Source organism: Bradyrhizobium sp. B120, assembly GCF_049075665.1.
Classification (GTDB): Bacteria; Pseudomonadota; Alphaproteobacteria; order Rhizobiales; family Xanthobacteraceae; genus Bradyrhizobium.
In genome coordinates, this window is sequence record NZ_CP185242.1 from 682,188 (window position 1) to 906,711 (window position 224,524).

At 64.7% G+C, this 224,524-nt stretch carries 214 protein-coding genes, 1 tRNA gene, 1 pseudogene and 1 riboswitch (2 of these 217 only partly in view); of the genes and pseudogenes, 113 read left to right on the forward strand and 103 right to left on the reverse strand.

Going from position 1 to position 224,524, the window contains the following annotated elements; all coding sequences use genetic code 11:
• The 3 genes from ACOIX3_RS03135 to ACOIX3_RS03145 form a co-directional block, all read left to right on the forward strand.
• Positions 1-122 carry the 3' portion of an acyl-CoA dehydrogenase gene (locus ACOIX3_RS03135; RefSeq protein ID WP_420968354.1) on the forward strand. 1,123 nt of this gene lie to the left of the window's left edge, so only the last 122 of its 1,245 coding nucleotides appear in the window; its start codon lies off the left edge, out of view; it ends in the stop codon at positions 120-122.
• Between the two features lie 116 nt (positions 123-238).
• Entirely contained in the window at positions 239-937 is a 699-nt protein-coding gene (locus tag ACOIX3_RS03140) for a nitroreductase (RefSeq protein WP_420968355.1), read from the forward strand.
• A 78-nt stretch (positions 938-1,015) separates the two neighbouring features.
• On the forward strand, positions 1,016-1,426 hold the full coding sequence (locus ACOIX3_RS03145) for a hypothetical protein (protein WP_375786588.1): 411 nt from the start codon (positions 1,016-1,018) through the stop codon (positions 1,424-1,426).
• Here ACOIX3_RS03145 and ACOIX3_RS03150 read toward each other — a convergent pair.
• Positions 1,423-2,418, reverse strand: a complete 996-nt coding sequence (locus ACOIX3_RS03150; RefSeq protein WP_420968356.1) for a helix-turn-helix transcriptional regulator — start codon at positions 2,416-2,418, stop codon at positions 1,423-1,425. The two genes, ACOIX3_RS03145 and ACOIX3_RS03150, sit on opposite strands and share 4 nt — an antisense overlap.
• Positions 2,419-2,503: 85 nt before the next feature.
• Between ACOIX3_RS03150 and ACOIX3_RS03155 the strand changes: the two genes are divergently transcribed.
• Together ACOIX3_RS03155 and ACOIX3_RS03160 are read left to right on the forward strand one after the other, a co-directional pair.
• Positions 2,504-3,157 (forward strand): glutathione S-transferase family protein, encoded by a 654-nt coding sequence (locus ACOIX3_RS03155; protein ID WP_420968357.1) that lies wholly within the window; start codon positions 2,504-2,506, stop codon positions 3,155-3,157.
• 14 nt (positions 3,158-3,171) lie between these two features.
• Entirely contained in the window at positions 3,172-3,606 is a 435-nt protein-coding gene (locus tag ACOIX3_RS03160; RefSeq protein WP_420968358.1) for a DUF6157 family protein, read from the forward strand.
• A 264-nt stretch (positions 3,607-3,870) separates the two neighbouring features.
• Here the strand turns inward: ACOIX3_RS03160 and ACOIX3_RS03165 are convergent, their stop codons facing one another.
• The gene (locus tag ACOIX3_RS03165) at positions 3,871-4,656 is read right to left on the reverse strand and encodes an enoyl-CoA hydratase/isomerase family protein (protein ID WP_420968359.1); all 786 of its coding nucleotides are present in this window, start codon (positions 4,654-4,656) and stop codon (positions 3,871-3,873) included.
• Positions 4,657-4,667: 11 nt separating this feature from the next.
• A complete protein-coding gene (locus ACOIX3_RS03170) occupies positions 4,668-5,780 on the reverse strand; it encodes a cyclic nucleotide-gated ion channel (protein WP_420968360.1) in 1,113 nt (370 codons plus the stop codon).
• 318 nt (positions 5,781-6,098) lie between these two features.
• On the opposite strand from ACOIX3_RS03170, the gene ACOIX3_RS03175 reads away from it, so the two are divergent.
• Positions 6,099-6,767 (forward strand): Crp/Fnr family transcriptional regulator, encoded by a 669-nt coding sequence (locus ACOIX3_RS03175; protein ID WP_223966309.1) that lies wholly within the window; start codon positions 6,099-6,101, stop codon positions 6,765-6,767.
• Positions 6,764-7,669 (forward strand): DUF6537 domain-containing protein, encoded by a 906-nt coding sequence (locus ACOIX3_RS03180; RefSeq protein WP_420968361.1) that lies wholly within the window; start codon positions 6,764-6,766, stop codon positions 7,667-7,669. The genes ACOIX3_RS03175 and ACOIX3_RS03180 overlap by 4 nt, the downstream gene beginning before the upstream one ends.
• Before the next feature lie 244 nt (positions 7,670-7,913).
• On the opposite strand, the gene ACOIX3_RS03185 is transcribed toward ACOIX3_RS03180, so the two are convergent.
• A complete protein-coding gene (locus tag ACOIX3_RS03185) occupies positions 7,914-9,314 on the reverse strand; it encodes a TAXI family TRAP transporter solute-binding subunit (protein ID WP_420968362.1) in 1,401 nt (466 codons plus the stop codon).
• A gap of 407 nt (positions 9,315-9,721) precedes the next feature.
• On the opposite strand from ACOIX3_RS03185, the gene ACOIX3_RS03190 reads away from it, so the two are divergent.
• Positions 9,722-10,075, forward strand: coding sequence for a DUF3307 domain-containing protein (locus ACOIX3_RS03190; RefSeq protein ID WP_083991990.1), 354 nt, complete (start codon positions 9,722-9,724; stop codon positions 10,073-10,075).
• Between the two features lie 174 nt (positions 10,076-10,249).
• The gene (locus ACOIX3_RS03195; protein WP_420968363.1) at positions 10,250-10,657 is read left to right on the forward strand and encodes a hypothetical protein; all 408 of its coding nucleotides are present in this window, start codon (positions 10,250-10,252) and stop codon (positions 10,655-10,657) included.
• A gap of 7 nt (positions 10,658-10,664) precedes the next feature.
• Here the strand turns inward: ACOIX3_RS03195 and ACOIX3_RS03200 are convergent, their stop codons facing one another.
• The gene (locus ACOIX3_RS03200; RefSeq protein WP_420968364.1) at positions 10,665-11,000 is read right to left on the reverse strand and encodes a YkgJ family cysteine cluster protein; all 336 of its coding nucleotides are present in this window, start codon (positions 10,998-11,000) and stop codon (positions 10,665-10,667) included.
• Positions 11,000-11,698, reverse strand: coding sequence for a helix-turn-helix transcriptional regulator (locus ACOIX3_RS03205; RefSeq protein ID WP_420968365.1), 699 nt, complete (start codon positions 11,696-11,698; stop codon positions 11,000-11,002). Before ACOIX3_RS03205 ends, ACOIX3_RS03200 begins: the two co-directional genes overlap by 1 nt.
• A gap of 182 nt (positions 11,699-11,880) precedes the next feature.
• Here ACOIX3_RS03205 and ACOIX3_RS03210 point away from each other — a divergent pair, with 182 nt between their 5' ends.
• Both ACOIX3_RS03210 and ACOIX3_RS03215 read left to right on the forward strand, forming a co-directional pair.
• The gene (locus ACOIX3_RS03210; RefSeq protein WP_420968366.1) at positions 11,881-12,114 is read left to right on the forward strand and encodes a hypothetical protein; all 234 of its coding nucleotides are present in this window, start codon (positions 11,881-11,883) and stop codon (positions 12,112-12,114) included.
• A 64-nt stretch (positions 12,115-12,178) separates the two neighbouring features.
• Positions 12,179-12,910, forward strand: a complete 732-nt coding sequence (locus tag ACOIX3_RS03215) for a glutathione S-transferase family protein (protein ID WP_342724959.1) — start codon at positions 12,179-12,181, stop codon at positions 12,908-12,910.
• On the opposite strand, the gene ACOIX3_RS03220 is transcribed toward ACOIX3_RS03215, so the two are convergent.
• Entirely contained in the window at positions 12,907-13,542 is a 636-nt protein-coding gene (locus ACOIX3_RS03220; RefSeq protein WP_420968367.1) for a pyridoxamine 5'-phosphate oxidase family protein, read from the reverse strand. The two genes, ACOIX3_RS03215 and ACOIX3_RS03220, sit on opposite strands and share 4 nt — an antisense overlap.
• 118 nt (positions 13,543-13,660) lie before the next feature.
• On the opposite strand from ACOIX3_RS03220, the gene ACOIX3_RS03225 reads away from it, so the two are divergent.
• Positions 13,661-14,554, forward strand: a complete 894-nt coding sequence (locus ACOIX3_RS03225) for a LysR family transcriptional regulator (protein WP_420968368.1) — start codon at positions 13,661-13,663, stop codon at positions 14,552-14,554.
• Positions 14,555-14,564: 10 nt separating this feature from the next.
• Here ACOIX3_RS03225 and ACOIX3_RS03230 read toward each other — a convergent pair whose 3' ends face one another.
• From ACOIX3_RS03230 to pobA, 3 genes are all read right to left on the reverse strand, one after another.
• Positions 14,565-15,020, reverse strand: a complete 456-nt coding sequence (locus ACOIX3_RS03230; protein ID WP_420968369.1) for a PaaI family thioesterase — start codon at positions 15,018-15,020, stop codon at positions 14,565-14,567.
• Positions 15,021-15,142: 122 nt separating this feature from the next.
• On the reverse strand, positions 15,143-15,721 hold the full coding sequence (locus tag ACOIX3_RS03235) for a glutathione S-transferase family protein (RefSeq protein WP_420968370.1): 579 nt from the start codon (positions 15,719-15,721) through the stop codon (positions 15,143-15,145).
• A gap of 210 nt (positions 15,722-15,931) precedes the next feature.
• Positions 15,932-17,101 (reverse strand): 4-hydroxybenzoate 3-monooxygenase, encoded by a 1,170-nt coding sequence (pobA, locus tag ACOIX3_RS03240; RefSeq protein WP_420971960.1) that lies wholly within the window; start codon positions 17,099-17,101, stop codon positions 15,932-15,934.
• A 268-nt stretch (positions 17,102-17,369) separates the two neighbouring features.
• Between pobA and ACOIX3_RS03245 the strand changes: the two genes are divergently transcribed.
• Positions 17,370-18,395, forward strand: a complete 1,026-nt coding sequence (locus tag ACOIX3_RS03245; RefSeq protein WP_420968371.1) for a TRAP transporter substrate-binding protein — start codon at positions 17,370-17,372, stop codon at positions 18,393-18,395.
• 9 nt (positions 18,396-18,404) lie between these two features.
• Here ACOIX3_RS03245 and ACOIX3_RS03250 read toward each other — a convergent pair.
• Positions 18,405-19,187: pseudogene (locus tag ACOIX3_RS03250) on the reverse strand (IS5-like element ISBj2 family transposase).
• Positions 19,188-19,412: 225 nt separating this feature from the next.
• Between ACOIX3_RS03250 and ACOIX3_RS03255 the strand changes: the two are divergent.
• The 8 genes from ACOIX3_RS03255 (at position 19,413) to ACOIX3_RS03290 (ending at position 27,240) form a co-directional block, all read left to right on the forward strand.
• Positions 19,413-19,922 (forward strand): TRAP transporter small permease, encoded by a 510-nt coding sequence (locus ACOIX3_RS03255; protein WP_092126276.1) that lies wholly within the window; start codon positions 19,413-19,415, stop codon positions 19,920-19,922.
• Positions 19,923-19,940: 18 nt separating this feature from the next.
• Positions 19,941-21,245 carry a TRAP transporter large permease gene (locus ACOIX3_RS03260; RefSeq protein ID WP_420971961.1) on the forward strand — a complete coding sequence of 435 codons (1,305 nt, stop codon included), beginning with the start codon at positions 19,941-19,943 and terminating at the stop codon, positions 21,243-21,245.
• Between the two features lie 64 nt (positions 21,246-21,309).
• Entirely contained in the window at positions 21,310-21,771 is a 462-nt protein-coding gene (locus ACOIX3_RS03265) for a DUF3237 domain-containing protein (protein ID WP_420968373.1), read from the forward strand.
• Positions 21,772-22,060: 289 nt separating this feature from the next.
• A complete protein-coding gene (locus ACOIX3_RS03270; RefSeq protein ID WP_092119504.1) occupies positions 22,061-22,855 on the forward strand; it encodes a crotonase/enoyl-CoA hydratase family protein in 795 nt (264 codons plus the stop codon).
• A complete protein-coding gene (locus ACOIX3_RS03275) occupies positions 22,852-24,735 on the forward strand; it encodes a feruloyl-CoA synthase (RefSeq protein ID WP_420968374.1) in 1,884 nt (627 codons plus the stop codon). Before ACOIX3_RS03270 ends, ACOIX3_RS03275 begins: the two co-directional genes overlap by 4 nt.
• A 20-nt stretch (positions 24,736-24,755) precedes the next feature.
• Positions 24,756-25,517, forward strand: coding sequence for an SDR family NAD(P)-dependent oxidoreductase (locus ACOIX3_RS03280; protein WP_420968375.1), 762 nt, complete (start codon positions 24,756-24,758; stop codon positions 25,515-25,517).
• 63 nt (positions 25,518-25,580) lie between these two features.
• Positions 25,581-26,000: an acyl-CoA thioesterase gene (locus ACOIX3_RS03285; protein ID WP_420968376.1), complete on the forward strand. Its 420-nt coding sequence runs from the start codon at positions 25,581-25,583 to the stop codon at positions 25,998-26,000.
• An 88-nt stretch (positions 26,001-26,088) separates the two neighbouring features.
• Positions 26,089-27,240: an ABC transporter substrate-binding protein gene (locus ACOIX3_RS03290; protein ID WP_420968377.1), complete on the forward strand. Its 1,152-nt coding sequence runs from the start codon at positions 26,089-26,091 to the stop codon at positions 27,238-27,240.
• A gap of 128 nt (positions 27,241-27,368) precedes the next feature.
• On the opposite strand, the gene ACOIX3_RS03295 is transcribed toward ACOIX3_RS03290, so the two are convergent.
• The 4 genes from ACOIX3_RS03295 to ACOIX3_RS03310 all read right to left on the reverse strand — a co-directional run bounded on the left by ACOIX3_RS03295 (position 27,369) and on the right by ACOIX3_RS03310 (position 31,567).
• Positions 27,369-27,764, reverse strand: coding sequence for an endonuclease domain-containing protein (locus ACOIX3_RS03295; RefSeq protein WP_420968378.1), 396 nt, complete (start codon positions 27,762-27,764; stop codon positions 27,369-27,371).
• 259 nt (positions 27,765-28,023) lie between these two features.
• Positions 28,024-28,755 carry an ABC transporter ATP-binding protein gene (locus ACOIX3_RS03300; RefSeq protein WP_420968379.1) on the reverse strand — a complete coding sequence of 244 codons (732 nt, stop codon included), beginning with the start codon at positions 28,753-28,755 and terminating at the stop codon, positions 28,024-28,026.
• Positions 28,752-30,521: an ABC transporter permease subunit gene (locus ACOIX3_RS03305; RefSeq protein ID WP_420968380.1), complete on the reverse strand. Its 1,770-nt coding sequence runs from the start codon at positions 30,519-30,521 to the stop codon at positions 28,752-28,754. The genes ACOIX3_RS03300 and ACOIX3_RS03305 overlap by 4 nt, the downstream gene beginning before the upstream one ends.
• A gap of 5 nt (positions 30,522-30,526) precedes the next feature.
• On the reverse strand, positions 30,527-31,567 hold the full coding sequence (locus ACOIX3_RS03310; RefSeq protein WP_420968381.1) for a branched-chain amino acid ABC transporter permease: 1,041 nt from the start codon (positions 31,565-31,567) through the stop codon (positions 30,527-30,529).
• Positions 31,568-31,746: 179 nt separating this feature from the next.
• On the opposite strand from ACOIX3_RS03310, the gene ACOIX3_RS03315 reads away from it, so the two are divergent.
• Positions 31,747-32,265 carry a MarR family winged helix-turn-helix transcriptional regulator gene (locus tag ACOIX3_RS03315; RefSeq protein WP_097676731.1) on the forward strand — a complete coding sequence of 173 codons (519 nt, stop codon included), beginning with the start codon at positions 31,747-31,749 and terminating at the stop codon, positions 32,263-32,265.
• Positions 32,266-32,374: 109 nt separating this feature from the next.
• Here the strand turns inward: ACOIX3_RS03315 and ACOIX3_RS03320 are convergent, their stop codons facing one another.
• The 11 genes from ACOIX3_RS03320 to ACOIX3_RS03370 form a co-directional block, all read right to left on the reverse strand.
• A complete protein-coding gene (locus ACOIX3_RS03320; RefSeq protein ID WP_420968382.1) occupies positions 32,375-33,658 on the reverse strand; it encodes a glycerate kinase type-2 family protein in 1,284 nt (427 codons plus the stop codon).
• A gap of 21 nt (positions 33,659-33,679) precedes the next feature.
• Positions 33,680-34,912: an ABC transporter substrate-binding protein gene (locus ACOIX3_RS03325; RefSeq protein WP_420968383.1), complete on the reverse strand. Its 1,233-nt coding sequence runs from the start codon at positions 34,910-34,912 to the stop codon at positions 33,680-33,682.
• Between the two features lie 191 nt (positions 34,913-35,103).
• Complete coding sequence (locus ACOIX3_RS03330) at positions 35,104-36,330, reverse strand: ABC transporter substrate-binding protein (protein ID WP_420968384.1); 1,227 nt, start codon at positions 36,328-36,330, stop codon at positions 35,104-35,106.
• A gap of 161 nt (positions 36,331-36,491) precedes the next feature.
• The gene (locus tag ACOIX3_RS03335; RefSeq protein WP_420968385.1) at positions 36,492-37,721 is read right to left on the reverse strand and encodes an ABC transporter substrate-binding protein; all 1,230 of its coding nucleotides are present in this window, start codon (positions 37,719-37,721) and stop codon (positions 36,492-36,494) included.
• 226 nt (positions 37,722-37,947) lie between these two features.
• Entirely contained in the window at positions 37,948-39,174 is a 1,227-nt protein-coding gene (locus ACOIX3_RS03340; protein WP_420968386.1) for an ABC transporter substrate-binding protein, read from the reverse strand.
• A 118-nt stretch (positions 39,175-39,292) separates the two neighbouring features.
• Positions 39,293-40,522 carry an ABC transporter substrate-binding protein gene (locus ACOIX3_RS03345; protein ID WP_420968387.1) on the reverse strand — a complete coding sequence of 410 codons (1,230 nt, stop codon included), beginning with the start codon at positions 40,520-40,522 and terminating at the stop codon, positions 39,293-39,295.
• 29 nt (positions 40,523-40,551) lie between these two features.
• Positions 40,552-41,568 carry a branched-chain amino acid ABC transporter permease gene (locus ACOIX3_RS03350; RefSeq protein WP_420968388.1) on the reverse strand — a complete coding sequence of 339 codons (1,017 nt, stop codon included), beginning with the start codon at positions 41,566-41,568 and terminating at the stop codon, positions 40,552-40,554.
• Between the two features lie 2 nt (positions 41,569-41,570).
• Positions 41,571-42,449 carry a branched-chain amino acid ABC transporter permease gene (locus ACOIX3_RS03355; RefSeq protein WP_163160471.1) on the reverse strand — a complete coding sequence of 293 codons (879 nt, stop codon included), beginning with the start codon at positions 42,447-42,449 and terminating at the stop codon, positions 41,571-41,573.
• A 12-nt stretch (positions 42,450-42,461) separates the two neighbouring features.
• Positions 42,462-43,175 carry an ABC transporter ATP-binding protein gene (locus ACOIX3_RS03360; RefSeq protein WP_092119454.1) on the reverse strand — a complete coding sequence of 238 codons (714 nt, stop codon included), beginning with the start codon at positions 43,173-43,175 and terminating at the stop codon, positions 42,462-42,464.
• Positions 43,172-43,969 carry an ABC transporter ATP-binding protein gene (locus ACOIX3_RS03365; RefSeq protein WP_050406254.1) on the reverse strand — a complete coding sequence of 266 codons (798 nt, stop codon included), beginning with the start codon at positions 43,967-43,969 and terminating at the stop codon, positions 43,172-43,174. The genes ACOIX3_RS03360 and ACOIX3_RS03365 overlap by 4 nt, the downstream gene beginning before the upstream one ends.
• A gap of 69 nt (positions 43,970-44,038) precedes the next feature.
• Positions 44,039-44,905, reverse strand: coding sequence for an IclR family transcriptional regulator (locus tag ACOIX3_RS03370; protein WP_097676740.1), 867 nt, complete (start codon positions 44,903-44,905; stop codon positions 44,039-44,041).
• 169 nt (positions 44,906-45,074) lie between these two features.
• Between ACOIX3_RS03370 and ACOIX3_RS03375 the strand changes: the two genes are divergently transcribed.
• The 5 genes from ACOIX3_RS03375 (at position 45,075) to ACOIX3_RS03395 (ending at position 52,580) form a co-directional block, all read left to right on the forward strand.
• A complete protein-coding gene (locus tag ACOIX3_RS03375) occupies positions 45,075-47,171 on the forward strand; it encodes a 3-hydroxyacyl-CoA dehydrogenase NAD-binding domain-containing protein (RefSeq protein ID WP_420968389.1) in 2,097 nt (698 codons plus the stop codon).
• Between the two features lie 176 nt (positions 47,172-47,347).
• Positions 47,348-49,033 (forward strand): dicarboxylate--CoA ligase PimA, encoded by a 1,686-nt coding sequence (pimA, locus tag ACOIX3_RS03380; RefSeq protein ID WP_420968391.1) that lies wholly within the window; start codon positions 47,348-47,350, stop codon positions 49,031-49,033.
• Positions 49,034-49,212: 179 nt separating this feature from the next.
• On the forward strand, positions 49,213-50,403 hold the full coding sequence (pimC, locus tag ACOIX3_RS03385) for a pimeloyl-CoA dehydrogenase large subunit (RefSeq protein ID WP_420968392.1): 1,191 nt from the start codon (positions 49,213-49,215) through the stop codon (positions 50,401-50,403).
• A gap of 152 nt (positions 50,404-50,555) precedes the next feature.
• Entirely contained in the window at positions 50,556-51,701 is a 1,146-nt protein-coding gene (gene pimD, locus ACOIX3_RS03390; protein WP_420968393.1) for a pimeloyl-CoA dehydrogenase small subunit, read from the forward strand.
• Between the two features lie 105 nt (positions 51,702-51,806).
• Complete coding sequence (locus tag ACOIX3_RS03395; RefSeq protein ID WP_092119436.1) at positions 51,807-52,580, forward strand: SDR family NAD(P)-dependent oxidoreductase; 774 nt, start codon at positions 51,807-51,809, stop codon at positions 52,578-52,580.
• A 238-nt stretch (positions 52,581-52,818) separates the two neighbouring features.
• On the opposite strand, the gene ACOIX3_RS03400 is transcribed toward ACOIX3_RS03395, so the two are convergent.
• Positions 52,819-54,042, reverse strand: a complete 1,224-nt coding sequence (locus ACOIX3_RS03400) for an O-succinylhomoserine sulfhydrylase (RefSeq protein ID WP_420968394.1) — start codon at positions 54,040-54,042, stop codon at positions 52,819-52,821.
• A gap of 76 nt (positions 54,043-54,118) precedes the next feature.
• Positions 54,119-54,198: riboswitch (SAM riboswitch) on the reverse strand.
• A gap of 181 nt (positions 54,199-54,379) precedes the next feature.
• Here ACOIX3_RS03400 and ACOIX3_RS03405 point away from each other — a divergent pair.
• The 3 genes from ACOIX3_RS03405 to ACOIX3_RS03415 all read left to right on the forward strand — a co-directional run bounded on the left by ACOIX3_RS03405 (position 54,380) and on the right by ACOIX3_RS03415 (position 58,417).
• Positions 54,380-55,438, forward strand: coding sequence for a 2'-deoxycytidine 5'-triphosphate deaminase (locus ACOIX3_RS03405; protein WP_249132713.1), 1,059 nt, complete (start codon positions 54,380-54,382; stop codon positions 55,436-55,438).
• Between the two features lie 161 nt (positions 55,439-55,599).
• On the forward strand, positions 55,600-56,649 hold the full coding sequence (locus tag ACOIX3_RS03410) for a hypothetical protein (protein ID WP_420968395.1): 1,050 nt from the start codon (positions 55,600-55,602) through the stop codon (positions 56,647-56,649).
• A 325-nt stretch (positions 56,650-56,974) separates the two neighbouring features.
• Complete coding sequence (locus ACOIX3_RS03415; protein WP_420968396.1) at positions 56,975-58,417, forward strand: MATE family efflux transporter; 1,443 nt, start codon at positions 56,975-56,977, stop codon at positions 58,415-58,417.
• A gap of 200 nt (positions 58,418-58,617) precedes the next feature.
• Here the strand turns inward: ACOIX3_RS03415 and ACOIX3_RS03420 are convergent, their stop codons facing one another.
• The 4 genes from ACOIX3_RS03420 to ACOIX3_RS03435 all read right to left on the reverse strand — a co-directional run bounded on the left by ACOIX3_RS03420 (position 58,618) and on the right by ACOIX3_RS03435 (position 61,000).
• The gene (locus tag ACOIX3_RS03420; protein ID WP_420968397.1) at positions 58,618-59,028 is read right to left on the reverse strand and encodes an SRPBCC family protein; all 411 of its coding nucleotides are present in this window, start codon (positions 59,026-59,028) and stop codon (positions 58,618-58,620) included.
• Between the two features lie 128 nt (positions 59,029-59,156).
• On the reverse strand, positions 59,157-59,516 hold the full coding sequence (locus ACOIX3_RS03425) for a VOC family protein (RefSeq protein ID WP_342724930.1): 360 nt from the start codon (positions 59,514-59,516) through the stop codon (positions 59,157-59,159).
• A 56-nt stretch (positions 59,517-59,572) separates the two neighbouring features.
• On the reverse strand, positions 59,573-60,412 hold the full coding sequence (locus tag ACOIX3_RS03430; protein WP_223966013.1) for a helix-turn-helix transcriptional regulator: 840 nt from the start codon (positions 60,410-60,412) through the stop codon (positions 59,573-59,575).
• Positions 60,413-60,421: 9 nt separating this feature from the next.
• Entirely contained in the window at positions 60,422-61,000 is a 579-nt protein-coding gene (locus ACOIX3_RS03435; protein ID WP_420968398.1) for a methylated-DNA--[protein]-cysteine S-methyltransferase, read from the reverse strand.
• 171 nt (positions 61,001-61,171) lie between these two features.
• On the opposite strand from ACOIX3_RS03435, the gene ACOIX3_RS03440 reads away from it, so the two are divergent.
• Both ACOIX3_RS03440 and ACOIX3_RS03445 read left to right on the forward strand, forming a co-directional pair.
• Positions 61,172-62,722, forward strand: coding sequence for a 4-amino-4-deoxy-L-arabinose transferase (locus ACOIX3_RS03440; protein WP_420968399.1), 1,551 nt, complete (start codon positions 61,172-61,174; stop codon positions 62,720-62,722).
• A gap of 513 nt (positions 62,723-63,235) precedes the next feature.
• Complete coding sequence (locus ACOIX3_RS03445; RefSeq protein WP_420968400.1) at positions 63,236-63,418, forward strand: hypothetical protein; 183 nt, start codon at positions 63,236-63,238, stop codon at positions 63,416-63,418.
• A gap of 1,365 nt (positions 63,419-64,783) precedes the next feature.
• On the opposite strand, the gene ACOIX3_RS03450 is transcribed toward ACOIX3_RS03445, so the two are convergent.
• Positions 64,784-65,527, reverse strand: coding sequence for a hypothetical protein (locus ACOIX3_RS03450; RefSeq protein WP_420968401.1), 744 nt, complete (start codon positions 65,525-65,527; stop codon positions 64,784-64,786).
• A gap of 1,000 nt (positions 65,528-66,527) precedes the next feature.
• Here ACOIX3_RS03450 and ACOIX3_RS03455 point away from each other — a divergent pair.
• A tRNA-Gly gene (locus ACOIX3_RS03455) sits at positions 66,528-66,601 on the forward strand.
• 144 nt (positions 66,602-66,745) lie between these two features.
• On the forward strand, positions 66,746-66,928 hold the full coding sequence (locus tag ACOIX3_RS03460) for a DUF3551 domain-containing protein (RefSeq protein WP_420971962.1): 183 nt from the start codon (positions 66,746-66,748) through the stop codon (positions 66,926-66,928).
• Here ACOIX3_RS03460 and ACOIX3_RS03465 read toward each other — a convergent pair.
• Both ACOIX3_RS03465 and ACOIX3_RS03470 read right to left on the reverse strand, forming a co-directional pair.
• Positions 66,876-67,157, reverse strand: a complete 282-nt coding sequence (locus tag ACOIX3_RS03465; RefSeq protein ID WP_420971984.1) for a hypothetical protein — start codon at positions 67,155-67,157, stop codon at positions 66,876-66,878. The two genes, ACOIX3_RS03460 and ACOIX3_RS03465, sit on opposite strands and share 53 nt — an antisense overlap.
• A gap of 196 nt (positions 67,158-67,353) precedes the next feature.
• A complete protein-coding gene (locus tag ACOIX3_RS03470; protein ID WP_420968403.1) occupies positions 67,354-68,373 on the reverse strand; it encodes an LLM class flavin-dependent oxidoreductase in 1,020 nt (339 codons plus the stop codon).
• A 245-nt stretch (positions 68,374-68,618) separates the two neighbouring features.
• Between ACOIX3_RS03470 and ACOIX3_RS03475 the strand changes: the two genes are divergently transcribed.
• From ACOIX3_RS03475 to ACOIX3_RS03490, 4 genes are all read left to right on the forward strand, one after another.
• The gene (locus ACOIX3_RS03475) at positions 68,619-69,785 is read left to right on the forward strand and encodes an NADH:flavin oxidoreductase/NADH oxidase (protein ID WP_420968404.1); all 1,167 of its coding nucleotides are present in this window, start codon (positions 68,619-68,621) and stop codon (positions 69,783-69,785) included.
• A gap of 38 nt (positions 69,786-69,823) precedes the next feature.
• Positions 69,824-70,753: a dihydrodipicolinate synthase family protein gene (locus tag ACOIX3_RS03480; RefSeq protein WP_420968405.1), complete on the forward strand. Its 930-nt coding sequence runs from the start codon at positions 69,824-69,826 to the stop codon at positions 70,751-70,753.
• 126 nt (positions 70,754-70,879) lie between these two features.
• Positions 70,880-71,983: a hypothetical protein gene (locus ACOIX3_RS03485; protein WP_420968406.1), complete on the forward strand. Its 1,104-nt coding sequence runs from the start codon at positions 70,880-70,882 to the stop codon at positions 71,981-71,983.
• 5 nt (positions 71,984-71,988) lie between these two features.
• Positions 71,989-72,183 carry a hypothetical protein gene (locus ACOIX3_RS03490; RefSeq protein ID WP_420968408.1) on the forward strand — a complete coding sequence of 65 codons (195 nt, stop codon included), beginning with the start codon at positions 71,989-71,991 and terminating at the stop codon, positions 72,181-72,183.
• Positions 72,184-72,199: 16 nt separating this feature from the next.
• Here ACOIX3_RS03490 and ACOIX3_RS03495 read toward each other — a convergent pair whose 3' ends face one another.
• From ACOIX3_RS03495 to ACOIX3_RS03535, 9 genes are all read right to left on the reverse strand, one after another.
• Positions 72,200-73,432 carry a DUF445 domain-containing protein gene (locus tag ACOIX3_RS03495; RefSeq protein WP_420968409.1) on the reverse strand — a complete coding sequence of 411 codons (1,233 nt, stop codon included), beginning with the start codon at positions 73,430-73,432 and terminating at the stop codon, positions 72,200-72,202.
• Positions 73,433-73,462: 30 nt separating this feature from the next.
• The gene (locus ACOIX3_RS03500) at positions 73,463-74,302 is read right to left on the reverse strand and encodes an EcsC family protein (RefSeq protein WP_420968410.1); all 840 of its coding nucleotides are present in this window, start codon (positions 74,300-74,302) and stop codon (positions 73,463-73,465) included.
• Positions 74,299-76,416, reverse strand: a complete 2,118-nt coding sequence (locus tag ACOIX3_RS03505) for a heavy metal translocating P-type ATPase (RefSeq protein WP_420968411.1) — start codon at positions 76,414-76,416, stop codon at positions 74,299-74,301. The genes ACOIX3_RS03500 and ACOIX3_RS03505 overlap by 4 nt, the downstream gene beginning before the upstream one ends.
• Before the next feature lie 26 nt (positions 76,417-76,442).
• Complete coding sequence (locus ACOIX3_RS03510; RefSeq protein WP_420968412.1) at positions 76,443-77,000, reverse strand: HMA2 domain-containing protein; 558 nt, start codon at positions 76,998-77,000, stop codon at positions 76,443-76,445.
• Positions 77,001-77,135: 135 nt separating this feature from the next.
• Positions 77,136-77,531, reverse strand: coding sequence for a DUF5132 domain-containing protein (locus tag ACOIX3_RS03515; RefSeq protein WP_420968413.1), 396 nt, complete (start codon positions 77,529-77,531; stop codon positions 77,136-77,138).
• Between the two features lie 252 nt (positions 77,532-77,783).
• Entirely contained in the window at positions 77,784-78,953 is a 1,170-nt protein-coding gene (locus tag ACOIX3_RS03520; RefSeq protein ID WP_420968414.1) for a cytochrome P450, read from the reverse strand.
• A gap of 106 nt (positions 78,954-79,059) precedes the next feature.
• The gene (locus ACOIX3_RS03525) at positions 79,060-79,857 is read right to left on the reverse strand and encodes a helix-turn-helix transcriptional regulator (protein ID WP_420968415.1); all 798 of its coding nucleotides are present in this window, start codon (positions 79,855-79,857) and stop codon (positions 79,060-79,062) included.
• A gap of 217 nt (positions 79,858-80,074) precedes the next feature.
• A complete protein-coding gene (locus ACOIX3_RS03530; protein ID WP_420968416.1) occupies positions 80,075-80,437 on the reverse strand; it encodes a nuclear transport factor 2 family protein in 363 nt (120 codons plus the stop codon).
• A gap of 108 nt (positions 80,438-80,545) precedes the next feature.
• Entirely contained in the window at positions 80,546-81,493 is a 948-nt protein-coding gene (locus tag ACOIX3_RS03535) for a LysR family transcriptional regulator (protein ID WP_420968417.1), read from the reverse strand.
• Between the two features lie 67 nt (positions 81,494-81,560).
• Between ACOIX3_RS03535 and ACOIX3_RS03540 the strand changes: the two genes are divergently transcribed.
• Together ACOIX3_RS03540 and ACOIX3_RS03545 are read left to right on the forward strand one after the other, a co-directional pair.
• Entirely contained in the window at positions 81,561-82,625 is a 1,065-nt protein-coding gene (locus tag ACOIX3_RS03540) for a Rieske 2Fe-2S domain-containing protein (RefSeq protein WP_420968418.1), read from the forward strand.
• 350 nt (positions 82,626-82,975) lie between these two features.
• Positions 82,976-83,971: an alpha/beta fold hydrolase gene (locus ACOIX3_RS03545; RefSeq protein ID WP_420971963.1), complete on the forward strand. Its 996-nt coding sequence runs from the start codon at positions 82,976-82,978 to the stop codon at positions 83,969-83,971.
• Positions 83,972-84,048: 77 nt separating this feature from the next.
• Here ACOIX3_RS03545 and ACOIX3_RS03550 read toward each other — a convergent pair whose 3' ends face one another.
• The 3 genes from ACOIX3_RS03550 to ACOIX3_RS03560 form a co-directional block, all read right to left on the reverse strand.
• On the reverse strand, positions 84,049-84,399 hold the full coding sequence (locus tag ACOIX3_RS03550) for a RidA family protein (protein WP_420968419.1): 351 nt from the start codon (positions 84,397-84,399) through the stop codon (positions 84,049-84,051).
• A 180-nt stretch (positions 84,400-84,579) separates the two neighbouring features.
• Positions 84,580-85,503, reverse strand: coding sequence for an alpha/beta hydrolase family esterase (locus ACOIX3_RS03555; protein ID WP_420968420.1), 924 nt, complete (start codon positions 85,501-85,503; stop codon positions 84,580-84,582).
• Between the two features lie 84 nt (positions 85,504-85,587).
• Entirely contained in the window at positions 85,588-87,039 is a 1,452-nt protein-coding gene (locus ACOIX3_RS03560) for a CDGSH iron-sulfur domain-containing protein (RefSeq protein WP_420968421.1), read from the reverse strand.
• Positions 87,040-87,143: 104 nt separating this feature from the next.
• On the opposite strand from ACOIX3_RS03560, the gene ACOIX3_RS03565 reads away from it, so the two are divergent.
• Positions 87,144-87,491, forward strand: coding sequence for a winged helix-turn-helix transcriptional regulator (locus ACOIX3_RS03565; protein ID WP_342724912.1), 348 nt, complete (start codon positions 87,144-87,146; stop codon positions 87,489-87,491).
• A gap of 166 nt (positions 87,492-87,657) precedes the next feature.
• On the opposite strand, the gene ACOIX3_RS03570 is transcribed toward ACOIX3_RS03565, so the two are convergent.
• Complete coding sequence (locus ACOIX3_RS03570; RefSeq protein WP_420968422.1) at positions 87,658-88,956, reverse strand: TAXI family TRAP transporter solute-binding subunit; 1,299 nt, start codon at positions 88,954-88,956, stop codon at positions 87,658-87,660.
• A 274-nt stretch (positions 88,957-89,230) separates the two neighbouring features.
• Between ACOIX3_RS03570 and ACOIX3_RS03575 the strand changes: the two genes are divergently transcribed.
• Both ACOIX3_RS03575 and ACOIX3_RS03580 read left to right on the forward strand, forming a co-directional pair.
• Positions 89,231-90,133 carry a hypothetical protein gene (locus ACOIX3_RS03575; RefSeq protein ID WP_420968423.1) on the forward strand — a complete coding sequence of 301 codons (903 nt, stop codon included), beginning with the start codon at positions 89,231-89,233 and terminating at the stop codon, positions 90,131-90,133.
• 239 nt (positions 90,134-90,372) lie between these two features.
• Positions 90,373-90,804 carry a lipocalin-like domain-containing protein gene (locus tag ACOIX3_RS03580; RefSeq protein ID WP_420968424.1) on the forward strand — a complete coding sequence of 144 codons (432 nt, stop codon included), beginning with the start codon at positions 90,373-90,375 and terminating at the stop codon, positions 90,802-90,804.
• 131 nt (positions 90,805-90,935) lie between these two features.
• On the opposite strand, the gene ACOIX3_RS03585 is transcribed toward ACOIX3_RS03580, so the two are convergent.
• Positions 90,936-91,418: a lipocalin-like domain-containing protein gene (locus ACOIX3_RS03585; RefSeq protein ID WP_420968425.1), complete on the reverse strand. Its 483-nt coding sequence runs from the start codon at positions 91,416-91,418 to the stop codon at positions 90,936-90,938.
• A 303-nt stretch (positions 91,419-91,721) separates the two neighbouring features.
• Between ACOIX3_RS03585 and ACOIX3_RS03590 the strand changes: the two genes are divergently transcribed.
• Both ACOIX3_RS03590 and ACOIX3_RS03595 read left to right on the forward strand, forming a co-directional pair.
• Positions 91,722-92,177 (forward strand): lipocalin-like domain-containing protein, encoded by a 456-nt coding sequence (locus ACOIX3_RS03590; RefSeq protein WP_420968426.1) that lies wholly within the window; start codon positions 91,722-91,724, stop codon positions 92,175-92,177.
• A gap of 295 nt (positions 92,178-92,472) precedes the next feature.
• The gene (locus ACOIX3_RS03595; RefSeq protein WP_420968427.1) at positions 92,473-92,832 is read left to right on the forward strand and encodes a hypothetical protein; all 360 of its coding nucleotides are present in this window, start codon (positions 92,473-92,475) and stop codon (positions 92,830-92,832) included.
• Between the two features lie 89 nt (positions 92,833-92,921).
• Here the strand turns inward: ACOIX3_RS03595 and ACOIX3_RS03600 are convergent, their stop codons facing one another.
• Positions 92,922-94,580 carry an FAD-binding dehydrogenase gene (locus ACOIX3_RS03600; RefSeq protein WP_420968428.1) on the reverse strand — a complete coding sequence of 553 codons (1,659 nt, stop codon included), beginning with the start codon at positions 94,578-94,580 and terminating at the stop codon, positions 92,922-92,924.
• A gap of 276 nt (positions 94,581-94,856) precedes the next feature.
• On the opposite strand from ACOIX3_RS03600, the gene ACOIX3_RS03605 reads away from it, so the two are divergent.
• From ACOIX3_RS03605 to ACOIX3_RS03630, 6 genes are all read left to right on the forward strand, one after another.
• On the forward strand, positions 94,857-95,333 hold the full coding sequence (locus ACOIX3_RS03605) for a hypothetical protein (RefSeq protein ID WP_420968429.1): 477 nt from the start codon (positions 94,857-94,859) through the stop codon (positions 95,331-95,333).
• Positions 95,334-95,432: 99 nt separating this feature from the next.
• The gene (locus ACOIX3_RS03610) at positions 95,433-95,669 is read left to right on the forward strand and encodes a hypothetical protein (protein WP_420968430.1); all 237 of its coding nucleotides are present in this window, start codon (positions 95,433-95,435) and stop codon (positions 95,667-95,669) included.
• Positions 95,670-95,687: 18 nt separating this feature from the next.
• A complete protein-coding gene (locus tag ACOIX3_RS03615) occupies positions 95,688-96,278 on the forward strand; it encodes an SCO family protein (protein WP_212319832.1) in 591 nt (196 codons plus the stop codon).
• Positions 96,279-96,449: 171 nt separating this feature from the next.
• Positions 96,450-97,394: a transporter substrate-binding domain-containing protein gene (locus ACOIX3_RS03620; RefSeq protein WP_420971964.1), complete on the forward strand. Its 945-nt coding sequence runs from the start codon at positions 96,450-96,452 to the stop codon at positions 97,392-97,394.
• 120 nt (positions 97,395-97,514) lie between these two features.
• Positions 97,515-99,155 (forward strand): lysine--tRNA ligase, encoded by a 1,641-nt coding sequence (locus ACOIX3_RS03625; RefSeq protein WP_420968431.1) that lies wholly within the window; start codon positions 97,515-97,517, stop codon positions 99,153-99,155.
• A gap of 290 nt (positions 99,156-99,445) precedes the next feature.
• Positions 99,446-100,231: a class II aldolase/adducin family protein gene (locus tag ACOIX3_RS03630; protein WP_420968432.1), complete on the forward strand. Its 786-nt coding sequence runs from the start codon at positions 99,446-99,448 to the stop codon at positions 100,229-100,231.
• Positions 100,232-100,416: 185 nt separating this feature from the next.
• Here the strand turns inward: ACOIX3_RS03630 and ACOIX3_RS03635 are convergent, their stop codons facing one another.
• The gene (locus tag ACOIX3_RS03635; RefSeq protein WP_420968433.1) at positions 100,417-101,070 is read right to left on the reverse strand and encodes a S24 family peptidase; all 654 of its coding nucleotides are present in this window, start codon (positions 101,068-101,070) and stop codon (positions 100,417-100,419) included.
• A 206-nt stretch (positions 101,071-101,276) separates the two neighbouring features.
• Between ACOIX3_RS03635 and ACOIX3_RS03640 the strand changes: the two genes are divergently transcribed.
• Positions 101,277-101,615 (forward strand): DUF952 domain-containing protein, encoded by a 339-nt coding sequence (locus tag ACOIX3_RS03640; RefSeq protein ID WP_420968434.1) that lies wholly within the window; start codon positions 101,277-101,279, stop codon positions 101,613-101,615.
• On the forward strand, positions 101,612-102,709 hold the full coding sequence (locus tag ACOIX3_RS03645; RefSeq protein ID WP_420968435.1) for a quinone-dependent dihydroorotate dehydrogenase: 1,098 nt from the start codon (positions 101,612-101,614) through the stop codon (positions 102,707-102,709). Before ACOIX3_RS03640 ends, ACOIX3_RS03645 begins: the two co-directional genes overlap by 4 nt.
• A 150-nt stretch (positions 102,710-102,859) precedes the next feature.
• On the opposite strand, the gene ACOIX3_RS03650 is transcribed toward ACOIX3_RS03645, so the two are convergent.
• The 5 genes from ACOIX3_RS03650 to ACOIX3_RS03670 all read right to left on the reverse strand — a co-directional run bounded on the left by ACOIX3_RS03650 (position 102,860) and on the right by ACOIX3_RS03670 (position 108,391).
• Positions 102,860-104,179 carry an MATE family efflux transporter gene (locus ACOIX3_RS03650; protein ID WP_420968436.1) on the reverse strand — a complete coding sequence of 440 codons (1,320 nt, stop codon included), beginning with the start codon at positions 104,177-104,179 and terminating at the stop codon, positions 102,860-102,862.
• 119 nt (positions 104,180-104,298) lie between these two features.
• Entirely contained in the window at positions 104,299-105,033 is a 735-nt protein-coding gene (locus ACOIX3_RS03655) for an MBL fold metallo-hydrolase (RefSeq protein WP_420968437.1), read from the reverse strand.
• A gap of 22 nt (positions 105,034-105,055) precedes the next feature.
• Complete coding sequence (locus tag ACOIX3_RS03660; protein WP_024581783.1) at positions 105,056-105,364, reverse strand: DUF6460 domain-containing protein; 309 nt, start codon at positions 105,362-105,364, stop codon at positions 105,056-105,058.
• Positions 105,365-105,461: 97 nt separating this feature from the next.
• Positions 105,462-107,315: a cisplatin damage response ATP-dependent DNA ligase gene (locus ACOIX3_RS03665; RefSeq protein ID WP_420968438.1), complete on the reverse strand. Its 1,854-nt coding sequence runs from the start codon at positions 107,313-107,315 to the stop codon at positions 105,462-105,464.
• Positions 107,312-108,391 (reverse strand): ligase-associated DNA damage response exonuclease, encoded by a 1,080-nt coding sequence (locus ACOIX3_RS03670; RefSeq protein WP_420968439.1) that lies wholly within the window; start codon positions 108,389-108,391, stop codon positions 107,312-107,314. Before ACOIX3_RS03670 ends, ACOIX3_RS03665 begins: the two co-directional genes overlap by 4 nt.
• A 133-nt stretch (positions 108,392-108,524) precedes the next feature.
• Here ACOIX3_RS03670 and ACOIX3_RS03675 point away from each other — a divergent pair, with 133 nt between their 5' ends.
• The 5 genes from ACOIX3_RS03675 (at position 108,525) to pdeM (ending at position 115,741) form a co-directional block, all read left to right on the forward strand.
• Positions 108,525-109,451, forward strand: a complete 927-nt coding sequence (locus ACOIX3_RS03675; protein WP_420968440.1) for a methyltransferase domain-containing protein — start codon at positions 108,525-108,527, stop codon at positions 109,449-109,451.
• Between the two features lie 313 nt (positions 109,452-109,764).
• Entirely contained in the window at positions 109,765-110,991 is a 1,227-nt protein-coding gene (locus ACOIX3_RS03680) for an ABC transporter substrate-binding protein (protein WP_420968441.1), read from the forward strand.
• Positions 110,992-111,174: 183 nt separating this feature from the next.
• The gene (locus ACOIX3_RS03685) at positions 111,175-112,119 is read left to right on the forward strand and encodes a class I SAM-dependent methyltransferase (RefSeq protein WP_420968442.1); all 945 of its coding nucleotides are present in this window, start codon (positions 111,175-111,177) and stop codon (positions 112,117-112,119) included.
• Between the two features lie 118 nt (positions 112,120-112,237).
• Positions 112,238-115,006, forward strand: a complete 2,769-nt coding sequence (locus ACOIX3_RS03690) for a ligase-associated DNA damage response DEXH box helicase (RefSeq protein WP_420971965.1) — start codon at positions 112,238-112,240, stop codon at positions 115,004-115,006.
• 63 nt (positions 115,007-115,069) lie between these two features.
• Positions 115,070-115,741 (forward strand): ligase-associated DNA damage response endonuclease PdeM, encoded by a 672-nt coding sequence (gene pdeM / locus ACOIX3_RS03695; RefSeq protein ID WP_420968443.1) that lies wholly within the window; start codon positions 115,070-115,072, stop codon positions 115,739-115,741.
• Positions 115,742-115,938: 197 nt separating this feature from the next.
• On the opposite strand, the gene ACOIX3_RS03700 is transcribed toward pdeM, so the two are convergent.
• A complete protein-coding gene (locus ACOIX3_RS03700) occupies positions 115,939-116,802 on the reverse strand; it encodes a LysR family transcriptional regulator (RefSeq protein ID WP_420968444.1) in 864 nt (287 codons plus the stop codon).
• A gap of 96 nt (positions 116,803-116,898) precedes the next feature.
• Between ACOIX3_RS03700 and ACOIX3_RS03705 the strand changes: the two genes are divergently transcribed.
• From ACOIX3_RS03705 to ACOIX3_RS03715, 3 genes are read left to right on the forward strand one after another with little or no spacing between them, the layout of a single operon-like run.
• Positions 116,899-117,825 (forward strand): DMT family transporter, encoded by a 927-nt coding sequence (locus ACOIX3_RS03705; protein ID WP_420968445.1) that lies wholly within the window; start codon positions 116,899-116,901, stop codon positions 117,823-117,825.
• Positions 117,822-118,586: an MBL fold metallo-hydrolase gene (locus ACOIX3_RS03710; RefSeq protein WP_420968446.1), complete on the forward strand. Its 765-nt coding sequence runs from the start codon at positions 117,822-117,824 to the stop codon at positions 118,584-118,586. Before ACOIX3_RS03705 ends, ACOIX3_RS03710 begins: the two co-directional genes overlap by 4 nt.
• 58 nt (positions 118,587-118,644) lie before the next feature.
• Positions 118,645-119,976 carry an NRAMP family divalent metal transporter gene (locus ACOIX3_RS03715; RefSeq protein WP_420968447.1) on the forward strand — a complete coding sequence of 444 codons (1,332 nt, stop codon included), beginning with the start codon at positions 118,645-118,647 and terminating at the stop codon, positions 119,974-119,976.
• Between the two features lie 9 nt (positions 119,977-119,985).
• Here ACOIX3_RS03715 and ACOIX3_RS03720 read toward each other — a convergent pair whose 3' ends face one another.
• Positions 119,986-120,468, reverse strand: coding sequence for an Lrp/AsnC family transcriptional regulator (locus ACOIX3_RS03720; protein ID WP_223966093.1), 483 nt, complete (start codon positions 120,466-120,468; stop codon positions 119,986-119,988).
• A gap of 147 nt (positions 120,469-120,615) precedes the next feature.
• Here ACOIX3_RS03720 and ACOIX3_RS03725 point away from each other — a divergent pair, with 147 nt between their 5' ends.
• Entirely contained in the window at positions 120,616-121,914 is a 1,299-nt protein-coding gene (locus tag ACOIX3_RS03725) for an aspartate aminotransferase family protein (RefSeq protein WP_420968448.1), read from the forward strand.
• A gap of 1 nt (position 121,915) precedes the next feature.
• Here the strand turns inward: ACOIX3_RS03725 and ACOIX3_RS03730 are convergent, their stop codons facing one another.
• The 5 genes from ACOIX3_RS03730 to ACOIX3_RS03750 form a co-directional block, all read right to left on the reverse strand.
• On the reverse strand, positions 121,916-122,698 hold the full coding sequence (locus ACOIX3_RS03730) for a TIGR02186 family protein (protein WP_375777331.1): 783 nt from the start codon (positions 122,696-122,698) through the stop codon (positions 121,916-121,918).
• Positions 122,695-123,624 carry a sulfite exporter TauE/SafE family protein gene (locus ACOIX3_RS03735; RefSeq protein WP_176528822.1) on the reverse strand — a complete coding sequence of 310 codons (930 nt, stop codon included), beginning with the start codon at positions 123,622-123,624 and terminating at the stop codon, positions 122,695-122,697. The genes ACOIX3_RS03730 and ACOIX3_RS03735 overlap by 4 nt, the downstream gene beginning before the upstream one ends.
• A gap of 267 nt (positions 123,625-123,891) precedes the next feature.
• Positions 123,892-124,737, reverse strand: a complete 846-nt coding sequence (locus tag ACOIX3_RS03740) for a hypothetical protein (RefSeq protein ID WP_420968449.1) — start codon at positions 124,735-124,737, stop codon at positions 123,892-123,894.
• Between the two features lie 225 nt (positions 124,738-124,962).
• A complete protein-coding gene (locus tag ACOIX3_RS03745; RefSeq protein ID WP_420968450.1) occupies positions 124,963-128,532 on the reverse strand; it encodes a hypothetical protein in 3,570 nt (1,189 codons plus the stop codon).
• A 273-nt stretch (positions 128,533-128,805) separates the two neighbouring features.
• Positions 128,806-129,393 (reverse strand): PadR family transcriptional regulator, encoded by a 588-nt coding sequence (locus ACOIX3_RS03750; RefSeq protein WP_342724883.1) that lies wholly within the window; start codon positions 129,391-129,393, stop codon positions 128,806-128,808.
• 163 nt (positions 129,394-129,556) lie between these two features.
• Between ACOIX3_RS03750 and ACOIX3_RS03755 the strand changes: the two genes are divergently transcribed.
• The 4 genes from ACOIX3_RS03755 (at position 129,557) to ACOIX3_RS03770 (ending at position 135,448) form a co-directional block, all read left to right on the forward strand.
• Positions 129,557-129,973, forward strand: a complete 417-nt coding sequence (locus tag ACOIX3_RS03755) for a nuclear transport factor 2 family protein (RefSeq protein WP_420968451.1) — start codon at positions 129,557-129,559, stop codon at positions 129,971-129,973.
• 108 nt (positions 129,974-130,081) lie between these two features.
• Positions 130,082-131,869 (forward strand): acyl-CoA dehydrogenase C-terminal domain-containing protein, encoded by a 1,788-nt coding sequence (locus ACOIX3_RS03760; protein ID WP_420968452.1) that lies wholly within the window; start codon positions 130,082-130,084, stop codon positions 131,867-131,869.
• Positions 131,870-132,006: 137 nt separating this feature from the next.
• The gene (locus ACOIX3_RS03765; RefSeq protein ID WP_420968453.1) at positions 132,007-133,215 is read left to right on the forward strand and encodes an acetyl-CoA C-acetyltransferase; all 1,209 of its coding nucleotides are present in this window, start codon (positions 132,007-132,009) and stop codon (positions 133,213-133,215) included.
• A 19-nt stretch (positions 133,216-133,234) separates the two neighbouring features.
• Positions 133,235-135,448 carry an FAD-dependent oxidoreductase gene (locus ACOIX3_RS03770; RefSeq protein ID WP_420968454.1) on the forward strand — a complete coding sequence of 738 codons (2,214 nt, stop codon included), beginning with the start codon at positions 133,235-133,237 and terminating at the stop codon, positions 135,446-135,448.
• 420 nt (positions 135,449-135,868) lie between these two features.
• Here the strand turns inward: ACOIX3_RS03770 and ACOIX3_RS03775 are convergent, their stop codons facing one another.
• Together ACOIX3_RS03775 and gstA are read right to left on the reverse strand one after the other, a co-directional pair.
• Positions 135,869-136,156: a hypothetical protein gene (locus tag ACOIX3_RS03775; protein WP_420968455.1), complete on the reverse strand. Its 288-nt coding sequence runs from the start codon at positions 136,154-136,156 to the stop codon at positions 135,869-135,871.
• 426 nt (positions 136,157-136,582) lie between these two features.
• Positions 136,583-137,200: a glutathione transferase GstA gene (gene gstA, locus ACOIX3_RS03780; RefSeq protein ID WP_176528831.1), complete on the reverse strand. Its 618-nt coding sequence runs from the start codon at positions 137,198-137,200 to the stop codon at positions 136,583-136,585.
• A 130-nt stretch (positions 137,201-137,330) separates the two neighbouring features.
• Between gstA and ACOIX3_RS03785 the strand changes: the two genes are divergently transcribed.
• Together ACOIX3_RS03785 and ACOIX3_RS03790 are read left to right on the forward strand one after the other, a co-directional pair.
• Positions 137,331-137,855, forward strand: a complete 525-nt coding sequence (locus ACOIX3_RS03785; protein WP_420968456.1) for a MarR family winged helix-turn-helix transcriptional regulator — start codon at positions 137,331-137,333, stop codon at positions 137,853-137,855.
• Positions 137,856-137,948: 93 nt separating this feature from the next.
• Positions 137,949-139,319, forward strand: a complete 1,371-nt coding sequence (locus ACOIX3_RS03790) for a glutamate--cysteine ligase (protein ID WP_420968457.1) — start codon at positions 137,949-137,951, stop codon at positions 139,317-139,319.
• Between the two features lie 202 nt (positions 139,320-139,521).
• Here ACOIX3_RS03790 and ACOIX3_RS03795 read toward each other — a convergent pair whose 3' ends face one another.
• Complete coding sequence (locus tag ACOIX3_RS03795) at positions 139,522-140,085, reverse strand: TetR/AcrR family transcriptional regulator (protein ID WP_420968458.1); 564 nt, start codon at positions 140,083-140,085, stop codon at positions 139,522-139,524.
• A gap of 122 nt (positions 140,086-140,207) precedes the next feature.
• Between ACOIX3_RS03795 and ACOIX3_RS03800 the strand changes: the two genes are divergently transcribed.
• Positions 140,208-140,864 (forward strand): glutathione S-transferase, encoded by a 657-nt coding sequence (locus ACOIX3_RS03800; RefSeq protein ID WP_420968459.1) that lies wholly within the window; start codon positions 140,208-140,210, stop codon positions 140,862-140,864.
• A 345-nt stretch (positions 140,865-141,209) separates the two neighbouring features.
• A complete protein-coding gene (locus ACOIX3_RS03805; RefSeq protein WP_420971966.1) occupies positions 141,210-141,734 on the forward strand; it encodes a PAN domain-containing protein in 525 nt (174 codons plus the stop codon).
• A 146-nt stretch (positions 141,735-141,880) separates the two neighbouring features.
• On the opposite strand, the gene ACOIX3_RS03810 is transcribed toward ACOIX3_RS03805, so the two are convergent.
• Together ACOIX3_RS03810 and ACOIX3_RS03815 are read right to left on the reverse strand one after the other, a co-directional pair.
• Positions 141,881-143,248, reverse strand: a complete 1,368-nt coding sequence (locus tag ACOIX3_RS03810; RefSeq protein ID WP_420968460.1) for a sensor histidine kinase — start codon at positions 143,246-143,248, stop codon at positions 141,881-141,883.
• 16 nt (positions 143,249-143,264) lie between these two features.
• Entirely contained in the window at positions 143,265-144,095 is an 831-nt protein-coding gene (locus ACOIX3_RS03815) for a response regulator transcription factor (protein WP_420968461.1), read from the reverse strand.
• Positions 144,096-144,331: 236 nt separating this feature from the next.
• On the opposite strand from ACOIX3_RS03815, the gene ACOIX3_RS03820 reads away from it, so the two are divergent.
• Entirely contained in the window at positions 144,332-145,033 is a 702-nt protein-coding gene (locus ACOIX3_RS03820; protein WP_420968463.1) for a MipA/OmpV family protein, read from the forward strand.
• Positions 145,034-145,039: 6 nt separating this feature from the next.
• Entirely contained in the window at positions 145,040-145,798 is a 759-nt protein-coding gene (locus tag ACOIX3_RS03825) for a hypothetical protein (protein WP_420968464.1), read from the forward strand.
• A gap of 284 nt (positions 145,799-146,082) precedes the next feature.
• Here ACOIX3_RS03825 and ACOIX3_RS03830 read toward each other — a convergent pair whose 3' ends face one another.
• The 5 genes from ACOIX3_RS03830 to ACOIX3_RS03850 form a co-directional block, all read right to left on the reverse strand.
• Complete coding sequence (locus ACOIX3_RS03830) at positions 146,083-146,649, reverse strand: nucleotidyltransferase family protein (protein ID WP_420968465.1); 567 nt, start codon at positions 146,647-146,649, stop codon at positions 146,083-146,085.
• Between the two features lie 181 nt (positions 146,650-146,830).
• On the reverse strand, positions 146,831-147,175 hold the full coding sequence (locus ACOIX3_RS03835) for an MmcQ/YjbR family DNA-binding protein (protein ID WP_420968466.1): 345 nt from the start codon (positions 147,173-147,175) through the stop codon (positions 146,831-146,833).
• A gap of 10 nt (positions 147,176-147,185) precedes the next feature.
• A complete protein-coding gene (gene lepB / locus ACOIX3_RS03840) occupies positions 147,186-147,956 on the reverse strand; it encodes a signal peptidase I (protein ID WP_092119164.1) in 771 nt (256 codons plus the stop codon).
• Positions 147,956-149,380 carry a metalloprotease TldD gene (tldD, locus tag ACOIX3_RS03845; RefSeq protein ID WP_420968467.1) on the reverse strand — a complete coding sequence of 475 codons (1,425 nt, stop codon included), beginning with the start codon at positions 149,378-149,380 and terminating at the stop codon, positions 147,956-147,958. Before tldD ends, lepB begins: the two co-directional genes overlap by 1 nt.
• A 271-nt stretch (positions 149,381-149,651) precedes the next feature.
• A complete protein-coding gene (locus ACOIX3_RS03850) occupies positions 149,652-150,122 on the reverse strand; it encodes a winged helix-turn-helix transcriptional regulator (protein WP_420968468.1) in 471 nt (156 codons plus the stop codon).
• A gap of 135 nt (positions 150,123-150,257) precedes the next feature.
• On the opposite strand from ACOIX3_RS03850, the gene ACOIX3_RS03855 reads away from it, so the two are divergent.
• The 3 genes from ACOIX3_RS03855 to ACOIX3_RS03865 are packed head-to-tail and all read left to right on the forward strand — an operon-like array spanning position 150,258 to position 151,802.
• A complete protein-coding gene (locus tag ACOIX3_RS03855; protein WP_420968469.1) occupies positions 150,258-150,650 on the forward strand; it encodes a DoxX family protein in 393 nt (130 codons plus the stop codon).
• A 10-nt stretch (positions 150,651-150,660) separates the two neighbouring features.
• The gene (locus ACOIX3_RS03860; protein WP_420968470.1) at positions 150,661-151,164 is read left to right on the forward strand and encodes a hypothetical protein; all 504 of its coding nucleotides are present in this window, start codon (positions 150,661-150,663) and stop codon (positions 151,162-151,164) included.
• Between the two features lie 35 nt (positions 151,165-151,199).
• On the forward strand, positions 151,200-151,802 hold the full coding sequence (locus ACOIX3_RS03865; RefSeq protein WP_420968471.1) for a redoxin domain-containing protein: 603 nt from the start codon (positions 151,200-151,202) through the stop codon (positions 151,800-151,802).
• 117 nt (positions 151,803-151,919) lie between these two features.
• Here the strand turns inward: ACOIX3_RS03865 and ACOIX3_RS03870 are convergent, their stop codons facing one another.
• Entirely contained in the window at positions 151,920-152,447 is a 528-nt protein-coding gene (locus ACOIX3_RS03870; RefSeq protein ID WP_097676619.1) for an invasion associated locus B family protein, read from the reverse strand.
• A 487-nt stretch (positions 152,448-152,934) separates the two neighbouring features.
• Here ACOIX3_RS03870 and coxB point away from each other — a divergent pair, with 487 nt between their 5' ends.
• The 8 genes from coxB to ACOIX3_RS03910 all read left to right on the forward strand — a co-directional run bounded on the left by coxB (position 152,935) and on the right by ACOIX3_RS03910 (position 159,540).
• Positions 152,935-153,774, forward strand: coding sequence for a cytochrome c oxidase subunit II (gene coxB / locus ACOIX3_RS03875; RefSeq protein ID WP_420968472.1), 840 nt, complete (start codon positions 152,935-152,937; stop codon positions 153,772-153,774).
• Positions 153,775-153,855: 81 nt separating this feature from the next.
• The gene (ctaD, locus tag ACOIX3_RS03880; protein WP_092119146.1) at positions 153,856-155,472 is read left to right on the forward strand and encodes a cytochrome c oxidase subunit I; all 1,617 of its coding nucleotides are present in this window, start codon (positions 153,856-153,858) and stop codon (positions 155,470-155,472) included.
• A gap of 62 nt (positions 155,473-155,534) precedes the next feature.
• A complete protein-coding gene (locus tag ACOIX3_RS03885; protein ID WP_420968473.1) occupies positions 155,535-156,473 on the forward strand; it encodes a heme o synthase in 939 nt (312 codons plus the stop codon).
• A 38-nt stretch (positions 156,474-156,511) separates the two neighbouring features.
• On the forward strand, positions 156,512-156,676 hold the full coding sequence (locus ACOIX3_RS03890; RefSeq protein WP_176528844.1) for a CoxF protein: 165 nt from the start codon (positions 156,512-156,514) through the stop codon (positions 156,674-156,676).
• Positions 156,677-156,681: 5 nt separating this feature from the next.
• Positions 156,682-157,320: a cytochrome c oxidase assembly protein gene (locus ACOIX3_RS03895; protein WP_420968474.1), complete on the forward strand. Its 639-nt coding sequence runs from the start codon at positions 156,682-156,684 to the stop codon at positions 157,318-157,320.
• Positions 157,321-157,375: 55 nt separating this feature from the next.
• Entirely contained in the window at positions 157,376-158,272 is an 897-nt protein-coding gene (locus ACOIX3_RS03900; protein ID WP_092119134.1) for a cytochrome c oxidase subunit 3, read from the forward strand.
• 63 nt (positions 158,273-158,335) lie between these two features.
• Positions 158,336-158,722: a DUF983 domain-containing protein gene (locus ACOIX3_RS03905; RefSeq protein WP_420968476.1), complete on the forward strand. Its 387-nt coding sequence runs from the start codon at positions 158,336-158,338 to the stop codon at positions 158,720-158,722.
• A 5-nt stretch (positions 158,723-158,727) separates the two neighbouring features.
• Positions 158,728-159,540, forward strand: coding sequence for an SURF1 family protein (locus ACOIX3_RS03910; protein WP_420971967.1), 813 nt, complete (start codon positions 158,728-158,730; stop codon positions 159,538-159,540).
• 2 nt (positions 159,541-159,542) lie between these two features.
• Here the strand turns inward: ACOIX3_RS03910 and ACOIX3_RS03915 are convergent, their stop codons facing one another.
• From ACOIX3_RS03915 to ACOIX3_RS03930, 4 genes are read right to left on the reverse strand one after another with little or no spacing between them, the layout of a single operon-like run.
• The gene (locus tag ACOIX3_RS03915) at positions 159,543-160,199 is read right to left on the reverse strand and encodes a hypothetical protein (protein WP_420968477.1); all 657 of its coding nucleotides are present in this window, start codon (positions 160,197-160,199) and stop codon (positions 159,543-159,545) included.
• A 20-nt stretch (positions 160,200-160,219) separates the two neighbouring features.
• Complete coding sequence (locus ACOIX3_RS03920) at positions 160,220-163,339, reverse strand: efflux RND transporter permease subunit (protein WP_420968478.1); 3,120 nt, start codon at positions 163,337-163,339, stop codon at positions 160,220-160,222.
• Entirely contained in the window at positions 163,336-164,532 is a 1,197-nt protein-coding gene (locus tag ACOIX3_RS03925; RefSeq protein ID WP_420968479.1) for an efflux RND transporter periplasmic adaptor subunit, read from the reverse strand. The genes ACOIX3_RS03920 and ACOIX3_RS03925 overlap by 4 nt, the downstream gene beginning before the upstream one ends.
• The gene (locus ACOIX3_RS03930; protein ID WP_420968480.1) at positions 164,529-165,125 is read right to left on the reverse strand and encodes a hypothetical protein; all 597 of its coding nucleotides are present in this window, start codon (positions 165,123-165,125) and stop codon (positions 164,529-164,531) included. Before ACOIX3_RS03930 ends, ACOIX3_RS03925 begins: the two co-directional genes overlap by 4 nt.
• Before the next feature lie 79 nt (positions 165,126-165,204).
• On the opposite strand from ACOIX3_RS03930, the gene ACOIX3_RS03935 reads away from it, so the two are divergent.
• Entirely contained in the window at positions 165,205-166,104 is a 900-nt protein-coding gene (locus tag ACOIX3_RS03935; protein ID WP_420968481.1) for a LysR family transcriptional regulator, read from the forward strand.
• A gap of 80 nt (positions 166,105-166,184) precedes the next feature.
• Here ACOIX3_RS03935 and ACOIX3_RS03940 read toward each other — a convergent pair whose 3' ends face one another.
• Both ACOIX3_RS03940 and ACOIX3_RS03945 read right to left on the reverse strand, forming a co-directional pair.
• Positions 166,185-167,789 carry a DHA2 family efflux MFS transporter permease subunit gene (locus ACOIX3_RS03940; protein WP_420968482.1) on the reverse strand — a complete coding sequence of 535 codons (1,605 nt, stop codon included), beginning with the start codon at positions 167,787-167,789 and terminating at the stop codon, positions 166,185-166,187.
• A gap of 15 nt (positions 167,790-167,804) precedes the next feature.
• Positions 167,805-169,067: an HlyD family secretion protein gene (locus ACOIX3_RS03945; protein WP_420968483.1), complete on the reverse strand. Its 1,263-nt coding sequence runs from the start codon at positions 169,065-169,067 to the stop codon at positions 167,805-167,807.
• Positions 169,068-169,270: 203 nt separating this feature from the next.
• Between ACOIX3_RS03945 and ACOIX3_RS03950 the strand changes: the two genes are divergently transcribed.
• Both ACOIX3_RS03950 and ACOIX3_RS03955 read left to right on the forward strand, forming a co-directional pair.
• The gene (locus ACOIX3_RS03950) at positions 169,271-169,996 is read left to right on the forward strand and encodes a TetR/AcrR family transcriptional regulator (RefSeq protein WP_420968484.1); all 726 of its coding nucleotides are present in this window, start codon (positions 169,271-169,273) and stop codon (positions 169,994-169,996) included.
• Positions 169,997-170,150: 154 nt separating this feature from the next.
• Positions 170,151-170,975 carry an outer membrane protein gene (locus ACOIX3_RS03955; protein ID WP_420968485.1) on the forward strand — a complete coding sequence of 275 codons (825 nt, stop codon included), beginning with the start codon at positions 170,151-170,153 and terminating at the stop codon, positions 170,973-170,975.
• 31 nt (positions 170,976-171,006) lie between these two features.
• Here the strand turns inward: ACOIX3_RS03955 and ACOIX3_RS03960 are convergent, their stop codons facing one another.
• The 5 genes from ACOIX3_RS03960 to ACOIX3_RS03980 form a co-directional block, all read right to left on the reverse strand.
• Positions 171,007-171,723: a dihydrofolate reductase family protein gene (locus ACOIX3_RS03960; protein ID WP_420968486.1), complete on the reverse strand. Its 717-nt coding sequence runs from the start codon at positions 171,721-171,723 to the stop codon at positions 171,007-171,009.
• Positions 171,724-171,880: 157 nt separating this feature from the next.
• Entirely contained in the window at positions 171,881-172,477 is a 597-nt protein-coding gene (locus ACOIX3_RS03965; protein ID WP_420971968.1) for a superoxide dismutase, read from the reverse strand.
• Positions 172,478-172,658: 181 nt separating this feature from the next.
• Positions 172,659-172,997 (reverse strand): hypothetical protein, encoded by a 339-nt coding sequence (locus tag ACOIX3_RS03970; protein ID WP_420968487.1) that lies wholly within the window; start codon positions 172,995-172,997, stop codon positions 172,659-172,661.
• 58 nt (positions 172,998-173,055) lie between these two features.
• On the reverse strand, positions 173,056-174,447 hold the full coding sequence (gene chrA / locus ACOIX3_RS03975; RefSeq protein WP_420968488.1) for a chromate efflux transporter: 1,392 nt from the start codon (positions 174,445-174,447) through the stop codon (positions 173,056-173,058).
• Positions 174,444-175,262, reverse strand: a complete 819-nt coding sequence (locus ACOIX3_RS03980) for a chromate resistance protein ChrB domain-containing protein (protein WP_420968489.1) — start codon at positions 175,260-175,262, stop codon at positions 174,444-174,446. Before ACOIX3_RS03980 ends, chrA begins: the two co-directional genes overlap by 4 nt.
• Before the next feature lie 256 nt (positions 175,263-175,518).
• Between ACOIX3_RS03980 and ACOIX3_RS03985 the strand changes: the two genes are divergently transcribed.
• The 3 genes from ACOIX3_RS03985 (at position 175,519) to ACOIX3_RS03995 (ending at position 178,160) form a co-directional block, all read left to right on the forward strand.
• Positions 175,519-175,797: a metal/formaldehyde-sensitive transcriptional repressor gene (locus ACOIX3_RS03985; protein ID WP_194461113.1), complete on the forward strand. Its 279-nt coding sequence runs from the start codon at positions 175,519-175,521 to the stop codon at positions 175,795-175,797.
• A gap of 5 nt (positions 175,798-175,802) precedes the next feature.
• On the forward strand, positions 175,803-176,888 hold the full coding sequence (locus tag ACOIX3_RS03990) for a nickel/cobalt efflux transporter (protein ID WP_420968491.1): 1,086 nt from the start codon (positions 175,803-175,805) through the stop codon (positions 176,886-176,888).
• A gap of 141 nt (positions 176,889-177,029) precedes the next feature.
• A complete protein-coding gene (locus tag ACOIX3_RS03995; protein ID WP_420968492.1) occupies positions 177,030-178,160 on the forward strand; it encodes a Cj0069 family protein in 1,131 nt (376 codons plus the stop codon).
• Between the two features lie 334 nt (positions 178,161-178,494).
• Here ACOIX3_RS03995 and maiA read toward each other — a convergent pair whose 3' ends face one another.
• The 3 genes from maiA to metF form a co-directional block, all read right to left on the reverse strand.
• Positions 178,495-179,154 carry a maleylacetoacetate isomerase gene (gene maiA, locus ACOIX3_RS04000; RefSeq protein ID WP_420968493.1) on the reverse strand — a complete coding sequence of 220 codons (660 nt, stop codon included), beginning with the start codon at positions 179,152-179,154 and terminating at the stop codon, positions 178,495-178,497.
• 300 nt (positions 179,155-179,454) lie between these two features.
• Complete coding sequence (gene metH, locus ACOIX3_RS04005) at positions 179,455-183,321, reverse strand: methionine synthase (protein WP_420968494.1); 3,867 nt, start codon at positions 183,319-183,321, stop codon at positions 179,455-179,457.
• A gap of 14 nt (positions 183,322-183,335) precedes the next feature.
• Positions 183,336-184,250 (reverse strand): methylenetetrahydrofolate reductase [NAD(P)H], encoded by a 915-nt coding sequence (gene metF / locus ACOIX3_RS04010; RefSeq protein WP_420968495.1) that lies wholly within the window; start codon positions 184,248-184,250, stop codon positions 183,336-183,338.
• A 391-nt stretch (positions 184,251-184,641) separates the two neighbouring features.
• On the opposite strand from metF, the gene ACOIX3_RS04015 reads away from it, so the two are divergent.
• A complete protein-coding gene (locus ACOIX3_RS04015) occupies positions 184,642-185,664 on the forward strand; it encodes an LLM class flavin-dependent oxidoreductase (RefSeq protein WP_420968496.1) in 1,023 nt (340 codons plus the stop codon).
• Between the two features lie 150 nt (positions 185,665-185,814).
• On the opposite strand, the gene ACOIX3_RS04020 is transcribed toward ACOIX3_RS04015, so the two are convergent.
• A complete protein-coding gene (locus ACOIX3_RS04020) occupies positions 185,815-186,675 on the reverse strand; it encodes a prephenate dehydratase (protein ID WP_420968497.1) in 861 nt (286 codons plus the stop codon).
• Between the two features lie 21 nt (positions 186,676-186,696).
• The gene (locus ACOIX3_RS04025) at positions 186,697-187,437 is read right to left on the reverse strand and encodes a 3-deoxy-manno-octulosonate cytidylyltransferase (RefSeq protein WP_420968498.1); all 741 of its coding nucleotides are present in this window, start codon (positions 187,435-187,437) and stop codon (positions 186,697-186,699) included.
• Between the two features lie 199 nt (positions 187,438-187,636).
• Between ACOIX3_RS04025 and ACOIX3_RS04030 the strand changes: the two genes are divergently transcribed.
• From ACOIX3_RS04030 to ACOIX3_RS04055, 6 genes are all read left to right on the forward strand, one after another.
• Positions 187,637-188,185 carry a c-type cytochrome gene (locus ACOIX3_RS04030; protein WP_097673819.1) on the forward strand — a complete coding sequence of 183 codons (549 nt, stop codon included), beginning with the start codon at positions 187,637-187,639 and terminating at the stop codon, positions 188,183-188,185.
• Positions 188,186-188,399: 214 nt separating this feature from the next.
• Complete coding sequence (locus ACOIX3_RS04035; RefSeq protein ID WP_420968499.1) at positions 188,400-190,304, forward strand: extracellular solute-binding protein; 1,905 nt, start codon at positions 188,400-188,402, stop codon at positions 190,302-190,304.
• A 16-nt stretch (positions 190,305-190,320) separates the two neighbouring features.
• The gene (locus ACOIX3_RS04040) at positions 190,321-192,192 is read left to right on the forward strand and encodes an extracellular solute-binding protein (RefSeq protein ID WP_420968500.1); all 1,872 of its coding nucleotides are present in this window, start codon (positions 190,321-190,323) and stop codon (positions 192,190-192,192) included.
• Positions 192,193-192,195: 3 nt separating this feature from the next.
• Complete coding sequence (locus ACOIX3_RS04045) at positions 192,196-193,305, forward strand: microcin C ABC transporter permease YejB (protein ID WP_420968501.1); 1,110 nt, start codon at positions 192,196-192,198, stop codon at positions 193,303-193,305.
• A complete protein-coding gene (locus ACOIX3_RS04050) occupies positions 193,305-194,489 on the forward strand; it encodes an ABC transporter permease (protein WP_420968502.1) in 1,185 nt (394 codons plus the stop codon). Before ACOIX3_RS04045 ends, ACOIX3_RS04050 begins: the two co-directional genes overlap by 1 nt.
• Positions 194,490-194,492: 3 nt before the next feature.
• Complete coding sequence (locus tag ACOIX3_RS04055) at positions 194,493-196,118, forward strand: ABC transporter ATP-binding protein (RefSeq protein WP_420968503.1); 1,626 nt, start codon at positions 194,493-194,495, stop codon at positions 196,116-196,118.
• A 138-nt stretch (positions 196,119-196,256) separates the two neighbouring features.
• Here ACOIX3_RS04055 and ACOIX3_RS04060 read toward each other — a convergent pair whose 3' ends face one another.
• Together ACOIX3_RS04060 and ACOIX3_RS04065 are read right to left on the reverse strand one after the other, a co-directional pair.
• Entirely contained in the window at positions 196,257-197,099 is an 843-nt protein-coding gene (locus ACOIX3_RS04060; RefSeq protein ID WP_420968504.1) for a C40 family peptidase, read from the reverse strand.
• Positions 197,092-198,471, reverse strand: coding sequence for a leucyl aminopeptidase family protein (locus ACOIX3_RS04065; RefSeq protein WP_420968505.1), 1,380 nt, complete (start codon positions 198,469-198,471; stop codon positions 197,092-197,094). The genes ACOIX3_RS04060 and ACOIX3_RS04065 overlap by 8 nt, the downstream gene beginning before the upstream one ends.
• 207 nt (positions 198,472-198,678) lie before the next feature.
• On the opposite strand from ACOIX3_RS04065, the gene ACOIX3_RS04070 reads away from it, so the two are divergent.
• Positions 198,679-199,476: a tetratricopeptide repeat protein gene (locus ACOIX3_RS04070; protein WP_420968506.1), complete on the forward strand. Its 798-nt coding sequence runs from the start codon at positions 198,679-198,681 to the stop codon at positions 199,474-199,476.
• 96 nt (positions 199,477-199,572) lie between these two features.
• Here the strand turns inward: ACOIX3_RS04070 and ACOIX3_RS04075 are convergent, their stop codons facing one another.
• The 9 genes from ACOIX3_RS04075 to ACOIX3_RS04115 form a co-directional block, all read right to left on the reverse strand.
• Positions 199,573-200,547, reverse strand: coding sequence for a type II secretion system F family protein (locus tag ACOIX3_RS04075; protein ID WP_420968507.1), 975 nt, complete (start codon positions 200,545-200,547; stop codon positions 199,573-199,575).
• 9 nt (positions 200,548-200,556) lie between these two features.
• Entirely contained in the window at positions 200,557-201,534 is a 978-nt protein-coding gene (locus ACOIX3_RS04080) for a type II secretion system F family protein (protein ID WP_420968508.1), read from the reverse strand.
• 11 nt (positions 201,535-201,545) lie between these two features.
• Positions 201,546-203,009 (reverse strand): CpaF family protein, encoded by a 1,464-nt coding sequence (locus ACOIX3_RS04085; protein ID WP_420968509.1) that lies wholly within the window; start codon positions 203,007-203,009, stop codon positions 201,546-201,548.
• A 24-nt stretch (positions 203,010-203,033) separates the two neighbouring features.
• A complete protein-coding gene (locus ACOIX3_RS04090; RefSeq protein WP_176528876.1) occupies positions 203,034-204,302 on the reverse strand; it encodes an AAA family ATPase in 1,269 nt (422 codons plus the stop codon).
• The gene (locus ACOIX3_RS04095; RefSeq protein WP_420968511.1) at positions 204,299-205,051 is read right to left on the reverse strand and encodes a CpaD family pilus assembly protein; all 753 of its coding nucleotides are present in this window, start codon (positions 205,049-205,051) and stop codon (positions 204,299-204,301) included. The genes ACOIX3_RS04090 and ACOIX3_RS04095 overlap by 4 nt, the downstream gene beginning before the upstream one ends.
• Positions 205,052-205,059: 8 nt before the next feature.
• Positions 205,060-206,544: a type II and III secretion system protein family protein gene (locus ACOIX3_RS04100; RefSeq protein ID WP_420968512.1), complete on the reverse strand. Its 1,485-nt coding sequence runs from the start codon at positions 206,542-206,544 to the stop codon at positions 205,060-205,062.
• Positions 206,545-206,546: 2 nt separating this feature from the next.
• Positions 206,547-207,341: a Flp pilus assembly protein CpaB gene (gene cpaB / locus ACOIX3_RS04105; protein ID WP_420968513.1), complete on the reverse strand. Its 795-nt coding sequence runs from the start codon at positions 207,339-207,341 to the stop codon at positions 206,547-206,549.
• A 127-nt stretch (positions 207,342-207,468) separates the two neighbouring features.
• A complete protein-coding gene (locus ACOIX3_RS04110) occupies positions 207,469-207,993 on the reverse strand; it encodes an A24 family peptidase (RefSeq protein ID WP_420968514.1) in 525 nt (174 codons plus the stop codon).
• Between the two features lie 171 nt (positions 207,994-208,164).
• The gene (locus ACOIX3_RS04115; RefSeq protein ID WP_173643703.1) at positions 208,165-208,329 is read right to left on the reverse strand and encodes a Flp family type IVb pilin; all 165 of its coding nucleotides are present in this window, start codon (positions 208,327-208,329) and stop codon (positions 208,165-208,167) included.
• Positions 208,330-208,607: 278 nt separating this feature from the next.
• On the opposite strand from ACOIX3_RS04115, the gene ACOIX3_RS04120 reads away from it, so the two are divergent.
• The 5 genes from ACOIX3_RS04120 (at position 208,608) to ACOIX3_RS04140 (ending at position 213,030) form a co-directional block, all read left to right on the forward strand.
• On the forward strand, positions 208,608-209,438 hold the full coding sequence (locus ACOIX3_RS04120) for a sterol desaturase family protein (RefSeq protein ID WP_212314251.1): 831 nt from the start codon (positions 208,608-208,610) through the stop codon (positions 209,436-209,438).
• Positions 209,439-209,462: 24 nt separating this feature from the next.
• Entirely contained in the window at positions 209,463-210,908 is a 1,446-nt protein-coding gene (locus ACOIX3_RS04125) for a hypothetical protein (protein WP_420968515.1), read from the forward strand.
• A 254-nt stretch (positions 210,909-211,162) separates the two neighbouring features.
• Entirely contained in the window at positions 211,163-211,672 is a 510-nt protein-coding gene (locus ACOIX3_RS04130; RefSeq protein ID WP_420968516.1) for a pilus assembly protein N-terminal domain-containing protein, read from the forward strand.
• A gap of 171 nt (positions 211,673-211,843) precedes the next feature.
• Positions 211,844-212,392: a TadE family protein gene (locus ACOIX3_RS04135; RefSeq protein ID WP_420968517.1), complete on the forward strand. Its 549-nt coding sequence runs from the start codon at positions 211,844-211,846 to the stop codon at positions 212,390-212,392.
• An 8-nt stretch (positions 212,393-212,400) separates the two neighbouring features.
• Positions 212,401-213,030: a TadE/TadG family type IV pilus assembly protein gene (locus tag ACOIX3_RS04140; protein WP_420968518.1), complete on the forward strand. Its 630-nt coding sequence runs from the start codon at positions 212,401-212,403 to the stop codon at positions 213,028-213,030.
• A 160-nt stretch (positions 213,031-213,190) separates the two neighbouring features.
• Here ACOIX3_RS04140 and ACOIX3_RS04145 read toward each other — a convergent pair whose 3' ends face one another.
• The 3 genes from ACOIX3_RS04145 to ACOIX3_RS04155 form a co-directional block, all read right to left on the reverse strand.
• Entirely contained in the window at positions 213,191-213,403 is a 213-nt protein-coding gene (locus tag ACOIX3_RS04145; protein ID WP_016842648.1) for a cold-shock protein, read from the reverse strand.
• A 268-nt stretch (positions 213,404-213,671) separates the two neighbouring features.
• The gene (gene infA, locus ACOIX3_RS04150) at positions 213,672-213,965 is read right to left on the reverse strand and encodes a translation initiation factor IF-1 (protein WP_016842649.1); all 294 of its coding nucleotides are present in this window, start codon (positions 213,963-213,965) and stop codon (positions 213,672-213,674) included.
• A 24-nt stretch (positions 213,966-213,989) separates the two neighbouring features.
• Positions 213,990-215,417 (reverse strand): DEAD/DEAH box helicase, encoded by a 1,428-nt coding sequence (locus ACOIX3_RS04155; protein WP_420968519.1) that lies wholly within the window; start codon positions 215,415-215,417, stop codon positions 213,990-213,992.
• A 532-nt stretch (positions 215,418-215,949) separates the two neighbouring features.
• Here ACOIX3_RS04155 and urtA point away from each other — a divergent pair.
• The 11 genes from urtA to ureC form a co-directional block, all read left to right on the forward strand.
• The gene (gene urtA / locus ACOIX3_RS04160; protein WP_223966545.1) at positions 215,950-217,278 is read left to right on the forward strand and encodes an urea ABC transporter substrate-binding protein; all 1,329 of its coding nucleotides are present in this window, start codon (positions 215,950-215,952) and stop codon (positions 217,276-217,278) included.
• 113 nt (positions 217,279-217,391) lie between these two features.
• Positions 217,392-218,987, forward strand: coding sequence for an urea ABC transporter permease subunit UrtB (gene urtB / locus ACOIX3_RS04165; protein WP_420971969.1), 1,596 nt, complete (start codon positions 217,392-217,394; stop codon positions 218,985-218,987).
• The gene (gene urtC, locus ACOIX3_RS04170) at positions 218,984-220,153 is read left to right on the forward strand and encodes an urea ABC transporter permease subunit UrtC (protein WP_420968520.1); all 1,170 of its coding nucleotides are present in this window, start codon (positions 218,984-218,986) and stop codon (positions 220,151-220,153) included. The genes urtB and urtC overlap by 4 nt, the downstream gene beginning before the upstream one ends.
• A gap of 4 nt (positions 220,154-220,157) precedes the next feature.
• Complete coding sequence (urtD, locus tag ACOIX3_RS04175; RefSeq protein ID WP_050405363.1) at positions 220,158-220,919, forward strand: urea ABC transporter ATP-binding protein UrtD; 762 nt, start codon at positions 220,158-220,160, stop codon at positions 220,917-220,919.
• A gap of 3 nt (positions 220,920-220,922) precedes the next feature.
• Positions 220,923-221,618: an urea ABC transporter ATP-binding subunit UrtE gene (gene urtE / locus ACOIX3_RS04180; RefSeq protein WP_420968521.1), complete on the forward strand. Its 696-nt coding sequence runs from the start codon at positions 220,923-220,925 to the stop codon at positions 221,616-221,618.
• A 51-nt stretch (positions 221,619-221,669) separates the two neighbouring features.
• Positions 221,670-222,506 (forward strand): urease accessory protein UreD, encoded by an 837-nt coding sequence (locus tag ACOIX3_RS04185; RefSeq protein WP_420968523.1) that lies wholly within the window; start codon positions 221,670-221,672, stop codon positions 222,504-222,506.
• Positions 222,507-222,533: 27 nt separating this feature from the next.
• On the forward strand, positions 222,534-222,836 hold the full coding sequence (locus ACOIX3_RS04190) for an urease subunit gamma (protein WP_063695274.1): 303 nt from the start codon (positions 222,534-222,536) through the stop codon (positions 222,834-222,836).
• A 9-nt stretch (positions 222,837-222,845) separates the two neighbouring features.
• Positions 222,846-223,151, forward strand: coding sequence for an urease subunit beta (locus tag ACOIX3_RS04195; RefSeq protein ID WP_038387566.1), 306 nt, complete (start codon positions 222,846-222,848; stop codon positions 223,149-223,151).
• Between the two features lie 100 nt (positions 223,152-223,251).
• Positions 223,252-223,707, forward strand: coding sequence for an endonuclease domain-containing protein (locus tag ACOIX3_RS04200; RefSeq protein ID WP_420968524.1), 456 nt, complete (start codon positions 223,252-223,254; stop codon positions 223,705-223,707).
• A gap of 163 nt (positions 223,708-223,870) precedes the next feature.
• A complete protein-coding gene (locus ACOIX3_RS04205; RefSeq protein WP_420968525.1) occupies positions 223,871-224,425 on the forward strand; it encodes an HD domain-containing protein in 555 nt (184 codons plus the stop codon).
• Between the two features lies 1 nt (position 224,426).
• A protein-coding gene (ureC, locus tag ACOIX3_RS04210; protein ID WP_420968526.1) for an urease subunit alpha crosses the window boundary here: on the forward strand, positions 224,427-224,524 show its beginning. The gene runs 1,618 nt beyond the window's last position; 98 of the gene's 1,716 nt are visible here — the first part of the coding sequence; its start codon is at positions 224,427-224,429; the stop codon falls past the right edge of the window.

The following is a 224,524-nucleotide window of genomic DNA, read 5'->3' on the forward strand; positions in this document are numbered from 1 at the left end:
TTGCCGGCGGCACTGACGAGATCCTGCGCAACATCATTGCCGAGCGCGTGCTCGGCCTGCCGGGCGACATCCGCGTCGACAAGGACGTGCCCTACAACAAGATCCCGACCAAGGGGCGTTAGGGGAACGTAGGGTGGGTTAGCGAAGCGTAACCCACCATTGGCTATCAACCACGTGCGATAGAGGCGGTGGGTTACGCCTTCGGCTAACCCACCCTACGCAGACAATGGGATGCGCAATGGACGCTGCAGTGAACCAACAAGAACGCATTGACGTACTCCAAAGCCTGCTCAACGAGCGTTACTCGGTGCGCGCGTTCCAGCCGCGCGAGGTGCCGCGCGATGTCATCGAGCACATCCTCGCTACCGCGCAGCGCACCGCGTCGTGGTGCAACAGCCAGCCCTGGGAAGTCCTGATCGTGTCCGGCGAGGCCAAGGAACGGTTCCGCGAGGCGATCTATGCCGAGGCCTCGCGCGGCCTCGGCGAGGATTACGACTTCACACCGCCGCGCGAATATGTCGGGGTCTATCTGGAGCGCCGCCGCGAAAGCGGGTTCCAGCTCTACAACACGCTCGGCATCGCGCGCGGCGACAGGGCGGCCTACGCAAAACAGGCGCTGGAGAACTACAATTTCTTCGGCGCGCCGCACATTGCCGTGATCCACACCAATGAGCCGCTCGGCATCTATGGCGCGATCGACTGCGGCGGCTATGTCTCGAACTTCATGCTGGCCGCCCAGGCGCTCGGGCTCGGCACCATTCCGCAGGCCGCGATCGCGCGCCATTCCGGCCTGATCCGCCGCCATTTCAACCTGGCCGACGACCGCCGGGTTGTCTGCGGTATCTCGTTCGGCTATGCGGATCATGCGCACAAGGTGAACAGCTACCGCACGTCGCGCGCAACTGTTGCGGATATTGTCACATTTGTGGATGTATAACTTCCTCAAGGCGGGAAGGTCGGTTCGTCCTCCCGCCGAGGACAAGAAGAAACGACAAGAAGAACGACTAGAACAACAATGGCGAATAACGCCTCCCTGACGCCGGCGGAGATCAGCTGGCAACTGCACCGTCTGCCTGCGCTTGAGCGCGACGCGTTCATCGCCGCGCATTACCTGGGACAGCCCGTTGCCTGGAAGACCCGCTTCTTCGATGCGATCGACTGGGGCGCGGGCTCCGTGCTGCAATTCAGCTTCCTGCAACGCGGCTGGCATCGCCATTCGCGGCTCGACAACCCGATCTATGCCTATATCGACATCGAGCAACATCCGGAAACACGCGGCCTGCGCCGCGGCCGGCGGATCGATCTCGAGGGCACGATCAAGGGCGTCGACTTCGTGACCGGGATTACGCTCACGCTCGACCGGTTTGAGATCCTGCCCGTCAACTTTCTCGATCGCTTCGTCATCAGCTCCGACAGCCGCTACTAACGCCGGGCCGCGCGGCGCGGCGGCGCGTCCGCATAGCGCGCGGCCATCGCGCCCGCCAGCTCCGCCATCTTCTCGCGCAGCTCCGCGGGCGCGATCACCTCGGCCTCGGCGCCGAGCCGCAGCAGCTCGGTTGCGGCATGCCACACCGTCTTGCCGACCGGCATGGTGGCGACGCGCCAGCCGTCGGCGTCGGTGGCTTCAGCAAGCCGCATCCGCGCCTTCACGTAAGGATGGGCCAGCGCATCGAACAGTTGCAGCCCCAACGGCGACAGCCGTACTGTGGCCTCGTTCGGATGCAGCTCGGCCTCGAGCCGTTCGATCGAGGTGCGCCAATAGGTGGCGAGATCGAATTCTGCCGGTCGCGCGAATGGCGTCTCCAGCGCGGTGCAATCCAGCACGCGGGCGACGCGGTAGGTGCGCACATTGCCGTCGACAAGGCCGGCGAGATACCAGCTGCCGCCCTTCAGCACGAGGCCGAGCGGCGCCACACGCCGGCGCTTCTCGGCTTTCCAGCTCTGGTAGCGGATCTCGATCAGGGTCTCGCGCAGCACCGAGGCTGCAATGGCGCGCAGATGCTTCGGCTCCTCGGTCTCGCCGAACCAGCCCGGCGCGTCCAAGTGGAAGCGCTGCTGCATGCCCCGCGCGTTGGAGCGCAGATTCTCCGGCAGCGCCGCCATCAGCTTGGTCTGCGCCGCCGCCATCGCGGCATCGATGCCGAGCGCGGCGGCGGGGCCGGGCAGCCCGGCCATGAACAGCGCCTCGGCCTCGCCCTGCGACAGCCCGTTCAGCCGCACCCGATAGCCGTCGAGCAGGCGGTAGCCGCCCTCGGCGCCACGGTCGGCATAGACGGGGACGCCGGCGGCCGAGAGCGCGTCGATGTCGCGATAGATCGTGCGCACCGAGACCTCGCAGGCCTCGGCCAGCTCGGGCGCGGTGACCTGTCCCCGCGCCTGCAGGGTGGTGAGGATGGAAAACAGCCGGCTCGCGCGCATGGCTAGATCATACCTGACACAAGATGTCAGGTATAGGCGGACATAAGGAGGCCATGCGCCCTGATGGCGCAAGGAGACCCTGCCTATGACCACCGCTGCCACCACCGACCGCGTCACGCTGTATTACTCGCCGCATAGCCGTGCCACCGGCACCCGCGTGCTGCTGGAGGAACTCGGCGCGCCCTATGATCTGCACGTCCTCAACATGAAGGCGGCCGAGCAGCGCAAGGACGCCTATCTCGCGATCAATCCGCTCGGCAAGGTGCCGGCGATCCGCCATCACGACGCGCTAGTCACCGAGCAGGTCGCCATCTTCATCTATCTCGCCGATCTGTTTCCGCAGGCGGGCCTGACGCCCGCGCTGAACGACCCGCGCCGCGGCCCGTATCTGCGCTGGATCGCCTACTACGGATCCTCGTTCGAGCCGGCCGTGATCGACCATTTCATGAAGCGCGAGCCGGCGCCGATCACACAGTCGCCCTATGCCGATTACGGCACCATGCTGGGCACGCTCGAGGCGCAGCTGGCAAAGGGGCCGTATCTGCTCGGCGAAGAGATCACGGCGGCCGACATCCTCTGGGGCATCGCGCTCTCCTGGACCATGATGTTCGGCATCGTGCCGAAAAGCGACGTCTTCGTCCGCTATTCCGAACGCATCGCCGCGCGCCCGGCTTTCATCCGGATCTCGAAGGCCGACGACGAGATGGCGGCGCAGCATGCAGCAGCCGCCGGAGTGTGATACGGATCGTGCCGATGGCGAAACCGCTGTACAGCACCAACTGCTTCAACACCCTGATCCGTGTCGCCGAGGATTGTCCAGCGCAGCGCGGCGAGGAGCCGCAGCTGCGTGGCGGCCAGCCGACGGTTGCCGTGCTGCAATTCCGGATGATCGCAGGCGCGCCGTACAAATACACCTCCGACGACGTGGTGTTCGCGACGTCGTCGGCCGGCCGCGCGCTCGATCCGAAGGCCGCGAAGAAGGCGCGTAGCCTCGCCCGCGAGGCGTTCTTTTCGCGCGGCCAGGCCTGCATGCGCGCCTCGCCGCTCGGCAAACGGTTCGGCTGGGGCGTTCACGCCGACGCCGAAGGCCACGTCGCGATCTACGCCGTCGACAGCAAGCGCTACCAGGCGCTGGCCGCGGACCCTGAGGTCGCGCAGACGCGCGCGATGCGGAGCAAGCGGGCGTGATGGGCGCCGCTCTCATCCTCCCCTGGAGGGGGAGGATCGGTTCGCATGTAATGCGAACCGAGGTGGGGTGATCTCTCCGCTCGGGCACTGCCTGCGTTGAGAGATCACCCCACCCCGTCTCACATTCCGCTGCGCTCCATGTGAGCCGACCCTCCCCCTCCAGGGGAGGGTGAAGCATCGGCAAATCCCTGCCAGATCCGTCACCCCCGCGCAAAGGCTTCGCCTTTGCGCGGGGTGACGGTCCTGAAAGTGTGGAGCGCCCAACTAAAACCGCGGTGCCCGCTTCTCGGCGAAGGCCTTGATGCCTTCCTTGATCTCGTCGCCGCGCATGCTGTCGCGGTGGCGCTGGTCGGCGGCGGCCTCATCCAGCGCGCCGCGGGCGAATTCGTTGATGGCGCGCTTCATGCCGGCCATCGCCTTCGGCGCATTGCCGGCCAGGATCGTGGCAAGCTTGTCGACCTCCTCGTCGAGCAGGTCGAGCGACACCATCGCGGTGAGGTAGCCGATCCGCAGCATCTCCGGCGCTGATATCTTCTGCGCGGTCAGGAACAGCATCTTGGCGTTGTCGACGCCGAGCCTCGTGACATAGCGCCGGATGCCGCTCTTGTAATAGTGCAGCCCGAGCCGCGCCGCCGGCATGAACATGTCAGCGGTATCGACGCCGATCCGGAAGTCGCAGGCCAGCGCGAGGTCGGTCGAGCCGCCATAGACGCCGCCATTCAGTCTGCAGATCGTCGGCACACTCAGATCCTCGAGGCGGTTGACCACGACCTCGAACGCCGAGCCCGCGCTTTGCTGCTCGCTCGCACTCACCGCGCGCTCGGCGACCGAGTTGAGGTCGTAGCCGGCGGAGAACGCGCGGCCGGTTCCGGTCAGCACCAGCACGCGGATCGCTGGGTCGGCCTCGATCCGGTCGAACAGCCTGACGAGATCGCCGAGATCCTCGGCCTGCAGCCGATTCAGATGCTTCGGCCGGTTGAGGCGGATCGTTGCGCGTGCGCCGGCAATTTCGAGCACGGGTCCGCTGGCGGTGTCGGCCAACTCGGCCATATTAGTCTCCATCATTGATTCTCGAGTTCGCGCCGCTTCGCCTCGGCGTCGATGGTCTCGGCGAGATCGGGATGCCTTGCCATCAACAGGCGGAAATCGACGAGGTCAAGCACCAACAGCCGGGTCACCTTGCTGGTCGAGACGCTGGCGCCCCGCTTGGCGTTGCCGAGCAGCGCCATCTCGCCGAAGAACGCGCCTTCGCCGAGCTTCACCTTGCGTCCGGGCAGATCGACCTCCACCTCGCCGGCGGCGACGAAATACATGCAGTCGCCATTGGTGTCCTTGCGGATGATCATGGTGCGCGGCGGCAGGTCCATGGTCCGCAGCACCTGGGTGACGTCGGCGATCGCGGCCGGGCCGAGATGCGCGAAGAACGGCACCTTGCTGACGGTCTCCCAGGTTCTCAGAAAATTGTCGCGACGGGTTTCCGCGGCAAAGCCGGTCGCCAGAATACCGGTCCACAGCCCGAACACGCCGAGGCCCGAGATCATCACCATGGCAGCGACCATGCGGCCGAGCGGGGTGATCGGCACCACGTCGCCATAGCCTGTCGTGGTCAGCGTCACCACCGCCCACCACAGCACCGCCGGCACGCTGCCGAAGGTCTGCGGCTGGACGTCCCGCTCCAGGAAGTATTCGGCGACGGAGGCCAGGAACACCACCATCAGGAAGATCACCAGCACGCTGAGCAGCGGGCCGGACTCCACCACGAGCACGCGCCGGAGCTGGCGCAGGCCGGGGATGCCCGGCACCACCTTGAGCACCCAGAGCACGCCGAGCAGCCATGCGGTTTTCGGTTCGATGCCCGAGAGCAGGGCCAGCGGCACCGCCAGCGCGCCGATCGCATCGACCACGCCTGCGCTGGATAGCGCGTAGAACCAGAGCTTGTCCTGCCGCCGCATGTGCCGCAGCCGCACCAGCCATTCGAACACGAAATAGGCAAGGCAGGCCCACAGCAGCGCATCGACCCAGTGCGGGACCGCGTCGTAGGCCGGCGCGACCGTCAGCAGCGTCATCATGGCGACACCGACCGTGACCGCGACATAGGCCGCCGTGGTCATGTTGCGGCCGGCGGTGGCGGAAATGAAGCGCGTCAAGGCCGGAAGGACGATCGGCTTGGACATCGGAACGGAGCTTGCCTGTCGCTGAACTGCTGGAATCGAGGCCCCTGCGAATGGCGGAGCCTGTGTCACAACGTGCCTCTCCCGGTTGAGGCCGTCAACGCGCAGGCGGTGGTGGGATGGTCGCGGCGAAAGTCCCAAATGTTGGACGAATGGCCTAACCATGTTGGCCCGTTTTTGCGTCCGCGAATGTGAGAAATCAGACAAATCGTCGCTTTTTCACCGTATATCAGGGATGCTGGTCACCGATGCGACCTCGGCCGGAATGAAGCGACTAATAAGGCGATCTTGTTCACTTCTTGAGAAATTGGTTGGTTTCCGATGGATACCTCACATCTCGCGGAGCACGCCGGCGCCGCCGGCAGTTTCTTCGCATCGATCTTCGTGGTCGCCACGCTGTCGATGCGGACCATGATCCCGTTGCGCGTCTTTGCCATCCTGACCAACATCATCCTGATCGCGACCGCGGTCCCGACCCATAATTACGCGACGCTGATCCTGCATGCCGTGCTGCTGCCGGTGAACACCTATCGGCTGCACCAGATGCTGCAACTGGTCCGCAGCGTGAAGAAATCGGTCAACAGCGATCTGTCGATGGACTGGCTGAGGCCGTTCACGACGGAACGCAAATGCACCGCCGGCGAAGTCCTGTTCTACAAGGACGAGAAGGCCGACAGCATGTTCTACATTGTCAGCGGCCGCTTCCGCCTGGTCGAATCCGGCATCGAGCTGCCGGTCGGCGCGCTCGTCGGCGAGTTCGGCATGCTGTCGCCGTCGAACACGCGCACCCAGACGCTGGAGTGCGTCGAAACCGGCATGGTGCTGTCGGTGACCTATGACCAGGTCGAGCAGCTTTACGTTCAGAACCCGGCGTTCGGCTTCTACCTCCTGCGTCTGTTCAGCGCCCGACTGTTCGAGAATATCTCGACGCTCGAGCAGCGGCTCGCGCAGCACGCCACCCCACAGGTCGCGGAGCCAAAACCTGCATGAGCCCCGCGACGAGTCCTGGAGGCGCCGCAGTGCCGGATGACGACAGTCTGCTGGCTTCGCTTCGTTACCTGTTTGCCGATATCATCGGCGATGAGGACGAGGGGCCGCCGGTGCTGCCGGACGCCTGCCCGGACCACCTCGGGCCCGCGGTCACCGAGGCCATCGATCTGTTGATCGCCTATCAGAGCACGAGCTACGCCCAGCTCTATATCGACCGGCTCAAGCGCTTCGTCGGCCGCCGCGGCGTCGACGACGCCCTGCTTGCCGAGATCGCGCGGCTGATGGCCGAGCGCATGGCCTATGAGGACGCGATCCGCATCGCGCAGCTCAAGCTCGGCGAAGTCAACGCGGCGGGCGGCCTTGCGGCGCGCTCGGCCGACGACGTCAAGAAGCTCCGCCTCGACGAGTTGATCGACGCCCTGCCGGAGATGGTCGCCGATCCGGTGCTTGCCGTGCTCGACCGGATCGGCTGGCGGCGCCGCCGGGTCTCGATCCGCTTCAGCGCCAACACGCGCTTCAGCGTTCGCCGGCTCAGGATCGAGGCAGGCCTGAAGCGCTGGCGGCTGTTCTCGGGGCGCTACGCCAAGGAGCGGATCTGGGTCGAGCGCTGGCTGCATATGATCGACCGCAGCCTCACCAAGCAGCCGGCCGCGGCCCAGGCGGTCGCAGAGACCGCGACGATGATCCAGGGCTACGGCGATCCCTATCGCCAGGGCATCGCGGACTGGCACGTGATCATCGACGGGCTGGTCAAGCCGACTTTCGACGGCGTGCTCGCGCTTCCCGATCTTGCCGCCGCCATCACCGAGGCCCGCGCCGCCATCATGCCCGATCCGCGGCAGGCCGCGCTGAAGCGCAAGGTCGCGGAGATCCGCGCGCGGGTGCCGGCGGCGGCGCCGTAAGAGTACAGACATTCTCGCTTGCAATGACGTGGAGAACGTGGACCGTCACCCTGAGGAAGCCGCGTAGCGGCCGTCTCGAAGGGTCGACGGCCCGACTGTGGCCGTGCATCCTTCGAGACGCGCTGCGCGCTCCTCAGGATGACGGAGCTAGAGCTCTGTTACACGCTGTCCGGGCCGTCTCACCGCTTGATATGCGACGGCTCGTCCTAGCCAGGACGACAGTGGTGGATGTGGCGCTACCGCCTCACCCGTTCGCGGTCTTCACCACCACGAGATTGTCATCGGCTGCCGGCGGGTGGCGCTTGAGATGGTCGCGGCGCAGCGCGATCTCGTCGCGGACCAGCTCGTAGCCGAGCTTGAAGGTGTCGAGGCCGTCGCCGGAAACGGTGCCGTCGCGCAAGCCGATCACCGCGCCGCGCAGGATCGCCTCGAGCTCGTCCTGCAATTCGTCGAGATGCTCGGCGCAGGTGGTGTGCTCGACGCGCTCGCCGATGTCGAGGATCCGGCCGGCCAGTTCGCTGGCCTTCTCCGGCGCGACGCGGGTGATCTTGGTGTAGATCGCAGCGAAGATCGAGCCGATGATGCTGAGCGCGGCGGCGCCGAGATACATCACGTCGCTGTAGCGATCCATGAACGATTTGGTATCGTCATTGATGTACTCGGCCGCGCCCTGATGCGCGACGATGAAGGCGTCCTTGTCGGTCGCCGCCGGCTCGATCTTGGAGGCGAAACCGTCGTCGAGCGCGAGCTCGGACTTGTTCTCATAGACGATGCGCGCGAGTTCGGCCGCCGTGGTCGTGGACATCGAGGATTGCGCGACCAGCAGCCATTCCAGCCCAATGGTGTCGACATCGTCGTCGGGGATCGCCGGTGAGGACGACAGCATGCCGGTCGAGACCGTCTCCTCCGAGATCGCCGGATATTTGCGCGCCAGCGCCTTGGCCTCGTCGATCGCGTTCAAGGTGAAGCCGCCGGCGCGCTTGGCATATTGCTCGTAGGTCTTGTCCTTGATGATCTTCGAGGCATGCTCGATCACGACCACGGCGGCGAAGCCCGAAGCGAACAGTTTGTCGAACGGCGTGTTCGGCGGCGCCTGCTGCACCCGCTGCGCCGCATCCGGGCTGTCGGAAATCTCCAGCGCGCTGCGGACGAAATTGACGCTGTTCTCGCCGTCGCCGACGACTGCGATTTTCCTCCTCTTCAGTTCGGTCAACGACTTGATCTTCCTGCCGCCGGGGCTCAGCACCAGCACAACGTCATGCTCGAGGATCGCGATGGCGCGGGCGCGCGGCGGCACCTTTGCATCGGTGCGCAGGATCGCAAGCGTTGCGGCGCGGCGATCGAACTGCACCAGCGCCTTGGCGTTGTCGGGGTTCGGCGCGATCTTCAGCCGCAGCCGCGACGAATTGTTCTTCAGCACGGTGGCGAGGCGGGTGGCGAACTTGGCCTCCGGGCCGTTCGCATCGCCGACCGCAAACACCAGCGTTTCAGAATTGCGCAGCCAGACCCGGCCGCCGATCACGGTGATCGCGCTCAAGAACAGCGTCAGCATGGTGAAGATGATGATCTGTGCGCGGTTGCTCTTGGCGACCGGAGGGCGTGGCCGCGGCAGCACTGGCGAAGGCGCGGGGGCTTCGGCACTCATGGCTGATCACCCGTGCGGGACGGCCCGTTGCCGCAACGGCGCGGCGCTGCCCGGTGAATCCGTAAATGACTATAAAAGAAAGAAAATTTCCTGTGCCGCCGACGATATACCTCCCCGGCGGGAATGCAAACCGGCCAGCCGCCGTAACCTTAATCCCGGTTCGTCTGCGCCGCGATGCCACATGACCATCGCCACTATCGACGTCCGAACCCAGATGTGATTTTCGGGGGACCGCAGGTGCATTCCGCCGCCGGAGATGTCATAAATGACACAAGCTCCGCTTTGCGGAATTGTGCTGACGGCCTGACCCGGATTTCTTGCAATCACATTCATCGAAGTAAAAGGGCGTCAGCTTGTTGTTTCCTTCCATGTCATCGTCGGTGTCGGTTGGTGCCCTGGTGGGATGGATGTTGCTTCTCACCGCAAAGCACATCATCGCTGACTTCATGCTGCAGAACGCCTGGATGGCGATCGGCAAGGATCAGAAGACCGGCTGGGCCATGCCGCTGCTCGCGCATTGCCTGGTCCATCTCGCGGTCGCGCTGGCGCTGATCCTGGTGGTGGCGCCGCGCTTCTGGTATGTCGCCTTCGTCGACTTCGTGATCCACATCATCGTCGATCGCTGCAAGGGCATCTGCGCCTCGCATTTCGGCGTGACGCTGGAGTCCGGCCATCCCTGGTTCTGGACCCTGATCGGGGTCGACCAGGCGTTGCACCACCTCACCGGATTTGCGCTGTCGATCTACATGGCCGCGAACTGAGCGGCGAGCGGACGCCTCTTTCCACATCCTGTCCCTGACCACGACCCTGCGGCTTGCTGCGGGCGGATGTGATTCGCGTGCAACGGGCAAGGGCCCCCGGAGGCGACCGGAGGCCGTGGTTAACCTTTCGTTAGAGGATTGCGCGGCATCTTCCCGTTCGAGGGGGATTTGCAAATGTTTTCAAGCCGCGACGCGTTCGAGAACGATGCCTGCCCAGTTGCGGACGACCTGCTCGGCCAGATGTACCGCGCCAATCCGAACGGGCTTACGCTGCTGGTTGCCAATGTCGCGCCCGACGTCAGGGCGATGCTCGCGCTGTTCTGCTATCGCCGCAGCCATCTGCATGCACTCGCACTCGCGATTGCGTCGAGCTGCAGCGAATGGGAGCTGGTCAATTCCGGCGGCCGCGTCGGGTCGACGCTATACGCATTGTCGCGAGAGCCGGCCCGTGCTGCGACCGTATCGCATGGCAGCCGCAAGCCGATCACGCTGTCGACCAAGCCGCTGTCGAGCTTCGCGCCTGTTGTCGATGACGAACTCGACGACGAGGACGTCAGCGAGACGGTGACTGTGACGGCTTAAGCCGTGCTCAATCCGGCTGCGTGCTCGGGATGAGCGGCAGCCCATGCCGGCGCCGCGCCATCGCGCATTCTGCGTCGCCCGGCAGACAGGTTCGGCACACCTCCGGCCGCACCGCATAGATCTCGCAGCGCGTTGCTTCGCCCACCCGGCCTGACAGCGCCGAGCAGCGGTCACCCTCGCAGCGCATCCCTGATTGCCGCGCGTTGACGAATTGCGCTGGGATCAGATCGAGCTGCGCGTCATCTTCCACGGTGAAGCGCGGCCAGTTCTCCGAATAGCTGCAGCAGGCACCGCAGGACTGGCAGGGGCTCGCGTCCGTCGCTTCGATCGCGTTGCCGGTCATCAGGTGTCCCTCGGCGCTTCCCACACCAGGCTGCGCCGCCAGCGCGCCCTGAGCAGATCGCGTCGCTCCGGATATTTCTCGTCATGATAGATCGCGGTGACCACGCGGTCGGTGCGGAAGCTGCGGAAATCCTTGCGTAGCTCGCACCAGGCGGCGAGCAGCCGCACCGCCTCGTGATAGCCGACCGCGATCGGCCAGACCGTGCGCTCGCTATCGCGGCCATGCTCGTCGCGATAGTTGAGCGTGATCTTCTTGCCTTCGTGGATCTGGCTGCGGGTCCTGACCATGTCGATGCGGTCCGGCTCCCGGTTCCAGGCGGAGCGGGCGCGGCTCGCCGGCTCCAGCACGAACGGCCGCAGCCGGTCGGGCACGGTCTCGGCGATCTTGGCCATCAGGTCCTCGGCCGCGCGCGCCAATGCCGGATCGGCATGACCGACCACCCATTGCGCGCCGAGCACGCAGGCCTCGATTTCGTCGGGTGTCAGCATCAAGGGCGGCAGGTCAAAGCCCTTCTCCAGGATGTAGCCCATGCCGGCCTCGCCGCGGATCGGCACCCGCTGCTCGATCAGGCTGGCGATGTCGCGATAGATGGTCCGCTTCGATGTCTCGAGTTCGGCTGCGATCGCATCCGCGGTCAAAGGCTTACGGGTGCGGCGGAGCACCTGGATGATCTGAAACAGCCGGTCGGCGCGTCTCATGGCAATTCTCTTGGTCGCTCTGTTGGCAGTCGTTTTGGCAGCTGTCTTGACGAGTGTCTTGACGGGTCTCGCAGCGTCTCGGCGCGTCGACTTTTCGCGCCCCCTGTCACTGCTGCTGACAGCATGTTGGCAGCAGGTGGGGGCTATAGCAGGACAACACCTCAAGTGAAGGGAATTTGTCCATGGCGAATCTTGATGAACTCGGTTTCCGGCAGGCGCAGAGCTTCGCGCTGGAACAATTGGTCACGGTCTACTCCACCTCCGGCGACCTGCGCTGGGCCCTGGTTGCGCTGGTCGCACAGTCCATCAGCGCAGCCTGGTCCTACGGGCGGGCACGGCTGGTCAAGCGCGTTCGCGAGGCGGTTCGCCGCCTCGCGCCCGTCGGCCCGCTCGACAGTGAATGCCACTGCTGCTGACACCATGCTGGCAGCAGGGGGCAGCTAGCTTCAATTCACGACCACAGGCGATCGGGAGCTTCATATGATTACGCTTTTTGGCTTTGGCACGGGCTTCGGCTTGCCGGAAATCAGCCCCTTCGTGACCAAGACCGAGGTCCAGCTCAAGATGGCCGGGCTCGACTATCGCAAGGAGAAGGCGGTGCCGCCGGCCTCTCCCAAGGGGCAATTGCCCTTCATCGCCGATGACGGCGAGACGATCGCCGATTCGACCTTCATCCGCGCCCATATCGAGGGCAAATACGGCTTCGATTTCGACGCGCCGCTGAGCCTGCAGGCGCGCGCGCAGGCCTGGGCCTTCGAGCGCATGATCGAGCATCACGTCTACTGGGCGCTGGTCGGCGCGCGCTGGGTTGACGACACCAATTTCGCCAAGGGACCCGCGCATTTCTTCGACGGCGCGCCCGATCATCTGCGCGACAAGCTGCGCGAGGACGCCCAGTTCCGCGTCGCCGAGAATTACCTGTTGAGCGGGCTTGGCCGCCACGGCCCCGACGAGGATGTCGATCTCGCGCTCCGCTCGCTGTTTGCGCTGTCGGTGCAGCTCGGCGACAAGCCCTACCTGATGGGCAACGCGCCGTGCGGCACCGACGCCACCGCGTTCGGCGCGCTGGCCGGAATCCTGACGCCGTTCTTCGATTCGCCGCTGCGCGAGCGCACCGAGAAATTCGACAATCTCACCGCCTATGTCGGCCGGATGATGCAGCAATATTATCCGGAGTTCGCGTGGGCGCCGCTGCAGCAGCAGGCGGCCTAACCGGCCGGGGCAGCAGCGGGCTCGCCCTTCAATGCGGCGAGCTCCGCCTCGAGCTCGGCGATGCGCTGGTCGCGCGAGGCAAGCGCGCTGGCCACATCGGCCGCATCGAACTTCTGCGGGATGTGTTGCGGGCAGTTGCTGTCCCACGCCGCGACCTTGAACAGGATCACCTGCTCCGGCCGCGCACGATAGCCCTGTGGCATCAGCGAACGCGTCAGCGCCGGATCGTCTTCCACCACCCGCGCCTCGCCCCAGATCTTCACGCGCTGCCGGTACGCGTAATTCATCACGAAGATGTACGCCTTCGGGTTCTCCGAGAGATTGCCCTGGGTGATGAACTGCCGGTTGCCGCTGTAATCGGCGAACGCGATGGTGTGCTTGTCGAGCACCTTGATGAAGCCCTTCGGTCCGCCGCGATGCTGGATGTAGGGCTGACCGCCGGCCGAGGCGGTGGCGAGATAAAAGCTGTTGGTGTTGGCGAGGAAGGCCGCGAGGTTGTCGTCGACCTCGGTCTGCCAGCCGCCATGGGCCTCGACCTCGGCATAGGTCGCGCGCGAACCCTTGCGGGTCTGGATTTCCTTCACCGCCGGGGTGAACCCGACATCGCTCGAATAGCTGCGAACCTCTGACATCTGAGCCTCCCGCCACGGGCGACAAAGCGGCCGTCCTCGGCCCCTAACATGGGTATTTCCGGATCGTAGGCAATCTGGTGCATTGACACTTCACTGTTGCCGATTATGCAATAGTACCATGGACCGGATCGACGCCATGCAGGCTTTCGTCGCGGTGGCGGACCTCGAGGGGTTTGCCCCCGCAGCCCGCAAGCTCGGCCTGTCGCCCTCCGCCATCACGCGGCTGATCGCGGCGCTGGAGGAGCGGCTCGGTGCGCGGCTCTTACAGCGGACCACGCGGCAGGTGACGCTGACCGACGCCGGCTCGCGCTACCTGGAGCGGGCGCGGCGGATCCTGGCCGATGTCGAGGAGGCCGAGGACGCGGTCGAGGGCGAGCGCACCCGCCCCGAAGGCCGCTTGGTAATCTCGGCGCCGTTCGGCTTCGGGCGGCTCCATGTCAGCCCGGTCGTGACCGCCTACCTCAAACGCTATCCGGATGTCGGCGTTGACCTGCGGCTGTCCGACCGCCGGATCAATCTCGTCGAGGACGGCGTCGACCTCGCGGTCAGGCTCGGGCATCTGCCGGATTCCACGCTGGTGGCGCGCCATGTCGGCCAGATGCGCCGCATCGTGGTGGCTTCGGCCGGCTATCTCAAGCTTCGCGGCGAGCCGAAGCGGCCGGCCGACCTCACCGCCCATGACACGATCCAGTTCGGCGCGATGACCGCGACGCCGGACTGGCGCTTCATGGAGGACGGCCAGGAGATCCGCATCATGCCGACGCCGCGCTTCACCAGCAACAGCTCGGATGCTGCCATCCAGTACGCCGAGCAGGACGGCGGACTTACCCGGGTGATGGCCTACCAGGCCGCCGAATCGCTCAAAGCGCGGCGACTCCGAATCGTGCTCGCCGAGTTCGAGCAGCCGCCGGTGCCGATCCATGTCGTCTACCCGACATCCCGGCTGTTGTCGGCCAAGGTGCGGACCTTCATTGATCTCGTCACCGAGATCACCGACTGGCACTTCGGCTAGCGCCAAGCGCTTAGCTAACCGGCGCCTTCTTCGGCACCACGCGGAACGTGCCGCTGGCGCGCGCGATCGTCACGCCGTCGGCCTTGATCAGGCTCTGCGCAAAGCAGATCGTGCTGCCGGTCTTGATCACGTCGCTCTCGATCGCGAGCCACTGCCCGACATTGGCCGAGCCGACGAAATCGACCGTGAGCGAGATCGTCACATACGAGGTGGTCCAGCCGGTCGCCTGGCCGCAGCTATAGCCCATTGCGTTGTCGGAGAGTGCTGCGATCAGCCCGCCATGGATCAGGCCGCGGCCGTTGGTGTGCGGCCGCGCCAGCCGCAGGCCGATGATGACGGCCCGCTCGGTCTTCTTCTGGTACAGCGGCTCCCAGGGCTCGGTCAGCGGGCTCTTGCGGAACAGCGGCTCGAAGCCCTCGGGGACGTCTTGGGGAATGTCCGGGGCGATTTGCGTATCGGTGGTCATCTCTGGCTCGCGTATAGCGTTGCGTTGCCGCCATTGAACGCGATGTCGACCGCGGTTTCACCGCCTACAAAGTTTTAAACGGGATTTGCGTGGGTGTTTGAAAGCGCGAACGCGGCGACTGGTCACGCCGGCAATTCGTAGCCGACCTCGCTCTCGATCTCGATCGTTTTCTGCACCGCCGGCCGCGCCATCATCCTGTTGTAATGCGCCGTGAGGTTGGGAAACGTCTCCGGCGGCAGCTTCAGCGAATTGGCGAGGCGCCAGTACAGCCGGAACAGATGGATGTCGGCGATCGAGTAGCTGCCGATCGCCCAGCCGTGACCGAGCCGGCGATCGGCGATGCCCCAGACCGCCTTCGCGTGGTCGAGCCCGCGCGCCCTTGCCGGATGCAACGTCGAAGCGATGAAGGACATCCATGACAGCGCCTGCGCCTCGGCCTCGATATCGTCGCGCGGCAGCAGCTCAGCTTCGGGGAATCGCCTCGCGAGATAGAACAGGGTCGCCGCGACCTCGGTCAGCGGACGGCCGTCGATCAGGAGCGTCGGGACCTTGCCTTCCGGATTGAGCGCGAGATAGTCGGGGGCCCGCATGTCGTTGCGCTTGAACGACATCGGATGGGCATCGAAGCCGGTGCCGATCTCGTGCAGGGCGATGTGCACTGCCATCGAGCTGGCGCCCGGTGCGAAATAGAGGGTGAGCATGGCGGCTGCTCCTGCGTCGTATGGTGCAGAAGCTGAACGTCACGCGCGCCTGATGCAAGCGCGATGTTGGACTCGGCCCATCACCGTCACCCTGAGGAGGCCGCAGAGCGGCCGTCTCGAAGGGTCGACGGCCCGGCTAGTGGCCGTGCACCCTTCGAGGTTCGCTCCGCTCGCACCTCAGGATGACGGGCCAGCTATCGTGCAGGCTATCTAGAACGGCAGCCCCACATAATTCTCCGACAGCGAGGTCGACGCCGCTTTCGAGCTGACGAGGTAGTCGAGCTCGGCGATCTGGATGCGTGCGGCGAAGTCGCCCTCGTCGGGGAATTTGTGCAGCATCGAGGTCATCCACCAGGAGAAGCGCACCGCTTTCCAGACCCGCGCCAGCGCCCTGGCCGAATAGCCGTCGAGGCCGGCAGAGGATTTCTCGTCGTAATATTCGCGCAGCGCCTGTGACAGATAATGCACGTCGCTGGCGGCAAGGTTCAGCCCCTTGGCGCCGGTCGGCGGCACGATGTGCGAGGCGTCGCCGGCCAGGAACATGCGGCCGAACCGCATCGGTTCGGCGACGAAGCTGCGCAGCGGCGCGATGCTCTTTTCGATCGAGGGGCCGGTGATGATCTCGTCGGCGGCCTTCTGGTCGAGGCGCCGCTTCAATTCATCCCAGAACCGCTCGTCCGACCATTGATCGATGTGATCGTCGAGCGGGCACTGCACGTAATAGCGGCTGCGATGGGTCGAGCGCATCGTGCAGAGCGCAAAGCCGCGCGCGTGGTTGTTGTAGATCAGCTCCGGCGAGACCGGCGGCGTCTCCGAGAGGATGCCGAGCCAGCCGAACGGATACACCCGTTCATAGCTGGTGATCGCCGACGCCGGAGCGCTGGCGCGGCTGATCCCGTGGAAGCCGTCGCAGCCGGCGATGAAATCGCAGGCGATCTCGTGGGTGACGCCGTCCTTGACGTAGCTGACGCGCGGATGATCGGTGTCGAAATCGTGCGGTTTGACGTCGGCGGCAGAGTAGACCGTGGTCAGGCCGGCCGCCTTGCGGGCGTTCATCAGATCGAGCGTGACCTCGGTCTGGCCGTAGATGGTCACGGTCTTGCCGGTCGCCGCATGCATGTCGATGCGGTGCCGCGCCCCCCCGAATGCCAGCTCGACGCCGTGATGAACCAGGCCTTCCTGGTGCAGCCGGGCGCCGGCGCCGACGCTGTCGAGCAGCGACACGGTGCCTTCCTCGAGCAGGCCGGCGCGGATCCGCCCCAGCACGTAATCCGGGGTCTGCCGCTCGAGAATGACGTTGTCTACGCCGAAAGTATGAAGTAGTTGCCCAAGCAACAGTCCGGCCGGACCTGCGCCTATGATTGCTACTTTTGTCCGCAACACCTGCTCCTCCCGATCGGATAGGCTTTCAGCAGGCGCCCGCGCCGGGGCGGTCGCCATCAACTTGCCAAGGCAACTATATCATATAACAGTTTTGGCAAGGTGGATTTGCGTGGGACCTGCGTTCGCCGCAGCGCAAGATGCCCGAAGGGCCGGGTGCGACGAGGCGTCGTCCCCGCGGATTTCGTCTTGAATATCCGCGCGAATTAGATAACATGTTAAGTAATGAGACCGGGCACGAAGCCCGTCCTGGAGAGGAGGAGAGGTGATGAGGAAGAGTTTGTTGGCGCTGCTGATGGCAGCCGCCGCCATCGTGCCGGCCGCAGGTCCTTCGCAGGCGCAGGACAAGACCGTCAATCTCAAGGTGTCGCTCTGGGTGCCGCCCGCGCATCCGCTGGTGCCGGCGACGCAGGCCTGGGCCGCCGACATCGAGAAGGCATCGGGCGGCACCATCAAGGTCACCGTGTTTCCGTCCGAGCAGCTCGGTAAGGCATTCGACCATTACGACATGGCGCGCGACGGCATCGCCGACGTCACCTATGTCAATCCCGGCTATCAGCCCGGCCGGTTCCCGATCGCGGCCGCGGGCCAGCTCCCGTTCGTGTTCTCGGACGGCAAGAAGGGCACGCTGGCGCTGAACGAGTGGTACCACAAATACGCGCCGACCGAGATGAAGGACACCAAGCTCTGCTTCGCCTTCATCCACGATCCGGGTGCGCTGCACGGCAAGAAGAAGATCGTGCTGCCGAGCGATCTCTCCGGCGTGAAGGTGCGGCCGGCGCAGAGCACCATCGGCGAGATGGTGAAGATGTTCGGCGGCACCAATGTGCAGGCCTCCGCGCCGGAATCGCGCGATGCGATCGAGCGCGGCGTGGCCGACGAGATCACCTTCCCCTGGGGATCGATCTTCCTGTTCGGCATCGACAAGGTGGTGAAGTACCACATGGACGTGCCGCTCTACACGACGGTGTTCACCTACAACATCAACCTCGCCAAATATAATGCGATGTCGGACGCCCAGAAGAAGGTGATCGACGATCATTGCACGCCGGAATGGGCCTCCAAGGTCACCGATCCCTGGACCGATTTCGAAGCCAATGGCCGCACCAAGATGAAGGCGCTGCAAGGTCACGAGGTCTATCCGCTGAGCCCGGATCAGCTCGCCGAGTGGAAGAAGGCGGTCAAGCCGCTGCGCGACAGCTGGGCCGAGGCCGTGAAGAAGGCCGGCGGCGATGCGGAGAAGATCGAGGCCGATCTGCAGGCCACGCTGAAGAAGTACGAAGCGGGGATCTAGGGTTGAGACTCAATTGAGCCAATATGCGACGAGAGCGGCGAGATGAACAGCGGCCAAAAAATTACGGCCGAGCTTGTCATATCGCGTGGCGATGCGCCGGAAGTCCTTGAGCCTGCAAAAGCAGCGTTCGATGACATTTCGTCCTTTGTAGGCGCGTTTGTTGAAGCGATGGATGACGACACGGTTAGATTTATTGGGGATTACGGGCTTGGCGCCGCGACGAATGATTTCGCCGCGAAGCTTGTCGCCATCATACCCTTTGTCGGCGAGGAGCACGCTCATGGGTGGCGCGAGCGCCAGGACATCGGGAGCCGCAGCGATATCGGCATACTGGCCTGGAGTCAGATGCAGGACGACCGGCCGGCAGAGCGGATCGCTCAGCGCATGGATTTTTGTCGTGCGGCCTCCGCGCGAGCGGCCGATTGCTTGATTGTGCTCCCCCCTTTTCCGCCGGAGGCACACCGGTGAGCTTTAATCGAGGTCGAGTCGAGCGACAGTACGACGCCGTCTTCGCCAGGTTTGGCCAGCGCTTCGAAGATTGCGCACCATCGTCCTCGCTTGGCCCAGCGATTGAAGCGATTGTAGATCGTCGTGTAAGGGCCGTATTCACGTGGACAATCACGCCATCGTGCACCCGATTGCAACATGTGAATGATGCCGCTGACGATGCGTCGGTCGTCGTCCCGATCCGGCCCCGTCAGTCCCCTCGGCAGATGCGGTTCGATACGCGCCCATTGCCTGTCGTTCAGCCAAAACAAACCATCGCGCATTCTCTCGCCCCCGAATCAACACGTAGGCAAGAGAATCACGTGTCGCTATTTAGGTACAGACCCTAGGCAACTGCGTCATTCCGGGATGCGCCGCTTGGCGCAGGCCCGGAATCCATAACCACGATCGTGAGTATGGATTCCGGGCTCGCGCTACGCGCGCCCCGGAATGACGCGTTGAGAGAAGCGAATCATGACGGCTAACTCCGAAATCTCTCCGCAAGGCGCGATCACCGGTCCACCCGAGCCGGTGCGCAAGAATTTCATGGACCGCTTCATCGATTCGATCGAATGGGTGGCGGCCTTCTTCGTCGGCGTCGTCGCGCTCAACACCTTCACCGCGGTGTTCATGCGCAAGTTCTTCTCGGTGACGATCCCCGACTACTACAATTTCGGCCAGTTTCTGCTCGGCATCCTGATCTTCTGGGGCATCGCGGCGACGAGCTATCGCGGCACCCACATCACCGTGGATCTGGTCTGGGCCAACGCCTCGCCGCGCTATCAGCGCTGGATCGACATCTTCGCGACGCTGGTGCTGCTGTTCGTGGTCACGGTGCAGACCTACACGCTGGTCGACAAGGTGATCGACACCAGGAACAGCCATATCGTCACCATGGATCTCGGCGTTCCGGTCTGGCCGTTCTTCCTGGTGTCGTGGCTCGGCGACGTCTCCGCGGTGCTGCTGATCGCGATCCGGACCTACCGCCTGATCTTCCATCCGGAAGATATACATGATGCCAAGATCAAGACTGCGGAGTAGACGGTCATGAGTCTCGATTTGAGTCCCGAGGCCGTCGCCGTCATCGGCTTCGTCTGCCTGTTCGCGCTGATGCTGTTGCGTGTCCCCGTCGGCATGGCGATGGGCCTCGTCGGCATCACCGGCTTTGGCTATCTCACCGGCTTTGCGCCGGCGTTGAAGCTGGTCGGCCAGACCACGATGCGCACGGTGACGGATTATTCCTTCGGCGTGATCCCGATGTTCCTCTTGATGGGCGCCTTCGTGTCCGTCTCGGGCATCAGCCGTGAGTTGTTCCGCGCCGCCAACACCTTTGTCGGCCATTGGAAGGGCGGGCTCGGCATCGCGACGATCGCAGCCTGCGGCGGCTTCGCCGCGATCTCCGGCTCGTCGGTTGCGACCGCCGCGACCTTCTCGGCGGTGGCCTATCCCGAGATGCGCCGCTTCGGCTATCCGCAATCGTTCTCCACCGGCGTGATCGCAGTCGGCGGCACGCTCGGGGCGATGCTGCCGCCATCCACGGTGCTCGCGGTGTACGGCATCATCACCCAGCAGGACATCGGCAAGCTGTTCATCGCGGGCGTGGTGCCGGGCCTGCTCGCGATCGCGATGCACATGATCACGATCGGCATCATCGGTGTGACGCGGCCGGGCTTCCTGCCGGCAGGCAAGAAGGCGTCGTGGCATGAGCGCGCCATGGCGATGCGCGACGTCTGGTCGCCGCTGCTGCTGTTCCTGTTCGTGATCGGCGGCCTCTATGGCGGCTTCTTCGTTCCGACCGAAGCGGGCGCCGTCGGCGCAGTCGGTGCCTTCATCATCGGCATCCTCCGCGGCAAGTTGACCAAGGACGGCATCCTGCAATCGCTGCTGCAGGCAACCCGCACCGCGGCGGCCGTGTTCACCGTGTTGATCGGCGCGCTCTGCTTCGGCTATTTCCTCACCATCACCCAGACGCCGCAGAACGTCACCGAATTCCTCACCGGGCTCGGCATCGGTCCTTACGGCGTGCTGGCGCTGATCCTCCTGATGTATCTGGTGCTGGGCTGCCTGATGGACGCGATGGCGATGGTGATCCTCACCGTGCCGATCGTGTTTCCGGTGGTGACCGCGCTCGGTTTCGATCCGATCTGGTTCGGCATCATCATTGTCATGACGGTGGAGCTCGGGCTGATCCATCCGCCGGTCGGCATGAACGTGTTCGTGATCAAGAGCGTGATCAAGGATGTCAACATGTCGACGATCTTCGTCGGCGTGCTGCCGTTCGTGATCACCGATCTGATCCGGCTGGTGATCCTGATCCTGTTCCCGCTGCTCGCGACCTGGCTGCCGCAGCGCATGATAGGTTAGGCATGATCCCGGAAAAGTGGGACCCGGTTTTCCGAAAGGATCATGCCTAAAATATAGGTTCTTTATGACCCCAGAGCTTCAGACCAGATACGTCTTCACCATCACCGCCCGGATCGCGGAGGTGACCTCCGCCGGCGACATCGGCACCGGCGTCCGCCGCATCATTCCGATCATCGGCGGCGAGGTGAGGGGCGAGACCGTCAACGGCAAGGTGCTGCCGTTCGGCGCCGACTTCCAGATCATCCGGCCCAGCGAGCTGATCGAGCTGGAGGCAAAATACGCCTTCGAGACCGACGACGGCGCCGTCGTCTATGTCGAGAACAAGGGCATCCGCTTCGGGCCGGTCGATCTGCTCGAGAAGCTCAAGCGCGGCGAACCGGTCGACCCCAAGCTGATCTATTTCCGCACCGTGCCGAGATTCGAAACCGGCGCCGAAAAGTACCGCTGGCTGATGGAGCACATCTTCGTCGGCTCCGCCGCCCGCCACGCCGACCGCGTCGTGATCGACGTGCATCAGGTGTTGTGAGCGCGAGCCGCGGGGCGAGAACGCGGAAGTACGACCCACAGGCCGAGCCACACATTCAGTGTCGTCCCTGCGAAAGCAGGGACCCATACTCCGCGGCCTGTGTTGTGAACGAGACTCGTCGTTCCGCCGTCGCGCGGCGATAACCATTTGTGGTTATGGGTCCCTGCTTTCGCAGGGACGACGGGTGGAGGGAGTTGCGCGTACCAACTCTACCCTTGCCATGTCCCGTCTTGACTCCTGCGATGATAGTTATAAAACATAACTATTCTGAATAGGAAACAATAACGCCATGGGAAACGCTGCCGACGCGGGTGATGCCTCGCTGCTCAGGATCGAGACGCGAGGCGCGGTGCTGACGGTCGGGCTCAACCGGCCCGCCAAGCGCAATGCGCTCAATGACGGCATCATCCTGGCGCTGCGGGACTGTTTTTCCGCGATTCCCGACGCGGTCGGCGCCGTCGTCATCCATGGCGTCGGCGATCATTTCTCGTCCGGCCTCGATCTCTCCGAGCTGACCGAGCGCGACGCCACCGAGGGGCTGGTGCATTCCCAGATGTGGCACCGCGTGTTCGACCGCATCCAGTATTGCCGCGTGCCCGTGATCGCCGCGCTGAAGGGCGCGGTGATCGGCGGCGGGCTGGAGCTTGCCTGCGCCGCGCATATCCGGGTCGCCGAGCCGTCGGCCTATTTCGCGCTGCCCGAGGGCCAGCGCGGCATCTTCGTCGGCGGTGGCGGATCGGTGCGGCTGCCGCGCCTGATCGGCGTGCCGCGAATGGCGGACATGATGCTGACCGGCCGGGTCTATTCGGCGACCGAGGGCGCCGCCTACGGCTTCTCGCAATATCTCACCGAAGCCGACGGCGCGTTGCCCAAGGCGCTGGAGCTTGCCGAGCGCGTCGCCGCCAATGCGCCGCTGACCAACTTCGCCGTGCTGCAGGCGCTGCCGATGATCGCCGAGGCCAATCCGCAGACCGGCCTCTTGATGGAATCGCTGATGGCGACGGTGGCGCAGAGCGACAAGGAAGCCAAGAAACGCATCCGCGCCTTCCTGGATCGCAAGACCGCCAAGGTGAAGCCGACATGAGCGCCAAGGCTGATGTATCTGCGTCTGCGTCCACCGCGAGCGCGCATCCGCTGCGCCCGATCTCGTTCGGCAATCCTGATGTCACCGTCGAGCGCCGCGCCGACGGCACGATCTATCTACGTCCCAAGCTCAATCTCGCAGATTACCCCGTTCGCCTCACCGATCGCCTGCATCACTGGGCGAAAGCCGAGCCGAACCGCGTGTTCATGGCCGAGCGCGCAGCCGGCGGCGGCTGGCGGCAGATCACCTACACGCAATTGCTCGAGGTCACGCGGCGCATCGCTTCCGCCCTGATCGCCCGCGGGCTGTCTGCCGAGCGACCGATCGTGATCCTGTCAGGCAATTCGATCGATCACGCGCTGATCGCACTCGGTGCGCTCTATGCCGGCATTCCGTTCTGCCCGGTGTCGCCGGCCTACTCGCTGGTGTCGCGCGACTACGGCAAGCTCAGCTTCGTCATCAAGCTGCTCACGCCGGGCCTCGTCTTCGTCGACGATGCCGACAAATTCGCCGACGCCCTGCGCGCCAATGTCGGGCCCGGTGTCGAGATCGCGGCAAGCCGCGGGACCGCGCCCGGCCGCGAGGTGACGCCGCTCGCCGATCTGATCGCAACGCCGGAGGATCCGCGCCTCGACGCGGTCCATGCTGCGATCGGTCCGGATACAATCGCAAAGTTCCTGCTGACGTCGGGCTCGACCGGCAATCCCAAGGCCGTCATCAACACCCAGCGCATGATCTGCGCCAACCAGGTGATGCTGCGCGAGACGCTGGCGTTCCTGAAGGATGAGCCGCCTGTCATCGTCGACTGGCTGCCGTGGAATCACACCTTTGGCGGCAATCACAATGTCGGGTTGACGCTGTTCAACGGCGGCTCGATGTATCTCGATGAGGGCAAGCCGATGCCCGGCGGCATCGAGGAGACCGTGCGTAACCTGCGCGAGATCTCGCCGACGGTCTATTTCAACGTGCCCAAGGGCTATGAATCGCTGCTGCCCTATCTGCGCGACGACGCTGGCCTGCGGGCAAAATTCTTCCACCGGCTGCATGCGATGTTCTTCTCGGGTGCGGCGTTGTCGCCGTTCATCTGGAACAGCCTCGATGCGCTCGCGGTGCAGGAGACGGGCTATCGCGTGCCGATGCTGACCGGGCTCGGCGCCACCGAGACCTCGCCGTTCTTCATGTCGGTGCGGCCCGATACCAGCCGCTCCGGCCATGTCGGGCTTCCGGTGTCGGGCAACGATGCGAAGCTCGTGCCCAACAACGGCAAGCTCGAGGTGCGCGCCAAAGGTCCGAACGTGACGCCGGGCTACTGGCGGCAGCCCGAACTAACCGCCAACGCGTTCGACGAGGAAGGTTTCTATAAATTCGGCGATGCGCTGAAGCCCGCCAACGCCGGTGATCTCGATGCCGGTTTCGATTTCGATGGCCGCATCGCCGAGGATTTCAAGCTCGCGAGCGGCACCTGGGTCAGCGTCGGACCCTTAAGGGCGCGCTTCGTCGGCACCTGCGCGCCACTGGTGCGCGATGTCGTGATCGCGGGGCTCAACCGCGACGAGCTGGCGGCGATCGTGATCCTCGATCTCGACGGCTGTCGCCTGATCAATCCGGCGCTTGCCTCTGGCGACATCGCGGCTGCGGCCGGCGACCCGCTGGTGCGCGCGGCCTTTCGCGAACGTTTCGCGCGGGTCCTTGCGAGCGCCACCGGTTCATCGAACCGGATCGGGCGGGCGATCCTGCTCGACACGCCGCTGTCGATCGACCGCGGCGAGGTCACCGACAAGGGCTCGATCAACCAGCGCGCGGTGCTGGAGCATCGCACTGACATCATCGAAGCACTCTATGCGCCGGTGCCGCCGGCATCGGTGATCAAACTCGTCTGACCATTCAAGGAGAGAATGCCATGCAGTTGAAGGACCAGGCCGCCATCGTCACCGGCGGCGCATCGGGATTGGGCGCGGCGACCGCGCGCCGGCTGGCTGCGCAGGGCGCCAAGGTCGCGGTCTGCGACCTCAACGCCAAGCTGGCCGAGAGGGTCGCAGCCGAGATCGGCGGCATTCCGGTGGTCTGCGACGTGGCCGATGCAGCGGCGGCCGAAGCCGCGGTCGCTGCCGCCGCCAAGGCGCATGGCCCGGCGCGCGTGCTGGTCAACTGCGCCGGCATCGGGGTGGCCAAACGCGTGATCGGCCGCGAAGGGCCGATGGCGCTCGCCGACTTCGACAAGGTGATCAAGGTCAATCTGATCGGCTCCTTCAACATGCTGCGGCTTGCGACAGCAGATATGGCGAAGCTCGAACCGCTCGCGACCGGCGAGCGCGGCGTCGTGATCTCGACGGCATCGGTCGCGGCCTATGACGGCCAGATCGGGCAGGCGGCCTATTCGGCCTCGAAGGGCGGCATCGTCGCGATGACCTTGCCGATCGCGCGCGAGCTCGCGCAATTCGGCATCCGTGTGCTGACCATCGCGCCCGGCCTGTTCATGACGCCCTTGCTGGCCGGCCTGCCGCAGGAAGCGCAGGATTCGCTCGCCGCCGCGATCCCGTTCCCGCGCCGGCTCGGGCAGGCCGACGAGTTCGCCTCGCTGGCGCTGCACATGATCGACAATCCCTATCTGAACGGCGAAGTGGTGCGGCTCGATGCCGCGCTCCGGATGGCGCCACGCTGAAGCATGATCCGGAAGGGCGCAAAACGGCCTTCCGGATCGCTCACGCTCAATCGAGGATAGACCATGTTCGTCAACCGGCGCGACGTGCAGATCCAGTGGGGCGATTGCGACCCCGCCAATATCGTCTACTACCCGCGCTACTTCGCGATGTTCGACGACTCGACCTCGATCATGTTCGAAGCCGCCGGCTGCTCGAAGCAGGACCTCGTCCACAAATACGGCCTGGTCGGCATTCCCATGGTCGACACGCGGGCGAAATTCCATATCCCGTCAACCCATGGCGACTGGATTACCATCGAGAGCCGGATCGAGAGCATCAAGCGCTCGAGCTTCGAGGTGGTGCACCGCGTGTTCAAGGGCGAGGCGTTGGCCATCGAGGCGTTCGAGACAAGGGTGCTGGTCGGCTGCCACCCGGACGATCCCGCCAGGCTGAAATCGGCGCCATTTCCGCCGGAGGTCATCGACCGTTTCATGAAGGGCTGACTTGCAGCCTCTCATGACCTAAAGAAGGGGCTGAATTAGCCCGCAAAACTGGTTTAAACCCAAAAAACATATCCGCAGGGAGGAATGAATGAGGAAGGCCACTCTCGCCGCAGCAGTGCTTGCAGCTGTTGTCGCGCTGCCGGGCACACCCGCGCTGGCGCAGACCAATGAGATCACCATCGGCATCTCGATTTCGACCACGGGCCCCGCCGCGGCGCTCGGCATTCCCGAGCGCAACGCGCTCGATTTCGTGCCGAAGGAGATCGGCGGCGTGCCGCTGAAGCTGATCGTGCTCGACGACGCCGGCGATCCGACGGCTGCGACCACCAATACGCGGCGCTTCGTCACCGAGTCCAAGGCCGACATCATCATGGGCTCCTGCATCACGCCGACGACGATCGCGGTGTCGACGGTCGCCAACGAGGCCGGCATCCCGCATCTCGGCCTCGCGCCGTTCCCGATCAATGACGCCCGCGCAAAATGGTCGGTCGACCTGCCGCAGTCGATTCCGATCATGGGCAAGGTGCTCTACGAGCACATGAAGGCGCACAACATCAAGACCGTCGGCTATATCGGCTATTCGGATTCCTACGGCGATCTCTGGGTCAACGACTTCAAGGCCCAGGCCGTGCCGATGGGTCTGACCATGACCGACGAGGAACGCTTCGCGCGTCCGGATACGTCGGTCGCGGGCCAGGTGCTGAAGCTGGTCGCCGCCAATCCCGACGCCATCCTGGTCGGCGCCTCCGGCACCGCCGCGGCGCTGCCGCAGTCCGCGCTGCGCGAGCGCGGCTACAAGGGCCTGATCTACCAGACCCACGGTGCCGCCACGATGGACTTCATCCGCATCGCGGGCGCGTCGGCGGAAGGCGTCATCATGTCGGCCGGCCCGATCATGTCGCCGGAAACCCAAGCCGACAGCGCGCTGACCAAGAAGCCGGGCCTGACGCTGAACGCGGCCTATGAAGCCAAGTACGGCGCCAACAGCCGCAGCCAGTTCGCCGGCCATTCCTTCGACGCCTTCGAGGTGCTGAAGCGCATCATCCCGACGGCGCTGAAGACCGCCAAGCCCGGCACACCGGAATTCCGCGAGGCGATCCGTCAGGCCTTCATCTCCGAGAAGGAGATCGTCGCCTCCCAGGGTGTCTACAACTGGACCGAAAAGGACCGCTACGGCCTCGACGACCGCTCGCGCATCCTGCTCACGGTCAAGGACGGCAAATACATCCCGGCGATGTGAGCTGGGTACGATCCGCGAAACGAAAGAAGCCGGTCCCGATAAGGGGCCGGCCTTTGCTTTACCCTCCCCTGGAGGGGGAGGGTCGCTTCGCATCGCGTGAGCGATGTGAAGCGGGGTGGGGTGAAACTCTATCGTCGTCGGTGGTGTTTCAGCGCCACAGCTTCCGCTTCGCGAGCGCCGTAGAGCTCGACATAAATCCGCTCCAGCACAGCATTGAGGTCAGCCGTGATCTCCGAATTCCAGAACCGGATGACGCGGAGGCCCTCTTTTTCGAGCCATTGTTGCCGCTCGCGATCGCGCATTGCCGTTTCATCGTCGTTGTGATGCCCGCCGTCGAGTTCGATGATCAGCCGCTTGGCCGGGCAGAAGAAGTCGACGACGTAAGGGCCAATCGGTGCCTGTCTTCGAAAATGCGTTCCGTCCGTTGGCAGCTCTCTCAGCGCGCGCCACAGTATTCGTTCATGCGGCGTTGTGTTGGCGCGCAGCTTCTTCGCGGCGGTTCTGCGGATTGACGTTGAGACCATTTGTGTGGCTTCACCCCACCCCGATTGCACCCGCGATGCTGCGCATCGCGCGCGCAATCGACCCTCCCCCTCCAGGGGAGGGTGAAGTGGAGCGCAATCTTCGCGCCAATGCAAGGCGATGGACGGCTCTTACCCTCCCCTGGAGGGGGAGGGTCGCTTTGCATCGCAAATGGCGATGCGAAGCGGGGTGGGGTGCCGGTCTATCCGCGTCGGTAGTACCTCAATCACCACTGGCAACCGACGTACAACAAGCGCAAATCTAGATCGCGCTCTCGCCTTCGTGCTGAAAGCCGAGATAGCTCGCGGCGACGCCCTTGTTGGCGGCGATCTCACTGGCCGGGCCTGACAGCACGAACTCGCCGAGCTCCATCACATAGGCGCGGTCGGCGATCTGCAGTGCGGCCTGGGCGTTCTGCTCGACCAGCAGCACCGAGACGCCGGCTGCGCGGAGCTCGCCGACGATGCGGAAGATGTCGGCGACGATGATCGGGGCGAGGCCGAGGCTCGGCTCGTCCAGCATCAGCAATTTCGGCGCGCCCATCAGCGCGCGGCCCATCGCCAGCATCTGCTGCTCGCCGCCGGAGAGCGTGCCGGCGAGCTGCTTGCGGCGCTCCTTGAGCCGCGGAAACAGCGTGTAGACCCGCTCCAGCGAGCGTGCCGCGGTCGCCTTCTGGATCCGGAAGGCGCCGAGCTCGAGATTGTCCTCGACATTCATGGTGCCGAACAATTCGCGATGCTCGGGCACCAGGCTGAGGCCCGTGGCGACGCGGTCCTCGATGTCGAGCGGCGCCATGTCGACGCCGGCGAAGGTGGTGCGGCCGCGCAGCGGCAGTACGCCCATGATGGCGTTGAGTAGCGTGGTCTTGCCGGCGCCGTTGGCGCCGATGATGGTGACGATCTCGTTGTCGGCGACGTCGAGCGAGACGCCGCGCACGGCCTCGACCTTACCGTAGGCGATATGGACGTCGGCAACCGTCAGCAGCGCACTCATGCGGCGGCTCCGAGATAGGCCTTGATGACGTCGGGGTTGCGCTTGATCGCAGCCGGCGTGCCCTCGGCGATCTTGGTGCCGAAATCGAGCACCACGATACGGTCGGCGAGATCCATCACGAACCCCATGTCGTGCTCGACCAGCAGCACCGACATGCCGCCGTCGCGCAATTGCCGGAGCAGCGCGGCCAGCCGCTGCTTCTCCATGTGGCGCAGGCCGGCGGCCGGCTCGTCGAGCAGCAGCAGCATCGGGTCGACGCACAGCGCACGCGCGATCTCGACGATGCGCTGCTGCCCGAGCGACAGCGAGCCCGCGAGCTGGTCGATCTGGTCGGACAGGCCGACGCGCGCGATCTGCCGTGCGGCTTCCGCCAGCAGTTTCGCCTCATCGGCGCGGTCGAGTCGCAGCATGCTGGAGATCGCACCGGAATTGCCGCGCAGATGCGCGCCGATCGCAACGTTCTCCAGCACGGTCATGTCCGGCACCAGCTTGACGTGCTGGAACGTGCGGGCAACGCCGAGCTTGACCACCTCCTGCGGCGGAGCGTTCTCGACCTCGTTGCCGAGCACGGATATCTTGCCGCTGGTTGCGCCCAGGACGCCGGTGATCAGGTTGAAGGTCGTGCTCTTGCCGGCGCCGTTCGGGCCGATCAGCGCGACGATCTCGCGGGCGTTGACGTCGAACGAGACGCCGTTCACCGCAAGCACGCCGCCGAACTGCTTGCGCGCCTTGTCGATGTGCAGAAGGACCGGGGAGGTTCCCGCCGCCCGCTCGCGGTGCTCCAGCTTCACCGATGTGTCCGGCGTCTTGCGGGCCGGCTTGAACGGCAGGTTCGACATCAGCCAGGGCCAGACGCCCTGCGGTGCGAGCTGCAACAGCAGCACCAGCATGATGCCGAACACGATGGTCTCGAGCTGGCTCTGGCCGCCGAAGATGTAGGGCAGGTAGCTCTGCAGCACCTCTTTCAGGATCACGACGATGCCGGCGCCCAGCACGCCGCCCCAGACGTAACCGGCGCCGCCGACGACGGCGATGAACAGATATTCGATGCCGGCCTGCGCGCCGAACGGGGTCGGGTTGGCGGCGCGCTGGAAATGCGCGTAGAGCCAGCCGGAGAGGCCGGCCAGCACCGCGGCATAGATGAACACCAGCAGCTTGGCGCGCGGTGTCTGCACGCCGAATGCCTCGGCCGCGATATGGCCGCGCCGCAACGCGCGGATGGCGCGCCCGGTGCGGGAGTCCAAGAGGTTCATGGTGAGTAGCGCGGAGAGCAGCACCGCGACCCAGATCGCGTAGTAGATCGTATCCGGGCTCAGCATCTTGAACGAGCCGATCGAGAGCGGCGGGATGCCCGAAATGCCGTCGTTGCGGCCGAGGAATTCGAGCTTGCTGAACAAATAGAACAGCCCGATGCCCCAGGCGATGGTGCCGAGCGGCAGATAGTGGCCCGACAGCCGCACCGTGACGAGGCCGAGCAGCACCGCCGCAATGCCGCTAACCAAAAGCGAAGCCGGCAGCGTCAGCCACGGCGAGACGCCATAGGCGGTGGTCAGCACCGCCGTCGTGTAGGCGCCGAAGCCGCAGAACGCGGCCTGTCCGAACGAGGTGAGGCCGCCGACGCCGGTGAGCAGCACCAGCCCCATCGCGACCAGTGCGGCGAGGCCGATATTGTCGAGCAGCACGATCCAGAACGGCGGGATGCCCGGGACAAGCGGGATCACCGCCATCACGAGCGCGAAGATGATGAGAGGAAGCCGCTGCGTCATCGCGCTCAATCCTTCTCTTCCTCGACCTGGGGCGCTGCGAGCGAGCGCAGCACCAGGACGGGAAGGATCAGCGTGAACACGATGACTTCCTTGAAGTTACTGGCGTAGAACGACGAAAAGGCCTCGACGATGCCGACCACAATGGCCGCGACCGCGGTCAGCGGATAGCTGACCAGGCCGCCGATGATGGCGGCGATAAAACCCTTCAGGCCGATCAGGAAGCCGGTGTCGTAATAGAGCGTCGTGATCGGCACGATCAGGATGCCTGAAATCGCGCCGATCACGGAGGCGAGCAGGAATGCGATCTGACCCGACAGCGTGGTGCGGATGCCGACCAGGCGGGCGCCGAGGCGATTGACCGCGGTGGCGCGCAGCGCCTTGCCGGTCTTGGTGTAGCCGAAGAACAGCCACAGCCCGACGATGAAGCCGACCGTCAGGGCATACACAGCAAGGCTCTGGCCGGTGAAGCGCAGCGGACCCGCGGTCACCGCGGCATTCGACAGCGCCGGGGCGCGCAGGCCCTCGGCGCCGAAGAACACCAGGCCGAGGCCTTGCAGCGCCAGATGGCAGCCGACCGAGGCGATCAGCAGCACCAGCACAGAGGTGTGCGCGATCGGCTGGAACGCGATGCGGTAGAGGAACAGCCCGATCGCCGCCACGATCAAGAGGGCCAGCGCTATGTTGACGGCGATCGGCGTATGGGGACCGACCAGCGCATAGACCAGGCCGAGCAGCGCGACGGGAAACGCGATATTGAGCGCGACCGAGCGCAGCACCAGCCGGGCATGCAGCGCCTTGCGGGCGAAAAACAGATCGAGCGCGAACGCGACAAGGCCCATTGCGACGGCGAGGCGCACGGTGCCGGGCACCTGGCCGGTCGCCAGCATGGCGTAGCTCAACGCGCCGTAGGTGACGAATTCGCCCTGCGGAATCAGGATCACCCGCGTCACCGCGAACACCAGCACCAGGGCCAGCCCGAGCAGTGCGTAGATCGCGCCATTGGTGATGCCGTCCTGCAGCAGGAACAGCATGATCGTTGTGTTCAAGGCCGAGCGCTCCCCCTCAAGCGTCGGACCGCCGCAGCCGGCTGTGCCGGTCGGGTCGGCCGATATCGGCTGTTGATAGCCGTCGATATTTGATATGGTGCATAACGATTATTAGATATAATCTCAAGGTCCCCGAGCGTCCCGCGGGGTTTTTGTACCGGGATTGCGAGCCTGGAGCGATGACTGTTTCCAAAACCGCCTCCGATGCCGTCAGATCGTCGCGTGCCCTGCGCAGGGAACCGGTCGATCCTGCCGGGGACGACAGCATGCTGCAACTGGGCGAGCTGTCCGGACTGCTCGGCTATTCGCTGAAGCGTGCGCAGCTCAAGGTGTTCGAGGACTTCCTGCGCTGCGTCGCGCCGTTGCAGCTGACGCCGGCGCAGTTCTCGGTGCTGCTGCTGCTCGACAAGAATCCCGGCCGCAACCAGACCGAGATCGCCAACACGCTCGGCATCCTCAGGCCGAATTTCGTCGCCATGCTCGACGCGCTGGAGAGCCGTGACCTTTGCGCGCGGATGCGCTCCACCAACGACCGCCGTTCCCACATCCTGGTCCTGACCGACAAGGGCCGTGCCGTGCTGGCGCGCGCCAAGAAGCTGGTCGCCAACAAGCATGAGGCGCGGCTGATCGAGGTGCTCGGCCCGGCCAACCACGCCGCGCTGCTGGAGATGCTGGCCAAGCTCGCGCAGGAGTTTTAACTTTCGTCATTCCGGGGCGCGCCGCTTGGCGCGAGCCCGGAATCCATACTCACGATCGTGGTTATGGATTCCGGGCTCGTCGCTTTGCGCCGCCCCGGAATGACAGCGACTAGTCGACCAAAATCACTCTGACATCATTGACGTTCGTCAGCGTCGGGCCGGTCAGCAACAGATCGCCGGTCTGCGCGAAGAAGCCGGTGGCGTCATTGTTCTCGAGATAGGCCCCGGGATCGAGGCCGATCGATTTCATCTTCGCGAATGTCGCTTGATCGATCACGGCCCCGGCGGGGTCGGTCGCGCTGCCGGCGCCACCATCGGCACCGTCGGTGTCGGCGGCGAGCGCCGAGATGTCGGGCGTGTCCTTGAGCAGATCCGCCAGCGCCAGCGCGTATTCCTGGTTGGGGCCGCCGCGGCCGTTGCCGCGCACCGTCACCGTGAGCTCGCCGCCGGAGACGATCGCGACGCGCTTGCCCTCGCCGCGGGCCTTCAGTGCGAGCCTGGCGTGCCCGGCCGCGACGTCGCGGGCCTCGCCCTCGAGATCGGCGCCGAGCGCGATGGTCTCGTAGCCGGCGTCCTGTGCGACCTTCACCGCGGCGTCGATCGAGGCCTTGGGTTTCGCCAGCAGCTCGAACGTCGCTCGCGCAAAGGCGGGATCGCCCGGCTTGCAGCTCTCATTCCTGATATCGTCGAGCGCGCGGCGGACCGCGTCGTCGACGGCGAGATTGTATTTGGCGACCAGCGCGCGGGCATCCGCGAGCGTGGTCGGATCCGGCACCGTCGGCCCCGAGGCGATCGCGGAGGGATCGTCATGCGGCACGTCTGATATCGCCAGCGTGACGATCTCGGCGGCGTGCTGGCCGGCGCGCGCCAGCCGTCCGCCCTTGATCCGCGACAGATGCTTGCGCACGATGTTCATCTCGCCGATCGGCGCGCCGGAGCGCAGCAGCGCACGGTTGACCTGCTGCTTCTGGGCAAAGCTCACGCCCTCGACGGGCGCGATCCAGTTCGCCGAGCCGCCGCCGGTCAGCAGCACCAGCAGGAGATCGTCGGGGGTGGCTTCCGCCGCCAGCCGCAGCGTATCGTCGGCCGCGCGCAGGCCGGCTTCATCGGGCACCGGGTGGCCGGCCTCGACCACCTTGATGCGGCGGGTCGGCACGCCATGGCCGTGGCGGGTGGTGGCGATGCCGACCAGCCGCGACGGGTCGAGGCCGAGCGTGTCGAGATAGTGCCGCTCCGCCGCCGCGGCCATCGCGCCGGCGCCCTTGCCGGCGGCGAGGCAGATCACGCGTCCCTTCGGCGCCGGCCGCAGCCGCGATGCCAGCACGACATCGGGATGCGCAGCCGCCACCGCGGCATCGAAGATCGAACGCAGGAAAGGACGACGGTCGGTCATGGCTGTGCCTTCGGTATGCGGTCAGTTTCCGGCGACTTCGCCGCTGATGACGTCGCCGAACAATTGCCAGCGCTCGCCCTTGAACTGCATCAGCTGCAATTGCTCGATCGGCTGGAAGTCGGCAGGCCCGGTCGACAGCGTCACGCCGGGCAGCAGGCCGCCCTGCGCAAACTGCTTCAGGCTCGCCGCCTGCTTCATCACATTGGCGCGGGTGAGGTCGTCGCCGCAGCGGCGCAGCACCTCGACCATCGTGGTCGCCATGTTGTAGCCGGTCATCGCCGAGGCATCGACGCGGTTGGTGTCGGGCAGGTACTTGGCGAGCAACTCGTCGAACGCCTTCATGCCGGCATCGTCCTTCCACTGCGGATCGCTGGCGTCCTTGGCGTAGGCGGCCGAGATCACGCCCTGCGCATTGTCGAGGCCCGCGGGGCGCATCACCGTCGCGGTGGAGGCCGAGACGTTGGAGACGATCGTCACCGGCTTCCAGTTCATCTCGCCGAGCTTCTTGATCGCCTGGGCGCCGAATTTCGGCGTGGTGAAGAAGATAATGACGTCGGGGTTGGCGGATTTCAGCCGCACCACATGGGAATCGATGGTGGGTTCGGCGACCTCGTAACTCTCCTTGGCGGCGATCCGCGCCGGATCGCTCGCGAAGCCGTCTTCCAGGCCCTTGAGGTAGTCCTTGCCCATGTCGTCGTTCTGGTAGAGTACCGCGACCTTGGCGGCGGGCTTCTCCTTGAGCAGATATTTCGCGTAGATCCGTGACTCGCTCTGGTAGCTCGGCAGCCAGCCCATGGTCCACGGGAACGTCTTCGGATCGTTCCACTTGGTTGCGCCGGTGGCGACGAACAGCTGCGGCACCTTCTTGGCGTTGAGATATTTCTGGATCGCGGTGTTGGAGGCGGTGCCGAGCGTGCCGAACAGGAACAGCACCTCGTCGCTCTCGACCAGCTTGCGCGCCTGCTCGACCGCCTTCGGCGGCGAATAGGCGTCGTCATAGGAGATGAAATTGATCTTGCGGCCGTTGATGCCGCCGTCGTCGTTGACCTTCTTGAACACCGCGGTCATCGCCTTGCCGACCACGCCATAGGCCGACGCCGGGCCGCTATAGGGCACGATGTTGCCGATCTTGATCTCGGTATCGGTCGCACCGGTGTCGTATTTCTTCTGCGCCCATGCGGCATGGCCGGTCACGGCGGCGACGGCGAGGCCGAGCAGGGCGGTTGCGACACGGTGACGGATCGGCTTCGGCATTTCCCGAAAACTCCTTGTTGTTGCCGGCGCGCGAGGGCGCCGGGTTCTCTTCGGTTCTTGCCGGTTTTCCTAGCGCATTGCCGGGCAAAGTGTAAGCAGGCATCGCCGGAGCGGGCCGGCCATGGTGAATGAAAAGCCCCCTGCGACGGTATCGCAGGGGGCCATATTGTCAGTCGATTGTCGGCAGGAAATCAGCCGCCGACGTCGGCGCTGATGATGTCGCCGAACAGTTCCCATTTCTCGCCCTTGAACTTCATCAGCTGCAACTGGCTGATCGGGGCGAAATCGTTCGCGGCGGTGTTGATCTTGATGCCGGGCAGCAGCACTTCCGTGCGGAAATCCTGCAGGCTCGCCGCCTGCTTCATGATGTTCTCGCGGGTGAGGTTGTCGCCGCACTGCTTGAGCACCTGGACCAGCGTCTGCGCCACGCCGAAGCCGACCACCGTGCCGCCGTCGAGCTTGTCGCCCTCGGGGAAGTCCTTGGCCATGAAAGCGTAGAATTCCTTCATGCCGGGATCATTGTCCCATTGCTTGTCGGAAGCGTCCTTCAGATAGGCGGCGGAGATGATGTCCTGCGCATTCTCGAAGCCGGCCGGTTTGATCACGCTGCCGACCGAGGCCGACACGTTGTTGAGGAAGTGGGTCGGCTTCCAGCCGATCTCGGCGACCTTCTTGATCGCCTGCGCCGCGAATTTCGGCGTCGCGATGTCGATGAAGACGTCGGCGTTGCTGGACTTCAGCTTGACGATGTTGCTGTCGATCGTCGGCTGGGAAGTCTCGAAGCTCTCTTCGGCGACGATCATGCTGGCGGCCTTCTGGCCGAGGCCGTCCTTCAGACCCTTCAGATAGTCCTTGCCGTAGTCGTCGTTCTGGTAGAGCACCGCGATCTTGGCGTTCGGCATGTTCTTCAGGATGTACTTTGCGTAGATCTGGGTCTCGCTCTGGTAGTTGGGCTGCCAGCCCATGGTCCAGGGAAAGTCCTTCGGATCGTTCCACTTGGTGGCGCCGGTGGCGACGAACAGCTGCGGCACCTTCTTCGAGTTCATGTATTTCTGGATCGCCGAGTTCGACGGCGTGCCGAGCGAGTTGAAGATCAGCAGCACCTCGTCGCTTTCGACCAGCTTGCGGGCCTGCTCCACGGCCTTCGGCGGCGAGTAGGCGTCATCATAGGAGATGAAGTTGATCTTGCGGCCGTTGATGCCGCCGGCGTCGTTGATCTTCTTGAAGTAAGCGGCCTCGGTGCGGCCGATGATGCCGTAGGCGGAGGCGGGTCCGCTGTAGGGCATGATGTTGCCGATCTTGATCTCGGTGTCGCTGGCGCCGGTGTCGTATTTCTTCTGGGCAAGCGCAGCGCTGCTGGATGTCGCGACGAGCGCGAGCGCGGCCCCGAGGACCGCAAGTCTTGTGGTGGCGGACATCTATGTCTCTCTCCCTGTTGTCAGACGAATGTGTCGCGGCCCTCTTGTTTCGAGGGCTCTGTTATTTGACTGCAATGATTAGCATTTCAGGCGGCCCGCCTCAATGAAAAGCCCCTGCGACAACGCCGCAGGGGCTCTCGTCTTTAGTCGACAATTCCGGGTTAACCGCCAACGTCGCCGCTCAAAATGTCGCCAAAGCGCTCCCAGGTCTGGCCCTTGAAGCGGATCAATTGCAGTTGCGAGAGCGGCGCGAAATCGGTCGCCGAGGTGTTGACCTTGACCCCCGGCAACAGGCCGCCGGGTTCATAATCGCGAATGCTGGCCGCCTGCTTCATGACGTTCTCGCGGGTCAGGTCGTCGCCGCACGCCTTGAGCACATGCACCAGCCCCTGCGAGACGATGTAGGCGTACATCACGGAGGCATCGGCGCGGTTCGCTTCCGGATAGTATTTATCGAGGAACTCGTTCCAGGCTATCATTGCCTTGTCGGTCTTCCACTGCGGGTCGGTCGGGTCCTTGAAATATTGCGACGAGATGATGTCCTGGGCGTTCTCGAAGCCCGCGGGCCTGATCACGCTGCCGATCGATCCGGAGACGTTGTTGAGGAAATGCAGCGGATGCCAGTTGAGCTCGGCGTTCTTCTTGATCGCCTGCGCCGCGAATTTCGGCGTCGTGATGTTGAAGAACACGTCGGCGCCGGAGGCCTTGAGCCTGACGATGTGGGAGTCGATGGTCGGCTCCGTCACCTCGTAGCTGTCCTCGGCGACGATCATCGAGGCGGCCTTGGTGCCGAGCCCGTCCTTGAAGCCCTTCAGATAGTCCTTGCCGTAATCGTCGTTCTGATAGAGCACCGCGATCTTGGCGTCCGGCTTGTTCTTCAGGATGTACTTTGCGTAGATGATGGACTCGCTCTGGTAGTTGGGCTGCCAGCCCATCGTCCAGGGAAATTCCCTCGGGTCGTTCCACTTGGTGGCGCCGGTGGCGACGAACAGCTGCGGCACCTTCTTCTGGTTCATGTACTTCTGGATCGCCGAGTTCGGCGGCGTGCCGAGCGAATTGAAGATCAGCAGCACCTCGTCGCTCTCGACGAGCTTGCGCGCCTGTTCGACGGTCTTCGGTGGTGTGTAGGCGTCGTCATAGCTGATGTAGGTGACCTTGCGGCCGTTGATGCCACCCTCGGCATTGATCTTGCGGAAATAGGCCTCCTCGGTCTTGCCGATCACGCCATAGGCGGAAGCCGCTCCGCTGTAGGGCATGATGTTGCCGATCTTGATTTCGCTGTCGGAGGCACCGATGTCGTATTTTTTCTGCGCGACGGAGGGACTCGTGGTCGCTGCGAGCAATGCGAGGGCAGCCGAAATGGCCCCCAACCGCAAATGGATAGCAGGCATTTTGATCTCCCTTGGATCACGGTGAATGTGTCACGATTTTTGGAGTGGGAGCACTTTCCGGCTCCTCGCGGCATTGAATACCTTTCGTCTGGTGCCAGCAACAGAAAGCCCCCCGCGGTGCTGCCGCGGAGGGCGTCATTTAGTCGAACGCGTTGCGAGGAAAGCCGTTGCAGCGAAATCGCCTCGCGACACACGCGAAGCGTTTGCGTGGAGATCGTGCGTCGTCCTAGTTGCTGAGCCCGCTCGAGATGATGTCGCCGAACAGCTCCCACTTCTCGCCCTTGAAGCGCATCAGCTGCAACTGCTTGATCGGCGCGAAGTCGGTCGCCGAGGTGTTGATGCTGATGCCCGGCAGCAGTGTGCCGGGGACATAATCCTTCAGGCTCGCGGCCTGCTTCATGATGTTGGCGCGGGTGAGATCGTCACCGCACATCTCCAGCACCTGCGCCATGGTCTGTGCGGCGGCGTAACCGTAGGAAGTGGCGCCGTCGAGCTTGTTGGCGTCGGGATAATCCTTCTTGAGGAAGGCAAGGAATTTCTCCATGCCGGGATCCTTGTCCCATTGCGGATCGGCGCCGTCCTTGAGATAGGACGCCGACAGGATGCCCTGCGAATTCTCGAAGCCGGCCGGCTGCATGACGCCGCCGACCGAGGCTGAGACATTGGCGACGAACTGCAGGGGCGTCCAAGCGATTTCGGCGGCCTTCTTGATCGCCTGCGCGGCGAATTTCGGTGATGTGATGCTGATGAAGGTGTCGGCGCCGGCGGCTTTCAGCTTGACGATGTGATTGTCGATCGCAGGCTCCGACGTCTCGTAAGCTTCTTCGGCGACGATCATCGAGGCCCTGTCGCCGAAGGCGTCCCTCAGGCCCTTGAGGTAGTCCTTGCCGAAATCGTCGTTCTGGTAGAGCAGCGCAACCTTGGCATCGGGCTTGTGCTTCATGATGTATTTTGCGTAGACCCGCGCCTCGTCCTGGTAGGACGGCTGCCAGCCCATGGTCCAGGGATAGTTCTTGGGGTCGTTCCACTTGGAGCCGCCGGACCCGACGAACAGTTGCGGCACCTGCTTCTCGTTCATGTACTTCCGGATCGAAGCGTTGGTTGCCGTACCGACCGAGCCGAACACCAGCAGGACCTCGTCGTCCTCGACCAGCTTGCGGGTTTGCTCCACCGTCTTGGCCGGCGAGTAGCCGTCGTCATAGGAGATGAACGTGATCTTGCGGCCGTGGATGCCGCCGGACTCGTTGATCATCTTGAAGTAGGCCGCTTCGGTCCTGCCGATCACGCCATAGGCCGAGGCGGGGCCGCTGTAGGGCGCGGTGTTGCCGATCTTGATCTCGGTGTCGCTGGCCCCGGTGTCGTATTTCTTCTGCGCCAGCGCGACATTGCAGCTCGTCAGGATCAGAGCCAATGCGGACAAGAGCGCCGTCAGGGACGGACGTGCGGCAGTCATGGTTTCCCCACCTCGAGTTCTCAGTTTGCCGTATTCAATACGATCGGCGCGGGGCGTCAACAAAAAGCCCCCGCGACAGAGATCGCGGAGGCTGTTGTTTTATTCCCGCAGTGCAACGTCACTCAGAGGGGACGTCGCCGGAAATGATGTCACCGAACAGTTCCCACTTCTGACCCTTGAAGCGCTGCATCTGCAGCTGGGCGATCGGGGCGAAGTCGGTGGCCGAGGTGTTGATCTTGACGCCGGGCAGCAGGGTGTCGGGCGTAAAGTCCTTCAGGCTCGCCGCCTGCTTCATGACGTTGGCGCGGGTGAGATCGTCGCCGCACATTTCCAGCACCTTGGCGAGCGTCTGCGCGGCGCCATAGCCGTAGACATAGCCGCCGTCGGTCTTGTCGGCGCCGGGCACGTACTTGTCGAGAAACTCCGACCACTTCTTCATGCCGGGGTCGCTATTCCACTGCGAGTCGGCGCCGTCCTTGGCATAGGCCGCCGACAGCACGCCCTGGGCGTTGTCGAAGCCGGCCGGCTGCATCACGCTGCCGACCGAGGCCGACACGTTGGTGATGATCTGCAGCGGCTTCCAGCCGAGCTCGGCGGTCTTCTTGATGGTCTGCGCACCGAACTTCGGCGTGGTGTAGATCAGCAGCACGTCCGGATTGGCGGCCTTGATCTTGACGATGTGGCCGTCGATCGACGGCTCGGACACCTCATAGCTCTCCTCCATGATGATGCTGGAGGCCGCCTTGGCGCCAAAACCGTCCTTGGTGCCCTTGAGGTAGTCTTTGCCGAAATCGTCGTTCTGATAGAGGATCGCGACCTTGGCGTCGGGCTTCTCCTTCATCAGCCACTTGGCGTAGATCTGCGCTTCGCTCTGGTAGCTCGGCTGCCAGCCCATGGTCCACGGGAAGTTCTTCGGATCGTTCCACTTGGTGGCGCCGGTGGCGACGAACAGCTGCGGGATCTTCTTGGAATTCAGGTATTTCTGGATCGCGGTGTTGGACGGGGTGCCGAGCGGGTTGAAGACCAGCAGCACTTCGTCGCTCTCGACCAGCTTGCGCACCTGCTCGACCGCCTTCGGCGGCGAATAGGCGTCGTCATAGCTGACAAAATTGACCTTGCGGCCGTTGATGCCGCCGCGGTCGTTGATCATCTTGAAGTAGGCTTCTTCGGTCTTGCCGATCACGCCGTAGGCGGAGGCCGGTCCCGAATAGGGGATGATGTTGCCGACCTTGATCTCGGTATCGCTTGCGCCGGTGTCGTATTTCTTCTGGGCGAATGCGGCAGTGGACGTCGCGGCAATAGCGACGATCGCCGCGGAAATCGCGGCGATCCGAACGGTAGAAAGCATAATGTCTCCTGGTTTGGTTCTAAAGATTCTTAGTTTTTCTTGAGCTTTGCGGCCAGTTGCTGGGCAACGATCGCAACCTGCCTGGCGCCGTGCGGCACGAGGAAGATGACGAGGAACAGCAACACGCCGAACACCGCGCCGGAAAGCCCCTTCGAGATGCCTTCGGCGATGTTCGGCACGAAGATGATGAAGGCGGAGCCGACGATCGAGCCGGGCAGCCAGCCGACGCCGCCGACCACCATGCCGAGGAACAGCGAGATCGCGAGCTGGATGGTGTAGCCGTCGGGCGCCACGAACTGCACCGCGATGGCGCCGAGACCGCCGGCAACGCCGGTGATGCCGGCCGAGACGCCGAACGCCAGCGTCTTGTACAGCGCGACGTCGACGCCCATCGCGGAGGCCGCGATTTCGTTGTCGCGGATCGCCATGAAGGCGCGGCCGGAGCGCGAGCGCAGCAGGTTCACGGAGGCGATGTAGATTCCAATCGAGACCGCCAGGGTGAAGTAGTAGAGCCACATGTCCTGCCCCATCGGCAGGCCGAACGGGGCATCCGGCTTGGTGACGACGAGGCCCTGCACGCCGCCGGTCCAGTGCTCGAAATAGCCGAGCTTGAGCAGTTGCGGCATTGCGGTGGCAAGCGCGAAGGTCGCGAGCGCCAGATAAACGCCGGATAGCCGCAGCGCCGGCTGGCCGAACAGGAAGCCGAAGCCGAAGCAGACGATGCCGGCGACCGGCAGCGTCAGGGCATAGTTCATGCCCGCATGTTCCATCAGGATCGCCGACGTATAGGCGCCGACGGCATAGAACGCGCTCTGGCCGAGCGAGAACTGGCCGCTTCCGCCGGTCAGGATGTTGAGCGCCATCACCGCGAGCGCGTAGATCAGAAGCATCGTCATCTGGAAGATGATGAAGTTCTTCACGAACAGCGGGATCAGGATCAGTGTGGCAAGCACGACCAGCGAGGTGCCGTAGCCCAGCGTCATGGCACGCTTGGGCACAGCCTCGACGGCGGGGGCTTCTGTGACGATTTCTTCAGCGGCGCTCATGATCAAACTCGCTTGACGATGGCGCGGCCGAACAGGCCTGCCGGTTTAACGACCAGGACGACGATGATCAGCGCGAGCGCGATCGGAAGTTTCAGTTCATTGCCGACGCCGGGGATGTAGGTGCCGACGAGGTTCTCGAAGATGCCGACCAGAAAGCCGCCCATCACGGCGCCGAACGGTGAGGTCAGGCCGCCGAGCACGGCTGCGGCAAATCCGTAGATCAGCACGCCGAGCATCATGTTCGGCTCGAGGAACACCACAGGGGCGATCATCATGCCGGCGATCGAGCCGATCGCGGACGCCATGCCCCAGCCCAGCGCGATCATCCAGGAGGTGTTGATGCCGACCAGCCGCGCCGATTCAGGCAGCGAGGCGGCCGCCCGCATCGCAAGGCCGACCCGGGTGAAGCGGAAGAAGAAGAACAGCAGCGCCAGCATCAGCAGCGTGATGCCGATCATGCCGGCCTGGTGGGTCGAGATCAGCTGGCTGCCGAGGAACGGCGAGGAGCCGAACGGCGTCGGATACTGCTTGATGGTGAAGTCCCAGATCAGGCCGGCGACCGAGTTGATGATCGCATACAGCGCGATGAAGCCGGCGACATTGGTCAGGATCGGGGCCTTGGCCAGCGGCTTGAACAGCAACCGCTCGATGACGATGCCGGCGGCAAACGAAAAGGCGACGGTGAGCACGAAGGCGCCCCAATATGGCACACCCCATTGCATCAGCTGCCAGGACACGAAGGTCGAGAACATCGCCATTTCGCCCTGGGCGAAATTCAGATGGTCGATGGCCTGGTAGATCATCACGACCGCGAGCGCCATGCAGGCATAGATCGCGCCCGTGGCGATGCCGGCCAGGACCTGGTTGGCAAAAAGCTCCATTGTGCCAGCTCCTCAGTAGCCGAGATAGGATTTGCGGACGTCTTCGTTGTTCGCGATGTCCTTGGCATTGCCCGACATCACGATCCGTCCGGTTTCGATCACATAGGCCTGGTCGGCGAGCTCAAGCGCGAGCTGCGCGTTCTGCTCGACCACCAGGATGGTCACCTTTTCCTCGCGATTGATCTTGCCGAGGATGCGGAACAGGTCGCGCACGATCAGCGGCGCGAGGCCGAATGACGGTTCGTCGAGCAGCATCAGGCGCGGCCGCAGCATCAGCGCGCGCGCCACCGCGAGCATCTGCTGCTCGCCGCCGGACAGCGTGCCGGCCTGCTGGGTGTAGCGCTGCTTCAGCACCGGGAAATGTTCGTACATCCGCTCGATGTCGGCGCCGATGGCGTTCTTGTCGGAACGGCTGATGGCCCCGAGCTGCAGGTTTTCCTCCACCGTCATGTTGGTGAAAGTGCCGCGGCCCTGCGGCACATGGGCGATGCCGAGGCGGACCACATTCTCGGTGGAACGGGTACCGATCGGCTTGCCCTCGAACTCGATCGCGCCGGTCGAACGCACCATGTTGCAGATCGCCCGCAGCGTGGTGGTCTTGCCGGCGCCATTGGCGCCGAGCAGGGTGGTCAGCGAACCCTCGTTGAGCGAGAAGCTGAGGCCGTGCAGGGCCTGGACCTGACCGTAATAGGCGCGCAGGTCCTTGACGTTGAGCATCGCGGTCATTGGTCCTTGCTCCCCAGATAGGCCTTGATGACGTCGGGGTCGGCCTGGACCTGGGCCGGTGTGCCTTCGGCCAGCTTGCGGCCGAAATTGAGCGCGACGACGTGGTCGGCGATCGACATCACGAGACCCATGTGATGTTCGACCAGCAACACCGTAATTTTACGGTCATCGCGGATTTTGCGGATCAAATCGCCGAGCACATAGACTTCCTCGTGATTGAGGCCGCCGGCCGGCTCGTCGAGCAGCAGGATCTTCGGATCCGCGGCCAGGGCGCGCGCCAGCTCGACGCGCTTCTGGGTGCCGAACGGAAGTCCCGAGACCACGGTGTGGGCGACGTCCTCGAGATCGAGATAGCCGAGGATGTCGTGCACCTTCTTGTTCATGTCGCTCTCGCCGCGGCGGACCCAGGCGAGGCGCAGCGAGTCGCTGACGATGTCGCTCGAGGTGCGGGCATGCGCGCCGACGCGCACATTGTCGATCACGGAGAGATTGGGGAACAGCGCGACGTTCTGGAAGGTGCGGCCGATGCCGATCTCGGCGATCCGGTGCGGCGGCCGCGACAGGATGCTCTTGCCTTCCATCAGGATGTCACCGGACGACGGCTGATAGAGCCGCGACAGGCAATTGAACAGCGTCGTCTTGCCGGCGCCGTTCGGTCCGATCAGGCCGAGGATCTGCCCATGGCGCATGTCGAACGACACGCCATTCAGTGCGATGATGCCGCCGAACACGACGCTGACGTCGCGAACCGCGAGCAGGGGATCATTCCCCTGCGCGAGCTGTGCCTGCGTCATCTCGTCTCGCCCGCCATCTCTGAGCGGTGCGAGCGGCCCTGCGATGGATTTCGCCGGACGCGATGGAGGCTATCTGATCCCCTCGGCCAAACGTGCAACTTTCCCTCCTACTCTAGACTTTTTGCTTTGTTCTTTTTTGGATTGCGGCGCTATTCCACCGAGCGCCTGCTCGATGTTCCTTACCATCGCGACAAGGCGAGGTCCAATGTCGTTGAGTAATCTATCTTCCGTGAAGCGGAATGCCGGCGCGCCGCAATTGAAGGCGTAAGGACCGGTTCCGTCGTTCAATTTCAACGCAACGCCGGCCGCGGCGACGTCGTTCTGCCAGTCGCCGGTCGACAGGGTGAAGCCGTGCTTCGCCACCGTCTCGCCGGAGCGCTCGATGCCGTCGCGGATCTTGGCCCAGCGACTGCCATAGTGATCCCGCAGCTCGCGTAGTAGAGCCGCACGTTCTTCGGGTGGCAATGCCCAAATATAGGCACGCCCCATCGCGGTGGTTGCGATCGGCACCCGCGAGCCGACGTCGAGCTGCACGCCGAGCGCCAGGCCGTTCCGGCTCTGGCCGAAATAGATCATGCTGTGACGGTCGCGGCCGCCGACAGCGACCGCGCCGCCGGTCGCGCGCATCACTTCTTCTCGATACGGCTCGGACAAATGCCGAACGCCGAGATTGGCGAGCGCGGCATAGCCGAGCGCCATCGCCGACGGCGCAAGCTGATACTTTTCGAATTTCGGTACAGGTGTAAGGTATCCCAGCTTGGTCAGCGTGTAGGTCAGCCGGGAAATGGTTGGCTTCGGTAATTTGGTGCGGGCTGCAATCTCCTGATTGCCGAGCAGCCCGTCATTGGGTTGAAATGCACGCAGGACATCCAGTCCGCGGGAAAGCGCGACGACGAAATTGCGATCGGTCGCTGCTTTCTTGCTGGCGCGCTTCATTCCCTGCCCTTGTCATGCTCGTTGACAAGGCTCGTGCTTCAAAATAACCCTCCGTGTCAAGATGTGGAATTAAATTTCGCAGTGCGAAATTGGTCTAATCTAGCCGTTCGACGCCAGTCGTGCAGCTACTCAACGCAAGTTCAAGAACAAGCATTCAGGGAGAGTCCCGGTGAGTGAAGTCGTCAAGCTCGAACGTCATGACAACATTGCCGTCGTCACGGTTAACAGTCCGCCTGTAAACGCGCTGAGCGCTGCCGTGCGCGGCGGCATCTTCGATTGCATCAAGAACGCGATCGATGACGCGCAGGTTCAGGGCATCGTGCTGACCTGCGCCGGCCGCACCTTCATCGCCGGCGCCGACATCACCGAATTCGGCAAGCCGCCGAAGCCGCCCGGGCTCGCCGAAGTGCTGAGCCTGATGGAGAGCTCGCCCAAGCCGATCGTTGCCGCGATCCACGGCACCGCGCTCGGCGGCGGCCTCGAGGTCGCGCTGGCCTGCCACTATCGCGTCGCCACCAAGGACGCCAAGCTCGGCCTGCCCGAGGTGAAGCTCGGCCTGCTGCCGGGCGCCGGCGGCACCCAGCGCCTGCCGCGTGCGGTCGGCCCCGAACTCGCGGTCAAGATGATCGTCGGCGGTGATCCGATCAGCGCGGATGCCGCGCTGAAGGCCGGCCTGATCGAGGAGATCGTCGAAGGTCCGGCGTCGGGCGGTGAGGCATTTGCGCGCAAGGTGGTCGCCGAGAAGCGTCCGCTGCGCAAGCTGCGCGATGACGACTCCAAGCTCGCCGCGGCCAAGGCCGACCGTTCGATCTTCACCAATGCGGTTGCTGCGCTGACCAAGAAGTCGCGCGGCCTCGAGGCGCCGTTCGCCGCCGCCGACGCCGTCGGCGCTGCGATCGACCTGCCGTTCGATGAGGGCCTGAAGAAGGAGCGCGAGGGCTTCCTCAAGCTGATGAACGGCGAACAGTCCAAGGCGCAGCGTTACGCGTTCTTCGCCGAGCGTGAAGCCGCCAAGATCTCCGGTGTTCCCGAAGGTACCAAGGGCCGCAACGTGGCACGCGTCGCCATCCTCGGCGCCGGCACCATGGGCGGCGGCATCGCGATGTCGTTCGCCAATGCCGGCATCCCGGTCACCCTGATCGAGACCGGCGAGGAACAGCTCAAGCGCGGCCTCGGCATCATGCAGAAGAACTATGAGGCGACCGCCGCGCGCGGCGGCATCCCGGCGGATGCGCCCGCCAAGCGCATGGCGCTGATCAACGGCGTCGTCGGCATCGAGAACATCGGCGACGCCGATCTGGTGATCGAGGCGGTGTTCGAGACCATGGCGGTCAAGAAGGAAGTGTTCGGCAAGCTCGATCAGTACGCCAAGCCGGGCGCGGTGCTGGCCTCCAACACCTCCTACCTCAACATCGACGAGATCGCGCAATCGACCAAGCGTCCGCAGGACGTGCTCGGCATGCACTTCTTCTCGCCGGCCAACGTCATGAAGCTGTGCGAGATCGTGCGCGCCGACAAGACCGCGCCGGATGCGCTGGTGACTGCGGTTTCAATCGCCCGCAAGATTGCAAAGGTGCCGGCCGTGGTCGGCGTCTGCGACGGCTTCGTCGGCAACCGCATGCTGGCGCAGCGCGGCAAGCAGTCCGAGAAGCTGCTGTTCGAAGGCGCCCTGCCGCAGCAGGTCGACGCGGTCGTCACCAAGTTCGGCATGCCGATGGGCCCGTTCGCGATGGGCGATCTCGCCGGCCTCGATATCGGCTGGCGCTCGCGCAAGGATCGCGGCATCAAGTCGGAGATCGCGGACGCGCTGTGCGAAGCCGGCCGCTTCGGCCAGAAGACCGGCAAGGGCTACTACAAGTACGAGCAGGGCTCGCGCGCGGCGCTGCCCGATCCGGAGGTCGAGAAGCTGATCGACGAGACGCTGGCACGCCTCGGCCGCAAGAAGCGCGTCGTCAGCGACGACGAGATCCTCGAGCGCATGATGTACCCGATGATCAACGAAGGCGCGAAGATCCTCGCCGAGGGCATCGCGGCGCGGCCGTCTGATATCGACGTGGTCTGGCTCTATGGCTACGGCTGGCCGATCTATCGCGGCGGCCCGATGTTCTGGGCCGACACCGTGGGCCTCAAGCACATCGCCGATCGCCTGGCCTTCTACGCCAAGGAGACCAACGATCCTTCGCTCGAGCCGGCGCCGCTGCTCAAGAAGCTTGCGGACGAAGGCAAGACCTTCGCCTCGCTCGCCGCCGCGTCGAAGGCGGCGTGATCTTTCTTGGCGCCACTGGCTCGGTGTTCGGGTTCCCTCTCCCCTTGTGGGAGAGGGTTAGGGAGAGGGGTGGCCGCATCGGCACTGCCCGCGTGAACCCCCTTCCCCAACCCCTCCCCACAAGGGGGAGGGGAGCCCACACGCCGGTGCTCACCTAACAGGTGTTGAACGTTTCCATGACCTATCCCGGCGAACAATATTATCCCAAGGGCGTGCAGTGGAGCGACGAGATCACGCGCGGCACGCTGCCGGACCTGCTCTCGAATGCCGCCGCCGAGTTCGGCGCGCGTCCGGTGCTCGAATTCCGCGACCGGCAGATCAGCTACAGCGAGCTCGAGGCGCTGGTCGAGACCGCGGCGGCCGCCTTCATGCGGGCCGGCTACGGCAAGGGCACCTCGGTCGCGCTGTTTCTCGGCAACTCGCCCGATCATCCGATCAACTTCTTCGGCGCGCTGAAGGCCGGAGCTCGCGTCGTGCATCTGTCGCCGCTCGACGGCGAGATCGCGCTGTCGCACAAGCTCTCCGATTCAGGCGCACGCGTGTTGGTCACCAGCAACCTGTCGGCGCTGTTGCCGACCGCGCTGAAATTCCTCGCCAAGGGCCTGCTCGACCGCCTGATCGTTTGCGAGGATGACAATTGGGGCAAGGTCGGCACGCCGCAGACAGCGTTGCCTGACAACCCTGCGATCATCACGCACCGGCAATTCATCGACGGCGCAGTCAGGCCGTCACAATGGCCCGCCGTCGACGTCGAGGACGTCGCGCTGCTGCAATATACCGGTGGCACCACCGGCCTGCCCAAGGGGGCGATGCTCAGCCACGGCAATCTCACCGCGGCGGTGTCGATCTACGATGTCTGGGGCAAGCCGGGGCGGCTCGAACGCAATGCGATCGAGCGCGTGATCTGCGTGCTGCCGCTGTTTCATATCTATGCGCTGACCGTCGTGCTGCTGTCGGTGATCCGGCGCGGCCATCTGATCTCGCTGCATCAGCGCTTCGACGTCGAGGCCGTGATGCGCGACATCGAGGTCAAGCGCGCGACGGTGTTTCCCGGCGTGCCGACGATGTGGATCGCGATCGCCTCGCTGCCCGATCTCGACAAGCGCGATCTGTCCTCGCTGGTGGTCGCCGGCTCCGGCGGCGCGCCGCTGCCGGTCGAGGTCGCCAAGATCCTCGAGCGCCGCGTCGGCATGAAGCTGAAGAGCGGCTGGGGCATGACCGAGACCTGCTCGCCCGGCACCGGCCATCCCAAGGAAGGGCCGGAGAAGCCGGGCTCGATCGGACTGATGCTGCCCGGCATCGAGATGGACGTGGTGTCGCTGGAGGATTCCACCAAGCTGATGCCGGTCGGCGAGGTCGGCGAAATCCGCATCCGCGGCCCGAACGTCACCAAGGGCTACTGGAACAGGCCGGCGGAGACCGCGGAGGCTTTCGTCGGCGACCGCTTCCTGACCGGCGACATCGGCTACGTGGATGCCGATGGCTACTTCTATCTGGTCGACCGCAAGAAGGACATGATCATCTCCGGCGGCTTCAACGTCTATCCGCAGATGATCGAGCAGGCGATCTACACGCATCCCGCCGTGCAGGAAGTGATCGTGATCGGCATCCCCGACGACTATCGCGGCGAGGCGGCAAAGGCCTTCATCAAGCTGCGCGACGGCGAGAAGGCGTTCTCGATCGACGAGCTGCGCGCGTTCCTCACGGGCAAGGTCGGCAAGCATGAATTGCCTGCGGCGGTCGAGTTCGTCGCCGAGCTGCCGCGCACCCCGGTCGGCAAGCTGTCGCGGCACGAATTGCGCCAGCAGCAACCCAAGACATCTCAACCCACGCAACAAACCGCATCAGGATCGCGCTCATGATGGACGATATGATGCAATGAATCCGTCGTCCCGGCGAAAGCCGGGACCCATACGCCGCGGCTTCTCTTTGGGCGCATGCGGCAGCCGGCTTTGCCAAACGCGAATGCCGGTGGTTATGGGTCCCGGCCTTCGCCGGGACGACCAGGAAAGAAGCAGTTGAACTTCAAACGGAGGATCCGATGGATCTCGCTTTCACCAAGGAAGAGATAGCGTTTCGCGAGGAGGTACGGGAGTTCTTCAAGAACAACGTGCCGCCGGATACACGGCGCAAGCTGCAGGAAGGCCGCCATCTGTCAAAGGACGAGATGGTCACCTGGTGGCGCATCCTCAACAAGAAGGGCTGGGGCGTCACCCACTGGCCGAAGGAATATGGCGGCACCGGCTGGACCACCGTGCAGCACTACATCTTCAACGAGGAGCTGCAGTCCTATCCGGCGCCGCAGCCGCTCGCCTTCGGCGTCAGCATGGTCGGCCCGGTCATCTACACTTTCGGCAACGAGAAGCAGAAGAAGGAATATCTGCCGCGCATCGCCAATGTCGACGACTGGTGGTGCCAGGGCTTCTCGGAGCCCGGCTCGGGTTCGGACCTTGCCTCGCTGAAGACCAAGGCCGAGCGCCGTGGCGACAAGTGGATCATCAACGGCCAGAAGACCTGGACCACGCTCGCCCAGCACGCCGACATGATCTTCTGCCTCTGCCGCACCGACAACAACGCGAAGAAGCAGATGGGCATCTCCTTCATCGTGTTCAGCATGAAGTCGAAGGGCGTCACCGTGCGCCCGATCCAGACCATCGACGGCGGCCACGAGGTCAACGAAGTGTTCTTCGACGACGTCGAGGTTCCCCTCGAGAACCTGATCGGCGAAGAGAACAAGGGCTGGGACTACGCAAAATTCCTGCTCGGCAATGAGCGTACCGGCATCGCCCGGGTCGGCGTCTCGAAGGAACGGCTGCGCCGTATCCGCGCGCTGGCCTCCAAGGTCGAGTCCGGCGGCCGTCCGGTGATCGAGGATCCGGCGTTCCGCGAAAAGCTCACGGCCTGCGAGATCGAGCTGAAGGCGCTCGAGCTGACCCAGCTCCGCGTCGTCGCCGACGAAGGCAAGCACGGCAAGGGCAAGCCCAATCCGGCGTCCTCGGTGCTCAAGATCAAGGGCTCGGAAATCCAGCAGACCACCACCGAGTTGCTGATGGAGATCATCGGTCCGTTCGCCGCGCCCTATGATGAGCACGGCGATGCCGGCTCGAACGAGAGCATGGATTGGACCGCGCAGATCGCGCCGAGCTACTTCAACAACCGCAAGGTCTCGATCTACGGCGGCTCCAACGAGATCCAGCGCAACATCATCAGCAAGGCGGTGCTGGGGCTGTAGGCCTCACCATTACCGTCATTCCGGGGCTTCGCGTAGCGAAGAGCCCGGAATCCATAACCACCATCGTGAGTATGGATTCCGGGCCTGGCCCTCCGGGCCATCCCGGAATGACGCCGCGGATAGCATCAGCACTTTGACAATAAGGAACGAACATGGATTTTGATCTGTCCGAGGAGCAGCGGCTTCTCAAGGAAAGCGTCGACGGGTTGCTGGCGGATGCCTACGACTTCGATGCGCGCAAGAAGTACATGAAGGAGAAGGGCGGCTGGAGCAAAGCGCTCTGGGGCAAGCTCGCCGAGCAGGGCCTGCTTGGTCTGCCTTTCGCGGAGACCGACGGCGGCTTCGGCGCCGGCGCGGTCGAGACCATGATCGTGATGGAAGCGCTCGGCAAGTCGCTGGTGGTCGAGCCTTATCTCGCCACTGTTGTGGTCGCCGGCGGCTTCCTGCGCCATGGCGGCTCGGCCGAGCAGAAGGCCAAGTACATCCCCGGCATCATCGACGGCAGCAAGACCTTCGGCTTTGCCCAACTCGAGAAGAACTCGCGCTACGACCTGTTCGACGTCGTGACCACGGCCAAGAAGAAGGGCGACGGCTGGGTGATCGACGGCGAGAAGTTCGTCGTGCTGAACGGCGAGAACGCCGACACCTTGATCGTGACCGCGCGCACCAAGGGCGGTCAGCGCGACAAGACCGGCGTCGGCGTGTTCCTGGTTCCGGCGGACGCCAAGGGCGTCACCAAAAAGGGCTATCCGACCCAGGACGGCCTGCACGCGGCCGACATCACCTTCACCAATGTCGAGGTCGGTGCGGATGCTGCGATCGGCGATCCCGAAAACGGCCTGCCCCTGATCGAGCGCGTCGCGGACGAAGCCCGCATTGCGCTATGCGCGGAAGCCGTCGGCGCGATGGACGAGTCGCTGAAGGAGACCGTTGAGTACATCAAGACCCGCAAGCAGTTCGGCGTCGCGATCGGCTCGTTCCAGAGCCTGCAGCACCGCGCCGCCGACATGTTCGTGGCGCTGGAGCAGGCCCGCAGCATGTCGATGTTCGCGACCATGGCGTCGGACTTCAGCGATGCCAAGGAGCGTTCGTCCGCGGTCGCGGCCGCCAAGGTGCAGGTCGGCAAATCCTTGAAGTTCGTCGGCCAGCAGTCGATCCAGCTTCATGGCGGCATCGGCATGACCATGGAAGCCAAGATCGGCCACTACTTCAAGCGGCTGACCATGATCGAGAACACGCTCGGCGACACCGACTACCACCTCCGTCGCGTCAGCGAGGGCGGCGGGCTGTTGGCTTGAGCTGTCGTTGCCGGGCTTGACCCGGCAACCCATCGCTCTTGAGAAGATGGATGCGCGGGTCAAGCCCGCGCATGACGGGTCTTTGTAGAAGTCAGGGAAACAACAATGAAGAACACCCCGTTCGATCTCACCGGCCAGGTTGCCGTCGTCACCGGCTCGAGCCGCGGCATCGGGCGCTCCTCGGCCGAACTGCTCGCAAAACTCGGCGCCAAGGTCGTGATCTCCTCGCGTAAGGCGGATGCCTGCCAGGAGGTCGCCGACGGCATCAAGAAGGCCGGCGGCGATGCGCTCGTCATCCCCTGCAACATCGCGCGCCGCGCGGAGGTCGAGGGCCTGATCTCCGGCACGATCAAGCACTACGGCAAGATCGACATCCTGGTCTGCAACGCCGCGGTGAACCCCTATTACGGCCCGCTGCTCGACATCACGGACGAGGCCTTCGACAAGATCATGGGCTCCAACGTCAAGAGCAACATCTGGCTTTCCGCGCTGGCGATCCCGCAGATGGCCGAGCGCGGCAAGGGCTCGGTCGTGATCATCTCCTCGATCGGCGGCCTCCGCGGCTCGACGGTGATCGGCGCCTACGGCATCTCCAAGGCGGCGGACTTCGCGCTGTGCCGCAGCCTCGCCGGCGAATGGGGGCCGAAGGGCGTGCGCGTCAATTGCGTGGCGCCGGGCCTGGTGAAGACCGATTTCGCCCGCGCGCTGTGGGAGGACCCGGACAATCTGAAGCGCCGCACCGCATCGACGCCGCTCCGCCGCATCGGCGAGCCCGACGAGATCGCGGGCGCGGTGGCCTATCTCGCTTCCGACGCCTCGACCTTCATGACCGGCCAAACCATCGTGGTCGATGGTGGTGTCACGACGGCGGCGACGTAGCGCTGACTAGCTGCACCTCTCCCGCTTGCGGAATATGCCGGCGCGAGCCAGCCACCACAAAATCAGTGTCGTCCCTGCGAAAGCAGGGACCCATAACCGCCGCTCAGCACTGCTTACGCACGCTGTGGCCACAGCCTGCTCTAACAACTCGACCCTGTGGTTATGGGTCCCTGCTTTCGCAGGGACGACCGCTTGTGGGAGAGGGAGCTCAGTTCGCTTTGGGGCTTCTAGCTTGGCCTCAAACCTGCTCCAGCGCGCGCTCAAAATCTTCGATCAGGTCGTCGGGGTGCTCCAGCCCGGCCGAGAAGCGAATAAAGCCTTCGCTGATGCCGAGTTCGGCGCGAGCCTCCGGCGCCAGGCGCTGATGCGTCGTGGTCGCGGGATGCGTGACCAGGCTCTTGGCGTCGCCAAGATTGTTGGAGATGCGCGAGATCTTCAGCGCGTTGAGGCAGCGGAAGGCGCCGGCCTTGCCGTCCTTCACCTCGAAGCCGACCAACGTCGAGCCGGCGCCCATCTGCTTCTTCACGGTCTCGGCCTGCGGATGATCGGGGCGGCCGGGATAGACCAGCCGCGTGATCTTCGGATGGCTTGCCAGCGCCTCGGCGATCTTGGCCGCGGTCTCGGTCTGCGCGCGGACGCGGATGCCGAGCGTCTCGAGCCCCTTCAGCAGCACCCAGGCGTTGAACGGCGACAGCGACGGGCCGGTCTGGCGCATGAAATTATGGATGTGCTCGGCGATGAAGGCCTCCGACGACAGGATGACGCCGCCGAGGCAGCGGCCCTGGCCGTCGATATGCTTGGTCGCGGAATAGACCACGACGTCGGCGCCGAGCGACAGCGGGCTCTGCCAGATCGGTGTCGCGAACACGTTGTCGACGATCAGCCGGGCGCCGCCGCTATGCGCGATCTCTGCGATCGCGCCGATGTCGAGCACGTCGAGCGTCGGATTGGTCGGGCTCTCCAGGAAGAAGGTCTTGGTGTTCGGCCGCAAGGCGCGCTGCCACTGGTCGAGATCGAGGCCGTCGACCAGCGTCGTCTCGATGCCGTAGCGCGGCAACAGGTCCTGCACGACGTAGAGGCACGAGCCGAACAGGGCCTTCGATGCCACCACATGATCGCCGGCCTTCAGCGGTGCGAGGATTGCGGTGGTTACCGCGGCCATGCCGGTCGCGGTCGAGCGCGCGGCTTCTGCGCCCTCGAGCTCGATCATGCGGCGCTCGAACATCGCAATGGTCGGATTGGAGTAGCGCGAATAGATGAAGCCGGGATCCTGGCCCTTGAAGCGCGCCTCGCATTGCTCGGCGGTGTCGTAGACATAGCCCTGGGTGAGAAACAGCCCTTCCGACGTCTCCCCGAACTGCGAGCGGAGCGTGCCGCCATGGACGAGGCGGGTTTCGGGACGAAGGTGGGTAGTAGACTTGGATTCAGAAGACTTGGCTTCAGAAGACTTGGACTCAGACATGTGACCTCCGACGTGGCCATTTCCCTCGGAAACTGGCCACAAAAAAACCGGCCTGGAGAAATCTCCACAAGCCGGGATCACACTGTCCCCGGCCTGTTTAGCGACTTATTTAACGTGGCTGCAAGCCGGCCGGCTCAAATCACCACGGGATAAGTGCAGCTGATATTCCCTCGCGCCCTTTCCGTCAAGACGGTCATCGGATAACCCGTAAAAGCCTATACTTGGGGGCCTGATGGCCGCTCAGAGGTTGATTTTGGGCCATCTCGAGGGATCGCCGAGGGACCGCGACGTGTCGTTCACGCTGGAAGATGAATCCAACGGAATCCTGCCCGACCGCATGATCGCGGAGATGGCGGAAGCCGGCCTCATTCTGCCCGCCTACGACTTCGTCGAGAGCCAGATCCAGCCGGCGAGCCTCGATCTCCGCCTCGGCGACATCGCCTACCGGGTCCGCGCCAGCTTCCTGCCGGGGCCCGGTGCCACCGTCGCGGAGCGGATCGACCAGCTCAAGCTGCACGAGATCGATCTCTCCGACGGTGCGGTGCTGGAGACCAACTGCGTCTACATCGTCCCGCTGCTGGAGAGCCTCGCGCTGCCGCCGGAGATCGTGGCCGCGGCCAACCCGAAGAGTTCGACCGGACGGCTCGACGTCTTCACCCGCGTGATCGCCGACGGCACCCGCCGCTTCGACATGATCGGTGCCGGCTATCACGGTCCGCTCTACGCCGAGATCTCGCCGAAGACGTTTCCCGTGCTGCTGCGCGAGGGCTCGCGGCTCAGCCAGGTCCGCTTCCGGATCGGCGAGGCGACCTTGACCGCCGATGAACTCGACGCGCTGCATGCCGCCGAGCGGCTGGTCGATGCCGACAATGCCGATCTCACCCATGGCGTCGCGCTGTCGGTCGATCTGTCAGGCGAAAACTCGGGCGGTTTCGTCGGCTATCGCGCCAAGCGCCACACCGGCGTGGTCGATGTCGATCGCCGCGGCGGCTATTCGGTCGAAGAATTCTGGGAGCCGATCAAGGCGCGGCCCGACGGCAGCCTCATCCTCGATCCCGGCGAATTCTACATCCTGGCCTCGAAAGAGGCGGTGCAGGTGCCGCCGGATTACGCCGCGGAGATGGTGCCGTTCGATCCGCTGGTCGGCGAATTCCGTGTCCACTATGCCGGCTTCTTCGATCCCGGCTTCGGCTATGCCGGCGCCGGCGGCAAGGGCGCGCGCGCCGTGCTGGAAGTGCGCTCGCGCGAGGTGCCGTTCATTCTCGAGCACGGCCAGATCGTCGGCCGCCTCGTCTATGAGCGCATGCTCGAACGCCCCGACGCGCTCTATGGCCAGCGCATCGGCTCGAATTACCAGGCGCAGGGCCTGAAGCTCTCGAAGCATTTTCGCGTGTAATTCCGTTTCGCGCGCGTGTAATTCCGTAGCCCGGATGAAGCGCCAGCGAAATCCGGGACGGTGCATACGCGGATTGAGCTGCCCCGGATTGCGCTTCGCTGCATCCGGGCTACGATCGCGCATGCGAGCTCGACCTCGCCAACAAGAGCCAGGGAGCGAACATGACTGCAGGCGAAAGCGCGCAAGAAGCGCAGTGGCGGAAGTGGCGCAGCGTCGCCGATCTTTATCACGCCTTCTTCACCGGGCTGATCCTCACCGTGGTGACGCGCCGCGGCACTGCCGACGCCGCCGAGTTCGTCTTCCGCGTGTTTCGCCGCCAGCAGCAGGAGCGCTTCCTGCCCGGTTTGAAGAAGCTCGGCCTCGACGGCCTGCCGCCTGCGGTCGCGGCCGCGCAATATCACTATCTCTCCAATTGGATCGGCGGCGTGCATGTCGAGTACATGTACGAGTCCGACCGCAAGGCCTGGATCCGCTATCCGCCGCCGCGCTGGATCTGGAAGGGCACGGCGATCTGCGGCGTGCCCGGCGAGGTCTCGCGCGCGATGCTGCGCGGCTGGCACGCCAACAACGGTGTTGCGCTCGGCGATCTCAGGCTCGGTTTCGTCTGCGCCAAGCAGAGCGTCGACGGCCAGGACGGGCTCGAGGGCTATTACTGCGAATACGATCATCCGCTCGAGCTCGACCAGCGCCTGGTGTTCGCGCGCCATCTCGAGGCGCCGCTGTTCGACCCGAAGACCGCGCCGGCCTTGCCGGTCGACAGCTGGCCGAAACCGCGGCTGGAAAAGGCCTATCGCAACTACGCGATGGAATATGTGAAGACGGCCGCGCCGGTCATCGTGCAGGTGTTCGGCCCAGAGGATGCGAGCTATCTGCTGCATCTCACCGGCAGACTGATTGGCATGCAGTATTTCGACGAGGTCGCGCAGGCGCTCGGTGGCCGTCGTGGCCGCGCCGCGGAATTTGCCGCATTCCTGCGCGTGCTGTTCGAGTCGCAGGACGATGTCGCCGACATCAGCGAGTCCGAGGGCCAGTTCGAGGTCCGCCAGCAGGGCTGGAAGCTGATGGCCGATGTGGCCGATTATCACCCGGCCTGCGCCAGCGTTCTGACGGGTCTGCTTGAAGGGCTGGCGGCCGGCTGCGGACGGCATATTCCGGTGCATCTGAAGCCGAATCGCGCCGCCGGCGCGCCGTTCGTCTGGTCGATCGGCTAGATCAGTGGTCATCCTCCCCTGGAGGGGGAGGGTCGGCTCACAGCGAGCGACGCGAGATGTGAGGCGGGGTGGGGTGATCTCTCCACTCAGGCAGCGCCCGATATGAGAAACCTTCACCCCACCTCGGTTCGCATTTCATGCGAACCATCCTCCCCCTCCAGGGGAGGATGACCTGTATCTAGCCGTTCGTGTGGTCGATCGGCTAGCGCTTGGGTTCACCTGCAATCGCGCAGGCCCCCCTTGCGTCCCGCGCACGTGGAAACCGCTTCTGTCATGGTAGGGAAACACCATGGCGCGGCTCCCCAGATCGCGCGTGGGAGTGGAAATGTCCGATCTCGGCCTCGCCGAAATACCTGTCGACGAACAAGAACGGCCGTTGCCGCCGCCGGTGACCAGGCCGGCGCGCAACGCGCTGCTCGACGGGCCGATTTTGCGCACGCTGTTGTGGCTGGCGTGGCCGAACGTGATCGCGCTTTCCGCCGGCACCTGCGTGGTGATCGCGGAGACCTCCTATATCGGCCGGCTCGGCGTCGAGTCGCTCGCGGCGATGGCGCTGCTGTTTCCCTGCGTGATCCTGACCATGACGATGTCCGGCGGCGCGATGGGCGGCGGCGTCGCGTCCGCGATCGCGCGCGCGCTCGGCGCCGGCGAGATCGAGCGCGCCTCGACGCTTGCGATGCATGCGCTGCTGATCGGATTGACGTTCGGTGCCACCTTCATGCTAGGCATGCTGACCTTCGGTCCGCGCCTGCTCGAATTGCTCGGCGGCCGCGGCAATGTGCTGGCGCAGGCGATCGCCTATTCGCAGATCTTCTTCGGTGGCGCGATCCTGCCCTGGCTGATGAACACGATGGCCGGCATCTTGCGCGGCACCGGCAACATGAAGCTGCCGTCGACCATGATCCTGTCCTCCGCGGTGTGCCAGATCATTCTCGGCGGCACGCTCGGGCTCGGCCTTGGGCCGGTGCCGCAATTCGGCATGCGCGGCGTCGCAGCGGGTTCGCTGATCGCCTATTCGATCAGCATCAGCGTGATGGGCTGGTATCTGTTCTCGGGCCGCGCCCGCGTGAAGCCGAAACTCAAGGGACTGCGCGTGCAATGGGCGATGTTCATCGACATCCTCAGGGTCGGCGCGGTCTCCTGCTTCTCGCCGCTGCAATCGGTTTTGACGATCTCGATCTTCACCCACATGCTGGCGCAGTTCGGCACCGCGGTGCTCGCCGGCTACGGCATCGGCGCGCGGCTCGAATTCATGCTGACCTCGGTGGCGTTCGCGGTCGGCATCGCCTCGGTGCCGATGATCGGCATGGCCGTTGGCGCCGAGCGCGTCGCGCGTGCCCGGCGCATCGCCTGGACCGCGGGCACGCTGTCGTTCCTCGCGGTCGGCGTGGTCGGCAGCTTCATCGCCGTCTTCCCGGACCTCTGGGTCAATCTGTTCACCAACGATCCGCATGTCCGGGCGACCAGCCATCAGTACCTCTCGACCGCCGCGCCGATGTACGCTTTTATCGGTCTCGCGATGTCGATGTATTTCTCCTCGCAAGGTGCTGCGAAAGTGCTGGGTCCGGTGCTGGCGCAGACCGCGCGGCTGATCTTCATCGGCGCCGGCGGCTGGTGGCTGTCGACGCATGAGGCCAGTGCGCAAAACTTCTTCGCACTCGCCGCCGCGTCGATGGGCGTGCTCGGCGTGCTCTCCTGCCTCAGCGTGATCCTGACGCGCTGGGGCCGATCAGCACCGGTCGCCGAGGCGCAACCGGCGTTGTCTTAGGCTATTGGACCCGTCATCCTGAGGAGCGCCAACGGGTCCGCGCAAAGCGCGGCCCGATGACAGGCTCCGCGCGTCTCGAAGGATCGATGGCCCCGATTCCTCAACATGCTCGTGGACAAAGTCGGGCCGTTGCCCTTCGAGACGGTCGCTTCGCGACCTCCTCAGGGTGACGGTGATAAAGTTTTCGAGATGCTGGCCCGCTACGCTGCGCTCTTCGCCGACCGGGCCTGTGCGGCCTGCATCGCTGCCGCGCCGAGGTCCATCTGCGCGTCCATGTAGGGCGCGATCTCGTGCGGCAGCACGTCGGCGATCCACACCACCCGGCAGCGCGCATCGCCCTCGGCAAACACCTGCACCGAGGCGGAATGTTGCTTCACCCGCTCGCTGGTGATTGCATAGACCAGCCGTCGCCGCTTGTCGTCGCAATCGACCAGCGTCTCGCGCGCCACGGTGCCGTTGGCGAAGCTGACGGTACGGACGTCGCCGTCAAGCTTGGTGTCGGTCACGAAGCCCGGCACCAGCCGGGTATGCAGCGCGCCGAAATCGCGCAGTGCGTCCCAGACATGATCGGCCGGCGCGTCGATCGGGATGTCCTTGTGAATTGAAGCCATGGTGTTGATCCTTTCAGGAGGCGGCGTCATTGCGAGGAGCGAAGCGACGAAGCAATCCATATCGCAGCAGGCCAAAACATGGATTGCTTCGCTCCGCTCGCAATGACGGCGGAGTTTCGTGGCGTTACTTACGTAGACACCGCCTCGACATTGTTGCCGTCGGGGTCGAGCAGGAACGCCGCGTAGTAGGTCGGGCTGTAGTCCTTGCGATGGCCCGCCTCGCCGTTGTCCTTGCCGCCGGCCTTCAGGCCCTCGGTGTGGAATTTCTTGATCGCGTCATGGCTCGCCGCGCGGAACGCGATGTGCGCGCCGCCCTGCGTCTTGCCCTTGTGCAAATGCAGCCAGAGCGCGGGCTCGCCTTTCGGGCCGAAGCCTGCGCCGCTGTCGTCGCGCGAGCACAGCACGAAGCCGAGCGGCGCCAGCACTGCGGTGTAGAAGCGGACGCTGGCGTCGAGGTCGGCGACGCGCAATCCGATGTGGTCGTACATGATGAGGTCTCCAGTCGTTGGGCGCGTCGATGGACGCGCGGACCGGAGCAACCCTGCTATTGCAGCGCGAGACGTTCTTGGAGAATCTTGCGGTCGCCGCGGGAGGCCTGGCGGAACTTCAACGGCGAGGCGCCGGCGGCGCGGTGGAAGCTGCGCACGAAATTGGAAAGATCGCCGAAGCCGACGTCGTAGGCGATGTCGGTGACCGGGCTGTCGTCATCCACCAGGCGTCGCGCCGCATGGCGCAGCCGCGAGCGCACCAGATATTGATGCGGGGTCACGCCGAGCACAGCGGAAAACAGCCGCAGGAAATGGAAGGTGCTTAAGCCGGCCTGCTCCGCGGCATCGTCGAGATCGATCTGATGGTGTGAATTGGCGTCGATCCACAGCGCCGCTTCGACGGCGCGGCGGCGGTCGCGCAGGCCGGCGGTGAGGGGCTTCGCCTTGCGGTCCGACACCAGCTCGACAAGGCGGCTGGCGAGGAGATGGCCGACCTCGTCGAGCCCGACGTCGCTGTTGCCAGCTGCCGCCGTTTGGGCGAGCTCGCCGATCACCATCAATTCGGGCAGCGGCGGCACCGAGCCGACCTGCCAGACCGAGGTGCGGTCGCCGATGGTCTCGACCAGCTCCGGGTCGAGGAAGAACGACAGGCATTCGTCGCCGACCACATGGTCGTGCGTGCAGGTGTATTCATCGCCGGGGTGGCCGACCAGGATCGAGCCTGCCACCAGCTCATGGAAGCGGCCGCGGCAATGGCAGCCGAAGCTGCCGCTGCGCACATAAGACACCGAATGGCAGGCGAACTGCTCGACGAACGGCTTGTCGCCGGGCTCCGCCGTGCAGCGAAACTCGTTCACCGTGATGCGATCGCGCTGCAACAGCGTGGTCCGGGTCATACCCCAGATTTACGCTTGCGGCCGGGGCCGTGCAACGGGCAGCAGCACGTCGAACAGGGTCTTGCTGGTGGTCGGCTGGGCACCTTCGATCGAGAGCAGCCGCCGCTTGGAGACGCTGCCGCCGTTTTGCGAGATCCGGTCGGCATAGTGGCCCGCCTCGAGCACGCGGTGGCAGGGCACGATGATCATGAAGGGATTGCGGCCGAGCGCCTGCGCCACCGAATAGACCGCGCCGGACGCGCGCAGGGCGCCTGCTACCTCGTCATAGGTCCGGGTCTCGCCGCGAGGAATATTGCGCACGGTCTGGTAGACGCGCTGATTGAAGGTCGGGATGCTGCTCATGTCGAGCGCAACACCGGTGAGATCGCCATTGTCGCCGCGCAGGAGCGCCGCAATGCCCTCGATCGCGACCTCGATCTCCTCGGAGGGCCGCGTCTCGCGTGCGTCGGGATAGAGCTGGAACAGCCGTTTGCGGGTTTCGATTTCGCGGAGCTCGGGAAGTTGGACCCCGGCGACGCCGGCTTCGCCCCATGCGATGCCGCATCGGCCGATTGCCGTGTCGAAAATGGTGTACCCACGCCCCGCCATGACGCCACCAACCCCCACATGCGACCATAGCATCGTCGCGGTCCGGCGCATCCGGAATCTTGACGATTGGTTAAGCATGTTGCGGCCGGCGCTGTGTGACCTCGACAACGTCCGGTCACGCATCCTCCGGTCACGCATCTTAAAGGCTTTGCCCGCTATCTGGTCGCCGGCATGCTGCTCCAGAAGACGATCGACGGAACGATGACGGGCACGAGCGCCGAAGCCGCGCCCGGCAGCGCCGGCATGGTCGGACGCGCGAGCGGGCGTGTTCACCCGCTCTTCGCGCTGCTGCTGCTGGCGTTGGTCTTGCGCCTTGCGGCCGCCATCTGGCCCAACGTGATCTATCCCGACGAGACCTATCAGTATCTCGAGCCGGCGTGGCGGATGCTCGGCCATGACGGCATCTTGACGTGGGAATGGCGCGACGGCATTCGCGGCTGGTTGCTGCCGACATTGATGGCCGGGCCGGTCGCTCTCGGCGATGCGATTGCGCCTGCCGGCGCAGGTGCGTTCCTGGTGCCGCGTCTGATCGCCGCATGCGCGTCGCTGTCGATCGTGGTCAGCGCCTGGATGTTTGGCGCGCGGATCTCGCGAACCCATGCCGTCGTCACGGCCTTCGCGGCCACGGTCTGGTTCGAACTGATCATGCTCGCGCCGCACACATTGGGCGAGACGTACGCGACAGCGCTGATCGTTCCGGCGGCGCTGCTTATCACCGATCGTCCGTCACCGCGGCGTCTCGCGATTGGCGGTGCTTTGCTCGCCTTCGCCTTTGTCTGCCGCTTCCAGTTTGCGCCGGCCATCGCCGCGCTGGCCCTCGGGGCGTGCTGGACGCGCTGGCGAAATCTGGTTCCGCTGGTCGCCGGCGGGCTGGTTGCGCTGCTGCTCGCCGCCGCGATCGACCTGGCGCATGGCAGCGTGCCGTTCGCCTGGCTGATCGCCAATATCAGGGAAAACCTCGTCCACGATCGCGCCATCGAATTCGGCGTGTCGCCACCGTCGGCCTATCTGATCGACTTCATGACCGTCTGGTCGGTGGCGATCCTGCTCCCGCTCGCTGCGATCTGGCGCGGCTGGCGGCACGCACCGCTGCTCGCGACCGTGGCGCTGGTTAACCTCGTCTTCCACAGCCTGATCGCGCACAAGGAATACCGCTTCATCTTCCTGTCGGTGGTGCTGTTCACCATCGTCGCGGCGCTGGGATCGGCCGATTGGGTCCGATGGCTGCGTACGAAGGACATGTGGCGCCGCTGGGCATTGCCGATCGTCCTCGGCGGCTGGGCGCTGCTGTCGGTGGCGCTGGCCGGCGCCAGCGAAGATATGCGCGAGTACTGGACGCGCGGCGTCGGTGCTGCGCGGCTCGCGGCCGAGCTGCGCAGCGATCCGCAGATGTGCGGCCTTGCGCTTTACGACGTTCGCTTCCAGCAGTTGCCGGGGCGGGAACGATTGGTCGGCCCGGTGCCGCTCTATGCGCTGCAGCCCGCCGATCCGCTCGCCGAGCTGATCCTGCCGCCGCTGCTGCTGCGGGCAACCCAGCCGGCCTTCAACCGCATCCTTGCGCGGCCCGAGGCCGCAGGCGATCTGCCGGCGGATTTTTCACGGCAAAGCTGTGCCCGCGTCGGCTTCAGCGACGCCTGCATCTATGCACGCGGCGGAAGCTGCGACGCATCCGCCGCTGCGCCCTTTGTCATCAATGACGTGCTTGTGAGGATGGGCTGGTAGCGGGTGGCGATGCTGCGATCGGGGTCAATGCACGCTTGATCCCTTTCGCCGGTTGCCGTGGAAAACCACTGCAAACCGCGATCTGCGGTGCCTAGGAAGTGCCTAATGAAAACGACGCTTACCGATGTTTCGGTGAACGCTTTGAGGCCACCGCGCCGCTACATCAAGCACAGTCCTCTTGAGGGTTAGCCACGTCCTCGCGCAACGACACGATGTTGAAAAAGGCTTCTCTCGATCAAGGCTGTCTTTGTTGCCGGTGAGGAAGCAGTCGTTGTCGTAGAGTTCAACAATGCGCAGCGTTCATGCTGCGAGGAGTCAGACCCCCTCAGTGCGGCGCCTAATGTACCATGTAGCAATTCCGGCAACGAATAGAGTGACTTGAGCGGTGCACAAAAATGGCTTTGAGCATAGGGGCGAATCGGCTCAACTGACGCAGTCAGCTCCAAATTGATTTTTCGGAAAGCTATTCGACTTCGAAGCCATTCATTTGTTCATACTGGTGAAGGAGCTGACATGAGCCGAAAGAACTCGTTGACCCTGAAGCGTGGCGCGACCACCGTCATCGCAGAAGGTTGCTACGCGATCACCTGTCTCACGGTGATGGCAGTGACCTATATTTTTATGTCGCCGTTCCGGGCCGCGAGCCAAGGCATCAGCCGCATTACGGGCGGCCTGCTCACACACGACGATGACTAGCTAAAAACCAGCCGCGATTACATCGTTCACAGGACGAGCAACGACATACGCTGCTCCATGCTTTTCGCATTCTGCTTTGAAAGCCTCCTAATGAGTTGAAAGTGCGGCATTGCCCGCTCTCGCTTCCACACCAACGCAGCCCCCTCGTTGATGACAGCTATGTCGGGAAGCCGTTGGAGGACTGGTGCATATGGATCATCAGGCCGCCCCGTACCAGGCAAGGACTGTGCAACGCGCACCTACGGCAGCGGGAGAAGCGGCGGGTGGGGGTGCAACGCACATCGAACGAAAAAGGGCACCTTGTTTCCAAGGTGCCCTTCATCGTCAGAACAGCCGCGAAAGTACGGCCACAATCCAAGCCAAGGGCATAGAGCACCCAAAACCAAGACGGTAGCTTGCACCGTCGGGCCTGCTGGCTTCGAGAGTGAGAGACACTGTCATGTGTCCTCCCTTCCCGTTTGCGTGGTGTGGCTCTGGATTACTCCCGAGCCTGAAAGCAATTGCTTTCGGCGACGAACACCAAGCCGGTTGGCCAGCGGCGGGAAGGATTTTGAGTTTGCATCAAACAGACTCCGCGACCATCCCAACGCTTCGTCTAGTTGCAGCATGTAGGGCACTGCTGAATCTTCAGCAAGTGCGACCCATCGAAATTTAGCTCTCAGCGGCGCTCAAAAACGGAGAGGCGATTCGGCGAATCGAGCCGCTGGAAGGCAAGGAATTTATCTTCGCTTTTCTGCGGGATAAGTGGGATAGCCGGGCTTGCCGGAGTCCTGAAAATGAGCCTGCCGTGCTACAACCGCAGGTGCCGAATCGCGTTGTTTCTACGCGTGAGTTTTTCTGAGCGGACCGGATGTTGCCTTTAACGGGGGGCGCATTCCGCGACCCCGTAAAGGAGAACTACAATGCGTGTTAGCTGCTCGATTCTGCAACCCGTATCCGTAACCGACTACAAACGTTTTCGATTCGGAGCGTGGGAATACGTTCGTGCACACTGCCGGTCCCTACCGGCTCGCTAAAAGCGAGTCCGACAGGAAACCGGCTTCGGTAGCGTGACAACATTGGGGTCGGACGGTTGCACCCGCCCGGCTCCATCCTCTCAAACCATTGCTGGCCGAGACCGCGCGACCGGAATCCGGATTGCTCACCATTTCCTTGTGGAATGTGTGCCGGACTCGGGCCATGTCTATGAAATCCTGCTCATCAAACCGCGATCCTGCTGATTCGCGGCCCCCTGCGGCGCAGATATTGCGCACCTTTTCGCGAAATTCGCAAATTGCGTGCGCGCGGCGGGCGGGCTCCGAATCAAACGTGTGATGCAGCAATAGGTTGCCCCGGGATAACCTAATCGCCCGTTGCGGGGGTCCGTTACTCGGCGGGCTTGGTCGGCCACGGCCAGGCCGGTGGCACCGGCGCCGCGCCTTGGGGCGACGTGATCGCGCCTACCGCGGGCACGGGTTGGAGCTGCGAGAGCGGCTGATTGGACGGCATGGGCGGCGTCGGCAATGCACCCTCGAAGCCGGTCTGCACCATGGTGGGCGCGATCGGAGCTGCAACGGGTGTTGGCGCTGGCGGCGGTGCAGGCGGCATCAGGCTCTCGTCGCCGATCTCAATCGTGCGCTCCAGCAGCGCATGGTACTTGTCCTTGCGAACGCCCGGATGCTGCTGGTCATAGTGCCACTTGATGACCTTGTACGGGTTCAGGATGAGCGCGTAGCTCGCCGGTCCTGAAGGTCCCTCCTTCAGGTTGATGAAGTAGTTCTCGGCCAAGATGTTCAGGCGCTGCTTCCACGTGCGCTCTGCCCGCTGTCCGTCGAAGCCGGCGTGGAAAGCCATCTCGCGGGGCTTGGAGAGCGTGACGAAGCCCTCATCGAACGTCCGGCACCACAGGTCCAGATACGTGGTCGACACGGGCTGCCCCTTCGCCATGTCGTCCATGATGTTCAAGATCAGCGGCATGCCCTTCGGCAGGGTGGTGAAGCCGTCATGGGTAAGCCGGGACCAGACCCAATCGGGGCCAACCTCAGGCCACAAACGTGCGCGAAGCTCTTGCTGACGCTTCGCGATCTTCTTGCGTGGGGCGCGGGGTGCTAGAGCATTGAAAACATTCATGCTATGGTCCCTTCCGAAAGGCGGGCGGGGGCGTGCTGGGTTTGGACCCCAGTCGTTTCCCGACCCTTTGTCGCTTGGCCTGGCAGCCTGGCCGCCGTCGCTATTCCGGTTTTGGAGACCGGGGCGGCGGCGATCGCGACAAATGCCGTTCTAAAGTGAAAACTATTTAAAATCAATGACTTGGTTTTTTCTACTCGAGCTGAGAGGTTCGCGCGCGTGTCCAACTTAGCATCATAAGAAGCACATTGAGGAGCGATGTCGCGCGATATGTTGTCAAGGTGATAAAAATATGTTGATGTCATATCAGTAAGTTAGGTTCAGATTGCGGTGCTCGGTGTAATCGCGTGCTCAGCTGCTCTAATGTGCTCACCCGTGCTCAGGAAGCAGCCGCCACTTTTAACATAGTTCCGACGAGCCGCAACCGTTCCTTGTCGACAAGCTCTTCTGCTCGTTCGTTCTCTGTTCCGATGACGGTTGTAGACGTCTGATGGCAGTGGTGACGATCGGCGAGGCTGGGCAGTTGGGGTAACGTATCACGGCGCGCTGCGCGTTCGGGAATCGCGATGGCATGAGGTCGATCCGACCCTGCACCCATAGCTACAAGCCGGACTTGGGTACGCTCGTTTGGACTCGCAGAGCGTCGTTTCTGGTGTCCAGCTCGGCACTAGATTCAAATGCCCGCACTGCGGATCGCGACGTGTCGCATTGATCCGTGACGCACCGAGAGAGCTGCAGACGAGCGCGCCGAGGAGGATGGGATGACGCGCGGAGCATTAGCGGTCGCTGTGAAGAAAAAAGTCAGCCCTTGCTCAATACTCGATTGTGCGACTGCAGTCGGACACAGCGAGGCGAAGGTCGGATTGAAATGGCGTTTGGACCGGCGGTGTCCGCCATTGTCGACATCCCGAACGAATGGCACGAAATTCTCGACATGGAGTGCCGCATGCCCGTATATAGCACGTCAAGTGCAGACGGTGCCTAAGCGATCAAGACTGCCTCTGCGGGCGTAGTTCAATGGTAGAACGGCAGCTTCCCAAGCTGCATACGAGGGTTCGATTCCCTTCGCCCGCTCCAGCCCCAAAGCTAAATTGCACGGGACGGTCTTGTCGGCGAGACAATGTATTTCGCGGCAATAGCAGGAGACTAGACGTGAGGTTGCTTGGAGCGTTGCTGCTCGCGCTGGGCGCGCTTTGCACGACGAAGCCGGCATCGGCACAAATGTACGATCCTCGCTACCCGGTCTGCATGCGTGTTTACGGGGAACTGGTCGGCGATCGAATGGATTGTATCTTCATGTCGATGCAGGAGTGCCAGGCCAGCGCTGCGGGGAATCCGGCAACCTGCCTGGTTAACCCCTTTTATGCGCCAAGGCCGGTGCGACCCGGCAGGCCCGAACGATGACCATTTCCGCTCGTATCCGCGAGCGTTCATTTGAGATCAATGTATGCAATGGTGGTACTACACGCTGTTTGCGATTGTTGTGATCGGGTGCGCGTTTGTCGTTCGCGCCCGTCGCGGCAGGAATTCGAGCGAGGATCAGGAACTGAACCGGCGGATTGACGAGCATGTCGATCGCCTCGATCTCGCGCGCCGCAACCGCGATCGCGATTCCTGACCTGGGCAAATCCACAAAGCCTCGCAGGATGATCCCGGGATATTACGGCGATCTGTTCACGCAACGTGCGCGCCTAACGCACTGTACTCGACCTGTTCTTCTCACAACGCGCAGTTATGTTTCCGTAGTTCTCCGCGTTTGAGAACGGAGTTCCGCCGGAACTCGGGAGTGGCCGGCAAGCGGCCGAGGCTGCATCATACGTCCGCGGTATTCAGCGCCATCCCATGGCAGGCGCGACGTGAGTCAAGATGCTCTCGATCACATGCGCGTTGTAGGCGACGCCGAGTTGATTGGGGACGGTCAGCAGCAGCGTGTCGGCCTCCGCGATCGCTTCGTCATTCTTGAGCTGCTCGATCAGCTTCTCCGGCTCGGCGGCGTAGCCGCGGCCGAAGATCGCGCGCGTCCGCTCGTCGATGAAGCCGATCTGGCCTTCCTCCTGCCCGTTGCCGAAATAGGCGCGGTCACGGTCGTCGACCAGCGCGAAGATGCTGCGGCTGACCGAGACCCGCGGCTCGCGGCTGTGGCCGGCTTCCTTCCAGGCGGCGCGGTAGGCGCGGATCTGCGCGGCCTGCTGGATATGGAAGGCCTCTCCGGTCTCGTCGCTCTTCAGCGTCGAGCTCTGCAGGTTCATGCCGAGCTTCGCCGCCCAGACCGCCGTAGCGTTCGAACCGGCGCCCCACCAGATGCGCTCGCGCAAGCCTTCCGAGATCGGTTCGAGCCGCAGCAGGCCGGGCGGATTGGGAAACATCGGCCGCGGATTCGGCTGCGCAAAACCTTGTCCGCGCAGCATATCGAGGAAGATCTCGGCATGACGGCGGCCCATGTCGGCGTCGGTCTCGCCTTCGCCCGGCTGATAGCCGAAATAGCGCCAGCCGTCGATCACCTGCTCGGGCGAGCCGCGGCTGATGCCGAGTTGCAGGCGTCCTCGCGCGATCAGGTCGGCCGCGCCGGCGTCCTCGATCATGTAGAGCGGATTTTCGTAGCGCATGTCGATCACGGCGGTGCCGATTTCGATCCGGCTGGTCTTGGCGCCGACTGCCGCCAGCAGCGGGAAGGGCGAAGCCAGCTGGCGGGCGAAGTGATGGACGCGAAAATACGCGCCGTCCGCGCCGAGCTCTTCGGCGGCGACCGCGAGGTCGATCGATTGCAGCAGCACATCCGCGGCCGAGCGGGCCTGGGATTGCGGGGAGGGCGTCCAGTGCCCGAACGAGAGGAATCCGATTTTTTTCATGTCGGCAATGTAGGCATGTCCGGCACGAATTGCGAATGGTGGCGTGACCCGGCGATGACGGAAAATGTTTACCAACCGGCAAAAATTTGTGCAGCAGGTGTTGCGGGTTTTGCGGATCGCGCCGCGGTGAATGCGCTGCATGCGCGCTGGTCTTGCCGCCTGCGCTGCGGCGTGGCTTGCGATCAGCTCGCGTGCCGCCTAGTTTTCCGCCGCCATTTCCCGCCACCACGTTCCCGCAGGACCCGATGTCGCAGCCGTTTCTGTTTCAGCCGATCACGCTTCGCGGCGTGACCTCCCGAAACCGCATTCTGATTTCGCCGATGTGCCAGTATTCGGCGACCGACGGCCTCGCCAATGACTGGCATCTTGTTCATCTTGGTAAATTCGCCCAGGGCGGCGCCGGGCTCGTGATGGTCGAGGCCGCGGCGGTCACCGCCGAGGGCCGCATCACCCATGGCGATGTCGGCATCTGGAACGACGAGCAGATCGCGCCGCTCGAACGCATCGCCGCCTTCCTGAAGGACAACGGCGCGGTGCCCTCGATCCAGCTCGCGCATGCCGGCCGCAAGGCCAGCATGCAGCGCCCCTGGTACGGCAATGCCGCACTCGACGAAGCCGACCGCGCCCGCGGCGACCTGCCGTGGCGGACGGTTGCGCCGAGCGCGATCCCGATGGAGGAAGGCTGGCTGATGCCGCACGCGCTCGATGCGGCCGAGCTCGCAGCGTTGCGCGAGCAATGGCGCCGCGCCACCTTGCGCGCAGTGGAGGCCGGCTTCGAATTCGTCGAGGTGCATTGCGCGCATGGCTATCTCCTGCACGAATTCCTCTCGCCATTGTCGAACCGCCGCAGCGACGGTTATGGCGGCGACCGCGCCGGGCGGATGCGCTATCCGCTCGAGATCATCGAGACCGTGCGCGCCGCCTGGCCCGCGGAGCGGCCGCTGGCGGTGCGCATCTCTTCGGTCGACGGTATCGATGGCGGCTTGACGCTCGAGGATCAGATTGCATTCGCGCGCGCAGCCAAGGCGCGCGGCGTCGACCTGATCGATTGTTCGTCGGGCGGCCTGCTCGGCTCGGCAACCGCGGCGCGGATTCCGCGCGGCTATGGCTTCCAGGTGCCGTATGCGGAGGAAATCCGGCGCGCCGCCGAGGTCGCGACCATCGCGGTCGGTCTGATCCTGCATCCGCAGCAGGCGGAGGATGTCCTGGCGGGCGGCCAGGCCGATCTGATCGCGATCGGCCGCGAGGCGCTGTTCGATCCGAACTGGCCGCTGCATGCCGAGCTTGCGCTTGGCGGCGGAGGCGGCGAGGTGTTCGCGTCCTGGCCGAAGCAGTATGGTTGGTGGCTGGAGCGACGCGAGCCGGGCCTGCGCAGGCTCGAGGGTCCGCCGCTGCCGTTCCGCAAGGTGTGACAGACAGAACTGCGACAGTTCACGAGGGAGGATTTGACATGACGAATTCGGCACAGCGTCCCTATCGCGGCGTCTTCCCGGTGGCGCCGACCATCTTCGACGCCGGCGGCAATCTCGACCTCGACGGACAGCGGCGCTGCATCGACTTCATGATCGATGCCGGCTCGCACGGCATCTGCATCCTCGCCAACTTCTCGGAGCAGTTCGTGCTGACCGATGCCGAGCGCGAGACCGTGATGCATGCGGTGCTCGAGCACGTCGCGGGCCGCATTCCCGTGATCGTCACCACCACGCATTTCTCCTCGGCGGTGTGCGCCGCGCGCAGCCGCGAGGCGGAGGCCGCCGGCGCCGCGATGGTGATGATCATGCCGCCCTACCACGGCGCGACCTTCCGCGTCGGTGAGCCGGGCATCTACGAGTTCTATCGGGTGGTGTCGGATGCCATCAACATCCCGATCATGATCCAGGATGCGCCGGTCGCGGGCACGCCGCTCTCGGTGGACCTTCTGGCGCGGATGGCGAAAGAGCTCGCCAACGTCAGGTACTTCAAGATCGAGGTGCCGATGGCGGCCAACAAGCTGCGCGGCCTGATCGAGAAGGGCGGCAGCGTGATCGAGGGGCCGTGGGACGGCGAGGAGGCGATCACGCTGATGGCCGATCTCGATGCCGGCGCCACCGGTGCGATGACCGGCGGCGGCTATCCCGACGGCATCCGCCAGATCATGGATCCGTTCTTCGCCGGCCGCCGCGACGAGGCCGTGCAGGCCTATGCGCGCTGGCTGCCGCTGATCAATTACGAGAACCGCCAATGCGGGCTGCAGGCCTGCAAGGTGCTGATGCGCGAGGGCGGCGTCATCAAGTCGGACACGGTGCGGCACCCATTGCAACCGCTGCATCCGGCGACGCGCGCCGGCCTGATCGAGATCGCGCGCACGCTCGATCCGGTCGTGTTGCGCTGGGGGCGCTGAGCGCGCCGGCCGTTATGTTCACATAACCGTCAACAAGCACATCTACCGTCCCGTCGCTTAAGGGAAGCGGGGGACGTGCGCCCCGCGTGCACTCTGGATTGGTCGGAGCGGTCGGGCGGCAGCGGGATGATCGAAACCTTCCGGGTTGGTCGTTTTGCGATGCGCTACGGCCATTTCGTTCCGCGGCTTTACAATTATTGCCGGTCGCTCGGCTTTGAGCGGCAGCACATGCTGCCGTCGCGCGCCTTCTGCTCCGATGAGAGCCAGGGCTATCCGGTGATGCTGCTGGCCCAGCATTTCGGAACCTTTCCGTTCGACCATGGGCGGGTCGGCGGCAAGGTCGCGATCAATCGCCACGGGCCTTATGCCCATCACGGCGAGGACCTGGTGCTGATCCAGGCCAGTCATGTCGGCTACAATCCCGATGATGGCCGCTTCGGGGTCTATCAGCGCCACCGCACTGAAGGCTGCAGGTTCGGGGATTGCTGCGGCAAGCTCTGCGGCGTGCTACGCTGGTATGAGGACGAGTACGCGCATGCCTGCAAGCAAGTGCAATGCGGCCGGCTCAATGGCGAGCCGGTGTTCCGGATCGACAATCACTATCTCGACGACAGCCGCAGCGAAGGTCTTTTTCTGCGGCTCGACCGCATGGTCGAAACGACGCGCCAGCCGCTGAGCGTGCTGAGCACGTCGAAGGTCTTTCGTGTGTGTCAGGCGATCCGCGAACGGCTCGGCGAAACCTGTTTTGACGAGACACCCGCGCCGATCGGTACGGCGCTGTCACCGGATCTGTTTCACTTCCGCCGTGCGCTGGCTGAAGGTCCCGACGGCCATGACATTCTCGAGGCAGCGCTCGCGCCTGTGATGCCGGCGCTGGTGACGTCGCCACATCCCGCATTGGATGCCGCCCGCTTCGTCACCCAGGCCGAGTTCGATCGCACCTATCGGAGCATTCTGCGCGAGCCGGCGTTCCAGACCAAGAACGTGCTGTTCGTCTCCGGCCTGAACATCGACGTATCGCCGCGCGAGAATTTTCCGTTTCCGTTCACCAAATTCGTTCCGTGGGCGGCCTATGCCCGCCTGCGTGACGGCCGCTCGTTCCTGCTGGAGCAGGAGCAGTTCGCCGAGGCGCTGCGCCGGATGCCGGGTGAAAATCCGGATTGCCTGTCGTTCGACAACACGATCGAGCAGATGACCACGGCACCGGAAATCCGCATTCCAATCGGCTGATGCCTATGACGACGCTTCCCGCCCTGCGTACGCACACGCCTCCCGAACCGCGTCTCCAGCGCCTGGAATTCGCGGATCGCGAGCGCGGCCTGACCCGCCGCCACTTCATGCTCGGCTGCCTCAGCCTGGCCGCAGGCCAAATGGTACGCCTGCTCGACAGGCTGCAGCAGTTGCCGCTGCTGCGCATTCGTTTTCCCTGAACGCGACCGAAACGCGCTACAGCCAGCGCGAGACGGAGAAGATCAGCAGGCCGACCAGCCCTCCGACGACGGTCCCGTTGATCCGGATGAATTGCAGGTCGCGCCCGACCTGCAATTCGATCCGCATGATCAGCGTTTCGGTGTCCCAGTTCTCGACCACCTTGCGGATGAAGGCCGCGATCTCCTGGCGTCGCGATGCAACGGCCCGCAGCGCGGCAACGCGAAGCCAGCGATTGATGCGGTCGCGCATCTCGGCATCGTCGCGGACCCGTGCGGCAACCGAGATCAGCGCGGTTTCGATGGCGTCCGCGATCGCAGCCGAGGTCGCCGCTGAGTTCAGCCGCGCCTCGATGGCCTGCCACATCGCGTCGATCTGCCGGATCACGGCGGGATTGTCGAGCATCTGCTGCTTCAGCTCCTCGCCTTTGGCGAGGTAGTCGGGATCGGTGGCGAGCCGGTCGATCAGACGCTCGATCTCGGCCTTGAGTTCGATCCGCCAGGGATGGTTAGGCTCGCGCATCTCGTCGAGCGTCTGACTGACGCCGGAGATGACGCGGTCGGCCACCATGCCGTCGACCCATTTCGGCACGAAGCGGTAGGAGCGCTGCGAGACCTTCTTGCGGATGGTTTCCTTGTTGTTGGCGAGCGCCGTGCTCGCCGATGTGATCAGGCGCTCGACGAGGGCCTGCGCGTCGCCATGCGCCCACAACAGCGCCAGCACCCGCGAGGCGAGCGGAGCCACCGGAACCGCCGCGATCCCCTGCCGGGTGCGGCGGGTCAGAAAGGCGTTGAGGTCGGCGCTCGGCGTCGCCTGCAGGGCCTGATGGGCCGCCGAGACCGTGCGCTGCGCCGCGCTTCGGGCGTGCGATGGTCGCTCGATCCATTGCGCCGCCCAGCCGGCGATATCGACGTCGCGGATGCGATCGCCGATCACGCGCGGCGACAGGAAGTTGTTGGCGATGAAGCGGCCCAGCGCCACCGCGATACGCTGCTTGCTCTGCGGCACGATCGCGGTGTGCGGAATCGGGATGCCGAGCGGATGCCGAAACAGCGCGACGACCGCGAACCAGTCGGCGCAGGCGCCGATCATGCCGGCTTCGGCGAAGGCGCGCGGATAGGCCAGCCACGGCCAGTGCGGTTGCGCCATCGAGGTCGCCAGGAAAACCAGCAGCATGAGCACCAGCAGGCCCGTGGCGAGGGTCCGCATGCGACGAAGGTCGCGCAGCCTGGTGTCCTCAGGCGGAAGCACGGCGCCGATGTCCAATTGCTGCCAAACGCCTCATGCCGTCGCAACGCCGCGGCGCGGCGCGAGCCTCGCCGCGATCGCCGCATAATGTTGCCGAACGTCGGCGCTGCCATGGAGCCGCTCCAGCCGGCGCACGGTGAAGTGCCCCTTCGCGATCTTCTGGAAATGGTCCATGAAGATGACATTGACGGTCGCGCCGAACGCTGCGCCGATGATCGGTACCGCGCCGGCCGCGGCCTTGTCCGAGACCACCAGCCCGAACCTCGAGACGATCTCGCTGACCAGATTGGAGATCACGGGAGCGGAGGCATCCACCGCGCCGCGCTCCAGGATATAGGCGGCCGCGTCGCTGGTGTATTTGCTGATCAGCGCGCGGGCGGCGTAGTAGCCGATGTCGACATTCTCGTCGGTTCGCTTGGTGCCGTAGGCGAAGACTTCGAGACAGGCGAGCCTTGCCTCGATCCTGGAGAGATCCTCACCCTGGTGCCGTGCGATCTCGGCAATCGCGCGCAGCATCAATGTCGTCGTCAGGGGAAGCTCGACCGCGAGCGCACCGAAGCCGAACAGGCCGCTGACGCCGCCCGTCACCCCGGCGAGAAACGACGAGAAGGTCACCGCCGGTGAGGGCGGCGGCTTCTCGTCGAGCGTGTCGACGGCAACTTCCAGCCCCTTCATGACCGCGGTGCGCACCAGCCCGCTGAGCTGGCGGTTGGCGGCCTTCGGCAGCAGGTTGAGCACGCGATTGACCGGGACGCCGGCATAGTCGGCGATCCGTGCCGCGAGATTGGAGCTCTCCAGCGTCTTGACGGCGGCTTGTAGCGCGGCGTGATCGCCGGGAGGAAGTGCAAGGAGCTGGGTGAGGTCCTGGCTCATTGATAGCGGAGGATTGGCCGTATGCCGTTGAAGCTCGCCAGGATCGCCGAGCCGTTGCTGATCAGCGCGGTCACCTCCGGCGTGATCAGGCCGCCGGGCAGGGCAAGGCCAAGCGCCAGCGTGTTGAGCGCGGCGACGATGGCGTAGTTCTGCTTGATGAGGCTGACGGCGCCTTGCGAAATCTCGACCGCCTTGACGAGCTTCCAGAGCGAATCTTCCATCAGGATGACGTCGGCGGATTCGTGCGTGACCTCGGCGCCATGCTTCATCGCGATGCCGACGTCGGCGAAGCTGAGCGCGGGAGAATCGTTGATGCCGTCGCCGACCATCGCGACCCTGCGCCCCTGGCGTTGCAGCTGCTGGATGACATCAGCCTTGTCGGCCGGCAGCATGTCCGCGAAGTGCTCGGTGAGTCCGAGGTTCTCGCAGACGGCGCGCGCCACCACCGCATTGTCGCCGGTCAGCATGATGCTGTTCTTGACGCCCAGCGCATGCAGCCGCTGGATCACCGGGCGGCTCTCCGCGCGGATCTCGTCGGAGTAGGGTACAAGGCCGGCGAGCTTGCCGTCCACGGCGATGTAGAGGCTCGAATAGCCGCGCTCGTCGAGCGCGGCGCGATCGAGCGCCGAGGCGTCGACGGCGATCTGGCTTTGGCGCATGAAGCGCTGGTTGCCGACATGGACGTAGTAGCCGTTGACCTGGCCCTCGACGCCGAGGCCGAGGCGGTAGGTGGTCTCGTGGCAGGGCGGGATGTTCACCGCGAGCTGCCGGGCCCGCGTGCGCAGCGCTTCGGCGACCGGATGCTGCAGCTTGGTTTCGGCGGCTGCGGCGAGCCCGAGCAGATGGTTCGGCGTGATGGAGTTCTGGTACGAAATCACGTCGATGACGGCGGGTGTACCGTGGGTCAGCGTGCCGGTCTTGTCGAACACCATGGTGTCGATCCCGGCAAGCTTCTCCATGTGGCCGCCGCTCTTGATGATCATGCCGGTCCGGGCAGCCAGCGTCATCGAGGACAGCACCGAGGTGGGCGCTGCTACGCGGATGCCGGTGCCGTAGTCGACGATGACAAGCGAGAGGAAGCGGTTGAAGTCGCCGGAGACCATGGCGGTGCCGGTGGCGAGCGCCAGGGTCGGGGTCACGAGCCGGTCGGCGAAGCGCTCGGCATGGTTCTGCATGCGGGTGTCGCCGATCGGCGCGGATTCGATCAACCGCACGATCTGGCCGGCGGTGGTCGCGGTTCCGACGCGCAGCGCGCGCAACGTGATCTGACCCTCGCGGATCACCGTGGCGGCGAAGGCCGCCTCGCCCTTGCCGCGATGCACCGGCAGGCCCTCGCCGGTGATCGTCTTCTGGTCGATGGTGGCGGAGCCGTCGATGATCTCGCCGTCGACCGGGATCATCTCACCCGGATACACCACGACGATGTCGCCGTTCCGCAGCTCGGCAGCGGGGATCGACACCACCTCGCCGTCGCGCAGCAGCCAGGCCGTCTTCGACTGGAATTCAAGCAGCTCATTGATCGCCCGCCGCGAGCCCGCCGCGGTGAGGTCGCGGATCCAGTCGCCGAGCTTGATCAGCCAGGTGACGATGCAGCCGGCCAGCGGGTTGCCCTGCAGCACCGAGGCTGTGATCGCGAGCGTATCGAGCACGTCGATGTTCAGCCGGCTTTCGTTCGCCCACACCTTCCAGGCGCGCTTGGCGATCGGGATCGCGTTCCACAGCATCAGCGGCATGTTGACCGCCGCGATCACGGGATTGGCGCTGAAGGCCATGAACAGCGACAGCGTCGGCAGCGCCAGCGGCGAGCGCTTGGAGACTTCCGGTACGCTGGCGCGCGGCGCGCCCGCGTCCTGCGCGGCGCTGGCGCAGAGCGCCTTGACGTCGGCCAGGCTCATGCTCCTGAAGCCGTTCAGCAGCGCGAGCAGCCTTTGCTCGTGGGCCGGATCGTATTCCAGCACGAGGCTCGCGCAGTCGTAGTTGATCCGTGCAGTCCTGATGCCGTCCTGTGCCCGCAGCCACCCGAGGCAGATCTCGCCCAGCTTGCGGTTTTGCCTGAGCGCGGGAATGCTCAGACGAATGCGCCCTGGCATGGAGTGGCAGAAACTGAAGTCCATGAATTTGCGCTCTCGCCCCTGGCGGGTCAGGCCGTCGCGCCTGCCGGCTCCGCCTGCTCTGCGGCGGCCATGTTGGCCTGGATCATGTGGTTGAGGGCAAAGATCGCCAGCGTGACCCAAACCGGCGTCGCGGCGTTGGCGCCGACCTCGAAGATGGTGAAGCCGGCGATGCCGGCGGCGAGCAAAATCTTCAAATCGACCACGTTTCCGGTGGCGACCTTGATCCCGTTGTCGAACTCCTTGAAGAAGTCGACAACGACCCTGGCCGTATGCGAGTGCTCGGCGAGGTACTCGGCTTCCTGCTCGATCTTGGTTGCCAGCGCCTCGATCTCATTGGCCGGCGGCTTGTAGTGTCCGCCGGTGTGATGCTCCAGCCGGCCGTGAAACTCGTCGTGCCGGTCGGTGTCGTAGTGCAGCACGATGCTGCCGGTCGCCGGGTTGACGATGACGTCCTCGATGCCGGGAATGACGCTGAAAGTCTGCTTGATCTGTTCGAGAAGCTCGGGGTTCTCCTTGGCCGACGGCACCTTCATGCGAATCCGGCCTGGAACCTGATGCGCAATCTGCAGCTTCATCTTGGTCATCGCATTCCTCTCACAGCGTTCCAACGCCGGCGCGGGGACGCGAATGATGCCGTCGTCAAATTGCTTGCAGCGCCGGCGTCGCAGCTTGGATCATCGGCGCGCTTCGCCGCCTTGCATGTGCCCGTCTGGCCCGGTTCAGGCCGCGGACGAAGTCCGGCCCTCGGCCGCCGCCTTGCCTTCCTGCGCCTGGTTCTCGGCCTTCACTTCCGCAACGATGTCGTTCACCTGCTCGTGGGCTTCGGCAAACATCTCGCGCGACTTCTGAGCGAACTTGTAGGTGCCACGAACGGTGGACTTGAACAGCGGATTGAGGGCGCCGGCGAGCTTCGGCAGGTACTTCGGCGCCGCGACGGCGGCAACGCCAAGCGCAAGTCCCGGGAGCAAGGCAGCCTCGAACACGGCAGCGCCGACAGCCACCACCGCGACAACCGCAACCGTCTTGTTGATGCCGCCGCCTTCGTCGGAATCCTGTTCGGGGGCGTCATGGTGGAAGGCGGTATCGTGACTGCTACCGTTGGTATTCGGGTTCATTTGAAATCCCTTGTGACCGCTCAACTGACTGCAGTTTCATCAATAACGGCGGATTGAAATGGATTCGTGACAGTTTGATTACAGCCGTCCGACCGGTTCCGGCGGCACGGTGTCGCAACGCAAGAGGACACGTATTTGGTCATCGAGGGAGCGCCCGCATGGGGCGCGGCAAGCCTCGGCGGGCGATCGTTTCATGTCTCGATGTGTCTGCGCATACATGGATCCGGCGCGTGGGCGGACGCGCCTTGCGTTCTACCGGTCCCACGTCACCGGCAAATCCAACAGGCCGCGGAACGCCCAGCCGCCGATCCGGGGCGGTTTGTGTGCGATCAGGCGCAGATTCGTCAGTCTCTCGAAGATCGCGGGTAGCGCGACGTCGGCGACCATGGCGCGCGAGGCCCAGGCGCCAGCGCAGAAATGCGGACCGGCGCCGAAGGCAATGCTCTTGCTGGCGTCGCGGTGCACATCGAATGAATCGGGCTTGTCGAAATGCTTCTCGTCGCGGTTCGCCGAGCCGAACATCAGGAACACGCGTTCATTGGTCTCGAACGCGACATCGCGGATCGTCCAGGGCTTTGCGATCCGCCGCGGCGACATCCCGATCGGCGAGATCCAGCGCGCATATTCCTCGAACACCTGCAGCCACGGGATCGCGCCGCTCACAGCCAGCGCCAGCTGATCCGGGTGGGTCAGCAGCGCCCACACCGTGCCGGCGATCGCGTCGCGCGGCTCGTTCTGGCCCCCCGAGATCGCGAGCTTGATGTTGGCGCGCACGCTCTCCATCGGCATGTCGGTCTGCAGCAGCACGCCGAGCAGGCTGAGGTCGGGCGCCTTGCGCAGCCTGGGGACCATGTCGTCGATGGCGGCGTCGATGCCCGAGGTCGCCGCATGGCAGCGCGCCTCGATCGCGGGATCGCCGGTGTAGTTGGCGATGCCGTCGATCATGCCCTGCGACCAGGCGTTCATGTCCTGGAAGCGCATGTTGGTGAGGCCGGTGATCGATTTCAGGCATTCGGCCGAGAACGGCAGTGCGAAAGCCTGCACGAAATCGACCACGCCGTCCTGCTTCAACTCGTCGAGGATGCGCGTCGCGTGCCCGGCGAACAGTGCGGTCCAGTGCGATCTGACGGTCTTCGGCGAGACCGCCGGGAAGATCGCCTTGCGCTCGTTCATATGCGCATCGCCGTCCTTGCGCATCATGTTGTGGCCCATCAGCCTGTTCATCAGCCCCTCGGGCTGGTGCGACGAGAACACGTCGATCTGCTTCTCCGAGACGAAGATGTCGTCGCGGTTGCACAGCAGCGTGCTGCCGAGCTGCGGCACGTAGGCGATCGGCGCCTCCCTGCGCATGCGCGCCAGCGTCGGATAGGGATCCTGCCAGAAGGCGGGGACGTCGATGTCGAAATGGGGAGCGGTGCTCACGACGTGATCTCGGGTTGGCCTTAAGGTTTCGAGCCGAGCATAGGCCGGCAGACGCGACCGGTCTGTCCCCACCGTTGGGGACAGAGGGAGGCCGCTAAAGGGCTCTTCAGTTCAGCTGGCGTGCCGACGCCATCAGGCGGAGTGCGATCGCGAACAGCTCGTTCTGCGCGGAGATGCCGAGCTTGTCATAGGCGCGCTTGCGATAGGTGAGGGCGGAGTGCAGCCCGATGCCGAGCTCGGCCGCGATCGCTTCCGAACTGAGGCCCGAAAGGATGCCGAGGCACACCTCTTTCTCACGGCCGGTCAGTCTGGCGAGCGGTTCGGCGGTCGCAAACAGCGTCTTCAGCCGCGCGATGGGATCGGCATCCGTTGCCGGGTCGCGCTGGAAGTGCCGCGCCACGGCTGCGGTCAGCGCGGGCGCGACCGCGGCCAGGCGCGCGATCTGGTCGCGGCTGAAGCGGCCTTGTGAGGTGATCTGGTAGAAGTTGACATAGAAGCAGGTGTCGCCTGTCCAGATCGCCGAGGCGAACTTGTCGACGATGTCGGAATCGTCGAAGAAAATCTTGCGGTAGCCGTCGCTGTACATCCGGCGCGCGAAGGTCGGCAGCACGATCGGCACGGCCCGCGCCTTGCCCTCGAACACCGCGTCGCGGTTCGGGTCGGCCTGATGGAAATGTTCCGAATAGGCGATCCCGAGATCGCGCCCGGTCGGGATGTTGCCGACATCGAGCAGGCACGCGGCGGACCGCGGGCCTGTGAACGAGAACACCATGCAGTGACCGACACCGGCGACACGGCGCAGTGCGCCGATCAGGGCTTGCGGAAAGCTGTCGCGCCCGATCGCCAGCAGCGCCGGCGTGATGTCGCTGACGACCGAAGTCTTGAAGGCGAAATCTGCCTTCATGGTGTCCTCCCCTTGTTTCGGGAAGACTAGCAGCGACATCGCGGGGGTGGAAGCGGTCGCGGCCCAGGGTATCCAGCGGAGCGGCTGTATCCTTTCGTCATTCCGGGGCGACGCGCAGCGTCGAGCCCGGAATCCATTTGGCCGCAAAACCTGTGGGTCGATGGATTCCGGGCTCTCGCTTCGCGAGCCCCGGAATGACGACTGTGAGGAGATCGCCTCAGGCGCCCGGCACCTGGTCGAGGAACCCGGTGATGCTCCTGATCCGTCCTTCCTTCAGCGTGGCGAAGTCGGTGCCCTTGATCGGGCTGTCGACGCCGTCAGGGCCGAGGCCCCAGGAAAAGCGGACATGATCGCCGAAGCCGTTCGGCTCGCCGATCAGCTTGAAGGTGAAATCCGGAAACTTCTGCTGCACGCCCGCGATCAGCGCGTCGACGCCGTCATGGCCGTCGCCGCTCATCATCGGGTCGACATAGCGCGCGTCCGCGGTCCAGTTCTGGCTCAACATCTCGCGCCGCCGGCTCGGCATCCGCTCGTTCCAGAGCTCGATATAGCGGCGGGCGATGGTGGTGTGGTCGGTCATGGTGCTCTCCTTCTGATCGCCGGACTGTGCGGCTGTCCGGACTATCGAAGGTTCGCGTGCGCCGATCGATTACCTCGCAGGTCATCGCGCGCGTAACGGACGCGCAGGTCACGGCCTGATGTAAGCCTCCGGGTCACCGCGCGCGTGCGCCTCCATCGCATCGAGGAAACAACGCACCTTGGCCGGGACGAATTGCCGCGCCGGCAGCAGCGCGTGCACGTTGAGCGGCTCGCAGGCATGGTCCGGCAGCAGCCGCTTCAACTCGCCGGCCGCGACCGCGGCGCGGGTGTAGCTTGCGGTGACCCGCAGCACGCCATGGCCGGCGAGTGCCGCCTGCAGGCGGACATGCGCATTCGAGCTTGTGAGGCGCGCGCGATCCACCGCGAGATGCTCGACCACGCCGCCGGGCGCGGTGATCGCCCATGGCGGATCGCTGGGACCGGTCAAGAGCGGCAGCTTTCTCAATTCATCCAGCGTGCGCGGCTCGCCGAACTTCTCCAATAGCGCCGGCGCCGCGAACAGGCCGCGCTCGAGGGTGAAGACGCGGCGGATCACGATGCCGGCCGACGGCAGCGGCGCCTCCAGCATCGCGAACACGATGTCGTAATTCTCGGCGATCGGACTAACGATGTCGTGCTCGACATCGATCCGGATCGCAAGCTCCGGGTAGCGGCCCATGACGGCACAGGCCACCGGCCCGGCGTGATGCGCGCCGAATTCGTACGGCGCCTTGATGCGCAGGGTGCCTGCGACCGCGCTGGACATCGCCAGCGCCTCGCTGTGGGTGTCGTGCAGCGCGGCGAACAGCGGGCGCACCTTGCGATAGATGGTCTCGCCGGAATCGGTCAGCCGCAGGTGCCGCGTGGTCCGCTCGATCAGCCGCAGTCCGAGATTGGCTTCGAGACGCTGCACCGCAGCACTGAGGCTCGATTTGGGATGCCCGAGCACGCGCGCGGCCGCGGTGAAGCCGCCATGCTCGACAACCTCGCAAAACAGCTCCCAGTCGCGCCACTCCATGGCCGATTGTCCATCCAGCGGTACAGTGTGTCCAGCCAAATCGGATTATCCCGATGACCGGGATCACCTAACCTGATTGCAAGCAACATTGCATTGGGAGGCTGACATGGCTGACGACGGAATTTTCCTGCGCAACGCCTGGTATGTGGCGGCGATGAATCACGAGCTGATCGACGGCAAGAAGCTGGCGCGCACCATCCTGGAGCGGCCGATCGTGATCTATCGCGGCGCCAGCGGAAAGGTGGTCGCGCTCGACGACCGTTGCTGCCATCGCGCCGCGCCGCTCTCGATGGGGCGCGTCGAGGGTGATGACATCAGGTGCATGTATCACGGCATGAAGTTCGCGGCCGACGGCAAGTGCATCCAGATCCCGGGCCAGGACGCGATCCCCGCCAAGCTCGGCGTGCGCAGCTATCCGGTGGTCGAGCGCTACAACATGATCTTCATCTGGACCGGCGATGCCGAGAAGGCCGATCCGAAGCTGATCCTCGACTATCCGCCGCTCGAGGATCCCAAATGGCGCGGCCTGCCGGGCTACATGCACTACAAGGCCAATTGGCTCCTGATCGTCGATAACCTCAGCGACTTCGCGCATCTCGCCTTCGTGCACACCAATACGCTCGGCGGCTCCGAGGAATACGCCTACAAGACCAAGCCGGTGGCGATCGAGAAGCTCGATGACGGCTTCCGCGTCGAGCGCTGGCACATGGGCGCCGACGCGCCGCCCTACCACAAGAAGGTGATCTCCAACCGCGACGACCAGGTCGATCGTCGCAATATCGGGCGGATGATCGTTCCAGGCATCTTCACGCTCGACACCACATTTGCGCCGGCGGGGCAGGGCGCGGAGAAGGGCGTCCAGGTTCCGGGCACGCGGTCATATCGCAATGCGCAGTTCATGACACCGGAGACGCGTTCCTCGACGCACTTCTTCTGGAATTACCTGCACGATTTCGACATCGACAATCCGAACATTTCGCTGTCGCTGCGGCATTCCCTCGAGGAGGCCTTCAACGAGGACAAGGATTTCATCGAGGCGCAGCAGAAGGTGCTCGACGTCGATCCGGACTATCAGCTGCTGGCGATCGGCGCCGATGCGCCGCTGACCTATTTCCGCTGGCTGTTTGCACGCAGGCTCGATGCGGAGAAGGGCGCGGCACGCGCCGCATAGCCGCCGAAGCAATGGTGTCCGCGCCTGGCTGCAAACCGTGCCGGGATCGCGAAATCGTGACGTCCCGGCGTGGCTGCCGTCCCGGCGGGTTTGGCGTAGAGTGACCAACGTGAATTCGTCGGTTCTTGATCAGGGTCAAGGCTTCGATCCGTGCCGGTCGGACTATTCCGGTGGCGATCAATCGGTGAATGAGCTTGCACGAAAAGGCGGACCCATCGGAACGAAGTGCCAGCGCCGACTGGGTGCAGCACGCTTGGCTATGGCCGTTTGAAGCCACGCGATTGGCGCTCGATATCTACGCGCAGTGGTACCCAAGTCGCGCGCCCGAACCGACAGATGCGGCGGACGAAGTGGCGGCGCTGCCCTGGACGACGGCCAATTCGGTGGCGCTGCAACTGCCGTCGATGCGTCTGCGGGACTTCTCGAGAGCTGGCGAAGGCCAGCCGCTGCTGGTCTGCGCACCTTATGCGCTGCACCGCGCGAAGATAGCGGATCTTGCACCCGGCCACAGCCTGATGGAGGCGTTACAGGGCGCGGGTATTGCACGTCTCTATCTCACGGATTGGCTCTCGGCGGCACCGGAGATGCGATATTTCTCGATCGACACCTATCTGTCCGATCTCAACGTGGCCGTCGACACGATTGGGCCGCCCGTCGACCTTGCAGGTCTCTGTCAGGGCGGCTGGCTGTCGCTGCTCTATGCCGCGCGCTTTCCCGGCAAGGTGCGGCGGCTCGTGCTAGCGGGCAGCCCGGTCGACGTCTCTGTGCCGTCAGAGCTTTCCAGGATGGTCGCCGCGCTTCCGCAGCAAGGTTTTGAGGCACTGGTGCGCCAGGGGAATGGAATCGTCAGTGGCAGGCAGATGCAGCAGGTCTGGAGCGTCCCGCTCAGTACGCTGGACGTGGAAGCGGCGCTGCAGCGGCGGCTCGACGACAAGTCGGAGGATGCACGGGCGCTGCTCGATTGCTTCACACGCTGGAACCGAGAGACGCTTGATTTACCGGGCAACTACTATCTCGAAGCGACTGACTGGATATTTCGCAGGAACCGGATCGCGACGGGAGACTTTGTCGCGCTTGGCTGCAAGATCGATCTTGCTGCGGTGAAGCTGCCCGTTTTTCTGCTCGCAGCCGAGAACGACATTGTTGTTCCGCCCGACCAGGCATTTGCGACGTTGCGACTGTTGGGCACGCCGCCCGCGAGGCTGCAATGCGACACCGAGCCGTGTGATCACCTCGGCCTGTTCATCGGCTGCAAGGCTCTGGCCGGTTCGTGGCGTCGGATTGCCTGCTGGCTTCAGTCCGACCTCGGCGAGGCCGCGGGCCAGCGATCGCGGATCAGCGCCTGAGGTGCCAAATGAAATGCCCCGAACTGCAGCTTTGCAATCCGGGGCATCGGACTCCATTGCGATGATCCGCGTCGCGTCTACTTCGCCGCGACAACCATGATCTCGACATTGTACTGCGGCGCCGCGAGCTTGGCCTCGACGGTGGCGCGGGCCGGGGTGTTACCCTCCGAGACCCAGCCGTCCCACGCCGCGTTCATCTCGGGGAACGTCTTCATGTCGGTGATGTAGATGGTCGCGCTGAGCAGCTTCGACTTGTCGGTACCGGCCTTGGCGAGGTGGCCGTCGATGATCGACAGGATGTCCTTGGTCTGGTCGGTGACGCTGCCGCCCGCCGCTTTGCCGGCGACGACGCCGGCGAGATAGACGGTGTTGCCGTGCACGACGACCTGGCTCATGCGCGGGCCGGTTTCGAAACGCTGAATGCTCATTTGGGTCTCCACTTGAATGGCGGGCATGTCTATAGCGTTTTCAAGCGAAGTGGCTACCGGTTCGCGTGAAGAAAACGCGTCAACACAAGAGATCGACAGGTTTGGTTCTGATTTGATCAGAACCAACCCTCTACCCCGCCGCGGGGCTCGCCGCCACTGCGCATTTTGCAACCGCGCATCTCACGGAAAGCGCGCGAAGAACGCCCAAATCGTGTCGGCGCCGTCGATGTCGCCGTTCTGGGGCCCGAGCAGCGTCGCCGCCAGTTTCGTAAAATGCGCGTCCGGGAAGTGGCCGGGCATCCGGTGACCGCCGCCATTGACGCGGTAAAGCACGACGTCACGTCCCTGCGGGCAGGCCGAGTCGATCCGCGTGACGGTCGATTGATCGGACGGATTGCGGTCGGGCAGATCGGTGGTTGCGGCGTCCTTGGGTTCGCAGCCATCGATGCGCCGCCAGAATTCCAGTGTGCGTTCGGTCGACCAGAATCCGTCGACGGCAAAATAGCTGGTGCCGCGGCCGCCCTGATAGGGGATCAGCGGGTCGACGGTGCCGTTCATCAGGAGCATCGGGACCGGACGCGCGGGCCGGCAAGCGCGTGCGGATTCATCGGTCAGGTTCATGACGACGCTTGCCGCCGCCGCGAACAGGTCGGCGCGCTCGCAGGCGAGCGTCATGGCCATCGCGCCGCCGTTGGAGATGCCGGTGACATAGATCCGCCTGGGATCGGCGATGCCGTCGCCCACCAGCTTCTCGATCAACTGGGTGATGAAGGCGACGTCGTCGGTGCCCTCCGGCGGCGGATTGCCGGCACGCCGCTGGTTCGGCCGGGAGTCGGCCCAGGCCCGGTTCAAGCCATCGGGATAGACCGCTGCAAAGCCGTCGCGCCTGGCGATCAACGGCCACGACGTCCGCGTGATCATGTCGGCACCGCTTTGGGTCTTGCCGTGCAGCACGATGACGAGCGGCGCCGGCTTGGCTGGCGGAGCCTGCAGTGTGAATGTTCGCGTGGTGCCGTTGATGACGAGCGAATCCGCAGCCGCGGGCCCACCGCTCAACGCAAGTGCGCCGGCCAGTACCAGCAAGCCGATTGGACACCGTCGCATCGCCAAGAAATCCGCCCTACCGCGGCGATTGCAGCACGCCGGCGAGGCGGGTTCAACCAGTCTGTCCTGAGCGTGGCCTCACGATCAGGTTGGCGCTTCCAACGCATCGGCCCAGCGCGCGAACAGCGCGATCTGTTCCGCCGGCCAGGCGCCGTCGCACGGCATGGTGCCGGCCTCGAGCCGGGCCAGGATCTGCCGGCAGTGCCTGGTGACGTCCGCCTCCTTCCAGAGATCGAAGGCGAACAGCATCGAGTTGCGATCCATCGGCCGGAACAGCGGCCGGATGTGCGGCTCGAACTGCACGGCCTCGCCGGGGCCGGGCAGCGCGACGCTGACCTCGTTCGCGGTCTGCGCCTCGCCTGCGGTTGCGGATGGCCGCGCAGCGGGCGTTGCGTTGCAAACCCACCACCAGCGCGGCACCGGCATGTTCGGCGGCGGTTTCGCGTCGGCGCCGGAATTCTCCAGCGCGATCCGCGAGCCCCATTCGATATAGGCGACGAACGCGGCGCGGAATTCCGGATCGGACGGCAGCCCGGCATCGTCGGCGCTCTGCACCATGTAGGTGGCCCACAGCGCGCGCTGCTCCGGCCGGATCTCCTTGCCGATGTGCTGCGACACCATCCGCCGATAGCCGCCATAGCGTTCGGTGTAGAAGCGCGGGCCGCCGAACACCTCGCTGAGCCACGCCGCCACCCGTTCGGGATGGTCCGGCGACATCTCGGCGAACAGCGGAGAGAGCAGCGGATCTTCCGGCACGTAGCGGCTGTAGAAGATGCGCGTCATGTCGAGCAGCGCCGGATAGCCGCCGGCCCATTCGAACAGCGTCGGCTCGCGCAGCGGATCCGGCACCGGATCGTGAAATGCGACATTCCAGTGCATGCCGCTGCAGAACGGCTTGTTCAGCGACGAGCCGCAGCGGCACAGGCTGACATGCTCCGGCGACGCGCCCGCATTCCCTGCGATCGGCGCGCCATCCTCATCAATCAGCTCGACATCGCCGGTGACGCGATAGGGACCGTCCTTCGACACTTCGATCTGCGGCGGCCTATTGACGTCGGACAGATTGGCATCGCGCACGGGGCCAATGCCGATGCCGAGCGCGCCCGATGGGCATCTGCGCACCGCATTGATGATGTCGTCGAAGCGCGCCCCACTCGGTGCGATGAACGGCTCTTCGCCGAGATGGAACACGGATTTGAGCCGGTCGGTGCAGAAGCCGGAATGCGCGCAGGTTCCGCGATTGTCGAACACGTATGCCTGCTGTCCTGGATAGACTTCGAGCTTGTCGGGCACCCGCCGTGGATCCCTGGCGTCGGTGAAGCCGCGCGCGATGTGGCTGTCGTCGCAGAACGGCTTGGTCTGCGATTGTCCGCAGCGGCAGAGCCGCACCGGGGCTTCGGCTGCGATCGGCACGCCGAGATGATCGACGACCGGGATGCCGGGGTCGGGTTCGTAGGGCCCGTTGTGCCTGACGATGATGCGCTTGCGCGGATGTTGCTGGTCGCTCGGACCTCGGGCGGAACTGTCCTCTGTCATGCCTTGCAATGATCCCTGAACTCGCCCAACCCGTGCAAAGCGTGCTTAGATGGATCGACGGCGGCTCTCAACGAACCAGATGGAAAGTGCCGCAGGAGGTTGCGATGATCCGCAAGACCAAGCGCAAATATGGTTGCCCGGTCGAGTTCTCGATCGATCAGCTCAGCGGCAAATGGAAGACCGTGATCCTGAGCCGGCTGAAGCTACGGCCGATGCGCTATGGCGAATTGCGCCACGACATTCCGCAGCTCAGCGACAAGGTGTTGACCGAGCGCCTGCGCGATCTCTGCAACTCAGGCTTCGTCAAGCAGGAGCGCGGCGGCGGCTCCTCGCGCTATTGCCTGACCAAGCGCGGCGAGATGCTGAAGCCGATGCTGCAGGCGCTCTACGACTGGGGCGAGGCCAACGCCGACACGTTCGGCGTCCGCTTTCTCAGTGCGGAGGCGGATTAGTTCCACCACTTCGTCATTGCGAGCCAACGGGTCGCCCGAACGCATGCGGAAATGGCGGGGGTCCGGATTGCCCTTAGCAGCAGACGTCACCGACGCCTAAGTGAATGTCCGGCACGGGCCAATATCAGACTCAGCCGGGTTTTGGTCGTTCAAACCGCGCAACCGGCTATTCAGCTAATTGTCGGCGTATTTTTTCGCGTGCGAGGTCGATATGAGCTCGCAGAGAGTACAGCATATCCGCATAAGCAATCGGAACCTTCAATTGGTTTGCTTGCTCCTCGAGGCCATTGAGCTGCAAGACCATTTCACTCGTATCACGCTTGGTGCGTCGGGCGTCCGCGATCTCATCTTCCAGAAACCGCAGTTCTCCGTACATGCGCAATACCTTCGATCGCATCGCCCAGTCATATAGGCGAGGCAGATATTGCGTCATTGGGTAGAGCACGCCCAGGATTGGAATGAGTAGGATAAACAGCTTGCCGGTCAGCTCCGCGACCCAGAACGGAAGATAGTCGTGCAGGAAAGGCCGCCCCGATTTGTAGAATCGCAGCGCCTCGTTGCTCAGTGGAACATCGACGGCTTCGCCAGCGGGAAATTCATTGGCGCGTTGAAAAATACTCGGTGACGAGTGGATATGCTCCGCCGCGTCGAGCAGCAGGTACTGAAGGGCCGAATGCAGATCGTTTCGCACTATCAAGTTGGCCTTCACTGCGATCAAGGTGACATCCGTTGGCGGCAGATCCTTTGCTAGGTCCCTGACTCCCCTCGGCACCACCACCTTGCTCAAAAATGGAAGGCGCGCGATAAGGGCATTCAAGCGCCGATAACCCGTGAGGGTGACGCGCTCGTCGCCGAGAAGTTGCTGCACCTCGGGTGCGTCCCATGCAGCCACCATCGATACTGCATCGATCTGACCGGCCAAGAGACTTTCTCCAGCAGCTTGCGTAGGCAGGGCTAGCCATTCACCGACCTGCTGGTCAAATCCGAGGATTTTGAAGTATTCGAGCGATAACGCTCGAGTCCCGCTGCCCTCGGGCCCAATCGACAGTCTCTTGCCCACGAGATGAGCGGCTCCATCAACTTGGATCTCGCGCCTGCGGAACCACCACAAGGGCTCGTAGTAGAGCGTTCCGAGTGAGGCAAGCTTTGAACCATCTTCCTGGCTCATAGTGCCACCCTGGATGAGCGCGACGCTTACTCCCGAATGCTGGTCGAGCAGCAGCGCCCGGTTTTCGGGCGAACCTGCAGTCGGCATCAGTCGCACCTCTACGCCTTCCTTCGCGAGTTCCGCGCGATAGCGCTTACCAAGCTCTTGGTAGGCGCCTCCCTCGGGACCGGTCGCCATGACGACCGTACGTGGGGGCATATTGATCAGCATCACAATAGCCGCCAACGCGATCGCGGCGGCGGTCACACCGATCGTGATCGCAGGCCAATTGTTTCGCAGAAATTCCTTGGCAGCCATGAAACCGTTCCCCGATATTCATGCCAGCCCCAACGCGCTGAACGTGGGATATTACCGATCGGGGGTACGCTGCGTAAGGAGCTAAGGCGATCTACCGAACTGATATTTCTGGACCATGCGAAGTCCGGTTCGGGTCACAAGGCGACATTCCTGGGGGCGGGGTCGCGTGCTCGCTTTGCCATCGAAAGCGGACATTTCGAGTCTATGAGTACGCGCCCTAGGGCGCGGGCTAATAACGCGGGGCCCGCCATAGCCGGATAACGGCGGTCCCCAGTTGGACGCTTACGAAGCGGACATCAACCAGCCGACAATCTCTGCCGAAACCGTCGTGATCCGACTCGGACATCCGGACCTATGCAATCCTCACCATCGGTTGGTAGAATTGCGCTGCGTGTTCCTTTTGGAAGGGATGCACATGAGACGGCTTCTCCTATCGATTGCTGCAATGCTGGGGGTGTCCGGTGCGGTATTCGGGCAGACATCCCTTGTCTCGGAGATCGCGCCCGGTGGAAAGCTGCGGGTTGGCATGATTGCCATTACCGTACTCGGAGGCGTGGCCGAACCCGTCGCGGATTTCGTCGGACAGAAGTTGGGTGCTGCCGTTGAACCGGTGATGTACCCGAACCCGGAAGCCTATCTGCAAAGCTTCGGCACGGCTGAATGGGACATCGCCATAGGGCCACGCGTCCTTGCCCCGACCGACAAGGCGGATTCAACGGCGAACCTTTGGGCCGTAAGTCTCGTCTACGTCGCCGCGCCGGGAACAGAATTTCCCGATATCGCCTCCGTGGACAAGGCAGGTGTAAGGATCGGCACCATCCGTGGCGCTCCCTCCGACCGCGTGCTGACGCGGGAACTCAAGGCCGCTGAGATCGTCCGTATCCCTCTGAGCCCGACCATCGCGGCTGACGCAGCCGACTTGCTGCGCTCCGGCAAAGCGGACGTCTTTGGCGCAGACTCCGGCGTCGCGTATCCTGCCGCCGAGGCCCTGACCGGCGCCAAGATCGTGCCGGGCGCCTTTGGGACGGTTCTCGTGGCGGCCGCATTGCCGAAAGGCCGTTCTCCCGCGGCGCAGGCTCTGCTCGCGACACTTGTCGAAGAAGCAAGACAGACCGGCGTGGTGCAGAAAGCAATCGACGCGAAGGGCCTCAAAGGTGTGAACGTCGTCTCGAAATAGCCGGACACGACGAAGACCCGGGTCAAGCTCGCTTTTGGCCCGTCCGAGACATGCCAACTGCACCGAGCGATGTCCGCATTTAGGGGTATCCCGGATGGCATGTGCTCATGCTGAGTTCTTCTCAGTTTGACCCAAGGCGGACGTGCGGGGGGCTCGAAACGAAGCAGTCGATATCTGGACCATGACCAATTCATCACGCAATCTGCGCTATCAATTTCGATCGAGAGGAACGAGGCAAAATGAGCAGTCTCGAAAGACTTGTCGGAACATGGCTTCAGGTTTCGATTGATACGGTGGCCGCCGACGGCACACGGCGTCCTCTTTATGGGGAAAATCCAAAGGGCATCGTCATTTACACGAGCGACGGCTACTTTTCTCTGATGCAAGCCCGCGTCGACCTCCCGAAATTACAATCGGGGTTACCTTCAAAAGCAACTGCCGTTGAAGCGAAGGCCGTGATCACCGGATCAATCGCGTATTTTGGGACTTACTCTCTTGATGAAGCAACCGACATCCTCAGTCTGGACATTCATGCCAGCACTCTCGCAAACTTCACCGGCAATCCTGAAGAGAAGCGAACGATCACGTTGCTAACTGACAGCGAGCTAAAGTTTACCAGATCGTTTGTGCGCGGAGTAACCCTTGAAGCCGTTTTCAAGCGAGCGACATAACGAGCGGCAGTGTCTGCTGTTGGCCCTTTTCGGAAATGCCGCGCTTGCTATCGAAAGTCCGGAGTCGGGGGGGCACGCGGACGTCACAGCGCTTCGGCGTGCAAGAACGTCGATCACCAGCCCGGCCGGTCTTAGCGTTCGCGCTCCCAGGTGAGAGTTCCGACCACTTTCTTGCCGGGATAAACGGCGCTGGCTTGTTCAGCCGTTCGAATGGTCAGCCTGTCGCCCTGCAACTTGAAAAATCTCACCTGGTCCTGCCCGGTCAGAAGCTCATTCCAGGATATATCGACCTTGGTCGTGAACTTGTCGTCCTCGATTGTGAATGGGCCGGTGTAAACCATCAGCGTCTTGAGGAGAGCTGCCGACTCTGCATCGTTTGCCGCCGGTTTGCGATTTGCCGCCGCGATGACGAAGGCCGCGTACCCGTCCGGCGTGATGAGCGCCCTGCCTTTCGGATTGCGACCAAACGGTTCGGTGACCTCTCCACCGATGATCTGAATGGTCCACGAAGTCAGCTTCCAACTGCCGGCCAGCTGTCTCGCTGTGTCCTGCGCGAAAGCCAATCCAGGCGTAAAATAGCAATACACGACAATAGCGAGGGCGAAGAAGCGCATATGCCGTCCTCCTATGAAAGGAACAGACTTCGAGAATGGCCATACTAACCAGGGGGAATGAATCTGCGAGCCCTGCGACGACTGCCTCCTGGCCCGCCACGCCAAGTTCTTCGGGCAGCGGAGTGGCAACAGGTCCGGTATTGGCCCGGTGCGGACTTGGCGGCCCTTATCTTACCCCTCTCGCCCGTGCATGGTAACGTCCGGGTGCTCGACTGATGCTATCAATCCTCCCTTTGGAATAGACCAATGATGACTCTGCGAGCAATTTTCGCCGCGTGCGCTGTTGCGGCTTTTGGATCGTTCATGATGACAATCGACGCGCTTGGTCAGAAGCAATCGCTAAAAGATCAACTGGTTGGTACGTGGACGCTGCTCTCGTGGGAGCAAAAGAAAGGCGACGGCACCAGGATCGAGCGTTATGGGGCCGCTCCGCAAGGCATCGCGTTCTTTGATGCGGGTGGGCGATACATCATCACGGTGATGCGCCCGGATCGGGCCAAATACGCGAGCAATACCCTGTGGCAGGGCACGCCCGAGGAAAACAAGGAAACCGCCGACGGCACGATAACCTACTTCGGAACGTATTCTGCGAACGAGGCAGATAGCAGCATCGCAATCCACGTCGAAGGCAGTTCCTTTCCAAACTGGAATGGCACCGAACAGAAGCGCTTTGTCGCGATTGCGGCAGACCAACTGACGCTGACCGTTCGTCCCCCGGCGGGAGATATAGTCGACGTGATTTGGAAACGAGCGAACTGATCCGGCTATCACGTCTGCCGTTGGCCTATCGTGACCTGTTGCGCTGTGGCACGAACCTGGTCGTCAAGCTGTGGCGGGACATTTGCGCAATTTCGGAATATTAGAAGAATATCCCTGAGTTGCCCGACGTGTCAAGTTCCCTGGTCGAACGCCGGCCACCACCGGCTACTGTGCATGGGGTTGTTTTCGATATTTTGGCTGCGCCCCTTGCGACGAACGGATTTCCGGCCGGAACCTTACGCAAGCAAAGGTCGTTGTCGCGGGATGTTGGGGGCAATCAACACAAGGAATGCTCATGCGCATCCGTATCTCGACGGCATCCATCATTGCTGCTGCACTTTCGCTCGGAACACCTGTTTGGGCGCAAACGCAGGGAACGCAACCGGAGGCGCCGCCGCAGGCTCAATCTGAGGAATCCACCGTCATCCGGACCATACAGGTGGTTGACATCAAGGAACTCAAGCCCGAGGTCCGGTCGCGGGTCGAGGCTGTCGTCGCGAAGGCAAGCGAAGACGACCTGAAGAACCTGCGGGGTTCCGTCGACGCGTCCAAGGAAGCGGTTTCCGCGCTGAAGGCGAAGGGACTGAGCTCGGCGCAGGTTGTCGCCGTCAATCTCAGCAACGGCATCCTGACGCTGTTCACCAGGACGGCCTGACGAAGTTCGCAGCCTGAAGACATCCGGACTGAATAAGAAAGGCCCGCCGGTTCCAGCCGGCGGGCCTCCTGCATCTCGAAGAAGCGGACTTAGTTCACCGCCTTCGCCGCCGCGCGTCCGGCATTCCGCCCCGAGAACAAGCAGCCGCCGAGGAACGTGCCCTCCAGCGAGCGATAGCCGTGCACGCCGCCGCCGCCGAAGCCGGCGGCTTCGCCGGCCGCATAAAGCCCGCGGATGATCTGGCGGTCGTTGCCGAACACGCGCGAATCGAGATCGGTCTCGAAGCCGCCGAGCGTCTTGCGGGTGAGGATGTTGAGCTTCACTGCGATCAGCGGGCCGTGTTCGGGATCGAGGATGCGGTGCGGCTTCGCGGTGCGGATCAGCCTGTCGCCGATATAGCGCCGCGCATTGTGCAGGTTCATCACCTGCGCATCCTTGACATAGGGATTGGTGATTTCGCGGTCGCGCGCCTCGATCTGCGTCTTGATCGCGTCGAGCTGCAAGAGGTCATTGCCGGCGAGCTTGTTCATGGCGGCGACGAGGTCGGCGAGATTGTCGCGCACGATGAAGTCGGCGCCGTGCTGTTTGAAGGCTTCCACCGGCGCCGGCGCGCCCTTGTTGGTGGCGCGCTTGATCGTCATGCGCCAGCTCTTGCCGGTGAGGTCGGGGTTCTGCTCGGAGCCCGACAGCGCGAACTCCTTCTTGATGATGCTCTGGGTCAGGATGAACCACGAATAATCGTAGCCGGTGCTCATGATGTAATGCAGCTGCCCGAGCGTGTCGGAGCCCGGGAACAGCGGCGCCGGCAGCCGTTTGCCTGACGCGTCGAACCAGAGTGATGACGGTCCCGGCAGAATCCGGATGCCATGACGTGGCCAAATCGGGTTCCAGTTCTGGATGCCTTCGACGTAGTGCCACATCCGGTCGCGGTTGATCAGCCGGCCGCCTGCTTGCTCGGTGATGCCGATCATGCGGCCGTCGACATGTTCGGGCACGCCGGAGATCATGAACTTTGGCGGCTCGCCGAGCCGCTTCGGCCAGTTCTGCCGCACCAGATCATGATTGCCGCCGATGCCGCCGGAGGCGATGATCACCGCCTGTGCGCGCAGCGAAAAATCACCGACGACGTTGCGCGAGGAGCTCTTGCCGCGCTCGACATCAGACGGTTCCAGGATCGCGCCGCTCACGCCATCGACCGTGCCGTTGGTGATGCTGAGTGCATCGACACGATGGCGGAACTTGAACACCAGTTGTCCGTTCTTCGCCGCCTCGCGCGCGCGGCGCTCGAACGGCTCGACGATGCCGGGGCCGGTGCCCCAGGTGACGTGGAAGCGCGGCACCGAATTGCCGTGGCCCATCGCATCGTAACCACCGCGTTCGGCCCAGCCGACCACCGGGAAAATGCGGTGGCCCATCGCGCGCAGCCAGTCGCGCTTCTCGCCCGCCGCGAACGCGACATAGGCTTCGGCCCATTGGCGCGGCCAATGATCCTCCTCGCGATCGAAACCGGCAGTACCCATCCAGTCCTGCAGCGCGAGGTCGGCGGAGTCCTTGATGCCGAGACGGCGCTGTTCCGGCGAATCGACCAGGAACAATCCGCCGAACGACCAGAAGGCCTGGCCGCCGATGCTCTGTTCCCCTTCCTGGTCGAGCACGATGACGCGCTTGCCGGCGTCGGCGATCTCGGTTGCGGCCACCAGACCGGCAAGTCCGGCGCCGATCACGATCACATCTGCATCGTCAGCCATTTTGGTTTCCCCCGTCCCGCCGGGATTCAAGACCGCGTCGTTGTGCGCGGTCAACGTCAAATGGCCCTTGCCTGTGGCGGTGAGGCATCAAACAGTTGCGGCAAGTTGTTCCAGTTTGGGACCTTTTCCACACGCCACTGCAGCGCCCGCGCAACACCCAATTTGAATTTGTTTTGACCGGCTTCGCTCGTCTGGACAAAAATCCGCGGCCGCAACACGCTCACGATTGTCTTGCATCACAGACCAACAGATTCGGTTTCGACTGGGGCTGGCCAAATGAAGTTGATGACGGGGTTGCTCGCTGCGGTTCTCCTGCTGGCGGGAATGGGGGCGTCTCAGGCAGTGGTCAGGATCGCCGACGATCGCGGCGGCAAGATCGGCATCTATGTCGACAAGTACCAGGACCTGCGCACATCGGGCGAAACCGTGATCATCGACGGGCTGTGCGCCTCGGCCTGCACCATCGTGCTCGGCAAGGTCCCGCATGACCGGATCTGTGTGACCTCACACGCCAGTCTCGGCTTCCATGCCGCCTGGGATTACGGCGACAACGGTCGCCCGGTCCCCAATCCCGAAGCTACCCATATGCTGTACCTGATGTATCCACCGGCGGTGCGCAGATGGATTAACGACCGCGGTGGGCTGACCCGGCACATGATCTTCCTGCGCGGCAAGCAACTGCAGGCGCTGTACAAGCCGTGTTACCTCAACGCCCAGGCCTCGGCGCCCAAACCCGCCGAGCCCGCGCGCTGAGCCCGAATCTCGGCGAGCGTCCTGTCTCGTCATAGCCGGCAGACCGGGCATGACGAGGTTAGCGCCGGGCAGCGCCTCGCTATCATTTGACGGCCCGCGATGGCCATTGCGCTTGCTGCCTGCCGGAACCCGGCTTATCTCAACCGCATGGTTCAGCCGATCTCCACCCGATCCGAGCTCGTGACGGCTCCGCAGGACCGGGTGGCATCTGCGATCCTGTGGGGCGCTGCCGGGATCGGCGGATTGGCCTTGCTCGCCGCTGCCGCGCTCTGGTTCCATTACGGGACCGCGGTGTTTTTCGAAATGATCACGGCCGGCATCGCCGCCTGCTTCTGACAAGGACGCTCTCGCATCATGCCCCGGACCACGCGCCCATTGGTGATCTTCGCTGCCTTCGCGGGCAGTCTGGCGGTCGGCCTGTTCCTCATGCTGTGGGCGGTCGGCGGCCTGCGCACCGTCGCCGCGCCGGCCGCGATCGGCGGGCCGTTCCAGCTTACCGACCAGTCCGGGCAAGCCGTCACCGACAAGAACCTCCAGGGCAAGCCGACGCTGATCTTCTTCGGCTTCACCCATTGCCCGGATATCTGCCCGACCTCGCTGTTCGAGATCTCGGAGGTCCTGAAGGCGATGGGCAAGGACGCCGACCGCGTGAATGCCTATTTCGTCTCGGTCGACCCGGAACGCGACACCGCCACGGCGATGAAGGATTACCTTTCGAGCTTCGATCCGCACCTCAAGGGTCTGACCGGCGATCCCGCCGCGATCGCCAAGGTGCTGTCGAGCTACCGGGTCTACGCCAAGAAGGTGCCGCTGAAGGATGGCGACTACACGATGGATCACACCGCGCTGATCTATTTGATGGACCGCGACGGCCATTTCGTCGCGCCGTTCAATCTGAAACGCACGCCGGAAGAGGCGGCGACCGATCTCAAACGGTATCTCTGACCCCTTTTCCGGCTCAGAATTAACCCATTCGGCGCTCGCATCACGCGCCGGATGGTCTATAAGCCGTTCAATTCCCTAAAATTGCCGGTTATGCCGAAGTTGTCAGCCCAGCCCTTTGTCATTCGCTCGCGCCAGCTTCGCCTGGCCGCGGGAATGATGGCGGCCGTCCTTCTGGCCATGGCGGGGCCCGCGGTCGCGCAGACGCCTCCGGCACAGGCGCCGGCGCCCAAGGCGGCCCCTGCACCGGCTCAACCCGCCAGGCCTGCCCCGGCACAAGCTGTGCCCGTGACGCCCCCGGCTGCTGCCGTCCCGTCGGCCCCGAACCAGCCGCCCAAGGCCGCCGAGGCTGCGCCGCAGGCGGTGCCGGGCTTCTGGGACCCGCGGCGGCGGCCGGATCGGCCCGACCTGTCGCGCCTCACCGTGATCCGCTTCCTGACCGAGACCGATTATCCGCCGTTCAACTTCACCGGTCCGGACGGCAATCCCGCCGGCTTCAATGTCGACCTGGCGCGCGCGCTCTGCGACGAGATCAAGGTCACCTGCACCATCCAGATGCGTCGCTTCGAGACCCTGATCGATGCGCTGGCGACCAACCGGGGCGATGCCATCATCGCGTCGATGGCGGTGACGCCGCAGCTGCGCGCCAAGGTCGATTTCACCGATCCCTATTATCGCGCGCCGGCGCGCTTCGCGTCGCGCCGCGACAATGTGATGCCGGAAATCCGCCCCGAGTATCTCGAGGGCAAGAAGGTCGGCGTCATCGCCGGCACCTCGCACGAGGCCTATCTCAAGGCGATGTTCACCGACGCCGAGATCCATTCCTATCCGGACAACGACGCGCTGCGCGCTGCGCTGCGCCGCGGCGAGGTCGACTTCATCTTTGGCGATGCGATCTCGCTCGCGTTCTGGATCAACGGCACCGATTCCGCCGAATGCTGCGCGTTTTCGGGCGGCCCCTTTGTCGAGAGCCGCTATTTCGGCGAGGGTGTCGGCATCGCCGTGCGCAAGGGCAACGATCTGCTTAGGCAATCGCTGAACTGGGCGCTGTTCCGGATCTGGGAAAAAGGCCGCTACACCGATCTGTGGCTGCGCTATTTCTCGATCAGCCCGTTCTGAACTCGTCATTCCGGGTTCGATGCTGCGCATCGCCCCGGAATGACGACAAACTTCCCGTCGTTTTGCATTTTTCCGCGAAAGCGTTAGTTTTCGCGGCCTTTTTGGAGAAAGCCTGAAGAAATGTCCGTGATTGATCTTGCTGCCAGCCCGAGCGACCTGCGGGCGCTCGCCGAACAATCCAACGCCTGGCCGTTCGAGCAGGCGAAAGCGATTGTGGCGCGGCTGAAGAAAAATCCGAAGGACGAGGTGCTGTTCGAGACCGGCTACGGCCCCTCGGGCCTGCCGCATATCGGCACCTTCGGCGAAGTGGCGCGCACCACCATGGTGCGCCACGCCTTCCGCGTGCTCACCGAGGACAAGATCAAGACGCGCCTGCTCGCCTTCTCCGATGACATGGACGGCCTGCGCAAGGTGCCGGACAACGTGCCGAACAAGGAGATGCTGGCGCAGCATCTCGGCAAGCCGCTGACCAAGGTGCCCGATCCGTTCGGCACCCATCCGAGCTTCGGCCAGCACAACAATGCGCGGCTGCGCGCCTTCCTCGATCAGTTCGGCTTCGACTACGAGTTCGCGAGCTCGACCGAGTATTACACTTCCGGCCGGTTCGATGCCGCGCTGCTGCGCATGCTGGAGCGGATCGAGAAGGTGATGGCGATCATGCTGCCGTCGCTGCGCGAGGAGCGGGCGGCGAGCTACTCGCCGTTCCTGCCGATCTGTCCGCGCACCGGCCTCGTGCTCTACGTGCCGGTGACAGCGCACGACGCCAAAGCCGGCACGATCTCCTATGAGGATCCCGAGACCAAGGAGAGCGTCACCGTTCCCGTCACCGGAGGCCGCTGCAAGCTGCAATGGAAGCCGGATTGGGCGATGCGCTGGTACGCGCTCGGCGTCGACTATGAAATGGCCGGCAAGGACCTGATCGATTCGGTGAAGCTGTCCGCCAAGATCTGCGCGGCGCTCGGCGGCACGCCGCCGGAGGGCTTCAACTACGAGCTGTTCCTCGACGAGAAGGGCCAGAAGATATCGAAGTCGAAGGGCAACGGGCTCACCATCGACGAATGGCTGCGCTACGCCTCGCCGGAATCGCTGTCGCTGTTCATGTATCGCGAGCCCAAGGCGGCGAAGCGGCTCTATTTCGACGTCATCCCGCGCAATGTCGACGACTATCAGCAGTTCCTCGATGGCTTCACGCGGCAGGAGCCGCGGCAGCAGCTGCAAAATCCGGTCTGGCACGTCCATTCCGGCAAGCCGCCGCAGGCCGACATGCCCGTCACCTTCCAGCTCTTGCTGACGCTGGTGTCGTCGTCGAACGCGGAGAATGCCGAGACGCTGTGGGGTTTCATCGGCCGCTATCGTCCGGGCGTGACGCCGCAGACCCATCCGAAGCTCGATGCGATGGTCGGCTATGCCATCAACTATTATCGCGACTTCGTGGCGCCGACCAAGCAGTTCCGCGAGCCCACTGAGGCTGAGCGCGCTGCGCTGCAAGACCTGCGCGATGCCCTCGCCAACATGCAGGCCGACGCGACCGCGGAAGACATCCAGAACGTGGTCTACGAGATCGGCCGCCGCGAGCCGTTCCTCGACACGGTCAAGAAGGGCAAGGACGGCCGTCCCGGCGTCTCGCTCGACTGGTTCAACATGCTCTACCAGGTGCTGCTCGGCCAGGAGAAGGGCCCGCGCTTCGGCTCCTTCGTCGCGGTCTACGGCGTGCAGAACGCGGTCAACATGATCGACGGCGCGCTGGCGCGGTCGTCGTAGGGGGGACCAGCTTTCAATGCCGTCGTCCCTGCGTAAGCAGGGACCCATAACCACCGCTGCGAGTCGACGAACCGCGCTGCGGCCCCAGTGGCGTGACATGCGAGCATTGGTGGTTATGGGTCCCGGCTCAAGGCCGGGACGACAGGGGTGTTTGCGGCGCCAAGCCCGCAAAATGCGGATAGCTGGCCAGCAGCATTGTCAGCGGAGGCCGCGGCCGGCTTGCGCTACACTCCGTCCCATAAAATCAGCACGGCCTCCGTCGAGAGGCCGGCACAGATGGGAGCATGCGCATGCAGTTCAGGGTTTCGCCGACATCGCTGCAGGACAGTTTGAGCGCCGAGGAATGGCAGGCGCGGGTCGATCTCGCGGCCGCGCATCGGCTCGCCTACATCCACGGCTTTTCGGAAGGCATCTTCAATCATCTCACCTTCGTGGTGCCCGGCCGCACCGATCGCTACTACCAGATCCCGTTCGGCATGCACTGGTCAGAGGTGACAGCGTCGTCCTTCATGGAGGTCGGCATCGACGATGCCGAGGTGAAGCGCGGCGAGGGTGAGGTCGAGCGCTCCTGCTTTTGCATCCATGCGCCGATCCACAAGGCGCTGCCGCAGGCCAAGGCTGTGTTCCACACCCATATGCCGTATGCGAGCGCGCTGACGCGGCTCGAGGATCCGCGCATCAAGGAGATCGGGCAGACCGAGGTCGGGCTGTCGGAAGCGATCGCCTATGACGATCTCTACACCGGTCCTGCGCTGGATCCCGAGGAAGGCGCGCGGCTCGCCAAGGTGATCGGCAACAAGACCATCCTGTTCATGGCCAACCACGGCATCTCGACCGTCGGCGAGACCGTCGCCGATGCCTATGACCGGCTCTATTACATCGAGCGCGCCGCGCAGGTGCAGATCTATGCGATGTGGACCCAGCAGCCGCTGAAGCAATTGCCGCAGCATGTGGTCGAGAAGACCAAGCGCGATTTCCGCGACGATCACCTCTACAACGGCCCAAGCCCGTCGCAACGGCATTTCGATGCGCTGAAGCGGATGCTGGACCGCAAGGAGCCGGACTACGCGACGTAGCCGCAGGTAGCGAGGCGCAACCGCAATCTCCGCTGTCGTCCCTGCGAAAGCAGGGACCCATAACCACAGGATCGAGTTGTCGAAGCGAGCTGTGGCCCCAGCTCGCTACAATTCAAGCTGCGGTGGTTATGGGTCCCGGCCTTCGCCGGGACGACACTGGTTTTGTGGCGACGGAATCGCCGCAGCTACTGGCTCGCCCACACGACGCGCGCGATCCACGTGACCTCCTCGGCATCGAGCATGCGGTCGGGATGCTCCGGATTGAGTGACGCGAGTTCCAGCACCTTGCCAGTGCGCCGCTTCAGCTCCTTCACCATCACCTCGCCGCCGGTCGTGCGCACCACGACGCGGTCGCCGCGGCGGATCGCGGTCGCGGGTGACACCACGATGATGTCACCTTCGCGATAGGCCGGCTTCATCGAGTCGCCCTCGATCTCCAGTGCATAGGCGTGCTCGTCTGATGTCGCCGGCAGCGCCACTTCATCCCAGCCCTTGCCGGCGGGAAAGCCGCTGTCGTCGAAATAGCCGCCGGCACCGGCCTGCGCGAAGCCGAGCAACGGCACCGACTGGCCGCCGCGCGGACCATCGCCGAGCAACTGCACGAAAGTCTCCATGTTGGCATTGCTAGCGGCCAGCGCCTTGGAGAGCGATTCGGTCGACGGCCAGCGCTCGCGCCCGTCGCCGGTCACGCGCTTGGACTTGTTGAAGGTGGTGGGGTCGAGGCCGGACTGCTTGGCAAGGCCTGATGGCGACAGGCCGGCGCGTTCGGCGAGCCGGTCGAGCGCGGCCCAGACCTGCGCGTGGGTCAGCGGTCGGGCGGCTTTGGACTGTTTGGCCATCGAGGGCACCCCGGATGGTAGGAATTATTACCTGAAACTGGGCGTTTCCGCAAATCTGCCGTCGGATGTGTCCTGGCACCGCTTGAGTTGCGACGCCGCCGCCGATACGGTCCCTCGCTCGCCATATGGCGTCTGGGGCATTTCCCCTCAAATCCGGATAAAACCCCAAGAGACTCAAGGACAAAAGGGAAGGCCGGGCCGTGCCCATGATCTACAAAATCACCCCCGCTTCGGCCTGGCGCGAGGCCGAGCGGCAGGGCGTCTACCGGGGCAGTGCGGACGACCATCGCGACGGCTTCATCCATTTTTCCACCGCCTCCCAGGTGGCCGAGACCGCGCGCAAGCACTATCACGGGCAAACCGGCCTGTTCCTGGTCGCGGTCGATGCCGATGCGCTCGGCGACGCCTTGCGCTGGGAACGCTCGCGCAATGACGAATTGTTCCCGCATCTCTATGGCGAGCTCGACCTCGGCGCGGTCACCGAAATCCTCAGCCTGCGCGCGCGCTCCGATGGCGGCCACGACGTTCCGGAGCTCAAGTCGTGATCCGCGCCTTCGACGCCTTCTCGCTGCCGCTGCTGCGTTGGTTCGATCCCGAGGATGCCCATCGCATGGCGATCCAGGGCTTGAAGCTGCTGCCGCCGATCCGGCAGCGGCCGGATGATCCCAAGCTCGCGGTGCGTGCCTTCGGGCTGAACTTTCCGAACCCGATCGGCATGGCGGCGGGTTTCGACAAGAGCGCCGAGGTGCCCGACGCCCTGCTGCGGCTTGGTTTCGGCTTTGTCGAGATCGGATCGGTGACGCCGAAGCCGCAAGCCGGCAACCCGCGGCCGCGGCTGTTTCGCCTGGAGCGCGACGAAGCCGTCATCAACCGCATGGGCTTCAACAATGACGGCGAAGAAGCCGTGCTGCGCCGGCTCGCCGCGCGCGCCAGCGGCGGCGGCATCATCGGGGTCAACGTCGGGGCCAACAAGGATTCGACCGACCGCGTCGCCGACTATGTGAAGCTGATCGAGACGTTTGCTCCGGTCGCGAGCTATTTCACCGTCAATGTCTCGTCGCCGAATACGCCGGGCCTGCGCAATCTGCAGCAATCAGCGGCGCTCGACGATTTGCTGGCGCGGGTGATCGATACCCGCGAGCGCGTGCGCAAGAACGCCGGCGATTCGCCGGTGCTGCTGAAGATCGCGCCGGATCTGAGCCTCACCGAACTCGACGATGTCGTTCATATCGCCCGCTCGCGGCGCGTCGACGGCATGATCGTCGCCAACACGACGCTGGCGCGTCCCTCGACCTTGCGCGAGGAGAACCGGGCCAGGGAGCAGGGCGGCCTGTCGGGCCGTCCGCTGTTCCGCCTGTCGACGCGAATGGTGGCCGAGACTTATGTTCGCGTGGAAGGCGCATTTCCGCTGATCGGCGTCGGCGGCATCGATAGCGGCGGCGCCGCGCTGACCAAGATCCGCGCCGGCGCCAGCCTGATCCAGCTCTATTCCTCGCTGGTCTACAAGGGCATCGGCCTCGTCGACGACATCAAGCGCGACCTGTCCTCGACCTTGCTGCGCACGGGGCGCGACTCGCTGTCGGAAATCGTCGGCGCCGATGCCGCGACCATCACGGCCGAGGATTGGCCGGTGAGATAACGAAGCTCTCGTGCCCCGGATGCAGTGCAGCGCGCCGCAGTTGCGGCGTGGTGCGCTGCTGGTCCGGGGCCCATGGTCGACATAGGTCCCGGCTCTGCGGCGCGACACTTCGTGCCGCACCGCGTCCGGGACACGAGAGGCTTGGCCGAGCTACTTGAACGTCTTCCTGAGCAGTGTCGGATAGCGCAGGCCCTGCAGGCCGCCGCGCGCGACGTAGAAGCCGAGCAGCGCGATCCAGAGGCCGGTGTTGCCGAACGAGCTGAGCACCCACCATGCGGCGAGGAAGATCGCGAGCGAGGCCAGCATCAGATTGCGCATCTCGCGCGCCCAGGTCGCGCCGACATAGATGCCGTCGAAGCCGAAGGCGAACACGCCGGGCAAGGGCGCAAGGATCACGAACACCAGGAACTCGCGCGCTGAGCTGCGCACGTCCTCGCTTGTGGTCATCAAATTGATCAGCGCCGGTCCGAACAGCGCGAACAGCACTGATACGACCAGCGCAAAGCCTATACCCCACAGCAGCACCAGCCGGGTCGAATCGGCAAAGCCGCGTGCGTCGCGCGCGCCGAAGGCGCGGCCGCAGAGCTGTTGCGCGGCGTTGGCGAGGCCGTCGAGGAAGAAGGCGCTCACCAGCAGGAAATTGTTCAGTACTGAATTCGCCGCCAGCGTGACGTCGCCTTCGCGCGCGCCCTTGGCGGTGAAGAACAGGAACACGACGATCAACGCCGCGGTGCGGACCATGATGTCGCGGTTGACGGCCAGCATGCGCATCAGCTTGGCGCGGTCGAACAGCGTGGCCGCCGGCACCGCGAAGCCGCCTTGCGAGATCCGCCATGCCACCACGATGCCGGCAGCGAAGCCGGTCGTCTCGGCAAGCACGGCGGCGATCGCGGCACCGGCGATCCCCGCGCCGTAGACCTGCACCAGCAGCACGGTTGCCGCCATGTTGATCAAATTGATCACGATCTGCAGGATAAGCGCCAGATTGGCGCGCGCCTGCCCGACCAGCCAGCCCAGGATGACGTAATTGGCGAGCGCCAGCGGCGCCGACCAGATCCGGATCATGAAATAGCTCTTGGCTGCGCGCGTGACGCCTTCGCTGCCGCCCATCAGCTGGAACGTGACAGCGGCCAGCGGCACCTGCAGCGCGATCAGCGCAGCGCCGACCAGGCCGGCGACGATGAAGCCGCGCACCAGGATCGCGGCATATTCCTGCGGTTCGCCCGCGCCTTGAGCCTGCGCGGTGAAGGCCAGCGTGCTCATGCGCAGGAAGGCGAACAGCCAGAACAGGCAGTCGAAGATCACCGAGGCCATCGCCACCCCGCCGAGCAGCGCGGCATCGTCAAGCCGGCCGATCGCCGTCGTCGAGACGATGCCGATCAGCGGCGTGGTCAGGTTGGCGACCATCGCGGGACCGGCGATGGCGAATACCTGGCGCGTCGTGATCTTTGGGTGGGCGGGTGCGTGCATGGCTACAGTTGCAAGGAATATGCGCTTCTATCGCGACATCCCTCGCGCGACCATGCCGGAATTGTACTCAGAGCAATGCGGTGGCGGAGGGGCGGGTGACCTGCAAGGCAATTGCATGGTCAGAACACCACGACCATGCCGTCGCTCGCCGCCGTGTAGGGCAGGCTGCCGACGCGGCTGAGCATGTCGTCGCTCATATGGGTCAGCACCACGCGCCTGGCGTTGATGGCCGGCAAATGCGCTTCCAGCGTTTTCAGGCTGAGATGGTTCTTGACCATCTTGTCGTAGGTATAGGCCTCGGCGATGAAGAGGTCGGCGTTCTGCGCGGCCGGGATCAGCGCATCGGTCCACTCGGTGTCGGCGCTGTAGCTGACGACGCGGCCTTCCGCCTCGATGCGATAGGCGAGAAATGGCCCGCCGGATTCGCCATGCACGACAGGATAGGGCGTCACCGTCACCTCGCCGAAGCTGCGCTGCGCCTGCGGTGCGAGCGTGACGACGGACAGATCGAAGCGCTGTTTGGTTTTGGAGGAATGCTCGAACATCACCTCCATCACCTCCGGCAATTTCGTTTCGATGCCTTGCGGCCCGGCGATCACCAGCGGCCGGGTGCGGCGAGAGAATTGCGCGTCGAGCAGGAAGAACGGCAGGCCGGCAAAATGATCGCCGTGGAAATGCGTGATCAGGATCAGGTCGATCGCGTCGCGGTCGATCTCGAGCCGCTTCAGCGCCGGCAGCGAGGACGCGCCGCAATCGATCAGGAAATTGGCGCGCTGGCCGCTGACATGGAAGCAGGTGTTGAAGCGGCCTCCGGAGCCGAATGCATCGCCGCAGCCGACAAATTGCAATTGCATCGGCTGCGGGTGCTCCTTTGGATCAGCGGCCGCGCGGCGCGCCGAACAGCCGCGACAGCAGCCAGATCGGGATCACGATCACGGCGCCGAGCAGGAAGTAGCGCCAGGCCCAGTTGATCGCATCGAAGCCGAAATCCCAGATGGTCTGGAACAGCCTGCGGACGCTGTTGAGGATATTCCACGGGTCGAGGCCGATCGCGGCAAGCACGACGCCGACCAGGATCGAGAGCAGGATCAGCCGGAACGCCACCGAGAGCGGCGATCCGCCGAGAAAGCGGTACAGGCCGTCACTCTGGCCGCCGGCCGGCAAGTCCCTGACGTCGTTCGGCATCTGTCTCTCCTGGCGGAATCGCGCACATTATAGGTCACGGCGCAGCACATGGGAAACCCGCGAGCTGCGATCAATGGCTGCCATGCGGCTTGCGGGTTTAACTTCCTGTCATGGAGATTAACATCCGTTCAAGTGTCTCAAGCCGGTCGGCTTCGTCAGGCTTCTTGTCCCAGCGCAGGCGGCTGATCCGGGGAAAGCGCATCGCGACGCCGGATTTGTGACGCGGCGAGCGTTGCAAGCCCTCGAAGGCGACTTCCAGCACCAGCCCCTGATCCGGCTCGTGCACGACATGCCGCACCGGACCGAACTTCTCGGTGGTGTTGCGGCGGACGAAGCGATCGATCTGCAAGAGTTCCTCGTCGGTGAAGCCGAAATAGGCTTTGCCGACCGGCACCAGCTCGTCGCCGGCCTCGCCACTTGTCCAGACCCCGAACGTGTAGTCGGAATAATAGGACGAGCGCTTGCCGTGACCGCGCTGGGCATACATCAGCACCGCATCGATGATGTGCGGATCGCGCTTCCATTTCCACCACGGGCCCTTCGGTCGCCCGGGCAGATAGGGCGCGTCGCGCCGCTTCAGCATCACGCCTTCGACCGCGTCGGCATCGTCGCCGGCGCCCGCACTCTTCGGATCGGCGCGCGCCGCGGCCAGTTCTTCCCAGCTCGCGAACGGGACCGTCGGCGACAGATCGATGCGCGGATCATCCAGCTTGGCGACGAAGGCTTCGAGATGCGCGCGGCGTTCGGTGAAGGGTAGCTCGCGCAAATCGTTTTCGCCGTCGCCGAGCAGGTCGTAGGCGCGTAAGTGGATCGGAAACTCCTTGATCAGTTTCGGCGAGACAACCTTGCGGTTCAGCCGCTGCTGCAACACGTTGAAGGTCTGCACGCGGCCGTCGCGGAGCACCAGCAATTCGCCGTCGATCGCGCCGGGCAGATGCAGCGACGGCACGAGGTCGGGGAAGCTGCCGGTGATGTCCTCGCCGGTGCGTGAATAGAGCCGTGCCTGGATGTGGCCGCGCGCGTCGCGGCCGGCGACAGCCTGCACGCGGATGCCGTCCCACTTCCATTCCGCGCTGAAATCGGCGGCGTCGAGATTGGCGAAATCGCTGTCCTCGATCGCATGCGCCAGCATCACCGGGCGGAACGGCACAGGGTCCAGGTTGACCGGCTTGTCGCCGCGGCCTTCGAGCCAGGCGAACAGGTCGAGATAGGGCGGCGACAGGCCCGGCCACATCAGCTCGATCTCGTGCGGGTCCTTAGTCCCGAGCGCCGCCGCCGCCGTCTTCGCCAGCCGCGCCGAGATCCCGATCCGCATCGCACCGGTGACGAGCTTCAGCAGCGCCCAGCGCCCGGTCTCGTCGAGCTCGTCCAGCCAGCGCGCCAGCTGCGCCGGCAACTCGGCCTTGCCGAGCGTGCGCAGCGTGGTGACGACGTCGGTGAGCGTGGGAGGCGGCGGGTTGTTGTGAGTTCGCGGAGTCTCATTGCTATCTCGCCTGCGGTACCCCTCTCCCTGACCCTCCCCCGCAAGGGGGGAGGGAACCCTTCCTCCGGTGCGTCCCTCACCTGCGTCAATTATATCGCCGTGAGGTGAGCACGACGGTTGGGCTCCCTCCCCCCTTGTGGGGGAGGGTTGGGGAGAGGGGTGGCCCCGGAAAGATTCGCTGTGAGATGCATCAGTCGCCTTCGGCCACATCAGCGCGACGGTTTCGGAGAGATCGCCGACGTAGTCATAGGAATAGCCAAACAGCACCGGGTCGGCGCGTTCGGTGATCAGGTCGCGGATCAAGCCCGGCTTGGCGTGCTTGAACGACAGCGCGCCGGTGAGCGCCGCCAGCGCGTAGCCGCGGTCGGGATCCTCGGTCTCGCGGAAATAGGCAACCAGCAGCTTGATCTTGTTGTTGCGGCCCGGCTCATAGGCAAGGCGGTCGAGCAGCTCGGCAAAGCGGTTCATGGCTTCTTGGTCTCGCCGACGGGCTGGCCTTCGCCGGTGGGCTCCGCCTCGCCGGTGACCGCGGCCGTCTCGCCCTCGTCCTCATCGCCATAGCCGACCAGATCGAGCGGCCGCGCGGCAAGACCCTTGCTCTTGCACCAATGCACCAGCGCGTCTTCCTGGCCGTGGGTGACCCAGATCTCGCCTGCACCGGTCGCGGCAATCGTCGCCGTCAGCCCCTCCCAGTCGGCGTGATCGGAGATCACCAGCGGCAGCTCGATGCCGCCCTGCCGGGCCCGGGCGCGCACGCGCATCCAGCCCGAGGCGAAGGCCGTGACCGGATCGGGGAAGCGCCGCGTCCAGACGTCGGAGGTCGCGCTCGGCGGCGCCAGTGTGATGGTGCCGGCAAGCTCGGCCTTCTTCATGCCGCGCACCGACCGGAGTTCGCCGAGCGGAATGCCGCGTTCCTGATAGTAATAGGTGATCTTCTCCATTGCGCCGTGCAGATAGATCGGCGCGTCGTAGCCGGCCTCGCGCAGCAGCGCGATGACGCGCTGCGCCTTGCCGAGCGAATAGGCGCCGACCAGATGCGCGCGCTCCGGAAACAGTTTGACGGAGGCCAGCAGCTTCTTCACCTCGTCGGCGGCATCGCCATGGCGAAACACGGGCAGACCGAAGGTCGCCTCCGTGATGAAAACGTCGCAGGGCACCAGCTCGAACGGCGAGCAGGTCGGGTCGCGCGCGTCCTTGTAGTCGCCGGAGGCGACGATGCGGGTGTCCTGGCAGGTGACCGATATCTGGGCGGAGCCCAACACATGCCCGGCGGGATGAAATGTCACCGTGACGTCGCCGAGCCTGATCTCCTCGCCGTAAGCGACCGCCTGCGTCGTGCCGGCGAAATTCTCGCCATAGCGCAGCCGCATCATGTCGAGCGTTTCTTGCGTCGCGAGAACCGCGCCATGACCCGCCCGCGCATGGTCGGAATGGCCATGCGTGATCAGCGCCCGTTCGACCGGCCTGACAGGATCGATGTGGAAGCCGCCGGGCTTGCAGCAAAGCCCGGCCGGGACGGGCATCAGGATGTCTTGCGGGCGCATTGCCGCAATATAGGTGCTCCATCGGCGATGTTTAGCGGTCGCGAGCGGGCTTGACCGGCGCTTCCATCTCCGGAAAGAGTCCGTGCTTTGATGGATGGCCGGACCCCGGCCCAGATGGTTCCTTAGAAAGCGAATGGCCCCCCGCCTGTTTCTGTCCTCCGGCGACCTCGTTGCCGACCGCCGCTACGAGTTCGCGCGCGACCTGCAATTGAAGGGCGATCTGCCGGCTGCCGCCGAGCTGCTCGAACAGGCCATCGAGCTGGTGCCGAAATTCCCGTCGGGCTGGTACACGCTGGGCAAGATCCGCCTCGAGCTCGGCCAGCGCGAGGCCGCGATCGCAGCCTTCCGCGCCGCGCGCGATGCCGATCCCGACGACCGCCATGGCGCCGGCCTGCATTTGATGCAGCTCGGCGTCGAGGCCGTCGGCGCGATGCCGCCGGGCTATGTGCAGACGTTGTTCGATCAATATGCGCCGCGTTTCGAGGCCGCGCTGGTCGGCGATCTCGGCTATCGCGGCCCGGCGCTGCTGTTCAAGGCGGTGTTGTCGGTGCGCGCTTCTGCGAAGAAGCCGGCGTTCTTCAAGCGTGCGATCGATCTCGGCTGCGGCACCGGCCTTGCGGCCGCTGCATTCGCGCAGCACGTCGATCGCTTCATCGGTATCGACCTGTCGCCGCGCATGATCGACAAGTCACGCGCCACGGGATTCTATGCCGAGCTCGAGGTCGACGACATGCTGAAGGGCATTTCAGGCAAGCCGGACGCCAGCGCCGAATTGATCCTGGCTGCGGACGCGATGGTCTATGTCGCCGATCTCGCGCCGGTGCTCACTGAAGCCGCGCGCGTGCTGGTCGGAGGCGGCGTGCTCGCTTTCACCACGGAGACCCATGACGGCGAGGGCGTCATCCTCGGCGAGGGGCTGCGCTACGCCCACAGCGCGGCCTATGTGCGCGCTTCCGTCGCGGCCGCCGGGCTGACGCTGGCTCTGCTCGACGATCTCTCGGCGCGCAATGAGGACAACATCCCGGCGCCCGGGCTTGTCGCCGTCGCGACCAAGGCGTGACGCGCTTACCCTCCCCTGGAGGGGGAGGGTCGGTTCGCATGAAGCGTAGCGAAATGCGAAGCGGGGTGGGGTGATCTCTCAACACGGGCAGCGCTGAGGTGGAGAGACCTTCACCCCACCTCGCCGCTCATTGCATTCGCGTCGATCCTCCCCCTCCAGGGGAGGATAAGAGCGCGATCCCATACATCGCTCCCAACTTGAGTCTACACGCTACGCATTTGCCGTGACGCGGCATTGCGCCGCAAAGCGGTGACTTCGCGCTTGCCCGGCGCAAGGCGGAATGCGAGAGCTTTTCGCCTCAGGGAGAGAAACAATGAAAAAACCTACACGGCGCGAGTTCGGCGCCACCGCATTGTCCGTGATCGCAGCGTCCGTGCTGCCTGCGCCGTTCGTCCGGGCCGCCGACAAGAAGTACGATCCGGGCGCGAGCGATTCCGAGATCAAGCTCGGCCAGACCGTGCCGCATTCCGGTCCCGGCTCGCTCTATGGCGTGCTCGGCCGCGTCGGCGAAGCCTATTTCCAGATGCTGAACGACAAGGGCGGCATCAACGGCCGCAAGGTGAAATTCCTCACCATGGACGACGCCTACAGCGCGCCGAAATGCGTCGAGGCGACGCGCCGCCTGGTCGAGCAGGAGGAGGTGCTGGCGCTCTATGGCTCGCTCGGCACCGCGCCGCAGACCGCCGTGCACAAATATCTCAATTCCAAGGGCGTACCGCAGTTGCTGCTCAACACCGGCGCCTCGAAATGGAACGATCCGAAGAACAATAAATGGACCATGGCGGGCTTGCCGCTCTATCCGACCGAAGCCCGCATCCTGGCCAAGCACGTCGTCAGCGTGAAGCCGAACGCGAAGATCGGCATCCTCTACCAGAACGATGATTTCGGCCGCGACTTCCTCGGTCCGTTCAAGAAGGTGCTGGCCGATGCCGGCGGCAAGGCACAGGTGATCATGGAGCAGACCTACGATCTCACCGATCCGACGGTCGATTCCCAGCTCATCAATCTGTCGAAGTCGGGTGCCGACGTTTTCTACAACATCACCACCGGCAAGGCGACGTCGCAGTCGATCCGCAAGGTGGCCGAGCTCGGCTGGAAACCGCTGCAGCTGTTGTCGGCGGGCTCGACCGGCCGCTCGATCCTGAGCGCCGCGGGCCTCGAGAACGCCAAGGACATCGTCGCGATCCGCTACAACAAGGAAGTCGGCGTGCCTCGCTACGAGAAGGATGCCGATGTGGTCGCGTTCGAGGAGCTGCGCAAGAAGTACCTGCCGAACATCGATCCTGATAACACCATCGCCTTCGCCGGCTACGGCCAGGCGGCGACGATGGGTGAAATCCTGCGCCGCTGCGGCGACGATCTGACCCGCGCCAACGTGCTGAAGCACGCCACCACGCTGGCCGGCTTCCACTCGCCCTATTTCCTCGACGGCATCAACTACAGCTATACGCCCGACGACTACACGCCGATGAAGACGCTCTATGTCTCGATCTTCAACGGCAAGGACTGGGACCTCCTGGGCGAGCCGATGACGGAGTAGGGGGAGCACGATCAAGAACCGAACTTTCCTCTATCTCTCTCCGCCTGTCGCGGCGAGAGGTAGAGGCTACCTTCAGGCTGCCGCGCTTCAGGCCGATCTCATCGCGGTCCATCCCAATTCCTGATACGCTGCCGCCATAATTCAGGTCCGAAAGCGGCAGGCGTAAGGTCCAGGAGAAAATCGATGAGGGAAGCGGCCAGCCGCACGGCAATGGCGACGTCGCTTATGAGGGCGCTGCATTCGCGATCCGACGTGTCTCCTCTTTTGGATGACCCTTGGGGCGATCGCCTTATTCCCAACTCCGAACGCGACAGAATGAGTCAGCGGATCCTGGCTCGCATGAATTCAGAGGCCCGTGCGCGCGCCTTGCTGACGCCGGATTCGATCCTGGATGAATTCCTGCGAACCAATGCCGCCTACCCCGGAGTAGTGATCCGCTCCCGATACGCCGAGGATGCGCTGAGGCAGACCGCGGACAGGGGCGTGCGCCAATATGTCCTGATCGGCGCCGGCTTCGACAGCTTCGCGCTTCGCCGCCCGGCCTTTTCCGATGCTCTCGACATCTTCGAAATCGACCACCCGGCGACGCAGCTGATGAAGATTGAGCGCATCAAGGAATGCGGCGTCTCGCTTCCCGAGTCGGTGCACTTCATTGCGGCCGACCTCGCCAAGGAGGATCTCGCAACCGCCCTGACCCGCTCCTCGTTTCAGCGGAACGAGACAGCATTCTTCTCGTTGCTTGGCGTTACGGTGTATCTGACGCGGGAAGCCAATTTGGCGACCCTGCGTGCTGTGGCGACCTGCGGCTCCGAGGGAAGCGAACTTGTCTTCACCTATGTCGACCAAATCGAGTTTGCCCCGGGTGGGTCGCGGTCGCATCACAATCAAAATGCCCAGGCGGTCGCGACGATGGGCGAACCCTATGTGTCGGGATTCGATCCCAGGGAGATTGCGAAGGATTTGGCGGACGTCGGCTTCGAGCTGGTCGAAGACTTGGATGGAAATGCGATGTCCGAGCGCTATTCAGGAACGCGCGCGAATGTCCTGCAACCGCCTGCAAGCCTGCACATCGTGCGGGCGCGTGTGCGGCCGAGGCCGTGCTTCGGCGCAGGCGGTTTAGGGGCCTGAATCACGCCCAGTCAAGGGCAATCTCGAACTGCCGGTGGAAGGCATATTCAAGCGCCGTCTTGCATTCCCAGGCTGTCCCACCCTCGACGAAACCGCCTGAACCACCTACCTCTTGGGCGTGTCGACGCTCGATCTCTTTTCCGTTCCGCCGTCGGAAACGGCCGATCTCTTGCCGCGCCGGTTTCGCGACTGGTTCGCTTCGCGCGGCTGGTCGCCGCGCGAGCATCAGCTCGCGCTGCTGGCAAAGGCGCGCGAGGAGCGTTCGGCGCTGCTGATTGCGCCCACCGGTGCGGGCAAGACGCTGGCGGGGTTCTTGCCGACGCTGGTGGAGTTGAGTGGGGAGAACGAGGCGAGAGACGGAAAGCTTTTGTCGCATACTCGATCGCCACCTCCCCCCTTGCGGGGGAGGTCGACGTCCTCTGACGCGCAATCGCGCGTCGGGGGGCGGCGGGAGAGGGGTATGCCGCTTGCTCCGAACGATGCGGCTTACCCCTCTCCCCAGCCCTCCCCCGCAAGGGGGGAGGGAGCCCTACCAGCAAGCGCAGCGGAACCAAGAAGGACTCTCATCTCCACCGGCCGATCGGTTCGCCGCAGCGGCGGGCTGCATACGCTCTACATCTCGCCGCTGAAAGCGCTCGCGGTCGACATCGCGCGCAATCTGGAGACGCCGGTTGCCGAGATGGGGCTGCCGATCAAGATCGAGACCCGCACCGGCGACACGCCGGTGTCGCGGCGGCAGCGGCAGCGGCGCTATCCGCCGGACATTCTGCTCACCACGCCGGAACAGCTGGCGCTGCTGCTCGCCTCCGACGACGCGCCTTTCCTGTTCTCCTCGCTGAAGCGCGTCGTGCTCGACGAGTTGCATGCGCTGGTCACCTCCAAGCGCGGCGATCTGCTGTCGCTCGGGCTCGCGCGGCTCTGGACCATCGCGCCGCAAGCGCGTGCCATCGGTCTCTCGGCGACGGTGGCCGAACCTGAACAGCTGGCGCGTTTCCTGGTGCCGCAGCCGGGCGGCGAGAGCGTGTCTGCCGACGTCGTGATCGCCGGCGGTGCCGCGCCGCCGGTGGTCGAGATGCTCGACACCCGCGAACGGCTGCCGTGGTCCGGCCACAGTGCGCGCCACGCGCTGCCCGAGGTCTACGAGCTGATCAAGCGCAACAAGACCACGCTGGTGTTCGTCAACACCCGCAGCCAGGCCGAGATGCTGTTCCAGGATCTGTGGCGCATGAACGACGACGGGCTCGCGATCGCGCTGCATCACGGCTCGCTCGACGTCGCGCAGCGCCGCAAGGTCGAGGACGCGATGGCCGCGGGCCGGCTGCGCGGCGTGGTCTGCACCTCCTCGCTCGATCTCGGCGTCGACTGGGGCGATGTCGACCTCGTCATCAATATCGGCGCGCCGAAAGGCTCGTCGCGGCTGATGCAGCGGATCGGCCGCGCCAACCACCGCTTCGACGAGGCATCGCGCGCCGTGCTGGTGCCGGCCAACCGGTTCGAGGTGCTGGAATGCGCCGTCGCGATCGATGCCATCGCCGAGAATGCGCAGGACACGCCGCCCTTGCGCACGGGCGCGCTCGACGTGCTGGCCCAGCACGTGCTCGGCTGCGCCTGCGGCAAGCCGTTCCTGTCCGCCGAACTCTATGATGAGGTCAGGACCGCAGCGCCCTACGCAGCACTGGCGCGGACCGATTTCGATGACGTCGTCGACTTCGTCGCGACCGGCGGCTATGCGCTGAAAACCTATGAGCGTTTCGCGCGGATCAAGCAGGACAAGCAGGGCCGCTGGCGCGTCACCAATCCCAAGGTGCGGCAGAGCTACCGCCTCAATGTCGGCACCATCGTCGAGGAGACCATGCTGAAGGTGCGGCTGGTGCGCTCGCGCGCCGGCGGCAGCGGTTCGACCGGCGCGATCGCCCGCGGCGGCCGGATGCTCGGCGAGATCGAGGAGGTCTTCATCGAGGGGCTCGTGCCCGCCGACACTTTTGTCTTTGGCGGCGAGGTGGTGCGCTACGAGGCGCTGGTCGAGGACCAGGTCTATGTCTCCCGCGCCAATGATAAGGATGCAAAAGTCCCGTCCTATATGGGCGGCAAGTTTCCGCTCTCGACCTATCTCGCCGAACGCGTCCGGAAACTGCTCGACAACAGCCGGGCCTGGAACGGATTGCCGGATCAGGTGCACGACTGGCTATCGCTGCAGCGGAAGTTCTCGCGCGTCCCGGCAGCGCGCGAGCTGCTGGTGGAAACCTTTCCGCGCGGCGGCAGTCATTATCTGGTCTGCTATCCCTTCGAGGGCCGGCTGGCGCATCAGACGCTCGGCATGCTGCTGACGCGCCGGCTGGAACGCGCTCGCGCCCGTCCGCTCGGCTTCGTCGCCAATGAATATGCGCTCGCGGTGTGGGGCGTCGGCGATCTCTCCTTCATGATCCGGCACGGCAAGCTCGACCTCAACGCGCTGTTCGATCCCGACATGCTCGGCGACGATCTCGAAGCGTGGCTCGCGGAATCCGCGCTGATGAAGCGCACCTTCCGCAACTGCGCCATCATTTCCGGACTGATTGCGCGCCGCTTCACCGACGAGGAGAAGTCGCGCCGCCAGGTGCTGTTCTCGACCGATTTGATCTACGACGTGCTGCGCAAGCACCAGGCCGACCACGTGCTGCTGCGCGCCGCGCGCGGCGATGCCGCCACGGGATTGCTCGATCTCCGCCGCCTCAGCGACATGCTTTCGCGCATCCACGGCCGAATCACCCACAAGGATCTCGACCACGTTTCTCCGCTTGCCGTGCCCGCGCTGCTGGAAATCGGCCGCGAGTCAGTTTATGGCGAAGCATCCGACGAGCTTCTGGCCGAGGCGGCCGAGGAACTCGTGCGGGAGGCGATGACGTAATACTGGCACTGTGGGGAACAGGACGTGACGGCAAGCGCGCTAGCTTTGCGGGACGGTGACGAGATGCGCGTTTCGAGGGTCACGGTGGCGGATGTCGGCTTCGTGGCGGATTGCTCCGGCGCGCTGTTCTGGGAAGAGCGGAGCCTGCTCGTGGTGTCCGACCTGCATCTGGAAAAAGGCTCGAGCTTTGCTGCCCGCGGTGTGCTGCTGCCGCCTTACGACACGGTGGCGACGTTGAGCCGGCTCGCCGCCGTCATCGCGCGGCACGATCCGCGGCAGGTGATCGCGCTCGGTGACAGCTTTCACGATCGCGATGCGCATGCGCGCCTGTCGGAGCCGGATCGCGAGGCGCTCGCGGCGCTGCAAGTGCGGCGCAACTGGATCTGGATCTCGGGCAATCACGATCCGGCGCTGCCGCCCAGTCTCGGCGGCGTGGTCGCAACCGAGGTCGCGATCGGCCCGATCGTGTTTCGCCATGAGCCGACCGGTGCTGCCGGCGAGATCGCCGGGCACCTTCACCCCAAGGCACGAGTGCCGACCCGCGGGCGCTCGATCGAGCGGCGTTGTTTTGCCTCCGACGGCGAGCGCGCGGTGATGCCGGCCTTCGGCGCCTACACCGGGGGCCTCAGCATCCGCGACGCCGCGTTCGCGCGGATTTTCGGATCGCCGGGGTTCATGGCCTACGTGCTCGGTGACAACCGTGTGCATGCGTTCGCGGCGTCGCGGTGTTATTGACGGTCGTGACCAGTCCACTCCAGCTTGCCATCATTCTCCGTGTCGTCCCGGGCAAGCGAAGCGCGACCCGGGACCCATAACCACAGGGCTTCGTTGTTGAACAAGGCTGTGGCTCCAGCCTGCCCTCTCACCACGCCCTGTGGTTATGGGTCCCTGCTTTCGCAGGGACGACGGTGGAGTAGCGGTGCGGTCGCTGCCTACGCCGCCTTCGCCTGCACGCTCTCGCAATACTCTGCCAGCCGATCCGCCAGCCGTAGCGTTGCGGGGCTGGCTTCGGGGGTGGCGACAAGGGCGACTTCGGTCCGCTCGATCGGCGCAAAGCCATCCTTTGCCGTCAGCACGCGATGCTCGGCCTGGATAGACATCTCCGACAGGATGCTTAAGCCCAAGCCCGCGGCGACCGCGGCCTGGATGCCGGCGAGGCTGGAGGAGGTGTAGGCCATGTGCCAGTTGCGGCCGGCGCGTTCCAGCGCATGGATGGCATGGGCGCGATAGAGGCAGCCTGAGCCGAAGCCGATCAGCGGCACCGAACCGGTCGTCGTGTCGCGTGGATGGCTCTTGCTGGTGACCCAGTGCACCCGTTCCGGCCACACCGCGATGCCGCCCTTCTCGCTGGCGGCGCGCTTGATCAGCGCGAGGTCGAGATCGCCGCGCTCCAGGTCGCGGTACAGGAACAGGCTCTGGCCCGAGCGCACGTCGAGCCGCAGAGTCGGATGGCTGCGCGCGAAGGTCGCGAGCAATCTCGTCAGCCGGTAGGCGGCAAAATCCTCGGTGATGCCGATCCGGATCGCGCCTTCGCTGCCGGGGCGCGAGAGCACGTCGCGGGCTTCTTCCGCGAGTGACAACAGCCGCCGCGCATAGGTCAGCAGCCGCTCGCCGGCCTCCGTCGGGGTGACGTCCTTGCCGCTGCGGATCAGGAGCGGCTGGCCGACATCCTCCTCCAGGCGCTTGATCTGCTGGCTCACCGTCGATTGCGTGCGGTGGACGCGCTCTCCGGCGCGGGTGAAGCCGCCGGCATCGACCACCGAGACGAAACTGCGCAAGAGCTCCAGGTCGAGCATCGCAGCCTCCATTCATAAACCCACTGGAGATCAGTCTATCATTTAATTTCCAAATATCAAGGTGCGGGCCTAGATCAGGGGCAGAGGAGAACCCCCATGTCTGTTGCCCCCGCTGTCGCGATGCCCCGCACCCGCTTCAACACGTTGCCATTGTTGATCGCCTTGTTCTGCCTGTTGTGGAGCTACGCCTTCGTCGCCGGCAAGATCGGCGTCACCGATTGCCCGCCGCTGATCCTGCTCGCCGCGCGATTCTCGCTCGCCGGCGTCCTAATCCTCGGCATCTCCATGCTGCGCCGGGATCAATGGGACCTTACCTGGCGCGACGCGGCGGTGTTCGCCGTGATCGGCGTCGCCAACAACGCCCTCTACCTCGGCCTCGGCTATACCGGCCTGAAGACGGTCTCGGCCGGCCTCGGCGCGCTGATCGTCTCGGCCAACCCGGTCTTCACCGCCATGCTGGCGGCGATGTTCCTCGGCGAGAGCATGACCCTGCGCAAGGTGATTGGTCTCCTGCTCGGCATCGCCGGCGTCGCCTTCATCGTCTGGCATCGCCTCAAGGTCGGCACCGACAGCCCGCACGGCATCCTGTTCACGTTGGCCTCGCTCGCCTCGATCGTCGCCGGCACCATGTTGTTCAAGTTGCTGGCGCCGAAGGGCAGCCTGTGGATCGGCAACGGCATCCAGAACATCGCCGGCGGCCTTGCGGTGATGCCGTTCGCCTTCACGCTCTCGAACGTCGGCGACATCGTACCCAGCATGCGGCTTGCCGGAGCCTTCGCCTTCCTCGTGCTCGGCGGTTCGATCCTCGCCTATCTGCTCTGGTTTCATCTCCTGAAAGTGTGTGGCGCGACCGCCGCGAGCGCCTATCACTTCCTGATGCCGCCGCTCGGCATGCTGTTCGCCTATCTCGTGCTCGGCGAGCATGTCGAATTTCGCGATCTGCTCGGGATCGTTCCGGTCGCGCTCGGCATTTACCTGGTGACCCGCCCCGCGGCGGCTTCGCCCAAGAGGAGTGTAACGTGAGCATGACCATCACCCTGATCGGGGGCCCGACCGCCCTGATCGAGATCGACGGGTTCCGCCTGCTCACCGATCCGACCTTCGATGCACCCGGCGACTATCAACTGCCGCATGTGAAACTGGAGAAGCTGACGGGACCCGCACTCAGCGCGGGTGACGTCGGCGAGATCGACGCGGTGCTGCTGAGTCACGATCAGCATTCCGACAATCTCGATCATTCTGGCCGGGATTTCCTTAAAAGTTCAAAGCGCGTGCTGACGACGGAGGCCGGCGCCAAGCGGCTCGGCGGCAGCGCCGAGGGTTTTGCGCCCTGGGCCACGACCACACTGACGAAGGGCGGCCGGACGCTTACCATCACTGCGACGCCGGCGCGGCACGGGCCCGCGGGCATCGAGCCGTTGTCCGGCGACGTCATCGGCTTTGTCCTGGAGCCGGCGAAGCCCGGCCGTCCGGTCTACGTCAGCGGCGACACCACCTGGTTCGACGGCGTCGCCGAGGTCGCGCGGCGCTTTGCCTGCGGCGTGGTGCTGCCGTTCGCGGGCGCGGCGCAGACCCGCGGGCCGTTCCATCTCACCATGGACACCAACGACACGATCGAGACCGCGCGCGCCTTTGCGGACGCGGTCATCGTCCCCGTTCATACCGACGGCTGGGCGCATTTCCGGCAGAACGCGGCTGACCTGCGTGCGAGTTTCGATACGCTCGGTTTCGGCCGCCGTCTGCGCATCCTCACGCCCGGCGTCGCCACGGTCATCGAGGGATAGGTTTCATTCCAGGAACCTTGGCGGCATTCGGCCCGTTGTCAGACGGCTGGAACCCGACATGACGCGGCAAGAGACGATCTCCCGACACGACAAGGATGAAGATGCGCCGGCGGCGAAGCCGCGGCGCGAGCCGTTCAGCTTCAGCCGCGTCGTGAAGTCGCTCGGCCCCGGCCTGATCACCGGCGCCTCCGACGACGATCCGTCGGGCATCGGCACCTACAGCCAGGCCGGCGCGCAACTCGGCTACGGCATCGGCTGGACCATGCTGCTGACGTTCCCGCTGATGAGCGCGATCCAGGAGATTTCGGCGCGGGTCGGCCGTGTCACCGGGCACGGCATAGCGGGCAATGTCTGCCGGCATTATCCGGGTTGGCTGCTGATCATCGTGGTGACGCTGCTGTTCATCGCCAACACCGTCAATATCGCCGCCGACCTCTCGGCCATGGCGGATGCGACCAAGCTCCTGATCGGCGGTCCGGCCATCCTCTATGTGGTGCTGTTCGGCGTGACCTCGGTCGCCGCCCAGATCTTCATGAACTACCGGCGCTACGTCGCCGTCCTGAAATGGCTGACGCTTAGCCTGTTCGCCTATGTCGCGGCGCTCGCCTTTGCCAAGGTGTCATGGATGCAGGCGCTGGCCGGCGTGCTCGTTCCGCGCCTGACCTGGAGCTCCGATTATTTCACCACCATCGTGGCGATCTTCGGCACAACCATCTCGCCTTATCTGTTCTTCTGGCAGGCCTCGCAGGAGGCGGAGGAGCAGCGGGTCGACGTCACCAAGCATCCGTTGATCGAGAAAGCTTACGGCGTACGGAAGGAATTTTCCCGCATTCGTGCCGACACCATCACCGGCATGGCGTTCTCCAACCTGATCGCGCTGTCGATCATCGTCACCGCCGCCGCATCGCTGCACGCCGCCGGCAAGACCGATATCCAGACCTCGGCGCAGGCCGCCGAAGCGTTGCGCCCGATCGCCGGGCCGTTTGCCGAGGTGATCTTCGCACTCGGCATCGTCGGCACGGGCCTGCTGGCGATCCCGGTGCTCGCAGGCGCGACGGCGTATGCCGTCGGCGAGGGCCGGCGATGGCCGGTCGGACTGGCACGCAAGCCGAAGGAGGCGATCGCGTTCTATTCGGTGCTGGCGCTGTCGGGCGGCATCGGCATCGCGCTCAACTTCACCCCGATCGATCCGATCTCGGCGCTGTACTGGAGCGCGGTCGTCAACGGCGTGCTTGCCGTGCCCGTGATGGTGCTGCTGATGGTCATGGCCCGCCACAAGGAGGTGATGGGACGCTTCGTGATCGGCGGGTGGCTCTACTGGCTCGGCTGGCTCTCGACCGCGGCGATGGCGCTCAGCGTGATCGCGATGGGGGTCGGGGTACTTGTTTGATCATTGCGGTCAGAACAGCGAGCTGTCGATCTTCGTCGTCGACTTGACCTTTCGCAGGATGATGGTCGTGCGGTAGCTCGCGATATCGGTGTCCGGATGCATCAGGCGGTCGAGGATGAACGATTGATAGCTCGCGAGATCTGAGGACACGACCCGCAGCGCGTAGTCCCAATCGCCGGCGATCATGCAGCATTCGACGACCTCCGGAAGGTTGATGACCTTCTTCTCGAAACGCGCGAAGGATTCCCTGTTCTGCTGCTTGAGGCGGACTTCGACGATCACGTCGAACCCGAGTCCAACTCGCGCAGCGTCCACCAGCGCCACATACGAATTGATGACGCCGGTCTCTTCCAGGGTCCGGACGCGTCGCATGCAGGGGGCAGACGAGAGGCCGATCCGTTCGGCCAGCTCGAGATTGGTGATGCGCCCCTCGGCTTGCAGCACATCGAGGATTTTGCGGTCCATCTCGTCGATCACGATCGTGGTTCCCATTTCTTTCGCATTTCCTGCATTTTGCGCAATTGATTGCAAAGGACGGAACAAAATGCATCTCAAATCGCAATCTCACTGCGGTGTCGCGCGCATAAGATGCCCTGCGAGGGCCTCTCGTCGCGGTGACCGAGCAGCAAGGGAACGGGTATGACCGGAAATAACGACCAATCGTTTTGGGATCGCGCGCGGCGTCACCTCATCCGCTATGGCGGGACGTTCGCGCCTGTGATCATCGAGCGCGCCTCCGGATCCTTCGTCTATGACGCCGATGGCCGCGCCATCCTGGATTTCACGTCCGGGCAGATGAGCGCGGTGCTTGGCCACGGTCACCCGGAGATCGTCAAGACCATCAGCGAGCACGCCGAACGGCTCGACCATCTGTTCAGCGGCATGCTGACGCGCCCGGTCGTCGCGCTGGCCCAACAGCTCGCGGAGCTTTTGCCGCCGGGGCTCGATCGCGTCATGCTGCTGAGCACGGGGGCTGAGTCGAACGAGGCGGCCATCAAGATGGCCAAGCTCGCCACCGGCGGTTTCGAGACCGTTGCGTTCGCGCAATCCTGGCACGGAATGACATCGGGCGCGGCCGGGGCGACCTATTCGGCCGGCCGCAAGGGCTATGGTCCGGCGCCGGTCGGCTCGCTCGCGATCCCGACGCCGAACCCCTATCGGCCCCGCTTCGGCCATGCGGCCGATTGGCGAGCCGAGCTGGCCTACGCCTTCGATCTCGTCGACCGCCAATCGACCGGATCGCTGGCCTGCATGATCGCCGAGCCGATCCTGAGCTCCGGCGGGTTGATCGATCTGCCGGAGGGCTACCTCGCCGAACTGAAGGAATTGTGCCGCGCGCGCGGCATGCTGCTGATCGTCGATGAGGCGCAGACCGGTCTCGGCAGAACCGGCGCCATGTTCGCCTTCGAGCGCGACAGCGTTGCGCCTGACATCCTGACCCTGTCGAAGACGCTCGGCGCGGGGCTGCCCTTGGCTGCGGTCATCACGTCAGCGGAAATCGAGGAGCGCTGTCACGAACGCGGTTTCCTGTTCTACACGACGCATGTGTCGGACCCGATGCCGGCCGCGGTCGGCCTGAAGGTCATCGAGATCATCCTCCGCGACCGGCTGGTCGAGCGCGCCGGGATCGCCGGCGCACGGCTGAGGGATGGGCTCCTCGCCCTTCAGAACCGGTTCGAATGCATCGGTGACGTGCGCGGACGGGGGCTGATGCAGGGCATCGAGATCGTGCGCGACCGCTTCAGCAAGGAGCCCGACGAAGCGCTGGGCACGCGTGTGTCGCAGCGCTGCCTGGAGCTCGGACTGAGCACCAACATCGTGCAATTGCCCGGCATGGGCAGCGTCTTCCGCATCGCGCCGCCGCTGACGATCAGCGACGACGAGATCGATCTCGGCCTCTCGATCCTGAGCGATGCGTTCGCGAGCGCGGCGGGCTAGATCAATCCTTGCGGAACACGATCGAGGCCATCCAGCCGGTCATCAGCGCCATGAACGCGGTGACGAGGCCGTAGACGAGGCCGTTCTGCCGCGCGGTGGTGGCGACGAACTGCTCGAAGCCCACCTTGACGATCTCGAAGGCGGTCTCGGTCTTGGTCACCAGCGCGCCGTCGGAAAACAGCTTGATCTCGACATTGTAGGTGCCGATCGGCACCTCCGCCGGCAGCGGAATGCCGGTGCGGAACAGGGTCGGGGTCAGGAACGTCACCGCCGAGGTCGCCTCGCGGTAGAGGCCGTGTTCGGAGCGCAGCCGGACGAAGGCGCTGCGGAACGGATCGTTCGGCACCACGTCGGCAAAATCGGGCCCGACCCGCTGCATCAGCAGCACGTTGTTGAGCCCGAGCTGCTGCCGCCGCTGCACCTCCGGTGAGGCGATCTGCTCGAACGGACGATTGGAGAACAGGGCGAGATAGCCCGGCACCTGCAGGAACTGCCGCGAGTCGGTGTTGATCCAGATCCCGAATTTGCGCTCCTTGCGCCGCGTCACCATGTCGGCGCGTGGGCCCGACACCGTGACGACGAGATCGTAATTGCCGCGGGTTGCCGGCGTCTTGTCGTCCTTCTCGACCGAGCCGAACAGCACGAGCTCGCCGCCGGAATAGTTCGGCGTCACCGTGACGCGATGGTTGGAGACCGACACGATCAGCCGCTCGGCCCGCGCCGGTACCGCCGCCAGGCTGGCGGCGACGAGGCCGATGATCGCAAGCGCCGCGCGCAGCCTCATGGCGGGGCCCCGCCGGTTTCGCGGATGCTGAACAGGTCCTGCGGCCGGATCACCAGCTCGACCGCAAAGCGGATCCCGACCGCGAGCACGAGCAGCCCGAGCAAGAGGCGCAGATGCTCGCCGCGGATCTTCTGGCCGGCGCGGGCGCCGAATTGCGCGCCGGTGACGCCGCCGATCATCAGGATCAGCGCCAGCACGGCGTCGACCAGATGGTTGGTCACCGCGTGCAGCATGGTCGCGAACACCATGGTGACGAGGGTGAGCACCATCGAGGTGCCGATCACGGTCGAGGTCGGCACCCGCAGCACATAGATCATCAGCGGCACCAGGATGAAGCCGCCGCCGATGCCCATCACCGCGCCGATGAAGCCGATCACGAGCCCGACCACGACGACCGGGATGACCGAGAGGTAGATCTTGGAGCGCTTGAACCGCAGCTTCAGCGGCAGGCCGTGGATCCAGCCATGGCTGCCGGGCTTGCGCAGCGTGACCGGGCCGCCGCGCCGGGAGCGCAGCATCGCGCGCAGGCCTTCCCAGAACATCAGCCCGCCGACCGTGGTCAGCAGGATGACGTAGGACAGCGCGATCATCAAATCGAGTTGTCCGAGCGAGCGCAGGAACGTGAAGGTCCACACGCCCAGCGCGGTGCCGATCGTGCCGCCGACCAGCAGCACCGCTGCCAGCAGCGGGTCGATCGCGCGACGGCGCCAATAGGAGATCGCGCCGGAGAACGAGGAGGCCGCGATGTGGCTCGCCACCGAGGCAACCGCGACCGCGGGCGCGATGCCGACGAAGATCAAGAGCGGCGTCATCAGGAAGCCGCCGCCGATCCCGAACATGCCGGAGACGAAGCCAACCGCCGCGCCCATCGCCAGGATGAGGAAGACATTGACCGGAATGTCGGCGATCGGGAGGTAGAGCTGCACGCGCGTCGCTTCTTGTCGGTTCGCCACATGCTGGGGCGCAAGGCCGCATCACGGCGTGATGTCGTTCTGGTCGGGCATTCTCCGGCTGAACGAATCCGGTCGGCGCGCAAGAAGCAGGCGAACGCGGGTCGATTGCCGCGTTCTTGCATAACCGAAATCGGCAAGGGGAGGGACTAAAGATTCCGCCTCGGGTGGCATTTTTCGCCGCACGTGGCAGCTTGGCTGCGGACGTGGTTGATAATTCAGATTAATGACGCCCGTGCTGGCTCAGGGCCGATCGACCGGCTTGGTGATCAGGTTCAGCGCGAGCGCTTCCTTCGGGCTCAGCCAGCGGATATCCGAGGTCTGCGACATCGCTTCCACGATCCCGGAGGCGACGCCCATCTTGGTCATGTAGCCCAGCACCATACCCTGGACGCGTTGCGCCTCCGCGAGGGGATCGCTGACCGGTGTGCTGGTCGTGAAGCGATGCACGCCGAGCCGCGAGCCCGCGATGCCATAGCGGGTCTGGCCGCCGGCATAGACCAGCACACAGGCACTGGCGCAGGCAGAAGGGCGGAGCTTGCCCGAGGCGTCCGCGGTAGCGACGGCGGTGACGAGCCCATGTGAGCGGATGACGTCGCCCATAATCGCCGCCTGGTTCAGCGCACCGCCCTGCGACGACAGCAGCACGGCATCACCAGGTGCGAGACGCGCCTCGCTCAGCCGGTCGCGGAACCAGCTCGCGCTGGCCGAGCCGATCTTGCCGCTGATCGCAAGCGCACGCCGGCCGCGGCCCGACCCGTCGATGTCGACATCAGGAATCACCGCCGAATTCATGCTCGCCGCGATGTAGGTCTCGCGCCAGAAGTCCCAGGCGCCCGGCTTCGACAGGTCGCGATAGGCCTGAATGGCGACGCTCGACAACAGCAGCACGAAGATGATGATCGACCAGAGCGAGAACCGGAAGGTGCGGGGCGGCGATGCCACGTTCGCTTGTGGGGGCGGAGGGGAAGGCGGCGCCCTGGGAGGCGCGGCAAACGGCGACGGCCTCTCGCGCGGCGGCGCGACGCGGGGTCCGGTCGGCGACGAACGATGGCCCGTTCCATCATCCTGACGATCGTCGACAGACAAGCCTGCCCTCCGGAACGCGTGCGCCATTGGCGCTGGGATATGCGCCTGTCTACACGGCGGAAGGGCGGAGGGCTAGGACAGCGGCGCCGTCAAGGCGCCGCAGCAGCTTTCAAATGAGGGCGATTGGAGCGTTTTCGAGCGAAGTGGATACCGGTTCGCGTGAAGAAAACGCGTCAAACAAGAATCTAGAGCTTCGGTTCTGATTCAATCAGAACCGAAAAGGCCCTAGTGTGCGGCCAGCGCCGCGGTCCGCTTCGACGGTGGCTTGACGGACTTCGCCGCCGCGGGCTGCACGGCCGCGCCGTCCCAGCCGCCGGCCGGGGACGGCACGTTGACCGCATCGCTCGGCTGCGGCTCGGGGGTAAAGGTCTGGATCGCAAGCTTCGCTGCGGCCAGCGACTGCGGGTCGAGCCGCTTGGCGATATCGTCGCGCTTGTGGCCGGCGTCGGCATCGCCCTGCGCGGCTGCGAGGCTGAACCATTTGAAGGATTCTGCGAGGTTCTGTTCGACCCCGATGCCGCGGGCATAGAGGATGCCGAGGTTGACCTGGCTGTCGGCGACGCCGCGATCGGCCGCCTTGCGGAACCACTGCGCGGCGCTCTTGTAGTCGGCGCCCTTGCCGCCGCCATCGGCGTCGAGCACGGCGAGGTTATGCATCGCCTTGGCGTTGCCGCGCTCGGCGGCCTGCACGTAGTAGCGCCGTGCGACATCGAAGTCGCGCTTCACGCTGAGGCCCTTCTCGTAGAAGGTGCCGAGCCGGAACATCGCGGGCACCACGCCGGCCTGTGCCGCGCGGCCATACCATTTGGCAGCTTCGTCGACATTGGCGGGCACGCCCTTGCCTTCGGCAAAGCGGACGCCGACCTCATAGGCCGCGGCCGCATCGCCCTTGATCGCGGCCGTGCGCAGCGCCGGACCGCCGATCGCGTCGGGCAGCTTCTCGCCCGCCGGAATTTGGACCATAGCAAGCTTGCCGCCGAGCGGCGGCGCGGTCGGAATCGTGCCGGTGATGTCGCTGGCGGCGGCGAGCGGTGCCGCAGTCGGCTCCGGCGCCGCGGCGGGCGCGGGAGCCTGAGGGATCGTCACCTGCGCGCTGTCGAGCGTGTTCGGCGCCGCCGAGTTGTTGGACTGGCGGCCGAGCGGGGTCGGCGAGGTCATCGACGGCCCGGGCACTGACGGCCCGGGTGCGCTGGACGGCGCAGGGGGAACGGAGTTCTCGGCGGGCGGCTGCACGGGCGGCGCTGCCGGCTCGCTGTGCTCGATCGCCGGCGTCTGCGGCGCGGAGCTGGTGTCGAGCAGGTTCATCGCCATCTTGGCGGTCGAGAGCAGGATCACGACCACGCTCGCGCCGACCAGCAGCGAGCGGATCTTGGAGGTGATGGTCGAAGGCTGCGCTTCGACAGCGCCAGTCGCCGGCGCACCAGTCGCGGGCGCGCCGGCCTTGCCGGCGGCGGCCTTCGCGGCCTTGTCGGCCTTCTCCTTGGCCTTGGCTGCGGCCTTGCTCGCTGCGCGCGCGGCCTTGTCGTTGACGGGCTGCGCGGCGGCGGCCTGCGCGGCGCGGCGCGCGGCGGCGATGAAGCTCGAGGTCGAGACCGGCTCCTTCTTGCCGGCGGGAAGATCAGAGATCGCGCGCTCGGAATCCGCGATCCGCTCCGACGGCGACGACGCGCGGCCCGAGGGGCGCGTGCCTGGCTCGAGCGGATGGTCCGGCGGCAGATCCGGCGCGATCGCAGCGCGCGCGGAGGCGGCATGCGGCTCGAGGATCTCGCTGATCGCGCGCGGCGGCAGCGGCGGCGGTGCGGTCTCGACCGGCTGCGCGGCATGGAATTCGCGCGGCGCGGACATGAAGTGCTCCTGCGCCAGCGCAGGATTGGGCAATTCGGGCCGGTACGATTCAGGCCTGTACGATTCGGGCTTATATGATTCAGGCTGCGCGGTCGGCTGCGGCATCGCCGCGCGCGGCATCTCCATCCGCGGTGCTTCCATCCGCGGTTCGGCATAAGCAGGGGCGGGCGGAGCCGGCGGCGCGGTGCGCACCGTGCGCAGATCGTTTTCGATCATCGCCAGCCGATCGACGACATGGCCGAGCGTGTTGTGAACGGTCTCCAGCGAATCCTGGGTGCGGCGATCAGTCTCCGACTGGCTGAAGCGGATGTCGGACAGTTCGCGCTTCACGAGGTCGACGATGCCGCTGTCCATCATCGGCTGCGGCGAGGCGGCGTTGACGTGGTTGCGGGTGGCGTCGGCGAGCGAAGCGATATGGGCGTGCTGCGCTTCGAGGTGCCGCATGATGTCATGCAGCCCTTCCTCGACCCGGCCGAGATTGCCGGAACGCTGGTCGGCGGACTCCAGGCGCTCGAGCAGATAGGAGACGCGCTGCTCGAGATGGGTGAACGCCGACGAGCTGTCGTTGCCGACCTGCAGACGGTCGATCCGCTCCGACAGCGAGCGCAGCGCGCCCTCGATGGCGTCGGTATTGTCGTAGCCGGCGACCGGCCGCTCGCGGGTTTCCAGCGTCGAGGCCAATGCGGCGATGCGCTGCTCGATCCCGGCGAAGGCATCGACGTGGGACTCGGCGCGCGACATCTGCGACAGCTGGTCGACCTTCGCGGCCAGCGCATGCACGTCCCCGGAGAGCTGCAGCAGCGCGTCGTTGGAGGCGACATTGGAGACGATGGCGCGGAGCGCGGCGATCGCGCTCTCGAGCTGATGCACCGTCGACGGATCGTCGTTGGCGCGCAGGATCATGTCGAGCTTGCCGCCGAGATTGCGGATCGCTTCGTCATAGCCGGTGAGCTGCTCGGCGGGCGTCAGCGTGCGCAGCGCCTCGCGGATTTCCGACAGCGCGCGTTCGATGCCGGTGATGACCTGGGCTTGACCGTTGCTGCTGTCCTGGCGGATCTCGTCGATCCGGTGATGCAGCGAGCGGATCTCGTTCTCGATCGATTCGATCGCCCGCCGCGGCATCGCCTCGGTGATCGCCTGGCGGATTTCGGCAAGCTCGCCGCGGAACGCCGCGATCGATTGCTCGATATGGTCGGGCCGCTGCAGCGCCTCGATCTGGCTCGTGATCTTGAGCAAATGCCGCTCGAGCGAGGAGAAGTCGGGCCCGGCCGGCGCAGCCGGCGGCGGCGCATAGGCGGCCATCGGCGGTGCCGCTTGCGGCATCGGCTGAGCGTTGCGCGGCGGCATCTGCCGCGCTGCTGATGCGTCGAGCTCGTTCTGGCGCGCGGCGATCTCCGCGATCGCGGAATCGAATGAGGCCGGGCTCAGCGGCGGCGAGGGGCGATAAACCTGGGCTGCGGCGCGCTCGACCGCTTCCGCCTGGCGCAGCCTTTCCTCCAGTTGCCGGTCCTGCATCTGCGGCTCCCGCTGCATCTGCGCTTCACGCATCGGCTGGGGTTGCGGCTCGCGCGCCGGCTGCGGTCGCGAAATCTGCGACAGCCGCGCATCGAGCCGCGAAATCGCGTCGTTGAGCTGCCGTGCGACGGCGGGCTGGCCGCGCGGCACTTCGGCGCGCACGGCTTCGGCGCGCGACATCGGCTTTGCAATCTGTTCGATCTGGCGGGTGATCGCGTCGAGCCGCTGATGGATGTCGGCGACCTCGCGGCTTTCCCGGCTCGGCATCGGCTGCCGTTGCTCGGGCGCCATGCGCCAATCCGGCGGGCTGGGTTCGCCGACCGTGGAATTGAGCCAGTCGTTCAGCGACATGCCGGCGCGGCGCGCAGCCGCCTCGGCCCTGTCGCGGACGGAGGGATCGATGCCGTCAACACTCCACGATACGCGCGAATTCATGATTCCGTCCGGTCCCGACTCCGGCGCTACACCCTGCGCCCGCAGCCTCCCCGCGCATTCCCGTTAAGAGACAATCGAATTCTGCGCTGGTCGTCTGCTTCAGCTGCTGACTTTTTCCCGTCACGGTAAATAACGGGTTAAGGAATGCAGCCGGCGGGCCTTAAAGTTAGGGAATCCGGGAACCTGTTGCGCCGGATCAGGACATGCCTATCGCTTTCCGGCAAAGCGGATTCCGTGGCGCGTGGCGGCACGCGCAAAGCACGAGATTTGTTTCTAGCCGTTGCCTTCGCGCTTGCCGTCGTCGAGCGGCAGCACATTGCCGCGGCCGGACATCGCCGACAGCGCGTCGAGCGCTTCCTCGCACCACTCCACCACCATGTGCTCATGGCGCATCCCGAGGCGCAGACTGAGCATCTTGCCGACATCGGCCGGCGGCGCGGTGCCGTCGGGAAAGCGCTTGTTGAGCAGACGCTCGTAGCGCTCATAGCGGTCGCGGTGATGCTCCAGCCGCGCCATCAGGTCGGTGCGCAGCGGCTCGATGTCGACGCAGTCGAGCGCATAGAGCCGGACCAAGAGGTCGTCCTTGATCGAGGGCGGAACGCTCGGCCGCGCTGCCCAGTGCTTCAGCGCCGCACGGCCCTCGGCCGTCAGGGTGTAGACCAGCTTGTTCGGCTTGCCGGATTGCACCACCTCGCGGCCCTGGACATGGCCCTTGTCGCGCAGGCGGGAGAGCTCGCGGTAGATCTGCTGATGGTCAGCCTTCCAGAAGAAGCCGATCGAGGCGTCGAACGTCTTGGCGAGCTCATAGCCCGTCATCGGACGTTCCGTGAGGCATGCGAGGATTGCGTCACCGAGTGCCAACGCCCACCTCCATCTCAGTTCCCGTATCAGCCATTCTGAAGTTCGCTTGACTTTATGCGCAACTGTGCATATGCGTCAATATGCATATGGTGATCGGCGTGCCGCCTTGTCGCGCGCGGCCGATGTTCAGGCCTCTCAACCCCCTGCCGCAGGAGACGTCCGAATGAGCAAGCCGGGCCTCGACAAGTGGTACGCCTACATGAAGTCCCACGACACCGCCGCATTGTGGGATCTGCTGCATCCCGACGCGGTGTTCGAAAGCCCGGTCGTGCACACGCCGCAGCGCGGCCGCGACATCACCTTCAAATATCTCACCAGCGCCGCCAAGGTGCTCGGCGGCCCGACCTTCAAGTATCTCGGCGAGTGGCAGAGCGACAGCGGCGCGGTGCTCGAGTTCGAGAACGAGATCGAAGGCATCAAGCTCAACGGCGTCGACATCATCACGTTCGACGGTGACGGCCGGATCACGCATTTCAAGGTGATGGTGCGCCCGCTCAAGGCGATCAACCTGCTGCATCGGATGATGGGCGAGGAATTGATGAAGCAGAGCGGCGCAACGTCGCAATCACAGTCTCGCTAGGACCTGCCGCGGGCCTCCGGAACCGGATAAGGTCCGCTCCAACAAACCCAAGGACAAGCTGCGCAGCATCGGTCGCGCGTGCGACCGCGAGCCAGCCGGGAGATCAGCATGCCGACCTACAAAGCCCCCGTCGAAGACGTCAGCTTCCTGTTGAACGACGTTTTCCAGATCGACCGCTATGGCAATCTTCCCGGCTTCACCGATGCGTCGGCCGATGTGCGCGAGGCGATCCTCGGCGAAGCCGCCAAGCTCAGCGAAGAGGTGCTGCAGCCGCTCAATCGCACCGGCGATCTCGAAGGCTGTAAGCGCAATGACGACGGCAGCGTCACCACGCCGAAGGGCTTCAAGGACGCCTTCAAGCAGGTCGCCGAAGGCGGCTGGCTCGGCCTGTCGGCGCCGACTGAATTTGGCGGCCAGGGCTTGCCGGTGACGCTCTCGCAGGCGGTCAACGAATTCCAGATCTCCGCCAACATGGCGTTCTCGATGTATGGCGGGCTGACCATGGGCGCGACCGCCGCGCTGCTGGTGCACGGCACCCCCGAGCAGAAGAAGACCTATGTGCCGAAGATGATCGCCGGCGAGTGGACCGGCACCATGAACCTGACCGAGCCGCAGTGCGGCACCGATCTCGGCCTGCTGCGCACCAAGGCGGTGCGCCAGGCCGACGGCAGCTTCAAGATCACGGGCACCAAGATCTTCATCTCCGCCGGCGAGCATGATCTTGCCGACAACATCATTCACCTGGTGCTGGCCCGCGTCGAAGGCGCGCCGGCCGGCATCAAGGGCGTCTCGCTGTTCGTCGTTCCCAAGGTGCTGGTCAATGCCGACGGCTCGCTCGGCCAGCGCAACGGCGTCACCTGCGGCTCGATCGAGCACAAGATGGGCATCCACGGCAATTCCACCTGTGTGATGAACTACGACAATGCCACCGGCTGGCTGATCGGCGAAGAGAACAAGGGCATGCAGGGCATGTTCGTGATGATGAACGAGGCCCGCCTCGGCGTCGCGGTGCAGGGCCTCGCGCAGTCCGAGGTCGCCTATCAGAACGCGGTCGCCTATGCGCGGGAGCGCCTGCAGGGCCGCGCGCTGACCGGCGTCAAGGCGGCCGACAAGCCGGCCGATCCGATCATCGTGCATCCCGACGTGCGCCGCACGCTGCTCACCATCCGCGCCTTCAACGAGGCGGCGCGGGCCATGGTGGTGTGGACCGCGCTGAAGAGCGACGTCGCGCACCGCTCCAACGACCCGAAGGATCGCCAGGCCGCCGACGATCACATGGGCCTGATGACGCCGGTGCTGAAGGGCGTTCTGACCGACACCGGTTTCGCCAACACGGTCTCGGCGCAGCAGATGTTCGGCGGCCACGGCTATATCGCCGAGCACGGCATGGAGCAGTTCGTGCGCGATGCCCGCATCGCGATGATCTATGAGGGTGCCAACGGCATCCAGGCGCTCGACCTGGTCGGCCGCAAATTGCCGCGCGACGGCGGCCGCGCCGCGATGGCGTTCTTCGGCGAGGTCACCGCCTTCGCCAAGGAGCATGGCGGCGACGAGGCGATGAAGCCGTTCATCGCCCCGCTCTCCACGGCGCTCGGCCATCTGCAGCAGGCCACCGGCTGGCTGATGCAGAATGCGCTGACCAAGCCCGACAATGCCGGCGCCGCGGCGACCGATTTCATGAAATTGTTCGGCCTCGTCGCGCTCGGCTATATGTGGGCGAAGATGGCCAAGGTGGCGCAGGACAAGGCCGCCGCCGGCACGACGCCTTACCTCAACACCAAGCTCGTGACCGGCCGCTTCTTCATGGAGCGACTGCTGCCGGAGACCGCCGTGCATCTGGCCCGGATCCAGAGCGGCAGCGCCACCACGATGGAATTGGCCGCGGAAGCGTTCTGAAGCGTTTTCCAGCGAAGTGGATACCGGTTCGCATGAAGAAAACGCGTCAAACAAGAAAGCCTTGAAAATTGCCGCCGCACCCGTGCGGTGGCGCTTCCTTCCGTATATATTATGATCCTCATATCAAGGAGGGCGTCATGCCTGAGGCATACATCTACGATCACGTTCGTACCCCGCGCGGCCGCGGCAAGGCCGATGGCGCGCTCCACGAGGTCACCGCGCTGGCGCTCGCCACGGTGCCGCTGACGTCGCTCAAGGAGCGCAACAATCTGCCCGAGGACTCCGTCGACGACGTCATCCTCGGCGTGGTCGATCCGGTCGGCGAGGCCGGCTCCGACATCGCCCGCTTCGCCGCGCTGAAGGCCGGTCTCGGCGAGAAGGTGCCGGGCGTGCAGATCAGCCGCTTCTGCGCCTCCGGCCTCGATGCCGTGAACTTCGCCGCTGCCCAGATCATGAGCGGCCAGCATGAGCTCGTGATCGGCGGCGGCGCGGAATCGATGAGCCGCGTCGGCATCGGCGCCTCTGGCGGCGCATGGCCGATGGATCCCTCGATGGCGGTGCCGGCCTATTTCATGCCGCAGGGCATCTCGGCCGACCTGATCGCGACCAAATACGGCTTTTCGCGCGATGACGTCGATGCGTACGCCGTGCAGAGCCAGCAGCGCGCGGCTAAGTCGTGGGATGAGGGCCGCTTCAACAAGTCGGTGGTGCCGGTCAAGGACATCAACGGCCTGACCATCCTCGCCAAGGACGAGCACATGCGCCCGACCACGACGATGCAGTCGCTGGCGCAGCTGCAGCCGTCCTTCGCGGCGATGGCGGCGATGGCCGGCTTCGACGCGGTGGCGATCCAGTCGCATCCCGAGGTCGAGAAGGTCAATTACGTGCATCACGCCGGCAATTCGTCCGGCATCGTCGACGGCGCCGGCGCGGTGCTGCTCGGCAGCAAGGAGGCGGGCGCGAAACTCGGCCTGAAGCCGCGGGCAAAAATCCGCGCGTTCGCCAATATCGGCTCGGAGCCGGCGATGATGCTGACCGGCCCGGTCGACGTCACCGAAAAGCTGTTCGAGCGCTCCGGCATGAAGAAGTCGGATATCGATCTGTTCGAGCTCAACGAGGCCTTCGCCTCGGTGGTGCTGCGCTACATCCAGGCGTTCGACATCGACAACGCCAAGATCAACGTCAATGGCGGTGCGATCGCGCTCGGCCATCCGCTCGGGGCGACCGGCGCGATGATCCTCGGCACCGTGCTCGACGAGCTCGAGCGCACCAACAAGCAAACGGCGCTGGTGACGCTGTGCATCGGCGGCGGCATGGGCACCGCCACCATCATCGAGCGCGTCTGAGGCGAGGGGAGCGAACAACATGGCTTACAAGAATTTCAAGTTCGACGTCGACGCCGACGGCATTGCGTTGGTCACCTGGGACATCCCCGGCCGTTCGATGAACGTGTTCGACGAGGTCTCGACCCAGGAGATCGGCGAGATCATCAAGCAGACGACCGGCGACGCCGCGATCAAGGGCGTCGTGATCACCTCCGCCAAGGAGGCGTTCTGCGCCGGCGCCGACCTCTCGATGCTCGAGGGCATGAACCGCAGCTACGCGCAGCTCTTCAAGGAGAAGGGCGAAGAAGCCGCGAACCAGATGCTGTTCGAGCAGAGCCGCCAGATGTCGCAGTCGTTCCGCGCGATCGAGACCTCGGGCAAGCCGTGGGTCGCCGCGATCAACGGCCTCGCGCTCGGCGGCGGTTTCGAGATCACGCTGGCCTGCCACTACCGTGTCGCGGCCGAGAACCCCAAGACTCGCCTCGGCCTGCCCGAGATCAAGGTTGGCCTGTTCCCGGGCGCCGGCGGCACCCAGCGCGTGCCGCGCCTGGTGTCGCCGCAGGACGCGATGCAATTGCTGCTCAAGGGCGAGGCGGTCAATCTGACCCGCGCCAAGGCGCTCAACCTGATCCACGCCGTCGTGCCCGCGGCCGACCTGATCAAGGCTGCGAAGGACTGGATCAAGGGTGGCGGCAAGGCCGTCGCGCCGTGGGACGAGAAGACCTTCAAGCTGCCCGGCGGCCCCGTCTTCTCTAAGATGGGCATGCAGATGTTCCCGGCGGGCAACGCGATCTATCGCCGCGAGACCTACGACAATTATCCGGCCGCGCGCGCCATCATGAGCTGCGTCTATGAAGGGCTGCAGCTGCCGATCGACGCCGCGCTGCGGGTCGAGTCGCGCTACTTCACGCAAATCCTGCGCTCGAAGGAAGCGGCGGCGATGATCCGCTCGCTGTTCCTGTCGATGCAGGAATTGAACAAGGGCGCGCGCCGTCCGGCCAATGTGCCGCCGACCAAGGTCAAGAAGCTCGCCGTGATCGGCGCCGGCTTCATGGGCGCCAGCGTCGGCTATGTCTCGGCGCAGGCCGGCATCGACGTCGTGCTGGTCGATCGTGATCAAGAGAGCGCCGACAAGGGCAAGGGCCACGCCAAGGCCGTGGTCGACGGGCTGATCGCCAAGGGGCGGATGAAGCAGGAGGCGGCCGATGCCATCCTGGCGCGCATCTCGGCGACGGCAGACTACAACGTGATTAGGGATTGCGACCTCGTCATCGAGGCGGTGTTCGAGGATCGCAAGGTCAAGGCCGACACCTACGCCAAGGCACAGCCGCTGCTGAAGTCGGGCGCGATCTTCGCCTCCAATACTTCGACCCTGCCGATCAATTCGCTGGCCGAGGAGTTCAAGGACCAGGGCAAGTTCATCGGCATCCACTTCTTCTCTCCGGTCGAGAAGATGATGCTGGTCGAGATCATCCTGGGCAAGAACACCGGTGACGTCGCGCTGGCGACCGCGCTCGACTATGTCCGCGCCATCGGCAAGACGCCCATTGTTGTCAACGACTCGAGGGGCTTCTTCGCCAACCGCTGCGTGATGCGCTACATCTCCGAGGGCAATGAGATGCTGCTCGAAGGCGTGCCGCCGGCGATGATCGAGAACACCGCCAGGATGGCCGGCATGCCGGTCGGGCCGCTGTCGCTGCAGGACGAGGTGGCGCTCGATCTCGGGCTCAAGATCACCAAGGCGACGGAGGCCGATCTCGGCCCCAACGCGATCGACCAGGCGCAGAAGAAGCTGATGGTCGAGATGGTCGAGAAGCAGGGCCGCTTCGGCCGCAAGAACGGCAAGGGCTTCTATGACTATCCCGAGAAGGGCAAGGGTCAGAAGAGCCTGTGGCCGGGACTGGCCGATTTGCAGCCGAAGCAGCTCGATCCCGACACGCTGAGCGTCGAGGAATTGAAGCAGCGCTTCCTGGTGGTGCAGGCGGTGGAAGCCGCGCGCACTGTCGAGGATCACGTCATCACCGACGTGCGCGAGGCGGACGTCGGCTCGATCCTCGGCTTCGGCTTCGCGCCGTTCACGGGCGGCGCGCTGTCCTACATCGACTTCATGGGCACCAAGAATTTCGTCGCGCTCTGCCACGCCTTCGAGAAGAAATACGGCTCGCGCTTCACGCCGCCGAAGCTGCTCGAGGAGATGGCGGCCAAGGGCGAGACCTTCTACGGCCGCTTCCCGCCGAAGAAGCAGGCGGCTTAGTCCGTGGAGTAGGCTCCGGCCGCGTCATTGCGAGGAGCGAAGCGACGAAGCAATCCATACCTCAGCGGAGGACTGGATTGCTTCGCTCCGCTCGCAATGACGAAACCAAAATGGCCCGGTCATCGATCCGACTTGATCCTGTTGCGTGACGGTCGCGCAGGTCAAAGTCCCGCCACGCTTGCTCCCCACTGGCACCATGCTGCTGGCATCACTCTTGCTGGTCGATCGCCAAGATGATCGGCAAGACGACGATCAGGGTTGGGGTGTCCTGCAATGCGTTCTGTGCTCAAGGAAGGTGCCGCCGACGTCACCGGCAAGCATTCCGTCTCGCTCTCACCGCCGCGACGAGGGAATCCGCTGCGCTTGCGGGGCAAGGGTCCTTCCTGGTTCGGCCTGGTGCTACTCGTTCTGGCCGTGGACCTAGTGCTCGCGGCGGCCGCGTGGAATGCCGTCGACTTCTTCCGCCATTGAGCCGTCATGGTCCGGCGAGAGCACAGCGCCGATGAGATACGCGATCTGGTTGAAGACGAGGCAGGCGACGACGATCGGGGCGCCGGTGGCAAAGGCATAGCCGTCCGATTGGAGCACGATTGCCGCGAGCACCGCGATCAGCGGCGACACCAGCATCAATGTCCAAACCCGAAAGTACAAACTGGTTGCCAGCCCAACGAGCGTGCTGGTCAATAAAAGCGTCAAGGCGATCGTCACATTTTCAGACCAGTTGGAGCGGAGGGCGCGCCGCAGGTCATAGTCGGGTAGTTGGATCGCTCGAACAAGGACAGCTACGCCCTCAGCCGGAAGTACACCGACTTAGTCTTAACCGGTAGAATGCGGATTAAATTTGATTTGTTCCAGCGCGTGCCGAAAGTTTGCACCGCTCATTTCTCCCTGAATGCCTATTCGATGAAGCCGACGCCCAGCTTGACCTGATCGATATCTTGCGGCGCAACATGCGCGATCGATGCGGTCAGCTCGCCGTGTTCGCCGAGCAGCCGCGGAATCCCGTTGCAGCGCGCTGAGGCGCGACAGCGAGACCAGGCGCTACTCCTTGCCGCGACCTCTTAGGTCGCGCGCAGAAAAAAGGGCCGGATCCTGATCCGGCCCTTTCACGTCTGACGAAACTGGCTCGAAAGCTCAGGCCGCCTTCAGCAGGCCTTCCTTCTTCAGCGCTTCCTGCACCTTCGGGCGCGCCGCGACGCGGGCCTTGTAGGCCGTCACATTGGGCAGGCCGGAGAAGTCGAAGCCGAGCCGGTCCTGCGCCCACATCATCATGGTGAAGAGGTAGCCGTCGGCGACCGTGAACTGGTTGCCCATCAAATAGTCGCGTCCGGCGAGCTGGCTCTCGACATATTTGAACTTGCCCATGGCGCGGTCCTTAAAGAACGCCTTGGCGTCATCGGCGAGCACCGGCGAGAACATCGGGCCGAGATTCTTGTGCAGCTCGGTCGTGATGTAGTTCAGCCATTCGAGCAGCTTGTAGCGCTCGTTGGAATCCCGAGCCGGCGCCAGCTTCCTGTCGGCGACCCTGTCGGCGATCATCTGGATGATGATCGGCCCTTCGGTGACCATCTCGCCGGTATCCAGCGCCAGCGCGGGCACCTGGCCCTTGGGGTTCACTTGCAGGAAATCGTCGCCGTTCTCGAGCTTCTTGGCGCGCAGATCGACCTTGACCAGGTCGTAGGGCAGGCCGGCCTCGAGCAGGGCGATGTGGGGGGAGAGGGAGCAGGCACCGGGGGAGTAATAAAGCTTCATGGGGGTATTCCTTCCCTTGTTCTTGGCGTCCGGAGAGGGATTGCCTACATGCACCTGCATGAAATAGTCAAGATTGATGCAGATGCATTCAGTGCGGTACAGTGGGTTCCGGGACCATATGGGCTAGACGATGAAACGCAAGCTATCGAGCGAGGCGACGGCCGCCTGGATCCGCCTGATGCGGGTGCCGAGCCGGGTGCTGGACTGCGTCGAGCAGGATTTGAAGAAGGCCGGCTTTCCGCCGCTCGCCTGGTATGACGCCTTGCTCGAGCTGTCGCGCGCGCCGTCGGGCGAGCTGCGCCCGGTCGAGCTCGAGCGGCAGATGCTGATCCCGCAATATTCGACCTCGCGGCTGATCGACAAGCTGGTCGACGAAGGGCTTGCCGCCCGGCGCGAATGCAAGATCGACAAGCGCGGCCAGTTCGTCGAGATCACCGAGGCCGGTCGCGAGCTCCAGAAGAAGATGTGGAGCGCCTACTCGGCCGCGATCGACAAGCATGTCGGCTCGAAATTGTCCGATGCCGACGCGGCCAGGCTTTGCGGTCTGCTCGACCGTCTCGGCTGCTCCTGCGGCGACGCCAAGAGCGACGCCAAGGTCGATGCAAAGAGCGATACCAAGGCCGCGCCGGCGCGAGACGGCGTACCTGCCCGATGATATTCCTGACCCCATCATCCGCGGCCGTTGTGGCCCACGGATGTCCCTGCCACCGCGCGCCTTCGATCGAAGCGCCCTTGAGTTGGATTTTCTATGGCGCGTGACCAGATCGACATGACGCCGCTGCAATCGCGCGACGAACTCGTGGCGTGGATTGAAGCCGGCGTGAAGCCCGAGTCCGAATTCCGGATCGGTACCGAGCACGAGAAGACCCCGTTCACGCTCGAGGGCCATCACCCCGTGCCCTATGAAGGCGCGAAGGGCATCGGCGCGCTGCTCGAGGGCATGAAGCTCTTGCTCGGCTGGGAGCCGATCATGGAGCGCGGCAACATCATCGGGCTCTATGACGTCACCGGCGGCGGCGCGATTTCGCTCGAGCCGGGCGGGCAGTTCGAATTGTCGGGCGCGCCGGTCGAGACCGTGCATCAGACCCAGTCGGAGCTGATGGCGCATCTGGCGCAGGTGCGGGAGATCGCAACCCCGCTCGGCATCGGCTTCCTCGGCCTCGGCATGACGCCGTCCTGGTCGCGGGCGCAGATCCCGGCGATGCCCAAGGGCCGCTACAAGATCATGCGAAATTACATGCCGAAGGTCGGCAAATACGGCCTCGACATGATGTTCCGGACCTGCACGGTGCAGACCAATCTCGACTTCTCCTCCGAAGCCGACATGGTGAAGAAGCTGCGGGTGTCGCTGGCGTTGCAGCCGATCGCGACCGCCTTGTTCGCCAACTCGCCCTTCACCGAAGGCAAGCCCAACGGCTTCCTGTCGTTCCGCTCCGAGATCTGGCGCGACACCGACAATGCGCGCAGCGGCATGATTCCGTTCGCATTCGAGGACGGCATGGGCTTCGAGCGCTACGTCGATTACGCGCTCGACGTTCCCATGTATTTCGTCAAGCGCGGCGAGGAATATATCGACGTCTCCGGCTCGTCGTTCCGCGATTTCTTCGCCGGCAAGAATGCCGCGTTGCCCGGCGAGCGTCCGACCCTGTCGGACTGGGCCAATCACCTGTCGACGATCTTCCCCGAGGTGCGGCTGAAGCGTTACCTCGAGATGCGCGGCGCCGACGGCGTGCCGTGGGGCCGGCTGCCGGCGCTGCCGGCGTTCTGGGTCGGGCTGCTCTACGACAATGACAGCCTCGATGCCGCCTGGGACATCGTCCGGCACTGGACCGCGCCGGAGCGGCAGGCGCTGCGCGACGACGTGCCGCGTTTCGGCTTCAAGGCGCGGATCAAGGACCGCTATCTGTTCGAGATCGCCAAGGAATGCCTGATCCTGTCGCATGCCGGATTGCGGCGGCGCGGCCGGATCGATCATCTCGGACGCGACGAGAGCCGCTTCCTCGAACCGCTCGAGCGCATCATCGAGACCGGCCGCTCGCCGGCGGAGGAGATGCTGGAGAAGTTCAACGGACCCTGGAAGGGCTCGGTGGAGCCGGTCTATCAGGAGTACGCCTTCTAAGACGCGAACCTCAATCCAGATTGGTCGAATGACGTTCGCGTTGAAGCGCATTGCGGACGCAAGCCGATCTTCGCGGTACGTCCGTAAGCGAATGTTCGCGCTGACGCATTCCTCTTGCCCGCGGCTTCAGCGCCGGCTGAAGCAGGAGGTCGCCAATCGCCGGGCTTCCGTGCCACGCGTCGGCTATCGAAGATTGCACTATCTATGCCGGTAGGAGGCCCGCCAAGCGATAGCTATCGATCAACGCGTCGTAGAGCGACACATCCGAGCGGCTCCTCGCAATCAGCTGAGCGCCGGCGATAGCGGAGAAGATGGCGCGAGCCCGCCCTTCGCTTTCGTCGGAACTGACCACGGCCGCAGCGGACAGAACCCTGCGCAGCCACGCCACATTGACGTCGGCAAAGGTTTTGACCTCCTGCCTCACCGCTTCGGGAAGGTCATCATATTCGGCAGCCATGAAGCTGCAGAGGCACATGCGATTATCGCTCTCGAGCGCTTTGCGAAACACATCGGGATATCGACTGAGGCAGCGGACCGGATCCGAAGTCTCTGCCAGCATCGACTCGAGATCAGCCGCGGTGTCCTCCCAATAGCGTCTCGCTACCGCTGCGCCGAGATCGGCCTTGCTCGGGAAATGATGGTAGATGCTCGCGGCCTTGATGCCCACATCGTCCGCGAGATCGCGGAAATTCAAGCCGCTGTAGCCATGCGCCTGCGCGATCCGCTTGGCGGCCGCGAGGATGGCTTCCTTAGAGCTTGCGATCATTTCACGGCCTCACCGCTGCTGCTTCGCCTCCAGCTACCTACCAAGTGACAGATAGGCATTGACAGCCCAAACTGTAACTCGTATTGGTCCTACCAAGCGTTAGGTAGGCAAAGGAAGTGACCATGAAGATTTACGATTGGGCCACCGGCCCGTATCCGGCCCGCGTCCGTATCGCTTTGGCCGAGAAGAACCTGCAATCGCGTGTTCAGTTTGTTTCGGTCGATCTCTGGAAAGGCGAGCACAAGAAGCCCGAGTTCCTCGCCAAGAACTACTCAGGCACGCTGCCGGTGCTCGAACTCGACGACGGGACCTTCCTTGCCGAGTGCACGGCCATTACCGAATACCTTGACGCGCTTGACGGCGCTCCCGCACTCACCGGCAGGTCACCGCGCGAGAAGGGCTTGATCCACATGATGAGCAAGCGCGCCGAGTTGGAGTTACTCGACGCCATCAGTGTTTATTTCCACCATGCCACGCCGGGACTAGGGCCTCACGTCGAGATCTACCAGAACGCCGAGTGGGGGTTCCGTCAGCGCGACAAAGCCCTAAGGGGTATGCACTACTTCGATGGCATTCTGAAAAGACAGCCGTTCGTCACCGGTGAGGTCTTCTCGATGGCCGACATCACGGTCATAGGCGGCTTGATCTTTGCGGGGCTCGTCAAGTTGCCGGTGCCAGCGGAGTGCGAGGCACTTCAGGCTTGGTACGCAAGGATGCAGGAGCGTCCCAGCGTAAAGAACCGCATAACGATGTCAGAACCGACCGAGGCGTCCGTTTGAAGTCGCTGCAGGTGAACGACGCCTCTCATGATTTCTAAGTAATCAATCGAACGGCTCGATTGGGTCAAACGCGTGGATTTGGACGTGTCGGCGTCATTCCGCCGAAACGAAATCGCAAGACCCAATCTGCTTCAGCCCGCATCTGGATCGTGCGCGCAACTGCCGCCCTGATCCCCGGTCAACCTCTGATCCGGGTCCGGAACGCGCGGGGACGTCGGTGGTGTCGCACCCGCCGTTCATCAGCCATACAGGTTCATGGCGTTCAAATGACGCCCCGCGGAGTGCGCGGGGCTGTGCGAATTTGAAAGCAATCTCATGGGGATAGGTCGCCTCTTTAGGGCGTGGATGGTGATGTTCGTGGTTCTTGCAGCCGCGTTCGTCGCACGCCCGGCATTGGCGCAGACCAATTTCGACCGTCCCGGCGGCGACTACCTGAATGCGCCGGTGACATCAGGCGATCCCGCCGATTGCGCGCTCACCTGCGAGCGCGACCGCCGCTGCCGCGCCTGGAGCTTCAACTATCCGACTGACGCCAATAGTGGTGCGGTGTGCTGGTTGAAGAACACCGTGCCGGCGCGGGTGCAGGACGTCTGCTGCGTCTCCGGGGTGCGTGGCGCGGGCGTCGTCGAACCGCGCAACGGCGCCATCGAAACCTCGATCGACCGGCTCGGCGGCGACTACAAGAATTTTGAGCTGAAGAGCAGCGACGGCGACGAGGCCTGCCAGGCCGCCTGCACCGCCGACAACAAGTGCCGCGCCTGGACCTATGCCCGGCCCGGCTATGCCGGCCGCGACGCGCATTGCTTCCTGAAGAAAGAGATCAAGCCGCCGCGCCGCAAGGCGGGGTTCACGTCGGGCGTGGTGCGGTAGCGCCACCGCGCATCGTCGGTGCGCAACTTGATCCGGGAAAGGAGGCGACGCCCTGGTAGGCGCTCGGGCTCCCGGATGCGTCGCTGGGTGTTGACCGGCCTCCGGATGCGATGATCGCCGATCCGAGTCGCATCAACCGGCCGCCCTCAGGTTACCCCGGCCGCGCGCGCAATTGGCATCGCCAACGCGGCCTCCGGAAAGCGAAGGCAAGCGGTCGTTCCCTGTCCACGGTTCGACGCAATGACGAGCTCACCCCCATGCGAGGCCATGATCTCCTGCACGATCGACAGGCCGAGGCCGGCGCTGTTCCTGGCCGTGCCGCCGGTCTGGAATGGCTCGATCAGCTTGCGCTCCGAGCCCGGAGCGAGTCCGGCGCCGTCGTCGCTGATCGATACGCGGCCGCGGCTGAGGCTGGCCCTGATGCATCGGGCGCCCCGGGCGTGAATCAGCGCGTTGCCGACCAGGTTGGCCAGCGCGCTCCTGACAGCAGCTTCGACGCCCTGCACCATGGTGGCCGGTTCGTCGCTGTGGTCCAGCGAGAGTTCGATCCCGGCGTCCAAAGCCGACGGGCTGAAATCCGCCAGCACGTCGCGCGTCACGGTCGCAAGGTCGATCGGCCGCTTTTCGAGCGTCCCGTTTTGCAGCCGCGCCAGGTCCAGCATGGCCGAAACAAGCGATGTCAGCCGTCGGACATCGTGAATCAGCTCCACCCGCAAGGCGGGATCGGCCACGTCCTCGACCCTGGCACGCAACAACGTCAGGGGAGTGCGGAGCTGATGGGCGGCATTGCCCAGGAACCGGCGCTGCATCCGGATGTAGGCGTGGATTTCATCAAACGCGCGGTTCAGCGCCGTGGCCAGCGGCTTCAGTTCCGCGGGGACCCGATCGAGCGAAATCGATCCCTGCGGCGCGGCCGGATCGATCGCGAGCGCAAGCTTCGTCACCCGTTCGATGCTGCGCGCCACGAAGCGCGCGGCGAGGAACACGCCGATCGCCACGATCAATACGTACCCCGCCGCGTAGAGGGAAATCTCCAACAGATTTTTCAGGATGAACCACATCGCGATCTGGTCAAGACGGACGTGGGCGTTTCCGATCATCATCACGAGTTCGGGGACGCGGCCGCTGTGCATGACGACCATGCAGAACGAGCTCTTCTGGTCGAGCGACTTGAGCATGGACAGACCGCTCGGTCCGACAAAGGGCAGCGAAACCGGCAGCAGTGGCCTGCGTTCGCGCCCGAATTCACTGGTCACATCGCCGTAAGCCACGACGTACCACAGATCCGGGCTTTGGGATTTCAGCTCTTCCAACCGGGCGGTGGGGCGGACTGTGAGCCTGTCGCCGGGGTTGACCTCGGTGGCGCGACCAAGAACGTAGGCGGCCGCAAAGCAGCCGCCGCGTTCGGGCTCCTTCGCGATGAACAGCCAGAAGACGAGGCCGAGCGCGGCGAAGAAAATCACGGCGGCGGCCATCCCGAGCGAGAGCGTCAATGTCCGTGCGATCGACGTCATCGGATATTTGCCATCCTCAGAATGTAGCCGATGCCCCGCATGCTGCGGATCTCGACATTGCTGCCGAGTTCGGACAGCCTCTTGCGAAGCCGAGACACTTGCGACTCGAGGGTGTTGGATTCGATCTCGTGTCGAATCCGTAGATGGCCTCGATCAGCGCCTCGCGGGCGATGACGCGGTCGCGTCGCATCAAGAGCGCCTCGAGAATCAAGGCCTCGCGGCGCCGGAGCAGGACCGTGTGGCCGGCGACGGTCGCCTCGTTGGTGCCGACCTTCAGTTCGACATTGCCGAACGAAAGCATTGACGACACGACTACGCGAGGCCGCCGCAGCACGGCCCGTGCTCTCGCGATGAACTCCTGCGGCTCGAAGGGCTTGCCCAGATAGTCGTCGGCGCCGCCGTTCAGCCCGTCGATCACGTCTTCCTTGGCGTCCCTGGCGGTCAGCATGATGATGGCCGGCCTCTCCGGCTGTCGGCTCAGCGTCGTGACGATATTGAGTGCATCGCCATCGGGCAGCATTCGGTCGACGATCGCCAGATCGTAGTTGAAACTGCTGAGCGCATGCCTCGCATCCGTAACGGATTCGACGATGTCGATAACGCCGCCGAGCTGTCCGAGCAGCCGGTCGAGATAGGCGGCGATTTGCGGTTCGTCTTCGATCACGAGAAAGCGCACAGACCTTCCCTCGCATGGTCGGCGGATGATCTTGCAGACGATTGTGTCGGCATCGCGCCCGGCGTCGACAGTCCGCTTTGACGAGACAAGCCACGAATCTTTCGCGTCTTGCGCGCGCTCGCGGCGCGGCAATCTTCGGGCAATGTTCACAGGCCACCTACCCGCGACCATGCAGCAACCCTTCCCACAAGGCCCAGGTCAGAGGTTTTGAGCATTCCGCCATGCGAGAGTTCTCCCGTTCTTGCGCGGCGAAGGCCGCGCGTCGTGCCGTCGTTGCTGCTCTTCCTGCCGCATTCGGCGTTGTCGCGGCCTTTCCCGGTCAGGCTGCCGCGCAAACCGCGTTCACGTTGCCGGCTCCGCCTTTTTCAGTCCCTTTCCTGCCCTCGGTCTCGGGCAACTGGACTGTGATGATTGGCGCGAGCGGCGCGTCCAGACCGGATTTCGAGGGTACAAACCACAGCAAGTTCGCCCCGGTCCCGGTTTTCGCGATCCGTCGCCCCGGCACCGTCGACCAGTTTCGCAGCCCGCGCGACAACGCGAGCATCGCGATCGTCGACTTCGGTGATTTTCGGGCCGGTCCTGTCGGCAAGTTCGTGACGTCGCGAAAAGCGAGCAGGTATTCCGAGCTCAGCGGTCTTGCCGACGTCAGCGCGGCCTTCGAGCTCGGTGGATTCGTCGAATACTTTCCGGTCGACTGGTTTCGTGTGCGCAACGAGACGCGTCAAGGCTTCGGCGGGCACCACGGCATCGTTTCCGACTTCTCGGCGGACTTCATCGTGCCGGTGTTTGGCGGCCTTACCGTTTCGGCCGGACCGCGCTTCACCGTGGAGACCGCGAAGGCGGTCTCGCCCTATTTCAGCATCGATACCGTGCATGCGATGGCGACCGGGCTGCCGGTGTTTGACGCCAAAGGCGGGACGCATTCGGCCGGTGTCGGCGCGCAGCTGTCGTATCGGATCAATCCGAAGTGGGAAGTTCATTCCTATGTCGAATATGATCGACTGCTCGGCGACGCCGCGAAGAGCCCGATCGTGACGGTCCGCGGCTCGGCAAATCAGACCACGTTCGGCGTCGGCGCCTCCTATTCATTCGACGTCAAGGTTCAATGAGAGCCCATGCGACGCAGCGGTCGATGTGCGAGCTTCGCGGCGGTCGTTCTTGTCGCCGCAAATGTGGCCGGGTGCGCGACGTTCGCGACCAGCGAGAGCAAGCTGCAGGCGGTCAAGACCGTCGGCATCATTTCGGCGGTCGGCGATCAAGCGACCGTCGCCAAGGGAGGGCTTACGGGCCTGGACAATGGCAGCAAAAGCTTCCCGATCGAACCGTGGGGGCTTGATGATCTGATCGTCCAGCAGGCGACGGCGGCGCTGGGCGGCCGCTTTCAGGTGCAGCCGGTCACGTACAGCCGTTCCGCCTTTGCCACGATCAAGGATTCCGTGTTCACGCCCGCCAACCTGGTTCGCGGCGATCCGTTCAAGCAACTGGTTCGGACCGAGGTGTCTCCGCAAGGGCTCGATGCGTATATCGTCATCACCAAGGCGCAGGCGGTCTACGGTGGCGGCCACCGAAAGGTCGAAGGCGTCGGCTTCATCACCTACCGCACGGTGACGGAGTCCTACAGCCAGATCTATGCGCTCTACGAAATCAGGGTGATCGACGGCAAGACGTTTGACGTCATCGACAAGAAGGCGGCCCAGCCGCTGGGCAATGCGGGGAATGTCCCGCTCGCCGGTCCGAGCCGGCCGGTCGACGGGAATTTTCCGATCAGCTCGGGCGATGGCAACGATGAGGGCCTGCACCGGGCGATTGTCGACCTCATTACCCGCAGCCTGCCGACGACGTTGGGCGACATGCATCTCACGGCTGTCCGCTGACACCAATCAACAAGCTGGGAGAACTGCTTTGGAGACGTCGATGTTTGACCGGTACTGGTTCCTGCTGGCCGTCTTGCTTGGCGTTGCCGTGATTTTCCTGGTGAGTCTGAGCTTGATCATCTACGCCTAGACATGCATCCGTCGTCCCTGCGAATGCAGGGACCCATAACCACCGATGCAGGTTGTTGTGCGATCCCGAAATGACGAGTCCCATTCGCCACGTCCGCCGCGGAGTATGGGTCCCTGCTCCCGTGCGCAATTGCGCACTAGGCAGGGACGACAGGTTACTCCGCCGCCAGCACCGTGATCTCGGGCCACAGGGCACTCCACCGCGCCGCCTTGTTCGCATAGTTCGCCGCCGAGAAATTCGCGGTCCGGTTCGGCCGCACGATCATGCCGGCGACATCGTCGAAACCGTTCGGCGCATAGACCTCGTAGCCGTTGCCGCTGCGGCGGATGCCGATCTGCGTGGTCGCGGTGAGGAAGCGATCGATGCCGTCGGTTGAGCGCGACAGCGCGGGGTAGGGCAGGCCGTGCTTGTCGGGATACCAGAGATGGACGCGGGCCTGGTTGCGTGCCTCGATCGCAACCCCGAGATGGCCGAGCCGTGCCTTCAGCGCGCGGATCACGGCGTCCTCGGCCTCCCACGACGTATCCGGATCGAAATAGAAGATGTCGTAGTCGCTGATGCCGTGATCGATCGGCCGGTTCGTCAGCACGTTCCACACGGTCTGCACCAGGCAGCCGGACACCAGCCAGGCATCGGGCAGGGCGAGGCGGTGCAGCTCGTCTGTGATCGCTTGATTGGCCGGGTTGCGCAGTGCGGCGGCAAGGAATTGGTCCAGGGTCATGCTTCCACGTCTCTCCCCGTCATTGCGAGGAGCCGACGGGTCGCGCGAACGCGCGCCCGATGACAGGCTCCGCGACGAAGCAATCCATCGATCCGTTATGCCGCACCATGGATTGCTTCGCGGAGCCTGTCATCCGGCGGCGCTTCGCGCCGACCGGGTGGCTCGCAATGACGAATGAGAATTATCCTGCCGTCGCGTCGTAATCCCTGACCGCTGTCTTCGATGCCAGCGTGCGCCAGTGCCGGCGCAACAGCGGCTCGACGGTCGCGCGCTTGGCCTTCGACAGGCGGATCAGCACGATCGGATAATCGCGGTAGTGATCGGTGAAGTAGAACACCTTCGGCTGGCTCTCGACCAGCATGTCGCGCTCGTCCGGCGGCACGCCCGGCATCACCAGGCTGTCGCCGTCCTCCTTCATCCGCGCTAGCATCTTCTTGCGCACCTTCAGCGCCGGTGTGCCGTAGGAAGAGCCGTCCTCGACCTCCGGCCACGCCAGCACCAGGGTCCTGACGTCGTCGAAGGTCACGTTGGCGAGCTCACTGCACCGAGGTGAAGAAGCGCGCGAGGCGGAAGCCGGAGAGCCAGGTCCAGACCGGTTGGCTGCGGATGCCCATGTCCCAGGAGCCGACCACCGCGTCGGCGCGGCCGATCAGATTGTCGATCGGCAACAGGCCGACGCCGCCGTCGCGCACCGGCACGCGGCTGTCGGCGGAATTGTCCCGGTTGTCGCCGAGCACGAACAGATTGCCTGCAGGCACCGTCACCTCGGCCGTGTTGTCGAGCCTTCCATTGTCGCGGATCTTGAAGATCGCGTGGCTGACGCCGTTCGGCAGGGTCTCGATATAACGGTAGGCGTCCTCGCCGCCGCCGCGATCGTCCTCGGCAAAGCCGGTGCCGTCGGGCTTCAGCGCCGCCGGATGATCGTTGATGAAGAGCTGGCCCTGCCGCATCTGGATGCGATCGCCGGGCAGCCCGACCACGCGCTTCACCCAGGCCTGCGAGCGGTCGCCCGGCCAGCGGAACACGACGACGTCGCCGCGCTTCGGCGTCTCGCCGAACACCCGGCCGGTCTCCGGCAGCGTGATCTGGATCGGCAGCGACGCCGCGCCATAGCCATAGGGAAATTTCGAGGCGACCAGCGCGTCGCCGATCAGCAGCGTCGGTTCCATCGAGCCCGACGGCACGTAGAACGGCTCGGCGATCGCGCCCTTGGCGAGGAACACGACGGCCACGATCGCGGCCAGTTGCACGGCCTGCCCGCGCCAGCTGGTCGGCTTGGCCGCCACGACTTCGTTTCCGCTGCTCACTAGCCTGTTCCTCCGACCGTAATCCGTTCCATCCTGAGCGTCGGCTGGCCGACGCCGACCGGCACACCCTGGCCGTTCTTGCCGCAGGTGCCGATTCCCGTATCCAGCGCAAGATCGTTGCCGATCATGGTGATCCTGTGGAGATCGGTCGGTCCATTGCCGATCAGCATGGCGCCCTTCAGCGGCGCGCCGAGCTTGCCGTTCTCGATCTTGTAGGCCTCGGTGCACTGGAACACGTATTTGCCCGAGGTGATGTCGACCTGGCCGCCGCCGAAATTGGCGGCATACATGCCGTTCTTCACCGAGGCGATGATCTCGGCCGGGTCGCGGTCGCCGGACAGCATGTAGGTGTTGGTCATGCGCGGCATCGGCACATGGGCATAGCTCTGCCGGCGGCCGTTGCCGGTCGGCTTCATGCCCATCAGCCGGGCATTCTGGCGGTCCTGCATGTAGCCGACCAGGACGCCGTCCTCGATCAGCACGGTGCGGTTGGTCGGGGTGCCCTCGTCGTCGATCGACAGCGAACCGCGGCGCGACGCCATGGTGCCGTCATCGACCACGGTGACGCCCTTGGCCGCAACCTGCTGGCCCATCAGGCCGGCGAAAGCGGAGGTCTGCTTGCGGTTGAAATCGCCCTCGAGCCCATGGCCGACGGCTTCATGCAGCATCACGCCGGGCCAGCCGGCACCGAGCACGACATCCATCTCGCCGGCCGGTGCCGGTACCGATTCGAGATTGACCAATGCCTCGCGCAGCGCGCCGTCGGCGGCATCGCGCCAGGCCTTGGTCTCGATGAAGCGGGCATAGCCCTCGCGGCCGCCATAGCCCTTGCTGCCGCTCTCCTGCCGGTCGCCCTGGCCGGCGACCACAGAAATGTTGACGCGCACCAGCGGGCGGATGTCGCGATAGCTCTCGCCATCGGGCCGCAGGATCTCCACCACCTGCCAGGTCGCGGTGAGGCTGGCCGAGACCTGCCGGACCCGCGGGTCCTTGTCCCTGACATAGGCATCGATCTCGCCGAGCAGCTTGACCTTGGCCTCGAACGCCGGGCCATCCAGCGGGTTCTCGTCGCCGTAGAGCCTGACATTGGTGTGGGCCGGCGCCGCGGCGAAAGTCCCGGCATAGCCGCCGCGCACCGCCGCCACCGCGTCCGCGGCGCGGATCAGCGCCGGGATCGAGACGTCGGAGGAATGCGCGTAGCCGACCGCGTCGTCCTTGACGGCACGCAGGCCGAAGCCTTGCGAGGTGTCGTAGGTCGCCTGTTTCAGCCGGCCATTGTCGAACACCAGCGCTTCGGTCTGCCCGTACTCCAGGAACAGCTCGCCGTCGTCGGCGCCTTCAAGTCCGCGGGACACCTCGCGGCGGACGGCATCGCGGTCCAGATTGGCGCGGTCGAGCAGGGAGGTGGTGGCAGGATTGGTCATGGTCACTCCGACGCAGTGCGATTCCTTAGGCGTTCCTTGTCATCCTTGCCTGAAGCGCAACTGATTGCCAGTGCGGAACCCGCATCAGGAGTTTCGGGCGATTGAAGCAGAGACGAGCGGAAAACTCACCTTACAACCCGGAAACCTGTGCCGGTCCCGGTTCAGGCCTGGACGGCGATCGCTCAAGATAGTGTTTGGGGCGGCAAACCGGGAGTGCCTGCGGCCATGCGGTCGATCACGGCCGCTCCGCGGAATCCTCACCTTGTCGTCATCACCCCGTGCGCCGATCCGCCTTCCGGGGCCGGTTTTCCGGCTCGTCGGCATCGCTCGATTGCGGTGCCGGCTTCGGCGGCGCGCCGGCGGCCGCGCCCTGCGCCGAGGTCGGAAAACCATGCTCCTGCGCCCACCGGTACAGCTCGTCGAACACCGGTTTGAGCGCCTTGGCTGATGGTGTCATCTCGTACTCAACCCGCGGCGGCACCTCGGGATAGACCGTGCGCTTGACCAGGCCGTTGGCCTCGAGATCGCGCAGCTGGGTGGTCAGCATGTACTGGGTTACGCCCGGGATCGCCTGCCGCAATTCGCCGAACCGGCGCTTGCGCTCGACCAGTTGCCAGAGGATGTCGCCTTTCCATTTTCCGGCCAGCACCGACAGCGCCCGATGAAATTGCGCCGACAGGTCGCCGTTGCACGGCTCGGATGCCGCCGGAGGCTCGGCCGGCTCAATAGTCAGTTTTTTCATACTACCTCACAAAAAGCATCCTACTTGTTCTTTTCATCTTACTCCCGAATTTAGTGCATCGAAAGCCGTGGGCCGGTCGCCGAATGGGCGGGTGGCCGCGCGGTCCAGTCGATTCGAACATTTGGGGAGCCATCAATGTCAGTTGCCGTTGCCGCCGCGCCGTCGCGCTGGAAATCCGTCAGCCTCTGGGTCGTCAGGGGACTGCTCGCTCTGGCCTTCGCCGCCGCGGGCGCCGCTAAGCTCTATGGCGTGCCGATGCTGGTCGAGGAATTCGAGCATATCGGGCTCGGCCAGTGGTTCCGCTATCTCACCGGATCGCTGGAGCTGCTCGGCGCGATCCTGATCCTGGTGCCGCCGGTCGCTGCCTTCGGCGGCCTGCTGCTGAGCTGCATCATGGTCGGCGCCACGCTCACGCATCTGTTCGTGATCGGCGGCTCGCCGGTGCCCGCCCTGGTGCTGCTGGCGCTGAGCGCGATCGTCGCCTACGCCAAGCGCAGCCAGTTCGCTTTGGTCCCGAGCGCACCGTGAGGTGGGCGCGATGCGCGTCTCTCGCCGCATCCTGATGCTGGCCGCGGGGCTCGCGCTGGCCTTCGCGGTGCCGTTCGCCGTGACATTGCTGCTCACCGGTTCGGTCGCGGCGGTCTCCAGACCGGAAGCGAAGAAGCCCGAGCTGCGCGTGCATCATGTGGTGCTGCCGATCAACAGCGACGATCCGACCACAATGCGGGCGCTGATCTCGACCGCGCTCAACCTCCCGAAATATTATCGGGAGCGCAACGAGCCGTTCGAGATCGAGGTCGTCGCCTACAATGCCGGCGTCCACATGCTGCGCGCCGATACCTCGCCGGTGAAGGACCTGTTGCGGGTGGTGCGGGGGCTCACGCCGGAGATCCGCTTCGTGGTCTGTGAGGCCACCAAGCTCGGCATGGAGCGCGCCGAGGGACATCCGCTGGTTCTGCTCGACAATGTCGATCTGGTGCCGAACGGGCCCGGACGCATCATCGAATTGCAGGAAGCCGGCTGGTCCTACATCCGGTCCTGAGCGCCGTGGCCATCAACGCCAGCGGAGAAACCGACATGACTTCTGTTCGCGTGCCCACCCGCCGCGCCGTCGTCGCCGGCATGATCGGCGCCAGCGCCTCCCTCGCGATGCCGGCGACACGCCTGCGCGCCGCGTCGGGACCGCCGCCATTCGGCACCATCCGGCATCAGTTCACGCAGGTCGAAGGCGCCCGCCCGGTGCCGCCGGTGGCGATCCCGGCGCTCGCCGGCGGCACGCTCGATCTCACCGCATTCAAGGGCAGGTTGGTGCTGGTGAACTTCTGGGCCACCTGGTGCGCGGCGTGCCGGACCGAACTGCCGATGCTGGATCGCCTCGCGGCAAGCGACCGCAGCGATCTCGTCGTCGTCGCAATCAGCACCGATCGCAACCGCGCGCTGGTCGCGCCCTACGTCAAGCAGTTCAAGCTGCGCCGTCTTGCGATCGGCTTCGATCCCGGCGGTCTCGTCTCGCGCGTCGACGCCGCCGAGCTCGACACGCCGTTCGCGCTCTACGGCATGCCGATCTCATTCCTGATCGGCATCACCGGACAGGTCGAGGGCTATATGACGGGTGAGGCGGACTGGCTGTCCGCCGAGGCGGGTGCGTTGTTTGATTATTATGCGGCTGGTGGGCGGTGAGATCGCGTAGCCCGGATGAAGCGAAGCGAAATCCGGGACCAGTCAATCCACGATGAACGCGGCCCCGGATTGCGCTGCGCTCCATCCGGGCTACACCTTCATGTGCCGCTCGTTCCCCTACGGCAACTTGTCATAGCCCTCCGCGAGCCCATTCAGGCTGAGCGGAAAGCCGATGCCCTCTTCCGGGGTCTCGAAGATAATAAACGTCGCGGTCTTTGCGTTCTTGAGCTGGCCGAGCAGCTTGTCGTCCATCACGACTTCGGCGACGCAGCCATTGGGCAGGCAGCGGACAAAACCGGCGCGGCCGACGTCCTGGTTGTCGAGCTTCAGGCCGAGGCCGGAGGGCAGGAGCACGCCGAGCGGGGCGACCACGCGCATCAGGCGGCTCTTCTGGTCGGCGGTCTTCAGCACGATCACGGTCAGGCCGGCATTGGAGCGGTCTTCGGCTACCACGCTCTGGATCAGCGCGCATTGCTCGGCCTGGGCGCCCGGCGGGGTGTCGCAGCGGATCTGCCAGTCGCCATGGACCGAGCGCACCGCGCCCTGCGCGTTCGCCGGCTGAGTCAGGCCAAGAGAAAGGGCCAGAATCAGCAGGCCGCCGAGCCAGCCGGCCTTTCGTCCTGCCTGAATTTTCGAAGCGCCCATCCGGGGTCGATCCTTTGATTGTCCGGTCGGTCCGGCCGTCGAGGCCGCCGGGTAGCACGCATCAGTCGACTGATACCGCAATTGGGCGCCTTGAAGGCGATCTTGAAGCCATTCCCGCGCCGGATTGGGGCAGCCCGCAGCGAATCAGGTTCCTGCGGGTTATCCCGTCTGTGCCTACATCCGGTAATCCCCCTGTCAACAGTGCGCGGCGTTGTTTCGGCGACTTTCGCTTGATTTTACGGGAAAAATCGCAAGCGGCAGCTTCATCGCAGGCGCATGGCTTTCGGCCGTACTACTGCATTGCGAGCGCCTGCGAATTATGGTTTGAGAGGCTGGATTTCGACGCGTTCTAGCGATCTGGCTCCCGTACCCACCTTGACTCAGAGACGGGTATGTCCGGAAGGCCATTTGTCAGGGCGGATCGTGCTGTATCTCCGGTCAATTGCCGGGGGTGCGTTGGGGAATAATGCAAGGGAGCGCGAACGGCATGAAGATGTCGATTGGCCGGTTGGGCAGGCAATTGCTGGGGTTGGCGGTGGCGAGTGTGGCGTCAGTCGCCGCGGGATCGGCCTTCGCCGAAATGGGGCAGCCGGCGCCGTGGGAGCACACGCTGCAGGAAGCCGCGACCCCGGTGATGGAAAACATCATCTGGTTTCACAATTTCCTGCTGGTGCTGATCACCGTCATCACCCTGTTCGTGCTGGCGCTGCTCGTCATCGTGGTGGTGAAGTTCAACGCCAAGGCCAACCCGGTCCCCTCCAAGACCACCCACAACACCCTGATCGAAGTGGCCTGGACGCTGATCCCGGTCCTGATCCTCGTCGGCATCGCGGTGCCGTCGTTCCGCCTGCTGTTCCTGGAGCTCGACGTGCCGAAGCCGGACCTCACCGTGAAGGTCACCGGCAAGCAGTGGTATTGGTCCTACGCCTACCCGGATAACGGTAAGTTCGAGTTCGACTCGCTGCTCGACAAGGACAAGCAGCCCCGGCTGCTCGGCGTCGACAACGAGATGGTGGTCCCGGTCAACAAGGTGGTGCGGATCCAGACCACCGGCGCCGACGTGATCCACTCCTTCGCGGTGCCCGCCTTCGGCGTGAAGATCGACTCGGTCCCCGGCCGCCTCAACGAGAGCTGGTTCAAGGCCACCAAGACCGGCGTGTTCTACGGCCAGTGCTCGGAACTGTGCGGCAAGGACCATGCCTTCATGCCGATCGCGGTGCGGGTCGTCAGCGACCAGGAATTCGCGACCTGGGTTGAAGGGGCCAAGAAGAAGTTTGCGACCAACCCGGCGAATTCCTACGCCTCGGCTGGTCAGGCGGCGCAGTAAGCCTGACGGCTCACGGCGCGGATGGAATAAGGGCGATGGGACCGCAAGGTCCAAGAGGGACTGCAAGGCAGGATTTTGAACATGGCGACAGGCGCAGCGACACACGACGATCACGCCCATGATGATCACGCCCACCATCCGACCGGATGGCGGCGCTATCTCTACTCCACGAACCACAAGGATATCGGTACGATGTACCTTATCTTTGCGGTGATCGCGGGCATCATCGGCGCTGCGATGTCGATCGCGATCCGTGCCGAGTTGATGTACCCGGGCGTCCAGATATTCCACGAAACCCACACTTATAACGTGTTCGTGACCTCGCACGGTCTGATCATGATCTTCTTCATGGTCATGCCGGCGATGATCGGCGGGTTCGGCAACTGGATGGTGCCGCTGATGATCGGCGCGCCGGACATGGCGTTCCCGCGCATGAACAACATCTCGTTCTGGCTGCTGCCGGCCTCGTTCGCGCTGCTGCTGCTCTCCACCTTCGTCGAGGGTGAGCCGGGCGCCAACGGCGTCGGGGCGGGCTGGACCATGTATGCGCCGCTGTCGACCTCGGGCCATCCGGGACCGGCAGTCGATTTCGCGATCCTGTCGCTGCATCTCGCCGGTGCGTCGTCGATCCTCGGTGCCATCAACTTCATCACCACGATCTTCAACATGCGCGCGCCGGGCATGACCCTGCACAAGATGCCGCTGTTCGTGTGGTCGATCCTGGTGACCGTGTTCCTGCTGCTGTTGTCGCTGCCGGTGCTCGCCGGTGCGATCACCATGTTGCTGACCGACCGCAATTTCGGCACCGCCTTCTTTGCGGCTGACGGCGGCGGCGATCCCGTGCTGTTCCAGCATCTGTTCTGGTTCTTCGGCCACCCCGAAGTGTACATCCTGATCCTGCCCGCCTTCGGCATGGTCAGCCAGATCGTCTCCACCTTCTCGCGCAAGCCCGTGTTCGGCTATCTCGGCATGGCCTACGCCATGGTCGCGATCGGCGGCATCGGCTTCGTGGTGTGGGCGCACCACATGTACACCGTCGGCATGTCGTCGGCGACGCAGGCCTATTTCGTCGCCGCCACGATGGTGATCGCGGTGCCGACCGGCGTGAAGATCTTCTCCTGGATCGCCACGATGTGGGGCGGCTCGATCGAGTTCAAGGCGCCGATGATCTGGGCGATCGGGTTCATCTTCCTGTTCACCGTCGGCGGCGTCACCGGCGTCGTGCTGGCCAATGCCGGCGTCGACCGCGTGCTGCAGGACACCTATTACGTGGTGGCGCACTTCCACTACGTGCTGTCGCTCGGCGCCGTGTTCGGCATCTTCGCCGGCTGGTACTACTGGTTCCCGAAGATGTTCGGCTACATGTACTCGGAGCGGATCGCCAAGGCGCACTTCTGGTTCACCTTCATCGGCGTCAACCTGGTGTTCTTCCCGCAGCACTTCCTCGGCCTGTCGGGCATGCCGCGCCGCTACGTCGACTATCCGGATGCGTTCGCCGGCTGGAACCTGATCTCCTCTTGGGGCTCCTACATCTCCGGCATCGGCGTCCTGATCTTCATCTACGGCGTGATCGATGCCTTCGTCCGCAAGGAGCAGGCCGCGAACAATCCGTGGGGTGCAGGTGCGACCACGCTGGAGTGGACGCTGACCTCGCCGCCGCCGTTCCATCAGTTCGAAGTGCTGCCCCGCGTGCAGTAAGTCCAAGACAACGCGGCGCACCCAGGGTGCGCCGCGCCTTTTGAGAGAAGTGAGACCTGATCTTGTCGGTTGTCGATCACAACGCCATCGAGCTGCCCCGGATTTCCGAGGCCGAAGTGGGCGACTACATCGCGCTGCTGAAGCCGCGCGTCATGTCGCTGGTGATCTTCACCGCGCTGGTCGGGCTGATGATCGCGCCGGTGCATGTCCATCCGGTGCTGGCGTTCACCTCGATCCTCTGCATCGCGGTCGGCGCCGGCGCCTCCGGCGCGCTCAACATGGCCTATGAGAGCGACGTCGACGCCCTGATGTCGCGCACCGCCAACCGGCCGATCCCGCGCGGCAAGATCACCCCGGCCGAGGCTGCCGCCTTCGGCCTGACGCTCGCCTTCTTCTCGGTGATGACGCTCGGCATCCTGGTCAACTGGGTGGCGGGCGCGCTGCTTGCCTTCACCATCTTCTTCTATGCCGTGATCTACACGATGTTGCTGAAGCGCTGGACCGCGCAGAACATCGTGATCGGCGGCGCTGCCGGCGCGCTGCCGCCGGTGGTGGCATGGGCGGCCGCGACCGGCTCGCTCTCGGTCGAGCCGATCCTGCTGTTCCTGATCATCTTCTTCTGGACTCCGCCGCACTTCTGGGCGCTGGCGCTGTTCCGCAGCGACGACTATGCGCGCGCCGGCATCCCGATGCTGCCGGTGGTCGCCGGTCCCGACGCGACCCGGCTGCAGATCCTGCTCTACACCATTGTGCTGGTCGCGATCGCGCTGGCGCCGTGGCCGCTCGGCTATTTCGACGCGATCTACGGCGTTACCTCGCTGGTGCTTGGCGCCGGCATGATGTGGCTTGCCATCGAGGTCTATCGCCGCCGAGAAGGCACAGCCGCCAACCGCGCCACGCGCCGGCTGTTCGCCTTCTCGATCCTCTATCTGTTCGCGCTGTTTGCCGTCCTCCTCGCCGAGGTCGTCGTCCGCGCGATCCTGCCTGTCTTCATCGGGTAGGGACGCCGGGGGGCAAGATGGGGGCGCATGGGATAGCAATGGACGAGAAACGCGAACCAGAAGGAATCGTCCTCACCGAGGCGCAGCTCAAGAGCCGCCGCCAGCGCTCGATCGCCATTGCGCTCGCGCTCGGCGTCATGGTCGTGCTGTTCTTCGCCGTCACCCTCGTCAAGGGGCCGGCCGTGCTGGTGCGGCCGCTGTGAGTGAGATGGCAAAACAGGGTGCACCGCAGGCTCCGCAAGCCAAAGGCGCGAAAGTCACGCGCCGCATACTGACGCGCGACGCCGTGGTCGCGTCGATCTGCGGCTTCGTCGTGGTGCTGATGGTCGGCGCGTCCTACGCGGCCGTGCCGTTCTACAACTGGTTCTGCCGCACCACCGGCTTCAACGGCACCACCCAGGTGGCGACTTCGGTGCCTTCGGAGGCGCCACTCGCGCGCACGATCGCGGTCAGCTTCGACTCCAACGTCGCGCCGGGCCTGCCCTGGAAGTTCGAGGCCGAGCAGACCACGATCGACGTCAAGATCGGCCAGGTCGTCACGGTCTATTACACGGTGACCAACCAGTCGGCGCGCACCACGACGGGACAAGCCGCCTACAACGTCGCGCCGCTGACGGTCGGCGCCTATTTCCAGAAGATCAACTGCTTCTGCTTCACTGAACAGACCATGGCGCCGGGCGAGAAGCGCGAGATGGCCGTGGTGTTCTATGTCGATCCGGCGCTGGCCAAGGACAGCGAGAACGACACGCTGAAGACCATCACTTTGTCCTACACCTTCTTCCCCGTGCGCGATGCCACGCCGAAGCCCGTGGCTGCGGGCGAGGCGGAGCAGCGCAAGGGCGGCTAGTTCTGGAATTCTAAGATTAAGACGTGCCTTGCGGCACGCGAATGGAGAGACGGCAATGGCTGAGGCGCAAGTCAAGCATCACGACTATCATCTCGTCGACCCGAGCCCGTGGCCGGTGGTCGGCTCGGTCTCGGCCTTCATCATGGCGCTCGGTGCGATCGGCTGGATGCACCACATGTTCTCCGCCGCCCCGATCGTGTTCGGCGTCGGCACCATCGGCGTGCTCTACACCATGGCGAGCTGGTGGGGCGACGTGATCAAGGAAGCCCAGTACAAGGGCGACCATACCCGCGTGGTACAGATCAGCCACCGCTACGGCATGATCCTGTTCATCGCCTCCGAAGTGATGTTCTTCGTCGCCTGGTTCTGGGCGTTCTTCAATTCGGCGCTGTTCCCGGCCGATGCGGTGCACGCCACCCGCGATGCGGTGTTCGGCTGCGGCGCCGGCACGGCGATGGGCGCCTGCTCGGTTCCCGGCACCTGGCCGCCGCATGGCATCGAGACCTTCGACCCCTGGCATCTGCCGCTGCTCAACACGCTGCTGCTGCTGACCTCGGGCACCACCGTCACCTGGGCGCACCATGCGTTGCTGGAGAACGACCGCCAGGGCCTCAAGCAGGGCCTGATCCTCACCGTGATCCTCGGCGCCTGCTTCACCTGCGTGCAGGCCTATGAGTACGCCCATGCGACGTTCTCGTTCGGCGGCAACGTCTACGGCTCGACCTTCTTCATGGCGACCGGGTTCCACGGCTTCCACGTGCTGGTCGGCACCATCTTCCTGCTGGTCTGCCTGATCCGCGCCTATGCCGGCCACTTCACGCCGAAGCAGCATCTCGGCTTCGAGTTCGCCGCCTGGTACTGGCACTTCGTCGACGTGGTCTGGCTGTTCCTGTTCATCTGCATCTACGTCTGGGGCCACGGCGCCGAGTCGATGGCGCACGGCGCACACTAACCTCACTGACGTGCTAAGAGGGGGCGGCCCGATGGCCGCCCCCTTTGCTTTTGAAGAGAACCGATGACGGATACCCCGCCTACTGTGACCGAAAGCGCGCTGCGCGGCATCGCCTGCCGCTGCCCGCGCTGCGGCAAGGGCAAGCTCTATTCCGGCTTTCTGACATTGGCGCCGCGCTGCCAGGCCTGCGGCCTCGACTTCGCTTTCATCGATGCCGGTGACGGGCCGGCGATCTTCATCATCATGCTGGCCGGCGCCATCGTGGTCGCGGCGGCGCTGATCGTCGAGGTGAAATACCAGCCGCCGTTCTGGGTTCACGCCGCGTTGTGGCTGCCGTTGATCGTGGTCACCACGATCCTGCCGCTGCGTTCGATGAAGGCGCTCCTGATCGCGCTGCAATTCCACCACAAAGCCGCCGAAGGCCAATTGATCGAGCGCGACCCGCAATGAATGACATGACCAACAAGGCGTTTTCCGGCGAAGTGGGCTCCGGTTCGCGCGAAGGAAACGCGTCAAAAGGCTCTCAACGGCCGAGCGCGGCCGGCTTCGGCGTTTTCACGCTGATCCTGATCGCGGTGTTCATCGCGCTCGGCGTCTGGCAATTGCAGCGCAGGGTCGAAAAGCATGCGCTGATCGCCGCACTCGACGAGCGGCTGGCCGCCCCGACCGAGGCGCTGCCGCCGCCATCGGCATGGCCCACGGTGACCTCGGCGAGGGACGAATTCCGCCGCGTCACGCTGACCGCGACCTACGCAAAACAGCCGGACGCGATGGTCTTCAGCTCCGGCTCCGCCGTGCGCGACGATGTCGCGGGACCCGGCACCTGGGCGTTCCTGCCGGCCAAGCTCGCCAGCGGCGAAACCGTCGTGATCAACACCGGCTTCGTCCAGAACACGATGCAGGACCGCGCCTTCGAGGATCGCGTCACCGGCCGCCTCATCACCGGCGCGCCGGTTGAGCTGACCGGCTACATCCGCTTTCCCGAGCCGCCGGGCCGGCTGACGCCGAAGGAAGATCTGCCGAAGCGGCTGTGGTTCGTGCGCGATCATCGTGCGATGGCGCAGGCGCTCGGTTGGGGCGAGGTCGCGCCGTTCTATATCGACCTCGAGGCGCCGGTGCCCGACAGCGGCACGCCGAAGCCCGGACCGCTCAAGGTGCGGCTCAAGGACGACCACATGCAGTACGCCATCACCTGGTTCTCGTTGGCCGCCGCGGTCACGATCGCCTTCGGCCTGTGGTGGCGCGGCCAGCGCCGCAGGGGAACTTGAGGTCAGGTCGAGAGCGCCTGGCCGACGCCGATCAGGCGGATCAGCATGTCGCCCCATAGCGCGCCGAGAATCCCGGTCAGCACGAACGCGGTCCAGAACAGCGCGGGACGCCCGATTCGCGCCCATCGGGCCGCGGCCACCGCCGGCAGGCCGATTGCGACAGCCAGCAGCACGATGGACGAACCGGTCTGGCCAGGGTCGACCACCCAGTCGGCCAACGAACTGGCGAATGCCTGCGCCAGCATCGCGACGATCCAGAACGGAGCCTGGTCGCGAACCGAGCCGACGCAGAAAAATCCCGTTGTTCCCGCCACCCGGGCCCAGACGATCAGGGCGAGCGCGAACAGCGCCGCCAGCTGAACGGAGGCGACAAGATCGCCGATCCCGAGCGAGCGGTCCGCCATATGGGCCACCGCCGCGCTGAGGACCAGGACGCCGACCAGCACCGGCCAGAAGGCGATCCGACCGGCACGATCGCGCGCATACAGGGCCCCGATCGATACCACGCCGGCCGTGGCCAGGACGAGGCTGCCCTTGCCCGCGACGGCATGGCCTCCGAGTTCGCCCAGCGCTGCGGCCGCGGTCCGGATCGTCCAGAACCGCAACGCGGCCTCGCGCACTCCCATCGTCCGTCGCATCTCGATATGACGCATGTCCATGCGCGTCTCCGCGGCAACGCTCAGGTCGACAATGTCGGATGTGCCGCAGGCTCACCCGAACGGCGGCTGCGCATGCGGTTGATCCATTGGGTCAAGCCGTCGAGATAGATGTACACGACAGGCGTCGTGAACAGCGTCATCAGCTGCGAGACGATCAGTCCGCCGACGATCGCAAAGCCGAGCGGCTGGCGCAGCTCCGATCCGGTGCCGGTGCCGATCATCAGCGGAACGCCGCCGAGCATCGCGCACATCGTCGTCATCAGGATCGGGCGGAAGCGCGCCTTGCAGGCCATGTAGACCGACTGCTCGGCGGGGAGATGCTGGTGGCGTTCGGCCTCCAGCGCGAAATCGATCAGCATGATGCCGTTCTTCTGCACGATGCCGATCAGCAGGATGATGCCGACCAGCCCGATCACGTCGAGCCCAAAGCCGAAGGCCCACAGCGCCAGCAGTGCGCCGAGCCCGGCGGACGGCAGGGTCGAGAGGATCGTGATCGGATGGATCGTGCTCTCATAGAGCATGCCGAGGATCAGATAGACCGCAACCACTGCGGCGAAGATCAGGATCGGCGTCGACGCGAGCGCTGCCTGGAACGCCTGCGCATTGCCCTGGAAGCTGGTGACCACGGTCGAAGGCACGTGCAGGTCGGCGGTCGCCTTCTGGACCGCCGCGACCGCGGTCCCCACCGCCGTGCCCGGCGCCAGATTGAAGCTCAGCGTGACCGATGGAAACTGGCTCTGGTGGTTCACCGAGAGCGGCGCGGTGCCGTAATCGATGCTCGCGATCTGGCTCAGGGGCACCATCGTGCCTGCGGACGAGCGGACATAGATACGGTTGAGCGCATAGGGGCCGAGCTGGAACGACGGATCGACCTCGAGGATCACGTAGTAGGTGTTGAGCGTCGTGAACAGCTGGGCGACGTGACGCTGGCCGAATGAATCATACAGCGTGTTGTCCACCGCGGCCGGATCGATGCCGAGGCGGGAGGCCGCGTCACGGTCGATCTGCAGCTTGAGCTGACGCGCGGCGTTGGCCTGGTCGGTCGCAACGTCGGCCAGTTCCGGCAATGTCTTCAGCTTCTGATACAGCTTGCCGGCCCACAGATTGAGCTCGTCCTGGTTCACGTCGGTGAGCGTGAACTGATACTGCGTCTTGGACAGCCGGCTGGCGAGATTGATGTCCTGCGTCGCCTGCATGAACACCGACATCCCCTTGATCTTCTGCAACGCGGTGTCGAGCTGCCGGATCACCTGATCGGCGGAAGCATTGCGCTCGTTGCGCGGCTTCAGCAGCACGAACAGGCGGCCGTTGTTCTCGGTCACGGTCGGGCCGCCCGGCCCGATATACCCGGTCGCATTGGCAACCGAGGGGTTCTTTGCGATGATGTCGATGACACTGCGTTGCAGCGTCGCCATCTGCGCCGGCGAGATGTCCGCCGAGGCCTCGGTGATGCCGGTGATCATGCCGGTGTCTTGCTGCGGGAAGAAGCCCTTGGGGATGGCCACGAACAGCAGGCCGGTCACAACGACGCTTGCCAGCATGATCGACATGGTCGTGGCCTTGTAGCGCAACGCCTTGGCAAGCACGGTCTCGTACGCGGCCTGGATCGCAACGAAGCCGCGTTCCAGCGCGCGCGACACCGCCCCGGCATTGGCGCCCTGGTGCGGCGACAGCAGATAGGCGCACATCATCGGCGTCAGGGTCACCGAGACGATCACCGACACCACGATGGCAACGCACACCGTGACGGCGAACTCCTGGAACATGCGGCCGATCACCCCGCCCATCAGCAGCAGCGGAATGAACACCGCGATCAGCGAGACCGAGATCGAGATGATAGTGAAGCCGATCTCGCCGGCCCCCTTCAGAGCGGCCTGCATCGGAGAGAGACCTTCCTCGATATGCCGCGAGATGTTCTCGATCATCACGATGGCATCGTCGACGACGAAGCCGACGGCGATCGACAGACCCATCAGCGACAAATTGTCGAGGCTGTAGTTGAGCAGATACATCACGCCGAAGGTGCCGATCAGCGAGATCGGGACCGAGACCGCGGGGATGATGGTCGCCCACAGATTGCGCAGGAACAGGAAGATCACGCCGACCACCAGCGCAATGGTCAGCACCAAAGTGAGCTGAACGTCGGCGACGCTGGCGCGGATGGTCTGGGTGCGGTCGGAGGCGATCTGGACCTTGATGTCGGAGGGCAGGCTCGCCACCAGCTGCGGCAGCAGCTTCTTGATGCCGTCCACCGTGCTGATCACGTTGGCGCCGGGCTGGCGCTGGATCGCGAGGATGATCGCGGGCTTGTCGTTGTACCAGCCATGCAACGTGATGTCCTCGGCCGCCACCACGGCATGCCCGATATCGCGCAGGCGGACCGGTGCGCCGTTGCGATAGGCAATGATCAGATCGTCATACTTGCTCGCAACCAGCACCTGGTCATTGGTGGCGAGCGTGTAGGCCTGCTGGCTGCCGTAGAGCACGCCCTTGGGCTGGTTCACGGTGATGTTGCCGAGCGTGGTGCGCACTTGCTCGAGATCGAGCCCCGCGGCGGCGAGCTTGGCCGGATTGACCTGCACCCGGATCGAGGGCTTCTGCATGCCGCCGATGGTGACGAGCGAGACGCCCGGCACCTGCGACAACTTCTGCGCCAAAATGCTGTCGGCATAGTCGTCGACTTTGGTCAGCGGCTCGGTGTCCGACGTCAGCGCGATCAGCAGCACCGGCACGTCGGCCGGATTGACCTTGTGGAAGGTCGGCGGCGACGGCATCGTCTTGGGCAATTGCCCCGATGCCGCATCGATCGCGGTCTGCACGTCCTGCGCGGCCGCATCGACGCTGCGGTTCAGCGCGAATTGCAACGTGATCTGGGTGTTGCCGAGCCCGCTGCTCGAGCTCATGCCGGTGAGGCCGGCGATCTGGCCGAATTGTCGCTCCAGCGGCGTCGCGACCGAGGAGGCCATGGTCTGCGGATCGGCGCCGGGCAATTGCGCGGTGACCTGGATGGTTGGGGTGTCCACCGTCGGCAGCGCCGAAACCGGCAGCCGCACGAAGGCGATCATGCCGACCAGCACGATGGCGATGGCCAGAAAGGCGGTGGCGACGGGCTTGCGGATAAAACCTGCGGAGATGTTCATGGCAGCATGCCTGCGCTGGCGGTGGTTGCGTCCTGGACCTGGTCTTTCTTGTCATCGGGCACGATCTCGACCCTCGTCCCCGGATTGAGCCGGTACTGACCCGCGGTGACGACGGTCTCGTTCGCCGCGAGGCCCTGCTCGATCAGCACCTGTCTGTCGCGCGATTGACCGGTCGTGACATTGCGGATGCTGACGACGTTGTTCGCGCCGACCACATAGGCGAAGCTGCCATCCGGTCCCTGGCGCACCGCCGTCAGCGGCACGGTGAGCGCGTCGTGGCGAACCGCGATCGTCAGATGGACGTTGACGAAACTGCCGGGCCACAGCGTGTTGCCGGCATTGGGAAAGGACGCCTTCAGCTGCACCGTGCCGGTCGTGCTGTCGACCTGGTTGTTGATCAGCATCAGGCTGCCGTGGTCGAGCTTGCGCTTGTTCTGTGCATCATAGACGTCGACCGAGGCGTCTCCAGACGCCAGCGCCTGCCGCACGCCCGGGATCTCGCCGGACGGCAGCGTGAAGATCACCGCGATCGGCTGCAGCTGGGTGAGAACCACGAGCCCGTTGGTGTCGGTCGGGTGCACGATGTTGCCGGGATCGATGCGGCGGATGCCGGTGACGCCGTCGAACGGCGCGGTGATCGTGGCGAAGCTGAGCTGGGTCTGTGCGGCTTCCAGCGCCGCCTTGTCGAGCGCGACGGTGCCTTCGCCCTGCGTGACCTGCGAATCCTGGGTGTCGAGCAGTTGCTGGGTCGCAAAGCCGCGATTGGCGAGCGGCTGGGTTCGCGCCAGATTGGTCCGGGCGTTCTTCAGGCTCGCCTCGTCGCGCGCCAGCGCGGCCTCGGCCTGGTCGACCTGAGCCTCGTAGACCCGCGGATCGATCTTGGCGAGCACATCGCCGCGCTTCACCTGCTTGCCCTCGACGAAATCGACGCTGTCGAGCGTGCCCTGCACCTGGGTGCGTATGGTCGCCGTGTTGATCGGCGTCACCGTGCCCAGCCCTTCGAGCACGATCGGCACATCATGCTGCAGCACCTTCGCCGCCGTCACCGGAACGACGGACGTGGAGGTCGTCGACTGGGTCGCCGGTGGATGGTCCGTTGCACCGTCGGGCCGATGCACGGCATAGGCGCCGGCGCCGATTGCGGCGGCGGCCACCAGGCTCGCGCAAGCGATCTTGAAGGTCTTCGATTTCATTGATCACCAGCTCCATCGGTTGTCCGGCGGCCGATCGTTGCGACCAGCTCCAGGACAAAGGTTTCAGTTGCGCTCGCTGCGGCCGCTTCCGTTCCGCGGCCGGCGGTCAAATCGAGGTGGATGATGCGTGCGTCGAGGTCGGCGGCGCGCAACGCGCCGATCAGGCTGCCTTGCGGCGCATCGTCGTTGCGATGAACGACGAGCCGGATCGCGGTTACCGTCGGCACGATGTGAAACGGCAGGGCGTCGGAGGCGACGTCGATCGCGACAACGCCGCCGCAGTGCAGCGCGCCCCGTAGCGCCAGTTCGAGCATGCGCCGCGCGACCGATCCCTCGCCGAGCAGGATCAGCTGCCGCGGGATCATGCCGACGCGATCGAGCGCGGCGGCGACGCCGCTCAGGATGCCGGCATAGCTCGCTTCGCGGAGCTCGATCGGCAGCCATGTTGCCAGCGGCGTAAGCCGGCGCCAGCGCGCGAAGGTTTCGGGCACGGCGATGGACGTGGCATCGGGGGCGACCAGGACGCCGACCAGCACGCCCGTGGTGGCGCGACGGGGCCGGGCTGCGATTGCGCTGTGCGGGCTTTCGGACATGCCCGGAAGCTGGGCTTCAGCTCGATATTATTCAAATGAATTATCTTTATCCGCCAATTCATATCATGCATGATGGGGCATGCGGATGCGCAATCTCGATCTCAATCTCCTCTTGGTGTTCGACGCCGTCATGCGCGAGCGCAGCGTGGTGCGCGCGGCCGGCGCGCTTGCCATCAGCCAGCCCGCCGTGAGCCACGCGCTGAACCGGCTGCGTCATGCGCTGAAGGACCAGCTGTTCGTCCGCACGCCGTCGGGCATGCTGCCGACGCCGCGGGCGGAAGCGCTCGCGCTGCCGGTCCGCAAGGCGCTCAATGAGCTGCAACTCGCGGTCGAGGGGGATCGTTTCGATCCGGCGCAGGCGGAACGGCGCTTCACCATTGCCGTCAACAATTATGCCGCGGTGGTCGCGGCCGGTTCGATCATCGCAGCGGTGCGCGCGCAGGCGCCGAAAGTGCGGCTGACGCTGGTGCCGAGCGGGACGCTCAATCTCGCCGACAGGCTCGACCGCGCCGAGCTCGATCTCGCGATCTCCGCCCGCGCGCTGGAGGGCGAGCGCTTTGCCGCCTGCCGGTTGATCGAGGACCGCTTTGTCGCGGTGCTGCGGGCCGGTCACCCGGCCTTGCGAAAGAAGCTGACCGGCGAGACGCTGGTCGAGCTGCCGCACCTTGCGATCACCTCCAGCGGCGAAGATCTGGATTTCATCGATGCCTGGCTGCGGGCACGCAAGGCGAACCGCACCATTGCGTCAGATGTGCCGTATCTGTCCGCCGGCGCCGTCTTGGTGCAATCGAACATGGTCGCGATCCTCGGGCGCAAGCTCGCGCTCGAATTCCGCCGCGCTTATCCGATCGAGATGCGGGAGCTGCCGTTCGATGCATCGAAGCTGCAGAGCGTCATGAGCTGGCACCGCCGCTTCGACGATCTGCCGGCGCACCGCTGGCTGCGGGACACGATCATTGCCGCTACGCGCGGCATCTGATCTGCGTCGAGACGATCCCGAAACGATACGCCCGCGCCGATCCATGGCGCGGGCGTATCGCAGTTGACCTCCGCATTTCGTCAATGACCGACGGGGGCGGGGCCGCCGAGCTTGACCTTGCGCAAGGTCAGCGCCAGCGGGATCGCTGAGAGCGAGATCAGCATCAGGACCCAGAACGCATCCATGTAGGACAGGAACGAGGCCTGGGTCTGCACTTGCTGCCCGACCCACTGGATCGCCTGCTGGTGCGCCTGCGCCAGCGAGTTGCCCTGGGCGACGAAGAAGTCGGTGACCTGGTGCAGCGTGTCCTGATATTGCGGGCTCGACGGCGTCACCTGCTCCACCAGCCGGCTCTGGTGGAACTGCTGGCGATGGGTCAGCACGTTGGAGACGATCGAGACGCCGATCGAGCCGCCGGTGTTGCGCGCCGCGTTGATCAGCGCGGAGGCCTGGTCGGTCTTGTCGGGCGGAATGCCGTCATAGGACGCCGCCATGATCGGCACGAAGATCAGGGGCAGGCCGACACCGATCAGCATGCGTGAGCGCGCCATGAACCAGAAGCCGAGATCGGCATACACGTTGGTCATGCTGTACATCGAGGCGGCGATCACCAGCGCGCCGGCGACGATCAAATATTTCGGCTGCACCTTGGCGGCGAGCCGGCCGACCGCGAACATCATCACCATGGTGACCACGCCGCCGGGCGAGAGCACGAGGCCGGCCCAGGTCGCGGTGTAGCCGAAATCCTGCTGCACCAGCTGCGGCAGGAACTGGGTGGTCGCAAGCAGGATGGCGCCGGTCGCCAGCATCACCAGGAAGCAGGCGCCGAACTGCCGGGTCGCGACCATGCGCAGGTCGATCATCGGATTGCGGCGGGTCATCTCCCACGGGATCATCAGCACGAACGCCGCGGCGCTGATCGCTGCGAAGGTGATGATGAAGGGCGAACCGAACCAGTCGTCCTCGAGACCGCGGTCGAGCGTCACCTCGAGCGCGCCGAGGAAGGTTGCAACCAGTGCGAAGCCGATGAAGTCGAAGGTGTTGTTCTGCGGCTGCGCGGCCTTCTGCGCTCCTTTGGCCTTCGCGGGCTCCTGCAGCACCGCTGCGATCAGCGCGATCGCGAACACGCCGACCGGCGCGTTGATCAGGAAGCACCAGTGCCAGGACAGATTGTCGGACAGCCAGCCGCCGAGCGTCGGTCCGACCACCGGTGCCACCACCACGGCGATGCCGAACACCGCAAACGCCTGGCCGCGCTTGGCCGGCGGGAAGGCGTCGGCGAGGATCGACTGCGCGACCGGCACCATGCCGCCGCCGCCGAGGCCCTGCAGGATGCGGAACAGCAGCAGCGCGTTCAGATTGGGCGCGAAGCCGCACAGCACCGAACTCACCGTGAAGATGCCGAGGCAGATCAGGAAGAAGGTCTTGCGTCCGAGCGTTCTCGCGAGAAAGCCGGAGACGGTCAGGATGATGGCGTTGGACACCAGGTAGGTCGTGACCACCCAGGAGGCTTCGTCCTCGCTCACGCCCATGCCGCCCGCGATATAGGGCAGCGCGACGTTGGCGATGGTGGTGTCGAGCACCTCCATGAAGCTCGCGAGCGCAACCACGATGGCGATCAGCCAGGGGTTGACGGCGACGCTCGGAGTAGGAAGGCTTTTGGCATCGATTGCTGTTGCACTCATGACAGCCTCCCCGGATCAGAGCTTCTCAAGACGCTCGAGCAGCGATGGCGCGGGATTGATCCGCACCGTCGGGACGACGGACATGCCCGGGCCGAGCGCGACGTCGGTCGGCGGGTTGTCCATCACGATCTTGACCGGCACGCGCTGCACGATCTTGACGTAGTTGCCGGTGGCGTTCTGCGCCGGCAGCAGCGAGAACGCGGTGCCCGAACCCGGCTGCACGCTTTCGACGTGGCCCTTGATGGTGCGGCCGGGATAGGCGTCGATCTTCAGCGTCACCTTTTCGCCCGGACGCATCTGGTCGAGCTGGATCTCCTTGAAATTCGCGGTGACCCAGGTCTGGTCGGGCACGAACATCGTGAGGTTGGTGCCGGCCTGCGCGAACTGGCCGACGGCGGCCGAAAGGTTGACGACGCGGCCGGGCTGCGCGGCAGTCACCGTCGTATAGGACAGATTGAGTTGCGCCTGGTCGCGCTGCGCCTCGGCTTGCGCGAGGTTCGCGACCGCGCTCTTGCGCTGCGCCTTCAGCGATTCCACCTGGCGCTGCGCCAGGTTGAGCGTCGCCTGCGCGCTCAACAGGGACGCCTGCTGCTGATGCAGTTGCGAGGTGTACTGCTCGGAATTCTGCACGGTGCCATAGCCGGTCTGCTCCAGATGCTGGTAGCGCGTCGCCTGCTGCTGGGCGAAGGTCAGCGCCGCTTGGGCCTGGTCGACCTGGGCCTGGTTGGCTGATATCTGCGCCTGCTGCACGTCGAGCTGCGCATCGACATTCTGGATGCTGGCCTGTGCGGCGGCGACCTGCGCCTCGGCCTGTGCCAGCGCGACGCGATAGTCGCGGTCGTCGATGCGCGCGATCACGTCGCCGGCGGCGATGTGCTGGTTGTCCGTGACCGGAACCGCGGTGATGTAGCCGGAGACCTTTGGCGCCAGCGCGAACTGCCGCGCCGCGATGAAGGCGTCGTCGGTGGATTCGAAATGCCCGGTGTAGTCCATGTAGAGGGTGCCGCCGCCGAGCGTGGCGGCGAGCAGCACGGCGCCGATCGCGGAGACCACCGGACGGCGGCGCAGGAAGTCGCGCTTCTGTGGGGCGACTTCCGGCGGGACTGTCTCGGGCGGGGCGGGCTCTTTGCTTGCGGGGCGCTCCTGCGCCGGGGCCCGCGCGGTGACCTCCGGCCGCTCGGATGTGACGTTGGGCTCGTGTGCGGCCGGCGCCGAGGGCGAACCCTCGATGCCCTCGTGCCCTCCGTGGTCGCGCTCCAAAACCGTGTCTTCGAACATGATGGCTGCTCCTGCTGTCAGGCGAGGTCTGCAAGGCCTTCGCAAAAGGGAACGGTACCGTTCCGTTCTGTGCGGCAAATAGTCTCGTGGCAGCGCAGCGTCAATAGAAACGGAACTGTACCGTTCTATTTACAACTAGATGTGATAGGGCTATATTGCTTGATGTTGCCGGCCGGACCGGCCCATGGAACCGGGGAAGACTGATGACCACCAGTACCCTGAAGATGCCGCGGGCGCCCAAGACCAAGGCGGCGACCGGGCCGGCCGAAGTACGCGCGGGCCGGCCGCCAAAGGAATTGGCCGGCGAGGTCGATGCGCGCATCCTCGACGCCGCACGCAAGGTGTTCCTCGAGCGCGGCTTCGAAGGCGCCAGCATCGACGAGATCGCCGAGGCCGCGCGCTCCGGCAAGCGCACCATCTATGCGCGCTTCCGCGACAAGCGCGCGCTGTTCACCGAGGTGGTGACGCGGGACATCCTGGCACGCATCGCCGAGTTCAAGGCGGACGCGCCGCTCGGCGCGACAGTGGAGGAACGCCTCACCAGCGTCGCCTCGACCCTGTTGCACTGGGGCCTCGACGCCGACCGGATCGGCCTGATGCGGCTTGCGATCGCGGAGGCGCATCGCTTCCCGGATCTCGCCGCCACCGTCAACCGCAGGGCGCGCGCGCTCGCCACCGAGCTCGGCGTTCACCTGCTGCGCGACCTGACGCGATCCGACGAGCTCGGCAAGCTGCCGGCCTTCGCGCCGGAGCACCTGCCGACCACGGCGCGCCTGTTCCTCGACATCATCGCGGTACCGATGCTGCTCCGGGCTCTCTACGAAGTCGACTTGAAGGCGCTCGATCCCGAGCTCGACGAGCACGTCGCGCGCGGCGTCGCGTTCTTCGTCGCGGGGTGCAGGAGCGGCTACCGATTCGACGCCGATTGATTCCGGCCGGTCCACTCAACAGGTTGTGAGCGCGGACCGTTGCAACTTAGTCACAGGTCGCTGGAAAGAATAAAATTCGAATGAGACATGCTGTCGCATTCCTTCCTCTCATGGCAGAGACGTGCGTCGCTGGCTTGTGGCCAGCGCAAGGGGAATGGAAGTGCGTCGTTTTGCAATCGTTGGGACTGGCCTGCTCTTGATCACGGGGTTTGCAGGCGCGGTCTCAGCCGCTGACCTGCCGGAGCGCAACTGGACCAAGGCTCCGCCATTGGTAACTCCCGCGTACAATTGGTCCGGCTTCTATGCCGGCGTGAATGTGGGCGGCGGCTGGTATGATGGTGGGAATATCACATCCAGCAGCAATATCACGTCGCTGATCGCACCCGACAATATCGTTCGTATTCCCGTTTCGGACAGCAGCCAGTCAGGTGTCACTGCTGGTGGATTGCTCGGATACAATTATCAGTTGGGCAAGGTCGTCCTTGGGGTAGAAGCTGATTTCAACTATGCCGACCTGAATTCTTCCCGCGGTGGAAGCACGGTCGTCACTTTCTTTCATAGCCCCACGGAAAGCTTCAATTTTCAAACCACCAGCAAGATCGATTGGTTCGGCACCGTGCGGGGCCGCATCGGCTTTGTGCCGGCCGAGCGCTTGCTGATTTACGGGACAGGCGGCCTAGCCTATGGCGAGGTGAAGACCCATATCGCGAATTCGGAAGTTTTTTCCAATGGCTTTTCGCGGCTCTGGCTTGGCGATAACTCCGACGTCCGCGTCGGTTGGGCCGCCGGCGGCGGTCTCGAATATGCCTTCACCAATAACTGGACGCTGCGCGGCGAATATCTCTATGTCGATCTCGGCAGCAGCGGCGTTACGGCGACATTCCAGGGCGCGGACCCGCTGCAGAGCCAGATCCGCTACAACGCGAGCCGCGAGAACAGGTTCAGCGTTGCTCGCGCCGCGTTGAGCTACAAGTTCTGACACCGGCGCGAGCAAAGCGCGCTCGGATCGCTCAGCCTGGCGCGCGCTCCACCGCGTGGCGCAGCCACACCATGCCGCCTTCCAGCGTCTCGCAGTGGGTAAGCCGGAGCGACTGCCCGGCGCCGGGGCGGTCGCCGTCCGGGCCGTGATAGTCGACGATGCTCTGCGATCCCGCGACGCCGTCGACCGCTGGATGGATCAATGTGCTGAACTCGTCGATCAGTCCCTGTTTCAGGAACGCGCCATTGATCCCGCCGCCGCCTTCGAGCAGCAGCGTCTTGGCGCCGAACAGTGACGCGAGCTGCGCCATCGCGCTCGCCAGATCGTCGCCCTTGCGGCCTGCAAAGATGTAGGACGCGCCGTCCTCCCGCAACTCGGCAAGATGGCTGTCCGAGACCTGTTCGCCGAGCACCGCCACGGCGTGATCGCCGCCGACATTGTCCTTGCCGAAATGCACGCGGCCCGACGGATCGATGCCGATAGCGAGCTTGCGGCCGTTGCGATTGCCGAGATGCGGCTCGCGCGGCAGCTTCGGCGGGTTGGCGAACTGCCGCTCGGTTCCTTTGGCCATCTCGTTCATGGTGACGCGGCCGATGATCCAGCCATCGGCATTGAAGCCGTCATGGATCCTCTCATAGTGGGAGCGCAGCACGTCGGCCGGGATGCCGGCGGCCGGCTTGGTGAAGCGGCTGGGATGCAGCCGGCCGTCGATCGACGTGCCCATGTGGCAGATGATGTGGGGTCGCATAGACTAACTCTTCGGTGGAGCGGCGCGGTGACAGCGCCGGGGGAGGGGCAAGCTCTGATCTAGAATGGCGGAGGCACGTTCTCAATGCCGATAACGCAGCAGTGTTTGGCAACATGCCCGCCGAACGGGAACCGGCAGCACCGCTCCACGCCTCTCCTCACGTCTCCTTCGCGTATTGCTCGTAAAGCCGGGCTGCATTGTCCCAGCGAATGGCCTCCATGTAGACGTCGACATAGCGGGCCGCGGCGGCACCGAAGTCCATGTGATAGGCGTGCTCATACATGTCGAGCACGAGGACCGGACGGCCGCCGGCCAGCGTCGTCGTGTGATCCGCGGCCCATTGATTGACCAGCCGCTTGTCGCGGGGCGAGTAGGCGAGGATCACCCACCCCGAACCGCCACCTTCCGCCTTGCCCATCGCCGCGAATTCCGTCCGCCAGCGCTCCATGCTGCCGAAGTCGCGCGCAATCGCCTCGGCGAGCGCTCCGTTCGGTTTGCCGGCGCCGCCGAGTCCATCGAAATAGACTTCATGCAGGATCATCGAGTTCGCCGCGACCAGCTCCTCGCGCTTCAGGCCGTTGATCACAAAGTTCGGCGCCTTGGCGAAGTCGAGTTCGGCAAGCTGCGTGCCGATGGCATTCAGCCGCTTCACCGCACCGACGTAATTGTTCTCGTAGTGGCTGACGAGAATCTTCTCCGAGATGCCGGTGATCGATTTTGGGTCGAACGACATCGGCTTTGCCTGATAGGACATGGCCCTGGTTCCTGTCTGCTGGTTGGTTTCGGCGGCGGCTTGGTTGGCGCCCAGCACGACTGCCGATGCGGTGGCCGCGCCGACCGCGGTGATGAAGTTTCGGCGCTCGGTGTTGATGGTCATGGGTCCTCCTGATGTGAGCAATGCCGGTACGTTTGGATCTAAGGCGCAAAAGTTCGCGCTATTCCTTCGTGAGCCCGACGATGGTCCGGGATCCCGAGATGTCCTGCACCGAGAACGCGACGGGGTCGCCGAAACGGACGGCGTTGAACAGCAGGCCGTCCTGAACCTTGAACGGTTCGGTCCTGTCCGGTGCCAGGCGTATCCTGATCGTGTCGCTGCGTTCGTCGATGCTGTCGACGACGCCGCGCAGGGTCTCGGTCGTCGGCGGGTGGTTGGCAGCCGCCCCGGCCAATGCGACGGTGGCCTGCTGCTGCTCGCTGACGTCGGCGTAGGCGGGCATAGCGGTGCCCGCGATCGCCAGTGTCAGGATCAGGTAAAGGAATCTTCGTTCCTGCATGTTTGTTCTCCCGGTTGTGTTGTGCTGCCCCAGGTTCCTCGAGATGGCGTCGCTTCGTTCAGATCACGCCTGCCAGGCGCAACAGCACGCCCATGATGCAGGACGCGGCGAGGACGCTGAGCATCCCCACATTGAAGCGGAAGATCGCAATCGCTGCGGCTGCCGACAGCGCAAGCGCAGGCCAGTCGACGCTGCCAGGCACCGGCGCGTCGAACGACAGGCCGAACCCGTGCACCGGGAAGGTCTGCCGAAACAGCGTATGCAGCGCGAACCAGATCGACAGGTTGAGGATCACGCCGACCACGGCGGCGGTGATCGCCGAAAGCGCGCCCGCCAGCACCTTGTTGCCGCGCAGCGCTTCGATGTAGGGCGCGCCGACGAAGATCCACAGGAAGCACGGTGTGAACGTCACCCATGTCGCCAGCAACCCGCCGAGCGTGGCGGCAAGCATCGGCGACAGCCCGCTTGCCTCGCGGAACGCGGCCATGAAGCCCACGAACTGGACCACCATGATGAGCGGTCCGGGCGTGGTCTCGGCCATGCCGAGCCCGTCCAGCATCTCGCGCGGACTGACCCAGTGATAATATTCGGCGGCCTGCTGTGCGACATAGGCGAGCACGGCGTAGGCTCCGCCGAACGTCACCATCGCCATCTTGCTGAAGAAGATCGCGATCTGGGTGAACACGTCGCCGGGCCCCATGACGACGAGCAGCGCGAACACCGGAACCAGCCAGAGCGCGAGCCAGACGGCGCCGACACGCAAGGTGCGGGAGGCGTTGGGACGGACATGATCAGGTACCTCTTCGCCCAACATGCTGTCGATCACGGCGGAATTTTTCCCGCCATGTTCGACGGCGGCAAATTCGCTCCGGCCCAGGCGTGCGCCGATCAGTCCTGTGACGGCGGAAAGTCCGATGATCAGCGGAAACGGCACGGCGAAGAAGAAGATCGCGACAAAGGCGATGGCCGCGAGCGCGATCATCACCCGGTTGCGCAGTGCGCGTTTGCCGACCCGCACGACAGCCTGGATGACAATGGCAAGCACCGCGGCCTTCAGGCCGAAGAACAGAGCCTCTACAAACCCCACATTGCCGTACGCTGCGTAGACATAGCTGAGGCCCATGATGGCGAAGATGCCGGGCAGGATGAACAATCCGCCCGCCACGATGCCCCCAAGCGTCCGGTGCAGCAACCAACCGATATAGGTCGCGAGCTGCTGCGCTTCCGGTCCCGGCAGCAGCATGCAGTAGTTGAGGGCGTGCAGGAAACGCCCTTCCGAGATCCAGTTCTTCTCCTCGACCAGAATGCGATGCATCACCGCGATCTGGCCGGCCGGTCCGCCGAAGCTCAGGATGGCGACGCGCATCCAGACGAGCAGCGCCTCGTGAAATGAGATGCCGTGCGCGTGCTCCTGTCCGCGCGCCCTTGATGTTGTTGCGACGTCCGTCATGGCTTCACCTTGCTGGTCGGCCAGTTGTGCGTCTCCCGCGTCGCGTCGCGGCACCAGCGATAGAAGGCGTCGTAGAGCAACATGCCGGCGCTCAATTGTTCGAGGTCGTCGTCGAACATGCGCGATAGGCCGAGCGAGGCGGCGAGCAGCCCCGCCGCCTCCGGCGAAAGGTCGAGCCGCGCGGTATCCGCGGCCCGCACCATCGTCGCGAGCCGCTCCAGTGCGGGCGTCGACAGGCCGAACTCCCTGACCATCACGTCGAAGGTGCAGAGCTCGCCGCGATGGCTCCAGAACACGCTCTCGATATCGAACGGCGTGGCGTCGAAGCGCTCGGCGACGGCCTCGACTTCCGCTGATGTGACGAATAGGAACACGGCCGCGGGATCGACAAAGCGGCGGATCAGCCACGGGCAGGCGATGCGATCGATCTTCGGCCGCGCTCGCGTCACCCAGACGGTGCGGCCGCGCCCGTCGCGTTTCGGAATCCTGTCGGCGGGAACAGTGGGAAGCTCCGCGGCCTTCCAGGCGAGGTGGCCGCCCTCGAGAACTTCGGCAGCAATGTTGCCGCACCGGAGCCAGGCGGCGGTGCCTTCGCTGAGCTTCTGTCCCTTCTGGCAGATCACGACCACGGACTGGCCGGAAAGGCGGGGAGCCCAGTCCTGGACTTCGAGATGGGAGTGCCTGATGGCGCCCGGGATCAAGCGCGGATCGGCGGTGAAATCCTCATCGATACGGACGTCGACGAGAGTCGGCGCTTTGGCGGTACCGATGAGACGAGACAGTTTTTCGGATGAGATCGATGTGTATGACGACATGGTGCGCCCTTGGTGACAGGACGCGATTCTTGGGCATGTCGCCTCGCGGGGAGATCGCACATCCCCGTGACGTCAATAAAAGACTTATGCCGGTTGCTGTCAACCGCTCCGCTGGATCGACGGATCACCAAGAATTCACAGTCGATGACAGGAACAATCTCGCCGCCGTCATCTCAGTCGCGCCGTTTCCCGATGCCGTCCAAAGGGGGTCGACAGCCCTATTGACCAATATAGGGTACCCCCCTATATTATCGTCGTGTCGCACACCATCAAGCACAAGTCCAAGCTCGTCGGCCGGGTTCGCCGCATCAAGGGTCAGCTCGAGGCCGTCGAGCGGGCGCTGGAGTCCGAGATCGGCTGTGCCGACGTGTTGATGCTGGTGGCCTCGGTTCGCGGCGCAATCAACGGCCTCACCGCGGAGCTGCTCGAGGATCACATCCGCCATCACGTGGTGGATCCAGCCCGGGAGAAGGATCCCGAGAGAGCGCAGGGCGCGGCTGATCTGATCGATGTCGTTCGTACCTATTTGAAGTGAAGCAAATGACCGATCTGTCCCAGCTGCTCCAGCAGAGCAGCGCGCATGCATGGCTGTTCATCCCCAGTGCGATCCTGCTCGGCGCGTTGCATGGCCTCGAGCCCGGCCACTCCAAGACGATGATGGCGGCCTTCATCGTCGCCATCCGCGGCACCGTGGCGCAGGCGGTGCTGCTCGGCCTGTCGGCCACGATCTCGCACACGGCCATCGTCTGGATCATCGCGCTGGCGGGGCTGCATTTCGGCCAGCAATGGTCCGGCGAACGCAGCGAAGCCTGGCTGCAACTGGCCTCAGCGGCGATCATCATTTCGATCGCAGCTTGGATGGCCTGGCGCACCTGGCGCGAGCAGAATTCGGAGCACGACCATCACCATGATCACGATCATGATCACCACCATCACGACGAAACGCGGCAATTGACCCTGGCCGGGCAACCGCTGTCGCTCGAAGTCTTCGAGGACGGCGTGCCGCCGCGCTGGCGGTTGCGCAGCGAGGCCGGGGCGCTTCCGGCAGCCGGCGAGGTCTATGTCGTGACGATCCGTCCCGACGGCAGCGAGCAGCAGTTCCGCTTCGCCGCGCGGGATGGCTATCTGGAAAGCATCGATGAAATTCCGGAGCCGCATGCCTTCAAGGCCCGCGTGTCGGTGCGCGCGGACATTGCGGAAGTCCTGTTCGAGGAGCATGACCATGCGCATATGGATCTCGGCGATGCCGACGATGCGCATGCGCGCGCGCACGCTGCCGACATCCGCAAGCGCTTTGCCGGACGGACCGTCACGACGTGGCAGATCATTCTGTTCGGCCTGACTGGTGGGCTCATTCCGTGTCCGGCGGCGATCACCGTGCTGCTGCTCTGCCTTCAGCTCAGGCAGTTCAGCCTCGGCTTCGTGCTGGTGCTCTGCTTCGGCATCGGGCTTGCGATCACAATGGTCTCGGTCGGCGTCGCGGCGGCGCTCAGTCTGCGTCATGTCGAGCGCCATTGGGGTGGCTTCAGCCGCTTTGCCCAACGCGCCCCCTACGTGTCGGCTGCGCTGATCGTGTTGGTCGGCCTCTACACGGGTTGGCTGGGATTGCACGGGATTACGGCCTGATCCCGGATCACGATATGATCCCACTTCCATCTTGAAACCTGCGCGAGGTGGTCTAGAGTTGCTGCCAAGGGGACAAGGCAGACTCCCCGTGAGACCTCGGTCCAAGCTCTGCGCGACACTCAACCGTCGTGGAGCTTTCATATGGACACCGAACCACACACATCCCGTCGTTCCAAAATCGCCATCCTGTGGCGTGGCGATGCCGCGTCGCGCCGGGAGGCGACCCCACAAAACAGCCGTTTCGTTCGCGTCTTCGACGCGCTTGCAGCTTCCGGCATCGACGCTTTTCCCGTCGTCTATGATGAGGCCGTCGCCGATCTCGTCCGCGACCAATTGCTGACTGCGGACGGCGTTCTCGTCTGGGTCGATCCGATCCATCAGGGCAAGACGCGCGCGGCGCTCGATCCGCTGCTGCGCGAGGTCGCGATGAAACGTCCCTGGGTCAGCGCACATCCCGACATCATCCTCAAGATGGGCGTCAAGGACGTGCTCTATCGGACGCGTCATCTGGGCTGGGGCGCCGACACGCATCGATACGCGACCGCGGAGGCCTTCCGTGCCGAATTCCCGTCGCGTCTTCGCGCAGCCGGGCCGCGCGTGCTCAAGCAGAACCGTGGCAATGGCGGGCAGGGCGTCTGGAAGGTGGAAGCCTTGAAGGTGGAAGGTTTGCCGAATGCGGATGCGACCGTCCGCGTGCTCCACGCGCTGCGCGGCAGCCGGCCCGAGGAGCTGCCGCTGGACGCTTTCATGGCGCGCTGCGAGCCGTATTTCGGTTGGGGCGGCTGCATCATCGATCAGGCATTCCAGCCGCGCCTGCCCGAGGGCATGATCCGTTGCTATGTCAGCGGATCGAAGGTCGCGGGCTTCGGACACCAGCTGATCAAGGCTTTGATCCCGCCGCCGCCGCAAGGTCCGGACTCACCGGATGCTCAACCCGGACCGCGCATCATGCACGGTCCTGATGCCGCACAGTTCCAGACGCTGCGGCGGCTGATGGAAGACGAATGGATTCCGGGGTTGATGGCGGCGCTGACGATCGATGAAGCGTCGTTGCCGGTGATCTGGGATGCGGACTTCCTCTACGGTCCGCGCGATGCCGACGGCGCCGATAGCTATGTGCTCTGCGAGATCAACGCGAGCTCGTGCTTTGCGATTCCCGACGAGGCGCCGGCGGCGATCGCGCGGACGGTCATGTCGCGAGAATGCGGTTGTATGACTCACAAGCCGCGCCACGACACTCACCGTCGTCCCGGCGAAGGCCGGGACCCATAACCACGAATGACTATCGTTGCGCGACGCGGAACAACGAGTCCCTCTCACAACAGCTGCTGCGGCGTATGGGTCCCGGCCTTCGCCGGGACGACGCCTGGAGGGCGCTGTGGCATCGCGACTCAAGCACTGGCGCCTCTGGAATACTGGATCACCCGCATGCGCGGGTGATGACACTGAATGTCTGTTTGGCAACTGAATCAGCTGCGAGTCCCGTCAACCTGAGGTGCGAGCGGAGCGAGCCTCGAAGGATGAATCGGCCACCAGCGGGGCCGTCGATCCTTCGAGACGCGCGCAAGTGCGCGCTCCTCAGGATGACGGGAATGCTAGCGACGCACTACTTCGCCCGCATCCCCTCAGGCGTATCCGGCTGCGCGGAGGGATGCGCCTTGGCGAACGCCGGCAGCGCCATCGCGGTGTCGTGGATGCGCTTCACGGTCGGCCAGGGCGACAGGCTGATCTGCTGGTTGATCGCCGCGGTGACATGGCCGACCAGGCAGATATCGGCGAGGGTCGGCGCATCGCCGTGACAGAACTGGCCGGTTGCCTTGTCGCTGGCGAGGTGGCCCTCGAGCGCCGCCAGCGTCTCGACAGTCCAGTGCCGCCGCCAGGCGTTCTGCTGGCTGTCGCGCAGATCGAGTTCGCGGTCGAGATAGCGGCGCACCCGTGGCGTCAGCAGCGGATGGCCCTCGCAGGCGACGATCAGCGCAAGCCCGCGCACCCGGGCGCGGCCGAGCGGATCCGGTGGCAGCAGCGGCGGGCTCGGATAGGTCTCGTCGAGATAGTCGATGATCGCGAGCGACTGGAACAGCACCGTGCCGTCGTCGATAACCAGCGCCGGCAGCGCCATCTGCGGATTGATCTTGCGATAGGCATCGGCGCGATGCGCGTCCGCATCGATGTCGACGAACACGACCTCCGCCGGAACGCCCTTCAGATTGAGCGCAATCCGCACCCGAAAGCTCGCCAGCGATCGCCAGAAGGAGAAGAATTGCATGGGGCGAACTCCTCATGTCATGCCCGGGCTTGACCCGGGCATCCATCGATCTTCGCGAGAATCTTGAAGATGGATCGCCGGGTCAAGCCCGGCGATGACACGTGTCGGAGAGGCAATGATGCTCCACCCTCCCCTGGAGGGGGAGGGGCGTATCGCATCGCGCGGAGCGATGCGATACGGGGTGGGGTGACGGTCTCTCCGTTGAAGCGGTGCCCGAGTGGAGGGATCACCCCACCCCGGTGCGCATTCCGCTTCGCTCCATGTGCACCGACCCTCCCCCTGCAGGGGAGGGTGGAAGAGCTACCCCGCACCCACCTTCTTCTTCCGCCAGGCCAAGTGCACCGCGCAGGTGCAGCCCTGCGGATGCGAGGCCAGTTCCCGAGACTCCTCGTCGTTGGCGGGCGTCGCGGCGGGCGCGATCGCCTGGCCCTTCGCGCCGTCCTGCGAGGGGATGTAGTTCAGCACCGGCGCCAGCCAGCGCTCGACCTCGGCGACCGTCATGGCCTTGCGCGCGGCATAGTCCTCGACCTGGTCGCGCTCGATCTTGCCGACGCCGAAATAGAAGCTTTCGGGATGCGAGAAATACAGGCCCGAAACCGACGAGCCCGGCCACATCGCGTAGCTCTCGGTCAGCTTCACGCCGGACGTGTTCTCGGCATCGAGCAGCGCGAACAGCGTCCGCTTCTCGGTGTGGTCGGGCTGCGCCGGATAGCCGGGCGCGGGGCGGATGCCGTCATACTTCTCGAGGATCAATTCGTCCGGCGACGAGGCCTCGTCGGGCGCATAGCCCCAGAACTCCTTGCGCACGCGCTGGTGCATGCGCTCGGCAAAGGCTTCCGCCAGGCGATCGGCCAGCGCCTTGCACAGGATCGAGGAGTAGTCGTCATTGGCGTTCTTGAAGCGGTCGGCGACCGCATCCTCGCCGATCCCCGCCGTGACGACGAAGCCGCCGATATAGTCGGGCACGCCGGTTTCCTTTGGCGCGACGAAGTCGGACAGCGCGGCGTTGAAGCGGCCCTCGCGCTTCTCGAGCTGCTGGCGCAGCGTGTGGAAGGTCGCGATCTTCTGCTTCCGCGTCTCGTCGGCATAGACCTCGACGTCGTCGCCGACGGCATTCGCCGGCCAGAAGCCGATCGTGGCCCGCGCAGTGAACCACTTCTCCTGGATGATCGTGTCCAGCATCTTGCGCGCGTCGGCATAGAGCGAGCGGGCGACTTCGCCGACCTTGGGGTCGTCGAGGATCGCGGGGAAGCGGCCGGTCAGCTCCCAGGTCTGGAAGAACGGCGTCCAGTCGATGTAATCGGCGAGCTCGGCGAGATCGTAGGCGTCAAAACTCTTCAGCCCGAAGAAGGCCGGCTTCTTCGGCGGCACTGCGGCAAAGTCGATCGCGACCTTGTTGGCGCGGGCGTGGTCGAGCTTCAGCCGCTTCTTGTCGGCCTGGGCGCGGAAATGCGCCGTCGAGATCTTTGCGTATTCGGCGCGCACCTCGGCGGCATAGGCCTGCTTCTTCTCGGCCGACAGCAGCGAGGAGGCGACGCCGACCGCGCGGCTCGCGTCGTTGACATGCACGACCGGGCCGCCCGGATAGTTCGGGTCGATCTTCACGGCCGTATGCACGCGGCTGGTGGTGGCGCCACCGATCAGGAGAGGCAGGTTCATGCCCTGCCGTTGCAGCTCGCCGGCGAGGAAGCTCATCTCGTCGAGCGAGGGCGTGATCAGGCCGGACAAGCCGATGATGTCGGCGCCCTCGGCCTTCGCGGTCTCGATGATCTTGTTGGCAGGCACCATGACGCCGAGGTCGATGACCTCGAAATTGTTGCACTGGAGCACGATGCCGACGATGTTCTTGCCGATGTCGTGGACATCGCCCTTCACCGTCGCGAGCACGATCTTGCCCGCGGCGTTGCGGCCATCGCTGGCGACGCCATTGGCGCGGTTGCGTGCCTTCTCCTCCTCCATGAACGGCATCAGATAGGCGACCGCCTGCTTCATCACGCGGGCCGACTTCACGACCTGCGGCAGGAACATCTTGCCGTCGCCGAAGAGGTCGCCGACCACATTCATGCCGGCCATCAGCGGCCCCTCGATGACGTCGAGCGGACGGGACGTGTTCTGGCGGGCGGCCTCGGTGTCGGCCTCGATGAACTCGGTGATGCCGTGCACCAGCGCGTGCGACAGCCGCTTCTCGACCGGCCATTCGCGCCAGGCGAGATCCTGCTCCTTGGTCTGCTTCTCCTTGCCGCGGAATTTCTCGGCAAGCGCCAGCAGCCGCTCGGAGGCGCCCGGGTCGCGATTGAGGATCACATCCTCGCAGGTCTGGCGCAGCTCGGGGTCGATGTCGTCATAGACGATCATCTGCCCGGCGTTGACGATACCCATGTCCATGCCGGCATGGATCGCATGATACAGGAACACCGAGTGCATCGCCTCGCGCACCGGCTCGTTGCCGCGGAACGAGAACGACAAATTGGAGACGCCGCCGGAGATGTGGGCACCCGGCAGGTTCTGGCGGATCCAGCGCGTCGCCTCGATGAAGTCGACGCCGTAATTGTTGTGCTCCTCGAGGCCGGTCGCGATCGCGAAGATGTTCGGATCGAAGATGATGTCCTCGGGCGGGAAGTCGAGCCGGTTGACCAGGATGTCGTAGGCGCGCTTGCAGATCTCGGTCTTGCGCGCGAACGTGTCGGCCTGGCCGGTCTCGTCGAACGCCATCACCACCACGGCGGCGCCGTGACGCTTGGCGACGGTTGCCTCGTGCAGGAACTTGTCCTCGCCTTCCTTCATCGAGATCGAGTTCACGATCGGCTTGCCCTGGATGCACTTCAGGCCGGCCTCGATGACGTGGAATTTCGAGGAGTCGACCATCACGGGCACGCGTGCGATGTCGGGCTCGGCGGCGACGAGGTTGAGGAACGTCACCATCGCCGCTTCGGAGTCGAGCAGGCCCTCGTCCATGTTGACGTCGATGACCTGGGCGCCGTTCTCGACCTGGTCGCGTGCGACCTGAAGTGCGGCGGTGTAGTCGCCCGCAGTGATCAGCTTGCGGAAGCGCGCCGAGCCGGTGACGTTGGTGCGTTCGCCGACGTTCACGAACGGAATTGCGTCGGTCAGCGTGAACGGCTCGAGGCCCGAGAGCTTGAGCCGCGGTTCGATCTCGGGCACCACGCGCGGCTTGTGCGGGGCCACAGCCCTGGCGATCGCCGCGATATGGTCGGGCGTGGTGCCGCAGCAGCCGCCGACGATGTTGACGAGGCCGGCGGCGGCGAACTCGCCGATCAGCCGCGCCATGTAGTCCGGCGTCTCGTCATACTGGCCGAACTCGTTGGGCAGGCCGGCGTTGGGGTAAGCGCAGACCAGCGTGTCGGCGACGCGGCCGATATCGGCGATGTGCGCGCGCAGATCCTCGGCGCCAAGCGCACAGTTGAAGCCGATCGTGATCGGCCTCGCGTGCCGCACCGAATGCCAGAACGCCTCCGGCAACTGCCCGGAGAGCAGGCGGCCGGACTTGTCGGTGATGGTGCCGGAAATCATCACGGGCACGTCGATGCCGCGCTCCTCGATGAGCTCGGCGATCGCGTACAGCGCCGCCTTGGCGTTCAGCGTGTCGAAGATGGTCTCGACCAGCAGCAGGTCGGCACCGCCGTCGAGCAGGCCCTTGGCCTGTTCACCATAGGCCTTGCGCAGATCGTCGAAGGTCACCGCGCGATAGCCGGGATTGGAGACGTCAGGCGAGATCGAGGCGGTGCGGTTGGTCGGGCCAAGCGCGCCGGCGACGAAGCGCTGCTTGCCGTCCTCGGCGCTCACCCGCTCCGCGGCCGCACGCGCGAGCCGCGCGCCCTGCAGGTTGAGCTCATAGGCGAGGTCCGACATGTCGTAGTCGGCCTGTGCGATCGAGGTGGAGGAGAAGGTGTTGGTCGCGACGATATCGGCGCCGGCACGCAGGTAGGCGGCGTGGATGTCCGTGATCGCCTCAGCCTGGGTCAGGATCAGGAGGTCGTTGTTGCCCTTGATGTCGCGGTGGAAGTCCTTGAAGCGTTCGCCACGGAAGGCGGCTTCGTCGAACTGCAGGCCCTGGATCATCGTGCCCATGGCGCCGTCGAGCACCAGGATGCGCTCGCGGGCAGCCGCGAGCAAAGCGTTACGCTTGGGAGAAACGGGAACGGACATCGATTGCTTTCTGGTCAGGCAGCTTTTTGGGCACCGGTCGGCCGGATGCCGAGCAGGTGGCTGATCGCGAACACGAGGTCCGCGCGGTTCATGGTGTAGAAGTGGAAGGTGTCGACGCCGTGCTTGAACAGCTTCTGCACTTGGCCGGCGGCGACGGTGGCGGCGACCAGCTTGCGGGTCTCGGCGTCGTTATCGAGGCCCTCGAACTTCTCGGCGAGCCAGTCCGGCACGCTGGTGCCGGCGCGCGTGACGAAATTGCGGGCCTGCTTGAAATTGTGCATCGGCATGATGCCCGGCACGATCGGAATCTCGATGCCGCGTGCGCGCACCCGGTCGACGTAGCGGTGATAGAGGTCGTTGTCGAAGAACACCTGGGTGATCGCGCGCGTCGCGCCGGCGTCGACCTTGGCCTTCAGCGTGTCGATGTCGGCGTCGAAATCGGTGGCCTCCGGATGCTTCTCGGGATAGGCGGACACCGAGATCTCGATGTCGGCGTGGCGCTTCTTGATGGCGGCGACGAGCTCGGCGGAGCTCTGGTAGCCGTCGGGATGGGTGAAGTAGGGTGTGCCGATGCCGCCGGGCGGATCGCCGCGCAGCGCCACGATATGGCGGACGCCGACCTCATGGTAGCGGTCGACGATCTCGTCGATCTCGCCGCGCGAGGCACTGACGCAGGTCAGATGCGCGGCCGGCAGCAGATCGGTCTCGCGGAGGATGCGGCTGATGGTGGAATGGGTGCGCTCGCGGGTCGAACCGCCGGCGCCATAGGTGACCGAGACGAAGTTCGGCGTCAGCGGCGCCAGGCGATTGATGGTCTCCCAGAGACTGCGCTCCATCTCCTCGGTCTTCGGCGGGAAGAACTCGAAGGAGATTTTCGGCACTTTCGGCGCGCGCTGCCCGTTCGGCAGGGAGGAAATGGTCTCGGTCATGATACGCAAGGGCTCCGCAACTGGAGGTCAGATGTCCGGCCTGGATATGGAGGCTCTAAGATAGGCGAAACCGGTGGGCTGAAACAGCCCATTGGATATGGGAAATTGCCCATTGACGCCGAAGATACGGCAAAAATGAGCGATCTGGAACGAGCGGTGGGCTGCGCCTTCAATCGGCGAAGAGTGGGTTTATTGCATTGAATTATATAGATAAAAATCTAACTTCGCAACCGGTTGGATGTTCGGACCGGCTGTGGGCAAGGCGACATGTCAACGAATCTTTGTATTTCGTCCCAAGGGCTGCGGTGACCGGCACCGAATTTCCATTGCGGGACTGCTCTGCGCGGCCGGCGTCTTTGTCGCCTCGTGACGCCACATTAGGTTGTCGGCCATGATCCCGCTCTCCGTCCTCGACCTGTCCGTCGTCACCACGGGTACCAAACCAGCCGCTGCGCTCCGCAACAGCATCGATCTGGCGCGCCATGTCGATGGTCTCGGCTACGTCAGATATTGGCTCGCCGAGCACCATAACCTCGCCTCGGTCGCGAGCCCGGCGCCTGATTTGATGATCGGGCAGATCGCGGCGGTGACGCAGCATATCCGCGTCGGCTCCGGCGGCGTGATGCTGCCCAACCACGCGCCGCTGGTGGTTGCCGAGCGCTTCAAGATGCTGGAGGCGCTGTTTCCCGGCCGCATCGATCTCGGCCTTGGCCGTGCGCCCGGCACCGATGGCGCCACGGCCTACGCGCTGCGCAGCCGGCTCGATCGCCGCGAGGGCGACGACTTCCTCGAGCGGCTGCATGAGCTGACGCTTTGGGAGACGCGCGATTTCCCGGCCGGCCATCCCTACAACAATGTGGTGGCGATGCCGGACGATTCGCCGCTGCCGCCGATCTGGCTGCTCGGCTCGAGCGATTATTCCGCCGAGCTCGCCGCGCAGGTCGGGATGGGCTTTGCGTTCGCGCATCATTTTGCCACGCACGACGCAATTGCGGCGATGAGGAATTATCGCGCGCATTTCAAGCCCTCGGGCTGGCGTGCGGCGCCGCAGTCGATCCTGGCGGTCGCGGCCGTTGCGGCGGAGACCGACGCGGAAGCCGAGCGGCTTGCGATGTCGATGGACCTCAACCGGCTGCGCCGCGATCGCGGCCAGTACCTGCCGCTGCCGAGCGTCGAGGAGGCAGAGGCTTATCCCTACACCGACGCCGAGCGCGCCTCGATCGCGCGCAACCGCGCACGGCTGTTCGTCGGCAGCGCTGCAACCGTGATGACCAAGCTCGAGCCGCTGATCGCGGCGAGCCAGGCGGATGAGCTGATGGTAATCACTGCGGTGTATGATCACGCGGCGCGGAAGAAGTCGTACAGCCTGCTGGCCGAGGCGTTCGGGCTCCGCAAGAAGGAAGCCGCAATATGATCGTCGTCCCGGCGAAAGCCGGGACCCATAACCACGAATGAAAGTTGTTGCGCTTCGCTGGGGCCGCTATCGCTCCCACAACCCAAGCCGGTGGTTATGGGTCCCGGCTTTCGCCGGGACGACACGTGGAGAGAATTGCGCTCGCTCCGCCTATTCCTGCGTTTCGCTGAAGGTCGCGCGGAACGGATGGCCCGGATAGACGCCGACGATGCGGAATTCGCGCGAGAAGAATTTCAATTCCTCCAGCGCGAAGGCGAGTCCACGGTCGTCAGGATGACCGTCGACATCGGCATAGAATTGCGTGGCGAAGAAATTGCCGTCGACCATGTAGCTTTCGAGCTTGGTCATGTTGACGCCGTTGGTGGCGAAGCCGCCGAGTGCCTTGTAGAGCGCGGCGGGCAAATTGCGCACCCGGAAGACAAAACTGGTGACCAGCGGCCCGGAGCCTTGCGCAGCCCATTTGGCCTCGCGCGCCAGCACCACGAAGCGGGTGGTGTTGTGAGCCTCGTCCTCGATGTCCTCGGCGAGAATGTCGAGGCCATAGATATCGGCGGCGAGGCGCGAGGCGATCGCCGCCACGCTCTTGTCGCCGCGCTCGGAAATATCGCGGGCGCTGCCGGCAGTGTCGCCGGCGACGATCGGCCGGATGGCGAGCTTGCGGATGATGCGCCGGCACTGGCCGAGCGCATGGACGTGGCTCTCCACGCTCTTGATGTCGGCGAGCTTGGTGCCCTTCACCGCCATCAATTGGTGGCGGATCGGCAAGAACCATTCGCCGACGATGAACAGGCCCGAAGCGGGCAAGAGATGATGGATGTCGGCGACGCGGCCGGCGACCGAATTCTCGATCGGGATCATGCCGAGATCGGCCTCGCCCGAGGAAATCGCGGCCAGCGCGTCCTCGAAGGTCGGGCAGGGCATCGGCTCGGCGTCGGGATACGCCTCGGCGATCGCGATATGGGAATTGGCGCCAGGCTCGCCCTGGAACGCGATTTTCAATTTCTTGGTCATGGCGGGCCTTTTAGCACCCGGTCAGGCTTTGGAAAGTATTCTGCGGGCGGTTTCGAGGTCGGCCGGGGTGTCGACGCCGCGCGGGACGGTGTCGACGATGGTGATGTCGATGCGCATCCCGGCCTCCAGCGCCCGCAGCTGCTCGAGCTTCTCCTGCTGCTCCAGCGGCGAGGGCGGCAGCCGCACGAACCGCTCTAAGGCGGCACGCCGGTAGGCATAGAGGCCGATATGATGGTAGCGCGGCCCATCGCCATGGGGCGCGGTGGCGCGGGTGAAGTAGAGCGCGCGCAGCCGGTTCGGGCCGATCGGGGAGCCGACCGCCTTGACGACGCTAGGGGCCCGGTCCTCCTCCTCGCTGTGGATCCGCGAGGCCAGCGTCGAGATGTCGACGGTGGGATCGGCGAGCGGCGGCATCACGCTCTGGATGGTCTCGGGCGTGATGGTCGGGAAATCGCCCTGCAGATTGACCACGATCTCGGCAGCGCCGTCCGGGTCGAGGATCGTCATCGCTTCATGGATCCGGTCCGAGCCGGAGGGATGGTCGGGGCGGGTCATCACCACCTCGCCGCCCGCAGCCTTCACCGCCGCTGCGATCTCGGGCGTGTCGGTTGCGACCGCGACCCGGCCGATCCCGGCCGCCTCGGCTCGTCGCAGCACATGGACGATCATCGGCGCGCCCGCGATATCGAGCAGCGGTTTGCCGGGGAGGCGCGTGGCGGCCATGCGGGCCGGAATCAGCACCAAGGTACGGGGTTGGGTCATTCGTGTCGGGGCCCGTCCGGCCTGCGGAAATTGGCGGGGAGGAGGTTGAATTCGGCGCGTTTATACGGGTTGCCAGAGCGCGGGCAAACCGATATCTCAACCCTGCTTGGGGCGGTGCGATAAGGCCGATTCCCAGGTCTTTCCTCGCGGCCGTATTCCCGGCCTGAAGTCGACATTCAAGGCCCGGAGCCTGACCGAAATGGACTCCTTCGAACTCAACAAAATCCTCGGTGCGGTTCTCGGCACCTGCATCGTCGTCCTGGTGATGAGCTTTACCGCCGGATCGGTCTTTTCGGCCAAGATGCCGGAGAAGCCGGGTTTTGAGATCGCGGTGAAGGAAGAGTCCCATGGTGGTGGCGGCGAGGCCGCTGCGGCCGCCTCCGAGCCGATCGAGAAGCTGCTGCAGACCGCCTCCGCCGAGAAGGGCGCAGCCGCCGCCAAGAAGTGCCAGGCCTGCCATACCTTCGAAAAGGGTGGCCCCAACCGCGTCGGTCCGAACCTCTACGGTATCGTCGGCGAGAAGAAGGGCGAGGGCCGTGGCTTCAATTTCTCGGCCGCGATGAAGGGCAAGGGCGGCGACTGGTCGTTCGACGACCTGAACAAGTTCCTGACCAACCCGAAGGGCTTCGTCCCCGGCACCGCGATGGGCTTCGCCGGCGTGCCGAAGGACAGCGAGCGCGCCGACATCATCGCCTATCTGAATTCGAACTCGGAGCACCCGGCTCCGCTCCCGACCGCTTCGAAGTAGAAATTGCTTCGCGCAAGCATGCGGATGAAACGGCCAGGCAATGCCTGGCCGTTTTCGCATGGGGAATCCGTTGTCGCGGGGTTGTTATCGGGACGTTTCGCCGCACCGGTATTGTTCCCGGGCCAATATCATGAGGAAAAAGCAACGTAATTTGTCGAACCGTTGCCTTATATTGGGTCCCATGTAACCGGGGCCGCAAGCAGGAAGAGCGAATTTGGCGATCACCCGACGACACCTCCTTCAAGGCAGCGCACTGGCGGCACTCGCTCCGGCGCTCGGACTGAACTCCGGCCTGTCGGCGATCACGCCGGCGTTCGCCGACGACGCCCCCAACGGGCTGAAATGGCGCCACGGCCTCTCTACCTACGGCGAGATCAAATACCCGGCTGACTTCAAGCGCTACGACTACGTCAAGCCGGACGCGCCGAAGGGCGGCGTGGTGCGGCTGTTCCAGCCCGGCACCTATGACAGCTTCAACCTGGTCGTTGCGGGATTGAAGGGCGCCGTATCGGCGGCGGTCGGCCGCATCTACGATTCGCTGATGGAGGCCTCGCTCGACGAGCCCGATACCTATTACGGCGAACTCGCCGAGGCTGCGGCCTTTCCCGATGATTTCTCCTACGTGATCTACCGCCTGCGGCCGGGGTCACGCTGGCACGACGGCAAGCCGGTCACGCCGGAGGACGTGATCTTCTCCTTCGAGGCGTGGAAGGCGAACAGCCCGATGTTCAGCGCCTACTACCGGCATATCGTAAAGGCCGAGAAGATCGGCGATCGCGACGTCAAGTTCACCTTCGACAGTGCAGGCAACCGCGAGCTGCCGATGATCACCGGCCAGCTTACTATTCTGCCCAAGCATTGGTGGGAAGGCACCGACGCGCAGGGCAAGAAGCGTGACATCACCGCGAGCACGCTGGAGCCGCCGCTCGGCTCGGGACCCTATCGGATCAAGGAGTTCGTCGCCGGACGGTCGGTCGTGCTCGAGCGCGTCAAGGACTACTGGGGCAAGGACATTCCGATCGCGATCGGACAGAACAATTTCGACGAGCTGCGCTACGAATATTTCCGCGACGACACCGTCGCGCGCGAGGCGCTGAAGGCCGACGGGTTCGATTGGTACAACGAGCGCAGTGCCAAGGAATGGGCGTCGGCCTACGACGTTCCGCCGGTGCGCGAGAAGCGGTTGCTCAAGGAGCTCTTCACCGTCCGCAATCAGGGCCGGATGCAGGGCTGGGTGTTCAACCTGAGGCGTCCGAAATTCGCAGACCCCAGGCTGCGCCGCGCCTTCAACTACGCGTTCGATTTCGAAGAGATGAACCGCGTGCTCTCGACCGGCGAGTACCATCGCGATTCAAGCTATTTCGACGGCATCCCCGATCTGATGGCGACCGGCCTGCCGGAAGGCAAGGAGCTCGAGCTCCTGGAGACGGTCCGCGACAAGGTGCCGCCGGAAGTCTTCACCACGCCCTACACGAACCCGGTCGGCGGCACGCCGGAAAACGTCCGCGCCAATCTACGCGAGGCGACGCGGCTGTTGAAGGAAGCCGGCTTCGAGATCCGCGATCGCAAGCTGGTCGATTCCTCGGGCCAGCCGTTTACGGTCGAGATACTCGGCAACAGCGGCGATTCCGGCATGGAGCGGATCACGCTGTTCTACAAGCCGAGCCTGGAGCGCCTCGGCATCACCGTCAATCTGCGTGCCGTCGACACCGTGCAGTACCAGAACCGGGTCCGCGATTTCGATTTCGAGATGGTCACCCAGGTGTGGGGACAGTCGATCTCGCCCGGCAACGAACAGCGCGACAATTTCGGCTCGCAGGCTGCCGACCGGTCGGGCTCCAACAATCTCCCCGGCATCAAGAATCCGGCGGTTGATGCCATCATCGAGCGGATCATCTTCGCCAACAGCCGCGCCGATCAGATCGCCGCGGCCAAGGCGCTGGACCGGGTCTTGCTCTGGAACTTCTATTGCGTTCCACACTTCAACTACGACAAGCAGCGCTACGCGTACTGGGATCGCTTCAGCCATCCCGATCCGCTGCCGAAATACGCGGTTTCAGGATTTCCAAATCTCTGGTGGTACGACGTCGACAAGGCAGCCAAGCTCAAGCGTTCATAAGCTCAAGGATCCGCGCATGGCGCTATTCTCCCGTCGGCACGCACTCGGTCTCGGCATCGGTGCGTTGAGTGCTGCAGGCCTGCGGACTGCACCGGCAGCGGCCGACAACGGAGCCGAGATGCACGGCATGTCGGTGTTCGGCGACCTGAAATATCCCGCGGATTTCCAGCAGTTCGACTACGTCAATGTGAGGGCGCCGAAGGGCGGCGTGTTCTCGACGATTCCCTCGACCCGTGCCTACAACCAGTCCTTCTATACGTTCAGCTCGTTCAACGCATTCATCCTCAAGGGCGAAGGCGCGAAGGGCATGGAGCTGACCTTTGATTCGTTGATGGCGCGCGCGGCCGACGAGCCTGATGCGATGTACGGCCTGGCCGCAAGATCGGTCTCAATTTCTCCCGACAAGCTCACCTACCGCTTCACGATGCGGCCCGAGGCCCGCTTTCATGACGGCTCGAAACTGACTGCACAGGATGTTGCCTTCTCGCTCAACACGCTGAAGGAGAAGGGACATCCGTTGATCGTGGTGCAACTGCGCGATTTCGTGAAGGCCGAGGCGGTCGACGACGGCACCGTGATCGTGACCTTCGCACCAAACCGCGCGCGCGATGTGCCGCTTTATGTTGCGGGCCTGCCGATCTTCTCGAAGGCCTACTATGCGAATAGGCAGTTCGAGGAGTCCACGCTGGAAGCGCCGCTCGGCTCAGGGCCGTACAAGGTCGGCAAGTTCGAGGCCAATCGCTACGTCGAATACGACCGCGTCAAGGACTGGTGGGGCGCCGATCTTCCGGTCAATCGCGGCAGCTACAATTTCGATACCGTGCGCTACGAATTCTATCGCGACCGCGACGTGGCGTTCGAAGGCTTCACCGGCAAGAACTATCTGTTTCGCGAGGAATTCACCGCCCGGGTCTGGGCGACGCGGTATGATTTCCCGGCACTCAAGGACGGACGGGTCAAGCGCGAGACATTGCCGGACGAGACACCGTCCGGCGGACAGGGCTGGTTCATCAACACCCGTCTCGACAAGTTCAAGGACCCGCGCGTCCGCGAGGCGTTGATCTATGCCTTCGATTTCGAGTGGACCAACAAGACGATTATGTACGATGCGTACGTGCGCACCGTCTCGCCGTTCCAGAATTCGGACATGGTGGCTAGTGGGCTACCTTCGCCCGAGGAACTGAAGCTGCTCGAACCATTCCGCGGCCAAGTGCCGGATGAGGTGTTCGGCGAGCCGTTCGTGCCCCCGGTGTCGGATGGATCGGGACAGGACCGCACGCTGCTACGCAAGGCGACGCAACTGCTCAACGAGGCGGGATGCGTCGTCAAGGATGGCAAGCGGCGATTGCCCAACGGCGAGCGGCTTACGATCGAGTTCCTGCTCGATGAGCCGACGTTCCAGCCGCATCATGCCAGCTTCATCAAGAATCTCAACCCGCTGGGGATTGATGCGAATATCCGGCAGATCGACGCCGTGCAGTATCGCGCGCGCGTCGAGGCTTTCGATTTTGAGGTGACGACCGAGCGTATGTCCATGTCGGCGACGCCGGGTGACAGCCTGCGGCCTTACTTCTCGTCCCAGGCTGCGGCCACCAAAGGCTCCTACAATCTGGCGGGCGTTGCCAACCCGGCAATCGACGCGTTGACCGAAAAGGCTATCGCGGCCGAGACGCGGGCCGACTTGACCTTTGCTTGCCGCGCCCTCGATCGCGTCTTTCGCGCCGGCCGTTACTGGGTGCCGCAATGGTACCGCAACACGCATCCGATCGCCTACTGGGATCAATTCGGCCATACCGAGAAGCCGGCAAAATACACCCAGGGCGTCGGTGCTCCGGAGAATTGGTGGTACGACGCCGCCAAGGCCGCGAAGCTCGAGCAGGCGAAGTAGCCGATGAGCGCCTATATCGCCCGACGTATCTTCCTGATGCTGCCGACGCTGCTCGGCATCCTGTTCGTCTCCTTCGTGGTCGTGCAGTTTGCTCCGGGCGGTCCGGTCGAGCGTGTCATCGCGCAGATCAACGGCGCCGACACCGGCGGCACCTCGCGTGTGTCGGGTGGCGGCGGCGATTTCGGCGCGCAGCGCGGCCAGGGCGCGGGAGCGGCCGGTGCGGTCAACTCGAAATACCGTGGTGCGCAGGGGCTCGATCCCGATTTCATCAAGAAGCTCGAGGTGCAGTTCGGCTTCGACAAGCCGGCGCCGGAGCGGTTCGCGCTGATGGTCTGGAATTTTGCGCGGTTCGACTTCGGCGAAAGCTATTTCCGCAGTGTCAGCGTGCTCCAGCTGATCAAGGAGAAGCTGCCGGTCTCGATGTCGCTCGGGATCTGGATGACGCTGCTGACCTATCTGATCTCGATCCCGCTCGGCATCCGCAAGGCGGTGAAGGACGGCTCGCGGTTCGACACCTGGACCTCGGCCGTGATCATCATCGGCTTTGCGATCCCCGGCTTCCTGTTCGCGATCCTTTTGATCGTGCTGTTCGCCGGCGGCTCGTTCCTCAATATCTTCCCGTTGCGCGGCCTGACCTCGGACGGCTGGTCGCAATTCCCCTGGTACTGGAAGATCATCGACTATTTCTGGCACCTGACGCTGCCGCTGGTGTCGATGGCGCTCGGCGCCTTCGCCACCATGACGTTGCTGACAAAGAACTCGTTCCTCGACGAGATCCGCAAGCAATATGTGATGACCGCGCGCGCCAAGGGCTGCAGCGAGCGCCAGGTGCTGTACGGCCACATCTTCCGCAACGCCATGCTGATCGTGATCGCGGGCTTCCCGGGCGCGTTCATCCACGCTTTCTTCTCGGGCTCGCTGCTGATCGAAACCATCTTCTCGCTCGACGGGCTCGGCCTGCTCGGCTTCGAGAGCGTCCTGAACCGCGACTATCCGGTGGTGTTCGGCACGCTGTTCATCTTCTCGCTGGTCGGACTGGTGGTCAATCTGATCTCCGATCTTGCCTATATGTGGATCGATCCGCGGATCGACTTCGAGGCGCGGGAGGTCTGATGACGATGCTCGCGCCCCAGCCGGTCGAGACCACGACGCAATCGCCGATGGGCGAGGCGGTGCCCGCCACCCGCCACGCCTTCGCGCCGTCGCCGCTGAACAAGCGGCGCTGGCAGAACTTCAAGGCGAACCGCCGCGGCTACTGGTCGTTCTGGATATTCCTCGTGCTGTTCATGCTGTCGCTGTTCGCCAATTTCATTGCCAACGACAAGCCGCTGGTCGTCAAATATGACGGCCGTCTCTACTGGCCGGTGGTGTTCACCTATGCCGAGACCACCTTCGGCGGCGACTTCGAGACCGCGGCCGACTATCGCGATCCCTATCTGCAGAAGCAGATCGCCGCCAAGGGCGGCAGCATGATCTGGCCGCCGATCCGCTATTCCTACGACAGCCGCAACCTCGACCCGCCGACCGCGGTGCCGTCGAAGCCGACCTGGCTCCTGACCGAAAAGCAGTGCGCGGACGTGGTGAAGCGGAAGGGGCTGACCGGCTGCCGCGACCTCGAATACAATTGGCTCGGCACCGACGATCAGGGCCGTGACGTCGTCGCGCGACTGATCTACGGCTTCCGCATCTCGGTCTTGTTCGGCCTGACGCTGACCATCCTGTCCTCGATCATCGGCGTTGCCGCCGGCGGCGTGCAGGGTTATTTCGGCGGCTGGATCGATCTCGGCTTCCAGCGCCTCATCGAAATCTGGACCGCGATCCCTTCGCTCTATCTGCTGCTGATCATCTCGGCGGTGCTGCCGCCGGGCTTCTTCATCCTGCTCGGCATCCTCCTGCTGTTCTCGTGGGTCTCGCTGGTCGGCCTGGTCCGCGCCGAGTTCCTGCGCGGCCGCAACTTCGAATACATCCAGGCGGCGCGTGCGCTCGGCGTCTCCAACCGCGTGATCATGTTCCGCCATCTGCTGCCGAACGCGATGGTCGCGACCATGACGTTCCTGCCGTTCATCGTCTCGTCCTCGGTGATGACGCTGACGGCGCTGGATTTCCTCGGCTTCGGCCTGCCGCCCGGTTCGCCCTCGCTCGGTGAATTGCTGTCGCAGGGCAAGGCCAATGTGCAGGCGCCGTGGCTCGGCCTCACCGGCTTCTTCTCGGTCGCGATCATGCTGTCGCTCCTGATCTTCATCGGCGAAGCCGCGCGCGACGCCTTCGATCCGCGCAAGACGTTCTCGAAGGGCTGACGCATGGACGCGACCAACCAGCCCCTGCTCGACGTCAGCGACCTCTCCGTCGCCTTCGGCCGCTCGCTTGCGGTCGATCGCGTCTCCTTCTCGATCAAGCGCGGCGAATGCACGGCGCTGGTCGGCGAGTCCGGCTCGGGAAAATCGGTCAGTGCGCTGTCGGTGTTGAGGCTGCTGCCCTATCCGGCGGCGTCGCATCCCTCCGGGGCGATCCGTTTCAAGGGCCGCGATCTGCTGGGATCGTCGGAACGCGAGATGCGCGGGATTCGTGGCAACGACATCTCGATCATCTTCCAGGAGCCGATGACCTCGCTCAATCCGCTCCACACCATCGAATCCCAGATCGGCGAGATCCTGTCGCTGCACAGCGGCATCAGCGGTGCGGCGGCGCGGGCGCGGACGCTGGAGTTACTGGGCCAGGTCGGCATCCCCGAGCCGGAGACGCGGCTCAAGAGCTATCCGCATCAACTGTCCGGCGGCCAGCGCCAGCGCGTGATGATCGCGATGGCGCTTGCCAACGAACCCGATCTGCTGATCGCGGACGAACCGACCACCGCGCTCGACGTCACCGTGCAGGCGCAGATCCTCGCCTTGCTGGCCGAGATCCGCGCCCGGCTCGGCATGAGCCTGCTGTTCATCACCCACGACCTCGGCATCGTCCGCCGGATCGCCGACACCGTCTGTGTCATGAACAACGGCAAGATCGTCGAGCAGGGCCCGGTCGAGCAGGTCTTCACCGCGCCGAAGCACGCCTATACGAAGGCGCTGCTGGCGGCCGAGCCGAAGCCTGATCCGGCGCCGCCGCAGCCGGACGCGCCGGTCGTGATGTCGGCGGACAATCTCAAGGTCTGGTTTCCGATCAAGCGCGGGCTGATGCGCTCGACCGTCGGCCACATCAAGGCGGTCGATGGCGTCAGCCTTGCGGTGCGCAAGGGCGAGACGCTTGGCGTCGTCGGCGAGTCCGGCTCCGGCAAGACCACGCTCGGGCTGGCGCTGCTCCGGCTGATTTCGTCCGATGGCCCGATCGTGTTCCTCGGCAAGGACATCCAGGGCCTGCGCTTCAAGCAGATGCTGCCGTTCCGCCGCGACATGCAGATCGTGTTCCAGGACCCGTTCGGCTCGCTCAGCCCGCGCATGTCGGTCGACGACATCATCGCCGAGGGGCTCGAGGTGCACCAGAAGCAGCTGTCGCGCGAGGAGCGCGAGGCGCGCGTGATCAAGGCACTCCAGGACGTCGGGCTCGATCCAGACTGGCGGTTCCGCTATCCGCATGAGTTCTCCGGCGGCCAGCGCCAGCGCATCTCGATCGCGCGCGCAGTCGTGCTGGAGCCGAACTTCGTCGTGCTGGACGAGCCCACCAGTGCACTCGACATGCTGCTCCAGGCCCAGATGGTCGATCTTCTGCGCGACCTGCAGCGCAAACGCGACCTGACCTACATGTTCATCTCGCACGATCTGCGCGTGGTGGCCTCGCTCGCCAGCCATCTGATCGTGATGAAATCCGGCAAGGTCGAGGAGGAGGGGCCGGCCTCCGAGCTGTTCAAGAATCCGAAGAGCGACTACACCCGCGCACTGTTTGCCGCCGCGTTCCGCATCGAAGCGGCCGGCGACGGGACGGCGGCAACGTAGCCATCACGCGTCATTCCCCGGTGCGCAATTGCGCACCTGCGGGCGCGCGAAGCGCGAGCCCGGAATCCATCGGCCCGCAGGTTCGGTGGATGAATGGTTTCCGGGTTCGACGCTGCGCGTCGCCCCGGAATGACAGGCTCAAAGCCGCTTGATCGCGCCGACCTCGCTGCCGGCGGCCTTGATCCGCGCAATCGCCGCGTGGGTGTTCTCCACCACCGTTGCCATCTGATGCGCATTGGCGTGCACGATCGTCGTCGCATCGCGCACGATGGCGACATGGCCCTTCCAGAAGATCAGGTCGCCGCGCTGCAGGTGCTTGGATTCCGCTGTCGTCAATTCGCGGCCGAGCCCGTCCTGCTGCATGTCGCTGTCGCGCGGGCAGCCGGTGCCGGCGGCGGTCAGCGCGATCTGCACCAGGCCGGAGCAATCGATGCCGAGGCTCGATTTGCCGCCCCAGAGATAGGGCGTGCCGACGAACTGCTCGGCGATGGCGACGAAATCCTGCGCCATCGTGTCGAGAGCGGCGAGATGCTGGCGCGGCAGATGCCAGCCCTCGCGGGTCACCGCGAAGGGACCGTCCTCGCGGGTGATTGCGAGCCTGGTCCCCATCGCCAGCGCCTCGACCGGCGGCAGCTTGATCGACGGTCCCGGAAACGCCAGCGTACGCAGCGCCGTCACCTTGTGCGTCGGTGCCGCTCCGGGCGCCGTCAGCGCCGCCTCGGCAATCCAGCCGACATAGCCGTCATCGGCGAGCTGGCCCCAGGCCCAGCCTTCGCCGTTGCGGTCGTACACCGTGACGCGTTCGCCTCTGAGTGCCTGCGTCATCTGTTCGGCATCGGCCGCCGGCGCCCGCCGCAGCGGCGCGATGGCCTCAAAGACCTCAAGCGTCTCGCCGTCGACGAAGCGCGCCGCCTTCACCTTGCCCTCGAGATATCTTGCCGCGACGTCCTCGCGGGCCGGCGTCAGTCTGGCGTCATGCATAGCGTTGGCTCAGCAGTTTGTAGATCGCGCGCGCCGCCTGGCACTCGCCGCCTTCGGGGCGGCCGGGCTTCGCCGACGGCGTCCAGCCATAGATGTCGACATGCAGCCAGCTCCGCGCGTGCTCGACGAAGCGCTGCAGGAACAGCGCGCAGGTGATCGAGCCGGCAAAACCGCCCGACGGCGCGTTGGTGATGTCGGCGGTCTTGGAGTCGAGCCAGGCATCGTAGGCCGGCCACAGCGGCATCCGCCACAACGGGTCGTTCTCGCTCCTTGCATATGCCGCAACGTCGCCGGCGAGCGCCTCGTCATTGGTGTAGAACGGCGGCAGATCCGGGCCGAGCGCCACGCGTGCCGCGCCGGTCAGCGTGCCGAGATCGATCAGCAGGTCCGGGGTCTCTTCGTCGGCCAGCGCCAGCGCGTCGGCGAGCACCAGTCGCCCCTCGGCATCGGTGTTGCCGATCTCGACGGTGATGCCCTTGCGCGACTTGAAGATGTCGAGCGGGCGGAACGCATTGCCGGCAACCGCGTTCTCGACCGCCGGGATCAGCACGCGCAGCCGCACCTTCAGCTTCGCGTCCATCACCATCTGCGCCAGCGCCAGCACGTTGGCGGCGCCGCCCATGTCCTTCTTCATGATCAGCATGCCGCTCGACGGCTTGAGGTCGAGCCCGCCGGTGTCGAAGCAGACGCCTTTGCCGACCAGCGTCACCTTCGGATGGGCCGGATCACCCCAGCTCAGATCGATCAGCCGCGGCGTGCGGGTCGACGCCATGCCGACGGCGTGGATCAGCGGGAAGTTCTGCGCGAGCTCGTCGCCATCGATGCAATTGAAGGCGGCGCCGAACCGCGTTGCAAGGTCGCGCGCCGCCTCTGCGAGCTCGGCCGGGCCCATGTCGTTGGACGGCGTGTTGATGAGGTCGCGCGCCAGCGCCGCGGCATCCGCCATCCGCGTGATCTCGGCCGTGTCGACGCCATCGGGCGGCACCAGGCGGACCTCCGGGGCCTTGTTCTTGCGATAGCGGCCGAAGCGGTAGCAGCCGAGCGCGAAGGCGAGCGTCGCAAGCCGCGTGTCATGCGGCGCATTGGCAAAGCGGTAGACGCCCGGCGGCAGCAGGCCGGGCAGGGCGCCGACACGGAACGGATCGCGCGCCTTGTGGTCTGCATCCTCGAGGCCGAACAGCACCTGCGCGATGCCGCCATCGGCTGTCGGCAAAGCGAGGGCCTTGCCCGGCTTGGCCGCAAAGTCATTGGCCTCCGCGAACTGGCGCGCCGGCGCCGGCAATTCGCTGCGGATCGCATCCCATGTCGCCTTGGTGACGAAGGTGATCGGCGTGCCGGCGGTCGTGGGTGCGGTCTCGAACACGGATGGCATGCGGCTCTCGGCTGTTCTGGCGTCGTTGCTGGTGACTAACACGGCTTTCGCGGTGGATGGTAGCGCGCCCGCGGTTGACGCGACCTGCGGCGATTGGAACCGGCGCGCCGGTCGCCAGGGCCGCAGTTAACCAGACGTTAGGGTTAACAGTCTATTGCTGGCACGCTCGGCTCGATCCATTTGCCCGATTTCGTGAGTCACAGTGCCATGCGTCGACAGTCCATTTTGACCCGGCATCTTAGTTCCGCAGCCCTCGTGGCGGTCCTCGCCGCCGGGCTTGGCGGTTGCCAGACCATGTCCGACGTCACCGGATCGATCGCGTCCCGGTCCGATCCGGCGCCGGACGATCCGCGCCGCAATCTCGAAGTGTATGGCGAGCGCTATCGCAAGAATTCCAAGGATGTCGAGGCCGCGATCGCTTACGGCCAGGCGTTGCGCATGACCGGACAGCGTTCGCAGGCCTGCGCCGTGCTGGAGCAGGCCACCCTCGCCAGCCCCGGCAACAAGCCGCTGCTCGCCGCCTACGGCCGCGCGCTCGCCGACAACGGCAATTCGCAGGCCGCATTCGACGTGCTGAGCCGCGCGCACAGTCCGGACAATCCGGACTGGCGGATCCTGTCGGTGCAGGGCACCACGCTCGACAAGTTGAACCGGCACGAGGAAGCGCGGCGCTATTATGCGAGTGCGCTTCGCCTGGCTCCGGACGAGCCGTCGGTGCTGTCCAATCTCGGCCTGTCCTACATGCTGACCAAGGAATTGCCGAAGGCGGAGGAGACGCTGCGCCAGGCCTATGCCAGCGCCCGCGCCGACACCCGCATCCGGCAGAACCTTGCACTCGTCGTCGGTCTGCAGGGCCGTTTCGCGGAGGCCGAGACCATCGTCAAGGCCGACCTGCCGGCCGATGAGGCAGCCGCCAACGTCGCCTATCTCCGCGACATGCTGAACCGCAAGGACGGTCCGCGGATTTCATCGCGCGCCGCACCTGTCGTCGCCAAGGACGACTAGCGAAGCTCTCGGCTTCGCGATCCATATCTGCCTCAACGCGTACAAAAGGAAACGCCCGGCGTTTGCCGGGCGTTTTTGTAATGCGCGGCGCGCCGCTCAATGCATCGTGGCGATCTTGATGTAGGACGGCCCGAGGATCACGATGAACAGGCAGGGCAGGAAGAACAGGATCATCGGCACGGTCAGCTTGGGCGGCAGCGCCGCCGCCTTCTTCTCGGCCTCGTTCATGCGCATGTCGCGGTTCTCCTGCGCCATCACGCGCAGGCTCTGGCCGAGCGGCGTGCCGTAGCGTTCGGATTGCTGCAGGGCCATGCACACCGATTTCACGCCTTCGAGCCCGGTGCGGCGCGCCAGGTTCTCGTAGGCGGACTTGCGGTCCTGCAAATAGGACAGTTCCGCGGTGGTCAGGGCGAACTCCTCCGAGAGCGCGATCGACTGTCCGACGATCTCGTTGGCCACCTTGCGGAACGCGACCTCGACCGACATGCCCGACTCGATGCAGATCAGCAGCAAGTCGAGCGAATCCGGGAAGGCGCGCTTGATCTGGAGCTGGCGCTTGGAGATCGCGTTCTTCAGGAACAGCATCGGCGCCTGGAGGCCGGCATAGGCCGCACCGACGCAAATGCCGATCTTGAGCGTGAGCGACCAGGTCGCGCCCGCGATGAAGAACGTATAGACGATGGCGCCGAGCAGCAGCACGATCGGCGTCACCGCGCGGGCGAACAGGAAGGTGACGTAAGGGGCGTGGCCACGATAGCCCGCCATCACGAGCTTCTCCAGCGCCGCTTCCTGGGCGAGCCATTTCGTGAGGTTGAGATCATCCACCACCCGGGAGACCACCTGCTTCGGGGTCTGCCGCAGCGCGACCTTCTCTGTTTTGGCGAGACGCTCGCGCTCACGCTGCCGGAGACGCTCGCGCTCGCTGGCGACGGCCTTCATGCGCTTGTTGAGGTCGCCGCCGGCGAGCAGCGGCATCACCAGCGTGTAGACCGTCGCGCTTGCCGCTATGAAGGCAAGCAGCATGGTCATGAACCTGACGTCGTGGAGCTTGGAGACCAGAATATCAATCATGCTGCACCGTCAGAAATCGAAGTTGATCATCTTCTTCATAACCAGCACGCCCATCGACATCCAGACGACGCAGGCAACCAGCATGAGCTGGCCCATCGAGTTCGTCCACAGCAGGGCGATGTAGTCCGGCGTCGTGAGGAACACGAGGATCATCACGATCGGCGGCAGCGAGCCGATGATGGCGGCGGAGGCTTTCGCTTCCATCGACATCGCCTGGATCTTCTCGGCCATCTTCTTGCGGTCGCGCAGCACCCGCGACAGGTTGCCCAGCGCTTCCGACAGGTTGCCGCCGGACTTCTGCTGGATCGCGATCACGATGCCGAAGAAGTTCGCTTCCGGCAGCGGCATGCGTTCGTACAGCCGGGCGCAGGCCTCGCCGAGCGGCATGCCGATCGCCTGGGTCTCGATGATCGCAAGGAACTCGCTGCGCAGCGGCTCAGATGCGTCGTTGACGACCGCCTTGAGCGATTCGAACAGCGGCAGGCCGGCCTTGATGCCGCGCACGATGACGTCGACGGCGTCGGGCAGCGCCTTCAGAAAGGCCTTCTCCCGCCGCTTCTTCAGGAAGCCGAGCAGCCAGCGCGGCAGGCCGAGCCCCATGGCGAAGCCGATGCCGGCCGCGCCGAGCAGGCCTCCGCCGACCATGAATGCCGCGCCGAACCCGAACAGGCCGAGGGCGCCGGAGATCATCCAGAATTTCTGCTCGGACCACTCCAGTCCGGCCTGCGAGATGCGCACGCCGAGCGGGACCTTCTTGTCCTTCTGCCGACGTGCCTCGAGCTCCTTGAGCGAGCCTTCGACCTGCTCGCGGCGGGAGCGCTGCGTCCGGTCGGTGGTTCGTGTCGTCGACGGTTCGCTGCGCGCCACCGATGCGCGGCGCGACTCGGCCTTCTTTTCCCCCGAGAGGTAGGGATAGAGGAAGACCCAGGCGATGCCGCCCACGGTGGTGGCGGCGAGGAAGGCCAGGGCAAGGGTTTGCGTCTGCATCCTGCGTTCCCCTAGACCGGCGCCGGCGAGTCGGACGCATCCAGCGCCGCCGCAAGCCGCTTCTCTTCATTGTAGTAGCGCGCACGCTCCCAGAAGCGCGGCCGGCCGATGCCGGTCGAGCGGTGCTTGCCGATGATCTTGCCGTTGGCATCTTCCCCGACCACGTCGTAGAGGAAGATATCCTGGGTGATGATGGTGTCGCCTTCCATGCCCATCACCTCGGTGATGTGGGTGATGCGGCGCGAACCGTCGCGCAGGCGCGCGGCCTGCACGATGATGTCGACCGAGGCGCAGATCATCTCGCGAATGGTGCGCGAGGGCAGCGAGAAGCCGCCCATGGTGATCATCGATTCGCAGCGCGACAGCGCTTCGCGCGGATTATTGGCGTGCAGCGTGCCCATCGAGCCGTCGTGGCCGGTGTTCATCGCCTGCAACAGGTCGAACGCCTCGGGTCCGCGGACTTCGCCGACGATGATGCGCTCGGGGCGCATACGCAGGCAGTTGCGGACCAGTTCGCGCATCGTGACCTGGCCCTCGCCCTCGATGTTCGGCGGCCGGGTTTCCAGCCGCACCACATGCGGCTGCTGCAGCTGAAGTTCGGCGGCGTCTTCGCAGGTGATGATGCGCTCGTCGTGCTCGATATAGTTGGTCAGGCAGTTCAGCAGCGTGGTCTTGCCCGAGCCGGTGCCGCCCGAGATGATCACGTTGCAGCGGACACGGCCGATGATCTGCAGGATGGTCGCCCCGTCCGGCGTGATCGCGCCGAACTTGACGAGCTGCTCCAGCGTCAGCTTGTCCTTCTTGAATTTGCGGATGGTGAGCGCAGGCCCGTCGATCGCCAGCGGCGGCACGATGGCGTTGACGCGCGAGCCGTCGGCGAGGCGGGCGTCGCAGATCGGCGAGGATTCGTCGACGCGCCGGCCGACCTGGCTGACGATGCGCTGGCAGATGTTGAGCAGCTGCTGGTTGTCGCGAAAGCGGATGCCGGTGCGCTGGATCTTGCCGGCGACTTCGATGAACACGGTGCCGGCGCCGTTGACCATGATGTCGGCGATGTCGTCGCGCGACAATAGCGGCTCCAGCGGTCCGTAGCCGAGCACGTCGTTGCAGATGTCGTCGAGCAGCTCTTCCTGCTCGGCGATCGACATCACGATGTTCTTGATCGCGATGATCTCGTTGACGATGTCGCGGATTTCCTCGCGCGCCGACTCGCTGTCCAGCTTGGCGAGCTGGGCAAGGTCGATCGCCTCGATCAGGGCGCCGAAGATCGTCGCCTTGACCTGGTAGTAATTGTCCGAGCGGCGGGCTTCGACGGCGGGAGCAGGCGGTGGCTTGGCCGGGGCCAGCGGTGGCGACGATATCGTCGGGGCGACGGACTCGCGCGCCATCGGCGACGAACCGGCAGGCTCCGGCGTCTGAAAGGCGGGCTTGGGTGCCCGCATATCCCCATCGTTTCCGCTACGCTTACCAAACACGACGTCTTGACTCCACGCGGACCACTATTTGGACCGCAGCTTTTCGAGCAGGGGCGACAGGAAGGACCCCCTCGGCTTCTTGGTTTCGCCGCGGCCTGTCAGCCGCTGCGCCATCTGTAGAAACATCTCGACTGCGCGGTGATTGGCCGAGATTTCCGCGATCATCTGGCCGTTGTTGGCGGCCGAACCGAAGATCTGCGGATCGAACGGGATGGCGGCGATCGGCGGGCTTTCGATCGCCTTGGCGAATTCGCCCGCCGCGATCTCCGGCCGCTTCGGCACACCGACCTGGTTCAGGCAGTACAGCGGCGCGCGGTCGTTGGGCCGCGACGCCTTCAAGAGGTCGAACATGTTCTTGGCGTTGCGCAGGTTGGCGAGGTCGGGCGCCGCCACGATCAGGATGTCGTCGGCCGCGATCAGCGCGCGCTTGGTCCAGCCGGACCATTGGTGCGGCACGTCGAGTACGATGCAGGGCATCGTGGTGCGCAGCGTGTCGAAGATCGCATCGAACGCTTCGGCGCCGAAATCGTAGACCTTGTCGAGCGTGGCCGGCGCCGCCAGCAGGCTCAGATGGTCGGTGCATTTCGACAGCAGGCGGTCGACGAAGGCGGTGTCGACGCGGTCCGGCGAGAACACCGCATCCGCGATGCCTTGCGCCGGATCCTGGTTGTAGTTGAGGCCGGCGGTGCCGAAGGCAAGGTCGAGATCAGCGACCACGGAATCCAGCGCCAGATCGCGGGCGATCGCCCAGGCGATATTGTGGGCGATCGTCGAGGCGCCGACGCCGCCCTTCGCGCCGACGACGGCGACGACGCGGCCGACCGCCTTGGCTTCCGGCGCCGAGAACAGGTTGCAGACCGCGCGCACCACGTCGATCGCATGGGCCGGCGCGATCACGTAGTCGCTGACGCCGCGGCGCACCAGCTCGCGATATAGCGTGACGTCGTTGACCCGGCCGATCACGACCACCCTTGTGCCGGCGTCGCACACTGTGGCGAGCTGGTCGAGCCCGGCCAGAATGTCGCTGCGGCCCTCGGTCTCGAGGATAATGACATTGGGCGTCGGCGCCGAGCGATAGGCCTCGATAGCAGCCGCCATGCCGCCCATCTGGATCTTGAGGTGGGCCTTGGCCAGCCGGCGATCCTCGCCCGCCGACTGAACGGCGGCAGCGGTCTCGACCGTCTCGCAGAACGCCTGGACCGAAACCCGTGGCGCCGGAGCAATATGGTCGTCCACGGCCTGCGGCGGGGCGTCCGTCTGCTCTTCGGAGTTTTGCTGCGCGTAGGTGATCATTTTCCTGTGTCGCTTAGCTTGGCCCTGTCGGACTCGGGATACGTCGTGGCGGTGGTGGTGCCCTTGCGATACTTGTCGAAGGCGATATTGCGGCGCGACGTGTAGGCAGGGGTCTCCGCGCGCGGCTGCACGAGGTCAGTCGGGTCTTCGACCATGGCTGCGAGGTTGCGCTGATTGGCGCAGCCGAAATTGTAGTATTGCTTGTTCTGGATGTACGAACCGTTGTGCATCGACGGGCCGAGATCTTCCGGCCAGATGCCGCACGGCCCGGCCTCCGCTTTCATCTTTGGATAGTTGACACGGATCGCAGGCATCAGACGCGGATTCTCGGGATGGTACTTGCGCACGAGGATCCCGCGCGGCGGCACGCCGGCGGCGGCGAAGGTCGCCTGGATCTCGCGCAAGGATTCCTGCGCAGGCCGGGCGTTCGCCGTGTCGGCGGGAACGTCGATGGTGACGGCGCCGGTGCCCTCGCGCATCCAGTCCTGCGCCATCCCCATCACCTCGGCGCGCTGCTCCGCGGTCAGGCCGCCGCGACTGCGGCCGACGAAGACCACGATCGAGCGATCGGCCTCGGTCACCGCGATCGGGTGACGCTGGCGATAGTCGGCCGGCGAGTCCACCATCGCGAAACTGTTGTCGGCGGCGTGCTGGCAGGCACTGAGCGTCATGGCAAGGCCGACGAGCACTCCGGCGAAACCGGCGGTGCGCTTGTAATCGGCGGATGTTCTGGGTGTGGTCTGTGTCATCGTCCGCCTCAGTCGGTAATAAAGCCGTAGGTGCCGCGATAATTCCGCGCCGGCTCGGTGCGGCCAGGCACGCCGTAGACGCGGTTGATGCTGCCGAGCAGGTCGGCCTGCGGATCGGAGGCGTTGGCGAAGCCGTCATCCGGACGCGACAGGTCCTTCTGCGCCACGGCGCGAACGACATAGGGCGTCACCAGAACCATCATTTCGGTCTGGTTGTTGACGAAGTCGCGGCTGCGGAACAGCGTGCCGAGCACGGGCAGCGACGCCAGCCCGGGAAGGCCGTTGATCGCCTGCTTGGTCTGGTCCTGGATCAGGCCGGCCATGGCCATCGAGCCGCCCGAGGGAATTTCCAGCGTGGTCTCGGCGCGGCGGGTCTTGATCGAAGGGATCGTCGTTCCGCCCGCGCCGCCGGTCAGCGCGTTATCGGTCGAGACTTCCGACACTTCCGTCATCACCCGCAGGCTGATGCGCCCTTCGGTCAGCACCACCGGCGTGAAGTTGAGCGAAATGCCGAATTTCTTGAAGCTGACGGTCTGGACGCAATTCCCGATCGCGCCCGTCGACGAGGTCTGACAGGTCACGCCGGTCGGAATTGGAAACTCGCCGCCCGAGATGAAGGTCGCCGATTCGCCTGAGATCGCGGTCAGGTTCGGTTCGGCGAGCGTCCGCACGACGCCGGCGCTTTCCATGGCGCGGATCGTCGCCGATACCGACGATCCGAACGATGTGGTGAGCGCGTTGCCGGCCACGAGCGGTGAGCTGTTCGCGGTGAACGGGTTGCTGTTGGCGAATTTGACCACGGTCGTGCCGTAGTTGAGGTTCGCGGTGAGGTCGATGCCGAGCTGCTTGATCAAGCTGCGCGAGACTTCGGCAACCGTAACCTTCAGCATCACCTGGTCGCGGCCGCGAACCGTGATCGAGTTCACGACCTTGTCGGGGCCGCCGACCAGCCGCGTGGCGATGTCGCCGGCCTGCTGTGCGTCGATCGGGCTCGCGGCGCTACCGCTCAGCATCACGCCGTCGCCGACGCCCTCGATCTGGATATCGGAATTCGGCAGTGCCGCACGCAGCGCGGCGCGCACGCCGTTGAGATCGCGCTTGACCGCGATGTCATAGGCCGCGATCTGCTGGCCTGCGGCGTCGAAGAACACGATATTGGTCTGGCCGACCGTCGCGCCGATGATGTAGGCGCGTTGTGCGGAGCGGACCACGGCATTGGCGATCTTGGGATCGGCGACCAGCACGTCCTTGATGTCCCTCGGCAGGTCGATCACGATCGATTTGCCCACACCGAGCGAGAGGAAACGGGCATTCATCTGACCGCCATCGGCCGAAGCGGCGGGGGCAGGCGCGGCGCGGTAATCGCTCGCCACCACCGGTGTCAGCGCCGGATTGAGCGTGAGCGCCGCGACGGCCGAGAACGACAATGCGCGGACCATGAAGGCCCGCATCGTCCGTTGAGTTGCCCCGCCCTTCATCACGTGTGTCCTCATGGTCACTTCTGCATCGTCGCCTGGTTGGCAACGCCAAAGCGGATGACGTTGATCGTGTCACCGCGCTTCTGCCGGTTGTCGTCGGTCTTGGTTTCGGGCGCGTTGTTGTCGGCGATGCTGCGCAGCGCCAGCGACAGGACGCCGCTCTGGCGCGCGCGCGCCAGCGTCTCGGTCTGTTCGGGCTTCAGCTCCAGCGTCACCGTCTTGCCGATCAGTGCGTTGGTGCCGTCCTTTTCCTTCGGTGCCTGGTCGATCGCGAGCACGCGAACGTTGGTCAGGATCACTTCGGAGTTGACGATGTCGGCGCCGTTGCGGTCCGGATTCTTGTCCCGCTTCGACAGCAGGACGTCGACCCGGTCATTCGGCAGGATGAAGCCACCGGCGCCGGTCTCGGGTGAGATTTCGGTCGATACCGCCCGCATGCCGGTCGGCAGGATCGCGGCCATGAAGCCGCTACCGTCGGCCTTGACGAGCTTCTGCTCGCGAATCGGTTCGCCCTGGATGAACGGGGCGCGCGCGATCGAGCCGGTCACGTCCTTGATCGCTTCGGCGTTGCTGTCCCTGCGCATGAAGCTGGCGCTGGCGGTTGCCGCCGGCCAGGTCTGCCATTGCAAATCTTCGGGCTTCACGGCCTGGCCGAGGCCGATGTCGGTTTTCGCGACCAGGATGTCGACGGTGGGCAGCTGCGCGACCGGCGGAGCCGGCGCCGGCTTGTCGTCGCTTCCGCTCGCCAAATAGAGCGCCGCAAGGCCGGCGCAGCCTGCGATTGCCAGGACCAGAATGCGGGCCTTATCCATTACGCTTCACTTTCCACATGACGCCGCGACGCTGCCGCCGCCGTGATGGGAGTTGACCAGCTATTCGTCAAAGCATGGTTAATGAGGCGTATCTAAATCGCCTTAACGAGCGGTTACCGCTGCTTTCTCAGCGCATCGCGAAGTGCGCGAGATCGATCGTCTTGATCCAGTCGGTCTCGGGATAGATCAGCAGGGCGCCGAGGGCGAGTGCGATGCCGTAGGGAATTCCGGTCTGCTTGTCGTGCAGCCGGCTGAGCCAGGCCTGGTTCGCGAGCGCATAGGGCAGCGGCCATTGCCGGATCTGCAGCAGCAGCACCGTCAGCGCGCCGCCGAACAGCGACGCGAAGACCAGATAGGGGAGCAGATGCTCGAACCCGAACCACAGGCCGGCCGCGGCCGCGACCTTGGCGTCTCCGCCACCGACCCAACCCATCGCAAACATGCCGAATGCCACCACCAGAACCAGCGCGCCCGCGCCGGCATGGTTGAGGATATCGTGCACGCCCATCCCGGTCAGCGGCGCCAGGACGAAGAAGCCGGCCGCCAGCGCCAGCGAGATCCGGTTCGGGATCGTCATGGTCAAGAGATCGCTCGCCGCCGCAAAGGCCATCAGGGCCGGAAACAGCATCAAGCGTGCGATGTCGAGGATCATGAATTCATGCCGTCAAGCTGGAGCTGCGGTCGCGACCCGACGCTAGCGGCCAATGGTGAACAATCGGGAAAGGCCGCCGTGGCCGCCATCAAGGCGCCGCCGGCCGGTCCGCCAAAATAGCAAAGGTCCCGGGGGTGCCGGGACCTTTGATGCGAGTTCCTGGGAACCGGCTTACTTCAGCGAGGAGGCGACCGTGTTGAAGGTGCCCGACAGCTTGGTGCCGACGCCGTTCACTGCTGCGATGATCGCGATCGCGATGCCGGTGGCGATCAGGCCGTATTCGATGGCGGTCGCGCCCGACTCATCCTTCACGAAGCGCGAGACGAGGTTCTTCATAAGTAGCTCCTGTGTACACGTGGCTGGTCAAACTAGGTTTGGTCTCGCCGGCGTTCTCAGCACCGTGACCATTGCGGCACCCTACGGTTCGACAATTTCGGCGCAGTTAATTTGATCCGATAAACACAGCGGGAACCCGCAGTTGTTGCGCACAGTAAATTTGGAATTAAGCGGCTTGCTAAGATTGCAGATTGTTGCCGGGGCCCGCTATCGGCACCTGTTCACGGCTCCTTAAGCGCACATCTATACCCATGGGGCTTCCGTCAGATGAGGCCGTCATGCCCAGCCTTCCCTTTGAAGTCATCGAGATGATCGGCCAGACGATGATGAAGGTGGTGCCGATCACGATCGCGCTGGCGCTGTTCTTCACCGTGCTCACTCATTTCTGGGCCTGCAATCCCGGCAAGCCGTGGTGGCAGAAGCGTGAGCTGGTCACCGACATCTGCTACTGGTTCTTCGTGCCGGTGTTCGCCCGCGTGCTGCGGATCGGGCTCCTGGTGGTGGGCGCAGCCGTGGTGTTCAACGTTCACGACGCCGACGATCTGATCGCGTTCTACGAGAACGGACATGGCCCTCTGGCGCAGCTTCCGCTCTGGCTGCAGTCCATTATCTTCCTCGTCGCCTCGGATTTCATGCTGTATTGGCTGCATCGGATGTTTCATGGCGGCGGCTTCTGGAAGTACCACGCCATTCATCACTCCTCCGAGGATCTTGAATGGATCTCGGCGGCACGCTTCCATCCGGTCAATCTTCTGATCGGCACGATCACGGTCGACGTGATCCTGCTGATGGCGGGCATCTCGCCGAACATCATGCTGTGGGTCGGCCCGGTCACCACTTTCCATTCGGCATTCGTGCACGCCAACCTGAACTGGACGCTCGGCCCGTTCAAATATGTGATCGCGACGCCGGTGTTTCACCGCTGGCATCACACCGGGCTCGAGGACGGCGGCGACACCAATTTCGCGGGCACGTTTCCGCTCTGGGACATTCTGTTCGGAACGTTCCGGATGCCCGAAGGCAAGCTTCCGGAAGATTACGGCGTCGATGCCGAGCAGGGCGTGCCGTCCGAGATCGGCGGACAGTTGGCCTATCCGTTCCGGCAATGACGCCGCCAGCCGGCCGGTGCGATCATGAGCGCTGAGACCGCGACCTTCCCGCGCGCGAAAACCTCCGCGTTCGCCCAGCTTCCGGCCTGGTTCTGGATGGCGTGCGGCGTCTATGCGCTGCTGCTGTTCGTCGGCGACAGGCTGCTCGCCGATTCCGACACCTACTGGCAGCTTGCCGTCGGCCGCTGGATCCTCGACCATCGCACGCTGCCGTCCGTCGACATCTATTCGTTCACCAAGGCCGGTGAGCCGTGGGTGTCGTCGTCCTGGCTGGCGCAGGTTCTGTTCGCGAAGGCCTATGACCTCGCCGGGTGGACCGGTCCGGTTGCGCTGGCGGCCGCCTGCGCCGCTGCCAGCTTCGCGCTGCTCACTGCCATTCTCAGCCGCGCGCTGCCGACGATCTACGCGAGCCTGATCGCCCTTGCGGCGCTGGTTCTGACCTGCGGGCACCTGCTGGCCCGTCCGCATGTCCTGGCGATGCCCATCATGATCGTCTGGGCGAACGGCCTGATGACCGCCAGCGAACGCCGCGAGGCGCCCTCGTTCTGGCTGCTGCCGCTGATCGCGCTGTGGGCCAATCTGCACGGCGGCTTCCTGTTCGGTTTGATCCTGGCCGGCGCATTTGCGCTCGATGCGATGTGGAATGCCTTGCCGGCTCAGAGGTTGGCGCTGGCGCTGCGCTGGGGGGCGTTCGGCATCGGCGCACTGGCTGCGTGCTGCGTGACCCCCTATGGCTGGGGCTCGATCCTCGCCTCGCTCAGGATTCTCGGCCTCGGTGAATTGTTGCATCTCATCACGGAGTGGAGGCCGGCGACGTTCGGCGAGATCGACCCGTTCGGATTGTCGATCCTCGGCCTGCTCGGCGCTGCGCTCTATTACGGGGCGAGGTTGCCGCTGCCGCGAATCATCCTGGTGCTGGGCTTGCTGCACATGGCGCTGTCCCATGTCAGAAATCTCGAGCTGTTCGCCCTGCTGCTGCCGCTGGCCGTGCTGACGCCGGTCGCCACCCAGTTCGGGCTGCGTGCCGCTGGCACCGTCCGCCCGCGAGTTGCTCCGGCCGCGATCCTTATCGTCGGGCTTTGCGCGTGGACCGCAGTCGTTGCCGCGCGTCAGGTGATATCGCCACCGCCGATCTATTCGCCGGCTGCCGCCGTTGACGTGATGAAGGCGCACAACGTCAAGCGCGTGCTCAACGATCTGCAGTTCGGCGGCTACCTGATCTGGCGTCAGATGCCGGTGTTCATCGACGGGCGCGCCGAACTCTATGGCGAGGCGTTCGGCATGAGCCTGGTCCGCGCGCTTCAGCTCAAGGACGTCAACGGCTTCCTCAATCTGCTCGCGACCCATGACATCGATGCGGTGATGCTCGATCCGACCACGCCGGCGTCCAAATTGCTGGATCACATCGCAAGATGGCAGCGCCTCTACGCCGATGAGCACGTGGTCGTTCACGTCCGTGCCGCCGGTTGAAGCCGCCGCGACTCCTAAAGATTGCCATAGGCGCACCGCTTCCCGCCCAATGGCAGGACGACGGGATCGGCGACCGGATAGTCCTGTACGAGGTGGTGGACGGTCGGCCGATCCGCTCGGGAAGTCGCGGCATCCGCGCAATTCGGCGGTCGATCTTTGCTCTTCCTAAATGAATTGCCGTCAGATTTGCCGGCGTCGGGCGCCGGTCCGCAGCGTATCGTCTTTGCCGGCCAGTTAACGTCCCGGGGTAGAGTATGTCGTTTCAGTCCCAGCGTATTCGCGCCGTCACGCGCATTGGTTTCATCTCGATGGCCGCAGCCATGCTGCTGGGGCCCGCACTCGCAACGGCTGCGCCGGATCCCGACCGGATCGCGGTCAATGTCGATCAGGCCAAGCTCGTCAAGCTGCCCGGCGGTATTGCCACGATCGTGGTCGGCAATCCCCTGATCGCCGACGTCACCCTGCAGAATGGCGGGGTTGTCGTGGTCACCGGCAAGGGCTATGGCGCGACCAATTTCATCGCACTCGACCGCTCCGGCCAGGTGCTGGTGGATCGCCAGATCCAGGTCGAAGGTCCTCCGAGCGACCAACTCGTCACCGTCTATCGCGGCATCGATCGCGAGACCTATAGCTGCATGCCGGTTTGTCAGCGCCGCATCACCCTCGGCGACGGCGACGCCTATTTCAAGACGACGATGGAACAGGCCGGTACGCTCAACAATCAGGCCTCCGGTTCGGGCGGCGCCGCGAAGCCGCAGAACTGACGTGCGTCCGCTCGGGCGCTTCACACGCTGCGGCCTTGGCCGATCGCAGGCGGTCCTTCCGACATGCTTAATAAAGGCCTAACGGATCGGGTCGCTCTGTCTCGATCCGGCGAAATACTTCGACAATGACTCTTGGGTAGTTGTTGCCACCATGTTGATCCGGGGTCGTTGATGCCGCTGCCCGCTCATTCTTTTGCACGCCTCCTCCGTCGCTTTCGCCGAAACCGCCGTGGTGTGACCGCGGTCGAATTCGCGCTGGTCGCGCCGCTGTTTTTCGCGCTGCTTTTTGCGATCATCGAAGTGGCACTGATCTTCTTTGCCAGCCAGGTGCTTGAGACGGCGACGCAGGATTCGTCCCGCTTCGTCATGACCGGCCAGGCCCAAGGCGCAAATTATACCCAGCAGCAGTTCAAGGATTTCGTCTGCGGCCGGGTCAACGCGTTGTTTGATTGCACCAACGGGGTCTACGTCGACGTGCGCAGCTATCCCGCGACGAGTTTTTCGACCGTCAACCTCACGCCTATCACCGATCCCACCCAGGTGAAATGGTGTCCCGGCAAGGACGGCGACGTCGTGGTGGTCCGCCTGTTCTATCAGTGGCCGCTGTTTGTCACCAAGGTCTTCACCTCCACCTTCCTCAGCAACGGCAAGCGGCTCCTGACCGCGACCGCGACGTTCAAGAACGAGCCCTCCGGAACCGCTGGGGCCACATGCTCATGAGCAAAGTCATGAAAACCCTGCCCGCGGCCTTGCTGCGCTTTGTCGTCGCTCTCGGGCGTGACCGCCGGGGCCTCGCCGCCGTCGAGTTCGCTTTCATCATGCCGCTGATGCTGGTGATGTTCTTCGGCACCGTCGAGTTTTCATCCGGTGTCGCGGTCGACCGCAAGGTCACGTTGATGGCGCGCGCCGCGTCGGATCTGACCTCGCAGGCGACGCAGGTGGTGGATGCCGACCTGCAGAATTTCTTCAGCGCCAGCGTCGGCATCATGACGCCCTACGATCCGTCACCGACCAAAGTCACGCTGTCGGAAATCTACGTCGATAACTCCAACATCGCGCATATCCAGTGGAGCAAGGCGGGGACGATCGCCTCGGGCGCCACGCAGGCCACGTTGACGGCCTCAAGCCGCAGCCAGGGTGACATTGTCACAAGCGTCGTTCCGTCAGCGCTGCTGGTTTCGGGCACCTATCTGATCTTCAGCGAAGTGAGCTACAAATACGTTCCGACGATCGGCTATGTGATGGCCAAGGCCGGCATCAATTTCAGCGACGTTGCCTTCACGCGGCCGCGGCAGTCGGTTTGTGTGTTCTATGCCCCGACCTCCGCCACCATGCCGACGACCTGCTCGACTTACTAGGGCGTCTTCGAGCGAAGCGGACGCCGGTTCGCGTGAAGAAAACGCAGCCAGGCTGCGTCTGCCAAAGACGCGATCCAAACAAAAAGGGCCGCACCCGGAGGTGCGGCCCTTGATGCTTTGACGGCAATTTCCTGGAGCTTCGCGCTCCCGGGAAATCGGCTTATCCAGCGGCGCGGAGATTGTCGGCCGAGGATTTGCCGGAACGGCGGTCAGCAACGATCTCGTAGGAGATCTTCTGGCCTTCACGCAGAGTGCCAAGGCCGGCGCGCTCGACTGCACTGATGTGCACGAACACGTCGTTCCCGCCTTCATCCGGCTGGATGAAGCCGTAGCCCTTGGTCGCGTTAAACCACTTCACGGTTCCCATGCTCACGTGGGTAGTCCCTTCTCAGATATACAAGTTCAAGACCCGCTAGTCGGCGGGGTGGTGAGATCGAATTTTTGGAAGGGTCGTCAGCGTCTGAACCGGCTGTACCGGTATTGGCTAATGTCGTCCGGCCGAAAATCGATGGGTAGGATATTATTCGATAGAAGGGTTCAAAACAATCCTGACGTGCGCGATTTTTTGGCCGGCGCAGCCGCCGGCCAATTGTTGCGCAGGACGTCAGGACGTCATGCGCCCAACGGTTGCAATGTCCAGCCTATCGGCGGCGGAACTGGCCGCCGCGCTGTGCGCCGCCCCGCGGCGGACCGCCGGGTGCGCCACTCGGACGTTCGTCCTTGTGCCGGAAAATCAGGCGGCCCTTTTCGAGATCGTAGGGCGACATTTCGATCGTGACGCGGTCGCCGGCCAGCGTCTTGATGCGGTTTTTCTTCATCTTGCCGGCGGTGTAGGCGACGATCTCGTGTCCGGCATCGAGTTGCACCCGGTAACGAGCGTCGGGGAGGATTTCGGTCACCAGTCCTTCGAACTGGATCAGCTCTTCCTTAGCCATATGGTTCTCCAGATCGAGCGACGGCTAGTGCTTCGGTCGGTTGTTGCGGTTGGGTTGCGGATTCGGCCGGCTCTCGCGATGCAAGAAGGCGACGCCCTGAATGCCTTCGCTGTTGCCGGCCTGCGACGGACGCGGCGACTCGCCCCGGCTCGTCTGCGGCGCGCCATTATTACCACCTCCGCGGCGGCGGCGGCGAGGCCCTTTTGCACTCGGAGCGGCCTCATTCCCACGGACATTATGCGCGCGCGGCGCAGAGCGGCCGCCCCGATGCGGGTGGGGGGCCTGCGCCGGCGCAGCGGCGTCGCGGCTGCCAGAGCTGCCTTGCGTGCGGCGGTCTTCCCGCGGCACGGTAATCCGGATCAGCCGCTCGATATCGCGCAGATAGCCCATCTCCTCGGCGCCGGCGACCAGCGAGATCGCGATGCCGTCTGCGCCGGCCCGCGCGGTGCGGCCGATGCGGTGGACGTAGGTTTCCGGGATGTTGGGCAGGTCGAAGTTCACGACGTGGCTGACGCCGTCGACGTCGATGCCGCGGGCGGCGATGTCGGTCGCCACCAGCGTGCGGATCTCGCCGGAGCGGAATGCCGCCAGCGTGCGCTCGCGGTGGTTCTGCGACTTGTTGCCGTGGATCGCATTGGCCTCGATGCCGGCCTTGGCAAGGCTCTTCACCACCTTGTCGGCGCCGTGCTTGGTGCGGGTAAACACCAGGGCACGATTGACCTGCTCCTGCTTCAGAAGCTGGGCGAGAACCGTCGGCTTGGCCGCGAAATCGACCTGGATCGCGCGCTGGGCGATACGATCCACCGTCGAGGCCACCGGCGTCACCGCCACGCGGGCCGGGTCGCGCAGCATCGCCTCGGCGAGCTCGGCGATGTCCTTGGGCATGGTGGCCGAGAAGAACAGCGTCTGCCGCCGGATCGGCAGCTTGGCGACGATTTTGCGGATGTCGTTGATGAAGCCCATGTCGAGCATGCGGTCGGCTTCATCGAGCACCAGGAACTCGACCTGGTTGAGCTTCAGCCCGTTGCTCTGCACGAGATCGAGCAGGCGGCCGGGGGTGGCGACCAGCACCTCGACGCCCTGCATCAGGGAACGGACCTGGCGGCCCATCGGCACGCCGCCGATGGCGAGCGTCGAGGACAGCCGGACGTGGCGGCCATAGGTGTTGAAGCTGTCGAGGATCTGCCCGGACAGCTCGCGGGTCGGCGAGAGCACCAGCACGCGGCAGCTCTTGGGCTGCGGGCGGATGCGGTTCTCGAGCAGCCGGTGCAGGATCGGCAGCGCGAACGACGCGGTCTTGCCGGTCCCGGTCTGGGCGATGCCGACGACGTCGCGGCCGGCAAGTGCGAGCGGGACGGTCTGGGCTTGGATGGGGGTCGGCGTGAGATAGTTTTCTTCTCGAAGCGCGCGGGCGATGGGATCGGCGAGGCCGAAATCCTGAAAGGAGGTCAAAAGGTGGTTCTTTCCATAAAAGCCGTCATCGTCCCGGCCAGTATCGGCCGGAATCGCATGAAAGCATTCGGGGACACCCGCGTGTCTGGGGCGTCAAGCTGGGTTAGCTGAAAGGCGAGCCAGAAGCCGCTTGGGGCAGCTTGAACACGCAGCTCGCGAAGGCACCGCGATGTCGCGGGCATGGCCAGCATATGGACCAGGAACTGGGCGGTTTCAAGATGATATCGTCGGGATTGGTGCGCCGAATGCGCCGAACCATCGCGCAAACTGTCACAAATCGGTGCCGGAAATTTAGCCAAGAAGGCAATTTTGCCTACAAAATAATCTGATTGCTCTTTCGGCAGTCAAGTTGACGGCTCAATGATTGGGCAATCGGTTTCCGTATTTGCCCGGAACTCATGAAATTATCCAGTTGGTTCATCGACTTACGGTGCCCACACACCGTGGCACAGTTCTTGCGATTCCCTTAACCGCAGGCGGCCAAGCGGCCGTTCGCAAGCGTTCCACGCCTGCGTCAGGGAGACGACATTTCATGCTTACTCAGCTTACTCACAAAATAACGACGATGACCCGCCGCCGCGCGCTCGCGGCGACCGCCGGCCTGGTTTTGGGTCTGGCTGCGTCCTCGCCGTTCGCGCCCGCCCAAGCGGCCGACGACACCATCAAGATTGGTATTCTTCACTCGCTGTCGGGCACCATGGCCATCAGCGAAACCACGCTGAAGGACACGATCCTTTTCCTGATCGACGAGCAGAACAAGAAGGGCGGCGTACTCGGCAAGAAGCTCGAGGCCGTCGTGGTCGACCCCGCGTCGAACTGGCCGCTGTTTGCCGAAAAGGCCCGCGAGCTGATCACCAAGGACAAGGTTGCGGTCGTGTTCGGCTGCTGGACCTCGGTGTCGCGCAAGTCCGTGCTGCCGGTGTTCAAGGAGCTGAACAACATCCTGTTCTATCCGGTGCAGTATGAGGGCGAGGAATCCGAGCGCAACGTGTTCTACACGGGCGCGGCGCCGAACCAGCAGGCGATCCCCGCCGTCGACTATCTGATGAAGGACGAGAAGGTGAAGCGCTGGGTGCTGGCCGGCACCGACTACGTCTATCCGCGCACCACCAACAAGATCCTGGAAGCCTATCTGAAGTCGAAGGGCGTCGCCCAGGACGACATCATGATCAACTACACGCCGTTCGGTCACTCCGACTGGCAGACGATCGTGGCCGATATCAAGAAGTTCGGCTCGGCCGGCAAGAAGACCGCCGTGGTCTCCACCATCAACGGCGACGCCAACGTTCCGTTCTACAAGGAGCTCGGCAACCAGGGCATCAAGGCGACCGACATCCCGGTGGTCGCGTTCTCGGTCGGCGAAGAAGAGCTCGCCGGCATCGACACCAAGCCGCTGCTCGGCCATCTCGCCGCCTGGAACTACTTCGAGTCGATCAAGACCCCGGCGAACGAGAAGTTCATCAAGGAGTGGCAGGCCTACACCAAGAATCCGAAGCGCGTGACCAACGATCCGATGGAAGCGCACTACATCGGCTTCAACATGTGGGTGAAGGCGGTCGAGAAGGTGAAGTCGACCGATCCGGACAAGGTGATCGACGCGCTTCCCGGCACCGAGGCGCCGAACCTGACCGGCGGCACCTCGAAGATGCTGCCGAACCACCACATCACCAAGCCGGTGTTCATCGGCGAGATCAAGGGCAACGGCCAGTTCGACGTGGTCTGGAAGACCCCGGGCCTGGTGGCCGGCGACGCCTGGTCGAAGGAGCTCGAAGGCTCCAAGGACCTGATCGGCGATTGGGTCGGCAAGAAGTGCGGCAACTACAACACCAAGACCAACAAGTGCGGCGGCCAGGGCTCGTAATCGGGCACTCCTGACCTAACGACACAACACAACCTTCCAACACCGGAGAAGGCGGCATCGCTCGCCGCCTTCTCCTCCACTCCTGCCGGGGTACTGACGTGTTTGCTATTTGTATTGATCGCTTTCGCACTCTGTTTCTCTCGATCCTGCTGCTGAGCTGCCTTGCTGTGCCGGCGCTGGCCGGCCCGTTCGAGGATTCGGTCGCCAAATTCGCCAATGACGAGTTCTCCGACACCGAGGCTGCGATCGGCGAAGTCGCCGCATCGGGCAACGCGCTGGCTTCGCCCATCATCAGCGCGCTGCAGGACGGCCGGCTGTCGGCCGATCCGGACAGCAAGAAGGTCTTCATCACGCAGGCCGACGGCAAGATCGTCGACGCCGCGACCGGCGCGGCGGTCGACAAGCTGCCCGACAATGCCGCTGCCGTTCGCCTCAACAACCGCCTGCGCCGCACCGTGGAGGCCGCGCTCGGCGGCCTGACGCTGCTGTCGCCGGATCCGGTCAAGCGGCTCGCGGCTGCGCAATCGGTGTTCAAGAGCCACGAGGAGAGCCTGCTGCCGACGGTGGAGGGCGCGCTCGCCAAGGAGAGCGTCAAATCGATCAAGCAGGCTTTCGCCGAGGCGCGCGCCGTCATCATCCTGTTCAAGCCGGATGCATCCGACAGCGACAAGCTCGACGCCGTCGCCGTGGTCAAGGCCCGCGGCGACCAGGAGGCGCTGGCGCTGCTCACCGGGCTCGGCGACCAGCCGCCGTCGGTCGCCAAGGCGGCGGCTACCGCGGTCACCTCGATCCAGAGCAGTCTCGCGATGTGGTCGATGGTGCAGAATGCCTGGTACGGCCTGTCGCTCGGCTCGGTGCTGCTGCTCGCCGCGATCGGGCTTGCCATCACCTTCGGCGTGATGGGCGTCATCAACATGGCGCATGGCGAGATGGTGATGCTAGGGGCCTACACCACCTTCGTGGTGCAGGAGGTGATCCGCACCCGCTATCCCGCGCTGTTCGACTATTCGCTGCTGATCGCGGTGCCGCTCGCCTTCCTGGTCGCGGGCCTCATCGGCGTCGTGATCGAGCGCACCATCATCCGCTTCCTCTACGGCCGCCCGCTGGAGACGCTGCTCGCGACCTGGGGCCTGTCCCTGGTGCTGCAGCAGGCGGTGCGCACCGCGTTCGGCCCGACCAACCGCGAGGTCGGCAACCCCTCCTGGATGAGCGGCGCCTTCGAGCTCGGCCAGATCACCATCACCTATAACCGGCTTTGGATCCTCTGCTTCACGCTCGCGGTGTTTGCCATCCTGCTCGCGATGCTGCGCTACACCGCGCTCGGGCTCGAGATGCGCGCGGTGACGCAGAACCGCCGCATGGCGGCCTCGATGGGGATCGCCACCTCGCGCGTCGACGCGCTGACCTTCGGCCTCGGCTCGGGGATCGCCGGCATAGCCGGCGTGGCGCTGTCGCAAATCGACAATGTCAGCCCGAATCTCGGCCAGAGCTACATCATCGACTCATTCATGGTCGTGGTGTTCGGCGGCGTCGGCAATCTCTGGGGCACGCTGGTCGGCGCCTTCACGCTCGGCATCGCCAACAAGTTCCTGGAGCCGGTGGCAGGTGCGGTGCTCGGCAAGATCGCGATCCTGGTGCTGATCATCCTGTTCATCCAGAAACGGCCGCGCGGCCTGTTCGCGCTCAAGGGCCGGGCGGTGGAAGCATGACGCCGCATATCCTGACCCGTTCGCTCGACCGCGCCGCGACCGCGTTCGTCCTGCTCGTGGCCGCGGTCGGCGTGCTGATCCCGCTGTCGAACCTGCTGCTGCCGCAGGGCTCGATGTTCCAGGTGCCGACCTATCTGGTGGCGCTGTGGGGCAAATATGTCTGCTACGCCATCCTCGCGCTCTCGATCGATCTGATCTGGGGCTATTGCGGCATCCTTTCGCTCGGCCACGGCGCGTTCTTCGCGCTCGGCGGCTACGCCATGGGCATGTACCTGATGCGGCAGATCGGCAGCCGCGGCGTCTACGGCAATCCGATCCTGCCCGACTTCATGGTGTTCCTGAACTGGGACAAGCTGCCCTGGTACTGGTACGGCTTCGACAAGTTCTGGGTCGCCGCGTTGATGGTGCTGCTGGTGCCGGGCCTGCTTGCCTTCTGCTTCGGCTGGCTCGCCTTCCGCTCGCGCGTCACCGGCGTGTATTTGTCGATCATCACGCAGGCGATGACCTATGCGCTGCTGCTGGCGTTCTTCCGCAATGATTTCGGCTTCGGCGGCAACAACGGCCTGACCGACTTCAAGGACATAATCGGCTTCAACGTGCAGGCCGAAGGCACCCGTGCCGCGCTGTTCCTGCTGAGCTGCCTGGCGCTGATCATCGCCTTCCTGATCTGCCGCGCAATCGTGACCTCGAAGCTCGGCAAGGTCCTGATCGCGGTGCGCGATGCCGAAAGCCGGACCCGCTTCCTCGGTTATCGCGTCGAATCCTACAAGCTGTTCGTGTTCACGCTGTCGGCCTGCATGGCCGGCGTCGCCGGCGCGCTCTACGTGCCGCAGGTCGGTATCATCAATCCGAGCGAGTTCGCGCCGGGCAATTCGATCGAGGCGGTGATCTGGGTCGCGGTCGGCGGTCGCGGCACGCTGATCGGCGCCGCGCTCGGCGCCGTCGTTGTCAATTACGCCAAGACGTTCTTCACCTCCGGGCCACTCGCGCCGTACTGGCTGTTCATGCTGGGCGCGCTGTTCATCCTGGTCACGCTGCTGTTGCCCAAGGGCATCGTCGGCACCTTCAACAGCTGGTGGGAGACGCGGCGCAGCGCGGCTCTTGCGGCCGACAAGGACAGTGCCGCGCGCGAAGACGGCGTCGGCGCACCGAACCTGGCGGAGTAGGCAGATGAACGTCATGGATACCCGCGCCACTTCAGCCATGCTCTATCTCGACGGCGTGCACGTCTCGTTCGACGGCTTTCACGCCATCAACAATCTGTCGCTGACGCTCGCGCCCGGCGAGATGCGCGCCATCATCGGCCCGAACGGCGCCGGCAAGACCACGATGATGGACATCATCACCGGCAAGACCAAGCCGGACGAGGGCACTGTGCTGTTCGACGGCACCGTCGACCTGACCCGGCTCGACGAGACCCGCATCGCCGAGCTCGGCATCGGCCGCAAATTCCAGAAGCCGACGGTGTTCGAGAGCCAGACCGTGCAGGACAATTTGCTGCTCGCGCTCAATGTCGATCATTCCGTGCGCGGCACGCTGTTCTGGCGCGGCAGCAAGGCCGAGTCCGAGCGCATCGACAAGGTGCTGGAGACCATCCGCCTGACCGATGCGCGCAACCGCCTCGCCGGCAGCCTGTCGCACGGCCAGAAGCAGTGGCTCGAGATCGGCATGCTGCTGGCGCAGGATCCCAAGGTGCTGCTGGTCGACGAGCCGGTCGCCGGCATGACCGATGTCGAGACCCATTTGACCGCGGAGCTGCTCAAAGAGATCAACAAGAACCACACCATCATGGTGGTCGAGCACGACATGACCTTCGTGCGCGAGCTCGGCGTCAAGGTGACCTGCCTGCACGAAGGCACGGTGCTCGCCGAAGGTTCGATCGACCAGGTGTCGTCGAACGAGCGGGTGGTCGAAGTGTATCTGGGGCGCTAGGCGATGCTGAAGGTCGACAACATCAACCTCTATTACGGCGCAGCGCAGGCCTTGCGCGGCGTGTCGCTGACCGCCGAGCCCGGCAAGGTCACCTGCGTGCTCGGCCGCAACGGCGTCGGCAAGACCTCGCTGCTGCGCGCCATGGTCGGCCAGTATCCGATCGCCTCCGGCGCGATCAATTTCGACGGCAAGGACATCACCGCGCTAAAGCCCTATGAGCGGGCGCGGCGCGGCATCGGCTTCGTGCCGCAGGGCCGCGAGATCTTCCCATTGCTGACGGTCGAGGAAAACCTCAAGACCGGCTTCGGCCCGCTCAAGCGCGAGGACCGCAACATCCCCGACGACGTGTTCTCGCTGTTTCCGGTGCTGCAGACCATGCTGGGCCGCCGCGGCGGCGACCTCTCCGGCGGCCAGCAGCAGCAGCTTGCGATCGGCCGCGCGCTGGTGATGCGGCCAAAGCTCCTGCTGCTCGACGAGCCGACCGAGGGCATCCAGCCCTCGATCATCAAGGACATCGGCCGCGCGATTTCCTACCTGCGCAACCTCGGCAACATCGCAATCGTGCTGGTCGAACAATATCTCGACTTTGCCTGCGAACTCGGCGACAGTTTTGCCGTGATGGACCGGGGTGCGGTGAAATATGCCTGCGACCGCGCAAACCTCGATCCCGCCGAGATCAGCCGCCAGATGGCGTTGTGAACAGGCTGTGACGCCGCCTCGCGCGGCGTGGGTTAAGGGAGCGTCGGGGGAATGCGGACCGGGATCGCAGGCGCTGCAGCGGCAACGTTTGCGGCAAACCGCGCCCAGGGCGCGGTCAGGTTCGGCGTGCATCGCAAGGATGGCGCCACCCGCCGCGGCGACCTGCATGAGTCTGGCTCGTTGCGCGTCCGTTTCCCGTCGCCGGAGGACGACGGCCTGTCGGCGATGTTCGTCAACACCGCCGGCGGCATTGCCGGCGGCGACCGCTTCGAGATCGCGATCTCAGCCGGAGAGGGCGCCCGCCTGACCCTGACCACGGCGGCCGCGGAAAAGGTCTACCGTGCCCCCGGCGCCGCGGCGCGGCTCGACATCGCGCTGAAGGTCGCGGATGGCGCCCATCTCTCCTGGCTGCCGCAGGAGACCATCCTGTTTGACCGGGCCCGTATTCATCGCGGCTTCGACATCGACCTGGCCGAGGGCGCCTCGCTTTTGCTGTGCGAGATCGTGGTGTTCGGCCGTGCTGCGATGGGCGAGACCATGCGCCATGGCGAGTTCGTCGACCGCTGGCGGATGCGGCGCGGCGGCAGGCTGGTGTTTGCCGAGACCATCCGCCTCGACGGCGAGATCGGCGAGAAGCTGGCAAGGCCCGCGATCGCGGGGGGCGGCTGCGCGATCGGCACCGCGCTGATCGTGCCGGGCGACGAGGCACTGATCGAGCGCATCCGTGCGGCGTCCGACGGCTTCGGCGCCGAGGTCGGCATCTCCGCCTGGAATGGCTTTGCAATGGCGCGCTTCTGTGCCCAAGATGCGGCCCGGTTGCGCGCCGACATGATGGCGGTGCTCGGCCGCGCCTCCGCCGTGCCGCTGCCGCGGCTGTGGCTCAACTAATCCTTTCAAGATCATCAGAGTGCTCGCATGAATTTGTCTCCCCGCGAAAAGGACAAGCTCCTGGTATCGATGGCGGCCATGGTGGCGCGCCGCCGGCTCGAGCGTGGCGTCAAGCTGAACCATCCCGAAGCGGTGGCGCTGATCACCGATTATATCGTCGAGGGCGCACGCGACGGCCGCACCGTCGCCGAGCTGATGCAGGCCGGCGCCAAGGTCCTGACCCGCGCGCAGGTGATGGATGGCATCCCAGAGATGATCCATGACATCCAGGTCGAGGCGACATTCCCCGACGGCACCAAGCTCGTCACCGTGCACGAGCCGATCCGATAGGAGCGCGACATGATCCCCGGCGAACTCTTCATCAAGGACGGCGAGATCGAGCTCAATGCCGGCCGCAAGACCGTGACGCTGTCGGTCGCCAACACCGGCGACCGCCCGATCCAGGTCGGCTCGCACTACCACTTCTTCGAGACCAACCCGGCGCTGAAATTCGACCGCAAGAAAGCCCGCGGCATGCGCCTCGACATCGCCGCCGGCACCGCCGTCCGCTTCGAGCCCGGCCAAACCCGCGACGTCCACCTCGTGGCACTCGCCGGCAAGCGCGTGATCTACGGCTTCCGCGCCGAGGTGAAGGGGAAGTTGTGATTGTAATCCAAGCGGCGAGTGTGATGGTGATGGTCGATAGTGAGGTGAGCACTCCGGTCAGGCTCCCTCCCCCCTTGCGGGGGAGGGTGGGGAGAGGGGTATGCCGCACACTCAAGTGAGCGACACTCAGCGCGATCGCGCCAAGCAGCTCCGCCGTGCGATGACGCGCGCGGAGACGCTGCTGTGGCGGCACACCAAGGCCGATCGCCTCGCCGGCCTCAATTTTCGTCGACAGGTTCCGATGGGCAATTACGTTGCGGATTTTGTCGCACATTCTTGCAAGCTGGTTGTTGAAGTTGATGGCGAAAGCCACGATTTCGATGAACGAGTTCGTCACGACGAGCGACGAGACGCCTGGTTCACGTCGCGCGGCTATCGCGTGCTCCGCTTCACCAACAACGATGTGCTGAAAAATCTCGAAGGTGTCGCTCTTGCGATCCTTCAGGCGGCGGAGCAAGCGGCACCCCTCTCCCTAACCCTCCCCCGCAAGGGGGGAGGGAACCCTTCCACCGATGCCTCCCTTACATCTAATCTTGATGGAGCGGAGAAGCTGTGATGCGAGGTGGAGAACTCCCTACACGATTTGAGGTGAGCACGCTTTTCAGGCTCCCTCCCCCCTTGCGGGGGAGGGTTGGGGAGAGGGGTAAGCCCCGAGCGCCGGCAGAAATTATTTCTCGATGCCATACCAATCGCAATTGCGACGGGAGCGCCGCAATCTGATGCTTCCCGCGCTCCGCATGGTCTCCGAAGCTGCCGAGCTTGCCGCGCGCCGTCACAACGGCATGGCGCGCAAGGGGCGGGGAAGCGAGCCGTACATCAACCATCTCGCCGAGGTCGCCAACCTGCTGGCGCAGGTGACCGATGGCGCCGATGCCGAACTGGTGGCGGCCGGCTGGCTGCACGACACCATCGAGGACACCGAGACCACGCGCGAGGAGCTCGCGCAAAAGTTCAGCGAACGCGTGGCCGCGCTGGTGGTCGAATGCACCGACGACATGAGTCTGCCGAAAGCCGTGCGCCGGCAAAAGCAGATCGAGGACGCTCCGCACAAGTCGCCCGGCGCCAAGCTGATCAAGACCGCCGACAAGGTCAGCAATATCGGCGCGCGGATCGTGCCGTATCCAGGCAAGGACGAGCGCGACGATCTCGCCGATTATGCGGCCTGGGCCGACAAGGTGGTTGCCGGTTGCCGGGGGATCAATCCGCGGCTCGACCGCATTTTCGATGACACCATCGTGCGCGCCAAGGCCGCGCTGGCTGAAACTGGGGGCTGACATGTCCGTGAAAATCAAACGTTCCGTCTATGCCGACATGTTCGGCCCGACCACCGGCGACAAGGTGCGGCTCGCCGACACCGATCTGATCATCGAGGT

Excerpts from the sequence above, each read along its gene's own strand:
- ACOIX3_RS03530 (WP_420968416.1), bottom strand. The coding sequence starts at position 80,437 with ATGACCGACCACACCACCATCGCCCGCCGCTATATCGAGCTCTGGAAC.
- chrA (WP_420968488.1), bottom strand. The coding sequence starts at position 174,447 with ATGACGGACGTCGCAACAACATCAAGGGCGCGCGGACAGGAGCACGCG.
- metF (WP_420968495.1), bottom strand. The coding sequence starts at position 184,250 with ATGACCGAGACCATTTCCTCCCTGCCGAACGGGCAGCGCGCGCCGAAA.
- ACOIX3_RS04110 (WP_420968514.1), bottom strand. The coding sequence starts at position 207,993 with ATGATCCTCGACATCGCACGCTTGATGCTGTTTCCGGCCCTGATGGCC.
- ACOIX3_RS04060 (WP_420968504.1), bottom strand. The coding sequence starts at position 197,099 with ATGCATGACGCCAGACTGACGCCGGCCCGCGAGGACGTCGCGGCAAGA.
- ACOIX3_RS03315 (WP_097676731.1), top strand. The coding sequence starts at position 31,747 with ATGACTGTTTCCAAAACCGCCTCCGATGCCGTCAGATCGTCGCGTGCC.
- ACOIX3_RS03785 (WP_420968456.1), top strand. The coding sequence starts at position 137,331 with ATGAAACGCAAGCTATCGAGCGAGGCGACGGCCGCCTGGATCCGCCTG.
- ACOIX3_RS04125 (WP_420968515.1), top strand. The coding sequence starts at position 209,463 with ATGAGCGCTGAGACCGCGACCTTCCCGCGCGCGAAAACCTCCGCGTTC.
- ACOIX3_RS03430 (WP_223966013.1), bottom strand. The coding sequence starts at position 60,412 with ATGACCCGGACCACGCTGTTGCAGCGCGATCGCATCACGGTGAACGAG.
- ACOIX3_RS03320 (WP_420968382.1), bottom strand. The coding sequence starts at position 33,658 with ATGACCGACCGTCGTCCTTTCCTGCGTTCGATCTTCGATGCCGCGGTG.
- ACOIX3_RS03580 (WP_420968424.1), top strand. The coding sequence starts at position 90,373 with ATGAGCAGTCTCGAAAGACTTGTCGGAACATGGCTTCAGGTTTCGATT.
- urtC (WP_420968520.1), top strand. The coding sequence starts at position 218,984 with ATGACGCCGCATATCCTGACCCGTTCGCTCGACCGCGCCGCGACCGCG.
- ACOIX3_RS03140 (WP_420968355.1), top strand. The coding sequence starts at position 239 with ATGGACGCTGCAGTGAACCAACAAGAACGCATTGACGTACTCCAAAGC.
- ACOIX3_RS03475 (WP_420968404.1), top strand. The coding sequence starts at position 68,619 with ATGTCGCAGCCGTTTCTGTTTCAGCCGATCACGCTTCGCGGCGTGACC.
- ACOIX3_RS03525 (WP_420968415.1), bottom strand. The coding sequence starts at position 79,857 with ATGAAGGCAGATTTCGCCTTCAAGACTTCGGTCGTCAGCGACATCACG.
- ACOIX3_RS03190 (WP_083991990.1), top strand. The coding sequence starts at position 9,722 with ATGTTGCTTCTCACCGCAAAGCACATCATCGCTGACTTCATGCTGCAG.
- maiA (WP_420968493.1), bottom strand. The coding sequence starts at position 179,154 with ATGCAATTCTTCTCCTTCTGGCGATCGCTGGCGAGCTTTCGGGTGCGG.
- ACOIX3_RS03810 (WP_420968460.1), bottom strand. The coding sequence starts at position 143,248 with ATGACGTCGATCGCACGGACATTGACGCTCTCGCTCGGGATGGCCGCC.
- ACOIX3_RS04030 (WP_097673819.1), top strand. The coding sequence starts at position 187,637 with ATGGACTCCTTCGAACTCAACAAAATCCTCGGTGCGGTTCTCGGCACC.
- ACOIX3_RS03435 (WP_420968398.1), bottom strand. The coding sequence starts at position 61,000 with ATGGCGGGGCGTGGGTACACCATTTTCGACACGGCAATCGGCCGATGC.
- ACOIX3_RS03955 (WP_420968485.1), top strand. The coding sequence starts at position 170,151 with ATGGAAGTGCGTCGTTTTGCAATCGTTGGGACTGGCCTGCTCTTGATC.
- ACOIX3_RS03755 (WP_420968451.1), top strand. The coding sequence starts at position 129,557 with ATGAGCAAGCCGGGCCTCGACAAGTGGTACGCCTACATGAAGTCCCAC.
- ACOIX3_RS04100 (WP_420968512.1), bottom strand. The coding sequence starts at position 206,544 with ATGAGGACACACGTGATGAAGGGCGGGGCAACTCAACGGACGATGCGG.
- ACOIX3_RS04040 (WP_420968500.1), top strand. The coding sequence starts at position 190,321 with ATGGCGCTATTCTCCCGTCGGCACGCACTCGGTCTCGGCATCGGTGCG.
- ACOIX3_RS03460 (WP_420971962.1), top strand. The coding sequence starts at position 66,746 with ATGTACGATCCTCGCTACCCGGTCTGCATGCGTGTTTACGGGGAACTG.
- ACOIX3_RS03210 (WP_420968366.1), top strand. The coding sequence starts at position 11,881 with ATGGCGAATCTTGATGAACTCGGTTTCCGGCAGGCGCAGAGCTTCGCG.
- ACOIX3_RS03160 (WP_420968358.1), top strand. The coding sequence starts at position 3,172 with ATGGCGAAACCGCTGTACAGCACCAACTGCTTCAACACCCTGATCCGT.
- ACOIX3_RS03565 (WP_342724912.1), top strand. The coding sequence starts at position 87,144 with ATGATCCGCAAGACCAAGCGCAAATATGGTTGCCCGGTCGAGTTCTCG.
- ACOIX3_RS03340 (WP_420968386.1), bottom strand. The coding sequence starts at position 39,174 with ATGACTGCCGCACGTCCGTCCCTGACGGCGCTCTTGTCCGCATTGGCT.
- ACOIX3_RS03970 (WP_420968487.1), bottom strand. The coding sequence starts at position 172,997 with ATGCAGGAACGAAGATTCCTTTACCTGATCCTGACACTGGCGATCGCG.
- ACOIX3_RS03990 (WP_420968491.1), top strand. The coding sequence starts at position 175,803 with ATGACCGATCTGTCCCAGCTGCTCCAGCAGAGCAGCGCGCATGCATGG.
- ACOIX3_RS03680 (WP_420968441.1), top strand. The coding sequence starts at position 109,765 with ATGAAAAAACCTACACGGCGCGAGTTCGGCGCCACCGCATTGTCCGTG.
- ACOIX3_RS03145 (WP_375786588.1), top strand. The coding sequence starts at position 1,016 with ATGGCGAATAACGCCTCCCTGACGCCGGCGGAGATCAGCTGGCAACTG.
- ACOIX3_RS03895 (WP_420968474.1), top strand. The coding sequence starts at position 156,682 with ATGGCAAAACAGGGTGCACCGCAGGCTCCGCAAGCCAAAGGCGCGAAA.
- ACOIX3_RS04015 (WP_420968496.1), top strand. The coding sequence starts at position 184,642 with ATGATCCCGCTCTCCGTCCTCGACCTGTCCGTCGTCACCACGGGTACC.
- ACOIX3_RS03200 (WP_420968364.1), bottom strand. The coding sequence starts at position 11,000 with ATGACCGGCAACGCGATCGAAGCGACGGACGCGAGCCCCTGCCAGTCC.
- metH (WP_420968494.1), bottom strand. The coding sequence starts at position 183,321 with ATGTCCGTTCCCGTTTCTCCCAAGCGTAACGCTTTGCTCGCGGCTGCC.
- ACOIX3_RS03615 (WP_212319832.1), top strand. The coding sequence starts at position 95,688 with ATGCCCCGGACCACGCGCCCATTGGTGATCTTCGCTGCCTTCGCGGGC.
- ACOIX3_RS04080 (WP_420968508.1), bottom strand. The coding sequence starts at position 201,534 with ATGCAGACGCAAACCCTTGCCCTGGCCTTCCTCGCCGCCACCACCGTG.
- ACOIX3_RS03550 (WP_420968419.1), bottom strand. The coding sequence starts at position 84,399 with ATGAGCATTCAGCGTTTCGAAACCGGCCCGCGCATGAGCCAGGTCGTC.
- ACOIX3_RS03630 (WP_420968432.1), top strand. The coding sequence starts at position 99,446 with ATGCAGTTCAGGGTTTCGCCGACATCGCTGCAGGACAGTTTGAGCGCC.
- ACOIX3_RS03700 (WP_420968444.1), bottom strand. The coding sequence starts at position 116,802 with ATGCTCGACCTGGAGCTCTTGCGCAGTTTCGTCTCGGTGGTCGATGCC.
- ACOIX3_RS03570 (WP_420968422.1), bottom strand. The coding sequence starts at position 88,956 with ATGGCTGCCAAGGAATTTCTGCGAAACAATTGGCCTGCGATCACGATC.
- ACOIX3_RS03235 (WP_420968370.1), bottom strand. The coding sequence starts at position 15,721 with ATGCTCACCCTCTATTTCGCACCGGGCGCCAGCTCGATGGCAGTGCAC.
- ACOIX3_RS03395 (WP_092119436.1), top strand. The coding sequence starts at position 51,807 with ATGAAGAACACCCCGTTCGATCTCACCGGCCAGGTTGCCGTCGTCACC.
- coxB (WP_420968472.1), top strand. The coding sequence starts at position 152,935 with ATGAAGATGTCGATTGGCCGGTTGGGCAGGCAATTGCTGGGGTTGGCG.
- ACOIX3_RS03905 (WP_420968476.1), top strand. The coding sequence starts at position 158,336 with ATGACGGATACCCCGCCTACTGTGACCGAAAGCGCGCTGCGCGGCATC.
- ACOIX3_RS03585 (WP_420968425.1), bottom strand. The coding sequence starts at position 91,418 with ATGCGCTTCTTCGCCCTCGCTATTGTCGTGTATTGCTATTTTACGCCT.
- ACOIX3_RS03730 (WP_375777331.1), bottom strand. The coding sequence starts at position 122,698 with ATGAGGCTGCGCGCGGCGCTTGCGATCATCGGCCTCGTCGCCGCCAGC.
- ACOIX3_RS03660 (WP_024581783.1), bottom strand. The coding sequence starts at position 105,364 with ATGCCGAACGACGTCAGGGACTTGCCGGCCGGCGGCCAGAGTGACGGC.
- ACOIX3_RS03330 (WP_420968384.1), bottom strand. The coding sequence starts at position 36,330 with ATGTCCGCCACCACAAGACTTGCGGTCCTCGGGGCCGCGCTCGCGCTC.
- pdeM (WP_420968443.1), top strand. The coding sequence starts at position 115,070 with ATGCGCGTTTCGAGGGTCACGGTGGCGGATGTCGGCTTCGTGGCGGAT.
- ACOIX3_RS03500 (WP_420968410.1), bottom strand. The coding sequence starts at position 74,302 with ATGAGCCAGGACCTCACCCAGCTCCTTGCACTTCCTCCCGGCGATCAC.
- ACOIX3_RS03950 (WP_420968484.1), top strand. The coding sequence starts at position 169,271 with ATGACCACCAGTACCCTGAAGATGCCGCGGGCGCCCAAGACCAAGGCG.
- ACOIX3_RS03265 (WP_420968373.1), top strand. The coding sequence starts at position 21,310 with ATGACCCCAGAGCTTCAGACCAGATACGTCTTCACCATCACCGCCCGG.
- ACOIX3_RS03965 (WP_420971968.1), bottom strand. The coding sequence starts at position 172,477 with ATGTCCTATCAGGCAAAGCCGATGTCGTTCGACCCAAAATCGATCACC.
- ACOIX3_RS04055 (WP_420968503.1), top strand. The coding sequence starts at position 194,493 with ATGGACGCGACCAACCAGCCCCTGCTCGACGTCAGCGACCTCTCCGTC.
- ACOIX3_RS04045 (WP_420968501.1), top strand. The coding sequence starts at position 192,196 with ATGAGCGCCTATATCGCCCGACGTATCTTCCTGATGCTGCCGACGCTG.
- ACOIX3_RS03705 (WP_420968445.1), top strand. The coding sequence starts at position 116,899 with ATGTCTGTTGCCCCCGCTGTCGCGATGCCCCGCACCCGCTTCAACACG.
- urtA (WP_223966545.1), top strand. The coding sequence starts at position 215,950 with ATGCTTACTCAGCTTACTCACAAAATAACGACGATGACCCGCCGCCGC.
- ACOIX3_RS03225 (WP_420968368.1), top strand. The coding sequence starts at position 13,661 with ATGGACCGGATCGACGCCATGCAGGCTTTCGTCGCGGTGGCGGACCTC.
- ACOIX3_RS03425 (WP_342724930.1), bottom strand. The coding sequence starts at position 59,516 with ATGTACGACCACATCGGATTGCGCGTCGCCGACCTCGACGCCAGCGTC.
- ACOIX3_RS03655 (WP_420968437.1), bottom strand. The coding sequence starts at position 105,033 with ATGCAATTGCAATTTGTCGGCTGCGGCGATGCATTCGGCTCCGGAGGC.
- ACOIX3_RS03820 (WP_420968463.1), top strand. The coding sequence starts at position 144,332 with ATGATTGGCGCGAGCGGCGCGTCCAGACCGGATTTCGAGGGTACAAAC.
- ACOIX3_RS04075 (WP_420968507.1), bottom strand. The coding sequence starts at position 200,547 with ATGATTGATATTCTGGTCTCCAAGCTCCACGACGTCAGGTTCATGACC.
- urtD (WP_050405363.1), top strand. The coding sequence starts at position 220,158 with ATGAACGTCATGGATACCCGCGCCACTTCAGCCATGCTCTATCTCGAC.
- pimC (WP_420968392.1), top strand. The coding sequence starts at position 49,213 with ATGGATCTCGCTTTCACCAAGGAAGAGATAGCGTTTCGCGAGGAGGTA.
- ACOIX3_RS03725 (WP_420968448.1), top strand. The coding sequence starts at position 120,616 with ATGACCGGAAATAACGACCAATCGTTTTGGGATCGCGCGCGGCGTCAC.
- ACOIX3_RS03155 (WP_420968357.1), top strand. The coding sequence starts at position 2,504 with ATGACCACCGCTGCCACCACCGACCGCGTCACGCTGTATTACTCGCCG.
- ACOIX3_RS03405 (WP_249132713.1), top strand. The coding sequence starts at position 54,380 with ATGATCGCGGAGATGGCGGAAGCCGGCCTCATTCTGCCCGCCTACGAC.
- ACOIX3_RS03610 (WP_420968430.1), top strand. The coding sequence starts at position 95,433 with ATGGCCATTGCGCTTGCTGCCTGCCGGAACCCGGCTTATCTCAACCGC.
- ACOIX3_RS03670 (WP_420968439.1), bottom strand. The coding sequence starts at position 108,391 with ATGCGCCCGCAAGACATCCTGATGCCCGTCCCGGCCGGGCTTTGCTGC.
- ACOIX3_RS03325 (WP_420968383.1), bottom strand. The coding sequence starts at position 34,912 with ATGCCGAAGCCGATCCGTCACCGTGTCGCAACCGCCCTGCTCGGCCTC.
- ACOIX3_RS03415 (WP_420968396.1), top strand. The coding sequence starts at position 56,975 with ATGTCCGATCTCGGCCTCGCCGAAATACCTGTCGACGAACAAGAACGG.
- ACOIX3_RS03865 (WP_420968471.1), top strand. The coding sequence starts at position 151,200 with ATGACTTCTGTTCGCGTGCCCACCCGCCGCGCCGTCGTCGCCGGCATG.
- ACOIX3_RS03890 (WP_176528844.1), top strand. The coding sequence starts at position 156,512 with ATGGACGAGAAACGCGAACCAGAAGGAATCGTCCTCACCGAGGCGCAG.
- ACOIX3_RS03800 (WP_420968459.1), top strand. The coding sequence starts at position 140,208 with ATGAAGATTTACGATTGGGCCACCGGCCCGTATCCGGCCCGCGTCCGT.
- ACOIX3_RS04200 (WP_420968524.1), top strand. The coding sequence starts at position 223,252 with ATGCCGCACACTCAAGTGAGCGACACTCAGCGCGATCGCGCCAAGCAG.
- ACOIX3_RS03930 (WP_420968480.1), bottom strand. The coding sequence starts at position 165,125 with ATGTCCGAAAGCCCGCACAGCGCAATCGCAGCCCGGCCCCGTCGCGCC.
- ACOIX3_RS04090 (WP_176528876.1), bottom strand. The coding sequence starts at position 204,302 with ATGATCACCTACGCGCAGCAAAACTCCGAAGAGCAGACGGACGCCCCG.
- ACOIX3_RS04185 (WP_420968523.1), top strand. The coding sequence starts at position 221,670 with ATGCGGACCGGGATCGCAGGCGCTGCAGCGGCAACGTTTGCGGCAAAC.
- ACOIX3_RS03445 (WP_420968400.1), top strand. The coding sequence starts at position 63,236 with ATGAGCCGAAAGAACTCGTTGACCCTGAAGCGTGGCGCGACCACCGTC.
- ACOIX3_RS03920 (WP_420968478.1), bottom strand. The coding sequence starts at position 163,339 with ATGAACATCTCCGCAGGTTTTATCCGCAAGCCCGTCGCCACCGCCTTT.
- pimA (WP_420968391.1), top strand. The coding sequence starts at position 47,348 with ATGACCTATCCCGGCGAACAATATTATCCCAAGGGCGTGCAGTGGAGC.
- ACOIX3_RS03940 (WP_420968482.1), bottom strand. The coding sequence starts at position 167,789 with ATGAGTGCAACAGCAATCGATGCCAAAAGCCTTCCTACTCCGAGCGTC.
- ACOIX3_RS03825 (WP_420968464.1), top strand. The coding sequence starts at position 145,040 with ATGCGACGCAGCGGTCGATGTGCGAGCTTCGCGGCGGTCGTTCTTGTC.
- ACOIX3_RS03370 (WP_097676740.1), bottom strand. The coding sequence starts at position 44,905 with ATGAAGCGCGCCAGCAAGAAAGCAGCGACCGATCGCAATTTCGTCGTC.
- cpaB (WP_420968513.1), bottom strand. The coding sequence starts at position 207,341 with ATGGATAAGGCCCGCATTCTGGTCCTGGCAATCGCAGGCTGCGCCGGC.
- ACOIX3_RS03195 (WP_420968363.1), top strand. The coding sequence starts at position 10,250 with ATGTTTTCAAGCCGCGACGCGTTCGAGAACGATGCCTGCCCAGTTGCG.
- ACOIX3_RS03230 (WP_420968369.1), bottom strand. The coding sequence starts at position 15,020 with ATGACCACCGATACGCAAATCGCCCCGGACATTCCCCAAGACGTCCCC.
- ACOIX3_RS03335 (WP_420968385.1), bottom strand. The coding sequence starts at position 37,721 with ATGCCTGCTATCCATTTGCGGTTGGGGGCCATTTCGGCTGCCCTCGCA.
- ACOIX3_RS03980 (WP_420968489.1), bottom strand. The coding sequence starts at position 175,262 with ATGTCGTCATACACATCGATCTCATCCGAAAAACTGTCTCGTCTCATC.
- ACOIX3_RS03245 (WP_420968371.1), top strand. The coding sequence starts at position 17,370 with ATGAGGAAGAGTTTGTTGGCGCTGCTGATGGCAGCCGCCGCCATCGTG.
- ACOIX3_RS03285 (WP_420968376.1), top strand. The coding sequence starts at position 25,581 with ATGTTCGTCAACCGGCGCGACGTGCAGATCCAGTGGGGCGATTGCGAC.
- ACOIX3_RS04050 (WP_420968502.1), top strand. The coding sequence starts at position 193,305 with ATGACGATGCTCGCGCCCCAGCCGGTCGAGACCACGACGCAATCGCCG.
- ACOIX3_RS03300 (WP_420968379.1), bottom strand. The coding sequence starts at position 28,755 with ATGAGTGCGCTGCTGACGGTTGCCGACGTCCATATCGCCTACGGTAAG.
- ACOIX3_RS03640 (WP_420968434.1), top strand. The coding sequence starts at position 101,277 with ATGATCTACAAAATCACCCCCGCTTCGGCCTGGCGCGAGGCCGAGCGG.
- pimD (WP_420968393.1), top strand. The coding sequence starts at position 50,556 with ATGGATTTTGATCTGTCCGAGGAGCAGCGGCTTCTCAAGGAAAGCGTC.
- ACOIX3_RS03860 (WP_420968470.1), top strand. The coding sequence starts at position 150,661 with ATGCGCGTCTCTCGCCGCATCCTGATGCTGGCCGCGGGGCTCGCGCTG.
- ACOIX3_RS03790 (WP_420968457.1), top strand. The coding sequence starts at position 137,949 with ATGGCGCGTGACCAGATCGACATGACGCCGCTGCAATCGCGCGACGAA.
- ACOIX3_RS03170 (WP_420968360.1), bottom strand. The coding sequence starts at position 5,780 with ATGTCCAAGCCGATCGTCCTTCCGGCCTTGACGCGCTTCATTTCCGCC.
- ACOIX3_RS03165 (WP_420968359.1), bottom strand. The coding sequence starts at position 4,656 with ATGGCCGAGTTGGCCGACACCGCCAGCGGACCCGTGCTCGAAATTGCC.
- ACOIX3_RS03220 (WP_420968367.1), bottom strand. The coding sequence starts at position 13,542 with ATGTCAGAGGTTCGCAGCTATTCGAGCGATGTCGGGTTCACCCCGGCG.
- ACOIX3_RS04195 (WP_038387566.1), top strand. The coding sequence starts at position 222,846 with ATGATCCCCGGCGAACTCTTCATCAAGGACGGCGAGATCGAGCTCAAT.
- ACOIX3_RS04095 (WP_420968511.1), bottom strand. The coding sequence starts at position 205,051 with ATGACACAGACCACACCCAGAACATCCGCCGATTACAAGCGCACCGCC.
- ACOIX3_RS03760 (WP_420968452.1), top strand. The coding sequence starts at position 130,082 with ATGCCGACCTACAAAGCCCCCGTCGAAGACGTCAGCTTCCTGTTGAAC.
- ACOIX3_RS03560 (WP_420968421.1), bottom strand. The coding sequence starts at position 87,039 with ATGACAGAGGACAGTTCCGCCCGAGGTCCGAGCGACCAGCAACATCCG.
- ACOIX3_RS03960 (WP_420968486.1), bottom strand. The coding sequence starts at position 171,723 with ATGCGACCCCACATCATCTGCCACATGGGCACGTCGATCGACGGCCGG.
- ACOIX3_RS03935 (WP_420968481.1), top strand. The coding sequence starts at position 165,205 with ATGCGGATGCGCAATCTCGATCTCAATCTCCTCTTGGTGTTCGACGCC.
- ACOIX3_RS03480 (WP_420968405.1), top strand. The coding sequence starts at position 69,824 with ATGACGAATTCGGCACAGCGTCCCTATCGCGGCGTCTTCCCGGTGGCG.
- ACOIX3_RS03870 (WP_097676619.1), bottom strand. The coding sequence starts at position 152,447 with ATGGGCGCTTCGAAAATTCAGGCAGGACGAAAGGCCGGCTGGCTCGGC.
- ACOIX3_RS03185 (WP_420968362.1), bottom strand. The coding sequence starts at position 9,314 with ATGAGTGCCGAAGCCCCCGCGCCTTCGCCAGTGCTGCCGCGGCCACGC.
- ACOIX3_RS03925 (WP_420968479.1), bottom strand. The coding sequence starts at position 164,532 with ATGAAATCGAAGACCTTCAAGATCGCTTGCGCGAGCCTGGTGGCCGCC.
- ACOIX3_RS04115 (WP_173643703.1), bottom strand. The coding sequence starts at position 208,329 with ATGAAGAACCTCGTCTCGCGCTTCGTGAAGGATGAGTCGGGCGCGACC.
- ACOIX3_RS03650 (WP_420968436.1), bottom strand. The coding sequence starts at position 104,179 with ATGCACGCACCCGCCCACCCAAAGATCACGACGCGCCAGGTATTCGCC.
- ACOIX3_RS03600 (WP_420968428.1), bottom strand. The coding sequence starts at position 94,580 with ATGGCTGACGATGCAGATGTGATCGTGATCGGCGCCGGACTTGCCGGT.
- ACOIX3_RS03910 (WP_420971967.1), top strand. The coding sequence starts at position 158,728 with ATGACCAACAAGGCGTTTTCCGGCGAAGTGGGCTCCGGTTCGCGCGAA.
- ACOIX3_RS04140 (WP_420968518.1), top strand. The coding sequence starts at position 212,401 with ATGAAAACCCTGCCCGCGGCCTTGCTGCGCTTTGTCGTCGCTCTCGGG.
- ACOIX3_RS03485 (WP_420968406.1), top strand. The coding sequence starts at position 70,880 with ATGATCGAAACCTTCCGGGTTGGTCGTTTTGCGATGCGCTACGGCCAT.
- ACOIX3_RS03815 (WP_420968461.1), bottom strand. The coding sequence starts at position 144,095 with ATGGTCGCGGGTAGGTGGCCTGTGAACATTGCCCGAAGATTGCCGCGC.
- ACOIX3_RS03470 (WP_420968403.1), bottom strand. The coding sequence starts at position 68,373 with ATGAAAAAAATCGGATTCCTCTCGTTCGGGCACTGGACGCCCTCCCCG.
- ACOIX3_RS03995 (WP_420968492.1), top strand. The coding sequence starts at position 177,030 with ATGGACACCGAACCACACACATCCCGTCGTTCCAAAATCGCCATCCTG.
- ACOIX3_RS03625 (WP_420968431.1), top strand. The coding sequence starts at position 97,515 with ATGTCCGTGATTGATCTTGCTGCCAGCCCGAGCGACCTGCGGGCGCTC.
- ACOIX3_RS03945 (WP_420968483.1), bottom strand. The coding sequence starts at position 169,067 with ATGTTCGAAGACACGGTTTTGGAGCGCGACCACGGAGGGCACGAGGGC.
- ACOIX3_RS04025 (WP_420968498.1), bottom strand. The coding sequence starts at position 187,437 with ATGACCCAACCCCGTACCTTGGTGCTGATTCCGGCCCGCATGGCCGCC.
- ACOIX3_RS03590 (WP_420968426.1), top strand. The coding sequence starts at position 91,722 with ATGATGACAATCGACGCGCTTGGTCAGAAGCAATCGCTAAAAGATCAA.
- ACOIX3_RS03400 (WP_420968394.1), bottom strand. The coding sequence starts at position 54,042 with ATGTCTGAGTCCAAGTCTTCTGAAGCCAAGTCTTCTGAATCCAAGTCT.
- ACOIX3_RS03305 (WP_420968380.1), bottom strand. The coding sequence starts at position 30,521 with ATGACGCAGCGGCTTCCTCTCATCATCTTCGCGCTCGTGATGGCGGTG.
- ACOIX3_RS03915 (WP_420968477.1), bottom strand. The coding sequence starts at position 160,199 with ATGGACATGCGTCATATCGAGATGCGACGGACGATGGGAGTGCGCGAG.
- ACOIX3_RS03745 (WP_420968450.1), bottom strand. The coding sequence starts at position 128,532 with ATGAATTCGCGCGTATCGTGGAGTGTTGACGGCATCGATCCCTCCGTC.
- ACOIX3_RS04190 (WP_063695274.1), top strand. The coding sequence starts at position 222,534 with ATGAATTTGTCTCCCCGCGAAAAGGACAAGCTCCTGGTATCGATGGCG.
- ACOIX3_RS03450 (WP_420968401.1), bottom strand. The coding sequence starts at position 65,527 with ATGAATGTTTTCAATGCTCTAGCACCCCGCGCCCCACGCAAGAAGATC.
- ACOIX3_RS04065 (WP_420968505.1), bottom strand. The coding sequence starts at position 198,471 with ATGCCATCCGTGTTCGAGACCGCACCCACGACCGCCGGCACGCCGATC.
- ACOIX3_RS03855 (WP_420968469.1), top strand. The coding sequence starts at position 150,258 with ATGTCAGTTGCCGTTGCCGCCGCGCCGTCGCGCTGGAAATCCGTCAGC.
- urtE (WP_420968521.1), top strand. The coding sequence starts at position 220,923 with ATGCTGAAGGTCGACAACATCAACCTCTATTACGGCGCAGCGCAGGCC.
- ACOIX3_RS03900 (WP_092119134.1), top strand. The coding sequence starts at position 157,376 with ATGGCTGAGGCGCAAGTCAAGCATCACGACTATCATCTCGTCGACCCG.
- ACOIX3_RS04205 (WP_420968525.1), top strand. The coding sequence starts at position 223,871 with ATGCTTCCCGCGCTCCGCATGGTCTCCGAAGCTGCCGAGCTTGCCGCG.
- ctaD (WP_092119146.1), top strand. The coding sequence starts at position 153,856 with ATGGCGACAGGCGCAGCGACACACGACGATCACGCCCATGATGATCAC.
- ACOIX3_RS03275 (WP_420968374.1), top strand. The coding sequence starts at position 22,852 with ATGAGCGCCAAGGCTGATGTATCTGCGTCTGCGTCCACCGCGAGCGCG.
- ACOIX3_RS04120 (WP_212314251.1), top strand. The coding sequence starts at position 208,608 with ATGCCCAGCCTTCCCTTTGAAGTCATCGAGATGATCGGCCAGACGATG.
- ACOIX3_RS03685 (WP_420968442.1), top strand. The coding sequence starts at position 111,175 with ATGAGGGAAGCGGCCAGCCGCACGGCAATGGCGACGTCGCTTATGAGG.
- ACOIX3_RS04135 (WP_420968517.1), top strand. The coding sequence starts at position 211,844 with ATGCCGCTGCCCGCTCATTCTTTTGCACGCCTCCTCCGTCGCTTTCGC.
- ACOIX3_RS03490 (WP_420968408.1), top strand. The coding sequence starts at position 71,989 with ATGACGACGCTTCCCGCCCTGCGTACGCACACGCCTCCCGAACCGCGT.
- ACOIX3_RS03510 (WP_420968412.1), bottom strand. The coding sequence starts at position 77,000 with ATGACCAAGATGAAGCTGCAGATTGCGCATCAGGTTCCAGGCCGGATT.
- ACOIX3_RS03345 (WP_420968387.1), bottom strand. The coding sequence starts at position 40,522 with ATGCTTTCTACCGTTCGGATCGCCGCGATTTCCGCGGCGATCGTCGCT.
- ACOIX3_RS03720 (WP_223966093.1), bottom strand. The coding sequence starts at position 120,468 with ATGGGAACCACGATCGTGATCGACGAGATGGACCGCAAAATCCTCGAT.
- ACOIX3_RS03830 (WP_420968465.1), bottom strand. The coding sequence starts at position 146,649 with ATGACCCTGGACCAATTCCTTGCCGCCGCACTGCGCAACCCGGCCAAT.
- ACOIX3_RS03850 (WP_420968468.1), bottom strand. The coding sequence starts at position 150,122 with ATGAAAAAACTGACTATTGAGCCGGCCGAGCCTCCGGCGGCATCCGAG.
- ACOIX3_RS03180 (WP_420968361.1), top strand. The coding sequence starts at position 6,764 with ATGAGCCCCGCGACGAGTCCTGGAGGCGCCGCAGTGCCGGATGACGAC.
- ACOIX3_RS03215 (WP_342724959.1), top strand. The coding sequence starts at position 12,179 with ATGATTACGCTTTTTGGCTTTGGCACGGGCTTCGGCTTGCCGGAAATC.
- ACOIX3_RS04070 (WP_420968506.1), top strand. The coding sequence starts at position 198,679 with ATGCGTCGACAGTCCATTTTGACCCGGCATCTTAGTTCCGCAGCCCTC.
- ACOIX3_RS03540 (WP_420968418.1), top strand. The coding sequence starts at position 81,561 with ATGGCTGACGACGGAATTTTCCTGCGCAACGCCTGGTATGTGGCGGCG.
- ACOIX3_RS04020 (WP_420968497.1), bottom strand. The coding sequence starts at position 186,675 with ATGACCAAGAAATTGAAAATCGCGTTCCAGGGCGAGCCTGGCGCCAAT.
- ACOIX3_RS03715 (WP_420968447.1), top strand. The coding sequence starts at position 118,645 with ATGACGCGGCAAGAGACGATCTCCCGACACGACAAGGATGAAGATGCG.
- ACOIX3_RS03205 (WP_420968365.1), bottom strand. The coding sequence starts at position 11,698 with ATGAGACGCGCCGACCGGCTGTTTCAGATCATCCAGGTGCTCCGCCGC.
- ACOIX3_RS03290 (WP_420968377.1), top strand. The coding sequence starts at position 26,089 with ATGAGGAAGGCCACTCTCGCCGCAGCAGTGCTTGCAGCTGTTGTCGCG.
- ACOIX3_RS03795 (WP_420968458.1), bottom strand. The coding sequence starts at position 140,085 with ATGATCGCAAGCTCTAAGGAAGCCATCCTCGCGGCCGCCAAGCGGATC.
- ACOIX3_RS03295 (WP_420968378.1), bottom strand. The coding sequence starts at position 27,764 with ATGGTCTCAACGTCAATCCGCAGAACCGCCGCGAAGAAGCTGCGCGCC.
- ACOIX3_RS03595 (WP_420968427.1), top strand. The coding sequence starts at position 92,473 with ATGCGCATCCGTATCTCGACGGCATCCATCATTGCTGCTGCACTTTCG.
- ACOIX3_RS03365 (WP_050406254.1), bottom strand. The coding sequence starts at position 43,969 with ATGACGCAGGCACAGCTCGCGCAGGGGAATGATCCCCTGCTCGCGGTT.
- infA (WP_016842649.1), bottom strand. The coding sequence starts at position 213,965 with ATGGCTAAGGAAGAGCTGATCCAGTTCGAAGGACTGGTGACCGAAATC.
- ACOIX3_RS03420 (WP_420968397.1), bottom strand. The coding sequence starts at position 59,028 with ATGGCTTCAATTCACAAGGACATCCCGATCGACGCGCCGGCCGATCAT.
- ACOIX3_RS03805 (WP_420971966.1), top strand. The coding sequence starts at position 141,210 with ATGGTGATGTTCGTGGTTCTTGCAGCCGCGTTCGTCGCACGCCCGGCA.
- ACOIX3_RS03515 (WP_420968413.1), bottom strand. The coding sequence starts at position 77,531 with ATGAACCCGAATACCAACGGTAGCAGTCACGATACCGCCTTCCACCAT.
- ACOIX3_RS03270 (WP_092119504.1), top strand. The coding sequence starts at position 22,061 with ATGGGAAACGCTGCCGACGCGGGTGATGCCTCGCTGCTCAGGATCGAG.
- ACOIX3_RS03350 (WP_420968388.1), bottom strand. The coding sequence starts at position 41,568 with ATGAGCGCCGCTGAAGAAATCGTCACAGAAGCCCCCGCCGTCGAGGCT.
- ACOIX3_RS04130 (WP_420968516.1), top strand. The coding sequence starts at position 211,163 with ATGTCGTTTCAGTCCCAGCGTATTCGCGCCGTCACGCGCATTGGTTTC.
- ACOIX3_RS03605 (WP_420968429.1), top strand. The coding sequence starts at position 94,857 with ATGAAGTTGATGACGGGGTTGCTCGCTGCGGTTCTCCTGCTGGCGGGA.
- ACOIX3_RS03555 (WP_420968420.1), bottom strand. The coding sequence starts at position 85,503 with ATGCGACGGTGTCCAATCGGCTTGCTGGTACTGGCCGGCGCACTTGCG.
- ACOIX3_RS03665 (WP_420968438.1), bottom strand. The coding sequence starts at position 107,315 with ATGAACCGCTTTGCCGAGCTGCTCGACCGCCTTGCCTATGAGCCGGGC.
- ACOIX3_RS03280 (WP_420968375.1), top strand. The coding sequence starts at position 24,756 with ATGCAGTTGAAGGACCAGGCCGCCATCGTCACCGGCGGCGCATCGGGA.
- tldD (WP_420968467.1), bottom strand. The coding sequence starts at position 149,380 with ATGACCAATCCTGCCACCACCTCCCTGCTCGACCGCGCCAATCTGGAC.
- ACOIX3_RS03150 (WP_420968356.1), bottom strand. The coding sequence starts at position 2,418 with ATGCGCGCGAGCCGGCTGTTTTCCATCCTCACCACCCTGCAGGCGCGG.
- ACOIX3_RS03505 (WP_420968411.1), bottom strand. The coding sequence starts at position 76,416 with ATGGACTTCAGTTTCTGCCACTCCATGCCAGGGCGCATTCGTCTGAGC.
- ACOIX3_RS03635 (WP_420968433.1), bottom strand. The coding sequence starts at position 101,070 with ATGGCCAAACAGTCCAAAGCCGCCCGACCGCTGACCCACGCGCAGGTC.
- ACOIX3_RS03675 (WP_420968440.1), top strand. The coding sequence starts at position 108,525 with ATGGCCCCCCGCCTGTTTCTGTCCTCCGGCGACCTCGTTGCCGACCGC.
- ACOIX3_RS03770 (WP_420968454.1), top strand. The coding sequence starts at position 133,235 with ATGGCTTACAAGAATTTCAAGTTCGACGTCGACGCCGACGGCATTGCG.
- ACOIX3_RS03355 (WP_163160471.1), bottom strand. The coding sequence starts at position 42,449 with ATGGAGCTTTTTGCCAACCAGGTCCTGGCCGGCATCGCCACGGGCGCG.
- ACOIX3_RS03175 (WP_223966309.1), top strand. The coding sequence starts at position 6,099 with ATGGATACCTCACATCTCGCGGAGCACGCCGGCGCCGCCGGCAGTTTC.
- gstA (WP_176528831.1), bottom strand. The coding sequence starts at position 137,200 with ATGAAGCTTTATTACTCCCCCGGTGCCTGCTCCCTCTCCCCCCACATC.
- ACOIX3_RS03765 (WP_420968453.1), top strand. The coding sequence starts at position 132,007 with ATGCCTGAGGCATACATCTACGATCACGTTCGTACCCCGCGCGGCCGC.
- ACOIX3_RS03360 (WP_092119454.1), bottom strand. The coding sequence starts at position 43,175 with ATGACCGCGATGCTCAACGTCAAGGACCTGCGCGCCTATTACGGTCAG.
- ACOIX3_RS03440 (WP_420968399.1), top strand. The coding sequence starts at position 61,172 with ATGCTGCTCCAGAAGACGATCGACGGAACGATGACGGGCACGAGCGCC.
- ACOIX3_RS03410 (WP_420968395.1), top strand. The coding sequence starts at position 55,600 with ATGACTGCAGGCGAAAGCGCGCAAGAAGCGCAGTGGCGGAAGTGGCGC.